Here is a 220,604-nt window from a genome sequence, read left to right on the forward strand (position 1 = left end):
AATCCGCACATGAGCATGCTTGCAGACGAGGCGGACATCGTCGACCTGGGCCTCGACTGGACCCCGGGCTTTTCCGCCCTGGGCCCTGCCTTCTTCACCGAGCTCCGCCCCACTCCGCTGCCCGAACCCTATTGGGTCGGCCGCAGCACCGCGCTGGCGCGCGAACTCGGACTGGACGAAGCCTGGCTGCATTCGGCCGAAGGCCTGGCCGCCTTCACCGGCAATGTGCCGGTCGCCGGCACGCGCCCCTACGCCAGCGTCTACAGCGGCCACCAGTTCGGCGTCTGGGCCGGCCAGCTGGGCGACGGCCGCGCCATCATGCTGGGTGAAACCGAGCGCGGCTTCGAGTTGCAGCTCAAGGGTTCGGGGCGCACGCCCTACTCGCGCATGGGCGACGGCCGCGCCGTGCTGCGCTCGAGCATCCGCGAATTCCTTTGCAGCGAAGCGATGCATGCGCTAGGAATCCCGAGCACGCGCGCGCTGTGCGTGACGGGTTCGGATGCGCGCGTGCGCCGCGAGGAGCTCGAAACCGCCGCCGTCGTGACGCGCGCGTCGCCGAGCTTCATTCGCTTCGGCCACTTCGAGCATTTCGCGGCCAACCAGCGCGACGAGGAACTGCGCGCGTTGGCCGACTACGTCATCGACCGCTACTACCCCGCCTGCCGCACGACCGATCACTTCAACGGCAACGCCTATGCGGCCCTGCTCGAAGCGGTGAGCGAGCGCACGGCGGCGCTCCTGGCCCAGTGGCAGGCGGTCGGTTTCTGCCATGGCGTGATGAACACCGACAACATGAGCATCCTCGGGCTCACCATCGATTACGGACCTTTCCAGTTCCTCGACGGCTTCGATCCGCGCCACATCTGCAATCACAGCGACACTGCCGGCCGCTATGCCTTCAACCAGCAGCCCAATGTCGCGTACTGGAACCTGTTCTGCCTGGCCCAGGCGCTGCTGCCGCTGATCGGCGACCAGGAGATCGCGGTCGCCGCCCTGGAGTCGTACAAGACGGTGTTCCCGGACGCGTTCGAGGCGCGCATGCGCGCCAAGCTCGGCCTGATGGACGCCGCGCCGGCCGACCGCGCGCTGATCGAAGGCGTGCTCAAGCTGCTGGCACAGGAGAAAGTCGACTACACCATCTTCTGGCGCCGCCTGTCCGATCACATGGCCGGCGGCAGCTCCGAGGCGGTGCGCGACCTGTTCCTCGATCGCGCCGGTTTCGACACCTGGCTGCTATCCTTTGCAGAGCGCCATGCGCAGACGCCGGCGGCGCAGGCCGCGGACCTGATGCGCAAGAGCAATCCCAAGTTCGTGCTGCGGAACCACCTGGGCCAGCAGGCGATCGAATCGGCGCAGCAAAAAGACTTCTCGGGCGTCGCCACCTTGCTGAAGCTGCTCGAAACCCCATTTGAAGACCATGCCGGCCACGAGGCCTATGCCGGCTTCCCGCCCGACTGGGCTTCCACGATCGAAATCAGCTGCTCATCATGACCACACCCATTCAGAAAACCGAAGCCGAATGGAAAGCCATCCTGGCCGAAAAAGGCGCCGAGCGCGGCGCCTTCGAGGTGACGCGCCACGCCGCCACCGAGCGCCCGTTCACCGGAAAGTACGAGGCGCACTGGGAAGACGGCAGTTACCACTGCATCTGCTGCGGCGCCAAGCTGTTCGAATCCGCCACCAAGTTCGACGCCGGCTGCGGCTGGCCCAGCTTCTCTCAGGAAGCGGTGCCGGGCGCCATCAAGAACATCGTCGACCGTTCGCACGGCATGGTTCGCACCGAAAATGTGTGCGCCAATTGCGGCGCCCACCTGGGCCACGTGTTTCCCGACGGCCCCACCGAAACCGGCCTGCGCTACTGCATGAACTCGGCCTCGCTGGACTTCCACAAGCGCGACGCGTGACGCAGACGAAACAACATGAAACTGCTTCTCGATTTCTTCCCGATCCTGCTGTTCTTCGGCGCGTTCAAGCTCTACGACATCTACACCGCCACCGGCGTGCTGATGGCGGCCACCGTGCTGCAGACGGGCATCGTCTGGTTCAACGAGCGCCGCCTGGCGCCGATGCAGAAGGCCACGCTGGTGCTGATCCTGCTGTTCGGCTCGCTCACGCTGCTCCTGCACGACGACCGCTTCATCAAGTGGAAGCCGACGGTGCTCTACGGCGCGATGGCCCTGGCGCTTGCCGTCGCGCTCTGGATCTTCAAGAAGAACTTTCTCAAGATGCTGCTCGGCGCGCAGCTGGAACTGCCGACGCAGATCTGGGGCCGGCTCAACATCGCATGGATCGCCTACTGCGTGTTCATGGCCGCGATCAACGGCTATGTGGCTGCGTCTTTCAGCACCGAGGCCTGGGTCAATTTCAAGCTCTGGGGCTATGCCTTCCCGATCGTTTTCCTGGTGGCGCAAGGGCTCTACATCTCGCCCTACCTCAAGTCCGACAAGCCTGCGGCATGAGCCTTCCGACCTCTGCGGACCTCGAGGCCCGCCTGCGTAACACCTTGCAACCCACGCTGCTCGAGGTGATCGACGAAAGCGCCGCACATGCCGGCCATGCGGGTGCCGGCGCCGAAGGCTACGGCACCCATTTCCGCGTGCGCATCGCCTCGCCCCTCTTCGCCGGAAAAGCCCGCGTGGCGCGCCATCGGCTTGTGTATGATGCGCTGCAAGTTTTCATCGCACAGGGCCTTCACGCCATCGCCATCGAGACGCTTTGAAGCGCTTTGATTCCCGCCCGCCCGGGCGGCAAAAGTACCCTCCCCTTATGAAGAAACAACTCCTGCAGGCCGTCGCAGCCGCTGCCCTTCTGGGCGCCATTCCCGCCGCATTCGCCCAGAACGCGGCCATCGTCAACGGCAAGCCGGTGCCCAAGGCGCGCATGGACGTGCTGGCCCAGCAACTCGCGGCCGCCGGCCGTCCGGTCACGCCGGAAATGCAGGGCCAGCTGCGCGAAGAAGTGGTGGCCCGCGAGATCTTCATGCAGGAAGCGCAGAAGCAGGGCCTGGACGCCACCGACGACTACAAGAACCAGCTCGAACTCGCGCGCCAGGCCATCCTGATTCGCCAGCTGTTCGAAAACTATCGCAAGACCAACGCGGTGTCGGACGCCGACGTGCAGGCCGAGTACGACAAGTTCGTCGCGGCCAACGGCGGCAAGGAATACAAGGCCCGCCACATCCTGGTCGAGAAGGAAGAGCAGGCGCAGAAGATCCTGGCCGACCTCAAGAAGGGCCAGAAGTTCGAGGACATCGCCAAGAAGCAGAGCAAGGACCCGGGATCGGGCGCCAACGGCGGCGATCTCGACTGGGCCGCGCCGGCGAGCTTCGTGCCCGAGTTCTCGGAAGCGATGATCAAGCTCAAGAAGGGCGAGACCACGTCGGCCCCGGTCAAGTCGCAGTTCGGCTATCACATCATCCGTGTCGACGACATCCGCCAGGCCCAGCTGCCGAAGATCGAAGAGGTCAAGCCGCAGATCGTGCAGCAGCTGCAGCAGCAGCGTTTGCAGAAGTACCAGGAAGAACTGCGCGCCAAGGCAAAGGTCGAGTAACACCGGCCCGCGTGCTCCAACGAAAAAGCGGCCCGCGGGCCGCTTTTTTCATGGCGTCGGCGTCCTCAGCCAACCCATTTACGGGCATTGCGCCAGATGCGCATCCAGGGGCTCAGCGCACTCTTGTCACCCGAAGTCCAGCTCATCTGGATGTTGCGGAACACGCGTTCCGGATGCGGCATCAGCGCGGTGAAGCGGCCGTCGGCGGTGGTCACCGAGGTCAGCCCGCCGGCGCTGCCGTTGGGATTGAAGGGATAGCGCTCGGTCGGCTGGCCGTGGTTGTCGACGAAGCGCATCGCGACGATGGCGCGGGCGGCATCGCCGCGATGCTTGAAGTTGGCATAGCCCTCGCCATGCGCGACCGCGATCGGCAGCCGGCTGCCGGCCATGCCGGCGAAGAACAGGCTCGGCGATTCGAGCACCTCGACCATCGACAAGCGCGCCTCGAAACGCTCGCTCTGGTTGGTGGTGAAGCGCGGCCAGGCTTCCGCGCCCGGGATGATGTCGGCCAGCTCGGCGAACATCTGGCAGCCGTTGCACACGCCGAGGCCGAAGGTATCGCCGCGCCCGAAGAAGCTCTTGAACTGCTCGGCCAGCTTCGGGTTGAAGGTGATGCTGCGCGCCCAGCCGATGCCTGCCCCCAGCGTGTCGCCGTAGCTGAAGCCGCCGCAGGCCACCACGCCCTTGAAGTCGGCCAGGTCTGCCCTGCCCGCCTGCAGGTCGGTCATGTGGACGTCGAAGGGCTCGAAGCCGGCCTCGTTGAAGGCGTAGGCCATCTCGACATGCGAGTTGACGCCCTGCTCGCGCAGGATCGCGACCCTGGGACGCGCCAGGTTCAGGAAGGGCGCGGCCACGTTCTCTTCGGCGCCCGGCGCCAGCAGCACATGGGCGCCCGGGTCCTGCGGCTCGCCGGCGGCCGCATGCTCGGCATCGGCGCAGGCCGGGTTGTCGCGCTCGCGGCAGATCTTCCAGCTGACGGCGTCCCACACCTGGTGCAGGTCGTGCAGGCTGGCGCTGAAGACGGCCTTGGCATCGCGCCAGACCTCGAGCTTGCCCTTGCCCGCGTCCATGGTCGAAGCGGCGGGTCGGGTCTTGCCGACGAAGTGGCTGTGGGCGCTGAGGCCGTGCGCACGCAAGGTCTGCATGACCTCGTTGCGCTCGGCGGTGCGCACCTGCAGCAGCATGCCGAGCTCTTCGTTGAAGAGCGCCTTGAGCGTGAGCTCTTCGCGCCGCGCGCTGACCTGGCCGGCCCAGTTCTTGGCATCACCGTACTCGGCACGGCTGTCGCTGATGCCGTCGCCCTCGGTCACGAGCAGGTCGACGTTGAGCGCCACACCCACATGGCCGGCAAAGGCCATCTCGCAGGCCGCGGCGAACAGGCCGCCGTCGCTGCGGTCGTGCATCGCGAGGATCTTGCCCTCGGCGCGCAGCGCGTTCACGGCCGCCACCAGCTTGACCAGGTCTTGCGGATCGTCGAGATCGGGCACCGTGTCGCCGCTCTGCGCCAGCGTCTGCGCCAGGATGCTGCCGGCCATGCGCTGCTTGCCGCGGCCGAGGTCGATCAAGACCAGCGTGGTGTCGGGCTCGGTGGCGTCGAGCTGCGGCGTGAGCGTGCCGCGCATGTCGGCCAGCGTGGCGAAGGCGCTCACGATCAGGCTCACGGGCGAAGTCACCTTTTTCGGCACACCGTCGTCCTGCCACTGGGTGCGCATCGACAGCGAATCCTTGCCGACCGGGATCGAGACGCCGAGCGCCGGGCACAGTTCGAGGCCCACCGCCTTGACGGTTTCGTACAGCGCCACGTCCTCCCCGGGCTCGCCGCAGGCCGCCATCCAGTTGGCGGAAAGCTTGACGCGCGACAGCTCGATCGGCGCGGCCAGCAGGTTGGTAATGGCCTCCCCGACCGCCATGCGGCCCGAGGCCGGCGCGTCGATGGCCGCGAGCGGCGTGCGCTCGCCCATGCTCATGGCCTCGCCGGCGAAGCCCTGGTAATCGGCCAGGGTCACGGCGCAGTCGGCCACCGGCACCTGCCAGGGGCCGACCATCTGGTCGCGGTGGCTCAGGCCGCCGACGGTGCGGTCGCCGATGGTGACGAGGAAGCGCTTCGAAGCCACCGTGGGGTGCGACAACACATCGATGGCGGCCTTCTGCAGCTCGACACCGTTGAGGTCGAGCGGTTTGAAGCGGCGCGCGACCGACTTGACGTCGCGCAGCATCTTGGGCGGCTTGCCCAGAAGCACGTCCATGGGCATGTCGACGGGTTGCGCCTCGACGGATTCGTCGGCGACCAGCAGCTGCCTTTCTTCCGTCGCCACACCCACCACCGCGAAGGGGCAGCGCTCCCGTTCGCAGAACGCGCGGAACTGCACGAGCGATTCCGGTGCGATTGCCAGCACATAGCGCTCCTGGCTCTCGTTACACCAGATTTCCTTGGGCGCCATGCCCGACTCCTCGAGCGGCACCGCATGCAGGTCGAAGCGCGCGCCGCGGCCCGCATCGTTGGTGAGCTCGGGGAAGGCATTGCTCAGGCCGCCCGCGCCCACATCATGGATCGCGAGGATCGGGTTCGCGGCGCCCTGCTGCCAGCAATGGTTGATGACTTCCTGCGCGCGGCGCTCGATCTCCGGGTTGCCGCGCTGCACCGAGTCGAAGTCCAGCTCGGCCGCGTTGGCGCCGGTAGCCATCGAACTCGCCGCGCTGCCGCCCATGCCGATGCGCATGCCGGGGCCGCCGAGCTGGATCAGCAGCGAGCCCGCGGGGAACGGGATCTTCTTCGTCTGCGTCGCGTCGATGCTGCCGAGGCCGCCCGCGATCATGATCGGCTTGTGGTAGCCGCGCTGCACGGTGTCAGCGTCGCTCTCGATCGCCTGCTCGTACTCGCGGAAGTAGCCCAGGAGGTTGGGTCGGCCGAACTCGTTGTTGAAGGCGGCGCCGCCCAGCGGGCCCTCGGTCATGATCTGCAGCGGGCTTGCGATGTGCGCCGGCTTGCCGTAGCTGCCCTCTTCGGGCCAGAGCTTCGACACCGTGAAGCCGGTCAGCCCGGCCTTGGGCTTGGAGCCGCGGCCTGTCGCGCCCTCGTCGCGGATCTCGCCGCCGGCGCCGGTCGAGGCGCCCGGAAAGGGCGAGATCGCGGTCGGATGGTTGTGCGTCTCGACCTTCATCAACACGTGGCTCTGGGCGCTTTGCTTCTGATAGCTGCCCGAGGCCGAGCCGGCGACGAAGCGCTCGACCTGCGTGCCTTCCATGATCGACGCGTTGTCGGCGTAAGCCACCACCGTGTGCTGCGGGTTCTGGCGCTCGGTGTGGCGAATCATCGAGAACAGGCTCTGCGGCTGCGCCACGCCGTCGACGATGAAGTCGGCATTGAAGATCTTGTGGCGGCAGTGCTCGCTGTTGGCCTGCGCGAACATCATGAGTTCGACGTCGCTCGGATTGCGGCCGAGCCGGGTGAAGGCCTCGACCAGGTAATCGATCTCGTCCTCGGCCAGCGCGAGGCCGAACTGCGTGTTGGCCGCGACGAGCGCGGCGCGGCCGCCCACCTGCACGTCGACGTGCGCCATCGGCTGGGCCGGCAGCTCGGCGAACAGGCTGGCGGCCTGGTCGAGCTCGGCCAGCACCGATTCGGTCATGCGGTCGTGCAGAAGTGCGGCAACCGCGGCGAGCTTGTCGCCTTCCAGCGTGGGTGCCTTGCCCAGCAGCGGCGCCTTCAGCGCCAGGTGGTACTGGATCACGCGCTCGACCCGACGCAGCGCCAGGCCGCAGTTGTGGGCGATGTCGGTCGCCTTGGAGGCCCAGGGCGACACGGTGCCCAGGCGCGGCGTGACGACGACGCTCGGCCCGGCCTTGGGAGGCGCCATGAAGGGTTCGCCATAGCCCAGCAGCGCGGCGAAGCGGTCGCGCTCGGCGTGTTCGAGTGCCGCATCCGTCACGACCAGGTGCACGAAACGGGCGGAAATGCCTTCGATGCGCGGCTCGACGGACGAAAGGCGGGGCAGCAGCTGCCGCGCCCTGAATTCGCTGAGTGCGCTGCCGCCCTCGAAGAAGGTCACCACCGGGGCGACGGGATGGGAAGGCGGGTTCACGGGCAACGTCACGGTCGGATCGGCCGGGCGGCCGCGTTTGAGAATCAAGAGAAGGAGGCGGCGGCCGCTGACTGGGGCCATCCGCGCCAACCCTGAATTTTAGCGGGGTGAATGGGATAATTCCGGGATGAGCATTACCTACAAAGACGCCGAGGGCGTGGCCGGCATGCGCGTGGCGTGCCGCCTCGCCTCCGAGGTGCTGGACTACCTGACCCCGCACGTCAAACCCGGCGTGACCACCAACGAGATCGACAAGCTCGCGCACGACTACATCACGCAGGTCCAGGGCGGGATTCCGGCCCCGCTGAACTACATGGGCGCGAGCAGCGTGCCCTACCCCAAGTCCATCTGCACCTCGGTCAACCACGTGGTGTGCCATGGCATCCCGAACGACAAGCCGCTGAAGAAGGGCGACATCGTCAACTGCGACATCACTGTCATCAAGGACGGCTGGCACGGCGACACCAGCCGCATGTTCGTGGTCGGCGACGCCTCGATCGCAGCCAAGCGGCTGTGCGCCTTCACCTACGACGCGATGTGGCACGGCATTGTCAAGGTGAAGCCTGGCGTGCACCTGGGCGACATCGGCTGGGCGATCCAGCGCTTCGCCGAAAGCAACGGTTTCTCGGTGGTGCGCGAGTTCTGCGGCCACGGCATCGGCCGTGGCTTCCATGAAGAGCCGCAGGTGCTGCACTACGGCAAGCCCGGCACGCTGGACGAGCTCAAGCCCGGCATGACCTTCACCATCGAACCGATGATCAACGCCGGCAAGCGCGACATCAAGGAAGACGCCCGCGGCGGCCAGTACGACGGCTGGACCATCGTCACGCGCGACCACTCGCTGTCGGCACAGTGGGAGCACACCGTGCTGGTCACCGAGACCGGTTACGAGGTGCTCACGCTCTCGGCCGGCAGCCCGCCGCCTCCTGCTTTCGTCAACGCCGCGGCTTGACGCCGGCCCGGCCTCTGAGGGCTGCCATGGTGGACATTCCATCGTTGCGCGACGCCTACCGCACGCACAAGCTGGCGCTGTTCGACCAGCTGCGCTGCGCGCGCGCGCCCACGCGCAGCGTCCACACCGTGCTGCGCCAGTTGGCCGCCCTGGCCGACGAGGCGCTCAATGCGCTGTGGGCCGATGCCGGCTTCGGCAGCCAGTTCGCGCTGGTCGCGGTCGGCGGCTTCGGCCGGGGCGAGCTGTTCCCCTATTCCGACGTCGACGTGCTGCTGCTGCTGCCGCAGGACCACGCGATGGCCATCGAGGCGGCGCGGATCGAGGCCTTCATCGGCCAGTGCTGGGACACCGGGCTCGAGATCGGCTCCAGCGTGCGCACGGTCGACGAGTGCCTGGCCGAGGCCGCGAAGGATGTCACGGTCCAGACCTCGCTGCTCGAATCCCGCCTCATCGCCGGCGACAAGAAGCTGTATGCGGGCTTCCGGAAGCGCTTCGTCGCCGCCATCGACCCGCAGGCCTTCTTCGCCGCCAAGTCGCAGGAGATGCGGCATCGCCACCAGAAGTTCGACAACACGCCCTACGCGCTCGAGCCCAACTGCAAGGAATCGCCCGGCGGCCTGCGGGATCTGCAGACCATCCTCTGGATGACCAAGGCCGCCGGCTTCGGCAAGCGCTGGGACGACTTGGCGAAGAACGGCCTGGCCACGGCCTTCGAGGTGCAGCAGATCAAGCGCAACGAGGCGCTCCTGAGCCTGATCCGCGCGCGCCTGCACGTGACCGCCAACCGGCGCGAGGACCGGCTGGTGTTCGACCTGCAGACCGCCGTCGCCGCCACCTTCGGCTACGTCGGCGAGTCGCAGCGCAAGTCCAGCGAGGCGCTGATGCGCCGCTACTACTGGGCGGCCAAGGCGGTCACGCAGCTCAACCAGATCCTCCTGCTCAACATCGCCGAGCGGCTGCAGCCGCAGGCCGAAGAGGCGACGCGGATCAACGAGCGCTTCTTCGAGCGGGCCGGGCTGATCGAGGTGGCGAGCGACGACCTGTACCTCAAGGACCCGCACGCGATCCTCGAGACCTTCCTGCTCTACCAGAAGACCATCGGCGTCAACGGCGTTTCGGCCCGCACGCTGCGCGCGCTCTACAACGCGCGCCACGTGATGGACAGCAAGTTCCGCAACGACCGCGTGAACCACGTGACCTTCATGCGCATGCTGCTGGAGCCGCGCGGCATCACGCACGCGTTCAGGCTCATGAACCAGACCTCGGTGCTGGGGCGCTACCTGCGCGTGTTCCGCAGCATCGTCGGGCAGATGCAGCACGACCTGTTCCACGTCTACACGGTCGACCAGCACATCCTGATGGTGCTGCGCAACGTGCGGCGCTTCTTCATCGTCGAGCATGCGCACGAATACCCGTTCTGCTCGCAGCTTGCGGCCGGCTGGGACAAGCCCTGGATCCTGTATGTCGCGGCCCTGTTCCACGACATCGCCAAGGGGCGCGGCGGCGACCATTCGGAGCTGGGCGCGCGCGACGTGCGCCGCTTCTGCCGCCAGCACGAGATCGCGCGCGAGGACGCCAAGCTGATCGAATTCCTGGTGGCCGAGCACCTGGTGATGAGCCAGGTCGCGCAGAAGCAGGACCTGAGCGATCCGAAGGTGATCGGCGACTTCGCCAAGCGCGTCGGCAACGAACGCTACCTGACCGCCCTCTACCTGCTCACCATCGCCGACATCCGCGGCACCTCGCCGCGCGTGTGGAACGCCTGGAAAGGCAAGCTGCTCGAGGACCTCTACCGCTCGACGCTGCGCGCGCTGGGCGGCCGCATGCCCGACCCCGGCGCCGAGGTCGAGGCGCGCAAGCGCGAGGCGCTGGTGCAGCTCGCGCTGCATGCGCAGCCTTTCGAGGCGCACAAGGCGCTGTGGGAGACGCTCGACGTCGGCTACTTCATGCGGCACGACGCATCCGAGATCGCCTGGCACACCATGCAGTTGTCGCGCCATGTGCCGCACAAGGACGTGCCGGTCGACCCGCAAACGCCGGCCGTCGTTCGCGCGCGGCTCTCGCCGGTGGGCGAGGGATTGCAGGTGGTGGCGTACACCCCCGACCAGCCGGACCTGTTCGCGCGCATCTGCGGCTACTTCGACCAGTCTTCCTTCAGCATCCTCGACGCCAAGGTGCACACCGCCACCAACGGCTACGGGCTCGACACCTTCCAGGTTGTCACCACCTTCATCCCCGAGCACTATCGCGACCTGATCAACATGGTGGAGACCGGCCTGGCCAAGACGCTCGACGAGGCCGGCCCCTTGCCCCCGCCGAGCAAGGGCCGCGTATCGCGCCGGGTGCGCAGCTTCCCGATCAAGCCGCGCATCAGCCTGCTGCCCGACGACAAGGCGCAGCGCTGGCTGCTCAGCATCTCGGCCAGCGATCGCGCGGGCCTCTTGTATTCGGTGGCGCGCGTGCTGGCACGCCATCACCTGAACTTGCAGCTGGCCAAGGTCACGACCTTGGGCGAGCGCGTGGAAGACACCTTCCTGATCAGCGGCTCGGAACTGCAGGGACAGCGGGCGCAACTCGCGATCGAAACCGAGTTGCTCGAAGCGCTCGCAGCCTGAGCGGGCCGCGCAAACCCGCCGCCGAGCGGCGCCGGGACGAATTTATCCACCACAATCGCCCTGTTTTTTAACAACAGAAAGGCTTCGACATGATCCGTTCCGACGACACCGGCAAACTCGTTCTGCGCCTGGCACTTGGCATCCTGATCCTGCTCCACGGCATCGCCAAGATCAACGGCGGAGTAGGCTTCCTGTCCAACACGCTGGCCTCGCACGGTTTGCCGGGCGCACTGGCGTATCTGATCTACATCGGCGAGATCGTTGCGCCGGTGCTGCTGATCATCGGCCTGTACACGCGTCCCGCGGCATGGATCGTTGTCATCAACATGCTGGTGGCGATCTGGCTGGTGCACATGAAGGAGCTCGGCTTGCTCAACAAGCAAGGCGGCTGGGCGCTCGAACTGCAGGGCATGTACCTGTTCGGCGCGCTGGCAGTCGCCTTCCTGGGCGCCGGCCGCTTCAGCATCGGCGGCACAGGCGGCAAGTACAACTGAACCCGGACGTCAATCGTCCTCGGCCGCATCGAGGCCTGGAAACAGGACCTCGGTGTAGCCGAAGCGCGAGAAATCGCGCACCCGCATCGGATAGAGCTTGCCCAGCAGGTGATCCACCTCGTGCTGCACCACGCGGGCGTGGAAGCCGCTCACCGTGCGATCGACGGGATCGCCGTAGGGGTCGAAGCCGGTGTAGCGGATGGTGGCGAAACGCGGTACCACGCCGCGCAGGCCCGGCACCGACAGGCAGCCTTCCCAGCCCTCCTCTTCCTCGTCGCCGACCGGCGTGATGACGGGGTTGACGAGCACCGTGCGCGGCACGATTGGCGCGTCCGGATAGCGCGGATTGATGGTGTCGGTGCCGAAGATCACCAACTGCTGATCGACGCCGATCTGCGGCGCCGCGAGGCCGGCGCCGTTGACGGCGTGCATGGTCTCGAACATGTCGCGCACCAGCAGGTGCAGTTCGTCGGTGTCGAATGCGGCGACCGGCTGCGCGATGCGCAGCAGCCTCGGGTCACCCATCTTGAGAATCTCGCGTACCGTCATGAGGCAATTATCGCCACCGCGGCCGCGGATGAGCTCAGGGCGGCGTCTGGTTGCGGGAATCCGGCGAGGTCAGCATCTGATTGATTTCGCGCGGCGAACGGCCTGGTGGAACCGGGACGATGTTGCCGGCCACGCCACCGCTGGGCCGCGCACCCGCGCCAGGCCGCGGGCCGACCCCTGGACGCGGAACCGGGACCGGGACCGGATGCGCATAGCCGTGGCGCGGTCCGTGGTCGTAGTAGCCGGGACGGCCATAGTAGTAGGAGGGATAGCGAGGCCGCGAATAGTAGCTGCCGTCGATGTACACGTTCGGCTGAACGACGGCCGGGCCCGGATCCACGTAGTAGGGTTCGGAATAGCCGTAGGAGCCCGCCGGGTAAGCGACGCAGCCGCCGAGCAGGGCCACTCCGCCGAGGGCGAGGCAAGTTCCGAGTAGACGAATTCTGTTCATGATGGACTCCTGGTCGGCACCCTTGTTCAACGTTCGGTTGTAGGCCTTGTTGACTGCGTTTGTATGAAGTCGCGTAACGCCCGGTAAAGCAGCCGGCCCGGTCACAGGCCATTCTCCAGAATTTCGAGCAGTCGCGCCTCGTCGATCACGGCCACACCCAGCTCGAGCGCCTTGTCGAGCTTGCTGCCGGCCTCCGCGCCGGCGACGAGGTAATCGGTCTTCTTGCTGACGGACCCGGCCACCTTGGCGCCGGCCGTCTCCAGTTTGTCCTTCGCTTCGTCGCGGCTGAGCGTAGGAAGCGTGCCAGTGATCACGAAGGTCTTGCCCGCGAGAGGTTTGGGCGCGCGCGCGGCCGGCTCGCCCTCTTCCCAGCTCAGGCCGCAGGCGCGCAGCTGTTCGACCACTTCGCGGTTGTGCGGCTGGTCGAAGAAGGTGCGCAGGCTCTTCGCGACCACGGGCCCCACGTCGTTGACTTCCAGCAGCTGTTCCTCGGTCGCGTCCATGATCGCATCCAGCTTGCCGAAGTGCTTGGCCAGGTCCTTGGCCGTGCTTTCGCCGATGTGCCGGATGCCGAGGCCGAACAGGAAGCGCGGCAGCGTGGTCTTCTTCGACGCCTCCAGCGCATCGACGAGGTTCTTCGCCGACTTGTCGGCCATGCGATCCAGGCCGGCCAGCGTGGTGAAGCCGAGCTTGTAGAGATCGGGCAGCGTGCGGATCAGGTTGGCGTCCACCAGCTGCTCGACCAGCTTGTCGCCCAGGCCTTCGATGTCGAGCGCGCGCCGCGCCGCGAAATGCAGGATCGCCTCCTTGCGCTGCGCAGCGCAGAAGAGGCCGCCGGTGCAGCGGTAGTCGACCTCGCCCTCCTCGCGCAGCGCGTCGGAGCCGCAGACCGGGCACTTGCGAGGCATGGTGAACACGGGCCCGCGCTGTTCCGCCGGCCGGGCCGCGCTCTCGGGCAGCACGCCGACCACCTCGGGAATCACGTCGCCGGCGCGCCGCACGATGACGGTGTCGCCCACTCGCACGTCCTTGCGCCGCGCCTCGTCCTCGTTGTGCAAGGTCGCATTCGTCACGGTGACACCGCCCACGAACACAGGCGCCAGCTTGGCCACCGGCGTGAGCTTGCCGGTGCGGCCGACCTGCACCTCGATGCCGAGCACCTCGGTCAATTGCTCCTGCGCCGGGTACTTGTGCGCGACGGCCCAGCGCGGCTCGCGCGAGACGAAGCCGAGCCGCCGCTGCAGCTCGAGGCTGTCGACCTTGTAGACCACGCCGTCGATGTCGTAGGGCAGCGCGTCACGCTGGCGGGCGATGGTCTCGTGGAAGGCGATCAGCTCGATGGCGCCGCGGGCGCGCTGCGTCTGCGCGCCGATGGGAAAACCCCAGGCGTGGAACTGCTGCAGCCAGTCGAACTGCGTCGCGCAGTCGGGCCCGCCCTGCTCGGGCGAAGAGACCTCGCCGAGACCATAGGCAAAAAAGCTCAGCGGCCGGCTTGCCGCGATCGCCGGATCCAGCTGGCGCACGGCGCCGGCCGCGGCATTGCGCGGATTCACGAACACCTTCTCGTTTTTCTGGCCAGCGGCGATCTTCTCGCGCTGGCGTTCGTTGAGCGCCTCGAAATCGTCGCGCCGCATGTAGACCTCGCCGCGCACCTCCACCACCGGCGGGGCATCGCCATGCAGGCGCAGCGGAATCTGCTGTACCGTGCGGATGCTCTGCGTGACGTCCTCGCCGATCTCGCCGTCGCCGCGCGTCGCCGCCTGCACCAGCACGCCTTGCTCGTAGCGCAGGTTGACGGCCAGCCCGTCGAACTTGAGTTCGCAGACGTACTCGACCTGCGGCCCGTCCTCGGCCAGGCCGAGTTCCTTGCGCACGCGCGCATCGAAGGCGCTGGCGCCGCCCGGCGTGATGTCGGTCTCGGTGCGGATCGACAGCATCGGCACCTTGTGGCGGACCTTGGCGAAGCCCTCGAGCACCTTGCCGCCGACGCGCTGCGTCGGCGAATCGGGCGTGCGCAGCTCGGGATGCTCGGCTTCCAGCGCCTGCAGGCGCTGGAACAGCTTGTCGTACTCGGCGTCCGGCAACTCGGGCGCGTCGAGCACGTAGTAGAGGTGGGCGTGGCGGCGCAGCTGCTCGCCCAGTGCAGCGGCTTCGCGAGCCGCGTCTTCGCGCGTGGTCACAGCTCACCCCCAGGCTTGCCCACTTCGTGTGGCCGCCCACCCCCTCGCCGGGGGCAATACCAGCGGCCCGGCAAAGCCGGTTCCGCGGTATTCCTGGCGGAAGAAAGAATAGTCAACTTCACGAGAATAAACGGCGCGCCAGGGGCGAGCCGGCCGAGAGATCGCGTGAATCGAGCGTGTCGTAGAGCTGCTGGAGATCGGCGCCGATCACGTCCATGGTGTCTTCGCGCAAGGGCTGGCCGTCGCTGTCGGTCACGATGCCGTCCATCTCGCGCGCCAGCGTGGCGGCGGTTTCGCGCATGCGTTCGAAGGGCCGCTCGGCGCGGTCGACTTGCGGCACGTCGAGGCTCAGCGTGAGTTCGCGGATGGCCGACTGCGCCGGATCGTCGGCCAGCGCGGCCTGGGTGTCGAAGGACAGGCCGAGGATCGGCGGCAACCCCACTTCGCCCGCGGGCAGCACCATGCGGCCCGGAATGATGCCGGCCACGAAGCCCAGCCGCGCCGCGTTCTGCTGCACATAACCCGGGCTCCAGGCCGCGTGCAGCGCGCGCAGCACGAAGCTCAGCTGCGCGTCGTGCGAACTCGCGAACTGGTCGAGCTCGCGGGCGCGCGCCACCTCGTCCAGCATCTCCGGAAACTCGGGCGCGCCGTTCACCGCATCGGCGAAGGCCTGCGCCTTGACGACGAATTCGGAGTACTCGATCTCGTTGAGCGCACCGGTGCGGTTGGCCAGCTGCACGCCGGCCTGAAAAGCGCCGTAGCGCTGGCCGGGTGCCGCGGGCTCCCATTCGCCGGTGTGCTCGTTGAGGCCTTCGATCGCGACCGGCTTGCTGCCGGCGCGCCGCGTGGCCGGCATGCCGGCGATCGCCGCGTCGCCGGAGGCCAGGCCGTCGAGGGAGATCGGCGCGATCACGTCGATCAGCGGATCGAGGCCGCCGCGGCGTTCGGCCGTCGGCACCGGCAACGCACTGGGCGCCGGCAGGTCGGGGTCGAACAGCGGCTCGTGGCGTTCGCTGCCGAGCTTCTGGTGCGGATCGATGTGCAGGACGGGCTCTTCGTCGCGCGTGACCGGCGCAGGCGCGGTCTCGGGCGGCGCGCTGTCCTGCGGCGCATCGGGCTGCCGCGGCGCATTGCGGCGCGACATCCATGTGTTGTAGCCGACCACGGCCGCCAGTACGAGGCCGCCGAGGATCGCAAGGGCGACGGTGAGGCTGCTCATCGACGCTGTACGTCTAGGCTGCTTCGACCATCGACACGGCGGATTCCATGTCGACCGCCACGATGCGCGAAACACCCTGCTCCTGCATGGTCACGCCGATCAGTTGTTCGGCCATCTCCATCGCGATCTTGTTGTGGCTGATGAAGAGGAACTGGGTTTCGCGGCTCATGGCGGTCACGAGTTTGGCATAGCGTTCGGTGTTGGCGTCGTCCAGCGGCGCGTCCACTTCGTCCAAGAGGCAGAAGGGGGCCGGGTTGAGCTGGAAGATCGCGAACACCAGTGCGATGGCGGTGAGCGCCTTCTCGCCGCCCGAGAGCAGGTGGATGGTCTGGTTCTTCTTGCCGGGCGGCTGCGCCATCACCTGCACGCCGGAATCGAGGATCTCGTCGCCGGTCATCATGAGCTTGGCATTGCCGCCGCCGAAGAGCTCCGGGAACATGCGACTGAAGTGCTCGTTGACGATCTTGAAGGTGCCGCCGAGCAGTTCGCGCGTTTCGGCGTCGATCTTGCGGATCGCGTCCTCCAGCGTGCCGATCGCCTCGTTCAGGTCGGCCGACTGCGCGTCGAGGAAAGTCTTGCGTTCGCTGGCCACCGCGAGTTCGTCGAGCGCGGCGAGGTTGACGGCGCCGAGCGAAGCCACCTCGCGGTTGAGGCGATCGATTTCGCCTTGCAGGCCGGTGAGCCGCACCTTGTCGGTTTCGATCGACAGCGCGATCGCTTCGAGGTCGGCCTCGGCATCGGTCAGCAGCTGCTGGTACTGCTCGAAGCCGAGCCGCGCGGCCTGCTCCTTCAGCTGGAACTCGGTGATGCGCTGGCGCAGCGGGTCGAGCTCGCGTTCGAGCTGCAGGCGGCGCTCGTCGCTCGCGCGCAGTTTGAGCGTGAGGTCGTCGTACTGGCTGCGCGCGGCGCCGAGCGCGGTTTCGCGTTCGAGCTTGAGCGCCAGCGCGTCCTGCAGGCCCGCCTGCGCGGCCGCGTCGGACAGGCGACCCAATTCGGCGCGCGCGCGCTCGTCTTCCTCCGCCAGCGAGACGGTCTGCTGCGTCGCGGTTTCGATCGCGCGATTGAGTTCGGCGCGGCGCGCTTCGAGAGTGCGCTGGGCGAAGGTCGCTTCCTGCGCCTGGCGCTCCAGGCTGCGGTGCTGCTCGCGGCTCGCGGTGAGCGCGCGACCGGCCTCGATCACGCGCTCGTCGAGCTGCGCGTGGCGCTCCTGGCTGTCGGCGAGCTGCATGTCGAGCTCTTCGAAGCGCGCCTCCGCGTTCACGCGCTTTTCCTGCAGGTCTTCGAGCTGGGCCTCGACTTCGCCGAGATCGTTGGAAAGCTGCTCGCTGCGTGCGCGCGTCTGCTCGGCCAGCTGCGAGAGCCGCAGCGTTTCGACCTGGAGCTCGTGCGCGCGCGACTGCGTTTCGGCCGCTTCGCGGCGCGCCGTGACGAGCCGCGAAGCCGCATCGCCGTAAGCCGCTTCGGCACGCGCCAGCGCGGTGCGCGCCTCTTCGGCGATCAGGGTCTGGGCGCGCAGCTGGCGATCGAGGTTCTCCATCTCCTGCTGGCGGGCCAGCAGGCCGGCCTGCTCGGAGTCCTGGGCATAGAAGCTCACGCTGTGCGCGGTGACCGCGTGGCCGCTCCTGACGTAGATCGCCTCACCGGGCTGCAGCTTGTCGCGCTGCGCCAAGGCCTCTTCGAGCGTTTGCGCCGTCAGGCAGCCATGCAGCCAGTCGGTCAGCAAGGCCTGCTGGCCCGCATCGCTCAGGCGCAGCAGATCCGACAGACGCGGCAGCGCGCTCTGGCCCTGCGGCGCACCGGCAGCCGGCGGGCTGTAGAAGGCCAACTTGGCCGGCGGCGCATCGCTGCCGAAGGCGCGGACCATGTCGAGCCGGCTGACTTCGAGCGCGCCGAGACGCTCGCGCAGCGCCGCTTCGAGCGCGTTCTCCCAGCCTTGCTCGATGTGGATGCGGCTCCACAGGCCTTGCAAGCCTTCGAGGCCGTGCTTCGCGAGCCAGGGTGCGAGCTTGCCGTCGGTCTTGACCTTTTCCTGCAGCGCCTTGAGCGCTTCGAGGCGCGCGGAGAGTTCGGCATGGCGCGCGCCTTCGGTATTGACGGCCTGCTGGCGGGTGCGGCGGTCGTCGTCGAGCTGCGGAACGGCTTCCTGCAGCTCGTGCAGGCGCGCGTCGGCTTCGCTGGACGCCTCCTGCGCGGCCGCCAGTTGCTCCTGCAGGTCGTGCAGCCGTGCTTCGTCGGGCGCCGCGAGCGCGTTCTGGTCGCTGCGCAGGCGTTCGGCGCGCTGCGTGAGCTGGCGGCTTTGTTCTTCGATGTTGCGCTGGTCGGCGGCCAGCACCTGAATCTGCTGCTGCACCTGCGCGACGCTGGCGCGCTGGGCGTTGGCTTCACCCTGTGCGCGCTGCTGCGCCTCTTCGAGGCCGGGCATGCGTGCGTCGTGTTCCTCGAGCTGCGCCGCCAGCAGTTCGGCCTGTTCCTCGGCGTTCACGCCCTGCCCGGCCAGGGTTTCGATTTCTGCCTCGGCATCTTCGCGGCGCGTGTTCCACTGCGCGATCTGCTCGCTCAACTGGACCAGCCGCTGCTCCACCCGCTGGCGGCCCTCGACCACGAAGCGGATCTCGCCTTCGAGCCGGCCGACCTCCGCGCTGGCTTCGTACAGCTTGCCCTGCGCCTGGTTGACCTGGTCGCCGGCCGCGTAGTGCGCCTGGCGCACGGTTTCCAGCTCGGCCTCGATGTGGCGCAGATCGGCCAAGCGCGATTCGAGGTCGTTGATCGCCTTTTCCGCGTCGGCCTTGACCTTGGCCTGATCGGCTTCGCTCTCGCTGCGCTTCAGGAACCACAGTTGATGCTGCTTGCGCGTGGCGTCGCCTTGCAGCGTGTTGTAGCGCGCGGCGACTTCGGCCTGCTTCTCGAGCTTTTCGAGGTTGCTGTTGAGTTCGCGCAGGATGTCTTCGACCCGCGTGAGGTTCTCGCGCGTATCACCGAGCCGGTTCTCGGTCTCGCGGCGGCGCTCCTTGTACTTGGAGACGCCGGCGGCCTCTTCGAGAAAGAGCCGCAGCTCTTCGGGCTTGGATTCGATGATGCGGCTGATCGTGCCCTGGCCGATGATCGCGTAGGCGCGCGGGCCGAGGCCGGTGCCGAGGAACACGTCCTGCACGTCGCGCCGGCGCACCGGCTGGTTGTTGATGTAGTAGCTCGAATTGCCGTCGCGCGTCAGCACCCGCTTGACCGCGATCTCGGTGAACTGCGCCCACTGGCCGCCGGCGCGATGGTCGGCGTTGTCGAACACCAGTTCCACGCTCGAACGGCTGGCCTGCTTGCGCGTGGTGGTGCCGTTGAAGATCACGTCCTGCATCGACTCGCCGCGCAGTTCGGAGGCGCGCGATTCGCCGAGCACCCAGCGCACCGCATCCATGATGTTCGACTTGCCGCAGCCGTTGGGGCCGACGACGCCCACCAGTTGGCCGGGCAGCAGGAAGTTGGTGGGTTCGGCGAAGGACTTGAAGCCGGAGAGCTTGATGGAATTGAGACGCACGACTGGTCGGCCTTAAGCCTGGTTATTTGCCAAGGTGTTGATTTGCAAGGAGAAATTTGCCGGCCCGAAGCTCGAGGACCGGCGGCCACCCGAGGCGACGATGATAACGTGCGAGCCATGAGCGATTTCCCCGTTTCCCCCCGCGCCGGGCTTCGTGTATGGCTGCTGGGCAGCACCGTGGCCTTGATGGGCCTGGCCGCCTGCGGCACGACCGAGCGCGCCGAACCCTATGCCGGCAACGAGTGGCTCCAGTCCGGCGCCAACCGCATCGCCAACCTGGCGCTGCGCGACAACCTGCAGTCGATCCGGCGCGTGCAGCTCTCGCTCTACCGCCGCAATCCGCGCGAATGGCGCAAATGGGCCGCGAGCGCGGAAGACGCCATCCAGCGCACCTGGGACGCGATCTCGCAAGAAAGTCCCCTGCCGGGCCTGCAAGGCGCCACCGGCATCGATGCGATCCGGCTGGCTTTCGAAACCAAACCCAAGGCTTACGAAGGCGACCGCGTGGCCGCGCTGGTGGTCGGATGGGCATCGATGCTCAAGCAGGCCAACGGCGGCACCTGGGAGCAGAGCATGCTCGACGCGGTGAACGCGGAAAACAGCTACCGCGCCGCGCGCAACGTCGAGATCTCGCTCTGGCTCATCAGCTCCAAGACGAATCCCGAGGGCCAGCCCCTGCTGCTGGCCACCGAGATCAGCGATCGCGGCCGCAACCTGGTGGTCGATCGCGAGCTTTCGAAGGTGGTTGCGCGGCTCGATCTGATGGCCGCGCAGGCCGACGAGAAGTACCGCCGTGCCGCGCTCGACTTCAGCCAGAACTGGCTGCTCGGCAGTCTGGTGCCCTTCTTCTCGATGATCCAGCGATAGTGAGCTTCTAGTCGAACCACTCGGCGTCCGGATGCCGCTTGCGCCATGACGCAACGCTGGGGTTGGTCTGGATGTATTCGGTCAGCCGCGTTCGGTGTGCGGCAGACAGCGGCAACGCCTTCAACAGGCTCGGCCAGGTCTTCATCGCCTGTTCGACGCAGCTTGCGATGACCTCGCGCAGGTGCTTTTCAGGGATGTCCCAGGCGTTTCCGAGCTCGCGCAGCGTCTTGGGCGTGAGCAGCGTGCGCTGCGTCTGGTTTGGAAAGAATGGCAGCCCATGTCCCGAGCCGCTGAGGTACACGCCGTAGGCGACGATGTCATAGGCCTTGGACAGCTCGGGCCTGGATTGGCCGGGCGGGTACACGAGGCTGAAGTTCTTCAGATGCGCGTCATAGTTGCCCAGCAGCTCCGAGACCTTGATGCGGCGCAGCAGCTCCGCCACGTCGGCTTCGCCCTTGGCCGAGCGCCGCTTGAGCAGGAGGCCGATGGCCGCGTAGGTGCCCGAATACTTGTATTCCGACGGTGTCCCCGTGACCTGGGCGAAGTCCTCCATGTGCAGGCGCCTGGTTTCGGTATCGACGTCGCGGTCGAACCTGGAGACCAGCAGAAAACTTCGCTCGTCCTTTTGCAGCGCATAGGGCAACTGGTCGGCGATGGCGGACAAGGGCTCCAGCAGGAATTCGCAGATGTTCACGCCGGCAGCAGCGGCCAGCGTCAGCGAGCTGTACTCCACTTCCGGAAGCCGGTCATATTCGCCCGTCGGCAGCTTGCCGATGAAATGCTGCTCGTCCGATTGCTTGGACCGCATCACGTAGCGCCCGGGGCCGCCCAGAACCAGCGCCACCTTCGGCTGCACACCCGAAATCGAGGTCTGCTGGGGGGTGGGCACCTGCCCGGAGCTCATTTCGTAGCTGTCCCGGCTCTGGCCGATCAACCGGCCGAGCGCGACCTCGTCGAGCGTTTCGGCGTCCGCCCAGACGTCGCCGGGCAGGTCGCCGCCGCAGGCTGCCAGCAAACCGAGTTCGTCATTCGCGTCCAGGCCCAGGTCGCCGACCAATTGCTTGCGCAGCGGCCCTTCCGGAAGCAAATTCTGGAAGAAAGGCGGCAACCCGAAATTGCCGTCGCCGCGGTTGACGTCCAGGGCCGGGTCCAGCAGCTGAGCCACCGTGGCCGCCTCGGCTTCGGCGATCGCCTGGGCCACTCTTTCGGCGCTGCCCGAGGTCGCAGGCGCGACGACATAGAGCTGCGACAGCACCGGCCGTGCCGGGTTCTTCGCATATTCGTCGTCGAATCTGAAATACACCCGCCCGTCGTCGAGCCCGAAGAGCGATCCGACGTTCGTTCTTCCCAGCCGGATCCGCAGCGAGCGTACGACGCTCATCTGCCGCGCCTCGCCGGTTTCGGCATCAAGCTGCTCACTTCATCCTGCAGGCTGGTGGATTTGGTATCGCTGCCGGCCCGGGTCAGGTCCGCGACCACCTGCGGAACGAACTGGAGTTCGAGGCCCAGGCTCTTGAGCAAGGCGAGCAAGGTGTTCAGTTCCACGTTCCCCCGCCCCGCTTCCAGAGCACCCAAGGTGTTTCTGGAGACACCTGCTTTCAGGGCGAGTTCGGAGGCCGTCATGGCGCGATCCTTTCGAGCCTGGCGCAGGAAGCTGCCGACTTCGGCGAGAGTCGTCATGTTCAACTCATTGAGCAAAAATTAGATATGCACATCATATTGAGCATGTTCGCTACCAAGGTCAAGCTGATTTGCCCAATATAGTGCTCATATCATTGATTACATATTTTATTGTGCAAGCACACGGTCAACCATAAGCCAACCCTCTCGCCCTCCCGACGACCCCTAGAATGCTTCGCACTTTCTCCATCCCCAGGAACCTCATGAGCTCCCTCAATTTCATCGGCGGCGAAAAGGGCGGTGTCGGCAAATCCGTCACGGCACGGGTCTTGTCGCAGTACTTCATCGATCACAGCCGGCCTTTCGTCGGCTTCGACACCGATCGCTCGCACAGCTCCTTCACCCGCTTCTACGAGGGCTTCGCCTCGCCGGTGGTGGTGGACAGCTACGAAGGCCTCGACACGGTCGTGAACGGCTTCGAGACGAATCCGCAGCAGAGCGTGATCGTCGATCTCGCAGCGCAAACGCTGGCGCCGCTGGCGCGCTGGATCAAGGAGTCCGATCTGTTCGACGTGTTCGCCGAGCTCGGCGTGACCGTCAACTTCTGGCACGTGCTCGATGACGGCAAGGACTCGAGCGACCTGCTCGGCGCGCTGGTCGACACCTTCAGCAACCGGCCGAACTACATCGTGGTACAGAACTACGGCCGCGGCAGCGACTTCGGCCTGCTGCTCGGTTCGCAATCGCTCAGCAAGGCAACCACGCACGGCGCCCGCGTCATCGCGCTGCCGCGCCTGCACGAGGCCAGCATGCGCAAGATCGATGGGCGCAACACCAGCTTCTGGAAGGCGGTCAACGACCGCGACGGCCAGCACGCGCTCGGGCTGCTGGAGCGCCAGCGCGTCAAGAGCTGGCTGGCGACCTCTTACGCAGCCTTCGACACGCTGCCGCTCTGAGCGCTGCGGCGAAACAGCAGCACCAGCAGCAGCAGCCCGAAGACCGTGAACGCGATGAAGGACCAGTTCGCAATCGACAGGCCCAGGAAGGTCCAGTCGATCTGCGTGCAGTCGCCGCCGCCGCGGAAGATCATCGGCAGCGCGCGCTTGAGCGGGAAGGTCTCGATCATCCCGTAGAGGTCACGCCCGCAGGACACGACCTCCGGCGGATGCCATTGCAGCCAGCTCTGGCGCGCGGCCGTGTAGGCGCCGCCGACCGCCATCACCAGGCCCAGCAGCGCGCCCGTGAGCTGCAGGCCCCGGCTGCGGCTGGCGGCCGCCAGCCCCGCGAAGACCGCCACCAGCACCAGCGCATAGCGCTGCACGATGCACATCGGACACGGCTCGAGGCCGACCACGTGCTGCAGGTAGAGCCCGAAGGCGAGCATCGCCACGCAGGCGGCGCAGATCAGCGCGAGAGCGCGGCGCGGTGCGCCGAAATACCAATCGATCACGGAGAAACCCAATCTTCGACAAATACCCTGGCCTTGCGCGGCCTGGCGACGACGGTGTCGCCTTCCGCAAGGGCCAGGTCCCGGAACTGTTGCGCAGGGAGTTGCGCCTCGATGATGGTTCCGGAGCCAGGATTGTCTGGATTCGATTCCACCGGTTCGAGTTCCAGCCGCGCGATCGGGCCGACCACGATGGCGCGGCTCAAGGTCGCGACGATGCCGGTGGCGCCCGGGGTGTAGCGTTCGATGTCGAGGTCGTGCGGCCGCACATAGGCCAGCGCCCTGCCGTTGCGCAGCTCGCGGTGCTCGGGCGAATCGATGCGCAGACCTTCGACATGCACCTCGCCCTCGTGCGCGCGGCCGTGGAACAGGTTGACGTCGCCGAGAAAGCCGTAGACGAAGGGGCTCGCCGGGTGGTCCCACACATCCTGCGGCGATCCGACCTGCTCGACGCGGCCGCTGTTCATCAGCACCACGCGGTCGGCCACTTCGAGCGCTTCTTCCTGGTCGTGGGTGACGAAGATGCTGGTGACGTGCAGTTCGTCGTGCAGCCGGCGCAGCCAGCGGCGCAGCTCCTTGCGCACCTTGGCGTCGAGTGCGCCGAAGGGTTCGTCGAGCAGCAGCACCTTGGGCTCCACCGCGAGCGCGCGGGCCAGCGCGATGCGCTGGCGCTGGCCGCCCGAGAGCTGCGACGGATAGCGGTCGGCCAGCCAGTCGAGCTGCACCAGCTTGAGCAGGTCGTGCACCTTGGTCTTGATCTGCGTTTCGCTCGGGCGCAGTCCGCGCGGCTTGACGCGCAGGCCGAAGGCCACGTTCTCGAACACCGTCATGTGACGGAACAGCGCGTAATGCTGGAACACGAAGCCGACCTGGCGCTCGCGCACATGCACGTCGGTCGTGTCTTCGCCGGCAAAGAGGATGCTGCCGGTATCGGCGGTCTCCAGCCCCGCGATGATGCGCAGCAAGGTGGTCTTGCCGCAGCCCGAGGGGCCCAGTAGCGCGACCAGTTCGCCCGAATCGACGTCGAGGCTCACGTCGCGCAGGGCGTGGAAGTCGCCGAAGCGTTTGCTGACGTTGCGGATTTCAATACTCATGATCTTTTCTCCTCAGGCCGCGACGGCGGGTTGCGGCCGTTCCGGCGGCAGTTCGGCGATGGCCTTCATTTCGCGTTCGTGGCGCCATTCGATGACCGACTTGATCACCAGCGTGACCAGCGCCAGGATGGCCAGCAGCGAGGCCACCGCGAAGGCGGCGACCGATTGGTACTCGTTGTAGAGCACTTCGACGTGCAGCGGCATGGTGTTGGTCTGGCCGCGGATGTGGCCCGACACCACCGACACCGCGCCGAACTCGCCCATGGCGCGCGCGTTGCAAAGGATCACGCCGTAGAGCAGCCCCCACTTGATGTTGGGCAGCGTCACGCGCCAGAAGGTCTGCCAGCCCGTCGCGCCGAGCACGATGGCGGCCTGCTCTTCGTCGGTGCCTTGCGCCTGCATCAGCGGAATGAGTTCGCGTGCGATGAAGGGAAAGGTCACGAACACGGTGGCCAGCACAATGCCGGGCACCGCGAAGATGACCTTGACGTCGTGTGCCGCGAGCCACGGGCCGAACCAGCCCTGCGCGCCGAAGATCAGCACGTAGATCAGGCCGGCGACCACCGGCGAGACCGCAAAAGGCAAATCGACCAGCGTGGTGAGAAAGGCCTTGCCGCGGAACTCGAACTTGGCGATGGCCCATGCGGCCGCCACGCCGAACACCAGGTTCATCGGCACCGCGATCGCGGCCGTGATCAGGGTGAGGCGGATCGCGCTCCAGGCATCGGGTTCCTTGAGCGCTTCGATGTAGGCGTTGATGCCCTTGCGCAGCGCCTCGGTCGCCACAGCGGCCAGCGGCAGCACGAGGAACAGGAACATGAAGGCCAGCGCCAGGCCGATCAGGGTCCAGCGCACCCAGGCCGATTCGGTGGTGCCGGCCTGCGCGCGGCGAATCGTTCTCGATGAAGCCGCGCTCATGCCGATGCCCCCCTGCGGCGCTGCCAGGCCTGCAGGCCGTTGATGACCAGCAGCAGCAGGAACGAAATGACCAGCATCACCAGCGCGACCGCGGTGGCGCCCGCGAAGTCGTACTGCTCCAGCTTGCCGATGATGATCAGCGGCGTGATCTCGGAAATCATCGGCATGTTGCCGGCGATGAAGATCACCGAGCCGTACTCGCCGATCGCACGTGCGAAGGCCATCGCGAAGCCGGTCAGGAGCGCCGGCGTGATCGAAGGCAGGATCACCTTGGTGAAGGTCTGCAGCCGTGTCGCGCCGAGGCTGGTCGCGGCCTCTTCGAGTTCCTTCTCGGTGTCTTCCAGCACCGGCTGCACCGTTCGCACCACGAAAGGCAGCCCGATGAAGATCAGCGCGATCACCACGCCGGCCGGCGTGAAGGCCAGCTTGATGCCCATCGGTTCGAGGAACTGGCCGATCCAGCCGTTGCCGGCGAGCAGCGCGGTCAGCGAAATGCCAGCCACGGCCGTGGGCAGCGCGAAAGGCAGATCGACGAGCGCATCGACAATGCGCTTGCCGGGAAACTTGTAGCGCACCAGCACCCAGGCCACGAGCAGGCCGAACACCAGGTTGACCAGCGCGGCGATCAGCGAGGCGCCGAAGGTGAGCCGGTACGAGGCCATCACGCGCGGCGCGGTCACCGCCACCCAGAACTGCTCCCAACTCAGGGTGAAGGTCTTGAAGACCAGCGCCGACAACGGGATCAGGACGATCAGGCTCAGGTACAGGATCGAGAAGCCGAGCGTGATGTGAAAGCCCGGCAGCACGCGCCGCGAGGCGCCCGTGTTCCCTGCACGCGCAAGCGGCGCCGCCGCGGACGGCAGCGCCGAAGAGATGGCACTGCTCATCGTGCCCCCACGCTCTGCACTAACGTGTCATCGCTGCCCCCCGAGGGGGCTTTCGCTTGCTTGAAGCGGTTCGGCGCGGCGCTCATTTATTTGCCACCGGGCGTATAGAGCTTGTCGAACTGCCCGCCGTCGTTGAAGTGCACCTTCTGCGCTTCGCTGAGGCTGCCGAACAGCTCCTGCACGGTGAAGAGCTGTAGCGGCTTGAAGGTCGCCGCGTACTTCTTGAGCACCGCATCGGAGCGCGGGCGCAGCGCGTGCTTGGCCGCGATTTCCTGCGCTTCGTCCGAATAGAGGTAGTCGAGGTAGGCCTTGGCCAGTTCGCCGGTGCCCTTCTTCACCGCCGTGCGCTCGACCACGGCCACCGGGTTCTCGGCCAGGATGCTGATCGAGGGGTACACCGCATCGACCTTGCCGGCGCCGAACTCGCGGTCGATGGAGACCACTTCCGATTCGAAGGTGATCAGCACGTCGCCGATGTTGCGCTGCAGGAAGGCGGTGGTCGCATCGCGGCCGCCGCGCGCGAGGATGGGCACGTTCTTGAACAGCTTGCCGACGAACTCGGCCGCTTGCACGTCGCTGCCGCCCTTCTTCTTCACGTAGCCCCAGGCGGCCAGGTAGGCATAGCGGCCGTTGCCGCCGGTCTTGGGGTTCACGATCACGACCTGGGTGCCGGGCTTGACGAGATCGTCCCAGTCCTTGATGCCCTTCGGGTTGCCGTTGCGCGTCAGGAACAGCATGGTGGACGTGGTGGGTGCCGCATTGTTCGGGAAGCGCTTGGCCCAGTCCTTGGCGACCACGCCGGCGTTGGCGAGGAACTCGATGTCGGTGCTGGTGTTCATCGTCACCACGTCGGCCTCCAGCCCGTCGGCCACGGCACGCGCCTGTGCGCTGGAGCCGGCGTGCGACTGGTCGATCTTGACCTCCTTGCCCGTGGTCTTCTTGTAGTTCGCCACGAAGGCGGCGTTGTAGTCCTTGTAGAACTCGCGCGCCACGTCATAGGACACGTTGAGCAGGGTCTGGGCCGAGGTCGCGCCGGCAGCGGCGAGCGCCAGGGCGCCGAGGATCGTCTTGATGGTTCTGGAGGTCATGGTCTTGCTTCGAGTTGGGGACGGCCGGCCATCAGGGGCGTGGGCTCGTCCGTCAGCGATTGGAGCAGAGCCAGGCCCAAAGGCCAGTCGCCATGCCCCGAATCGATGTTGATGTGGCCGGCATTCTGCATGCGAACGAATTCGCTGCCCCAGGCGCGGGCATAGGCGCCGGCCAGGCGCACCGGGCAATAAGGGTCGTTGCTGCTGGCCACCAGGATGCTGCGGTACGGCAGCCTGGCGTAGGGCACGGGCGCGAAATCCGACAGCACGGCGCGGCGCTCCGGGTCGGCCGGCGCCACCAGCAGGGCCCCGTGGATACGCGCGGCCGCCGTCTCGGACAGGTGCGTGGTCGTGATGCAACCCAGGCTGTGCGCGGCGATCACCACCGGGCCCGGGCTTTCCAGCACGAGCTTCTCGAGCGCGGCCACCCAGGCTGTGCGCTTCGGCGTCACCCAGTCGTCCTGCAGCACCCGCACCGCGCCCTGCATGCGTTCCGCCCACAGGCTTTGCCAGTGCCCGGGGCCGGAGTCGCGCCAGCCCGGAACGATGATGATGGTCGGCTTCGTCACGCAGCGCTTATCTGTTGGGCTGCGGCGTCAGGCGCAGGTACGGCCGGACGGCGTGAAGTTGGGGGCCGTATCGCCGAGTCGCAGGGTCGCCATGGTCGCTCCGTGGATGGATGGGAGCGCCGATTCTGCAAAGCATCGCTTCGATGACAAACGAATATCTACTTGTTTCGATATGGCGTTTGATGAATAAGGCCCTTCTCACACCGTGAGCCTGAAGCCCCCGGCACCGATGTGCTCGGCGAAGAAGTCGATCAAGTGGCGAATCGCCGGCACCAGCGCCCGGCGCGAAGGAAAGACCGCATGCAGGATGCCCGGCGGCGGCCCCCAGCCGGGCAGCACCTCGACCAGTCGGCCCGCTTCGAGATCTTCCTTGCACATGTAGTCGGGCAGCATGCTGGCGCCGACGCCTTCCACCACCGCGAATTTCAGCGTCAGCAGGTCATCCGCCAGGTAGCGCGGCGTGTGCTGCATCGTGTGCATCGCCCCGCCGGGGCCTTCCAGGCACCAGCTGGCCCGGCCGTCGGCGGCCGACTGGGAGACCGTGTCCAGGCGCCCCAGCTCATCCACCGTCCGTACCGGGCCCTGGCGCCGGAGCTGGTCCGGGCTGGCCACCAGCACACCCCGGGCAGTGGCGAACTGCTTGGCCACCAGCGTCGTGCTGTCCTCGATGACCGGCCGTACGCGCAGCGCCAGGTCGATGCCCTCCTCGATCAGGTCGACGGCCCGATTCAGGATGCGCATCTCGATCTGCACCGCCGGATAGCGGAGGATGAACTGCGCCACCAGCACCCCGATGCCGCTCTGCGCCAGCGTGATCGGACAGCTGATGCGCACCACGCCGCGCGGCTCGGTCTGCACCTGCGCGATGGCTTCGGCCGCCGCCTCGGCGGCGTCGCGCATCGCGATGCTGTGCCGCAGGTAGAGCTCACCGGCCGGCGTCAGCGAGAGCCGCCGCGTGCTGCGCTGAAGCAGTTGCACACCCAGCCGCGCCTCGAGATCCGCCACCCGGCGCGACAGCCGCGACTTCGGCACGCCCAGCGCGCGGCCTGCCGCCGCAAAGCCGCCCCGCTCGGCCACCTCGGCAAAGAAAACCATGTCGTTGAGATCTTGCATGGCCACGATTGTCCTACCAACAGGACGATCTGTGTCAATTTTGCCGACTTATCAATCAGTCGACTCAAAAATAGACTATCTCCTATGCCGACCGCTTCCGTGCCGGCGCCAACATCGAAAGAGAGCGATAGATCATGAAACTGCTGCACATCGATTCCAGCGTCCTGGGCGACAACTCCGTCTCGCGTCAATTGACGGCCGAAGTGGTGGCCGAATGGCGCCGCAACCACGCGGGCACCGAAGTCGACTACCTGGACCTGGCGGTTTCCGCCCCCAGCCACCTCGATGCCCACTCCCTGGGCTTCCGGGCGCCGGCAGGCACCGAATTCACCGAACGCCAGCGCAACGAGAACGCCGTCTCCGAAAAGCTGGTGAGCCAGTTTCTCGCGGCCGACGTGGTCGTGATCGGCGCGCCGTTCTACAACTTCTCGATCCCGAGCCAGCTCAAGGCCTGGATCGACCGCATCGCGCAAGTCGGCCGCACCTTCAAGTACACCGAGAAGGGACCTGTGGGCCTGGCCGGCGGCAAGACGGTGATCGTCGCCATCACCCGCGGCGGCATCTACTCGACCAGCGAAGGCGGCCAGGCGATGGAGCACCAGGAAAGCTACCTCAAGGTGGTCCTGGGCTTCCTCGGCGTCACCGACGTGCGCTTCGTGCGCGCCGAAGGTCTGGCCATGGGCGAAGCGCCGAAGGCGGCCGCACTCGGCGCCGCCCGCGCCGACATTTCCAACGTGGCGGGCGAAGCCGCCAATCAGGACGTCGCCGCCCTCGCCGCCTGAGGCATTGCAGAAGACCTATGCGTGGCTCTTGATCCAGGCCACGTATTTGTCGACCCAGGTCTGCAGAAACTTCTTGGTGCCGCCCTCGGCGATGTGGCCCTTGTCGTCGAACAGGCCTTCCTTGTTCTGGAGGAAGGCCTCGGGCTGGCCCAGCGTGGGCACGTCGAGGTAGGCCAGGACGTTGCGCAGGTGCTGCTGCGCGACCGCGGTGCCGATGGCGCCGACCGATACGCCGATCACGCCGGCCGGCTTGCCGGCCCAGGCGCTCTGGCCGTAGGGCCGCGAGGCATTGTCGATCGCATTCTTGAGCACGCCGGGCAACGAGCGGTTGTATTCCGGGGTCACGAACAAGAGGCCTTGCGACGCGGCGATTTCCGATTTGAGCCGCTTGACCGCGGGCGCCTGATTGCCGTCGTCGTCCTGGTTGTAGAGCGGCAGGTCGTCGATGCGCAGGTGCTCGAAATTGAAGTCCGAGGGTGCGAGGTGCGCGATCGCGAGTGCGAGCTTGCGGTTGAACGAATCCTTGCGCAGGCTGCCGACGATGACGGCGATTCGGGTCTGGCTCATGAAAACTCCTTTTGAACGGGGTTGACGGGAAGCGCCAGGAATTATCCGAAGCGCCTATGACCTTTTCCGGAAAAGCCCAATCACGGCAGCCGGTGCTGCGGCGCGTTCTGCAGGCTCGCCTGCGTCACGCTGGCGCCGGCCGGCACGTCGTCGATGATCCAGACGTTGCCCCCGATGGTCGCGCCCTTGCCCAAGGTCACGCGGCCCAGGATGGTGGCGCCGGCATAGATCACCACGTCGTCTTCCACGATCGGATGGCGCGGCAGTCCCTTCTGCAGGTTGCCTTCGACATCGGTCGGAAAGCGCTTGGCACCCAGCGTCACGGCCTGGTAGAGGCGCACGCGCTTGCCGATCACCGTGGTCTCGCCGATCACGACGCCCGTGCCGTGGTCGATGAAGAAGCCGGCGTCGATCTGCGCGCCCGGATGGATGTCGATGCCGGTCTGTCCGTGCGCGAGCTCGGCCACGATGCGTGCCAAGAGCGGCAGGCCCAGGTCGTAGAGCTGGTGCGCGAGGCGGTGATGGATCATCGCCAGGATGCCGGGGTAGCACAGCAACACCTCGTCGACGCTGCGCGCGGCCGGGTCGCCCTGGTAGGCGGCGATCACGTCGCCGTCGAGCAGGCGGCGAATGCCGGGCAGCGCGGCTGCGAAAGCGCGCACCGCCTCCTCCGCCTCCGCATCGATCTCGGCCGCATCGCGCGGCTGGTGACGCGCGTTGTAGCGCAGCTCCAGCCGGGCCTGCGTCAACAGCGACTGCAGGGACGAGTCCAGCGTGTGGCCGACGTAGAAGTCCTCGCTCTCGTGCCGCAAGTCGGGCGGCCCAAGCCGCATCGGGAACAGCGCGCCTTTCAGCGATTCGACGATGCCGGCCAGCGCATCACGCGAGGGGAACTCGCGGCTGCCCGGTTCGCGCGAACGCTTCTGGGAATCGCGCCATTCGTCGCGCACCTCGTGCAGCGCGCTGACGATTTCACTTACATCGAATCCGGCCATGGCTTGCTCCTTGTTTCCGCACATTGTTGCGGCATCGGGAGCAAACGCGGCGTCGGAAGGGTTTAGAGCTTGGCGATGGACACTTCGGTCGATTTCACCAGCGCGACCACGTCGGAGCCGGGCTTGAGCTGCAGCTCGTCGACCGAGCGCGTGGTGATGACCGAGGTCACGATGCCCCAGGCGGTCTCGACGTCGACTTCGGAGACGACGTCGCCGCGGATGATCTCGCGGACCTTGCCCTTGAACTGGTTGCGGACGTTGATGGCTTGGATGGACATGGAGGGACTCCTGTTGAAAAAGAAGGAAGAAGAAGATCAGACCGCCCAGCGCAGGACGTGCGCCGGCCCGTCGGCCCAGCGCGCCGGCTCGCCATCGGGTTTCTGCAGCACGCGGTCGAGGATGCGTTTCTCGATCGCCGCGAAAGCCGGATCGCCCTGCGAGCGCGGCCGCGCGAGCGCGATGTTTTCGTCCAGCGCGATGCGGCCGTCCTCGATCAGGATCACGCGGTCGGCCAGCGCCACGGCTTCCTGCACGTCGTGCGTGACCAGCAGGGCGGTGAAGCGGTGACGCTGCCACAGGTTCTCGATCAGGCGATGCATCTCGATGCGCGTCAGCGCATCGAGCGCGCCCAGCGGCTCGTCGAGCAGCAGCAGCCGAGGGTGATGCACCAGCGCACGCGCCAGCGAGACCCGCTGGCGCTGCCCGCCCGACAGGCGCGCCGGCCACTCGGCCTTGCGGTCGGCCAGGCCGACCTGCGCGAGCACTTCTTCGCCGCGCACGCGCGCCGCCGTCGGCAGGCCCAGCGTGACGTTCTCGAGCACGCGGCGCCACGGCAGGAGGCGCGCCTCCTGGAACATGATCCGCGTGTCGTCGTGCAGCCCGTCGACGGGCTTGCCGTCGGTGTAGAGGCCGCCTTCGGAGGCTTCCTCGAGGCCCGCGATCAGGCGCAGCAGTGTGCTCTTGCCGCAGCCGCTGCGGCCCACGATGGCGATGAACTGGCCCGGCTCGATCGTGAGCTGCGTGTTGCGCAGCACCTCGCGCGCGCCGTAGCGCTTGTGGAGACCGCGCGCTTCGAGCCGCACGCCGGCAAAGCCTTGCTGGAGGATGGCGCTCATGTTTTTTCAGACTCCGGGGTTGAACAGCGCCACGTCGAGCGCATTGAGTTTCTTGGGCAGGAGCTTCTCGGCGAAGAAGGCATCGGCGATGCGCTGCTGCTCGGCCAGGCCGCCAACCACCACCGGACGCACCGCGTAGCTGCGCCGCGCATTGGCATGCTCGACCGTGGCGGTATCGAGCCCCCACACTGGCGCCAGCAGGGCGGCCGCTTCCGCGGGCTTCTGCTTGACCCAGAGGCCGGCCTTGTGCAGTTCGCCGTAGAGCACGCGCAGCACGTCGGGACGCGCGTTCGCGAACGGCGTTCCGGCCAGGTAGTAGCGCTGGTACGACGCGATGCCGGTGCCGTCCGCCAGCACGCGCAGCTTCGACTGGCGCTGCGCCGCGGAGAGGAACGGGTCCCACACGACCCAGGCATCGATCGCACCGCGCTCGAAAGCGGCTCGGCCGTCAGCCGGCGTGAGGTACGCGGGCTCGATGTCCTTGAACGAGAGGCCGGCCTTGTCGAGCGCGGCGATCAGCAGGTAGTGCACGCCGGCCGCCTTGGCGAAGCCGACCTTCCTGCCCTTGAGATCGGCCACCGACTGGATGGGCGAATCGGCCCGCACGACGATCGCCTGCGCGGCCGGGGACGGCGCCTCCTGCGCGACGAAGGTCAGCTTCGCGCCCGCGGCCTGCGCGAACACCGGCACGGTGTCGGCCACGTCGGCGCTGAAGTCGAGGTTGTCGAGATTGAGCGCTTCGAGCAACGGCAGGCCGCTGGTGAACTCGTGCCAGCCGATCTTGACGCCCAGCGGCGCGAGCTGCCGCTCCAGCGTGCCCTGGGTCTTGAGCACCACGGTCAGCGTCGACGACTTCTGGTAGCCGATGCGGATCGTGGACGGGGCCGCGCCTTGCGCATAGGCCATGCCACCGGCCAGTGAAGCCAATGCGCCGAGCGCGGCGCGCCGAGTGAGAGAAGTCATCTCGCCCTCCTCCTTCATTTCGCCGCCTGGTAGCCCGGATGCCAGCGCAGCCACCAGCGCTCCAGCCCGCGGGCGAACACGTCGGCCAGCTTGCCGAGCAACGCATAGAGCAGGATGCCCACCAGCACGATGTCGGTCTGCAGGAACTCGCGCGCGTTCATCGTGAGATAGCCGATGCCGGCCTGTGCCGAGATGGTTTCGGCCACGATCAGGATCACCCACATGAGGCCGAGCGAGAAGCGCAGGCCCACCAGGATCGAGGACAGCGCACCGGGCAGGATCACCTCCTTGTAGAGCTGCCAGCGCGAGAGCCCGTAGGTGCGGCCCATCTCGATCAGCTGCGGGTCCACGTTGCGGATGCCGTGGAAGGTGTTGAGATAGATCGGAAAGAACACCGACACCGAGATCAGGAACAGCTTGGCCGATTCGTCGATGCCGAACCAGAGGATCACCAGCGGAATGAGCGCCAGCGCCGGGATGTTGCGCACCATCTGGATGGTGGAATCGAGCAGGGTCTCGAAGAACTTGACCGAGCCGGTGAGCAGGCCCAGCGCAAGGCCGAGCCCGCCGCCGATGGCCAGGCCCGACAAGGCCCGGCCGGCGCTCACCTTCACGTGGGTCCACAGTTCGCCCGAGACGGCCAGCGCCCACGCGGCCTTGACCACGTCGATCGGCGCCGGCAGCACGCGGGTGGAGAGCCAGCCGAGCGACGAGGCGATCTGCCACGCGACGATCAACCCCACGGGCACGAGCCAGGGCACGAGGCGCTTGGCGACCCCGAGCCCGAAGGCTTGCGCCGAGCCCAGCGAAGGTGCCGCGACCGGCAATGGCTGCACTTGTTCAGTCATGAAGAGAGTCCTTTGCCTTGATCAGCTTTGCGAAACGAGGCGCGAAGGCGCATCGAGATTGGCGACGACCTCGCCGAAGGGACCGGTCAGCGCCCCGCCCGGCAGGCTCGGGCGCCGCTTGCGCGGCAAGAGCGGGAACACCAGCTCGGCGAAGCGGTAGGCCTCTTCGAGGTGCGGGTAGCCCGAGAGGATGAAGTTGTCGAGGCCCAGCGCCGCGTACTCCTCGATGCGCGCCGCCACCGTCTTCGCATCGCCCACCAGTGCCGTGCCGGCGCCGCCGCGCACCAGACCCACGCCGGCCCAGAGATTCGGTGAGATCTCGAGCTCGGCCCGGGTTCGCTTGGCGCCGCCGGCGTGCAAGGCGGCCATGCGGCGCTGGCCTTCGGAGTCCATGCGCGCGAAGGCGGCCTGGGCGCGGATCACGGTGGCGTCGTCGACGCGGCTGATCAGCTCTTCGGCAGCCTTCCACGCCGCGTCCTCGGTCTCGCGCACGATCACGTGCAGGCGGATGCCGAACTTCACCGTGCGGCCCTTGCGTGCGGCGCGTTCGCGAACGTCGGCCACTTTCTTTGCCACTTCGGCCGGCGGTTCGCCCCAGGTCAGGTAGGTATCGACCTGTTCCGCCGCGAGCTCGTGCGCCGCCGCCGAGGAGCCGCCGAACCACACCGGCGGATAAGGCTTCTGCGTCGGCGGGTACAGCAGCTTCGCGCCCTTCACGCTCAGATGCTTGCCTTCGTAGTCGAAGCTCTGGCCTTCATGGCTGCGCGCGATGATCTCGCGCCAGATGCGGATGAATTCAGCCGACTGCTCGTAGCGCGCTGCATGGTCGAGAAAGACGCCGTCGCCCTCGAGCTCGGACTGATCGCCGCCGGTCACCAGGTTCACGAGCACGCGCCCGCCCGAGAGCCGGTCGAAGGTCGCGGCCATGCGCGCGGCCAGGCTGGGCTGGTGCAGCCCGGGCCGCACCGCGACCAGAAACTTGAGTTGCCGCGTCGCGCCGACCAGGCTGGCCGCGATCACCCACGGGTCCTCGCAGGAGCGGCCGGTGGGGATCAGCACGCCCTCGTAGCCGAGCTGGTCGGCCGCGCCGGCAACCTGCTGCAGATAGGCCAGGTCGACCGGGCGCGCGCCCTCGGTGGTGCCGAGGTAGCGGCTGTCGCCGTGGGTGGGAAGAAACCAGAAGACTTGCATGGTGTGATCTCGATCAGATGGCGAAGAGAAAGCGCCGCAGGCCCCACGCCAGTGCCGTGGTGCGAAGCACCCGCACTGCGCGAAGCCGCAACAGCGCGCTGTCAGGCAATACCGGCGGCCGCTGCATCGAGCACGTTGATCTTCTTGGGGATCAACCCGAGCGAGAAAAAGGTGTCGGCGATCTTCTGCTGCTCCGCCAGGACCGCCTTGGTGATCGGCCTCGTGCCGTAGTTCGCGCGCCCCACCACGACGTCGACCACCGGCTGCGGAATGCCCCACAGCTGCGAAAGCTCGGCCGCGAACGCGCTCTTGTTGGTCTGGCCCCATTGGTCGACCCGGTCGATCTCCTCGGTCAGGATCCGGATCACGTCGGCGTTCTTCTCTGCATAGCCGAGCGAGGAGAAGTAGTAGGCGCGGTTGCCCACCACATCCGTGGCGTCGGCGAGCACCTTGGCTTCGAGCGTCTTCTCCGCCGCGGCCAGGAACGGGTCCCAGATCACCCAGGCGTCGATCGAACCCTTCTCAAAGGCGGCGCGCGCATCCGAGGGCGGCAGGAAGGCGAGGTTCACGTCGCCGTAGCCGAGGCCGTGCTTCTCCAGCAGCTTGACCAGGAAGTAGTGGACGTTGCTGCCCTTGTTGAGTGCGACCTTTTTACCCTTGAGGTCGGCCACCGAACGAATCGCCGATCCCTTGGGCACCAGCACCGCTTCCGATTGCGGGCGCGGCACGGTCGCCGCCACATAGGCCAGCGGCGCACCCGCGGCCTGCGCGAAGATCGGCGGCGCTTCGCCGACGTCGCCGAAGTCGATCGAGCCGACGTTGAGCGCCTCAAGCTGCACCGGCCCGGCCGTGAACTCGGTCCACTTGAGCGAGACCTTGAGCGGCGCCAGCCGCTTCTCCAACGTGCCGCGGCCCTTGAGCAGGCTCAGCACGCCTTTCTGATGGCCGATGCGCAACTGCCGCGCCGGGGCCTGGGCAAGTGCCGCCAGCGAAGGCAAGGCGATCGCGGCCGCGGCGCCCTGGACCAGTTGGCGGCGCTTCGATGAATGCAATGTCATGGTGATGCTTTCGATGGATGGAGCCAGCGGCTCAGGTGGCGGTAATGAAGCCGACGATCAGCGCAATGGCGGCGACCACGACCACGCTGATGGCGAGGTCGCGCAGCGCGCGCCACAGCGGACGCGGCGGCGCATCGATGGCAAGGTCTTCGGTGCTGACAGGGTTCATGGCGGATGTCTTTCAGGCGTGAGTTGTCCCGCGCCGCGCGCCGGCGGCGAAAAACCAATGTGGAAAAAGAAGGGGGGGAGGCGCTCTCGCGCCGGGCCGGCCGGCCCGGGCTCAGACGCTACATCGCACGCGCGAGAAGGGCACCGGCTCGAAGCCGCTGGTGGCGGGCAGCTTGAGCCCTTCGCTGGCCAGCGTCTCCACCGCATCGTCGAGCCGCTGGGCGAGCTCCTGTTGCAGCTGGTACGCGCCCTCGGGCTGCAGCGTGACCTGGCCGTCGGTCGCATACACGCCGGGCAGGATGTGCCGTGCCGCGAGCGACTGCAGCACGGGCCGCAGCGCGTAGTCGAGCGCCAGCATGTGGTGCGGGCTGCCGCCGGTGGCCAGCGGCAGCACCGTCTTGCCCTTGAGCGCGGACTGCGGCAGCAGATCCAGAAAGACCTTGAGCACGCCGCTGTAGGCCGCCTTGTAGACAGGCGTCGCGATCACGATCACGTCGGCGCGCCGCACCTGTTCGACCGCATGCTGCACGGTGGGATGCGAAGCCTCGCCCAGCAGCAGCGCATGTGCTGCCAGCTCGCGGATCGCGAGACGATCGGCCGGCACGTCGCGCAGCGCGAGCCGCGCGGCCACCGCATCGAGCAGCACGGCCGAGCGCGAAGGCGCCGACGGGCTGCCGGCAATCAGGAGAACAGTCACGATTGCTTTCGTTCGAAGATGGTTCTTTTTCAGGGGGCCGCCGCGCCCGGCCGCCCCCGGCAGGGGGTTGGCGTACCGACACGAAGTGCGGGGAGCCTGGGGGCGAGCTGGTTACTTCTGCTTCGCCGTGTAGATCTGGTCGAAGGAGCCACCGTCCGCGAAGTGCTCCTTGTCCGCCTTGGCCCAGCCGCCGAAGGCCTGGTCGATGGTGAACAGCGTGAGCTTGGGGAACTGCTTCTCGTACTTGGCCTTGGCCTTGTCGGAGGTCGGGCGGTAGTAGTTGCGGCCGGCGATGTCCTGGCCTTCGTCGGAGTAGAGGTACTTGAGGTATTCCTCGGCCACGGCGCGCGTTCCCTTCTTGTCGACCACCTTGTCGACCACCGTCACCGTGGGCTCGGCCAGGATGCTGACCGAGGGCACGACGATGTCGAACTTGTCGGGGCCGAATTCCTTCAGCGCCAGGAAGGCCTCGTTCTCCCAGGCCAGCAGCACGTCGCCCACGCCGCGCTGCACGAAGGTGATGGTCGAGCCGCGCGCACCCGTGTCGAGCACCGGCACGTTCTTGTAGAGGCTGCCGACGAACTCGCGGGCCTTGGCGTCGCCGCCGTACTTGCGCTTGGCGAACTCCCATGCGGCCAGGTAGTTCCAGCGCGCGCCGCCCGAAGTCTTGGGGTTGGGCGTGATCACCTGCACGCCGGGCTTGGCCAGGTCGTCCCAGTCCTTCAGGCCCTTGGGGTTGCCCTTCTTCACGAGGAAGACGATGGTCGAGGTGTACGGTGCCGAGTTGTGCGGCAGGCGCTTCTGCCAGTCGGCCTTGACCAGGCCGCCATGCTTGACCAGCGCGTCGGTATCGCCGGCCAGCGCCAGCGTGGCGACGTCGGCGTCGATGCCGTCGATGATCGAGCGCGCCTGCTTGCCGGAGCCGCCGTGCGACTGCTTGATGCTCACGTCCTGTCCGGTCTTGCCCTTCCAGTACTTGGCGAAGGCCTTGTTGTAGTCGACGTAGAGCTCGCGCGTCGGGTCGTAGGACACGTTGAGCAAGGTCACGCTTTGCGCGAACGACGGCAATGCCGTCAGGGCGATGCTGGCGGCAGCGGCGGCGCCGAGGGAAAGCTTGATAAAGTCGCGGCGAAAGCTCATGGTCTTGTGCTCAGGAGGGCATAACAGTGAAGCTGCGAATTCTGAAGAGCGCATAAAGAAACTGGAACGACCGAGTTCTCAGTTCTAAATAGCGAAATCAACTAAGCAACCCACACGAAGGCAATCCAAATGGCACGCATGGTCCAGTGCATCAAGCTCGGCAAAGAGGCCGAAGGGCTCGATTTCCCGCCCTACCCCGGTGAACTCGGCAAACGCCTGTGGGAGAACGTCAGCAAGGAAGCCTGGGCCGCCTGGCTCAAGCAGCAGACCATGCTGGTCAACGAGAACCGACTGAACCTGGCCGATGCCCGTGCCCGCCAGTACCTGGCGCGCCAGATGGAAAAGCACTTCTTCGGCGAGGGCGCTGACGTCGCGCAGGGCTACGTTCCCCCGACGAACTGATCGCCTGCCCGCGCCATGACCGAGCCGGTCGATTGGCGGGCCGACGGCGTGCCGCAGAGCGCGCGCTTTGGCGATATCTACCACTCCGAAAGCGGCGCGCTGGCGCAGGCCCGGCATGTGTTTCTGGCCGGCTGCGGCTTGCCTGAGGCCTGGGCCGGGCACCCGCAATGGCGGATTCTCGAAACCGGCTTTGGTCTCGGCCTCTCTTTTCTGACAGCCTGGCAGGCTTGGCGAGCCGATCCTCAGCGCCCGCGCCTGCTGCATTTCGTCTCGGTCGAAGCGCACCCGGTGTCGCGCGACGATCTGCTGCGCGCCGCCGCGGCCTATCCGGAACTTGCCCCGCTGGCCGCCGAGCTGGGGGCGCAGTGGTGGGGCCTGTTGCCCGGCTTCCATCGACTGGTCTTCGACAAAGGCCGCGTGCTGCTCACGCTGTGCATCGGCGATGTGCAGGCCATGCTGCGCACGCAGCAGCACTTCGAGGCCGACAGCATCTTTCTGGACGGCTTCAGCCCCGAGCGCAATCCGCAGATGTGGTCGCCCGAGACACTCAAGGCCGTGGCACGTTTTGCGCGGCGCGGCACCCGCATCGCGAGCTGGACCATCGCACGGACGGTGCGCGACGCGCTGGCGCAGCGCGGCTTCCAGCTCCGCAGGGCGCCCGGCCTGCCGCCCAAGCGCGATTGCCTGCAGGGCGTGTTCGAGCCGGCCTGGCAGATTCGGCGCCGCGCGCCGCTGCCCGCGCCCATCGCGGCGCCGGGGCGCTGCGCGGTGATCGGTGCGGGACTAGCCGGTGCAGCCGTGGCGGCCAGCCTGGCGCGGCGCGGCTGGCAGGTCACGGTGCTGGATGCCGGCGATCGCCCGTCGGCCGGGGCCTCGGGCCTGCCCGTCGGCGTGCTCGCGCCGCATGTGTCACCCGACGACGCGCTGCTGTCGCGCCTGACCCGCGCCGGCGTGCGAGCCACGTGGCAGCAGCTTGAGGCGCTGCTGGCGGAAGGCAGGGATTGGCGGGCCTGCGGCGTCCTCGAACGGCGCGCCGCGGGCCAGGATCGCCTGCCCGCCGACTGGACGGCCGAAGGCCCCAATGAATCGTGGCACGCCTCGGCCGCGCAGATTCGCGAAACCGGACTGCCGGCCGATGCGCCTGCACTCTGGCATGCGCGCGGCGGCTGGGTGCGGCCGGCGCGGCTGGTTCAGGCCTGGCTGGCGCAGCCCGCCATCGAGCTCGCCACCGGACGGCGCGTGGCACGCATCGAAGCGCCGCAACCCGGGCTCGCCTGCTGGACGCTGCACGACGCCCAAGGCGCCCTGCTGGCCGAAGCCGAACGCGTGGTCATCGCCGCCGGCTTCGAAAGCCGTGCGTTCGCGCCCGCGCTGGCGCTGCAGCCCGTGCGCGGCCAAGTCGCCTGGGGGCGCATGGACGACGGCACGCGGCTGCCTCGCGTGCCGATCAACGGCGACGGCCATCTCATTGCGCATGTACCCGACGCCGATGGCGCGCTCTGGCTCACGGGCGCCACCTTCGACCGCGACAGCAGCGATGCCGCGCCACGCGGCGCCGACACCGAATCGAACCGCGAGCGGCTCGCCAGGCTCCATCCCGATGCTGCGCTGCAGCTCTCGTCGGCGTTCGAGCGCGGCGACGCGAAGGCATGGGCCGGCGTGCGCTGCGCGTCGGGCGACCGCCGGCCGCTGGTCGGCCCACTCGACCCGGCATCGTCGCAGGGCGTGTGGCTCTGCACCGCGATGGGCTCGCGCGGCCTCACATTCGCCGCGCTGTGTGCCGAACTGCTTGCGGCACAGTGGCACGGCGAGCCCTTGCCGCTTTCGGCGTCGCAAGCGCGGGCCCTGGATGCGCAGCGTTCCAGCACTCAGATGTTCGCCAGCGCCAGATAGTCCAACAGCGTCGAGCCGCCCAGCGTGGCGAAAGGCAGCAGCACCGCCTTGACCAGCGGCTGCTGCCAGAACGGGGCGAAGGCGCCCATGCGCAAGCTCTCGATGCGCGACTGCAGCAGTTCGAGCTGCTTGGGTGTGGCCTCGCCGGGCGCGGCCGGCGCCTTGGCGTTCGCCCGCATCAGCGCATCCTTGACCAGGTCGAGCGCATGCCGGCGCGAGGCCTCGGCGGCAAGGCGCAGCGCCAGCGCGCAGCCCAGCGCGACGACCGCCCCGCCGACGGACAGGACGATGGTGCTCACCGGCATGGTCCACCGGTCGAACACCGCGCTCCTCGAGAGCAGCAGCAGCGAAATCACGATGAAGGGGTAGTAGATGAGGTGCGTGACGCTGCGCGTGCGCAGCGCGATGAACTGCAGGTCGACCCAGTTGTCCAGGTGGGCCCGCGGGATGCCGGTCTGCGCCTCGAACAGATCCAGCGTGGCTTCGGGCCAGTTCGCGGCCTGCTCGCGCAGGCCGCGCACGAAGCCGACGCAGAAGGCGGTCGCATCGACGACGAAGAACACCAGGAAGTACATCGCCACCAGCGACGGAATGCGCAGGCCGTCGTGCACCGCGAGGGACAGATCGCCGCGGTACGGCACGGAGCGATCTTCGTCGAAGGCCAGCACGATCAGGTAGCTCCATGGCAGCGCCGCGGCCACATAGGCCGTGGTGCGCAACAGCCGCGCGCTGAGCCTGTTCTGCGCCACGTAGCGCTTCCAGAAGTCGAGCACGGGTGCCAACATGCCGTGCGCGGCCTGCTTTGAGCGGCTGGCGGCGGGCACGAAGCGCATCGAGAACACCTGGGCCAGCTTCTGCCACCAGCGCAGCCGCGCCTGGGCCTCGCGCTGCTCGGCAATCAGTTCGCGGCGCGTGCGGCCCAGGTGGAATTCGCGCGTGATCTCGTCGAGGTTGCGCGTGAGCGCGCCCCAGCCCCGGAAGAGCAGGTACAGGCACAGCACCAGATTTAGCACGCGAATGGCTTCCGTCGGCCAGAGACTGATGCCTTCGAACGCAGTCAGCGGCTTGCCTTCGCGCGTGAGCCACTCGGCAAAGGGCTGCCAGTGGGCGGCCAGCCAGAGCGGCAGCTCGAGCTGCAGCAGCACGACAAGCACCGCCAGCGCCGCATAGCGCGCGAGCAGCGCGGAGCCGTCAGGTGCGCGGGCGACGAAGCGCCCCAGGAAGCGCCGTGCGCCGAGGCTGATGAAGAGCGCGGGCGCCCACAGGGCGAGCACGAGAAGGCTCGCGATCAGGATCAGCGTGGCCTCCCGCGGCATCGGATAGCGGGCCGATGCGGGCGGATGGACGTCTTCGCATGCGGTCCAGCCCTCGCCCCGGCACGGATTCGATGTGGCCTTCTGCGGGCCCTCGTTCGCCGGACGACCGTAGAACTCGAAGGCCTCGGTGCGGCCGATCTCGAAGATCCGCGGTGTCTTGAACCACCGGGCAATGGCCGCCTGCGACAACGGCCGCGTGGGATGCCGCGCGTCGTCCATGGCGATCCGTGTCGTCAGGAAAGTGGACACCTGGTAGCTGTCGCGAAACGGCGGTGCGCCGCCTTGCAGCTCGTCCCGCAGGCGCAGGCCGAAGCTGGAGGCGACGATGAGGTTGCGTGTCCAGGCCTGCTCGCGCGGATGCAGGAAGCGCGCATCCAGATCGGTGGTGAAGAAGATGGCGTTCGGAAACTCCGGCTTGAGCGCCTGCAGCACCAGCAGCTTGTCGTGCACATCGTTGCCCAACACGCCGATCGCGCGCAGACCCATGCCGTCGGCACTGGCGGCACGTACGCGTCGGTCCTTCTCGCGCATCTGCACGGCGAGACGGCGCAGGTAGTCGAACTGGCTCTGGCCTTCGGCGCGCTCGATGAAGGTACCGTCCTTGCGACGGGTCGCATCCTTGTCGCCTGGCGCCTGCTTGCCGCCGCTGGCGGAATCCGACGCGCCCTGGCCGCCCGCAGGCAGTTGGCCATCGAGTCCGCGCACATAGTTGAAGGAGTTGATGCAGAAACCGCGCTCGTTCGCCGCGGGCCGGAATTCGCGCCGCAGACTGCGGCCGTACAAGGTGTCCCACTCGGCCACCACGGCGACATGGCTCGGCGCAGGGTCCGGCTTCTCCCCGTTGCTCGGACGGCAGGCTTTCCGGTAGGCCTCCACCTCTTGCTCCGCCGTCAGCGTCGGGGGCGGATCCGATTCGCCGCGGTCCGGCCCCAGCGCCTCGATCGTGAGCGGCCTCAGGCCGCGCAGCTCCAGTTCATCGATCAGCCTGGTGGCGAGACCTCCGTCGTTGCCGATGGTGCGCACCAGCAGCGCGCCCCTGGACTCGAAGAAGTCGGCAAGGCTCGACTCGGCGTCCGGAAGCAGGACATCGTCGGGCACGGTCGCGTACGGCGAATAGAAGCGCATCGGCGGCGCGGGCACCTTGCCCTTGAGGCTGGACTTCGCCGCTTCGTCGATCATGGCCTTGAGCCCGTCCGAACCGTTCGGTCCAATGACGCGCCAGCTCGCGCCGGACTCGAGAAAGGGCCGCGCCAGTTCCGCCATCCGCGCGAACGGTGCATTGTCGAAAGCCTCGCTCCGAAGCCACATGACGAGCACGCGCCGAAGATCATCGTTGTTCCCGCGCGCATCCAGTGTGGGTTCGAACCACTCGTAGGGTATGGGCTCCGGCGATCTCGCGTACGGACCGGGACGAACCGGCGGCGGAAAGAAGTAGCCCAGATGTTCGGTATCGACGGGCGAGAGCCGGCTTGCGTTGAGGCCTGCCAGCACCGCATAGCGTCCTCGCCTGCGACTTTCGACGTTCTCCGAGTAGGGTCCGCCCGGCAGCATGACCGCGAGGATCTCCACCGGCTGCCTGGACCGGATCTCCCGGGCCAGGTCGGCGGCGGTGCGCCGCGCGTCGTCCGCCTCCGCCCTTTTCGCGTCGTTCTTCCTGGCCTCCACCCGGCCCTTGGCGACCGCGCCGAAGGGATCCTGCCAGAGCCGCGCGTCGACATCCTGCAGCGAGAAATGCTGCGCAAAGCGCGGTTCGCCGGCCGGCAGACGGGTGGTTTCGAGCGGTGCCTCGCGCACGAACAGCGCACCCGCGAGCAGCAGCATCACCGCGATGAGGCCGTTGCCTGAAAGACCGCCCAGCCCGGACTTGGAATCCTTTTCCATAGGACCCCCTTCGCTGTGCAGTCTAGGGACGCGCTTCGACTTCACAATGTGTCGTTCGGCGGAAAGCGCCCTCCAAACGGACGGTGTCTACCTCATACACGGTAGACAATTCGCCATGCCCATCCGCTACGACATCACCCACACCACGATCTACCGCTACAACCAGCCGGTGAGCTTCGGCCTGCATCGCGTGATGTTCAGGCCGCGCGACAGCCACGACCTGCGCGTGCTGGCCACCGACCTGCAGGTCAGCCCCGAGGCCTACGTGCGCATGATCCAGGACCCGCACTCCAATTCGGTGGCGCTGGTGCAGCCGATGGGCGAGGCGACCGAGTTGCGCATCGTCTGCGCCTTCACCATCGAGCACGTGCCGGCGCCGATGAACGAACTGCCGCTGGAACCGGCCGCCGAGTACCTGCCCTTCGCCTATTCGGTGCAGGAGCGGCTCGACCTCGAACACTATCTGCGCCCGCACCACGACGACCCCGAAGGCACGCTGATCCGCTGGGCCCACCAGTTTCTCCACACCGACAAGCCCAACAGCACGCGCGAGGTGCTCACGCGCATGAATGCGCACATCGGCCGGAGCCTGACCTACGCGGCCCGCGACGAGGAAGGCACGCAGACGCCGCTGGAAACGCTGGCGCTGGGCAGCGGCAGCTGCCGCGACTACGCACTGCTCATGATGGAGGCCGCGCGCCGGCTCGGCGTGGCCACGCGCTTCGTCTCGGGCTATATCTACGATGCCGCGCTCGACACCGGCAGCGTCGAGCCGGGCTCATCCGTCTCCGGCGCCGGATCGACGCATGCCTGGCTGCATGCCTACCTGCCCGGCGCCGGCTGGGTCGCTTTCGATCCCACCAACAACCTTCTGATGGGCAGCGGCCAGCTGATCCGCGTCGGCGTGGCGCGCGACCCGTCGCAGGCCGCGCCGATCAGCGGCAGCTGGTATGGCAAGGCGGAAGCCTATGAAGGCCTGGAAGCGACGGTTCAGGTGAAGCGCACCGCGGGCTGAAGTTCGACTTTGGCAGGAGCGTGTCATGACACTGTGTTTTTATACATATAACATGGGGCGCCCTCCAAGAAAAACCCAAGGCGCCCGGCCATGTCATTCCCTCATCTTCCGAGCCCTGCTCCCCGGCAAGTCCCTCGTCTCTTCCTGATCACGCCGACCTCGCGGCGCCCGCTTTCGAACCCCGCGCCCTCACCGCACACGGACATCCGGCGCCATGCGGCGCGCGTGATCGCGGTCACCGTGCGTCACTGGTGGCCCTGAGCGGCTCCAGCCCGGTCTGCGCCGCTGCCACCACCGCCTCGGTGAGACGGTCGAGCATCGGGATCTTCAGGCGCACGTGATGCCAGTAGAGCGGCACCCGCAGGTCCACGCCTGGCACCAGCTCGACCAGCGAGCCGTCGCGCAGCTGCGCTTCGACCAGGCTCGCCGGGTTCGTGCCCCATCCGATGCCCGCGACGCAGGCCGCCACGAAGGCCTGCGGCGAAGGCAGCCAGTGCCGCGGCGTTTCGACCGGCTTGCCGCAGGCCGCCCGCAGCCATTGCGCCTGCAGCTTGTCCTTGCGGTTGAAAACCAGGCTCGGTGCCGCGGCCAACGCCTGCGCGGTCACGCCGTCCGCGAAGTACTTCTTCTTGAAGGCCGGGCTCGCGGTGGCGAAGTAGCGCATGTGGCCGAGCGGCACGCTGCGGCAGCCCTGGCCGGGCTTGGCGCTGGCGGTCACGGCGGCCAGCACGGCGCCGGTGCGCAGCCACTCGGCCGTGTGCTCCTGGTCGTCGAGGCTCAGGTCGAGCAGCGCCGGCTCGCTCGCGCTGAAGGCCGCGATCGCGGGGACGAACCAGGTGTCCAGGCTGTCGGCGTTGACCGCCACGCGCAAGGTGACGCGCTGATCGCCGGCGTCGAGCGCGCCGAGCGCAGGCATGGCGCGCTGCAGATCGCGCTCGAGCATGCCAACCTGCTCTACATGCCGGCACAGCCAGGCACCCGCCTCGGTCGCCACGCAGGGCGAGCCGCGCACGATCAGCGCAAGGCCCAATCGATCTTCGAGCAGCTTGACGCGTTGCGACACCGCCGACGGCGTGACGTGCAGCGCGCGCGCCGCCCGTTCGAAGCTGCCTTCGCGCACCACCTGCGCAACGGCGGCCAGGGACAGGTAGTCGAGCAATGAAGTATTCCTAATGCAGCCGCAGAAAAGTTAACTGGACTGATTCTGCCGCAGCGCCAATCATCGGCGCATGACCCCCTTCGCCTTCCCCGCATTCGCCACCGGCTTCGGCCTGACCCTGGGCCTGATCGTCGCCATCGGCGCACAGAACGCCTTCGTGCTGCGCCAGGGCCTGCGGCGCGAGCATGTGTGGCCGGTGATCCTGTTCTGCGCGCTGGCCGACACGGTGCTGGTCGCCGTCGGCGTGGTCGGCATGGGCCAGGTGCTCGACCGCCTGCCGCTCGTGGCGCCGGCGCTCACCGTCGGCGGCGCGCTGTTCCTGCTGGTCTATGCCGCCTTCGCCTGGCGGCGTGCGCTGCGCCCTGCTGCGCTGCATGCGGGCGCGGGCGGTGCGGGCCGGAACTCGCTGCGCCGCGTGATGACGCAGACCGTCGCCTTCACGCTGCTCAATCCGCACGTGTACGTCGACACGCTGCTCCTGGTCGGCGCCGTCGGCGCGCAGCAGGCCGGCCTCGGCAAGGGCGCCTTCGTGGCGGGCACCGCGCTGGCCAGCGCGAGCTGGTTCGCGGGGCTCGGCGCCGGTGCGCGGCTCTTGGCACCGCTGTTCGCGAAGCCGGTGGCCTGGCGCTGGCTCGATGCGCTCGTGGGCCTGGTGATGCTGGTGCTCGGCGTGGTGCTGGCCGGACAGGCGGTCTCAGCGCTGCGGGGCTGAAGCGGCCCGGGCCTCGAGTTCGGCCACCAGGGCGCGCGCCTCGTCGCCTTCAGGAATCGGCCGGCCGCTGTCGCGCCATGCAACCGCACTCTTGAAGCCCTCGACCTCGGCCTGGCGGCGGAACCACATGCCTTCGGGGTTGTGGCGCGTGATGCCGTCGAACACGGTGGCGAACATCTGGCTCTGCTCCAGCCCCATCGAGAGCCAGACCTGGTTGACCACCAGCTTGTGCATCATCAGGTGCGAGCGCGGCACGCCGGCGATGCGCTCTGCCAGCTTCAGCGTGGCCGCGTCGAGCTCTTCGGCCGGCACCGCGAAGTTGGCGAGGCCCCATTCGGCGGCCTGCGTGCCGTCGATGGTGTCGCCGGTGAACATGAGCTGCTTGGCGCGCAGCGCGCCCAGCCGGTAGGTCCACATCGCGGTCGTCGGGCAGCCCCAGACGCGCGTGGGCATGTAGCCGATCTTCGCGTCCTCGGCCATCACCAGCAGGTCGCAGCACAACGCGATGTCGCTGCCGCCGGCCACCGCGTAGCCGTGCACCTTGGCGATGGTGGGCTTGGTGCAGCGCCACAGCGACATGAAGTCCTCGGTGTTGCCCTTCATCGCGGCGTAGTCGAGCATCGGGTCCCACGGCGTCTTCTCCTGCCTGCAGGGATGGTCGGCCGTGCCGTCCTGTGCCTTGCCCTCGGCGTATTCGCCCAGGTCGTAGCCGGCGCAGAAGGCGCGGCCCGCGCCTTCGACCACGATCACGTGCACCTCGTCCTCGGCTTGCGCCCACTCGACCGCGTGGCGGATGTCGGCCGGCGTGGTGTTGCCGATGGCATTGAGCTTCTCGGGCCGGTTGAGCACGAGGCGCGCGATGCGCGGGTGCTGCGGGTCCTTGTCGATCAGAACGGTGTTGAAGGTGGGCATGGGTGTCTCCTTGTGGATTCGATCCTATGGCGGCGGCCCGCGCGGCGGTAGGCCTTCCGGCGATCCCGCGCATGCGCTACGGCCAACGCCTAAATCCAACGGTGGATGCGCAAGGCCGCCGATCGGCGTCTGATGTCATGACGGCGCAGCAAAGTCGCGGCCCACTCGACGACACATCAATTCAGGGTGACCACCATGTACCAGGGCGAACGCTTCAACGGATACAGCCATCTGCTCGGGCTGATGCTGGCCACGGCCGGCTCCGCCCTGCTGCTGGCCAAGACGATGCCGGTCAACGACCCGGCCAAGACGGCGAGCGCGCTGGTGTTCGCGCTGTCGATGGTGACGCTCTACGCGGCATCGGTCCTGTTCCACAGCACGCGCGGCCGCATGAAGCTGTTCTGGCAACGCGTCGACCACTGTGCGATCTACCTGCTGATCGCCGGCAGCTATACGCCCTTCGCCCTGGTCACGCTGCAGGGCGCCTGGGGCTGGGCGCTGCTGATCGCGGCCTGGAGCGCGGCGCTGTTCGGCATCGCCCGCGAGCTGCGGCCCGGCAACCCGCCTGCGCCCTCGCTGGCACTCTACCTGGGGATGGGCTGGCTCGGCGTGATCGCCGCCGTGCCATTGATCGCGCGGCTCGACAGCACCGGCCTCGCCTGGCTGATGGCCGGCGCCGTGCTGTACTCGGCCGGCACGATCTTCTACCGCAACCCCCTCGGCTGGCGCCATGCGCACGGCACCTGGCATCTGTTCGTGCTGGCCGGCACCGCGAGCCATTACGTCACGGTGGCGCACTTCGTGTTGTAGCAACGCGAGCCGCCTTGCGGGCGGCGGCAGTGCTTCGGGCTTGGGTAACATGCCTCGCCCAGAAGCATTCGCATGAAAAGCCAGAACTTCTCCTTCCACCACCCGATCGCGTTCTGGGCCGGTTGCATCGCCATCATCGGCGGCGTGCTCGCGCACGTGCCGATGTTCATGATGGGCCGGCACACGGGCTACCAGATGGTCGGCATGGAGATGGACGCCACCATGCTGACCGGCATGGCGATGATCCCGCTTGGCGTGCTCTTGGCCATGTACGGCCTGATGCCGCGCATCGCGCAGATGCACAAGAGCCTGCACGGCGACAGCCACCTGCAGTTCCATGTCGCCGACGGCGTGCCGCTGAACGGCGAACACTGGAAGCTGGTGATCGTGCTGGTGATCGCGCTGGCGGTCGACGTGCTGAAGCCGGCCACGCTGGGCTTCGTGATGCCGGGCATGACCACCGAGTACGAGATCAGCAAGCAGACTGCCGGCGTGCTGGCGCTGGTGGCGCTCACGGGCACGACAGTGGGTTCGGTGGTGTGGGGCCGGCTGGCCGACATCTTCGGCCGGCGCGCGGCCATCCTGCTGTCGGCGCTGATGTTCATCGGCACCGCGATCTGCGGCGCGATGCCGGCCTTCGGCTGGAACCTTGCCATGTGCTTCCTGATGGGCGCCTCGGCCGGCGGCCTGCTGCCGATCACCTTCACGCTGATGGCGGAAACCGTGCCCGCCGCGCACCGCGGCTGGCTACTGGTGGCGCTGGGCGGCGTCGGCACCTCGGCCGGCTATCTGCTCGCGGCCGGCTCGGCCGCGCTGCTGGTGCCGGAATTCAGCTGGCGCGCGCTGTGGCTGCTGGGTTTGCCGACCGGCCTGGTGATCATCTTCCTGGGCCGCTACATCCCGGAATCGCCGCGCTTTCTTTCGAACGCCGGGCTCGACAACGAGGCTCGCGCGGTGCTGGCGCGCTTCGCCGGCACGGGCGCAGCGGCGGCAGCGAATGCGCAGGCGGCCGTGGTCGTCGCCGAGCAGGAGCCACCGGCCGGCGGCATCGCGCAGCTGCTGCGCGGCAGCCATGCGCGCATCACCTGGGGCCTGATCGTCTGCGGCGTGGCCTGGGGCCTGGTGAACTTCGGCTTTCTGCTGTGGCTGCCGACCAACCTCGGCAGCATGGGCATGGACGCCACGGCCGCGAGCGCCCTGCTCGCGCGCTCGGCGCTGCTGGCGCTGCCCGGTATCGCGATCGTGATCTGGCTCTACCACCGCTGGAGCAGCATCAAGGCGCTGGTGCTGTTCATCGCACTCACGACCGCGACGCTGCTGGTGTTCTTCGGCCTTGGCCTGGCGCAGGTGCAGTCGACCTTGGCGATGGTGCTCACCACTGCCCTGCTGCTCGTGAGCTCGAGCGGCGTGATCGCGATGCTCATCCCCTATGCCGCCGAGATCTACCCGGTTCACCTGCGCGGCACGGGCTCGGGCGTGATCGCGGCCAGCTCCAAGTTCGGCGGCATCCTGGGCGCGGGCTTCGGCGTGCTCGGCGTGTTCGGGCACTTCACCGCCTCAGCCTTGCTGATTGCGGTGCCGATGGCGGTCGCGGCGCTGATGCTGATCAGGAGCGGCATCGAGACGCGCGGGCGCGGGTTGGAGGACATCCAGGACATGCTCGGCACGAGCCGAGGCAGCACTTCCTAGAATCGACCGGTGTTCGACGCGCGGCAGCCGCCGCCGCCGTTATCCGGAATAAGCATCTCGTCGCCCGGCAACCCGCATGGGGACTGGCGAATAAGCTTATCCACATAAGGCGCGAACCAAAAAATAGTTTGTTTCCATAAGGCGCGCTTTTACATTCCCCGGCTCGCGTTGACGGGCCGTGGACGCACCGCCTTCCAGCAACTGACACACGATGTACCAATACACAGATTTCGACCGCCAGTTCGTGCACCAGCGCGCCGCGCAATTCCGCGACCAGCTGGAGCGCTGGCAGACCGGCAAGCTCTCCGAAGACGAATTCCGGCCGCTTCGGCTGCAGAACGGCTGGTACGTGCAGCGCTACGCGCCGATGCTGCGCGTCGCGGTGCCCTACGGCGAACTCTCCAGCGCCCAGCTGCGCGTGTTGGCCCGCATCGCGCGCGAGTACGACGAGCCCGAAGCCGAGGTCTACAAGACTGCGCTGAAGACACAGGGCAAGCTCGGCACGCACAAGCTGCCCACGCACTACGGCCACTTCACAACGCGCCAGAACGTGCAGTACAACTGGATCCCGCTGGCCAAGTCGGCCGACGTGATGGACCTGCTGGCCTCGGTCGACATGCACGGCATCCAGACCAGCGGCAACTGCATCCGCAACATCACGAGCGACGAGCGTGCCGGCGTCGCGATCGACGAGGTCGCCGATCCGCGGCCCTTCGCCGAGATCATGCGGCAGTGGAGCACGCTGCATCCGGAGTTCGCCTTCCTGCCGCGCAAGTTCAAGATCGCGATCACCGGCGCGGCCGAAGACCGCGCCGCCACCGGCTGGCACGACGTGGGCCTCAAGCTCGTGAAGAACGAGGCCGGCGAGCTCGGCTTCCGCGTGCAGGTGGGCGGCGGCATGGGCCGCACGCCGATCATCGGCACCGTGCTGCGCGAGTTCCTGCCGTGGAACCAGATCATGAATTACCTCGAGGCCGTGGTGCGGGTCTACAACCGCTACGGCCGGCGCGACAACATCTACAAGGCGCGCATCAAGATCCTCGTGAAGGCCGAAGGCCAGCGCTACATCGACGATGTCGAGGCCGAGTACAAGCAGATCCTCGAGCACGACGGCGCGCCGCACACCATCACGCAGGCCGAGTACGACCGCGTGGCCGCCTCCTTCGTGCCGCCCACGCTCGCGACCCGCGTGTTCCAGAGCGCCGAAGAGACCGATGCCGAGCTGTGCGCGCAGGCGGCCGACGACGTGATGTTCGCGCGCTGGCTGCAGCGCAACGTGGCGCCGCACCAGAACCCGGCCCTGCGCGCGGTCACGCTCTCGTTCAAGCGCATCGGGCAGGCGCCCGGCGACGCCTCGGCCGACCAGCTCGATACCGCCGCACGGCTGGCCGACCGCTTCAGCGCCGGCGAGGCGCGCGTCACGCACGACCAGAACCTGCTCCTGCCCTGGGTCCATGCCGAAGACCTGCACGCGCTGTGGCTCAGTGCCCGCGAGGCCGGCTTCGCCAGCGCCAACGTGCACCTCTTGACCGACATGATCGCCTGCCCCGGCGGCGACTTCTGCGCGCTGGCCAACGCACGCTCGATCCCGATCGCCGAGGCCATCACCGAGCGCTACCAGGATCTCGACGAGCTCGACGACCTGGGCGAGATCGACCTTCACATCAGCGGCTGCATCAACTCCTGCGGCCACCATCACAGCGGCCACATCGGCATCCTCGGCGTCGACAAGGACGGCAAGGAGTGGTACCAGGTCACCTTGGGCGGCTCCGACGGCTCGGCGCTGTCGGGCGCGGCGCAGCCCGGCAAGGTGGTTGGCCCCTCGTTCTCGGCGGCCGAAGTGCCGGACGTGATCGAGGCCGTGCTCAACACCTACCGCGATACGCGCCTTGTGATCGATGGACGCGGCGAGAGCTTCATCGACGCGCTGCGCCGCGTCGGCATCGAGCCTTTCAAGGCCGCGGCCAACGGTGCGCGCTTCAAGGTGGAGGAGGCGGCATGAACAAGACGCTGCGCATCCTTTCAGCGGAAGAACACGTGGACGACGGCGAGCCGAACGTTCTGCAGTTGCCCAACGACGCCGACCCGCTGGCCATCGAGGTCTGCCTCGACGACGTCGACCGCATCGACCTGAACTTCCCGAAGTTCACCGATGGCCGCGCCTACAGCCAGGCCTTCCTGCTGCGTCGCCGCCTCGGCTTCAAGGGCGACATCCGCGCCACCGGCGACGTGCTGATCGACCAGCTGGTGCAGATGGAACGCACCGGTTTCTCCAGCGCCGTGCTCAGGGAAGGCGTCGACGCCTCCGCCGCGCAGCGCCAGTTCGACCGCTTCTCGGCCTTCTACCAGGGCGACGCGGTGCAGACCACGCCTCTTTTCAAGCGCGAAACAGCCTGAACGCCATGAACGCCATCTCGCTCTACGCCAAGCCCTCCGCCGATTTCGAGACCAAGCTCGCCGAAAGCGTGGCGCTGCTGCGCGGTGCGGCGCAGGAGTTCGCGCCGATCACGCAGGCCTCCAGCCTGGGCGCCGAGGACATGGTGGTGACCGACCTGCTGCACCGCTTTCAGGTGCAGTCCGGCATCTTCGTGCTCGAAACGGGCAAGCTGCATGCCGAGACGCTCGAACTGCTCGAACGCCTGCAGACCCACTACGGCCGCGAGGTCGAGATCTATCGCCCCGTCGCGGAAGCGGCGGCCGCTTTCGTGGCCGAGAACGGCGAGGAAGCGATGTACCGCAGCCTGGAGCTGCGCAAGTCCTGCTGCCATATCCGCAAGATGGAGCCGCTGGAGCGCGCGCTCGCGGGCAAGCGCGGCTGGATCACGGGCCTGCGGCGCGAGCAGTCCGGCGCGCGGGCCGAGGTCGAGCTCATCGAAGAGCAGGCGGAGCGCGTCAAGATCAACCCGCTGGCGAACTGGACCTGGGGCGACGTCTGGCACTACATCGCCACGCACCAGGTGCCCTACAACCCGCTGCACGACCAGTTCTATCCCAGCATCGGCTGCGCGCCATGCACCCGCGCCGTGACCCTGGGCGAAGACTTCCGCTCGGGCCGCTGGTGGTGGGAGCAGGAAAGCGCCAAGGAATGCGGCCTGCATGTCGACGGCGCCGTGTCGTCGGTCATTCCGATTCGCGCCATTGCCTGAACCTCATTTTCTGATCTCCGAATACTCCTCATGAACGCCCGCACCGAATACGACCTGCTGCTGCAAGGCACGCACCTGCCCGCGCGCCTGTCCAACACGCAGCTCGACGCGCTGGAAGAAGAAACCATCTTCATCCTGCGCGAAGTCGCGGCCTCCTTCGAGCGCCCGACGCTGCTGTTCTCGGGCGGCAAGGATTCACTGGTGCTGCTGAAGTGCGCCGAGAAAGCCTTCGGCGCCGGCCGCATTCCCTACCCGCTCTTGATGATCGACACCGGCCACAACTTCCCCGAAGTAACGGCCTTCCGCGACCACCGCGCGCGGGAACTCGGCGCCGAGCTGATCGTGCGCGGCGTCGAAGACTCGATGGCGCGCGGCACCGTGCGCCTCGCCCATCCGGGCGAATCGCGCAACGTGCACCAGTCGGTCACGCTGCTGGAGGCGATCGAGGAATTCCGCTTCGATGCGCTGATCGGCGGCGCGCGCCGCGACGAAGAAAAGGCCCGCGCCAAGGAGCGCATCTTTTCGCATCGCGACGCCTTCGGCCAATGGCAGCCCAAGGACCAGCGGCCCGAACTCTGGACCCTGTTCAACACCCGCCTGGCGCCCGGCGAACACTTCCGCGTGTTCCCGATCTCGAACTGGACCGAACTCGACGTCTGGCAGTACATCGAGCGCGAGCACGTCGCCCTGCCCTCGATCTACTACACGCACCAGCGCGAAGTGGTCGAGCGCCGCGGCCTGCTGGTACCGGTGACCGAACTCACGCCGCCGCGCGACGGCGAGAAGGTGGAGGTGCGCGACGTGCGCTTCCGCACCGTGGGCGACATCACCTGCACCTGCCCGGTCGACAGCCTGGCAGCCGACGCCGCCGACGTGGTGGTGGAAACGCTGGCAGCCGAAGTCAGCGAGCGCGGCGCCACGCGCATGGACGACAAGACATCCGAGGCTTCGATGGAGAAGCGCAAGAAAGACGGTTACTTCTGATGAGTGCGAGCACCTCCACCCCCGCCGCCGAAGCGGCAGCGATCCACGGCGACACCGGCACGGCCTTGCGCTTCATCACCTGCGGCAGCGTCGACGACGGCAAGAGCACGCTGATCGGGCGGCTCCTGGTCGACAGCAAGACCGTGCTGCAGGACCAGCTGGCCGGCGTACAGCGCGGCGGCGAGACCGACCTGGCGCTCCTGACCGACGGCCTGTCGGCCGAGCGCGAACAGGGCATCACGATCGACGTCGCCTACCGCTACTTCTCGACCGCGCGGCGCAAGTTCATCATCGGCGACGCGCCGGGGCACGAGCAGTACACGCGCAACATGGTCACGGCCGCATCGAGCGCCGATGCGGCCGTGGTGCTGGTCGATGCCACCAAGCTGGCCTGGGCCGCTGAGGTAGAAGACGGCGAAGTGGTGCGGCGCGAGCTGCTGCCGCAGACGCGCCGCCACACGCTCTTGTGCCACCTGCTGCGCGTGCAGTCGATCGTTTTCGCGGTCAACAAGCTCGATGCGATCGCCGATGCCGATCTCGCCTTCGAACGCATCTCGGGCGCGCTCGCGGACTTTGCCGAAGCTGCAGGCGTGCAGGTCGCCGCCACCGTGCCGATCTCGGCGCTCAAGGGCTGGAACGTGGCCTCGCGCCACGGCAACTGGTGCGGCTACGAAGGCCCGAGCCTGATCGAGCTGCTCGAGGAACTGCCTGTCACCCAGCAGGACGAAGCCGTGCCCTTCGCCTTCCCGGTGCAGTGGGTCGAGAAGTTCTCGGCCTCGGCCGACACGTCCCGAGGCCGCCGCGTGTTCTGGGGCCGCGTGGCCAGCGGGCATGTGGAGCCGGGCCAGCGCGTCACGGTGCTGCCGAGCAACCAGACGGCGACCGTCGCGCAGGTGCTGAGCCACACGCGCCAGCCGAAGACGGTGCACGCGGGCCACAGCGCCGGCATCGTGCTCGACCGCGAGCTCGACGTCTCGCGCGGCGACTGGCTGCTGGCGCCGGACGCCTTCGAGCCCGCGCGCGAGATCACCGCCACCATCGCGTGGCTCGACGACGAGCCGCTGGTCGCGGGCCGCGTCTACTGGGCGCTGCAGGGCCACCGCTGGGTCAAGGCGAAGGTGGCGCGCATCGTCGATCGCGTGAACATCACGACGCTCGACTCCGAACCGGCCGACCGACTCGAAGCCAATGCGATCGGCGACGTGGTGCTCTCGCTGCAGCAGCCGCTGGCCGTGCTGCCCTTCACGCAATCGCGTGCGCTGGGTTCGCTGGTGCTGGTCGATACTGCCTCCCACAAGACCTCGGCCGCCGTGCTGGTAAGGCCCGCTCTCGCAAAAGCCTAAAATTCGCGGTTTTCCCGATCATTCCCCGCCAGCCAAGAACATGACTCACGTCGTCTCCGAATCCTGCATCCGCTGCAAATACACCGATTGCGTCGACGTATGTCCCGTGGACTGCTTCCGCGAAGGGCCGAACATGCTGGTGATCGACCCTGACGAATGCATCGACTGCGCGGTCTGCATTCCCGAGTGCCCGGTCAACGCGATCTACGCCGAGGAAGACCTGCCGGCCAACCAGATCGCCTTCATCAAGCTCAACGCCGAGCTCGCCGTGGCCGACGGCTGGAAGAGCATCACCAAGCGCAAGCCCGCGCTGCCCGATGCCGAGGAGTGGAAAGACAAGACCGACAAGATCGGGGAGTTGGTCCGCTGAGCACGACGCCGGCACCCATCGAGACCGAGGCGCTGGTCATCGGCGCCGGGCCGGTCGGCCTGTTCCAGGCCTTTCAGCTGGGCCTGCTCGAAATTCCCTGCCACATCGTCGATGCGCTGCCCTCCGCGGGCGGCCAGTGCGTGCAGCTCTACGGCGACAAGCCGATCTACGACATTCCGGGCGTCCCGGCGACCAGCGGGCGCGGCCTGGCGGAATCGCTGCTGCAACAGGTGGCACCCCTCAAGCCGCAGTTCCATTTCGAGCAGCAGGTCGCGACGCTCGAGCGCCAGGCCGATCAGCGCCTGCTGCTGGGCACCACCGCCGGCACCACCTTCCTTGCGAAGACGGTCTTCATCGCCGCCGGCGTCGGCGCTTTCGTCGCCAAGCGCATCGCGCTCGAAGGCATCCAGCGCTTTGAAGGCACCAAGCTTTTCTACCACCCCGAGGCGCTGGAGCGCTTCGACGGCCAGGCCGTGGTGGTCAATGGCGGCGACGATGCCGCGCTGGCCACCGCCCTCGCGCTGATCGGCAAGGCCCGCCAGGTCACGTTGCTGCACCGGCGCGACGGCTTCCAGGCCGACGACGCGCTCGTGGCCCGCATGCGCGCACTGGTGGCCGAGGGCGCACTGAACTTCGCCGTGGGCCAGCCCGCGGCTTTCGACGGCCAGGTGCTGCAGATCACCACGCCCGACGCCCGGACCGTGACGCTGCCGCTCGACGCCCTCATCGCCTGCCTCGGCATCTCGCCGCGGCTCGGCCCCATGGCCGACTGGGGCCTCGATCTCGTGCGCAAGCAGGTGCCGGTCGACACCGAGCGCTTCCAGACGCACGAGGCCGGCGTGTTCGCGGTCGGCGACATCAATACCTATCCGGGCAAGAAGAAGCTGATCGTCTGCGGTTTCCACGAGGCGACGCTGGCGGCCTGGGCCGCCACCGCGATCGTGTTTCCGGGCAAGGCCGTGCCGCTGCAGTACACCACCACCAGCACGCGGCTGCACCAGCTGCTCGGCGTGGGCTGAAGAACAAAGCAACCATCCTGAACGAAGGCTGAACGCCGCATTCACGCGTTCGACACGAGACCGCCATACGATGCCGGGCATGCTCGCGTTGAACACCGCACTGTTCCAGGCCATTGGCGCTGGCCACACCCCGAATGCCGAAATCATGTGGCTCGCATCCATCGTGGCCGAGGGCGCGTCCTGGCTTTGCGTCGCCCTCATGGGCTGGGTCGCCTGGCGCCGGCCCTCGCAGCGGGTCTATGCGATGGTGACGCTGGTCGCCGCGGCCGCGGCGGCCATGCTGGCCCACGCGCTGGCGGACGCCATCGCGATGCCGCGCCCCTTCATGGTGGGCCTGAGCCCGGCGCACATCGACCATGGCGCGCGCGGCTCGCTGCCGAGTGCGCACGCCTCGGTGATGTTCACCATCGGGCTGCTGTTCTGCCTGCGGGCATCGCTTCGGAAGACCGGGCTGGCGGTCGTGGCGATCGCGGTCCTCACGGGCTGGGCGCGCATCTACGTGGGCGTGCATTTCCCGCTGGACATCGCTGCCGGCCTGCTGCTGGCCGGCGGGATCGCTGCCGCGTTCTGGACGCTTCAGCAGCTCGCGCGCCGCTTCGTCCTGCCGCTCATTCGCCACGACCACTCGGGCGCGAGGCAACTGTCGGCCGCCATCGACCACTGAGGCGCCGCCCGGTCCGCGGCGACTTCACGTCGCCGTGTCGCACTCGGCCGGCGCACGGCTCTACAATCCGAACTGCTTCGCCAGCCTGAAGCAACGCTAGGGGTGCCGGCTCGCAACGCCTGTTGCAGCTTGGCTGAGAGAGTCCCTTTGAACCTGACTGAGGTAATCCTCGCGCAGGGAAGCTGGTCCGGCGACCGCCACGTTTTCTCGCGTGCCGGTCTTGCCGCCGTGGCCTCGCCCACCTGCCAAACACTTTGCAATGGAGCAAATGGATGGCAACAACACCTGATTCCAACGAGGCGCTGACGCCACTCGGCGACGCCAACCGCGTCTTCCACTGGAACGACCACATGGCGCTGTGGTTCAGCCTCGGCGTCGGCCTGCTGGTGATGCAGGTCGGCGCCTACCTGGTGCCGGCGGTCGGCACGCGCGAGGCGGCGATCGCGATCGTGCTGGGGTCGTTGATCGGCGCCGGCCTGCTGGCCTGGACCGCCCGCCTCGGCTGCGAAAGCGGGCTGGCCAGCGCGGGCCTGATGCACGCCACCTACGGCAGCGCCTTCGCGCGCCTGCCGGTGGTGCTGAACATCGTGCAACTGATCGGCTGGACCACCTTCGAGATCGTGATCATGCGCGAGGGCACGCAGGCCATCGGCAAGCAGGCCTTCGGCTGGTCGCTGGAGGGCACGCTGGGCACCGTGCTGACCACGCTGCTGTGGGGCGCGGTGCTGCTCGCGCTGCTGGCCGGCTCGATGGTCAAGCTGGTGCGGCGCTTCGTGAGCCGCTTCGGGCTGCCGCTGGTGGTGCTCTCGCTGCTCTGGCTGAGCTGGCAATTCGCGACGCAGCTTCAGGCCAAAGGCCTGGAGGCCTTCTGGTCGCGCCCGGGCAACGGCAGCATGGGCATGTTCAGCGCGCTCGACCTGGTAATCGCGATGCCGGTTTCGTGGCTGCCGCTGGTGGCCGACTACGCGCGGCACGGCAGGCGCAGCGCGGGCGGGCTCGGCGGCGCTTTCGGCGGCACCTGGGTCGGCTACGCGCTCGCCAACATCTGGTGCTACGCGCTCGGCGTGATGGTGGTGAGCGTGGCGGAACCCGGCACCAACCTCGTGGCGGCGCTGCTGCTGGCGCAGGGCGGCCTGGTCGCGCTGGGCCTGATCCTGATCGACGAACTCGACAACGCGTATGGCGACGTCTATTCGGGCTCGGTCTCGGCCCACAGCCTGCAGCCGCGCTGGAGCGTGCGGCGCTGGGGCCTGTGCCTCGCGGTCGCGTGCATCGCCTTCGCACTGGTGCTGCCGATGCATTCGCTCGAGCCCTTCCTGCTGCTCCTGAGCTCGGTGTTCGTGCCGCTCTACGGCGTGATCCTCGGACGGCTGGGTACGGGCGGCGCAGCGGTCGCGGTGGGCGCGCGCAAGATCGACTGGGTCGCGGCGCTGATCTGGATCGCGGGTATCGCCATCTACCACGCCTGCGCCAGATGGGCGCCTCAGTTCGGGTCGGCGCTGCCGACGCTCGCCCTCACCTTCGTGCTGGCATGGATCACGCGCCCGGCGACGGCAGACGGACCATCGGCACTGGCGCAAAGCCGTGGTTGAGCGGACCGTGGCCGGCACCGATCTTCACATCCGCACCGGCCGCCATGGCGGCCACGACATAGCCGCGCGCGCGCTCCACGGCATCGGCCAGCCCGTAGCCCAGCGCGAGGTGTGCAGCGATGGCCGAGGACAGCGTGCAGCCCGTGCCGTGCAGGTTGCGGCTCGCAATGCGTTCGGAAGACAGCCTCAGCCGCTCGCCGCTCGCCTCCGCCAGCAGATCGACGACATCGTCTCCCGGCAGGTGGCCGCCCTTGAGCAACACCGCGTGCGCGCCCAGCGCGAGCAGTTCGCTCGCGGCATCGTCGAGCGCGTCGACGCCGTCGATGGCATGGCCGATCAGCAGGGCCGCCTCGTCGAGGTTGGGCGTGACCACGGTGGCGCGCGGGAACAGCTCGCGCACCAGCACCTGCACGGTTTCTTCAGCGATCAGTCGGTCGCCGCTGGTGGCGACCATCACCGGGTCGAGCACCACCTTGGAAAGCCTGTAGTGATCGATGGCCCAGGCCACCACCTCCACCACCTCGGGCGCATGCAGCATGCCGAGCTTGACTGCGTCGACGCCGATGTCTTCGATCACCGCCTGGATCTGCGCCTTGAGAAAAGCCGGCGGCACGCCATGGATGCCCGACACGCCCAGCGTGTTCTGCGCGGTGAGCGCGGTGATGGCCGTCATGCCGTAGCAGCCGAGCGCGCAGAAGGTCTTCAAATCGGCCTGGATGCCGGCGCCGCCGCCGCTGTCGGAACCGGCGATCGAGAGCACGCGGGCGTAACGAGAGAATGCTTGGGTCATGCCAGCAAGCTTACCGAATGATCTGCCGATGAACGCTGCCACCCTTCCTTTCCGCTCCGCCGTCATCCTCGGCGCCGGGCTCATGGGCCGCCTGCTCGCGGTGACGCTGGCCCAGGCCGGCTGCAAGGTCGAGGTCTTCGACGCCGGCGGGCCGGAGGCCGACGGCGCGGCCGCGCGCGTCGCAGCCGCCATGCTGGCGCCGCTGGCCGAATCTGCGATCGCACCACCCTCGGTCGTGCGCATGGGCCACTACGCACTCAACCGCTGGCCGGTGCTGCTCGCATCGCTGGCGGCGCCCGTGTTCTTCCAGCGCGCAGGCACACTGGTGCTGTGGCACCGCCAGGATGCGCCCGAAGCCGCGCGGCTGGCGCGCATGCTGGCGCACACCGGCGAAGTGGTGCCCGAACTGCCTGCAATGAAGTCGCTCGATGCGGCTGGCATCGCCGCCTTGGAGCCCGCACTGGGCCAGCGCTTCGCGCACGGCCTGCTGCTGCCGGAAGAAGGCCAGCTCGACAACCGCGGACTGCTCGCCGCACTGCTCGCCACGCTGCAGGCCATGCCCAACGTGCAACTGCATTGGCAGGCACCGCGCAGCATCGACGACTTCGACGCCGGAGGAACCGGCCAGCCCGAACGCGTCATCGACTGCCGCGGCCTCGGCGCCCGCCCGCAGTGGGGCGCCCTGCGCGGCGTGCGCGGCGAAGTCATCCGGGTGCATGCCCCCGAAGTCGCGCTGCAGCGACCGACGCGGCTGGTGCATCCGCGCTACCCGCTCTACATCGCACCCAAGCCCGGGCAGGTATTCGTGATCGGCGGCACCGAGATCGAGTCCGACGACATGTCGCCGGCCAGCGTGCGTTCCACGCTCGAACTGCTGAGCGCCGCCTATTCGGTGCACAGCGGTTTTGCCGAAGCACGCATCCTCGAGATCGCGACCCAATGCCGGCCGACCCTGCCCGACAATCTGCCGGCCTTCCGTCAGCCGCGACCCGGCGTGATGCAGATCAACGGCCTGTACCGCCACGGGTTCATGATCGCGCCGGCCATCCTTGACGTCGCGATGGAACTGCTCGCCACCGGCCATTCCGCGCTCGCGAGCCGTTTCGATCTGGCGCCCAGCCTGGAAACCGTCTTGCCATGAACATCCTGATCAACGACACACCGCAGACGCTGCCGAGCGGCGCGACGCTGGCCGACGCGCTGGCCCTCATCCACGCGACGCCGCCCTTCGCCGCCGCGGTGAATCGCCAGTTCGTGCCGCGTTCGAACTACGCGTCGCACGCCTTGCAACCCGATGACCGCATCGAAGTGATCCGCCCCGTGACAGGCGGCTGAGGTAAAGCCATGACCACAACCCCATCCCACGACCCGCTGGTGCTCTACGGCCAGGCCTTCCAGAGCCGGATGCTGCTCGGCACCTCGCGCTACCCCTCGCCCGACGTGCTCGAAGCGGCCGTGCGGCGCGCGCAGCCGGCGATGCTGACCGCTTCGCTGCGCCGCCAGACGGCCACGCCGAACGGCGCCGGCAGCGACAACGGCTTCTGGGAGCTGCTGCGGCGGCTCCAAGTGCCCGTGCTGCCCAATACGGCCGGCTGCCACAGCGTGCAGGAGGCGGTCGCGACCGCGCAGATGGCGCGCGAGCTCTTCGACACGCCGTGGATCAAGCTCGAGCTCATCGGCGACGACTACACGCTGCAGCCCGACACGCTGAATCTGGTCGATGCCGCATCGCAGCTGATCCGCGACGGCTTCCACGTCCTGCCCTACTGCACTGAAGACCTGGTGCTGTGCCGGCGGCTGGTCGACGTCGGCTGCCAGGCCGTGATGCCCTGGGCCGCGCCGATCGGCACCGGCCGCGGGCCCGTCAATCCCTATGCCTTACAGGTGCTGCGCGAGCGGCTCAGCGTGCCGCTGCTGGTCGATGCCGGCCTCGGGCTGCCCTCGCATGCCTGCCAGGTGATGGAATGGGGCTACGACGGCGTGCTGCTCAACACCGCCGTCGCGCTCGCGCAGGATCCGGTCGCGATGGCCGGCGCCTTCGCCGATGCGGTGCAGGCCGGCCGCAGCGCCCACCTTGCGGGCGCGATGGCCGCACAGGAATCGGCACAGCCGAGCACGCCGGTGCTCGGCACGCCGTTCTGGCACCACGCTGCATCGCAGTGACCCCGTCATGAGCAACACCACCGCCCCCCAAAACATCGCGCAGGCCATCGTCGCGGCGCATGCGCCGCGCTTCGGCGAGACGGCCCAAGCGCCCGCGTCCTTCTCGTCCGACGACGCCGTCTATCGCGGCGCCAAGACGGCCTGCGCCGCACTCGGCTTCATCGAGGTCGATGCCGAATGCCTGGCCCGCGCCTGGCGGGCGCAAACGCAGCGCACGGGCAGCTTCGATGCGCATGCCTGGCCCGAACTGCCGGCGGACTTCGGCATGCTGCCCTTTCCGCCGACCGAACGCCGCAATGCCTTCCCACCCTGTCCCCAGAAGCTGGGTCTCTACGCGGTGCTGCCCGACGCCGCCTGGGTCGGCCGCATGGCGCGCGCCGGCGTGCCGACGGTGCAACTGCGCTTCAAATCCGACGACACGGAAGCCATCGCGCGTGAAGTACACGCGGCCGTCGAAGCGGTGCGCGACACCGGCGCCCTGCTCTTCATCAACGACCACTGGCGCGCCGCCATCGCGGCCAAGGCCTACGGCCTGCACCTGGGCCAGGAAGACCTGGACGCGCTGACGCCGCAGGAGCTGCAGACGATTCGCGCCTCCGGCCTGCGTCTGGGCGTCAGCACCCATGGCTACGCAGAAATGCTGCGCGCCGATGCCGTGAGCCCGAGCTACATCGCGATGGGCGCGGTGTACCCGACCACCTTGAAGCAGATGGCGACCGCACCGCAGGGCGCGGCGCGGCTCGGCGCCTATGCGCACCTGCTGCGCGGCTATTCGCAGGTGGGCATCGGCGGCATCGACGAAGCGCGCCTGCCCGAAGTGCTTGCCACCGGCGTCGGCTCGGTCGCAGTGGTGCGCGCCCTGGTGGCCGACCCGGAGCCCGAGGCCGCCGCGGCTCGTCTGATGGCCGCCGTCGAGGCCGGTACGCGCCAATGAAGTCGCGAATCACGAATCACCCGATCGAGCCCGGCCGGAAGGCCTCGAAAACCACGCTATAATTTGAGGCTTGTTCCTCGATAGCTCAGTCGGTAGAGCGCCGGACTGTTAATCCGTAGGTCCCTGGTTCGAGCCCAGGTCGAGGAGCCACTACAAGCCGCATAGGCACAAAGGCCCTGCTATCCAATCGGTAGCAGGGCCTTTCTCTTTCGCGAATGGAAAATCGCCGCGCGTTGGGTGTGGTTGCTTCCTACAGATCGTGGCGGGCCATGGTCCATGGGCCTTGCTTGCGCCGATGAAGAACACCACCAACACTTCATCCGAGCGGCGGAATTTCGCGATGTTTCAGGTGCGAGTGAGCGCTCGTGAAAAAGCGCTGTTCGCAGAGGCCGCCGCGGCCGCCCGCAAGTCGATGGCGACTGGGGCGCGCGAGCACCTGGAAGCGGCCGCGATTCGAGACTAGAGATCCGCGAGTCGACCCGGCTGATGCTCGAACGTTGTGGCAGCCGCTGGCTGCTACTGCAAATCCGCCAGTCCCACGGGCCCACAGCCCGCGATGAAGTCGAGAAGATCGTCGCAAGCCGGCCCGTACTCGTGCGCATCCACCGCAGCGATCAGCTGAAGGCTGCTCGCGCGCACATGGCCGCTGCTGCCGCGGGTGAAACGGACGGCGATCTCCGGGTCGCGGCCATCGTTGCCGCGGTCGGACATGCAGACGACCACCATCTGCCCGACGAGCGACGGATCGCCGCCACCCAGCACCAGCGCCAGGTCGCCGCGGCGAAACGGGCGCGGCGCGTGCGCCGGCCGGAAAGCCATCGGCTTGTATGAGGCAATTTTGCGTACTTGCGCAATGTTCGGCAGAGCCATGGTGGTACAGATCCTTTGTAGCGATTGCGTGTTGCGATCGGACAGTCACGATGGTGTCTCACTACCGTGTTGAGCGCCTTCTTTTGCCCCAAATAAAGACACACGATGTGCATTCCGTCCTGCCGGCCCAAGGGGGCGAGTTTGAACTGTTCCGGCCGCGCCGGATGTCAGCCGGATTCCCGCACTTGATCGCGGCCACGTCCGGCGCTCGCCAACGCGCGCCGCGCGACACTGGGGCCACACACAGACTCAGGAGACGCGCAAATGGCAGATGACTTGAGCAATCGCGGCCCGCAGGACCGGTCGCGCGTGAACGTCAACGAGACCCACGAGCTTCGGTACTGGACCAAGGAACTGGGAGTCACCGAGGCCCAGCTCCGGGCGGCCGTCGCCGCTGCCGGCACTTCGGCGCAGGCGGTGCGCAACTATCTCGGGAAGTAAGAGGTGGGAAATCTGCCGCGCGGAGCGCGCCATGCCAAGGAGCGTCGTGTTCGTCTATCGGGGCTATCACTTTCTCTGTACCGCGGAGAAGGAGAAGCCCGCGCAGTTTCGACCGGTGCTCATCCGACAGCTGGGATGGCCGAGCGAAAAAACGGTTGTCCTGCTCGGCGACACCGACCTCTGTAGAACCGAAGCGGAAGCGCTGCGGCACGCGGAGCAGCAAGCCATGAAATGGGCGGACAGTCGGACGACGGCCGAGATGTCCTGAGGCCTTGCACCGGCCGTCCGATTGCGCAGAATTGACAGTTCTCCGTCGCCCGAAAGGAGACCCCATGCCGATGGAACTTCTTCGGCACATCGCAGACCAGAAGCTGCCCTACACGGTCTACGCACCGGCCGACATCGACAAGCTGCGCGTGCTGCGCGCCGCCGAACTCGTCAGCGCCTTCATTCCGCCCGCCGAAACGCTGCCCTGCGGCGAGAGCCACAAGCCGGCGCAGGTGCTGGCCATCACCCCCAAGGGGAAGAAAGCGCTGCAGGACCAAGCCGAGGGCATCGTCGATCCTTAGCACTCGCTCGAACGCCGCATCCATCCCTATTTGCCTAAATTAGGGAAGTCACTGATCAATCAGTGCATCCAAGTATCGAAATCGGCTTGGCGAGTACCAATTCCGCAAGCAAGAGTCTCCAGAATCCGGGCACGGCGATCGCCTCGTCGCCGACCACAAGGAGACATCACATGAAGCGTTTTCTGAAGGCGGGCCTGGTGCTCGCGCTCGCGGGCGCCGGCCTGGCCCACGCCGCGACCGAACTGGTCATCGCCACCGTGAACAACGGCCACATGATCGAGATGCAGAAGCTCACACCCTTCTTCGAGAAGGCCAACCCCGACATCAAGCTCAAATGGGTCACGCTGGAGGAAGGCACGCTGCGCCAGCGCGTCACGACCGACATCGCGACCAAGGGCGGCCAGTTCGACGTCATGACCATCGGCCTCTATGAAGCGCCGATCTGGTCCAAGAAGGGCTGGCTGCAGCCGATCGCGACCGACGCCGCCTACGACGCCGACGACCTCCTGCCCGCCATCCGCGACGGACTGTCGCACCAGGGCAAGCTCTACGCCGCGCCCTTCTACGGCGAGAGCTCGATGCTCATGTACCGCAAGGACCTGGCCGACAAGGTCGGATTCAAGGTGCCCGAGCAGCCCACATGGGCGCAGGTCAAGGAACTCGCGGGCAAGATCCACGACCCGAAGGCCGGCGTCTACGGCATGTGCCTGCGCGGCAAGCCGGGCTGGGGCGACAACATGGCCTTCCTCACGACCCTGGTCAACACCCACGGCGGCCAGTGGTTCGACATGAGCTGGAAGCCGCAGATCGACACCAAGCCCTGGAAGGACGCGATCACCTTCTACGTCGACATCATGAAGGCCTACGGCCCGCCGGGGGCCTCGGCCAACAGCTTCAACGAAAACCTTGCGCTCTTCAACGAAGGCAAGTGCGGCATGTGGGTGGACGCGACCATAGCGGCCTCCTTCATCAGCGACCCGAAGCAGTCGAAGGTGGCCGACAAGGTGGCCTTCGCGCAGGCGCCGGTCGCGGTCACGCCCAAGGGCGCCAACTGGCTGTGGTCGTGGAACCTGGCGATCCCCGCCAGTTCGACCAAGGCCGAAGCGGCGCAGACCTTCGTCAAGTGGGCGACCTCCAAGGACTACATCAAGCTGGTGGCCAAGGAACACGGCTGGGCCACCGTGCCCACGGGCACGCGCAAGTCGACCTATGCGAATCCCGAGTTCCAGAAGGTCGCCAAGTTCGCCGAGTCCGAGAAGAAGGCCATCGACACGGCCAACCTGACCGACAGCACGCTGCCCAAATCGCCCTACGCCGGCGTGCAGTACGCGGCCATCCCCGAGTTCCAGGCCATCGGCGTGGCGGTGGGCCAGCAGATGAGCGCGGCACTGTCGGGCAAGGTCACGGTCGACCAGGCGCTCAAGACCTCGCAGACGGCGGCCGAACGCGAGATGAAAAAGGGCGGGTATTACAAGTAAACCCCCAGGCTGCGCGCACTTCATGTCGCTTCGCCACCCCCTTGCAGGGGGCACTGCCTGCGGACCGGCAAAGCCGGTTCCGCGGCAGTTCACGAAGCTAAAGACCTGGTGGCCCTAAGATGAACCGATTCCTCCCCCGGGCGCTGATGGCGCCGGCCGTGGTCACGCTCATTCTCTGGATGATCGTGCCGCTGGCGATGACGATCTACTTCTCGTTCGTCACCTACAACCTGATGCAGCCCGGCGATCATCCGTTCGCGGGCCTGGAAAACTTCCACTACTTCGTCACCGACCCGGACTTCTGGGCCTCCGTTGCGAACACCCTGAACCTGATCGGCAGCGTGATCGTGATCACCGTCGTCTTCGGCGTGCTGCTGGCGCTGCTGGTGAACGAGCCCTTCCCGGGCCGCGGCATCGTGCGCGTGCTGCTGATCTCGCCCTTCTTCGTCATGCCGGCAGTCAATGCGCTGCTGTGGAAGCACATGATGATGAATCCCATCTACGGCGTGCTGGCCGACGTGTGGCGCGCCTTCGGCGCCGAGCCCATCGACTGGATGACCGACGTGCCGCTGCTGTCGGTGATCATCATGGTGGCCTGGCAGTGGCTGCCTTTCGCCTGCCTGATCTTCATCACCTCGCTGCAGTCGCTCGACCGCGAGCAGATGGAAGCGGCCCGCATGGACGGGGCCGGCGCGTTCCAGCGCTTCTACTACCTCATCCTGCCCCACCTGGCGCGGCCGATGGCGGTGGTGATCATGATCGAGATGATCTTCCTGCTCTCGGTCTTCGCCGAGATCGCCATCACGACCAACGGCGGCCCCGGCAACGAAAGCACCAACCTCACCTACCTGATCTTCAAGCAGTCGCTGATGAACTTCGACGTCGGCGTGGCTTCGGCGGGTGCGCTCTTCGCGGTGGTGCTGGCCAACATCGTGGCGGCCTTCCTGATCCGCATCATCGGCAAGAGCCTCGACTGAGGGCCACGGCATGCAACCCACCTTTCTGTTCACTTCCTTGCGCGCCGCCGGTGCGTGGGTGGTCACGCTGCTGCTGTTCTTTCCATTGGGCTGGCTGGTGCTGACCGCATTCAAGACCGAGCTGCAGGCGATCGCCGTGCCGCCGCTGTTCGTGTTCGAGCCCACGCTCGGCAACTTCGAAGAGGTGCAGCGGCGCAGCGACTACGTGCTGTTCGCGCGCAACTCGCTGATCACCAGCCTCGGCTCCACCATCATCGGCCTCTTAATCGCCGCGCCGGCCGCCTACTCGATGGCCTTCTTCCGCACCAAGCGCACGCGCGACATCCTGATGTGGATGCTGTCGACCAAGATGATGCCGGCCGTGGGCGCGCTGGTGCCGATCTACGTGATCGCGCAGACCGCCGGCCTGCTGGACTCGCTGACGGCACTCACGATCGTCTTCACGCTGTCCAACCTGCCGATCATGGTCTGGATGCTCTACAGCAGCTACAAGGACATCCCGCACGAGATCCTCGAGGCCGCACGCATGGACGGCGCCAATCTCTGGACCGAGTTCCGCCACGTGGTGCTGCCGCTCTCGGTCGGCGGCCTCGCCTCCACCGGACTGCTGTGCCTGGTGCTGAGCTGGAACGAAGCCTTCTGGGCGCTCAACCTCAGTTCCGCCAAGGCCGGCACGCTCGCCGTCCTCATCGCTTCCTATTCGAGCCCCGAAGGACTCTTCTGGGCCAAGCTCTCGGCCGCTTCGCTGATGGCCATCGCGCCGATCGTGGTCTTCGGCTGGTTCTGCCAAAAGCAACTGGTGCAGGGCCTGACCTTCGGCGCCGTCAAGTAAGGAACGGAGACATTCCATGGCATACCTCCAACTCGACAACATCCAGAAAAGCTTCGGCGACGCCCACATCATCAAGGGCGTAAACCTGGAAATCGACAAGGGCGAGTTCATCGTCTTCGTCGGTCCCTCCGGCTGCGGCAAGTCGACGCTGCTGCGGCTGATCGCCGGACTCGAACCCATCACCAGTGGCCAGCTCATGCTCGACGGCAAGGACATCACGCACATCCCCTCGGGCAAGCGCGACCTGGCGATGGTGTTCCAAAGCTACGCTCTCTATCCGCACATGAGCGTGTACGACAACATGTCCTTCGCGCTCAAGCTCGCGAACGTGGCCAAGGACACGATCAAGACCAAGGTCGACCACGCGGCCAAGACGCTCAACCTCACGCAGTACCTCACGCGCACGCCGAAGGAGCTCTCCGGCGGCCAGCGGCAGCGGGTGGCAATCGGGCGCGCCATCGTGCGGGCGCCCAAGGTGTTCCTGTTCGACGAACCGCTCTCCAACCTCGATGCGGCACTGCGCGGCAACACGCGCGTCGAGATCCACAAGCTGCATCGCGCGCTGGGCGCCACCAGCATCTACGTCACGCACGACCAGGTCGAGGCCATGACGCTGGCGGACCGCGTGGTGGTGCTGCGCGACGGCCTGATCGAGCAGGTCGGCACGCCGATGGAGCTCTACGACCGCCCGGCCAACCAGTTCGTGGCGCAGTTCATCGGCATGCCTTCGATGAACATGGTGGATGCGCGCGCGATCCCGAGCTTCTCGGCGCAGACGGGCGGGCGGCTGCCGAGCGACGGCTTCCTCGGCGTGCGGCCCGAGGGCCTGCGCGTGCACCGCGACCACGGCGCCGGCGCGCCGGGCAAGGTCGAGCTGATCGAGGCCCTCGGCGCCGACACCCTGATCCACGTCGAAGTCGGCGGCGTGCCGCTGGTCGCACGGCAGAACGAGCGCACGGAGCTGCAGGCCGGCGACGTGGTGAGCGTCGAGCTCGATCCCTCGGTGCTGCATTTCTTCAACCGTGAAGGCCGCACCGTTGCCGCCTGAGTTCCATCACGCCATGCCATCTTCCACTCCATCCGAATTCGTGGTGCTTCACCTCGGGCTCGGCTCCTTCCATCGTGCACACCAGGCGGTCTACCTGCAGCAGCTGATCGAGGCCGGCGACACGCGCTGGTCCATCGCCGGTGCCAACCTGCGGCCCGACATGGCCGAGGTGCTCGCCGCCCTGCGCGCGCAGGGCGGCTGCTACACGCTGGAGACCGTGTCGCCCGCGGGCGAGTACCGCTACCAGCGCATCGAATCGATTCGCGAGGTGCTGGACCACGACCCGGCGCTCGACACAGTGATCGCGCGCGGCGCCGATGCGCGCACGCGCGTGATCTCCTTCACCGTGACCGAATCGGGCTACTACCTCGATCCGCAGGACCGGCTCGATTTCACGTCCACCGAACTCGCCGAAGACCTCGCACGCGCGAAGCGCGGCGAAGCCGGCAGCACGATCTACGGCGCGGTCTGCGCGATCCTGCGTGCGCGCCGCGCGGCCGGCACAGGGCCGGTGACGCTGCTCAACTGCGACAACCTGCGCCACAACGGCGAGCGCTTTCGCAAGGGGCTGCTGGAATTCATCGAGCAGGCCGGCGAACAGGATCTGCTCGGCTGGGTGCGCACGCACACGACCTGCCCCAACGCGATGGTCGACCGCATCACGCCGCGGCCGCCGCCCGAGCTGCGCGAACGCGTGCGGGCCGCGACCGGCTGGAACGATGCCGCACCTGTCATGGGCGAGAGCTTCATCCAGTGGGTGATCGAGGACGACTTCGCGAACGGGCGGCCCGACTGGGCGCGCGTCGGCGTGCAGCTGGTCGATTCGGTGCTGCCCTACGAAGAGGCCAAGATCCGGATCCTCAATGCAAGCCACAGCTGTATCGCCTGGGCCGGAACGCTGGTCGGGCTGGAGTTCATCCACGAGGGCACGCAGGACCCGCTGATCCGGCAGATGGCCTACGACTACGTGACGGACGACGTCATCCCCTGCCTGAACGCACCTGGACACGCCAGCCCGGTCGACCTGCCGGCCTACCGCGACCTGGTGCTCGAGCGCTTCGGCAACCCGGCCATCCGCGACACCAACCAGCGCGTGGCGATGGACGGCTTCTCGAAGATCCCGGGCTTCATCGCGCCGACCGTGCGCGAACGCCTGGCGCAGGGCGAGCGCATCGCCAGCGTGGCGATGCTGCCGGCCCTGTTCCTGGCTTTCCTGCGGCGCTGGCATCAGGGCACCCTGCCCTACACGTACCAGGACCAGGGCATGGACGAGGCCACCGCGCACGCGATCTGCGACGCGGTCGATCCGGTTGCAGCGCTCTGTGCCGATGCCGGCCTCTGGGGCGATATCGCGGGCGACACGCGCCTCACGCAGGCCGTGCGCGAAGCCGGCGCGCGCGTTCGAACACTCGTCGAAGGAGTAAGACCATGACGGACCGCCTCGCACAGCACCACGTGCTGGTGACCGGCGCCGGCGGCGGCATCGGCCTGGCGATCGCCGAGGCCTGCCTGGCCGAGGGTGCAAGCTGCACGCTGGTCGACCGCTCGCCCGCGCCTTCCGACGGCGTGGCGCTGCTCCAGCGGACCCATTCGACGCGCGTGGTCTACCTGCCGGCGGACGTGACCGACACGAACGCGGTCGCGCACCTGCTCGATGCGGCGCAAGCCGCAAACGGGCCGGTCCACACCCTGGTCAACAACGCCGCCGTCTTCGACATGGCGCCGCTGCTGGAGAGCGACGAGGCCTCCTTCGACCACCTGTTCGCGGTCAACGTGAAGGGCATGTTCTTCGTGATGCAGCGCGTGCTGCAGCACATGGTCGATGCCGGCACGGCCGGTGCCTCCGTCATCAACATGGCCTCGCAGGCCGGCCGCCGCGGCGAAGCGCTGGTCTCGCACTATTGCGCGACCAAGGCCGCCGTCATCAGCTACACGCAGAGCGCAGCGCTCGCGATGGCGCCGCACGGCATCCGCGTCAATGCCATCGCGCCCGGTGTGGTCGACACGCCGATGTGGAGCCATGTCGATGCGCTGTTCGCGAAGTACGAGGGGCGCCAGCCCGGCGAGAAGAAGCGCCAGGTCGGCCTCGAGGTGCCGCTCGGCCGCATGGGCACGCCGGACGACATTGCCGGCGCCGCCGTGTTCCTGGCCAGCGACGAGGCGCGGTACATCACCGCGCAGACGCTCAATGTCGACGGTGGTAACGTCATGAGCTGACGAGGACACGGCCATGACATCGGTGCGCCACCGCCACCTCCCCCGCCACCGGGAGCCCGAGCTCGAGCGCGACATCACGCGTTCGCCCTCGCTCGGCTACGAGGCGCCCGAAGAAACTGGCCTGGTGCGTTGCCTGGCGCACGGCTTTCCGAGCCCGCTGGTGCGCTGGCACTTCCACGAAGAATACGAGCTGCACCTGATCACCGAGACCTCGGGCAAGGCCTTCATCGGCGACTGGATCGGGCCCTTCGAGCCCGGCCACCTGGTGCTGTGCGGGCCGCGGCTGCCGCACAACTGGATTTCGCTCGATGTGCCGGCGGGCGGCGCCGCCGGGCGCGACCGCGTGATCCAGTTCCGGCATGAGCCGATCGAACGCGCGGCCGTGGAAATTCCGGAGCTGCGCGAGGTGCTTCAGCTGCTCGAACGCGCCCGCCACGGCATCGAATTCTTCGGCTTCGCGGAACGCGCTCTGGCGCACTGGGATGCGGTCAAGGCGGCGCGCGGCCTGCGCCGCTTCGCCCTCTTCTGCAACTACCTGGCCGACCTCGCCCAGTGCACCGACTACCGCCTTCTCTCCAACGTCCAGATGCAGGGCGTGGAAGGCGATGCCGAGGTCGACCAGATCAACGTCATCGTCAACCGCATCACCGCCAACCTGGCCGAGCCGATCGTGATGGCCGACATCGCCGCCGAGCTGGGCATGAGCGAAAGCCGCTTCAGCCGCTTCTTCAAGCGCTCGACCGGCAACAGCTTCACCGATTTCGTGAACCGCGTGCGCATCAACAGCGCCTGCCACCTGCTGATGCAGACCGATCACTACGTGACCGACATCTGCTATCAGGTCGGCTTCAACAACGTCGCCAACTTCAACCGCCGCTTCCTGGAGATCAAGGGCATGACGCCGACCGAATTCCGGCGCCAGAGCGACCATCGCTTCGGCGGCGGCGCGTGAGGACCCGCACTTGTACCTCGGACTCGATCTCGGCACCTCCGAGCTGAAGGCGCTGCTGCTGGCCGACGATCACCGCATCGTCGCGCTGGCACGAGCCCCGCTCAGCGTCAGCCGGCCGGCGCCGCTGTGGTCGGAGCAATCGCCTTCGCAATGGTGGGAGGCATTGGAAGCCGTCATGGCCGAACTGCAGCGCCATCACGCTGCCGCCTTGTCGGCCGTGCGTGCGATCGGCCTGTCGGGCCAGATGCACGGCGCCGTGGCGATGGATACGCAAGGCCGGGTGCTGCGCCCCGCCATCCTCTGGAACGACGGCCGCAGCGCCGCCCAGTGCGACGCGTTGACGGCGCGCGTGCCGCGCCTCGCCGCGATCGCCGGCAACCTCGCCATGCCGGGCTTCACCGCCCCCAAGCTGCTGTGGATGCGCGAGCACGAACCGGAGCTATTCGCACGCATCGCCTGCGTGCTGCTTCCCAAGGACTGGTTGCGCTACAGGCTGAGCGGCGAACTCGCCAGCGACATGTCGGATGCGTCGGGCACGCTGTGGCTGGACGTGGCCGCGCGCGACTGGTCCGACGAACTGCTCGCCGCCTGCGGCCTCACGCGCGCGCAGATGCCGCGGCTGGTGGAAGGCAGCGCCGCCGCGGGGCGGCTCAAGCCCGAGCTCGCGCGACGCTGGGGCCTGGCGCCCGCGGTCGCGATCGCGGGCGGGGCCGGCGACAACGCAGCCAGCGCGGTCGGCATGGGCCTCGTCGATGCCGGCGAGGGCTTCGTCTCGCTCGGCACCTCGGGCGTGATCTTCGTCTGCGGCGAGCGCTTCGAGCCGAAGCCCGAGGCCGCCGTGCATGCCTTCTGCCACGCGCTGCCCGGGCGCTGGCACCAGATGTCGGTGATGCTCTCGGCCTCCAGCGCCGTGAGCTGGGCCGCGCGCAGCTTCGGCCTGGGCAACGAGGCGACGCTGCTTGCCGCGGCTGCCACGCTCGATGCCGAAGCGCGCCGCCGCGCGCCGCTGTTCCTGCCCTATCTCTCAGGCGAACGCTCGCCGCACAACGACGCGAATGCGCAGGGCGTGCTCTTCGGCCTGACGCATGCGCACGGGCCGGCCGACATCGCCTATGCCGTGGTGGAAGGAGTGAGCTTCGGCCTGCGGGACGGGCTGGACACGCTGGCCCGGCCGGCCGGCGATCTGGTGCTGGTCGGCGGCGGCGCGCGCAGCGCCTGGTGGGCCCAGCTGCTGGCCGACATCCTCGAACTACCTCTTGCGCTATGCGAAGGCAGCGAAGCCGGCGGCGCGCTCGGTGCGGCCCGGCTTGCCTGGCTGGCGGACGGCGGCACGCAAGCCCGGGTGTGCCTGCGGCCGGCGGTGCGGCAGCGTTTCGAGCCGGCCGGAACGAAGGCCGAGGTCCATGCCGCGCGCCATGCACGCTTCAAGGCGCTGTATGCGAGCTTGCGCGCCTGCTTCGCCGACAACCGATCGACGCAAAAGAATGGATGACGTCATTCGACGCCGCTTCCGACCTATGCCGCCTGGACAGGCAACGATGCGACCTTCGGCGGATTGGCCGATGGCGCCGCAGCAGCTACCTTCGAGGCCATGCCATCACTGCTCAAGTTCGCAGCCCGATGCCGCGCCTCCTTTGCGGCGTCCGGCGAGAACGGGCATTCCTCGAAGCCTGTGAGCGGGCCTGCGCAGCCCTTGCTGGTCTTGCGCGGCGTCTCGCAGCAGGGAACGATCCGCGCGCACGCGGCCAAGGTGATCGCGATCACCGCGCTGCACTTCGGTACGCAGATTCGATAGATAGACGGATCTGCTGTGCCTGGCCTGCCAGGCTTACAGCATCGAGTGACCGGTGGTGAGCATGCAGGAATCCGCATCCATCGTCGATGCGGCTGCGGCGGACGGCTTCGGCACGCCTTCTCCGAGGCCAACCGGCGCCATGGGACGGCCGAAGGGTGCGAGCCCTTGCAGTACGCGCAGTGCCGAGGCGCCCTGAATGAGCGCCTCCGAATAATCGGGCAGGCCCCGGGTCGAGGAGTCGACGGGCCGGTACACCAGGCACTCCTCCGAATCCGCCTGCACTGCCTCCATCAGAACCCAATGAAATTCATTGGGCTCGAGTTCGAGCACAGTCAGGGCGAGATCGCGAAGCACCATAGGGAAACCTCTTATTCAGCTTGTTTGGGCGAATTGTTACAGCCGGTTAATCATCCACAAAGGCACTTTTGCACGATGTGTGCTCGTGTGACTCCCCTTCGCCAACGCCGTAGCGGGCGGCTGTGACTTCCATCAGCCGATGCGCACGGGCACGAAGATCCGGTCACCGTCGCGCTGGATGAGCAGCGCGATCGACTTGTCGGCCTTGTTCACCACCTCGCGCACCTGCTCGACGCTCTTTGCGGGCGTGCCGTTGATGGCCAGCAGCACGTCGCCCGCCTGCACGCCGGCGAGCGCCGCCGCGCCGCCCGCATCCTCGATCAGGAGGCCGCTCTCGACCGCGGCCTCGCGCTTCTCCTGCGGCTGCAGCGGTCTGAGCGCGAGACCGAGCTTGCCGCCGCCGGCGCGCTCGTCGTTCTTCGCCACCGTGCTCGCCTTTTCACTCGCATCGCCCAGCCTGGCGCTGAGCTCCTGGCGTGCGCCCTGGCGCCAGACATCGAGCGTGACCTTGGTGCCGGGCTGCTTCTGGCCGATCACGGCCGGCAGGTCGCCGGAGGCGACGATCGGGTTGCCGTCGACCTTGCGGATCACGTCGCCGGAGCGCAGGCCGGCCTGGTCGGCCGGGCCGCCCTTCTCCACGTTCGACACCAGCGCGCCCTCGGGCTTGTCGAGCTTGAAGGAGTCGGCGAAAGTCTGGTTCACCTCCTGCACCGCGACGCCCAGCCGCGCATGGCTGACGCGGCCGGTGGCGACGATCTGGTCCTTCACCTGGATCGCGACGTCGATCGGGATCGCGAAGGACACGCCCTGATAGCCGCCGCTGCGGCTGTAGATCTGCGAGTTGATGCCCACCACCTCGCCGCGCGTGTTGATCAGCGGCCCGCCCGAGTTGCCGGGGTTGATGGCCACGTCGGTCTGGATGAAAGGCACGTAGCTGTCGTCGGGCAGCGAGCGGCCCTTGGCGCTCACCACGCCTGCCGTCACGGTGTTCTCGAAGCCGAAGGGCGAGCCGATCGCAAGCACCCATTCGCCCGGCTTCAGCTCCTTGGTGTTGCCCAGCGACAGGGTCGGCAGGTTCTTCGCGTCGATCTTGAGCACCGCGATGTCGGTCTTCTCGTCGGAGCCCAGCACCTTGGCGCGGAACTCGCGGCGATCGGTCAGCTTGACCGTCACTTCCTTCGCGTCCTTCACCACGTGGGCGTTGGTCAGGATGACGCCGTCGGCGCTCACGATGAAGCCCGAGCCCTGTCCGCGCACCGGCATCTCGCGCTGCTGCTGCTGCTGTTTGCCGCGTGGGCCCATCTGGCCCTGGAAGCGGCGGAAGAACTCGAACATCGGATCGTCGGGATCCATGCCGGGGATGCCGGCCACACCCTCCATCGAAGTCTTCATGGTGCCGGTCACGCTGATGTTGACGACGGCGGGACCGTTGCGCGTGGTGATGGTCGAGAAGTCGGGCATGGTGACCATCGGCGCGGCCACGGCGGGCGCCGGCGTGTTCACGGCATTTGCACTGGTGTAGGCGCCCGCGCCGACGGCGCCGATGACGCCCGCGGCCGACAGGGCGAGAACGAGCGCGCGGGGCGAGTTCAGACGGACATTCATTGAAGTTCCTTTCGAGGTGTCAGTTGGAAACACGATGAAAGGAATGTCGGTCCGCTCGCTTAAGCCCGCCTTAAACAGTTCTGGGAAAACGCACGCTCACCCGCAGGCCACCCAGGCTGCCGGAGCCATCGATAGCCAGCGTCGCGCCATGCAGGTCGGCGATCGACTTCACGATCGCCAGCCCGAGACCGCTGCCCGCCGCCTGCGGCTCGCCCGAGCGATAGAAGCGGTCGAGCACGCGCGAGCGCTCCTCGGCCGGCAGGCCCGGGCCGCTGTCTTCCACGCTGAGTTCCACCCCCTCGGCCGACGCCGCGATGCCGACGTCGACGCGGCCGCCCTCGGGCGTGTACTTCACGGCGTTGTCGAGCAGGTTGCGCAGCAGCGTGCGCAAGGCCTCGGCCTGGCCGCGTACCTCGGCCGCATCCGCGCGCGCCATGCCGATGTCGATCCGGCGTGCCTGGGCGGCGGCAATGGCATCGGAGATCGCGAGCCGCGCGACCTCCCGCAGGTCCACCGGTTCCGCCCCGGCGCCGGCGGCGGCGCTGGCTTCGTGCCGCGCCAGCGCCAGCATCTGCTCGACCAGCCGTGTCGCGCGGTCGATGCCGGCTGCCAGCCGGCCGACGGCGAGCTCGCGCGCGGCATCGTCGGGCGCGCGCTGCAGGCTCTGCACCTGCAGCTTCAAGGCCGCGAGCGGCGAGCGCAGCTCGTGCGCCGCATCGGCCACGAAATGCTTCTGCGCCTCGAAGGCCCGGCGCACGCGATCGAACAGCAGGTTGAGTTCGTGCACCAGCGGGCGTACCTCCTCGGGCAGGCCGCTTTCGCTGACCGGCGAGAGGTCGTCAGCCTGCCGGGAGGCAACCTGGCTGCGCACGCGCGCCACCGGCGCCAGCGAGCGGCTCACCACCCACCACACCACCAGCATCAGCAAGGGCGCCGCCAGCGCGATCGGCCCGACGGTGCGCAGCGCGAGCGTTCCCGCCATGGTGCGGCGCGCCGCCATGTCCTGCGCCACCTGGATCACCAGCCCGGCGCTCTGGATCGAGAACACCCTGTACGTGGTGCCGCGCGCCTGCACGTTCGAGAAACCCAGCACCGCGCGCTGCGGCAGTGCGGCACGCGCGGCCGATTCGAAGATGCGCACGCCGTCGGCCGTCCATATCTGCACGACGAATTCGAAGTTCTCCTCGCCGCCGCCGAGCCCGCCCACGGCCGCACTGGGCGGCAGGCCCGCGCGCAGCGAGAACGCCATCTGCTGCATGTGGTAGTCGAAGATCTCGTCGGCTTCCTTGAGCACCGTGCGATAGGCCACGAAGGCCTGCGTTCCTGCTGCAAGCACGATGGCAGCCAATAGGAACCACAAAAGACGCGCGCGTAAGGACTTCATTCCTTGGGCACCATGTAGCCCACCCCCCGCACATTGCGAATGAGATCGGCGCCGAGCTTCTTGCGCAGCCCGTGCACATAGACCTCGACCGCGTTGCTGCTGATCTCGTCCTTCCAGCCGTAGAGCTTTTCTTCGAGCTGCGCGCGCGAGAGCACCATGCCCGGCCGTGCGATCAGCGGTTCGAGCACCGCCCATTCGCGCGCCGACAGCACCACCGGCTGGCCGCCCACGGCGACTTCGCGCGTCGACGGATTGATGCTGACACCCAGATGCTCGTAGACCGGCTCGGCCCGCCCCGATGCGCGGCGCAGCAAGGCCCGGATGCGCGCCAGAAGCTCGTCGAGGTCGTAGGGCTTCAGCACGTAGTCGTCGGCGCCGGCATCCAGGCCCTCGATGCGCTGCTGCACCGAATCGCGCGCCGTGGCGATCAACACCGGCATGCGCTGCTTGCGGGCGCGCAGCGAACGCAGCACCTCGAGGCCGTCGCGGCGCGGCACGCCGAGGTCGAGCAGCACCAGGTCGTACTGCTGCGTGCGCAGTGCGGTGTCGGCAGCGTCGCCGTCCTTGACCCAGTCGACCGCGTAGTTCTCGGCGCGCAGCAGGTCCAGCACGGCCTCGCCGATCATCACGTCGTCTTCGAGCAGCAGCAGTCGCATCGTCGTTCATCCGCACAAAGGCGGTTCGAGATCGTAGCGGCGGCGAAGTTCAAGCGCGTTCACAGAAGCGCCCTGACCTCGCGCGCCGCCTCGAACAACAGCGGCAGCACGTCGCGGCGCAGCGCCTCTTCGGAGTGGCGCGTGCCCGACAGCACGACGTTGAGCGCCGCCACCGTGTGGCCCTGCATGTCGCGCAACGGCACCGCCAGCGCCTGCACGCCGAGCTCGTGTTCCTCGCTGGCAAAGCAGAAATCGTCCTTGCGCACCTGCGCGATGCGCTGGCGCAGCACGCGCGCCTGGGTGATGGTGCGCGGCGTGAGGCGCGGCAGGTTGCGGCCCTTGAGCCATTGCGTGAGCTGCGCCGCGCTCATGCCGGCGAGCAGCACGCGGCCGGTCGATGTCGCATGGGCCGGGAGGCGCGCCCCGAGGTGGAGGCCGTAGGCCAGCACGCGGGTCGGCGTGCCATAGCTGCCGCTGCGCGCGATGATGACCACCTCTTCGCCATCGAGCACCACGGCCGAGAAGGATTCGCCCGTCTGCGCCGCGAGCCGGTTGAGCGTGGGCTGCAGCGCGCGCGGCAGCCGCGACGACGCGAGGTAGCTGCCCGAGAAGCGCAGCACCTTCGGCGCCATCCAGAAATAGCTGCCGTCGGTTTCGAGGTAGCCGAGGTGCGCAAGCGTCAGCAGGTGGCGCCGGGCCGCGGCCCGCGTCAGGCCGGCGCGCTCGGCTGCCAGCGTGGCATTGAGGCGCTGGCGCTCGGTGTCGAAACTCTCGAGCACGGCCATGCCCTTGGCGATGCCCTCGATGAAGTCGGGTTTGGCTATGGTCATGGGCGCGAAGTGTTGCGCGATCATCGCGCAGGCCGCCTCATCATCGCACAGAGGATGGCATCGCGGCGAGCCGGGGAGTCCGCATCGTCCTACGCTTGAGGCCAAGCAATCAGGAGACACGCATGCGCACACAGGTCGCCATCATCGGCGCGGGCCCGGCCGGCCTCTTGCTCGGCCAGCTGCTCTACAAGGCCGGCATCGACAACATCATCATCGAGCGCCAGACCGGCGACTACGTGCTGGGCCGCATCCGGGCCGGCGTGCTGGAGCAGATCACGATGGACTTGCTCCAGCGCGCCGGCGTCGATGCGCGCGCCAAGGCCGAGGGCCTGCCGCACGAAGGCATCGAGCTGCTGTTCAAGGGCGCGCGCCATCGCATCGACATGCATGGCCTGACCGGCGGCAAGCAGGTCACGGTCTATGGCCAGACCGAGGTGACCCACGATCTGATGAATGCGCGCGAGGCAGAGGGCCTGACCACCATCTACGGCGCCTCGCCAGTCAGCCTGCATGACTTCGACACCGGGAAGCCCCGCGTGCGCTACGAGAAGGACGGTGCCACGCACGAGATCGAGTGCGACTTCATCGCCGGCTGCGACGGCTACCACGGCGTGAGCCGCGCCAGCGTGCCGGCCCAGGCGATCCACACCTACGAAAAGGTCTATCCCTTCGGCTGGCTCGGCGTGCTCGCCGATGTGCCGCCGGTATCGCACGAGCTGATCTACGCCAACACGCCGCGCGGCTTCGCGCTGTGCAGCATGCGCAGCGCCACGCGCAGCCGCTACTACGTGCAGGTGCCGGTCGAGGAGCGCGTGGAGAACTGGAGCGACGAGGCGTTCTGGAACGAGCTGCGCCTGCGCCTCGACCCCGAAGCGCGCGAGCGGCTCGTGACCGGCCCTTCGCTCGAAAAAAGCATCGCGCCGCTGCGCAGCTTCGTGGCCGAACCGATGCGCTTCGGCAGCCTGTTCCTGGCCGGCGACGCGGCCCATATCGTGCCGCCGACCGGCGCCAAGGGCCTGAACCTGGCGACGGCCGACGTCGGCTACCTGTCGCGCGCCTTCGAGATCTTCTACCGCGAACGCAGCGCCTCGGCGCTCGACCGCTACTCCGACCTGTGCCTGCGCCGGGTCTGGAAGGCCGAGCGCTTCTCGTGGTGGTTCACCTCGCTGATGCACCGCTTCCCGGAAACCGGGGAGTTCGGCCAGAAGATCCAGGAGGCCGAGCTCGACTACCTGGTGCACTCGCGCGCCGCCTCGACCTCGCTGGCGGAGAACTACGTGGGGCTGCCGCTGGAAGAGTTCTGAAGCGTTTCAGGGCCCCGGCTGCATGAGCGCCCACATGCGCGCGGGCGTGAGCGGCATGTCCAGGCGAGGCGTGAGCCCGGCCATGCCGTTGCGCGCCAGCGCATCGGCCACGGCATTGACGACTGCCGGCGTGGCGCCGATGGTGCCCAGCTCGCCCACGCCCTTCACGCCCAGCGGGTTGTTGAGGCAGGGCGTGCTCTGGTCCATCTCGGTCTTGAACATCGAGGCGATGATGTCGGCTCGCGGCGCGGCGTAGTCCATCAGGCTGCCGGTCAGCGGCTGGCCGGTTTCGATGTCGTAGACCACGCGCTCGCACAGCGCCTGGCCGATGCCCTGCACGGCGCCGCCTTCGAGCTGGCCGCGAACGATCATCGGGTTGACCACGCGGCCGACGTCGTTGACCGAGGCATAGGCCAGCACGCTCACATCGCCGGTGGGCGGGTCGATCTCGACCTCGCAGATGTGGCAGCCGTTGGGCCAGGTCGGGCCGGCGACGGCGCTGGTGGAGTCGACGAAGATCTGCCGATCCGGCTGGCGTCCGGCCAGGGTGAACAGGTCGAGCTGCAGATCGGTGCCGGCGACCTTGAAAACGCCGGCCGCGTAGCTGAGGTCGGCAGGCGCGACTTCGAGCTCCTGCGCGGCAAGCGCCTTCGCCTTGTCGATGGTGCGCTCGGCACCGACGCGAACGGCCGAGCCGCCGGTGAAGAGCGAACGCGAGCCGGCGCTGCCGAAGCCGTCGCCGCGGTCGGTGTCGCCCAGCACGATGCGCACTTTCTCGATCGGCACGCCGAAGGCATCGACCGCCAGTTGCGCCAGCGTGGTCGCGATGCCCTGCCCCATGGCGTTGACGGCGGAGAACACCTCGATGACGCCGTCGGCCTGCACCGAGACCGTCACGCGCTCCTCGAACACGTTGCCGCCGGTCCATTCGAGGAAGGTGGCGATGCCGAGCCCGCGCAACCGGCCCTGGCGCTTGGACTGCGCCGCGCGCGCATCGAATCCCTGCCAATCAGCCAGCTTCAGCGCCTGGTCCATCACCGACTCGAACTTGCCGGTGTCGTAGGTCTGCTGCATCGGGTTCGTGTAGGGCATCTGCGCCGGCTGGATGAAGTTGCGCCGGCGCAGCTCGATGCGGTCGATGCCGGTCTGCCGCGCGGCCTCGTCCATCAGCCGCTCGATGGTGTAGATCGCCTCCGGCCGGCCGGCGCCCCGGTAGGCGCCCGTCGGCGCGGTATGGGTCAGCACCGCATGGAAATGGAAGTCGATGGTCTGGATGTCGTAGACGCTGGTCTGCACCCAGGGGCCGATCAGGAGCTGGATCACGACGCCGGTGCCGCCCGCGTAGGCGCCGACGTTGGCCAGGGTCCTGATGCGCAGCCCGAGAATCTTGCCCCTGGCGTCGAGCGCCAGCTCCGCATGGGCCTCGATGTCGCGGCCATGCCAGCTCGAAAGGAATTCCTCGCTGCGGTCGGCCACCCACTTCACCGGCCGCCGCACCGCGCGCGCGGCAAAGGCCACGACGATGTCTTCCGGGTAGGCGCTGGTCTTCATGCCGAAGCCGCCGCCGACATCGCCCACCACCACGCGCACCTGCTCCTTGGGCAGGCCGATCGCGTCGCAGACCGAATTGCGCACGCCCGAGGGCATCTGGGTGCTCATGCGCAGGGTGATGCGTTCCGAGGCGGCGTCGAAATCGGCCAGCACCGAGCGCGGCTCGATCGTGAGCGCGACCACCCGCTGGTTGACGACGTCGAGCGCGACCACATGGCTGGCCTTGGCGAAGGCGGCGCTCGTCGCTTCCCTGCTGCCGTGGCGCATCTCGGCGGCGATGTTGCCGGTGGCCTCGTCCCAAACCAGGGGCGCGCCATCCGCCGTCGCGCCGGCGAGGTCGACCACCATCGGCAGCGCTTCGTAGTCGACCATCACCGCCTCGGCCGCATCGCGCGCCTCGCGCGCGGTTTCAGCGATCACGGCAGCGACCGGCTCGCCGACGAAACGAACCCGGTCGAGCGCCAGCACATGCCGCGGCGGCGCCGCGCAGTCGGTGCCGTCGGCGCGCGTGAAGCCCGCGGCGCCCGGCAGGGGCTTGACGCCGGCGCCGTGCAGCTCCGCACCGGTGAGGATGCGCAGCACGCCTGGCATGGCGGCGGCCGACGCGGTGTCGACCGACGCCAGCCGCGCGTGCGGATACGGGGAACGGACGAAGGCCAGAAAGGTCTGATTCGGTAGCGTGACGTCGTCGGTGAAACGCCCGGCGCCGGCCAGGAGGCTTTCATCTTCGAGTCGTCGAACGGCTTGGCCGCTGCCGAAGCGCATGGGATTGGTTTCTGTGCTCACCGTGGTCCTTTTTGCTTTGAGCGATGGCTGCGAATGCGGGAACGACTATAGGGGCTTCAGGCAAATTCGGCTTGCGACGACAGCGCGTCTGCGGAAGCCGTGTATACCTTCGACCATGCAACTGCCCTGGCTTGCCCCTGGTGACCCCCTGCCCGATGCCGCTTCGGCCTGGGGCGAATCCGACCCCGTGCCCGGCCTTCTGGCCGCAGGTGGCGGGCTCGATGTCGCCAGCCTCCTTCACGCCTACGCCAACGGCATCTTCCCGTGGTTCAGCGATGGCCAGCCGATCCTCTGGTGGAGCCCGGATCCGCGAATGGTGCTCGAAACCGCCGGCTTCAGGCTCCACCGTTCGCTGCGCAAGACGCTGGAGCGTTTCCGCGCCACCGCGGGCTGCGAGATCCGCATCGACCACCGGTTTGAGACGGTGATCGATGCCTGCTCGCAGGCGCCGCGCATCGGCCAGACCGGCACCTGGATCCTGCCCGAGATGGTGCGCGCCTACACGGATCTGCACCGCGCCGGCCATGCGCACAGCGTCGAAACCTGGATCGACGGCGAACTCGCGGGCGGCCTGTACTGCGTGGCAGTCGGCCGCGCAGTCTTCGGCGAATCGATGTTCGCCCGCCGGCCCGACGCTTCCAAGATCGCGCTGGCGGCCCTGGTCTCGTTCTGCCGGCGGCACGGGATCGCGATGATCGATTGCCAGCAGAACACGGGCCACCTCGCCAGCCTGGGCGCACACGAGGTGCCGCGCGAACGTTTCCTGTCGCATGTGGCCGACGCACGCCTGCAAGCAGGCCCGGCGTGGCGTTTCGAGCCCGTATACTGGTCCGAACTCCTGCCTGCGCGACCTTCCTTCACGACGTGACGCACCTCAAGGATCTCCCGCTCCACACGCTGCAGTTCTACGCGACAGCGCCCTATCCGTGCAGCTACCTGCCGGACAGGCAGGCGCGCTCGCAGGTCGCGACGCCGAGCCACCTGATCCACAACGACGCGTACTCGGACCTGGTGCTCGCCGGCTTCCGGCGCAGCGGAATGTTCACCTACAGGCCGCATTGCGACGGCTGCAGCGCCTGCATACCGCTGCGCGTACTGGCGAGCGAGTTCAAGCCCAATCGCAGCCAGCGCCGTGCCTTGGCACGCCATGCCGATCTGCAGGCCCGCGTGCTCAAGCTCTGCTTCGTGCCCGAGCACTACCAGCTCTACCTGCGCTACCAGAACGGCCGCCATGCCGGCGGCGGCATGGATCACGACAGCATCGACCAGTACACCCAGTTCCTGCTGCAAAGCAGGGTCAACTCGCGGCTGGTGGAGTTTCGCGAAACCCGGCCGGACGGCAGCGCGGGCGCCTTGAAGATGGTGTCGATCCTCGACGTGCTGAACGACGGAATCTCTGCGGTCTACACCTTCTACGAGCCCGAGGCGGGCGCGGGCTACGGCAACTACAGCGTGCTGTGGCAGATCGAGCAGGCCCGCAAGCTGGGCCTCGCCCACGTCTATCTCGGCTACTGGATCGAGGGCAGCGCCAAGATGAACTACAAGGCCCGTTTTGCCCCGCATGAAGTGCTGATCGACGGCCGCTGGCAAGCGCCGACCCATTTCACCAAGTAAAATGGCAGCCGGTTCCACACCGCGTTGCCCATGAGAAAACACCAATCAGACGTTCCTGCCGTGCCCGTCATCCAAGTGATCGAGCGCATGTTCGCGCTGATCGACGTCTTGGCATCCCGGGAAGACGCCATCTCTCTGAAGGAAATCAGCGAGAAGACGGGCTTGCACCCGTCCACCACCCATCGCATCCTGAACGACCTGGCGGTCGGCCGCTTCGTCGACCGGCCGGAGGCCGGCAGCTACCGGCTCGGCATGCGCCTGCTGGAGCTCGGGAACCTGGTCAAGGGTCGGCTCAACGTGCGCGATGCCGCGATGGCGCCGATGCGGGAACTGCACAAGCTCACGCAGCAGCCGGTGAACCTCAGCATGCGGCAGGGTGACGAGATCGTCTATATAGAGCGCGCCTACAGCGAGCGCTCGGGCATGCAGGTGGTGCGCGCCATCGGCGGCCGGGCGCCGCTGCACCTGACTTCCACCGGCAAGCTGTTCCTCGCGCTCGACGAACCCCAGCGGGTGCGCAGCTACGCCACGCGAACCGGCCTGGCCGGCCACACGCGCAACAGCATCACGCAGCTGCCGGCACTGGAGCGCGAGCTTTCCAAGGCGCGCCAGTACGGCATCGCCCGCGACAACGAGGAGCTCGAGCTCGGCGTGCGCTGCATGGCCGCAGGCATCTACGACGATCAGGGCAAGCTGGTTGCGGGGTTGTCGATCTCGGCGCCGGCAGACCGGCTCGACGACGGGTGGCTGCCGAAACTGCAGGCCACCGCCAACGAAATCTCGAGCGCGCTCGGCTACAACGCGAACACGCCCGCTTCGGCCTGATCGCCAGGCCGGCGCGGCTCAGCCCGCAACGTGCGTTGCGACGGCCTGCTGCTGCGCAGCCGGATTCACCATGTTGTGGGTGGCTTCGACCCATCGGCGAACGCGCTCGGCATCGCCGATGCGGCCGAACTTGCCGGCCGAGTCGAGGAACACCATGATCAGCTTGCGCCCGGCGATCTTGGTCTGCATCACGAGGCATTGGCCGGCTTCCGAGATGTAGCCGGTCTTCTGCACGCCGATGTCCCAGTCCGGATTCTTGACCAGGCGATTCGTGGTGTTGTACTGCAGCACGCGGCTGCCGACTTCGACCTGGTACTCGGGCGAGGTGGAGAGCTGGCGCACCGTGGCGTCGGCATAGGCGGCATTGACCAGCAGGGCCAGGTCTTGCGCACTCGACTGATTGCGGCTCGAGAGCCCAGTGGGCTCGACGTAGCGCGTGTCCTTCATGCCGAGCATCTTGGCCTTGGCGTTCATGACGCTCACGAAGGTGGCGAGGCCGCCCGGATAGGTGCGCCCGAGCGCGTGCGCCGCGCGGTTTTCGCTCGACATCAATGCCAGGTGCAGAAGTTCGCCGCGCGGCAGCGTGGTGCCGACCGTCAGGCGTGAGCGGCTTCCTTTTTCGGTGTCGACGTCATCCTGGCTGATGGTGATCAGTTCGTCGGAAGGAAGGCGCGCCTCGCTGATGATCAACCCCGTCATGAGCTTGGTCAGCGAAGCGATGGGCAGCACTGCGTGGTCGTTCTTGCTGAAGAGCACTTCGCGCGTGTCTTGGTCGATCACCAGCGCGACGCTGGATTTCAGGTCGAGCGCATCTTCGGTGCTGTGCAGGCCGGCCAGCTGGCCGAAAGACTGCCGCGCCTCGACCACACGCACCACCGACCGCCGCTGCACCGCCACCACCGTCTTGCCGCCCCGCTTGCGGATCGAAGCCACCACGTTGCGCCCGCCGCTCACGACGCGGTCGGCCTTGTCGTCATCCTTGACGCTGTGTTTCGATGCCGACTTGGCGCTGCTGCGCTTGCTGTCGGCACTCACCTGCTGGACCTTCTTGCCTGCCGGCGGCTTCTTGGCTGCCTCTGCTGCGGGCAGCAAAAACGCCGTGGCGCAGAGCGCGACGGCGATGAGGCGGAATGCAGGAAGAAACCGCTGGCTGGAAACTCGGCAGGAACGGGCTTCGGGCATCAAAAACTCTCCAGCGGGACGAATAGAAACCGCAGTGTATCCAAATCAAAAAAGGCACGCAATATCAGTTACTTGCATCCCTTTCTTCATTAGAACCAAAGGATCCGTCGCAAGAACTAACCTTGTGCCGCCACTCTCTCAGCTTGGCTCTGTAACTTGTTGAGCGCACTCAAATAAGCCTTGGCCGATGCCACCACGATGTCCGGATCGGCCCCCACGCCATTGACGACCCGGCCCGCATTCTGCAAACGCACCGTGACTTCGCCCTGACTCTCCGTCGATCCGCTGATGGCATTGACCGAATACAGCACCATCTCCGCCCCGCTCTTCACGTGGGCCTCGATGGCCTTCAGCGAAGCATCAACCGGGCCATTGCCATCCGACTCGCTCGTGACCTCCTTGCCATGCACCGTGAAAACGATTCGCGCCTGGGGCCGCTCGCCGGTTTCGCTGTGCTGCGACAAGGATACAAAACTAAACTGCTCCGCAACGTGCGAATGCTCCTCGGCGCTTACAAGTGCAAGGATATCTTCGTCAAATATTTCACTTTTTCGATCGGCGAGTTCTTTGAAGTGCGCGAACGCGGCGTTGATGTCGGCCTCGCTCTCCATCGTTACGCCGAGTTCCTGCAGGCGCTGCTTGAAGGCGTTGCGGCCGCTCAGCTTGCCGAGCACGATCTTGTTGGCGGTCCAGCCCACATCCTCGGCGCGCATGATCTCGTAAGTGTCGCGCGCCTTGAGCACGCCATCCTGGTGGATGCCCGATGCGTGGGCGAAGGCATTGGCGCCTACCACCGCCTTGTTGGGCTGCACCACGAAACCGGTGGTCTGGCTGACCATGCGGCTGGCGGCCAAGATGTGTCGGGTGTCGATGCCGAGATCGAGGCCGAAGTAGTCCTTTCGTGTCTTCACGGCCATCACGATCTCTTCGAGCGAGCAGTTGCCGGCACGCTCGCCAAGGCCGTTGATGGTGCACTCGACCTGCCGCGCGCCGCCGATCTTCACGCCCGCCAGCGAGTTGGCGACCGCCATGCCCAGGTCGTTGTGGCAGTGCACGGACCAGACGGCCTTGTCGCTGTTCGGGATGCGCTCGCGCAGTGTCTTGATGAAGTTGCCGTAGAGCTCCGGCACCGCGTAGCCGACGGTGTCGGGCACGTTGATGGTGGTCGCGCCCTCGTGGATGACGGCTTCCAGCACGCGGCACAGGAAGTCGACGTCGCTGCGGTAGCCGTCCTCCGGGCTGAACTCGACGTCGCCCACCAGGTTGCGCGCGAACCGCACGGCAAGCTTGGCCTGCTCGAACACTTCGTCGGGCGACATGCGCAGCTTCTTCTCCATGTGCAGCGGCGAGGTCGCGATGAAGGTGTGGATGCGGCCGCTGGCAGCGCCCTTCAGGGCTTCGGCCGCGCGCGAGATGTCGCGGTCGTTGGCCCGCGACAGGCCGCACACCGTCGACTCCTTGATCGCGTTGGCGATCGCCATGACGGCTTCGAAATCACCGTTCGAACTGGCCGGAAAGCCCGCCTCGATGACGTCGACCCGCAGGCGCTCGAGCTGGCGCGCGATGCGCAGTTTTTCGTCCTTGGTCATCGAGGCACCCGGCGACTGCTCGCCGTCGCGCAAGGTGGTGTCGAAAATGATGAGTTTGTCGGCCATCGTGGATCTCCTTCTTGTCAGGCGGCTTCAGCCATGGATTGTGCGCTGCGTGCGCCCTGTGCCCGGGCCCGCTCGAGGCCCGAAACGATCGCCTTGAGCGAAGCCGAGATGATGTTCGCGTCCATGCCGACGCCGAACAGAGTCTGCGCCTCGTCGACCCGCAGTTCGAGATAGGCCACCGCCTGCGCATCGGCCCCGGCACCGATCGCATGCTGGTGATAGTCGATCACGCGGATCGAGTGCCCGGTGGCGCCGGCCAAAGCATGGATGAAGGCATCGATGGGCCCGTTGCCGCGGCCTTCGATCTTTCGAGTTTCACCCTCCCACGGCAGGTCGGCGCGCAGCACCACGGACGCGTCGGCACCCTCGCCATGCTCTTCGAGCACGCGGTGCTGCGGGCCCGTCTCGCCCTGGATGCGGTACTCGCGCTCGAACAGCTGCCAGAGGTCGGCCGCCGTGAGCTCCTTTCCGGCAACGTCCATCACGCGCTGCACGGTCTGGCTGAACTCCATCTGCAGGCGACGCGGCAGTTCAAGCCCGTACTCGCTTTCGAGCAGGTAGGCGATGCCGCCCTTGCCCGACTGGCTATTGACGCGGATCACGGCTTCGTAGCTGCGGCCCACGTCCTTGGGATCGATCGGCAGGTAAGGCATGTCCCAGATGTCGCCGTCCTTGCGCGCGGCGAAGGCCTTCCTGATGGCATCCTGATGCGAACCGGAAAAGGAGGTGTAGACCAGATCGCCCACGTACGGATGGCGCGGATGCACCGGCAATTGATTGCAATGCTCGACGGCCGTCCGGATCTCGTCGATGTTCGAGAAGTCGAGTCCGGGCGATACGCCTTGCGTGTAGAGGTTGAGCGCCACGTTCACCAGGTCGAGATTGCCGGTGCGCTCGCCGTTGCCGAACAGGCAGCCTTCGATCCGGTCTGCTCCCGCCATCAGCGCGAACTCGCCGGCCGCTGTGCCCGTGCCGCGGTCGTTGTGCGGATGCACCGACAGCACGATCGCATCGCGGCGTGCGAGGTGGCGGTGCATCCATTCGATCATGTCCGCGAAGATGTTCGGCGTCGAATGCTCGACCGTCGAAGGCAGGTTGACGATGCACTTGCGCTCGGGCGTCGGCGCCCAGACCTCGGTGACCGCATCCACCACCCGCTTGGAGAAAGCGAGGTCGGTGCCGGAGAACATTTCTGGCGAGTACTGGAAGGTCCACTCGGTCGCCGGCTGCTTGGCGGCGAGCTCGTTGAACATGCGCGCATGCGTGGTCGCCAGCTCGACGATCTGGTCTTCGTCCATGCCGAGCACCACGCGGCGCATGACCGGCGCCACGGCGTTGTAGAGGTGCACGATCGCGCGCGGTGCGCCTTGCAGCGATTCGAAGGTGCGCTCGATCAGGTGGTCGCGAGCCTGCGTGAGCACCTGGATCGTCACATCGTCGGGAATGCGGTCTTCCTCGATCAGCTTGCGCACGAAATCGAACTCGACCTGCGAGGCCGAAGGAAAGCCGACCTCGATCTCCTTGAACCCGATCGCCGCCAGCATCTCGAACATGCGCATCTTGCGAGCGATGTCCATCGGCTCCACCAGCGCCTGGTTACCGTCTCGCAGGTCGGTCGACAGCCAGATCGGAGCCTGGGTCAGCACGGCATCGGGCCAGGTGCGGTCCTTGAGGCCGATGGGTGCAAAGGCGCGGTACTTGCGGTCGGGTTGCTTCAACATCTGGTATTTCTCGCTTGGTTGGAGGATCAACCAGCAACCCCAAAACAAACGGCCCGTTGCTGGTGCGAACGGGCCGTGGTCAGGGATTTGCGCGTGCGCTACCGACTCCGCCCGTAGGGGATCAGTAGTAGGGCCAGCGAAATCTTGTTCATGGGAGCGGGGAATGTAGCACAGCCCGAATCACTTGTGCAGGCCGCGCTCGTCGGGCTCGTCGGTCGAGGTGCTGATCACGCTCACATGCTGGCCCTTGGCTTTGCGCCAGCCATAGACCGCGTAGCCACTCAATCCGTAGGCCACGAAGATGCCGAACAGCACCGTCGGCGGATGGATATTGACGACTGCGATGGCGAGCGCGATCAGCACGATCACGGCAAATGGCACGCTCTTCTTCACCTGGATGTCCTTGAAGCTGTAGAACGGCGCGTTGGTCACCATCGACAGGCCCGCATAGAGCGTGAAGCCGAAGGTGATCCAGGTGATCTGATGCCAGGAGAGATACAGCACCTCGCCGCCGCGCTTGCCCCATTCGGTCATGAGCCAGATGAAGCCGGCCACCAAGGCCGCCGCCGCCGGCGAGGGCAAGCCCTGGAACCAGCGCTTGTCGACCACGCCGGTGTTGACGTTGAAACGCGCCAAGCGCAAGGCCGCGCAGGCGCAGTAGACGAATGCCGCGATCCAGCCCCAGCGGCCGAGGCCCTTGAGCGACCATTCGTAGGCGATCAAGGCCGGCGCGGCGCCGAAGGACACCATGTCGGACAGCGAATCCATCTGTTCGCCGAAGGCGCTCTGGGTGTTGGTCATGCGCGCGACGCGGCCGTCGAGGCTGTCGAGGATCATGGCGGCGAACACACCGAGCGCCGCGAGATCGAAGCGCGCATTCATGGCCATCACCACCGAATAGAAGCCGCCGAAAAGCGCCGCCAGCGTGAACAGGTTCGGCAGGATGTAGATGCCCTTGCGGCGCTTGCGCGGCGCAACTTCGTCGGGGAGCGTGTCGTCATGCATGGATCGGTGGCAGTGTAGTTCAGCCGCTCGCGCGGCATCAAAGAAAAAGGGCCACCGCGCGGGTGGCCCTTGTCGAGGCGAAAGCCGGATCAGTTGCGGGTCTGGTCAACCAGCTTGTTCTTCTTGATCCAGGGCATCATCGCGCGCAGCTTCTCGCCGACCACCTCGATTTGATGCTCGGAATTCAGGCGACGGCGGCTGATCAGCGTGGGCGCACCGCCCGCGTTCTCCAGCACGAAGCTCTTGGCGTATTCGCCGGTCTGGATGTCCTTCAAGACCTGCTTCATGACCTTCTTGGTTTCGTCGGTCACGATGCGCGGACCCGTCACGTACTCGCCGTACTCGGCGTTGTTCGAGATCGAGTAGTTCATGTTGGCGATGCCGCCTTCATAGATCAGGTCGACGATCAGCTTCAGCTCGTGCAGGCACTCGAAGTAGGCCATCTCGGGCGCGTAACCGGCTTCCACCAGCGTCTCGAAACCGGCCTTGATCAACTCGACGGTACCGCCGCAGAGCACGGCCTGTTCGCCGAACAGATCGGTCTCGGTTTCTTCGCGGAAGTTGGTTTCGATGATGCCGGCCTTGCCGCCACCGTTGGCGGTGGCGTAGGACAGGGCCAGATCGCGCGCCTTGCCGGTCCTGTCGGCGTGCACCGCGATCAGGTGCGGCACGCCGCCGCCCTGCGTGTAGGTGCTGCGCACGGTGTGGCCGGGGGCCTTGGGGGCGACCATCCAGACGTCGAGGTCGGCGCGCGGCTGCACGAAGCCGTAGTGCACGTTGAAGCCGTGCGCGAACACGAGCGAAGCGCCCTGCTTGATGTTCGGAGCGACGTCGTTCTTGTAGACGTTGGCGATCTGCTCGTCGGGCAAGAGGATCATGACCACGTCGGCCGACTTCACGGCGTCCGCCACTTCGGCGACCTTGAGGCCGGCCTTCTCGACCTTGGGCCAGGAAGCGCCGCCCTTGCGCAGGCCGACGACGACCTTCACGCCGCTGTCGTTGAGGTTCTGCGCGTGCGCATGACCCTGGCTGCCGTAGCCGATGATCGCGACCGTCTTGCCCTTGATGAGGCTCAGATCGGCGTCCTTGTCGTAATAGACCTTCATGATGGTTGCTCCTTCGTAGATTCGGTGGATGTGAAACGGGCTTTGTGTCAGACGCGCAGGACGCGTTCACCGCGGCCTATGCCGCTGGCGCCGGTGCGAACGGTTTCGAGAATGGCGCCGCGGTCGATGGCCTCGAGAAAGGCGTCGTTCTTGCCATGGTCGCCGGTGAGCTCGATGGTGTAGCTCTTGTCGGTTACGTCGATGATGCGGCCGCGGAAGATTTCCGCCATGCGCATCATCTCTTCGCGCTCCTTGCCGACCGCGCGCACCTTCACCATCATGAGCTCGCGCTCGGTGTAGGCGCCTTCGGTCAGGTCGACGACCTTGACGACTTCGATCAGGCGGTTCAGGTGCTTGGTGATCTGCTCGATCACGTCGTCGGAACCGGCCGTGACGATGGTCATGCGCGACAGGCTCGCGTCTTCAGTGGGCGCGACGGTCAGCGATTCAATGTTGTAGCCACGGGCCGAGAACAGGCCCACGACGCGGGAGAGTGCACCGGGCTCGTTTTCGAGCAGCACGGCAATGATGTGTTTCATGTCAGCAGGACTCCTCTTTTCGCCGCCCTCCCCCGCACACGGTAATGCGCAGGCTCGACGGACAATAGATTGATCCGAAAAAGTTAATGAAGGGGCCGGTCCGCATCGCGGATCGGCTTATCGTCTGTTTACAGGTCTTCCGAACCGAGGAGCATCTCGGTGATGCCCATGCCGGCCTTGACCATCGGGAACACGTTCTCGGTGGGGTCGGTGCGGAAATCCATGAACACGGTGCGGTCCTTGAGCTTGCGCGCCTCGCGCAGCGCGGGCTCCACGTCCTGCGGGCGTTCGATCAGCATGCCGACGTGGCCGTAGGCCTCGGCCAGTTTCACGAAATTGGGCAGCGCATCCATGTAGCTGTGGCTGTAGCGGCCCGAATACTCGATCTCCTGCCATTGCCGCACCATGCCGAGATAGCGGTTGTTGAGCGAGCAGATCTTGATCGGCGTGTTGTACTGCAGGCAGGTCGAGAGTTCCTGGATGCACATCTGCACCGAGCCTTCGCCCGTGATGCAGAACACTTCCGACTCGGGTTTGGCGAGCTTGATGCCCATCGCGTAGGGGATGCCCACGCCCATGGTGCCCAGGCCGCCCGAATTGATCCAGCGCCGCGGCTCGTCGAAGCGGTAGTACTGGGCGGCCCACATCTGGTGCTGGCCGACGTCCGAGGTGATGTACGTGTCGGCGTCCTTGGTCATGTTCCAGAGGGTCTCGACCACGTACTGCGGCTTGATCACGTCCTTGTTGCCGCGGTCGTACTTGAGGCAGTCCTTGCTGCGCCAGCCCTCGATGGTGTCCCACCAGCCGGAGAGCGCCGCCGCGTCGGGCTTGGTGTTGCTCTCCTTGATCATCGAGATCAGCTCGCTCAGCACATCCTTCACGTCGCCGACGATCGGGATGTCGACCCGGACGCGCTTCGAGATGCTCGACGGGTCGATGTCGATGTGGATGATCTTGCGTTCGTTCTGAGCGAAGTGCTTCGGATTGCCGATCACGCGGTCGTCGAAGCGCGCACCGACGGCCAGCAGCACGTCGCAGTTCTGCATCGCGTTGTTGGCTTCGATGGTGCCGTGCATGCCCAGCATGCCGAGGAATTTGCGGTCGCTGGCCGGATAGGCGCCGAGCCCCATCAGCGTATTGGTGACCGGGTAGCCGAGCATGTCGACCAGCGTGCGCAGCTCGTTCGTGGCGTTGCCGAGCAGCACGCCGCCGCCGGTGTAGATGTAGGGTCGCTTGGCGTTCAGCAGCAACTGCAGCGCTTTGCGGATCTGGCCGCCATGGCCTTTGCGCACCGGGTTGTAGGAGCGCATCTCGACCTTGTCGGGGTAGCCGTTGTAGCTGACCTTCTTGAAGGACACGTCCTTCGGCACATCCACCACCACCGGGCCGGGACGGCCGCTGCGCGCGATGTGGAAGGCCTTTTTCATCGTCATGGCCAGATCCTTGGGATCCTTGACGAGGAAGTTGTGCTTGACGATCGGCCGCGTGATGCCCACGGTGTCGCATTCCTGGAATGCGTCGAGCCCGATCGCCGCCGTCGGCACCTGGCCCGAGATGATCACCATCGGGATGCTGTCCATGTAAGCAGTCGCAATACCGGTGACCGCATTGGTCAAGCCGGGCCCCGAGGTCACCAGCGCCACGCCGACGTCGCCGGTCGCGCGTGCGTAGCCGTCGGCGGCGTGGACTGCGGCCTGCTCGTGACGCACCAGCACGTGCTGGATCGTGTCCTGTTTGTAGAACGCGTCGTAAATGTAGAGAACCGCGCCGCCGGGATAGCCCCAGACGTACTTCACGCCTTCGGCCTGCAGTGCCTTGACCAGCACTTCGGCGCCCATGAGTTCCTGCGTTTGACTGCCGGTGACGGCTGCTGCGGAAGCGAGTTCCGCCTTCGAGATTTCCATGATGAACCTTTGCGTTTTTTCGGGAACGAAAAACCTTGGGTGCTCCTTCGCAAGCTCTTGTGAAGCCGCGTCGAAACTTGAGGCCAAAGCCATGGGCGGACTTGTCGTACCGCCGGACCGTGACCCGTTTGCCTTTTGACTTGCAGCGCGGATTATGACACCGGACTGGCGGTCCCCGCGCGACGCATGGCTGCCACAGGGGCGCAGGCATAATCCGCGGCGACAAAAACCTCACGCGTCCCCGAGACACATCCCCACGCGGCGCCTTCCCGGCGCCAGACTCTCTTTGGCCACAGAACAAGAACTCTCCGATTTCCTGAAAAGCGTCGAACGCCGTGCTTTCAAGCGCTCGGTCTACCACGTGCGGGATGAGGAAGCGGCGCTCGACATCGTGCAGGACAGCATGATGAAGCTGGCCGAGCACTATGGCGACAAGCCGGCCAACGAGTTGCCGCTCCTGTTCCAGCGCATCCTCTCGAACTGCACCCTGGACTGGTTCCGCCGCCAGAAAACCCGCCGGGCGCTGTTCTCCAACCTGAGCGATTTCGAGGCGGTGGACGACAACGGCGACTTCGACCTGCTCGAACACTTCGTGATGCCGACGGACTCCCGGGAAAGCGAGAGCGCGGAGGACACCACCCGGCGGGCACAGATTTTTCATGCGATCGAGGAACAAATCGCCGCTTTGCCGGGTCGTCAACGTGAGGCCTTCCTGATGCGTTACTGGGAAGAAATGGACGTCGCCGAGACAGCCGCCGCCATGGGCTGTTCCGAAGGCAGCGTCAAGACCCACTGTTCGCGTGCTGTGCACGCCTTGAGCAAGGCGCTCAAGGCCAAGGGAATTTCGCTATGAGTACAACGTTTTCGCACACCCCTGAAGCGGCCGAGGAGGAATTCGGTCGCCGGGTGGCCGCTCGGCTTTCGGCCGGCAATCTCGAACTGCCGCACGAAATCGGTGAACGCCTGCGCGCCGCCCGCATGCAGGCCGTTGGGCGCCGCAAAGTGGTGCGGCAGCTCCGTACGGCACCGGCGGTCGTGGCCAATGGCGGCACGGCGACGCTCGGGGCCGGCTGGTGGACGCGCATCGGCTCGGTCGTCCCGCTGATCGCCCTCGTGGCGGGCCTCCTGGTCATCAGCGCGATGCAAGACGACAACCGCGCCAACGAGTTGGCAGAGCTCGATTCGGCCCTGCTGACCGACGATCTGCCACCCGCCGCTTACACGGATCCCGGTTTTGCCCAGTTTCTGAAGACCGAGGCCCCGTCCGAGCGCTGATCGCCTGCCCCGCATGCCGTATCGCCCTCTCTCCTGCGTGAAAGCGCTCCCCCTGCTGCGCCCGATCCCGTCGGGCGCAGTCGCCTGGGTGGGCGCCGCCTTGCTGCTCGCGGCCTCGGGCTTCGCTGCGCTCCCAGTCAAGGCGCAGGTCAAGGAAGCACCGCCGGCGGCCTCGGTACCGGCCTCGGTACCGGCCGCGAAACAAGTCGCCTCCAAGCCGCTGTGGCGCGACCTCACCGCTCGCCAGCAGCGCGCCCTGGCGCCGCTGGCCCCCCACTGGGACGGCCTGACCGAGCCCCACAAGCGCAAATGGCTGGCCTTGTCGCGCAACTACGCCGCGCTGCCACCCGCCGACCAGGAGATTCTGCACAGCCGCATGATCGAATGGGCCGCACTGAGCAACCACCAGCGAACGCAGGCAAGGTTCAATTTCGCCGAGGTCAAGCAGGTTCCGGTCGACGAGCGAAAGGCGAAGTGGGAGGCCTATCAGGCGCTCAGCGAGGAAGAAAAACGCAAGCTGGCCGAGCGCGCCACGCCCCGGCCGGGCGCCGCCGCGACGTTCCGGCCGGTGCCGCCCCAGAAGCTCGCGCCGTTTCCCGCAGTCGCGCCCGACGGCCAACACACGCCGCGAATCCAGCTGGCGCCGTCCACGCCGTTGCCCGTACGTCCGCAGCTCGTGGCCCCGGCGCCCGCTCCAGCTGCGGCTCCTGCCTTTCCGCCCGTTTCGGCCGAAGCCCAGATCCCGCCTCCTTCCTCGACGCCCTCGGCCGAAACATCCGCCTCTGCCGCGCCGCCGGTGCGCGCCACCGAGCAACCTTCCTCCGCGCCCTGACTCAAGGTGTCGATGGCTTCCAGTTCTCCCGAGGGGTCCGGCCCCGGCCGACCGCCTCTCGCCGAAGCTCCGATCGCACCCACCGCCCTGATCGCGCCCAGCCTGTGGCGCCGCATGGCCTGCTGGCTCTACGAGGGCATGCTGCTCTTCGCCGTCGTGTTCGTCGCCGGCTGGCTGTTCAGCACCCTCGGCCAGATGCGTGATGCGATGGATTCGCGCCGGCACCTGCTGCAGGCCTTCCTGTTCGTCGTGTTCGGCGTCTATTTCGTGTGGTTCTGGTCCAAAGGCCAGACGCTGGCCATGAAAACCTGGGGCATCCGCGTGGTGGACCGGCTCGGTCGACCGCTCACGCAGGGCCGCGCGCTGCTGCGCTACCTCTTGAGCTGGGTCTGGTTCCTGCCGCCGCTCGCCGCCATCGCGCCCTTCGACCTCGGCGGCGGCGAATCTTCCGTACTGATCTTCGGCTGGGTTATCGTCTGGGCCTTGCTCGCGCGCTTCCACCCCGAGCGCCAGTTCTGGCACGATGCCTGGGCCGGTACCCGCCTGATTCCCTCCAAGCCTCTCAGCCGCAGATGAGCGCCAACATCAACGACCCCGTCAATCCGCAGAAGTCGCGACGCGGCCTGGACCGCATCTGGCATGCCACCCTGATCTCGCTCGACGGCTTCCGCGCCGGCTGGGGCGAAGCCGCGTTCCGCCAGGAAGTCCTGTGCGCCATCGTCATGCTGCCGGCTGCGTTCTGGGTCGGCCACAGCTGGGTCGAGGTGTCGCTGCTTGCCGCGACCGTGATCCTGGTGCTGATCGTCGAGCTGCTCAACACCGGCATCGAAGCCGCCATCAACCGCGTGGGCCCGGAATGGCACTCCTTTTCCAAGAACGCCAAGGACCTGGGCAGCGCCGCGGTGCTGCTGTCGATCGTCCTGTGCTGCGGCGTCTGGGCGGCCGCGTTGTGGCAACGTTTCGCGACCTGAATGCAAGCTGAGCGTCATCCGATCGCGGCATGATCGGGGGATGACTCCTCGTTTCTCGATTTGTGTTTATTGCGGCTCGCGCCCCGGCGAGCGGACCGAGTTCGCGGCCGTGGCCCAAGCGGTCGGCCGCTGGATCGGCGAACGCGGCGGCCAACTGGTCTATGGCGGCGGCCGCACCGGCCTGATGGGCACGGTGGCGGAGGCCACGCGCACGGCGGGCGGCCGGGTGGTGGGCATCATTCCGAAGGCCCTGGTCGACAAGGAGCTCGCCAACCCACTGTGCGACGAGCTGCACGTCGTCGACACCATGCACGAGCGCAAGGCCATGATGGGCGAACGCGCCGACGCCTTCATCGCCCTGCCGGGCGGCATCGGCACTTTCGAGGAACTGTTCGAGATCTGGACTTGGCGCCAGCTCGGCTACCACGACAAGCCGGTCGGCATCCTGAACGTTGCGGACTATTACGCCGGCCTGCTCGAATTTCTTGCCCACAGCGTGCGCGAGGGCTTCATGGGCGAATGGCAGATGGGGTTGATACGAGCGGGCGGCGAAGCCCCGGCCCTGCTCGAAGCCCTGGTCGAGGAAGCGGGCCGCCATCCGCGTGGCGACAAGCTCGCCGAGATGCTCTGAGCGCCCTAGACGGCGGCTTCGTCCTCTTCGCCGGTGCGGATGCGTACCACGCGCTCCACATTGGTCACGAAGATCTTGCCGTCGCCGATCTTGCCCGTGCGGGCGGCGCTCACGATTGCGTCGACACAACGTTCGACATCGACCTCGTTGACCACCACTTCGACCTTCATCTTCGGCAGGAAGTCGACCACGTACTCCGCACCACGGTAGAGCTCGGTGTGCCCCTTCTGTCGGCCGAAGCCCTTGACCTCGGTCACGGTGAGCCCGGTGACGCCAACCTCGGCCAGGGCCTCGCGCACGTCGTCGAGCTTGAACGGTTTGACGATGGCGGTGATTTGCTTCATACGGTCTCTCTTCCGGCGGTTTCGTTGAACTTGCTGGTAGGGTAGCGCCAATCCGTAACCCGCAGCGACGATCTCGTCGATGCTCTCGGCGTCCTGCATGTAGCGTGCCAGGATGCCGTCGCATCGGGCGTCTTCGCGAGTTGCCGGCGAGGCCACCCGCTGCGAAATTATGTCATTCGCCTTCGGAAGCCATGGCTTGTCGAACGCATTCCACGCCCGGCGACTGGGACTGATACGCTCGGCGCTCGATGCGCTCAGGTTCTTCCGCCGGCTTTTTCGGCTCCTTCCTTCCCTGGCTCCAGGGCCAAGCCTACCCGCTGCTGGTATTCACCACGCTGATCTGGGGCGCCAACGCGGTGGCCGCCCGGCTCGCGGTGGGCGAGGTGTCGCCCATGATGCTGACCTTCTCGCGCTGGATCGTCTGCTGCATCGCGCTGGGCCTCAGTTCGCGCCGCCAGATCGCGGCCCACTGGCGCAGCCTGCTGCCCTCGTGGCGCTACATCACCCTCATGGGCACGGCGGGTTTCACCGGTTTCAATGCGCTGTTCTACGCCGCCGCCCATCACACGACGGCGATCAACATCGCGATCATCCAAGGCACCATCCCGGTGCTCGTGCTGGTGGGCAGCCTGTTCTTCTTCCGTACCCGGATCAGCTGGCTGCAGCTCGCAGGCGTGGTGCTCACCATCGCGGGCATCGCCGTGGTGGCTTCGCGCGGCCAACTGGCCTTGCTCGCGGACCTGGCCTTCAACATCGGCGACGTCTGGATGATCATCGCCAGCCTGCTCTATGCCGGCTACGCGCTTGGCCTGCGCCGCCGCCCGCAAGTGCCGGCCATCGTGTTCTTCGCCGCCACGGCGGCAGTGGCCTGTCTCGTCTCGGTGCCACTGGTCGCGGCAGAAATCGCGATGGGCGACTTCTTCATGCCGACGCCGAAGGGCGTGGCGCTGATCCTCTTCATCGGACTTCTGCCCTCCTTCATTTCGCAGATCAGCTTCATCCACGTAGTCGGCCTGATCGGTCCCGCGCGGGCCGGCGTCTTCCTCAACCTGGTGCCGATCTTCGGGCCGCTGCTGGCCGTCCTCGTGCTGGGCGAGGCGCTGTCGACCTATCACGCGGTGGCGCTGGCCCTGGTGCTCGGCGGCATCTACATTGCCGAAACCCTAGGCACACGCAAGCGTTGACGAGGCTCCTTTGACCAACCCTGTCATCCGCATTCACGGCGCGGCATCCGAGATCGATGCCGCGGCCTGGGACGACTTGCTGGCCACGCAGGCCGCGCCCTCCCCCTTCATGCGCCATGCCTACCTGGACGCCTTGCACCAGAGCGCCAGTGCCTCGGCCCGCAGCGGCTGGACGCCCCGCTTCGTCACGCTGTGGCGCGGACGGCAGCTGGCGGCCGCCTGCCCGCTCTACATCAAAGCGCATTCCTACGGCGAGTACGTGTTCGACTGGGCATGGGCCAATGCCTATGAGCAGCACGGGCTGGCCTACTATCCGAAGGCGGTCGTTGCCGTGCCCTTCACGCCGGTGCCGGGTGCGCGCCTGCTCGCGCGCGACGCCGGCAGCCGCGCCCTGCTGGTGCAGGCGCTCGTGGCTTGGTGCAAGGAAGAGGAGCTCTCGTCGCTGCACCTGTTGTTCGCCGCCGACGAGGACATCGCCGCCTGCGCCGATGCGGGCCTGATGCTCAGGCACACCGTCCAGTTCCACTGGAACAACATAGCCCCCACGCTCGGCACTGGCGTGTCCTCGCTGCCCCCCGAGGGGGCGCGTTCCGCCTTGGGGCGGCCCGGCGGCGAAACCGGCTGGAAGGATTTCGACGCCTTCCTCACCAGCCTCTCGCACGACAAGCGCAAGAAGATCCGGCAGGAGCGCCGCAAGGTGCACGATGCCGGCGTGAGCTTCCGCTGGTCGCGCGGCGCCGACATCGGCGACGCCGACTGGGACTTCTTCTACCGCTGCTATGCCCGCACCTACCGCGAGCACGGCAACCCGCCCTACCTGAGCCGCGACTTCTTCCACCGCATGGCCACGAAGCTGCCCGAAGCCTGGCTGCTCTTCGTCGCCGAGCGCGGGGGCCAGGCCATCGCCAGCAGCTTGATCGCGCTTTCGGACGATGCCTCGGTCGCCTACGGCCGCTACTGGGGCGCGCTCGAGCGTGTGGATTGCCTGCACTTCGAGGCCTGCTACTACCAGCCGCTCGCCTGGTGCATCGAACACGGCGTGCAGCGCTTCGAAGGCGGCGCGCAGGGCGAACACAAGATGGCGCGCGCGCTGCTGCCCGTGAAGACCACCAGCGCGCACTGGCTCGCCCATCCGGCCTTCGCCGACGCCGTGGAACGATTTCTCGAGCGCGAGGGCGAGGGCATCGAGAACTACATCGACCATCTCGGCGAACGCAGCCCGTTCCGCCATGCCGAATGAGTGCCGAGAGAACGGCCACTGCTATCTACATCTTCCGCGCTCGGCCCAGTCTGCGCCTGCCGCCGCCGGCGATGGCCGCGACCAGCTGCTGCACGAGCGCCCGCGCGAGCGGCGACAGCGTGCGGCCGTCGAGCGACAGCACCTGCAGGCGACGCTGGTGCATCTGCGGCTCCACGAAGGGCCGTGCAACCAGCGTGCCGTTCTCGATCAGGTGAACGGCCGTGAGATGGCCGGAGAGGACGATATCGGGCGCGCGCACCAGCGGCAGCAGCACCGATGAGAAATTGCTGACGAAGGCGGGCTCGTAGCTGAGCCCCTGCACGCTGCAACTCAGGTCGAACAACTGCCGCGCGGTGACGCCCTTGCTGCCCACGGCCAGCGGATGGCGCACCACCTCGGCCACGCTGACGGCGCGCTGGCGCGCCAGCGGATGGTCCGGGGACATCAGCGCGTACACCGGCGCGGGCGCCGAGTGCTCGATGCGGAAACCGCGCTCGGGCGCAACCGCGTACTTGAGTGCGATGTCCGCTTCGCCGCGCCCCAACAAGGCACTGACTTCGTCAGGCGCACCCACATGGAGCTGCAACTGGCTTTGCGCATGCGACGCACGAAAGCGGCGCATCACCTCGGGCATGAAACCCACCGCGAAGCCCTCGGTGCAAGCCACGCGGACGCGGCCCGCTTCCCGGCCGCCGATGCCGCGCACCTGCTCGACCACCTGCTCGGTGTCCATCAGCGTCGTTCGCAGATGGGCGGCCAGGCGCTCGCCGGCCTGCGTGAGCGCCATGCCTCGCGCCTTGCGCTCGAACAGCGCGGTCCCCAGCGAATCCTCGAGCTTCGCGATCTGCCGGCTCACGGCGGACGACGCGACATAAAGCCGAGCCGCCGCCTGGCTGACCGACCCGTGCAGCGCCACCTCCATGAAGTAGCGCATCGGGATGCTGAGGATCGAGGGTGTCATTGGCGTGTTCTCGAGCGTTGCCTTGAAGGCAATGGTAGCTTGCCAATTCGGTGGTTCACGCAATGCTGTTCAGGCCTTTTACTTGCATCCTCGCCATCACACGCATCCACGACCATGCAACGCATCGACTGTCTCTCCGCTGCCGCCGCCTACTTCGACGACGGCCGCTTCCTGGCCGACCTGCGGCGGCGCATCGCATTCCGAACCGAGAGCGACACCGGCGCCACGACGCCCGCGCTCGGCGCCTACCTGCGCGAGGAGATGAGCGCACCGCTCACGCGGCTCGGCTTCGCCTGCGAGCTGATCGACAACCCGGCGCCCGGCGGCGGACCCTTCCTGATTGCGCGCCGCATCGAGGGCGCCGAGCTCCCCACCGTGCTGACCTACGGCCATGGCGACGTCGTCAGCGGCCAGGACGCGCAATGGCGCGAAGGCCTCGGGCCGTGGACGCTGACGATCGAGGGCGAGCGCTGGTACGGACGCGGCACGGCCGACAACAAGGGGCAGCACACCATCAACCTCGGCGCGCTCGCACAGGTGCTGCGGGCACGCAACGGCCGGCTCGGCTACAACGTGACGCTGCTGCTCGAGATGGGCGAGGAGGCCGCGTCGCCCGGCCTGCATGAGGTCTGCAGGCAGCAGGCCGACAAGCTGCGCGCCGATCTGCTGATCGCCTGCGACGGGCCGCGCGTGAACGCCCGGCGCCCGACGCTGTTCCTCGGTTCGCGCGGCGCGGTCAACTTCAGCCTGCGGTTGCGCGCCCGGCCGCGCGGCTATCACTCCGGCAACTGGGGCGGCGTGCTCGCCAACCCGGCCACGGTGCTGAGCCATGCGGTGGCGACGCTGGTGGATGCCAAGGGCCGCATCCTGGTCGACGCGCTTCGGCCGCGAAGCATCCCGGATTCGGTACACCAAGCCCTGGCGGCCATCGAGATCGGCGGCGGCGCGGACGACCCCGCGCTGGATGCCGGCTGGGGCGAGCCCGGTCTGAACCCGGCCGAGCGGCTGATGGCCTGGAACACCATCGAGGTGCTCGCGCTCGGCGCGGGCTCGCCGCAGCGACCGGTCAATGCGATCCCCGGTGAAGCGGTGGCGCATTGCCAGCTGCGCTTCGTGGTGGGCACGCCCTGGCGCGAGCTCGCGTCGATCGTGCGTGCCCATCTCGACGCACATGGATTCGGGCAGGTCGAGGTGCAGGTCACGCTCGAAGGCGCCGCGACCCGTCTGGACCTCGACAACCCCTGGGTCGGCTGGGCTCAGCGCTCCATCGAGGCGAGCACGGGCCAGCGCCCCGACCTTCTGCCGAACCTCGCCGGCTCCTTGCCCAACGATGTCTTCGCCGACCTGCTGGGCCTGCCGACCTTGTGGGTGCCCCACTCCTACCCGGCCTGTGCACAGCATGCGCCCAACGAACACCTGCTTGCGCCACTCGCCCGCGAGGGCCTGCAGATCATGGCCGGCCTGTACTGGGATCTCGGCGATGCCGCCGCGAACACACCCTGGCAGGCTGGATCGATCGCTGCAACTTCCCATCAGAAAGCCGCATGAAGCAACTCGCCCAACTCCTTGCCGCCATCGCCTTCACCGCCGCTGCCGGCCTTGCGCAGGCCGCCGATGCCTGGCCTGCCAAGACCATCAAGCTGGTCGTGCCCTTCCCGCCCGGTGGCGGCACCGACATCGTGGCGCGCGCGCTGAGTCAGAAGCTGGCCGATCGGCTCGGCCAGCCGGTCGTCGTCGACAACAAGCCCGGCGCAGCGACCATCATCGGCGCCGACGCGGTCGCCAAGGCGCAGCCTGACGGCTACACGCTGCTGGTCTCGGGTTCTTCCACCTACAGCGTGAATGCAGCGCTGCGTGCGCGACTGCCCTACGACCCGCTGAAGGACCTGGCGCCGGTGGCGATCATCGCGAAAGCGCCGCTGGTGCTGGTGGTCAATGCGGCCTCGCCCTGGCACAGCGTGGCGGCACTCGCCGCTGCGGCCAAGGCCAAGCCCCAGGGCATCCGCTACGCCACCTTCGGCAGCGGCTCCGGCCCGCATCTGGCCGGCGAAATGTTCGCGATGGCAGCGGGCGTGAAGCTGCAGGACGTGCCTTACAAGGGCAGCAGCCAGAGCGCGATCGCATTGATCGGCGGCGAGATCGAGATGGGCATCGACACCGTGGCCGCCGTCGCGCCGCATGTGCGCTCGGGCAAGCTGCGCGCATTGGCCGTCGTGGGTACGACGCGTTCCAGCATGCTGCCGGACGTGCCCACCATGGCCGAGCTCAAGATGCCCGACGCCACCTTCGACGCCTGGTACGGACTGGCTGCGCCGGCCGGCACCCCAGCACCGGTGATCCAGAGGCTGGCGGCCGAGGTAAGCGCCACGATGGCTGACAAGGCGATTCAGGACCAGCTGCGCGCACAGGGCATGGAGCCCGTGATGATCGGCGCGGCCCCTTTCCGGAGCCTGATGGAATCGGAGATTTCGCGCTATCGCGCGCTGGCGCATCGGGCGGGGATCGCCGCCGAATGAGCGGCGGCCCTGCTCGCTCCTACTTCTTGTAGTTGGCGATGCCGTCCATGATTTCCTTCTTGGCGGCGTCGATGCCTTCCCAGCCCAGCACCTTGACCCACTTGCCGGCTTCCAGGTCCTTGTAGTGCTCGAAGAAGTGCGTGATGGCCTTCAGGCGCATCGGGTTCACGTCTTCGACCTTCTTCCAGTGGCTGTAGATCGGCAGCACCTTGTCGGTGGGCACGGCGAGCACCTTGCCGTCGACGCCGGCCTCGTCTTCCATCATCAGGATGCCGATCGGGCGGCACGGCACGACCACGCCCGGCACCAGCGCCCAAGGGGTGATGACCAGCACGTCGACCGGATCGCCGTCGCCCGAGAGCGTCTGCGGCACATAGCCGTAGTTGGTCGGGTAATGCATCGCGGTCGTCATGAAGCGGTCGACGAAGATCGCACCGGATTCCTTGTCGACTTCGTATTTGATCGGGTCGGCGTTCATCGGGATTTCGATGACGACGTTGAAGGCTTCGGGGGCGTCTTTGCCGGGGGAAACTTGGCCGAGGGACATAGATCTGTCTGGAGTAGTTGAAAGTGTTCGCGGGATGCGGACAAACCCGAAGTTTACTTTCCGTGTCACGGCCCGGTCGCACGAAACCCGGCATTTGCCTGTAAATTGGCCGCGTTGGCCAATCGGCCCCGGCTTTTTGCAAGGCATCGGGGCTTCGAGGAAGCAACGCGGCGGAAGCACTGACCCGTACGCGTTGCGCGCAGGGCTAAGTGCTTTCGTCTCCACAAGTCACAACGTACGAATGGAGAAGCAAGGCATGATCGGCAACACCCCTCTCGTCCTCGCCATCGTCTGCGGCCTCGTGGCCGTGGGCTATGGTTTCTGGGCGCGCAGCTGGATTCTTTCGAAAGACCCGGGCAACGCCCGAATGCAGGAGATCGCGGCCGCGATCCAGACCGGCGCCGCGGCCTACCTGGCCAAGCAGTACCGCACGATCGCCGTAGTCGGCATCGTGCTCGCGATCCTGATCGGGATCTTCCTCGATGCGACCACCGCGGCCGGCTTCGTGGTCGGCGCGCTGCTCTCGGGCGCCTGCGGCTTCATCGGCATGAACGTCTCGGTGCGCGCCAACGTGCGCACCGCGCAGGCCGCGACCCAGGGCATCGGCCCGGCGCTCGACGTCGCCTTCCGCGGCGGCGCCATCACCGGCATGCTGGTGGTGGGGCTGGGCCTGCTGGGCGTCACGATCTTCTACTGGTTCCTCGTGGGCAACGGCAACCTGACGCCGGACAAGAACCTCGCCAACCTGCTCAACCCGCTGATCGGCTTCGCCTTCGGCTCCTCGCTGATCTCGATCTTCGCGCGGCTGGGCGGCGGCATCTTCACCAAGGGCGCCGACGTCGGCGCCGACCTGGTGGGCAAGGTCGAGGCCGGCATTCCGGAGGACGACCCGCGCAACCCGGCGGTGATCGCCGACAACGTGGGCGACAACGTCGGCGACTGCGCCGGCATGGCGGCCGACCTGTTCGAGACCTATGCGGTGACGCTGATCGCGACCATGGTGCTGGGCGCGCTGATGGTGGCGGCGGCGCCGCTCAACGCCGTGCTGTACCCGCTGGCGCTCGGCGGCGTATCGATCATCGCGTCGATCATCGGCTGCTTCTTCGTCAAGGCCTCGCCGGGCATGGTCAACGTGATGCCGGCGCTCTACAAGGGGCTGGCGGTGGCGGGCGGCCTGTCGCTGATCGCGTTCTGGTTCGTGACGCAATGGCTCATCCCCGACAACGCGATCGCGGCCTCGGGCAGCCAGCTCAAGCTCTTCGGCGCCTGCTTCGTCGGCCTGGCACTCACGGCCGCACTGGTGTGGATCACAGAGTTCTATACCGGCACGCAGTACTCGCCGGTACGCCACATCGCACAGGCTTCGACCACCGGGCACGGCACCAACATCATCGCGGGCCTTGGCGTGTCGATGCGCTCCACCGCCTGGCCGGTGATCTGCGTCTGCATCGCGATCATGGCGTCCTATTGGCTCGCGGGCCTCTACGGCATCGCAGTGGCGGCCACGGCCATGCTCAGCATGGCCGGCATCGTGGTCGCGCTCGACGCCTACGGCCCGATCACCGACAACGCCGGCGGCATCGCCGAGATGTCGGAAATGCCGGCCAGCGTGCGCGACATCACCGACCCGCTGGACGCCGTGGGCAACACCACCAAGGCCGTGACCAAGGGCTACGCGATCGGCTCGGCCGGCCTGGCCGCGCTGGTGCTGTTCGCCGACTACACCCACAAGCTCGAGAGCTACGGGCAGGCCATCAGCTTCAACCTGAGCGACCCGATGGTGATCGTGGGCCTCTTCATCGGCGGCCTGATCCCCTATCTCTTCGGCGCCATGGCGATGGAGGCTGTGGGCCGCGCGGCCGGTTCGGTGGTCGAGGAAGTGCGCAGGCAGTTCCGTGAGATCCCCGGCATCATGGAAGGCACCGGCAAGCCGGAGTACGGCCGTGCCGTGAGCATGCTGACTGGTGCGGCCATCAAGGAAATGATGATCCCGAGCCTGCTGCCCGTGGTGGTGCCGATCGTGGTCGGCCTGCTGCTGGGTCCGAAGGCGCTGGGCGGTCTGCTGATGGGCACCATCGTCACCGGCCTGTTCGTCGCCATCTCGATGTGCACCGGCGGCGGCGCCTGGGACAACGCCAAGAAGTACATCGAGGACGGCAACCACGGCGGCAAGGGCTCCGAGGCGCACAAGGCCGCCGTCACCGGCGACACCGTGGGCGACCCCTACAAGGACACGGCCGGGCCGGCGGTGAACCCGCTGATCAAGATCATCAACATCGTGGCGCTCTTGATCGTGCCGCTGGTGGTCAAGTTCCACACCGGCGACGCGGCCGCGATGACAACGCCCGCTGCAACGCCTGCTCCGATCACCGCGCCTGCGCCGGCGCCCGCAACGGCACCGGCGGCCTCGGGTGACATGGGCGCCTCGATCAAGACCGACAACGGCGTGGTCAAGTTCTATTTCGCCACCGCCAGCGCCGAGGTGCCCGCAGGCTCGAGCGCCGCGCTGGCCGATATCGTCAAGGCGGTTCAAAGCGGCGGCCGCGTGCTCGTGAGCGGCTACCACGACGCCAGCGGTGATGCCGAAAAGAATGCCGAGCTCGCCAAGCAGCGTGCCCTGGCAGTGGGCGCCGCCCTCAGGCTGGCCGGCGTGGCCGACGACAAGGTGGAGCTTGCCAAGCCCGCGCAAACGCAGGCCGACGGGCCGCCGGCCGAAGCGCGGCGGGTTGAAGTGAAGCTTCGGTAAGGGGTACGCGGCGCGCGCCGGCGGCGCGCGCCACGCCGCTCAGTTCAGGCTGATGCCGTGCGTCGGCAGCGCGCCTTGCTCGGTGCGCAGCGGCACGCCCTGGAGCGTGTCGAAGTCGGACGGCGCATCCGGCATGCGCATCTCTTCCAGCTCGTGCAGCGAGGCCACCCAGCGGCCGGCCGCGGAGTTGGCGGGCTCGTCGTTGGTGAAAATGCCGTCGCGGATGTAGAAGGTTTCGCCGGCAGGCCGCTCGGCATGCAATTCGATCAGGCGTGCGATCGGGAAGGTGTAGGTGACCAGTTTTTCCTTGGTCTTGCGGTCCTTGCCGCCGCAATTGAAGAAACCTTCCGCGGCAATGACGATGCAGGAGCCGTCGACCTGGCTGTCGATGTCGCCGCCGCAGCGCCATACGGCGGTGGGCAGGCGAACGCGCACCTTGTCGATCACGAGATCGCGCTGCTTGTTGAGGGCGTTGAGGGGCGGCACCAGCGAGCGCAGCTGCCGCAGGCGATCGGCGAAGTTGTCGTCCATGCTGAATTCGACGTGGTGCGTGGCGCCACCCGAGCGCTTGACGACCTGCATGATGACGTGGCGGGGCGGCCTGCTCATACGCGCTCCGACCAATAGAAGGCAATGGTTTTAAGCGGGATCATTTGATCGACCATCAATTAGAACTTTGGTATTGAAGCAAATAATTGCATCAATTGTTTCCAACTGTAGATCGAAATTCGCCGCTTTGGTAGCCGATTTGCAGAGGCAAATCGAATTCGTCAACTACGTCGCAACGCTGTCACGATCGATCAACTCGTCGAGCGCCTTGCATGAGGGCGCGCAGACGGTTTGCGACTTGCCCAGCAGCTGCCGGGTCCGCATCTGGGAGCGCACGCGGTGCTTGCCGCACATGAAGCAGGACATGGTCGCGCCACTGAACGAAGCCGAGGCGCGGAAAGGAGAGCCCGGCGCCTTGGCCTTGTAGCGCAGGCCGTCTGCCACGACGGCTGTCTTGACATCAGCCTTGGCCATGGGTCGCGTCGGGTTCGGCATGGCGCATGGCGCGCGTGATGGCGTCCTTGGCAGCCAGTTCTGCGGCCAGCGAGGCATCCAGCCCGGAGCGGCACAGGCCGGCATGCTGGTAATTGAGGTTTTCGTACACCTCGGCGGCGGCCGGATAGGCGTCCAGCAACTGCCCGAGGCCGGTGCCGGCCTCGACCTCGCGGAACTCGTCCACCAGGTGCATCACGACCGACCGGTACTGCTCGGCACCCACCGGCACGGCGCTGTGCTCGAGCCGCTCGAGGAGCTGGGCCAGCACGTGCGTCACCGCCAGATCGGTCTTGGGCGACGGAGTCTTGGTAGCGTTCATGGCTTGCATCTGGGGCACGGACGCCGGATTACAAGGGTGCGGCGGCGCGCGCATCCCGGAACTTCATCAGGAGGCTGTGCAGCATCTCGGTGGACAGGCCGTGGATCACCAGCCGGTGCCCCGCGCGCAGGGTCGACAGCGGCACCAGCGGGTGCTTGTTGTTCACCAGGATCAGGTGCTCGGGCGCATCCAGCACGGTGGCGGCGTAGATGCCGATGGTTTCGTCGAGCTGAAGCGAATTGGCAGCGCGCCAGAAGTCGTTGTCGGTCAGCATGAGCTGATAGAGCGGCGTGAACAGCTCGATCGCGCTTTGCAGGTCGAGAAAATTGAGCCTGCCGTGCGGCATGTCTTCGATTTGCAAGGCGGGCTCGCGGATCATCGAGAAATCGACCTGCTCTGCCTTGCGCAACTGGAGACCCTGCGCGCGCAGCGCCTGGTTGAGCCGGATCACGAAATTGAAGAGGTTCAGGTCGTGCTGCAGGAACATGTCCTCCTTCAGCGCGTCGATGTCGGCCGGCTCCAGCGGCGCGGTAGCGACCGGCACCGGCGAATTGGCGCCGATGAAGGCCAGCACCTGCGAACCCAGGTGGAAGTGCCGCAGGATCAGCCAATTGGCCTCGGGCGAGACGAAGCGTTGGAGGCCCCAGGCCAGCAGGCGGTGCAGCAGCCGCGAATGCGCCCACTTGCGCGGCATGAACACCTTGATCACCTGGAACAGCACGATGGCGGCGCGCGCCAGCGGCCGCAAAAACGGCAGCAGGTACTGGCGCGAGGCCGAACTCGAATCGGCGAGCCAGGCCGCCTTCACCTTGTCGGGCAGCGGCGTGCTCTGGTCGAGGTAGAGGGCGAGCCAGGGGCTCGGGTCGCGCAGATCGTGCTGCTGCGCCAGGAAGTCCGGAGTTGTGCTCATGCTTGCATTCGTTCCGTGACGTGCTCGAACTGCATCAGGTAGAGCGCCGCGGTGTGGCGCGCGGTGTCGACGATCTGGCGCGCGGCCCTGCCCTCGCCATCGAGCGCCATCGCCATCTCGACCGCGGCCAGCCAGCGATTGAGGTGATTCTCGTCGTTGTGGCCGTGATACTCGAGGAAGCGGAAGGCCTCGGGCGGCAGCTTCAGCCCGGGCTTGATCAGCGGCAGCAGCGCCGGCACGATGCGCTGCCCGGTGCCTTCGATGATGTAGATCGCGCCCAAAAGCCCGATCGGGTTGCGCGTCGCGGCCAGGCCATGCAGGTAGGCGTTGAGCGCTTCACCGCCCGGGTTGCGTCGCAGGGCATCGATGACTGCGATGCTGCCGCCCGCCTTGCGGTAGTCGTTGAACAGGATCATGAAGTCGTCCTGCTCCTCGCCAGCATGCACGCCGATCAGCGCCGCCAGCGCCTGGTAGGGCTCGGCCAGCGAGGCGGCGCCTTCGCGCATCCACTTGCTGCCCTCGCGCACCTGGGGAATCCAGTTCTCCATCCAGTTCAAGTAGTCGGCGAGCGCGAAGCGGCGCTCGCGGATCTGCCGCACCAGCGGCGTGCGCCAGACGCGCGAACGGTAGTCGTGCCAGATCGCGGCCAGCTCGGTGAGCAGTTCGCCCAGGCCCTCGGGCGCGGCGGCCGGGTCGTGCGGCGGCGCAATGACCTCAGTCGGCGCCTCGGCCGCCGCCTCCGCGCGAACCGGCGCAGGCGCAGCGGCAGCAGCGGCGCCGGCCTCTTCGACCTCGAACAGCATGTACGCCGCCATGAAGCGGCCCGACTCGGGCACGTAGCAGAAGATCTGCTCGCCGGGTTTCAGAGTCTTGGTCTGCAGGAATTCGGCCAGCATGATCATGATCGAGGCCGCGCCGGTGTTGCCGCGCCAGGCCAGATTGCTGTACCAGCGCTCGCGCGGAATGGCGAGGCCGGCCTTGTGCATCAGGCCGTCGACCACGGGAATGAACTTCTCCGATGAGTAATGGCACAGGAAATGGTCGACCCGCGCCGGGTCGAGCCAGCCCTCGCGCACCAGCCCTGCGTATTCGTGGATGCCGATGTCGAACAGGTGCGGCAGAAGCCGGATGTCCTGCCTGAGCGACAAGGCGCCCGCGGCCTCGGCCTCGCCCCAGGAGCCGAAGTCCAGGTGCCCGCGCGAGCGATCCTCGGTCAAGCCCAGCTGCATGCACACGGGGTAGTCGCCCGAGAAAGCGCGCTGGTGGATCCACTTGAGGCGCAGGCGCAGGCCTGGCGCGCCGGCCAGCGCCGGCGCACCATCGGACAGCAGCAACGCACCGGCACCATCGGACAGCATCCAGCGCAGGAAGTGCGAGTCGAAATCGGTGTCGTATCCGCGCGCCGCGAAGCGCGAGCGCTTGAACAGGCGCGAAGGCATCTCGCTCGCCACCGCCAGCGCCGAGCGATGCGCGCCGAGCTCCACGCCCTGCGCCGCCGACTGGATCGCCGACACGCCGGCCGCACAGATGCCGTGCACCGAGAGCGTCTCCATCGGCGGTGCCGCGAGCTCGCCCTGGATCATGTTGGCGAAGCCCGGCATCAGCGCATCGCCGCCCGAGGAGCCGCTGGCCAGCAGCGACACGCGCGAGATCTCGGCCGCACCCTGCTGCAGGCAGTGGCGGATCGCACCCGTCGCGAGCTGCGCGTTGGTGTACACCGTGCGGCCCTCGGCGTCGATCGCGTAGTAGCGCTCGCGGATGCCGTTCTCGGCCAGGATGCGCCGCTTGATGCGCTCCGACATCCGGTTGAGCGGCGCGATGTAGGCATCCATGCGTTCGTTGGACACGGGCGCGCCGGGCATGAAGTAGCCGGCACTTTCGAGATAGACACGCTGGAAGGAAACGGGCATGGATCAGGACGGTGGATTGGAATTCGGAGACATCAGCGAGCGACTGCGAAAGCGCGGCACGAGCGCACCCAGGACGAACACGCGCCCCATGTACACGAGGAGGCCGCGCTCGTTGAGCGCAGGGTCGACGCGCGCACGGTAGTGCTCACGGTGCAGCCGTGAAAGCGCCGACCAGTGCACCTTCGAGTTCTCGTGATGCGCCGTGTGCAGGCCGATGTTGAACAGGAGCGGATTGATCAGTCCTTCGAAGTTGCGCGCGTAATCGAGCGAAGCACCTTCCGGGCGCGGCCGGCCGTCCGCATGCGCATGCTGAAGGTAGTTGGTGGCCAGCAGCCAGTGCAGGCCATGCAACTGCGGCAGGATGACAAACAGCACTGCCTTCTGCCAATCGAGCGCCAGCAGCGCGGTCCAGCTGCCGAGCCAAAGCACATACTGCGCCATGCAGTAGCGCCACGCGCCCGGCCAGTGGCGCCGCAGCCGGCCCAGCCAGGCCACGAACACCGGGTAGAGCACGGCCACGGCCTGCAGCGGATGCAGGAGGTAGCCCAGCAGGTGATTGGTGTCGCCACCGAAGCGGTAGGTGCGCGCAGCGTCCTTCGGCCCGTGCCGGTGGCGATGGTGATTGGCCACGTGCGCCGGCCAGAACACGAAGGTCGGATGGCCCTGCAGCAGCGTCAGCCAGCAATCGGTGAAGCGGTTCGCCCGGCGGCCGCGCCACAGACGCAGGTGCGCATGGTTGTGATGGATCACGCTGACCCCGAGCGTGAGGAACAGCATCGCGCCATACGGCAGCCAGTGGAAGCCGTGCACCCATTGCCAGGCCGCCAGCGCAGGCAGTGCGGCAAGGTAGGCCAGGCTCTGCCAGTCGCGCCAATGGCGCAGGCGCGGCAGGCGCGCTGGACGATCAGGCCGAGACGCCACGGTTTCTCTCTTGCTCGCGATACGCGCGCAGCTGCGGCTCGGCCGCATCGGCCGCGATGCGCGTGCGGAACAGCCGGTCCATGAAGATGAACTGGAAGCCGTAGTTGCCGCTGTGGCAGGTGTGGTGCAGATGATGCCGGCGGCTGGCGGCGAACCAGTGGTTGTACGAGACCTTCGGAAAGAAGTCGTAGTTCGAATGCCCGACGTTGTTGAAGAACAGGCTGAACAACGGCACCGAGGCCAGCGCCCAGAAGCTGAAGTCGTGCACCAGCATCGGCGGCAGGATCACGTTGCCCAGCAGCAGCGCCTCGAGCGGATGAAAGCTGTAGGTGGCAAAGGGTGTGGTCACGACCGAGCGATGGTGCGGGCCATGGAAGCGCCGCAGGAGCCGGGTGTGCAGCAGACGGTGGTTGAGCCAGAAATGCACGTCGTTCCAGACCGCCAGAGCGAGGATCTCCAGTGCGATCTGCAGTCCCCTCGGGTTCGCATCGAGCCGCGCCCAGCCCAGTTGCAGGAATCCCCATGGGAACACCATGCCGATGCCGAAGACCAGCACCGACACGGCCGACTGCGCGAGCTCCCGGCGCAGCTGTCCAGGCGGCACCGGCCGCGGGTCGAGTTCGCGGCCGATGCCCAGCGCGGGCAATAGCCTGCGCGTCAGCAGCCAGTTGGCGGCGCCGAAGAGCAGGTAGATGCTGCCGAAGGAGGCCACGCCCCACAGCATGACCTGCAGGACGGACAAGGATTGGAAGGTGGCGGCCACGCGCGAGGCTACAGGAGCATTTCCGGCACGATCGGCGCGATCAGCCTGTTGTAGAAGCGCTGGAAGAAGGTCGCCTCCGGCTCGGAGGTGAGGACCATCTCCTTCTCGCCGTCGGTGGTGAGCCACTCGACGGCGCCGGTGTCCTTGGCCAGGCGCAGGCGGTAGGAGTTCTGCACCCTGCTGACGTTGATCACGCGCAGCAGCTCGCGCGCCAGCTGCGGACTGTCGATCAGCACGCCCATCTCGGTGTTCTGGGTGGCCGAGCGCGGGTCCAGGTTGGCCGAGCCGATGAGGAGGCGGGTGCGGTCGATGGCCGCGGTCTTGGCGTGCAGGCGTCCCAGCGAAGTGCCGAAGGAGCCGAAGCGCTTGCTCGCGGTGGTGCGTTCGGGGCTCAGCTCGTAGAGGTCGGCGCCCGATCTCAGCAGCCGTTGCCGATAGCGCACATAGCCCGTGTGGACCAGCGGCTCGTCGTTGGCGGCCAGCGAGTTGGTCAAGAGCACGACCTTGACCTTGCGCTGGGCCAGGTCCTCGAAGGCCGCCATGCCCTTGTCGCCCGGCACCAGATAGGGCGAGGTCATCTGCACCTCGTTCTTGGCGCCCAGCAGGATGGTCCACATGCGCATCGTGACGCTGGTGGCCAGGGCTTCGTCGGCTGTCATGGTGGTGGGCTTGGTGGGCGGATCCGCCACCGCATTGGCCCAGCCCCACAGCAGGCCCATGCGGCCGCCGTCGAGCTCTTCGGCGATCGGCCCGTAGCCGAGGATGTCGGCGGGCGGCAGCACGATCTTGGGCGGCGGCGCGGCCATGCCGACCCAGGCGTCGAAGTCCTCCACGCCCGGCGTTCGGCCGCCCTCACCGCGCACGATGTCCTCGATCGGCCAGACCTGCTCGCTGTTCCAGTAGGCATCGAAGATGGATTCGAGCTGCGGCAGCACCTTGCCCACCACCACCGCGTCCATGTCGATGAAGTTCTGCGCCTCGCTGAGCACGAAGTACTCGTCGGCGATGTTGCGCCCGCCCACCACCGCCATCACGCCGTCGGCGATGAAGAGCTTGTTGTGCATGCGGTGGTTGAGCCGGTAGATCTCGTGCGGCGAGGCGACGAAACGCGAAAGGAAACCGTCGCGGCCGCAGCAGAAGGGATTGAAGAGCCGCACGTCGACGTTGGGTGTCTGCGAAAGCGCCAGCAGCAGGTACTGGCTCTTGGCCGTGTAGAGGTCGTCCACCAGCACGCGCACCTTGACGCCGCGCGCCGCGGCCTCGCGCAGCGAGCGCATCAACAGCCGGCCGACGGCATCGTTCTCGAGCTGGTAGTACTGCACCACCAGCGAGCGCTCGGCCCGCTGTGCGAGCTGGATGCGCGCATCGAGCGAATACACGCCGAGCGGCATCAGGCGAAAACCGGAATGTTCGTCCGGCGGCGTGGATGCGGCGACGATCTTGGCCAGCGTGGTCGTCGGATCTGCCGGCGCCGAATGCTCCGCAGGCCGCTCCCTGGCCGGCGGCAGCGAGCCGCAGGCGCCGAGCCCGGCGGCCAGCGCGCACAGCAGCGCGATGCGCAGCAGATGGACCAGTGCGTTCATGATCTTTCCCCTCTTTGTCTGTTATTAATACGGCAGCGCACGCCTGCCGGTTTCACCTCTGCCGCGCAACGCGTCCGGGTTCTAGAATTCGCCATGCCCCCTCCCGGAGTTACATCATGACCCGATGGATTCTCGCGCGTATCGCCGCATCTGCGCTCGCAAGCCTCGCACTTTCTCCAGCCTTCGCCGCCCTCGACATCGGCGACCCGGTGCCCAAGTTCACGGCCACTGCGGCGCTGGGCGGCAAGACCTTCCGCTACTCGCTGGCCGACGCACTGGCCAAAGGGCCGGTGGTGGTTTATTTCTTCCCGGCGGCCGGCACCACGGACTGCAACATCGAGGCGCACGCTTTCGCCGAGGCGATTGGCCAGTTCGAGGCGGTGGGCGCCACGGTGATCGGCGTCTCGGCCGACGACGTCGATACGTTGAAGGACTTCTCGGTCAAACAGTGCCAGAGCAAATTCCCGGTCGCCTCCGACCAGTCCAAGACGGTGATCCAGGGTTTCGATGCGCTGATGCAGACGCGCCCGGATTTCGCCAACCGGCTTTCCTACGTGATCTCGCCGAACGGCACCGTGGCCTACTACTACCAGAACCTCAATCCCGACAAGCACGTGGAGCGCATGCTCAATGCCGTGAAGGCGCTGCCGAAGTCGACCGCCAGCCGCTAGCGGGTGCTCCGGGCGGCGGCCGGCCGCTTTCGCGCACAATTTCGGCCATGCAACTCCATTACATCGGCAACCAAAACATCGCTTCCTCCTCCGGCCGCACCCTGCCGGTGATCGACCCCTCCGACGGCCAGACCTTCGACGAACTGCAGCGCGGCAATGCAGCCGACATCGATGCCGCCGTGCGCGCCGGGCGTCATTGCTTCGAGACCCACTGGCACAAGAAGAGCGCGGCCGACCGCGGCCGGCTGCTCTACCTGCTCTCCCAGAGAATCGCCGCGCACGCCGACGAGCTGGCGCTCATCGAACAACGCGATTGCGGCAAGCCGGTCAAGCAGGCGCGTGCCGATGCCCTGGCGCTGGTGCGCTACTTCGAGTTCTACGCCGGCGCCTGCGACAAGCTGCACGGCGAGACCATCCCCTATCAGGAGGGCTACAGCGTCTTCACCTGGCGCGAACCGCACGGCGTCACCGGCCACATCATTCCGTGGAACTACCCGATGCAGATCTTCGGCCGCAGCGTCGGCGGCGCGCTGGCCGCAGGCAACGTCTGCGTGGTCAAGCCCTCGGAAGACGCCTGCCTGTCGCTGATCCGCGTCGCGCAACTCGCGGCGGAGGTCGGTTTCCCGCCTGGCGCGATCAACATCGTGACCGGCTACGGCCACGAGGTCGGTGATGCGCTGGCGCGCCACGAGGGCATCGACCACATCAGCTTCACCGGCAGCCCGAAAGTGGGCACGCTGATCCAGCAGGTCGCGGCCGAGCGCCACTGCCCGGTCACGCTCGAGCTCGGTGGCAAGAGCCCGCAGATCATCTTCGCCGACGCCGACCTGGGCGCCGCCATTCCGGTGCTGATCAACGCGATCGTGCAAAACGCCGGCCAGACCTGCTCGGCCGGTTCGCGCGTGCTGATCGAACGCGAGATCTACGAGCCGCTGCTCGAGCGGCTCGGCCATGCCTTCGAGGCGCTGCGCGTCGGCCCCGCCGCGATGGACCTTGACGTCGGCCCGTTGATCCGCCAGACGCAGCAGCAGCGCGTCTGGGACTTTCTGTCCGATGCCCAGCACGCCGGCATTCCGATGGTGGCGCAGGGCGTGGTGGTCGACGAAGCGCCGGAAACCGGCTTCTACCAGGCGCCGACCCTGCTGCGCGACGTGCCGGTGGGGCATCGCTTGGCGCAGGAAGAAGTCTTCGGCCCGGTGCTGGCCGCGATGGCGTTCAGCGACGAGGACGAGGCCGTGGCGCTCGCCAACGCCACGCAGTTCGGCCTGGTCGCCGGCATCTGGACCGAGAACGGCGCGCGCCAGTTCCGCATGGCCAAGCGCGTGAAGAGCGGCCAGGTGTTCATCAACAACTATGGCGCGGGCGGCGGTGTCGAACTGCCCTTCGGCGGCGTCAAGTCCTCGGGCTATGGCCGCGAGAAGGGCTTCGAAGCGCTCTACGGCTTCACCACGCTGAAGACCGTCGCCGTGCGCCACGGCTGATCATCATCAGCCGAGGGCAGTGTCCAGCAGCATCATCAGCACGAAGCCCACCATCAACCCGCCCGTCGCAAAGGCCTCGTGGCCCTTGCGGTGGGACTCGGGAATGATCTCGTGGCTGATCACGAACAGCATCGCGCCGGCGGCAAAACCCAATCCCCAGGGTAGCAAGGCTGCCGACCCGCTCACGATCGCCGCGCCGAGCACGGCACCCACCGGCTCGACGAGGCCGGACGCCATGCCGAGCCCGACCGCGAAAGGCCGCCGGTAGCCCGCAGCCAGCAGCGCCACCGCAACCACCAGGCCTTCGGGCACGTCCTGGATCGCGATGCCGGTCGCCAGCGCGCTGCCGCGCAGCGCATCCCCGCCTGCGAAGCCGACGCCGATCGCCAGGCCTTCGGGCAGGTTGTGCAGCGCAATTGCGAACACGAACAACCAGGTGCGGCGGAGCACGCGTGCGTTCTGCCCCTCCACGCCCTTGATGAAATGCTCGTGCGGCAGCACGCGGTCCAGCACCAGCAGCGCGAGCGCGCCGAGCAGGATCGCGCCGCCGACGATGCCGCCGGCACCCCACGCATCCGCACCCGCGGCGCGCGCGGCGGCAATGCCGGGGATGATCAACGAGAAGGCGCTGGCCGCCAGCATCACGCCAGCGCCGAAACCGAACAGCGTGTCCTGCGCGCGATCCGACAGACGCTGCGAAAACAGGATGGGCAAGGTGCCCAGCGCGGTCGCGAGCGCGGCCACCGAGCCGCCGGTCAAGGCCTGCAGCACCACCGGGCGACTGGCCACGAACTGCCAGAACTGCGCACCCAGCACCAGCACGCCGACCAGCACGATCGAGATTCCGACCAACTGCCGCAGCGGCAGCACGGGGCGCTTGTCGGCGCTGGCAAGGGATGAGCTGTTGTCCATGAGCAAATGATAATAATTCTCATCTGGTTCATGCTTCAGGAATTTCAATCCCGGCGATAGAGCGCCGCCGCGAGGTGCCTACACTTGCGCGTTCCTATTTCCCCGGAGACATACCGAATGCGCGTCAAGGACAAATCCATCATCGTGACCGGCGCCGGCGGCGGCATCGGCGAAGGCATCGCAAAGCGGCTGGCGGCCGAAGGCGCGCAGGTCGTCGTCAACGACATCAATGCCGCACTCGGCGAACAGGTGGTCGAAGCCATCCTGCGCGCCGGCGGCCGGGCCTCTTTCTTCGCCGCCGACGTCACCAAGTCGGCCGAAGTCAAGGCGCTGGTCGAGGCCGCGGTCCAGCGCCACGGCAAGCTCGACGTGATGGTCAACAACGCTGGCTGGACGCACCGCAACCGCCCGGCACTCGAAGTGAGCGAGGACGAGTTCGACCGCTGCTACGCGGTCAATGTAAAGAGCATCTACCTGTCGACCGTGCATGCCGTGCCGGCGTTGCGCGCCAACGGCGGCGGCTCCTTCATCAACATCGCCTCCACCGCCGGCGTGCGGCCGCGTCCGGGCCTCACCTGGTACAACGGCTCGAAAGGCGCGGTCATCACCACCAGCAAGTCGCTCGCCGCCGAATTCGGCCCCGACAACATCCGCGTGAACTGCATCAACCCGGTGTTCAACCCCGACACCGGCCTGGCCGCCGAGTTCGCCGGCGGGCCGATCACCGAGGAGCGCAAGGCCAAGTTCCGCGCCACCATCCCGCTCGGCCGCTTCTCAACCGCGCTCGACGTGGCCAATGCGGCGCTCTACCTGGCCAGCGACGAGGCGTCCTTCATCAGCGGCGTCTGCATCGAGGTCGACGGCGCGCGCTGCGTCTAGGGAAAAGGCGGCCCAGACCGCCCGAACGAATCCCATCCACAACGAGGAGACAAGAATGATGAAGCCATTCAAGCGCTGCTTGCGCCACATCGCGGCCGGCCTCTTCTTCGCGGGGCCGCTGCTGGCCGCCGCGCAATCGCTGCCGACCACCAGCCCCGAGCGCGTCGGGCTCTCCAGCGAGCGCCTGCAGATGCTCACCGACGTGCTCAAAGCAGACGTGGCGGCCAACAAGATCCCCGGCGCCGTATTGCTGGTGGCGCGGGGCGGCAAGGTCGCCTGGTTCGAGCCCATCGGCCGGCTCGACCCGGCCGCCGGCACCCCGATGCCGCGCGACGGCATCTTCCGCATCTACTCGATGAGCAAGCCCATCACGACGGTCGCCGCGATGATGCTGGTCGAAGACGGGCGCATGAAGCTCGACGACCCGGTCGCGATGTACCTGCCCGAGTTCGCCAACATGACGGTCGGCGTCGAGAAGCCGGGCAGCGACGGCAAGCCGGTGCTCGAGACCGTGCCGGCACGCCGGCCGATCACGGTGTACGACCTGATGCGCCACACCTCGGGCCTGACCTACGGCTTCTTCGGCCCGGGGCTCGTGAAGCAGGCCTACAACGCGGCCAACCTGCATGCCGGCGATCCGAGCAATGCGGAGTTCTCGCAGCGTCTGGCCAAGCTGCCGCTGGCCTATCAGCCCGGCACCACCTGGGACTACAGCTACTCGACCGACATCCTGGGCCGCGTGGTCGAGGTGGTGTCGGGCCAGACGCTCTACCAGTTCGAAAAAGCCCGCCTGCTCGATCCACTCGGCATGAAGGACACCAGCTTCTACGTGAGCGATGCGCCGCGCCAGCAGCGCATCGCGGAACCGTTGGCGAGCGACCGCAGCTTCGGCGTCGGCGCCGAGTTCAGCGACCCGCGCGTCGTGCAGAAGGCCGAATCGGGCGGCGGCGGCATGGTGTCGACAGCAGCCGACTACGCGCGCTTCCTGCAGATGCTGCTGAACGGCGGCACGCTCGACGGCAAGCGCTATCTGGGCCCGCGCACGCTGGGCCTCATGGTGTCGGACCATGCCAACGGCGGCGCCGGCATCGCGCCCGGGCCGCTCTACCTGCCGGGTTCGGGCTACGGCTTCGGCTTGGGCTTCGCGGTGCGCCGCAGCGACGGCGAAGCACCCTACCCGGCCGCCGCCGGCGAGTTCAACTGGGGCGGCGCCGGCGGCACCTACATGTGGGTGGACCCCGAGAACCAGATGTTCGTGGTGCTCATGCTGCAATCGCCCAAGCACCGGGTGCACTACCGCAGCCTGCTGCGCAACATGATCTACGCCGCCGTGGTCAAGTAGCCTTGAAAAGGCGTCCGGCCGGGCTATGCGTTAAATTGCCCTTCCCATGAAGAAGCACGTCGTCCACGTCTCCGAGATCGGCCGCGCCCGCCGCGTGGCGGCACCGGAGCGCGCCGTGCCGGCCACCGGCGTGCTGCTCGACCGCCTTTCGCGCCCGCTCACCGACCTGCGCATCAGCGTCACCGACCGCTGCAACTTCCGCTGCAGCTACTGCATGCCGAAGGAAGTGTTCGACAAGGACTACCAGTACCTGCCCCACAGCGCCCTCCTGAGCTTCGAGGAGATCACGCGGTTGGCGCGCATCTTCGCGACGCATGGCGTGCACAAGATCCGGCTCACCGGCGGCGAGCCGCTGCTGCGCAAGAACCTGGAAGTGCTGGTGGAGCAGCTGGCCGCCATTCGCACCCCGCAGGGCGCGCCGCTGGACCTCACGCTGACCACCAACGGCTCGCTGCTGGCGCGCAAGGCCGAAGCGCTGAAGGCCGCCGGCCTCAATCGCGTGACCGTGAGCCTCGACGGCCTCGACGACACGGTGTTCCGCAGCATGAACGACGTCGACTTTCCGGTGGCCCAGGTGCTCGCGGGCATCGATGCGGCCCACGCCGCGGGCCTCGGCCCGATCAAGGTCAACATGGTCGTCAAGCGCGGCACCAACGAGCAGGAGATCCTGCCGATGGCGCGCCGCTTCCGTGGCACCGGCGTGGTGCTGCGCTTCATCGAATACATGGACGTCGGCGCCACCAACGGCTGGCGCATGGACGAGGTGCTGCCCTCGGCCGAGGTGGTGGCGCGCATCGCCGAGGAATTCCCGCTCGCGCCGCTCGAAGCCAGCGCGCCCGGCGAAACCGCGCAGCGCTGGGCCTACCGCGACGGCGGCGGCGAGATCGGCGTGATCAGCAGCGTGACCCAGGCCTTCTGCCACGACTGCAGCCGCGCGCGCCTGTCGACGGAAGGCAAGCTCTACCTGTGCCTGTTCGCCAGCAGCGGGCACGACCTGCGCCCGCTCCTGCGCGGCGACGCCGACGATGCGCAGATCACCTCCGCCATCGGCCACATCTGGCAAGGGCGCACCGACCGCTACTCCGAACTGCGCGCATTGCGCGGGCCCGACACCGATGCGGCCGCGCCGCGCCGCGTCGAGATGAGCTACATCGGCGGATGAGCGCGCTCGCCACCATTGCCGCCAGCGAGATCACCGGCCTCGTGCTCGCCGGCGGGCGCGGCTCGCGCATGGGCGGCGTCGACAAGGGCCTGCAGAACTTCAACGGCACGCCGCTCGCGATGCATGCGCTGATGCGCCTCGGCATGCAGGTCGGCGAGCTGATGGTCAATGCCAACCGCAACCTGTCGGCCTACGAATCCTTCGGCGCACCGGTCTGGCCCGACGGCCTGGCCGACTACGCCGGACCGCTGGCCGGCTTCCTGACCGGGCTGGAACGCTGCGAAACGCCCTATCTGCTGACCGTGCCCTGCGACACGCCGCTGTTTCCGCTCGACCTGGCGAGCCGATTGGGCGAGGCCTTGCTGGCCGACCAGGCCGAGATCGCCATGGTGAGCGCGCCCGAAATGGCCGCCGAGTCCGATGGTGCATCGGCGCTGCGCCCGCAGCCCGTGTTCTGCCTGCTGCGCGCCACGCTGCTCGAAAGCCTGGTGCGCTTCACCCAGGACGGCGGCCGCAAGATCGACAAGTGGACCGCGCAGCACCGAACGGTGCTGGTGCCCTTCGACCGGCCCGGCGACGCGCCCGACGCGTTCTTCAACGCCAACACCTTGACCGAGCTGCACGCGCTCGAAAACCGATGAGCCGCATCGCCGAGATCGCCGCTGCCCTGGCCGGCTACGACCCGAAAGCCCTGGGCGTCGATGCCGTGCAGGCCTTCCTGGCTCGCCTCGCCGAACCGGCCGTCGTCACGCAGAGCGAGCGCATCGCACTGCGCGACGCGCTCGGCCGGGTGCTGGCCGAGGACATCATCTCGCCCGTCAGCGTGCCGCCGCACGACAACTCGGCGATGGACGGCTTCGCCTTCGACGGCGCGCTGCTCCATGCCGACGCATCGAGCGATGCCTCGGTGAAGCTGCGCGTGGTCGGCACGGCGCTGGCCGGCGCCGCCTGGCGCGGCACGCTCGGCCTGGGCGACGCCGTCAAGATCATGACCGGCGCCATGATGCCCGCGGGCCTCGACACCGTGATCCCGCAGGAGTTCTGTTTCGTCGAGGGCGACCAGGTCAGCTTCCCCGCCAAGGTGCTGCGCCGCGGCGACAACCGCCGCCTGGCCGGCGAGGATCTGATGCAGGGCCAGGCCGCGTTGCAACGCGGCGAGCGCCTCTCGCCCGCTGCGCTCGGCATGGTCGCCAGCCTCGGATTGCCGATGGTGCCGGTGCTGCGGCGCCTGCGCGTGGCCTACTTCTCCACCGGCGACGAGATCCTGAGCTTGGGCGAGCTGCCGCGCGAAGGCGCGGTCTACGACAGCAACCGCTACACCGTGTTCGGCCTGCTCACGCGGCTGGGTTGCGAAGTGATCGACCTGGGCCTGGTGCGCGACGATCCCGCGGCGCTGGCCGACACGCTGCGCCGCGCCGCGCGCGAGGCCGACGCGATCATCACCAGCGGCGGCGTCAGCGTCGGCGAGGCCGACCACACGCGCGCCGTGATGCAGCAGCTGGGCGACATGGCCTTCTGGCGCGTCGCGATGCGGCCCGGCCGGCCGATGGCGGTGGGCCTGATCCCCAAGCAAGGCGAAGCCGAGGGCACGGCCGTGCTGTTCGGCCTACCGGGCAATCCGGTTGCCGTGATGGTCACCTTCCTCGCCTTCGTGCGTCCAGCCCTGCTGCGGATGATGGGCTGCCACGCTGCGGGCTGCGCGCCGCCGCCCATGCTGCGCGCCAGGAGCGTGGCCGCGATCCGCAAGAAACCGGGCCGCACCGAGTACCAGCGCGGCCGGGTGGAGGCGGTGCCGGGATCGCTGCCCGAGGTCCGCATCGCCGGCAACCAGGGCTCGGGCGTGCTCAGCTCGATGGTCGAAGCCAACGGCCTGGTGGTGCTGCACCATGAGCAAGGCAGCGTGGCCGCGGGCGACGCGGTCGACGTGATGATGTTCGACGGCGTGGGCTAGTCCGCGCGGGAGATGCGCATGCTCGCAGCGCGAATCGAATTGATGCAGCAGATGCCGATCTTCGGCGCCATCGGCGCGGAGGCCATCGAATTCCTGCTGGAGCCCGCGCCCGTGATCCGGGTCGCCGCCGGCGACTTCTTCTGCCGCGAGGGCGATCTGGCCGACGGCATGTACGTGCTCGAAAGCGGCCGTGTGACGATCTCGAAAAGCTGGCAGGGCCGTCAGCTGCTGCTGCGCCGCCTCGGCCAGGGCGACTGCTTCGGCGAGATGGCGCTCCTCGATCTGTTCCCTCGCAGCGCCTCGGTGCGCGCCGACGAGGACTGCAGCGCGATCCGGATCACGCCGGACAATCTGCTGCGCCTGTTCGAGCACGATGCGGAGCAATTCGCGTTGATCCAGATGAACATCGGCCGCGAGCTCAGCCGTCGCCTGCGCATCACCGACGAGCTGCTGTTCCGGGCGCGGATGGGCGAAGCACTGGACGAGCCCGAGCGCATCAACACCCTGCCCGGCCCTCTCTAGATCCGCCCCAGCGCCCGCTCCACGCCCTTGTTGGCCAGCATGTCGGCGCGCTCGTTGCCCGGGTCGCCCGAGTGCCCCTTGACCCAGCGCCACTCGATCTGGTGGCCGCCCTCCGCCACCAGCTTGTCCAACTCCTGCCAGAGTTCGACGTTCTTCACCGGCTGGTTGGTCGAGGTGCGCCAGCCCTTGGCCTTCCAGCCGCGGATCCATTCGGTGATGCCCATGCGCACGTACTGGCTGTCGAGGTAGAGCACGACCTTGCAGGGGCGCTTGAGCGCGCGCAGGCCTTCGATCACGGCCTTGAGTTCCATGCGGTTGTTGGTGGTGTTGAGCTCGCCGCCGAAGAGTTCCTTCTCGGTAGCACCCGACTTGAGCCATGCGCCCCAGCCGCCGGGACCGGGATTGCCCTTGCAGGCGCCGTCGGTGTAGATCTGTACTTCGTTCAAAAAAAGACTTCCTCGTTGTGATCGGTGACTGCGTCGCGATGCACCTTGCCCGCGATCGGCACCGGCGCGCTGGCGCGCTGGGCCGCGCGCCGCCAGTCGGCGCTCAAGACCCGCATGCCGCGCACCCGCTTGACCGCGACCAGAAAATAGACCGCGCCGAAGATCGGCCACCAGCGCTCGCCGGCCGTGTCGAACCAGCGGCAGCGCTCCAGCCAGGCCTCGCTGCGCACCGCCGGCCGGTAGATGCCGAAGTTGCCCGACTCGACCTCGAAGCTCAGCAAGCGCAGCCAGTCGCGCATGCGCCGATAGCCGATGAAGTCGCCGGACTCGGGCAGGAACAGCTCGCCGAAGCCGAGGCGCCGGTAAAGATGCGCGCGGCGCTGCCGCATGCCCCAGAGGCTGGCCGGATTGAGACCGCAGATGACGACGCGGCCTTCGGGCACCAGCACGCGCTCGACCTCGCGCAGCGTCGCATGAGGGTCGTGGCTGAGTTCGAGCGCATGCGGCAACACGACCAGATCGAGGCTGTTGGCCGAAAAAGGCAGCGCCGTGAAGTCGGTGACCAGCGCGCTCTGCGCCGCCAGCGCGGGATCGTCCAGCGCCAGCCAGCGATGCGGCATGCGGTTGGCGCGCAGCCCGGCGACCTCGGCCAGCCCCAGCTGCAGCGCGTGGTAGCCGAACACATCGGCCACGGCCTGGTCGAACTGGGCCTGCTCCCAGGCCAGCAGGTAGCGGCCGGGGGCGGTCGCGAACCAATCATGCAAACCTATAATTTGACCGCTCATGACCCTCGTTCCGCTGCCCGCCTTCGCCGACAACTACATCTGGATGCTGCAGGACGGTCGCAACGCGATCGTGGTGGACCCGGGGGATGCCGCGCCGGTGTTCGAAGCACTGGCGCGCGGCAATCTGCAGCTGGCCGCGATTCTAGTCACGCACCACCACCCCGATCACACCGGCGGCGTCGCAGCGCTGCACGCGGCCACCGGCGCGCAGGTCTTCGGTCCGGCGCGCGAGACGATTCCGGCGCCCTTCACGCGACTCGCGCAAGGCGACGGTGCCGAGGTGCTGGGCCTTCGCTTCGAAGTGATCGACATCCCGGGCCACACCGCCGGCCACATCGCCTTCTTCCTGCCGGCCGATGCGCACAACGCAGTCGCCGGCGAGCTCGCGCCCTTGCTCTTCTGCGGCGACACGCTGTTCTCCGCCGGCTGCGGCCGCCTGTTCGAAGGCACGGCCGCGCAGATGCTGGCCTCGCTCGACGCGCTGGCCGCGCTGCCCGGGAACACCCGCGTGTGCTGCGGCCACGAATACACACTTGCTAACCTTCGATTCGCGCAGACCGTGGAACCCGGCAACGCCGATCTGACTCAGTACACCGCGCATTGCAAGGCATTGCGCGCACGCGGTGAACCGACGCTGCCCTCGCAGCTCGCCACCGAGCGCCTGGTCAATCCCTTTCTTCGCAGCCGCGAAGCCACTGTCCTCCGAGCAGTCCACGCTCATGCCGGCCTCTCCGCGCAAGCCGCGGAAGCCGACGTGTTCGCCGCACTGCGCCAATGGAAAAACGACTTCCGATGAAATTTATCGTTGCTGCCTGCCTCGCAGGCTCCCTGTTTCTCGCAGGCTGCGCGAGCACCACCGGCACGAGTTCCTCCTCTTCCGCTTCCCCTGCCTCGCCCACTGCTTCCAGCGCCCCCGCGGCGGCGCCGGTTTATCCCGGCGGACCGCTCACGCCCATCACCTCGGGCGACACCAAGTCGCGCTCCGTCGTCACGCTCTCGCCGCCGGCCGACATGTGGGAACGTATCCGCCGCGGCTTCAAGATGCCGGACCTGCAGGGTGACCTGGTCACGGACCGCGAGCAGTGGTATGCGACCCGGCCCGACTACATGCAGCGCATGACCGAGCGCTCGAGCCGCTACATCTTCCACATCGTCGAAGAGCTGGAACGCCGCGACATGCCGACCGAGCTCGCGCTGCTGCCCTACATCGAAAGCGCCTTCAACCCGCAAGCGATCTCCAGCGCCAAGGCCGCAGGCATGTGGCAGTTCATGCCCGCCACCGGCACCGACTTCGACCTGAAGCAGAACATCTTCCGCGACGACCGGCGCGACGTGGTCGCCTCCACCCGTGCGGCGCTCGACTACCTGCAGAAGCTCTACGGCATGTTCGGCGACTGGCATCTGGCGCTCGCGGCCTACAACTGGGGCGAAGGCAGCGTCGGCCGCGCCATCGCCAAGAACAAGCGCGCCGGCCTGCCCACCGGCTACACCGACCTGTCGATGCCGGCCGAGACCCGGCTCTACGTGCCGAAGCTCCAGGCGGTCAAGAACATCGTCGCCAACCCGGAGCGCTTCAACGCCGACCTGCCGCTGATCGCCAACCACCCTTACTTCCAGACCGTCACGCTCAAGCGCGACCTCGATGTGGCCCTGGCGGCCAAGCTGGCCGACGTGAAGATCGAGGACTTCCGCGCGCTCAACCCCTCCGCGCACAAGCCGTTGCTGCTGGCCGCCGGCACGCCGGAGATCCTGCTGCCCTGGGACAACGCCGCCGTGTTCCAGCGCAACTTCGAGGCCTACACCCAGGGGCAGTACGCGAGCTGGACCGCCTGGACCGTGCCCTCGACGATGACGGTGGCCGATGCCGCCCAGCGCGCCGGCATGAGCGAATCCGACCTGCGCGCGATCAACAGCGTGCCGCCGCGCATGCTCATCAAGGCCGGCTCGACGCTGATCGTGCCGCGCGGCGCGCGCGTCCAGGAAGACGTCAATGCAGCGGTGGCCGACACCGGCCACCTGAGCTTCCAGCCCGAGATCGTCACGCGCCGCACGCTCGTGAAGGCCGGACGCAGCGACAGCGTCGCAAGCATCGCGCGCCGCTACCGCCTCAGCCCGGCCAGCGTCGCCGAATGGAACGACGTGAAGACCAGCCACGCCTTCCAGCGCGGCGTCCAGGTCGTGGTCTACCTGCCGGTGAAGGCCGCGGCCGCCGAACGCGTGGGCCGGGGCGCCCGCTCCAGCACGGTGATCGTGACCAGCAAACGCGGCGGCGGCGTGGTCAAGACCAGTGCCGGCAAGGCCGCGCCCGCGGCGAAGACGGCTTCTTCGCCCAAGATCGTGCGCGAGAAGCGCGGCGGCGCGCCTTCGAAGAAGAAGCGCTGAGTCAGAGCTTCTCGGTCTCGCCGCTGCGCGGCTGCCATTTCATGAGGCGCGTTTCGATGATGCCGACGATGCCGTCGAGCGCCAGCGCGAACGCCGTCAACACCACGATGCCGGCGAAGACGGTGTTGACGTCGAAAGTGCCTTCGGCCTGCAGGATCAGGTAGCCGACGCCGCGCGCCGAACCCAGGTATTCGCCCACCACCGCACCGACGAAAGCCAGCCCCACCGAGGTGTGCAGGCTTGAGAACACCCAGCTGGTCGCGCTCGGCAGGTACACCGTGCGCAGCAGCTGCCGCTGGTTGGCGCCCAGCATGCGCGCGTTGGCCAGCACCACCGGGCTCACTTCGCGCACGCCCTGGTAGACGTTGAAGAACACGATGAAGAACACCAGCGTGACCGCGAGCGCCACCTTGCTCCAGATGCCGAGGCCGAACCACAGCGCGAAGATCGGCGCCAGGATCACGCGCGGCATCGAGTTCGCGGCCTTGATGTAGGGGTCGAGGATCAGGCTTGCGGTCGGCGCCAGCGCCAGCCAGAGCCCGCAGGCCAGCCCCAGCAGCGTGCCGATACCGAAGGCCAGCACGGTCTCGAGCAGCGTGGTGCCGAGGTGCCGGTAGATGTCGGCATTGCCCGGCAGCCCGTCGGGAAACAGCAGGTTCGGCGGCACGGCGAAAGGCAGGAACCAGCTCCACACCCGGCCCGCGACCTTGATCGGTTCGCCGAGGAAGAAAGCGAACTGCTGGTCGCGCGAGAGCAGGTGCCATAGCAGCAGCAGCACGATCAGCAGCGCCATCTGCCAGAAGCGCGCATTGCCTTCATGGGGCCTGAAACTCATTCAGGCCGCCTTCCTCAGTTGCTGCGCATAGCCCTTGAGCACCTCGTCGCGCAGCACGTTCCAGATCTGCGTGTGCAGTTCGACGAAGCGCGGATGCGTGCGCACCTCGGCCACGTCGCGCGGGCGCGGAAGGTCGATCGCGAACTCGCCGATCGGGTGCGTGGCCGGCCCGGCCGAGAGCACCACCACGCGGTCGCTCATCGCGATCGCTTCATCGAGGTCGTGCGTGATGAAGAGCACCGCTTTTCGTCCTTGTGGGCCCCCGGGCGCTTCGCGCCCACCCCCCGAGGGGGTGAGCGCCGGCCTTGGGGCGGCCCGGCGCCCGGCGCTCGGGGCGGCCCAGAGCTCGAGCACCTCGTTCTCCATCAGCTGCCGCGTCTGGACGTCGAGCGCGCTGAAGGGTTCGTCCATCAGGATGATGTCCGGGTCCAGCGCCAGCACCTGCGCGAGCGCCGTGCGCTTGCGCATGCCGCCGGAGAGCTGGTGCGGATAGCGATCGCCGAAGCCGGTGAGGCCGACCCGAGTGAGCCATTGCTCGGCCTGCGCCCTCGCCTCTGCATCGGGCACGCCGCGGTACTGCAGGCCCACCATCACGTTGGCGAGCGTGCTGCGCCACGGCATGAGCGCCTCGGTCTGGAACATGTAGCCGGCCCGCGCATTGATGCCCGCGAGCGGCTGGCCGAACACCTTGATCGTGCCCGAGGACGGTTCGAGCAGGCCCGCACCGACGTTGAGCAAGGTCGACTTGCCGCAACCCGTGGGCCCGACCACCGAGACGAACTCGCCCTCACGGACGCGCAGCGTCGTGCCGGCGACAGCGGTGTAGCGCTGGCCGTGCTCGTCCTTCGAGCGGAAGGTGCAGCTGATGTCGAGGAGTTCGAGCGCGTAGCTGGACATGGGGTGGAAACAAAAAAACCCGGCCGAAGCCGGGTTGCAGAACGTTCGGGTCAGGCTTTGAACCTGTCCTTCGCGCGCCGCGCAAAATCGTTGGTGTATGTCTTCGCGAGGTCGATCTTGTCGGCCTTCACGGTCGGGTCGAAGCTTGCGATGGCACCGAGCGCGGTCTTCGGCCCCTCGGCCGGTATCAGTCCGTCTATGGCGATGGCCTCGCGCACCTTGTCGAACGACGCCAAGTACAGCGCGCGATCGCCGAGCAGGTAGGTTTCGGGCACGGTCTTGATGATGTCGCCCGGCCCCGCGGTCTGCAGCCACTTGAGCCCGTGCACGATGGCATTGGCGAGCGCCTGGCAGGTGTTGGGATGCTTCTGGATGAATTCCGTCGGCGCATAGAGGCAGCCGGCCGGCATCGGGCCGCCGAAGACCTCCTGCGTTCCCTTCAGCGTGCGCGTGTCGCTGATGATCTTCACGTCGCCCTTCTGTTCGAGCATCGTCATCACCGGGTCGGTGTTGCTGATGGCGTCGATCTGGCCGGAGCGCAGCGCCGTCAGCGCGCCGGCCGCGACGCCCACGCCGATGAAGCTCACGTCGCTGGCCTTCAGACCGCCGCGCGACAGCACGAGGTTGGCCACCATGTTGGTGGACGAGCCAGGCGCCGAGACACCGATCTTCTTGCCCTTGAGGTCGGCGATGGTCATGTAGTTCGCCATGTTCTTGGTCGACACGCCGATCGCGATCTGCGGCGCGCGGCCCTGCAGCACGAAGGACTGGAAGAACTGGTTCTTCGCCTGCAGGTTGATGGTGTGTTCGTAAGCACCCGAGCACACATCGGCCGAGCCGCCCACCACCGCCTGCAGCGCACGCGCGCCGCCGGCGAAATCGGAGATCTCGACATCGAGGCCTTCGGCCTTGAAGTAGCCGAGCTGTTCGGAGATGGTGAGCGGGAGGTAGTAGAAGGCGGCCTTGCCGCCGACGGCGATGGAGATCTTCGACTTTTCCAGCTTGGCCTGCGCGTGGACCAGCGGTGTCGCGATGGAGGCAGCACCCAGAGTGGCGGCGGCGGTGAAGGTACGGCGATTGAGCATGAAGTGAACCCGCGGCCTTTTGGTTTCTTTCGGAATCGAATCGAGCTTAGGGGCGCCCCCCAGCGCCTGCATCGGGAACATCCCCGTGCGGGTTTTCACGTAAACACGAAGGCCGCTAGCGGCCGGCGAACACGATCGCGATGTTGGCCAGAAACGCGAGTGCCCAGACCGCACTGCGCGCCGTACCGATGCCTGCGATGTAGAGCGCGATATAGGCGATGCGCAGCATCACATAGGCGATAGCCAGCAGGTCCAACTGCGCCTGCGCCGCACCGAGTTGATGGGCGATGATCACCGCGCCGATGAAAAAGGGAAGGCCCTCGAAGCTGTTGGACTGCGCGCCCATGGCGCGCGCGCGCCAGCCGCTCTGGCGCGCGGCCCATTCGCGCGGCGTCTCGTTGTCGCGCCGCCTGAAGCTCCCGATCTTGGCGATGTAGGCCGCGGCATAGGGCAAGGCCACCGCGACCAGCAAGCACCAGTACGCCAGCGTCAACGCGGGTGGGTTCATCTCCTGTCGACCAGCGCGTGGGCGATGGTGCCGAGGTCGACGTACTCGAGTTCGCTGCCGGCCGGCACGCCGCGCGCGAGCCTCGTCACCGTCAGGCCGCGTTGCCTGAGCTCTTCGCCGATCACGTGCGCCGTGGCCTCGCCCTCGGCGGTGAAGTTGGTGGCGAGGATCACCTCGCTCACCGCGCCGTCGAGCGCGCGCTCGAACAGCCGCGCCAAGCCGATGTCCTTCGGCCCGATACCGTCGAGCGGACTGAGCTTGCCCATCAGCACGAAGTAATAGCCGCGAAACGCGCCCGTGCGCTCGAGTGCGGCCTGGTCGGCCGGCGTCTCCACCACGCACAGCTTGCTGGCATCGCGGCGCGTGTCGAGGCACACGCTGCAGACCGGCGCCTCGGTGAAGGTGTTGCAGCGTTCGCAATGACGCACATGGGTGGCCGCCTGCTGCAGGGCGCGCGCGAGCAGTTGCGTGCCCTCGCGGTCGTGCTGCAGCATGTGAAAGGCCATGCGCGAGGCCGACTTGGCGCCGACGCCGGGCAGGCGGCGCAACGCTTCGACCAGCGCCTCGAGCGAACTGGAATCGGTCATTCAGTCCTAGAAGGGCAGCTTCATGCCGGGCGGCAGGCCCGGCATGCCGGCCGTGAGCTTGCCCATCTTCTGCTCGCTGGTCTCCTCGGCCTTGCGGACCGCGGCATTGAAGGCCGCGGCCACCAGGTCTTCGAGCATGTCCTTGTCGTCGGCCAGCAGGCTCGGGTCGATGGTGATGCGCTTGACGTCGTGCTTGCAGGTCATCACGACCTTCACCAGCCCGGCGCCCGATTCGCCCTCGACCTCGATGGTGGCCAGTTCTTCCTGCGCCTTCTTGAGGTTGTCCTGCATTGCCTGCGCCTGCTTCATGAGGCCGGCCAGTTGTCCTTTGTTGAACATCGTTGGTCCTGTCGATCGTTGGATAAAAAAAGAAAGCTTTAGGCGGGCTTGAGCGTACCCGGGACGATTCTCGCGTCCCAGTCGCGCATCATCGACTGAATCTCGGGGTCGTTGCGGATCGCTTCCTCGGCCACGCGCTGGCGCTCGTCGGCCGCCTGCTTGTTGCGGCGTGCGGGGCTGTCGACCACGGCGCCGATCTCGATCGCGATTTTCACGCTATGACCCAGCGCCGCGAGCGCAGCCTGCAGCTTCTCCCGGCTGCTCGTCTGGTTGAGCGATTCGCGCTCGACGCGCAGCAGCCACTGGTCGACATCGCGCGCCACCAGCTGCGACTGCAGCGCGAGTTCGCGCGCAAGCGCGGTGATCGCCTCGGCCGCGACCATCTGCGTCACGGTCGCATGCCAGAAGTCGCCCTCCTCGCTGGGCACGATCGGCGTCGATTCGCTTTCGCGCGGTGCTTCGCGTGCGCCGGGCGGCGGCTGCACCCGCACCTGCATGGCCATGACCTTGGCGGCAGGTGCCGGATCGGCAGCGGCCGCCGGCCTGGAGGCAGCCGTTGCAGAGAGCGAGGGTTCGTCCCGCACCGGCAGCCGCTGACCGGGCGGCGCGACAGGGCCGGCAGTCGCCACGACCGCAGCCACCGCAGGGCGTTCCGCCTCGACGGGCGGCGCGCGAGGCGCGGGCGCCGCGGCGCGCGGCGCTTCATTCAGAGTTTTTTTTTCCGCGCCGGCCGCGCCGGTGGGCTTGAAGGCCAGGAGCCGCAGCAACACCATCGTGAGCGCTGCGTACTCATCGGGCGCCAGGCCCAGTTCGCCGCGGCCGTGCAGGCAGAGGCTGTAGAGCAGCTGCGTTTCGTCGACAGGCATCAATGCCGCCAGGCGCGCGGTCTCGGCCGCGTCGGGATCCGTCGCATCGTTGCTTTCTGCGCGCGAAGGCACGGCCTGCAGCACGGCCATGGCCTGCAGCACGGCGGTCATTTCTTCGAGCGTGGACGCGGCCGACATGCCGTCGCGGCGCAGCGCCTCGGCGGTGTCGACCACCGTCTTGCCGTCGCCCTGCGCCAGCGCCTCGATCAGGCGGAACACGTGGCCGCGGTCGACGCTGCCAAGCATCTGGCGCACGCCGGTCTCCAGCAGTTCGCCGTTGCCGAAAGCGATGGCCTGATCGGTCAGCGAAAGCGCGTCGCGCATCGAGCCGCGGGCGGCGCGCGCGATCAGGCGCAGCGCATGCGGTTCGGCCGGCACGGTCTCGGTCTGCAGCACGCGCGTGAGATGCTCGAGCACGGTTTCGGGCGCCATCGGCCGCAGGTTGAACTGCAGGCAGCGCGACAGCACGGTGACCGGCACCTTCTGCGGGTCGGTGGTGGCCAGCACGAACTTGAGGTATTCCGGCGGCTCTTCCAGCGTTTTCAGCATCGCGTTGAACGCATGGCCGGTGAGCATGTGCACCTCGTCGATCATGAAGACCTTGAAGCGTCCCTGCACCGGCTTGTAGACCGCCTGCTCCAGCAGGGCCTGGACCTCGTCGACGCCCCGGTTCGAGGCCGCATCGAGCTCGGTGTAGTCGACGAAGCGGCCGGTGTCGATGTCCTTGCAGGCCTGGCATACGCCGCAGGGCGTGGCGGTGATGCCGCCCTGCCCGTCCGGGCCCTGGCAGTTGAGCGATTTGGCCAGGATGCGCGAAACGGTGGTCTTGCCGACGCCGCGAGTGCCGGTGAACAAATAGGCGTGGTGCAGCCGCTGCGAGGTCAGCGCGTTTTCGAGCGCCTGAACGACATGTTCCTGGCCCACCATCTCGCTGAAAGTCTTGGGGCGGTGTTTGCGAGCGAGCACGAGATAGGCCATCGACGCATTTTAGGGGCCCCACCGGAGGCCAACGCCCGACCAGGCATAGGCCTTTTTACTTATAGATTTTCGCGGTTCCGCGCATAGCATGAAACGGCCCTTCGAGGAGACCGACATGCACACTGCGACCCACAAGGCCGCGCGCACTGCCGCGGCCAGGAAAGCACAGTCCGGCGATGCCGGGCTTCGCCGCTACTGCGTCCAGCCGGTGCAGGCGCCGCGGCAGTTCGACAGCAGCGTCTCCGCGGGCCGCGCCTCCGCCATCATCGCTTCGAGCAAGAAATGGGTGAACGGCACGCAACTCACCTACTACTGCTTCAAACGCGGCGACGCAGTGCCCGCCGCATGGCAGGGCAGCAACGAGGACACGGGGGTGGTCGACGAGTCCTTCGAGGCCTGGGCCAAGCTTGGCATCGGCATCGCCTTTCGGCGCGTCGAGGCGCCGGAAGACGCGACGGTGCGCATCGGCTTCGATGCGCAGGACGGCTCCTGGTCCTACGTCGGCCGCGATGTGCTCGGCATTCGCGACCCGCTGCAGCGCACGATGAATTTCGGCTGGCCGCTCACCACGCCCTATGGCCAGGACACGGCGCTGCACGAAATCGGCCACACGCTCGGTCTCGAGCATGAACATCAGAACCCCCATGCCGGCATCACCTGGAACCGCCAGGCAGTGATCGACTATTTCCAGGGCCCGCCGAACTTCTGGCAGGAGTCGCAGATCGAGTGGAACATCCTGCGCAAGATCCCGCAGGCCGAGGTCAAGGGCACGACCTGGGATCCGGACTCGGTCATGGAATACCAGTTCGAGCCCGGGCTCATCGATGCGCCGGCGCAGTACCAGGCCGGGCTCGTGCCCAAGGGCGGCTTGTCCTATGACGACAAGGCCTGGGTGGTGGAGACCTACCCCGGCGTCAGGGCCCCGGCGGTGTCGGCACTCAAGGTCGGGCTCTCGCAACTGCTCAAACTCAAGGCCGGCGAAACCCGCAACTTCGAACTCGTACCGACTCGCACGCGCACCTACAGCATCGGCACCTTCGGCACCTCCGACACGGTGCTGGTGCTGTTCGAGGTCACGCCGGCCGGCAACGTGCAGATCGCCGGCAACGACGACAGCGGCACCGACCTCAATGCGCGCGTCAGCATGCGCCTGCAAAAGGGCCGCCACTACCTGGTCGGCGTGCGTCTCTACTACGCCGACGCAGCGCTCGAGACTTCGCTGATGGTTTGGTGATTCATGGGGGTAACGGGCCCTGGCCTACAATCCTCGGTTGACGGGCCTCCCCGCATGGTGAAGTGGCCAACCGGGTCAGGTGGGGAACCAAGCAGCCCTAACTGCGTAGTCAGTGCCGGGGGTAAGGCTCGTCAACCTCACATCCAAGGAAACCGCATCGCCCTCAGGCGGCGGTTTCCGCCCGCGCGAGCTTGGCAAGAAGCGTGTCGGCGAGCGCCACCGTCTTGTGCTCCATGTTCGCGACGTGATAGCAGCCCAGCGCGCGCCCCTCGTAGCTGAGGGCCGCAATCGGGAAGTGGTGACCCAGCGCGGTCGCCGCATCGTGCAGGCATTCCGCGATCGACCGCAGGCCCTGCCGGGCATAACGCTTGTCGGACTTGCCGATGCTCACGCTGTAGTTGAAATATCTCTCTCTGATTTTTTGAATGTCGACCTGCGGGTACATGTTCTTTTTGTCAGGTTCAAGGAGCGTGGCATTGTCCGCGGCCCTGCAAACAAATGCACGTCAATCGGAAGTGTTCAGTTTCGTATTCCGGTACGACATCACGCCGCGCGCCGCCGCCACGCCGCTGGCCATCGAGGCAGTGAGCAGGTAGCCGCCGGTCGGCGCTTCCCAGTCGAGCATCTCGCCCGCGAAGAACACGCCGGGGAGCGCGCTGCCCATCAGGTGGGCATCGAGCGCGTCGAAGCGCACGCCGCCCGCCGTGCTGATCGCTTCATCGATCGGTCTGGTCGCAAGCAGACGAAGCGGCACCGCCTTGATCGTCTCGGCCAGCTTCTCGGGCGAATGCATCTGCTCGCGCGTGAGCACTTCGTGGAGCACACCGGTCTTGATGCCCTCGAGACCGAGCCGGCTCTTCAGATGGCTGGCGAGCGAACGCGCTCCGCGCGGATGCAGCACGGCGGTGCGCACCTGCTCGGCACTGCGATCGGGCAGCAGGTCGAGCAGCAAGGTGGCGCTGCCCTGCGCTGCGATCTCGTCGCGCAGCAACGCGGAGGCCGCGTAAACCAGGCTGCCTTCGACGCCGGTGGCGGTCGCGACGAATTCGCCCTTGCGCGCAAAGCGGCGGCCGCGAGCATCGGTGAAGGCGATCGCGACCGACTTGAACGGCATGCCGGCAAAGCGCTCGGCGAAATGCGCGGTCCAGACGGCATCGAAGCCGCAATTGGCCGGCGCGAGCGGCGCCACCGCCACGCCGCGCTCGCTGATCCACGGCACCCAGGCGCCGTCGGAGCCGAGTCGAGACCAGCTGGCACCACCGAGCGCCAGCACCACGGCTTCGGCCTGCACCTCGACCTCGCCGGCTGGCGTCGCGAAGCGCAGCGCGGTCGACGGCGACGCCGCGTCGGGCCAGCCCAGCCAGCGATGGCGCATGTGGAAACGCACGCCGGCCGCGCGCAGGCGATGCATCCACGCGCGCAGCAAGGGCGCGGCCTTCATGTCGGTGGGAAACACGCGCCCCGAGGTGCCGACGAAGGTTTCGATGCCGAGCCCGTGGACCCATTCGCGCAGCTGTTCGGGGCCGAAGCTGCGCAGCAGCGGCTCGATCTGCGCGCGGCGCTCGCCGAAGCGGCCGGCAAAACTGTCGAAGGGCTCGGAGTGCGTGAGGTTCAGGCCGCCGCGCCCCGCAAGCAGGAACTTGCGTCCGACCGAGGGCATGGCGTCGTAGAGATGCACTTCCACGCCCTGCGCGCTCAGCACTTCGGCCGCCATCAGCCCGGCCGGGCCGCCACCGACGACGGCGACCTTCTTTTCTTCTTGCGTCATTCGAGGGTCACCAGTTCGCCCCGCCCGGTGAGGAAGGCCGCACGCACGGTCTCGCCGGGATAGGCGCCCTGCACCGCTTCGCGGTAGCGCTGCAGCTGCGCGATCAGCGCAGCGTCGTGCTCCGGGCGGGCAGCGGATTTGTAATCGAGCACCCACCAGGTGCCGCTTTCGCGATGCTGCACCAGGCGATCAATGCGCAGCGTTTCCCCGCCGTGGATCAGCGTGATTTCGTTGCCATGCCAGTCGAGCGCCGCAGGGTCCCAGGCCCAGGCGCCCGCGCCCGAACGAATGCGTTGCGCCATCGTGGCCGCAGCACGCGCAGCGGCGGCGTCGAGTCCGAACTCGCGGCCCGCGGCGCGCACATGCGCCGACGGCAGCGGCGCGCCGGGCTGGGACCATTCGAGCAGGCGGTGCATGGCCTGGCCGAACGCCGAGGCGCGCGTGTCGGCGGCCGGCACCATGGGCTCGATGGATGGCGTGCGCTCGGCCATTGCAGTTGGCAGCGCAGGCAGCTTCAGCATGCCGAAAGTGGCGGGCGCGCGCGGAGCAGCGACGGGCACTGCGCCCGACACGTCGGCGATCGGCTCGCAACGTGACTCCAGGCGCGCCCACCAGCTCTGGGCATTCGGCCGCGCTGCCGTCACTGCCGACAGCGCGAGCTCGGTCCGCGCCCGCGTGGTCGCCACGTAGAGCGCGTTGATCTCCTCGCGGTGCCGGGCAGCCTGTTCTTCTGCAAGGTCGTCCACGCTGCAGGCCGGCGGATTCTTTTCGCTTGCGACGAACACGAAGCGCTCGGGCGCCGCGGCGTGGCCCGGCCATTTCACGAGCACGCCCATGGTCTGCGCGCGCTGGCTGGCCGCGTCGGTGTCGAGCAGCAGCACGAGCTCGGCTTCAAGCCCCTTGGCGCCATGGACCGTGAGAAGCTGCACCGCATCGGCCGCAGCGATCGACGGTGCACGCAAACCGCCGGCGCGCAGCGCGCGCACCAGCGCATAGGGCGTCGCGAAGCGCGCGCCGTCGAGTTCGAGCGATGCAGCCACCAGGCCGCGCAGATTGCTCAGCACCCCGGCGCGCAATGCGGCCGGTGCAGCAGCTGCGAACCTGGCCAGCACGTCGGCATCGTGGTAGATCGCGCTCAGCGCATCGTGCGGCGGCAATGCGGCCAGCCACTGCTGCCATTGCCGCAGGCGCGGACCGATGCCGGCCAGCGGCTCGGGCAGGTCGGGCGCCTGAAGCAGCTCGAACCAGCTCGCGGGCCGGGCGCGCTGGCGCAGCGCCAGCTGCACCAAGGCGTCGTCGTCGATGCTCCACAGCGGCGATTTCAGCGCGCGTGCGAGCGAGAGGTCGTGGTCCGGAGAGACCAGCGCATCGAGCAACGCCACCATGTCCTGCACCTCGGGCGCGTCGTTGAGCTCGTTCTTCTCGGGCTGCTGCACCGCGATGTGCAGCTTGCGCAGTTCGTCCTGCAGCACGGCCAGCCGGCTGCGGCGGCGCGCCAGCACCATGATGCTGCTGGGTGCGAGCCCGCCCGCGATGCGCTCGGCGATCCAGCGGGCCGCCTGCTGGCATTCCTTCTGCAGCAGCCGCTCTTCCGGCAGCACGCGCGGGGTGTCGAGGCTATCGCGCCACTGCAGCGCGCCATGCTCGTCGAGGCCGTTGCCCTCATCGGTGGAAGCCACCGCGTCCCGCGCGATCGGCGGCAGCTTGCGCACCACGCCGGACACGCGCGATTCGGTCGTGTGGTCGCGGAAGCCGCCGAACTCGCCGGCCTGCTGCGCGTCCGTCATCACCGCGTTGACCAGGCCGACCACAGCCTGCGCATTGCGGTGCGTGTGGTCGCAGTTAAGCAGGTCGCCGCCGAGGCCCTGCTGGACGAACTGCTTGGCCGCGATGAACACCTGCGGCTCGGCGCGGCGAAAACGGTAGATGCTCTGCTTCGGATCGCCGACGATGAACACGCCGGGACGCCGCCCGCCGGCCCCCGCATAGCTGCCGAGCCAGCCATGGAGCGCCTGCCACTGCAGCGGATTGGTGTCCTGGAATTCGTCGACGAGCAGATGACGCACGCGCGCATCGAGGCGCTCCTGCACCCAGCCCCAGAGTTCCGAGTTGCCGAGCAGCAGATGAGCGGCCTGCTCGACGTCGTTCATGTCGACCCAGCCGTGCGCGGCCTTGACCTCGGCAAAGCAGCGGATCAGAAGCCGCGTCAGCCGTGCCATGCGCTGCTGGTACAGCCAGGCGGCGTGCTGGGCCCGTGCGGCGCAGTACTGCAGCGCGCGCTCCTGCGCCGCACGCACCTCCGCCAGGCCCGCGAGCTTCTCGCTGAACTTGCGCGGTTCGCCCTTGTGGGTGAGCAGCGCGTAGAGCACGCCTGCGGCGCGGCCCTCGGTCAGCGCCTGTTCGAGCTCGACGCCCTTCTGCGAAAAGGTCGGCGCGCTCGCGCGGCCCAGCGCGCGGGCAGCCGCCATCAGTGTGCTGCGAGAGGCCGGGTCGTGAAGCAGAACCTCGTCGGGCGAATCGGTGCTCTCGAACGCCGGATACATCACGCCCATCGGCACCACGGCCTCGTCGACCGCGTGATGCGCGTCGGCCAATGCGAATTCGACGCGCCGCGTGAGCGCATCGTCGAGCGCCTTGGCGGTCTGCGAACGGCCGTGCGTCGCAACCAGCGCGCGGTAGTCGGCGGAGGCCTCGGCGTTCGCCGCCACGACCGAGAAGAAGGGGCGCCAAACGCGCGCGCGCGCCTCGGCATCGTCTTCGAGCAGCTGGTAGTTGGCCGGCAGCCGGAGTCGTTCGAGCACCGCCACCGGAGCGCTGCGCAACAGGCCGGCGAACCAGGCATGGAAGGTGCGGAACTGCACCGGCCGGCCGCTCGACAGCAGCTCGCGGTAGAGCCCCTGGAGCCGCGGTGCGCCGGCTTCGGCAGCCGCGCGGTCCATGCCGCGCATCACGAGCTCGGGCACGAGTTGTTCCAGCGGACATTCGGCAAAGGCCTCCAACCATTGGTCCAGCCGCTCGCGCATCTCGCCGGCCGCCTTCTTCGTGAAGGTGATCGCGAGGATCTCGTGCGGCGCGCAGGCGCCCTCTCCTTCCTCTAGCAGGGCGCGCAGGATGCGCGATACCAGCATCCAGGTCTTGCCGGCGCCGGCGCACGCCTCTACCGCAACCGAGCGGCGCGGGTCGCAGGCGATCGCGTAGAAACGTTCGCGCGCAACGGGGGCGCCGTTGTGTTCGTAGGCGGCAATGCTCATCCCGCCAGCTCCCAGAAATCCTTGCGGCACAGGCCGCGCGCCGTGCAGTGTTCGCAGACCGTGCCTTCGCCGAGCGCGGGCAATGCGGCGCCGCGGCCGATGCGTGCGAGGTCGTCCATCACGCCGGTCACCAGCGCGTCGCGCGCGGCGATCACGTCGGTCTGCTCGACGGTGCGCGTGCCGGAGGCTTTTTCGCCGACGTTGACGTAGGCGGCACGCAGGCTGTCGTCGGGGAAGAGCGCGGCGTAGAAGGCGAGCTGGGTGTCTTCGATCGGGTCCTTGACGCGATCCCTTGTCTTGTCGACGGACTCGGTCTTGTAGTCGATCACGAAGGCCCGTCCATCGGGCGTGGCATCGACGCGGTCGAGGCGGCCGACCAGTTTCACGCTGCCCAGCGGAACCTCCTTCCACGGCTCGGCCTCGACGAACACGGCGCCTTCGCCGGCCTCGTGCCCGGCCAGCCAGGCCAGGTAGCCGTCGCGCACCGCAGGCCAGGCCGCGGCGAAAGGAAGGAACTCGGCCTCCGAGAGGCCGAATTCGCGCGTCGCCTCCTGCTCCGCGAGGGCCATCAGCGCGAGCCTGGCGGGCAGCTCGGCGGTCGGCGCTTCTTTCAAGGCCTCATGGAAATGGCCCAGCACCGCGTGCAACCAGTTGCCGAAATCGCGCTTGTCGACTTCCGCATCGAGTTCGTCGCTGCTGCGCAGGCCGAGCTGGCGCAGCGCAAAGAAACGGTAGGGGCAGCGGCGCAGATCCTCGTAAGCCGTCGACGACAGCGTGGCGGGCACGAGCGCATCGCCGTGCGGCTGCGGCCGCGGTGTCGGTCGCGCGGCCACTTGCACCGGCGTGCGCGGGTCATCGGCGTCGGCCGCCGACTGGTCGAGATGCAGCATCTGCACGAGCGCGCTGGGGCGCACGGGTTCGCCGCTGGCATCGAACTGCCGCCAAAGCAGATCGCAGTACGGCGCACGCAATGCAATGGCCCACGCGGCGCGCTGGGCGGCCTCCAGCGCTTCGCGCGACGACAGCGCGAGCGCGAGGCGCTGCGCCGGATTCCAGTCGCCCGGCGGCTCGGGCGACGCGGGCAGGCGCTGGTCGTCGCAACCCGGCACCACGACGGCACCGAAGGCGCGGCCCAGCAACTGGTGCAACGGCAGGACCACAACCTGCGGCGAATCCGCGTCGGACGGCAGGCGCACGCTGGCGGCTTCGAGCACGTCGCGCACCCAGGCGGTGAACTCTGCGAGGGTGCAGCGCGCACCGCGAATCTCCCCTTCGTCGGCATCCAGATAGAGCGCCGCGATGACTTCGATGCCGACCACGTCGCCATGCAGCGCGGCCCACTGGCCGCCGGCTTCGAGCAGCGCGCGCGTGGAGGCGAGCCATTCGGCAAGCGGTCGGGTGCGAGCCAGCGCCGCGCGTTGGGCTTCGACGTCGTTTGTGAAAGGCAGCAGGCCCAGGTCCTGCGGCTTCTCGCTCGCCGCAACGAAGGCGCACCAGCTGTGCCAATCACGCATGCCGCGATCGCGCAGACGCGCCTCCAGCGCCCGGACCGAACGGCCGTCGAGGACGCTGGCGCTCTTGAGCCAATCGAGCACCTGGTCGCTGGAGGCATCGTGGGCGCAGGCGCGCAGAGCGCTCATCAGGGTGGCAGCCGCGCGCGTGGTCGAAAGCTTCCAGCCGGTTTCATCGCGCGGCGCTACCCCCTGCGCGGCCAGCTGGGCGCTGATGCGGCGCGTGAGCGCACGGTCGGTGGCTACCAGCGCCACGGGCGCGCGCCCCTCGGCCAGGTGGCGCAGCACGCAGGCCGCGGCGCGCTGGGCCTCGTCTTCGGGGTCGGCCGCGCGATGGAGGGCCGCGGTGCATGCGGGCGCATCCAGCGTCGCCAGCGGAAGGTGCAGCACAGACTCGCCGAACAGCGCCGCGAGCTTGTTCGTGAGCGGATCGCTTTGCAGGCCGTCGAGCACGATCAACTGGTCGACCTGGGCCAGCGCGCCGCCGCCCAGCAGCACGTCGGTCGCATAACCGGAGCTGGCAGCCCAGGCGAGCGCGATGCCGTTCAACGCGCTCTCGATGTCGAACCACTCCGAGCCCCTGCCGGCATCGATGGCGCCGCGCACGCGCTGGGCCCAGGCCGCGCGTTCGTCCGGATGTTCGGCCGCGGCCAGCGGCGCGAGCTGCAGCGCGATCTCGACCAGTCGGCCCGCCAGCGCGATGCGCGATGCCGCAAAGCCCGCGCGGGACAGCAGCGACTGCGCCGTGAGCAGGTCGCGCGCCATGTCGAAGGCGATGTCGTCCACGGCGGGCACGAAGCCCCCGGCGCTGCGCGCCCAGTTGCGCGTGGTCTCGAAGCGCGGTGCGAAGCCCGGCGTGCCGCACGCGGCCCACATGGCGCGCGCCACCTGCATCAATTGCGCGTAGGGCACCAGCACCACGGTGCGCGCGGCATGCAATCCGCGCTCGGCCAGCATGCGCGCGATCCGGCCGACGAGGCCATCGGCCGGGTCGCACCAAAGCACGTGCGCGGGGTGGCGCTCAGAGGACTGCATCGGATGTTGGTGTAGGGCTTTGGCTATCGAGGCCATAGCGTCCGCGCCGACCACGCCGGCACTTGGTTTCTGTCACAATGACCCGCACTTTAGCTGCACCGAAACTTTCAGCGCAGAAGGACACACACATGGCCAGCGAACTCATCAAACACATCTCCGACTCTTCTTTCGAAGCCGACGTGCTCAAGTCCGGCAAGCCCGTGCTGGTGGACTACTGGGCCGAATGGTGCGGCCCCTGCAAGATGATCGCGCCCATCCTCGACGAGGTCTCCAACACCTACGAAGGCAAGCTGCAGGTCGCCAAGATGAACGTGGACGAGAACCGCGACATCCCCGCCAAGTTCGGCATCCGCGGCATCCCCACGCTGATGCTGTTCAAGGACGGCCAGCTGGCCGCGACCAAGGTCGGCGCGATGAGCAAGGCTCAGCTCACCGCCTTCATCGACCAGCAGCTCGCCTGAGCGTTGATTCCCGGCTGCCCGCGCGCAATGCGCCGGCAGCCTCGTTTTTCCTGTCATAATCCTCGCAGATCACCGGCCCTTCCAGGCACCCGGTTCGAGTTCCCCGGTTTGTGAGGCATCTCTCGCCTCTCCTCAAACCTCCCCCCTGGTTCTTTCCGACAAGATTTCCCCGCACGGGGTCATTCCATGCACTTAAACGAACTCAAGGCACTCCACGTGTCCGAAGTCCTCAAGCAGGCCGAAGCGCTTGAGATCGAAAACGTCGGCCGCATGCGCAAGCAGGAGCTGATGTTCGCGATCATCAAGAAGCGCGCGAAGGCCGGCGAACAGGTTTTCGCCGACGGCGTGCTCGAGATCCTGCCCGACGGCTTCGGCTTTCTGCGCAGCCCCGACACCAGCTTCACGGCCAGCACCGACGACATCTACATCTCGCCGAGCCAGGTGCGCCGCTTCAACCTGCACACCGGCGACATGATCGAAGGCGAGGTGCGCACGCCCAAGGACGGCGAACGCTACTTCGCGCTGACCAAGCTCGACAAGGTCAACGACGGCCTGCCCGAGCAGAACAAGCACAAGGTGATGTTCGAGAACCTCACGCCGCTGTTCCCCAAGGAACTGATGCGGCTCGAGCGCGACGGCTTCAAGGGCGAAGAGAACATCACCGGCCGCATCATCGACATCATTGCGCCGATCGGCAAAGGCCAGCGCGCGCTGCTGGTGGCGCCGCCCAAGAGCGGCAAGACGGTCATGATGCAGCACATCGCGCATGCGATCAGCGCCAACTATCCCGAGGTCCACATGATGGTGCTGCTCGTCGACGAGCGGCCCGAGGAAGTGACCGAGATGCAGCGCACCGTGAAGGGCGAGGTCATCGCCTCGACCTTCGACGAGCCCGCTGCGCGCCACGTGCACGTGGCCGAGATGGTGATCGAGCGCGCCAAGCGCCTGGTCGAACTCAAGAAGGACGTGGTGATCCTGCTCGACTCGATCACCCGCCTCGCCCGCGCCTACAACAACGTCGTGCCCTCGTCGGGCAAGGTGCTGACCGGCGGCGTGGACTCCAACGCGCTGCAGCGTCCCAAGCGTTTCCTCGGCGCAGCGCGCAACGTGGAGGAAGGCGGCTCGCTCACCATCATCGGCACCGCGCTGATCGATACCGGCAGCCGCATGGACGAAGTGATCTTCGAAGAGTTCAAGGGCACCGGCAACTCCGAAATCCACCTGGATCGCCGCCTCTACGAGAAGCGCGTGTTTCCCTCGATCCAGCTCAACCGCAGCGGCACCCGCCGCGAAGAACTGCTGCTGCCGCCCGAAATCCTGCAGAAGACCCGTATCCTGCGCCAGCTCATGTACAACATGGACGAGATCGAGGCGATGGAGCTCATGCTGAAGAACATGAAGGCGACGAAAACGAATGTCGAGTTCTTCGACATGATGCGTCGCGGCGGCTGAACCCCTTCAGCCCACCGCCAGGGCCCGTCCTTCGGCGGCGCTCTGGCGGCCCAGGTCGAGCAGTTCCATGAGCTCGACCGCCTGCTCGGGCGGCACCGGGTTCGGGCCCTGACCCAGAATCGCGTCGCGCACCGCGGCGTAGTAGGCGACATAGTTTCCAGGCAGCGCCGGTACCTTGCGCGTCATGGCATGGCCGTCATCGGCCGGCACGGTGAGCTCGCCGACGAGCGCATCTGCGCCCCACCCTTCGCCGCCCGGACGTCCGCCGATTCGCAATGCATCCTCCTGCGGATCTACCCCCCGTTTGACATAGCTGGCGCGCGTACCGTGCACGATGTAGCGCGGCGCCGCATGGGCCGCCAGCGTGGTCGCGTGCAGCACGACGCGCAAGGGCGCGGGCGCGCCACTCTCGTAGCGCAGCACCGCATGGAAATAGTCCTCGACCAGCGCCCCGTCGCGCAGCGCCGCGGTGTCGAGTTGCAGCGTGTCGGGCCGGCCGAAGAGCCGAACCGCTTGATCGACCAGGTGAGAACCGAGATCCACCCACAGGCCCGCCCCCGGCACCGGCTGTTCGCGCCAGCGCTCGCGCACCTGAGGCCGGAAGCGGTCGAAGTGCGACTCGAAGTAGACCGGCCGGCCCAGCTCGCCGCTCGCAAGCAGCCCCTGCAGCGTCAGGAAGTCCGAATCGAAGCGGCGGTTCTGGTAGACGGACAGCAAGCGGCCCTTGCGCTGCGCCAGTTCTGCCAGCTCGCGGGCCTGGGCCGCATCGAGCGTGAAGGGCTTGTCGACCACCACATGCTTGCCCGCGGCAAGCGCCGCCCTGGCCAGCGGGTGGTGCTGCGCATTGGGCGCGGCGATCACCACCAGGTCGATGTCGGCGCGGCCCAGCAAGGCCGCCACGTCGGGCACCACGTCGACGCCGGGCCAATCGGCATGGACCTTGTGCGGCTGGGAACTGGCCACCGCGCCCAGCTGGAGGCCCGGAACGGCCGACAGAACCGGTGCATGAAAGGTCTGGCCGGCGAAGCCAAAGCCGACGAGGCCGGCGCGCAAGGGGCGGGAGTTCATGGGAAAAGGGGGTCTGGCACTGTGGACGCCCAGTATGCGATAATTATGGGCTTAGCGAAAAGTGCAGCCCGGCGCCGTGCCGGGGGAGTTTCCGAACTCTTAGCGGAACTTCACGTGGCTCTCGCATCGACCAAAGGAAAGATCATGAAAGAAGGCATTCACCCGAACTACCGCGAAATTCTGTTCGTCGACCTGTCGAACGGCTTCGAGTTCGTGACCCGTTCGTGCGCGAACACCAAGGAAATGGGCAAGACCAAGGACGGTCGCGAATTGCCTCTCTTCAAGCTCGACACCTCGAGCGAATCGCACCCCTTCTACACCGGCACGCAGAAGTCGGTCGACAACATGGGCGGCCGCGTCGAGAAGTTCCGCAACCGCTTCGGCAAGACCACCGGCGCCGCCTCCAAGTAAGGCAGGCACTTCCAGGTCGAGGGCAGCCCGGTTTACCGCGCTGCCCTTTTTCTTTCCTTCCAACCACTTCACCCTCCGTTGAACCAGCCGACGCCAGCGATCGTTGCACAGAGCGCCGTACGCCGCCTGCCGCGCCTTGCGCTGCTGCTGCTGTGCGCGGCCTACCTGATGCCCGGCCTGCTGGGTCGCGGACCCTGGAAGAGCGCCGACATCGCCGCCTTCGGCTACATGGCCGAACTGGCGCGCAGCGCCGAGGGCCTGGCGCGCTGGTTCGACCCGATGCTGCTCGGGCTGCGGCCCGAGACGCCCGCCCTGATCCCCTACTGGATCGGCGCCTGGGCGATCAAGATCGCACCGTCATGGGTGCATCCCGACCTTGCAGTGCGCATCGCCTTCGCCCTCCTGCTCTGGGGCACTTTCACGGCGACCTGGTATGCGGTCTACTACCTCGCCCGCACGACGCAGGCGCAGCCGGTGGCCTTTGCCTTCGGCGGCGAGGCGCGCCCCACCGACTACGCGCGCGCCATCGCGGACGGTGCGCTGCTGGCGCTGATCGCCTGCCTCGGGCTCGCCCAGCTGGGGCATGAAACCACGCCTGCGCTGGCCCAGCTTTTCTTCACCTCGCACCTGTTCTATGGCGTCGCAGCGCTGCCCTACCGCCGTGTCGGCCCCCTGATCGCGCTGGTGATCGGCAGCGTCGGCATGACCCTGGGCGGCGGGCCGACCGTCGGGCTGGCGCTGGGCATCGGCTGCGTGGTCTTGCTCGCCGCCGAACGCCGGCGTGGCCCGGAGACCACGCCGGACGACGAGCCCACGTATTCCACCGGCGCGATCGCGTCGATCTTTGGCGCCACGGTGTTGGCCGGGCTGCTGGCCGCCTGGCTGGGCCTTCTGCAATGGAAGATCGAACTGCCAGGGAGTCAGCCCGGAACCAGCGTCTTCGGCGAGCTGCGCAGCCAGGCCAAGCTGCTGCTGTGGTTCACCTGGCCGGCCTGGCCGCTCGCGCTGTGGACGCTGTGGCGCTGGCGCCGGCAGCTTACGGCTCGCCATGTCGCGCTGCCCTTGTGGTTTGCGCTGGTGCCGCTGGCCGCGACCTGGACCACCAGTTTTTCCGAGCGCTCGCTGCTGCTGGCCTTGCCCGCCTTCGCGACGCTGGCGGCCTTTGCACTGCCGACCTTCAGGCGCAGCGTCGCGGCGCTGATCGACTGGTTCACGCTGCTTTTCTTCAGCGGCTCGGCGATCATCATCTGGGTGATCTGGGTCGCGATGCAGACCGGCGTGCCCTCCAAGACGGCAGCCAACGTGGCGAAACTGGCGCCCGGCTTCGTGCCCGAGTTCTCGGCGGTCGCCTTCGTGTTCGCACTGGCCGCGACGCTGGCCTGGGCCTGGCTCGTCCGCTGGCGTACCGGCCGGCATCGGGCGGCACTCTGGAAGACGCTGGTACTGCCGGGCGGCGGCGCGGCGCTGTGCTGGATGCTGCTGATGACGCTGTGGCTGCCGGTGCTCGACTACGCGCGCAGCTATGTGCCCCAGGTGCGCGCCATTTCGGAACGGGTCGGCCAGCCGGTATGCATCTCCGAGATCGCGCTGAGCCGGCCCCACATCGCGGCGCTGCGCCATCACGGCCAGTTCAACCTGCAGCCGCTGACCGGGTCCCAGACCTGCCCCTGGCTGCTGGCGAGCCCGGAGGCGATCGGGCGCCTGCACAAGATCGTGAACCTCGAAGGCTGGCGCTTCATCGGCACGCTGCGCCGCCCGACCAGCGCGAGCGACGACCTGCTGCTCTACCAAAGAATCAATCCTTGACGAGCGAACGGCGGGTGATCGCACGGCACGCCGCAACCGTGCTGGTCGGCCAGCTGGCGGTGATGGCTTTCGGCGTCACCGACACCATCGTCGCCGGCCGCTATGCCGAAGGCGCGCTGGCGGCGCTCTCGGTGGGCTCGGCGATCTTCATCAGCGTCTTCGTCTCGCTGATCGGCATGCTGCAGGCCCTGCTTCCGGTGTGGGCCGAGCTGCATGGCGCGCAGCGCACGGCGGAGGTCGGCCGCTCGGTGCGGCAGTCGCTCTACCTGTGCGGCCTCGCGATCGTGCTCGGCATGGCGGTGCTGCTGTACCCGACACCGCTGCTGCGCTGGGCCGAGGTGCCGCTGGCCATGCGCGCCGACGTCGAAGCCTACCTGTGCGTACTCGCCTTCGCCCTGCCCCCGGCACTGCTGTTTCGCCTGTTCAGCACGCTGAACCAGAGCCTGGGCAAGCCCCAGCTCGTGACTTGGCTGCAGCTGGGCTCGCTGTGCCTGAAGCTGCCGCTGTCGATCTGGTTCACCTTCGGCGGCGCCGGCTGGCCTGCGATGGGCCTGGTGGGCTGCGGCTGGGCCACGCTGGCGGTGAACTGGGCGATGCTCGCCTGCGCGATCTGGCTGCTGCGCAGCCAGCCCCTTTACCGCGAGTACCGCTTCTGGCGGCGCATCGAGGCGCCCGACTGGCGCCAGATCGGCCAGTTCGCCCGGCTCGGCGTCCCGGCTGGGCTGGCGGTGCTGGTCGAGGTGACCTCCTTCACGCTGATGGCGCTGTTCATCGCGCGCCTGGGCACGGCCGCATCGGCGGCCCACCAGATTGCGTCGAATCTCACGGCCGTCGCCTACATGGTGCCCCTGTCGCTCGCCATCGCCACCAGCGCACGCGTGAGCTTTTGGCTGGGCGCCGGCGACGCCGCGCTGGCGCGCCGCGCATGCGTCAAAGGCTTCGAGCTGACAGTTGTCTGCGCGCTGCTGTTCGCAATGGCCATGGCAACGCTGCGATGGCAATTGTCCGAGGTCTATTCCGGCAATCCCGCCGTGGTGGCGCTCGGCGCCACGCTGTTGCTGGCCACGGCGGCCTACCATTTCGTGGATGCGCTGCAGACGCTGTGCGTCTTCGTGCTGCGCTGTTACCGGGTCACGGTGATGCCGCTGGTCCTCTACTGCGCGCTGCTCTGGGGCGTGGGGCTCGGCGGCAGTTATCTGCTGGCCTATCGCGGCATCGGGCCCTGGCCCGCCATGCAGTCGCCGCTGGCGTTCTGGCTCATGAGCGCGCTGGCCCTGGCGCTCACCGCGGCGCTGTTTCTCGCGCTGCTCGGGTCGACGCTCAGGCGACGGCGCTGAGCGCGGCCGCCTGCCGCAGGCGCGTGACCGGGAACACGAGCGCGAAGCGCGAGCCCTTGCCCACCGCGCTCTCGATGCGCAGCTCGGCACCATGGCGCTGCGCGACGTGCTTCACGATCGCCAGGCCGAGCCCGGTGCCGCCGGTTTCGCGCGAGCGGCTGCGATCGATGCGGTAGAAGCGCTCGGTCAGCCGCGGAATGTGCTCGGCCGCGATTCCCGGCCCGCTGTCGCGCACCGCGTATTCGCCCCGGCCGTCGGGCAAGAGGCGCCAGCTCACCGCCACCTCGCCGCCGCCGGGCGTGTAGCGGATGGCATTGCTCAGCAGGTTCGACATCGCGCTCTGCAGCTCGGTCGGGGCGCCGGCGATCTCGGAATCGACCTCCACCGAGAAGGACAGGCGATGGCCCTGCGATGCCAGCCGGCTCGACAGGCCCCGGCCCTCGTCCTCGCACTGCGCCATCAGCGCCCGCACGCGGGTCCAGCGGGTGGCCGGCGGCGCCGCGCTGCCTTCGAGGCGCGACAGGGTCAGCAGGTCGTTGACCAGTGTCTCCATGCGGTGCGACTGCTGGCCCATGAGCGCCAGATAGCGGGCGCGCTCCTCGGCATCGAGCGGCAGGTTCTGCAAGGTCTCGACGAAGCCGGCGAGCACGGTGAGCGGCGTGCGGATCTCGTGCGAGACGTTGGCGACGAAATCGCGCCGCATGGCCTCAGCCTGCTCCAGCGAGGTGATGTCGCGCGTGAGCAGCATGCGGCGATTGCCGGCATAGGGATGGACCTGCACCGACAGTCGGACCGGATGGCCGCGATGCATTCCGACTTGCGACGGCGCGTCGATCACCACGTCGCGGCTGTAGTTCCAGGAGGCGAGATAGGCCACGAACGCCGGATCGCGCACCAGGTTCGCGAGGTGCTGCAGCAGGTCGCGATCGGCGTCGATGCCGAACTGCCCGGCAGCCGTCTGGTTGCACCATTCGATGCGCCCCTGTTCGTCGAGCAGCACCACGCCGTTGGGAGAAGCCTGGATCGCGGCCAGAAACTCCTGCAGACGGTCTTCGGCCTGCCGGGCCTGCTGCTCCCGCGTGCGCAGCAGCTTGCGGATGCGTTCGGCCAGCTCGCCCCAGACGCCGGGGCCGCGCGACGGCAGGCCCGTCGCATCGTTGCGCAGCACATGCAACAGCTGCTGCGCGCGCCAGGCGTCGAGTACGAGCCACAGCACCGCCCCGAGCCATGCGCCCAACCACAAAAAGCGCCAGCCGAAAGGCACCGCGGCAGCAGTGCCCCCGATCAAGGAGGCCATCAGGAAGGTTGCGATACGAAACGGCATTCCGGCCCATTATCCCGCCGGGCCCAGCCCCAGCACGTCTGTCAGACCGTGGCCTGGGCCGTGAGCCGGTAGCCTGCGCCGCGCACCGTTTCGACCATCGGCGCCGCCGGGCCGAGCGATTCGCGCAGGCGCTTCACGTGCACGTCGACCGTCCGCTCTTCGATGTAGACGTGGTCGCCCCACACCTTGTCCAGCAGCTGCGCGCGGCTGTGCACGCGCTCGGCATGCTGCATCAGGTAGCCGAGCAGCTTGAATTCGGTCGGGCCCACCTTCAGCAGCGTGCCCTGCCATGTCACGCGGTGCGTCGCGGTGTCGAGCACGAGTTCGCCGATCTCGACGCGCTCGGTGACGGCCTCGGGCGCACGGCGGCGCAGCACGGCACGAATGCGGGCCAGCATCTCCTGCGTCGAGAAGGGCTTGGTGATGTAGTCGTCGGCGCCGGCGTCGAGCCCGGCCACCTTGTCCGGCTCGTCGCCGCGCGCGGTCAGCATGAGGATCGGCATCGACTTGGTGCGCGGGTCCTTGCGCCACTGGCGCGCCAGCTGCAGGCCGCTCTGGCCCGGCAGCATCCAGTCGAGCAGCACCAGGTCGGGCAGAAAGGCATCGAGCTCGCGCTGCGCTGCCGCGCCATCCTCCGCCCAGATCGGCTCGAAGCCGTTGTGGCGCAGGTTGACGGCGATCAGCTCGGCGATCGAGGACTCGTCTTCGACAATCAGGACGCGTGGCTTCTTCATCTATTGAAGTGCGCTTTCGATTTCCTGCATCGAAGTGTGCCGCACGTCGGCGCCCTTGACGATGTAGATGATGAACTCGGCGATGTTCTTCGCGTGATCGCCGATGCGCTCGATCGCCTTGGCCAGGAACAGCAGGTCGAGGCTCGCCGAGATGGTGCGCGGGTCTTCCATCATGTAGGTGACCAGCTTGCGCACGAAGCCGTCGAACTCCTTGTCGATCAGGTCGTCGTCCTTCAGGATCGACAGCGCCGCGGCCGTATCCAGGCGCGCGAAGGCGTCGAGCGCCTTGCGCAGCAGGCCCGAGGCCAGGTCGGCCGCGATGCGCAGCTCGGTGGAAGGCAGGGCGCGCGCCGAACCGCTTTCGATGATCGACTTGACCATGCGCGCGATCTTGTTGGCCTCGTCGCCCACGCGCTCCAGGTTGGCGGTGGTCTTCGAGATCGCGATCAAGAGGCGCAGATCGCGCGCCGTCGGCTGGCGCCGCGCGATGATCGAGGACAGCTCGCGGTCGATCTCGATTTCCATCGCGTTGACGCGGTGCTCGGTTTCCATCACGCGGTCGGCCGCCTCGGAATCGAACTGCGACAGCGAATAGACGGCCTGATGGATCTGGGACTCGACCATGCCGCCGAGCTCCATCACGCGCGAGGAGACGGCGTTGAGTTCGCTGTCGAACTGGCTGGAGAGATGTTTTTCCGTCATGGTGCTTCCTTTAACCGTAACGTTTAACCGAAACGGCCGGTGATGTAGTCCTCGGTTTCCTTGCGCTTCGGCTTGAAGAACAGCTCTTCCGTCGCGCCGAATTCGATCAGGTCGCCGAGGTACATGTAGGCGGTGTAGTCGCTGCAGCGTGCCGCCTGTTGCATGTTGTGGGTCACGATAACGACGGTGTACTCGCTTTTCAGCTCGGCGATCAACTCCTCGATTTTCGCCGTGGAGATCGGATCGAGCGCCGAGCACGGCTCGTCGAGCAGCAGCACCTCGGGTTTGATCGCGATGCCGCGCGCAATGCACAGGCGCTGCTGCTGGCCGCCGGAGAGGCCCGAGCCGCTTTGCTGCAGCTTGTCGCGCACCTCGGTCCAGAGCGCGGCCTTCTTGAGCGCCCATTCGACGCGGTCGTCCATCTCGGAGGCGCTCAGGTTCTCGAACAGCTTCACGCCGAAGGCGATGTTGTCGTAGATCGACATCGGGAACGGCGTCGGCTTCTGGAAAACCATGCCGACCTTGGCGCGGATCAGCGCCACGTCCTGCTTGGAGGTCAGCAGGTTCTCCCCGTCCAGCGCGATGACACCCTCGGCGCGCTGCTCCGGATAGAGCTCGAACATGCGGTTGAAGGTGCGCAGCAAGGTCGACTTGCCGCAGCCCGACGGCCCGATGAAGGCCGTCACCTTGTTCTCGGGAATCTCGAGGTTGATGCTCTTGAGCGCATGGAACTTGCCGTAATAGAAGTTCAGATCCTTGACCGAGATCTTGGCGCGCGACGGCTGTGCAGCGATGGTGGTTGGCATGATGTTCAGAGTTTGTTGCGCGTCAGGATCCGCGCGAGGATATTGAGGCCGAGCACTGCAACGGTGATCAGGAACACGCCGGCCCAGGCCAGTTGCTGCCAGTTCTCGTACGGGCTCATCGCGAACTTGAAGATGGTCACCGGCAGGCTGGCCATCGGCTGCGTCACGTCCGAGGTCCAGAACTGGTTGCTGAGCGCGGTGAACAGGAGCGGCGCGGTTTCGCCCGCGATGCGCGCCACCGCCAGCAGGACGCCCGTGACCACCCCGGCGCGTGCGGCGCGCAGCGTGATGCTCAGGATGACCTTCCATTTCGGCGTGCCCAGCGCATAGGCCGCTTCGCGCAGGCCGGCCGGGATCAGCTGCAGCATGTTCTCGGTGGTGCGGATCACGACCGGGATCACGATCAGCGCCAGCGACAGCGCGCCGGCCAGGCCCGAGAAGGACTTGAAGCGCGCCACCACCACCGCATAGACGAACAGGCCGATCACGATCGACGGCGCCGACAGCAAGATGTCGTTGACGAAGCGGACGACGTTCGAGAGCCAGCTCTTGGGGTTGTACTCGGCCAGGTGGATGCCGGCCATGATGCCGATCGGCGTGCCCACGAAGGTGGCGAGGGCCACCATCACGAGCGAGCCGAAGATCGCGTTGGCAATGCCGCCCGATTCATTCGGCGGCGGCGTCATTTCGGTGAAGGTGGCCAGCGCCAGTCCGCCCACGCCCAGGCGCAGCGTTTCCCAGAGGATCCAGATCAGCCAGAACACGCCGAAGGCCATCGCGGCGAGTGACAGCGTGAGCGCGATGAAGTTGACGCGCTTGCGGCTGGCGAACTTCGCCGCCCGCGTTTCGTCGAGCGCCTTGGCGCTCAGCAGGCGTTCGGCGGTGCTCATGACTTGGTTCCTTCGCTCTTCTTCATCTGCTGCAGCAGGATCTTGGACAGCGACAGCACCACGAAGGTGATGAAGAACAGCACCAGGCCCAGGTACATCAGAGAAGCCTGGTGCAGGCCCTCGCCGGCTTCGGCGAATTCGTTGGCCAGCACCGAGGTGATGCTGTTGGCGGCTTCGAAGACCGAAAGCGAGTTGAGCTGGTTCGTATTGCCGATCACGAAGGTAACGGCCATCGTTTCGCCCAGCGCCCGGCCGAGGCCGAGCATGATGCCGCCGATGACGCCGGCCTTGGTGTAGGGCAGCACCACCTTGGAGACCACCTCCCAGGTCGTGGAGCCGAGGCCATAGGCCGACTCCTTGAGCAGCGGCGGCGTCACTTCGAACACATCGCGCATCACCGAGGCGATGAACGGGATGATCATGATCGCGAGGATGATGCCGGCCGACAGGATACCGATGCCCACAGGCGGGCCGGACACCAGCGCGCCGAGGTAAGGAACCCCGTCGAACAGTTTCTGCAGCGGCTGCTGCACGAAGGTCGACAGGATCGGCCCGAACACCAGCAAGCCCCACATGCCGTAGACGATCGAGGGCACGGCTGCCAGCAGTTCGATGGCTGTGCCGAGCGGCCGCTTCAGCCAGGCCGGCGACATCTCGGTCAGGAAGAGCGCGATGCCGAAGCTCACCGGCACCGCGATCACGAGTGCGATCAGCGAGGTGGCCAGCGTGCCGTAGATCATCACCAAGCCGCCGTACTCGTTCTGCACCGGGTCCCACACGCTGCTGGTGAGGAAACCCAAGCCGAACTTCGAGATGGCGGGCCAGGCGCCGGCCAGCAGCGACAGCAGGATGCCGATCAGCATCGCCAGGGTCAGCAGCGCGGCACCCTTGGCGGCCCAGCCGAACAGGCGGTCGGTGGCGGCGCCGGTACGCGGCCTCTTGGCCGGCGGCGGGCTCGAGGTCGCACGGTCACGCTCGGCCGGAAGCTCGAGCGAGGTGGAAGCAGCGGGAAAAGTGGATGACACAGGTCGCTCCGAAAGCGGCGCGTGCTCGAGCGGAGTGCTCATACGCGCCGGTCCGCTTTACTTGAAGGCGACGGGCTTGCCCGACGCGTCCTTGATCTCGCCCCAGGCGGTCGCGATCACGCCCTTCACCTTGTCAGGCATCGGCACGTAGTCGAGGTCGCCGGCAGTCTTGTCGCCGTTCTTGTAGGCCCAGTCGAAGAACTTGAGCGTGGTCGTGGCCTGCGCCGGCTTGTCCTGCGTCTTGTGCATCAGGATGAAGGTCGCGCCGGTGATCGGCCAAGCGTCCTTGCCGGGCTGGTTGGTCAGCACCTGGTAGAAGGTCTTGGACCAGTCGGCGCCGGCAGCGGCGGCCTTGAAGGCGTCATCGTCCGGCGAAACAAAGTTGCCGGAGGCATTCTGCATCTGGGCGTACGTCATCTTGTTCTGCTTGACGTAGGCGTACTCGACGTAGCCGATCGAGTTGGGCAGCTTGCTGACGAACTGCGCAACGCCCTCGTTGCCCTTGCCGCCCGCGCCGATGGGCCAGTTGACGGCCGTGCCGTCGCCGACCTTGGCCTTCCAGTCGGGGTTGGCCTTGCTCAGGTAGTTGGTGAACAGGAAGGTGGTGCCCGAGCCGTCGGCGCGGCGCACCGGTGCGATGGCCGCATCAGGCAGCGCCAGCGAGCCGTTCAGCGCCTTGATGGCGGGATCGTTCCACTTGGTGATCTTGCCGAGGTAGATGTCGCCGAGAACCTGGCCATTGAGCTTGAGCTCGCCGGGCTTGATGCCCTGGATGTTGACCACCGGAATCACGCCACCGATCACGGTGGGGAACTGCACCAGGCCCTTGGCCTTCAGGTCGTCGTCGGTCAGCGGCATGTCGGAAGCGCCGAAATCGACTGTCTTGGCATCGATCTGCTTGATGCCGGCGCCGGAGCCGACCGACTGGTAGTTGATCTTGGCACCGGTGGCCTTGTTGAAATCCGAGGCCCACTTCGAGTACAGCGGGGCCGGGAAGCTTGCGCCGGCGCCGGTGGCTTCTTGTGCAAAAGCGGGAGCATGGGCCAGGGCCGCGGCGACGAGGCCGGCGGCAGCAAACTTGAACGTCATCTTCATGAAGCTTCCTTTTGGATGTGCAGAGGACCCCTTCCAGGGGGCTTGGCAGGGACTCTAGGAAGCTTGTGTGACACCGGTGTGACACCCTTTTCCAGAGGGAAATCGCCCATCGCAGGGCCTGCGCTCTGTGACGCTGTCACACAATCGTCATGCGCCACGCCTAGCCTTGAGCGCTCCTTGCGGCACCCTCTTGGCGCGGGCAGCGCCGGCCGAAACGCTACGATCGGGGCCCGCCATCTCCTCCTCAACATGCAAAACGGAACCCGCCTCGCTGCGGTCGATCTCGGGTCGAACAGCTTCAGGCTCGAGATCGGCCAGGTCGACCACGGCCAGATCCACCGCGCCGAGTACCTGAAGGAAACCGTTCGCCAAGGCAACGGCCTCGACAGCGCCCGCAACCTCACGCCGGAGGCGATGCAGCGCGGCTGGGACGCGCTGGCCCGCTTCGGCGAGCGGCTGGCGGGCTTCAAGCGCTCGCAAGTTCGCGCGGTGGCCACCCAGACCCTGCGCGAAGCCCGCAACCGCGAAGAATTCCTGCTGCGGGCGCGCACCATTCTGGGCTTCGGCATCGATGTCATCACGGGCCGCGAAGAGGCCCGCCTGATCTATCAAGGCGTGGCGCACCTGGTGCCCCACACCGACGCCTCGAACCGGGAGCGCCGCCTGGTGGTGGACATCGGCGGCCGCTCCACCGAGATGATCATCGGCCAAGGCCTGAAGGCCGAGGTGATGGAGTCGTACCGGGTCGGCAGCGTCGCATGGTCGATGAAGCATTTCCCCGAAGGCCAGTTCACGACCGCAGCCTTCAAGGCGGCCGAGATCGCCGCCAAGGCGGTGCTGGACGACGCGCTCGCCACCTACGTGCCGGACCGCTGGGACGTGGCCTACGGCGCCTCTGGCACCATCGGCGCGGTGGGCGATGTGCTCGCGGCCGCCGGCGGCGAGCCGGGGCTGATCACGCGCGACGGGCTCGATTGGCTGGTCGACCGGTTGCTCAAGGCCGGCAACGCCGATCGCCTGCGCATCGAAGGCATGCGGGAGGACCGCAAGGCCGTGATCGGCGGCGGCGTCAGCGTGCTGCGCGCCGTGTTCGACCTGCTCGAGATCGAGGAAATGAAGGTGGCCCAGGGCGCCCTGCGCCATGGTGTGCTCTACGAGCTGCTCGAGCGCGACGAGAGCGTCGCCGATCTGCGCGCCAGCACCGTGGCGCGCCTGGCCAACCGGTTCGCGGTCGATGCCGCGCAGGTCCGGCGCGTCAGCGAGACCGCCGCTGCGCTGTTCCTGCAGCTCGAGCCGGCCGCGCGCGGCGGCAGCACCACCAGCCGCGCCGGACGAGCACTGCGCAAGATCGGCTGGGCCGCCCAGCTGCACGAGATCGGCGCCCAGATTTCGCACAGCGAGTACCACAAGCACGGCGCCTACATCCTGGACAACGCCGACGCGCCGGGCTTCGCGGTGAACGAGATGCACTGGTTGAGCCAGTTGGTGCTCGGTCATCGCGGCAAGCTGCGCAAGATCGAGGCCTCTCTGAACGACGAGACCTTCGTCGCGCAACTGCTGGCGCTGCGCCTGGCCGTGATCCTGTGCCATGCGCGACGCGATCCGGATCTGGAGGGGCTGCGCCTGGGGCGAGCGGACAGCCAGCTTTTCGCCATCGCGTGCCGTGCGGGCTGGTCCGAGACCTACCCCCAATCCGCGCACCTGCTGCGCGAGGAAGTGCTGGCCTGGCAGAAGGCCGCCTGGCGGCTCGAGCTGAAGGGCTGCTGACGCCTAGAGCAGTTCGGGCGACTGCACCGTGACCACCACGGTCTGCACGTCGCCGTCGCGCTCGCGGGTGCGGATCCACCAGACGGCACCCTTGCGCACCGGGCAGCTGTCCTGCTTGAGGCCGAGCAGCAGCGAGATGGCTTCGCCGAGCGAGGGTTGGTGCCCGATCAGCAGCACCACGGATTTGCCGTTGGGCCATCCGGCCGCGGCCAGCAGTGCATCCGGCGTGGTGTCGGGCGCGAGTTCGCTGCGCAGCTTGTACTTGCGTCCTAGTGCGAGCGCGGTCTGCTCGCAGCGGCGTGCCGGGCTGCAGACGATGCGCGTGCCCTCGGGTAGTTGCCGATCGAGCCAGGCCGCCATGCGCTTGGCCTGTTTCTCGCCGCGCTGGGTCAGCGAGCGCTGCAGGTCGTCGCAGCCCTCGGTCCAGTCCTCGGCCTCGGCATGGCGCCAAAAAATCAGATCCATGGCTTGTTGCGTCATTCCCGAGAGGCAGCGCGGCTGCGACCTCGCGATGCGTAGCGGACCATCAGCGCGGTCTGCGCGCCATGAGCCTCGACGGTGCGAACGACGGCGCCATCCGCGCCCGGCTGCAGATCGACGCGGCGATAGGTGCCGTCGGCGCCGAGATCCCAGGCATCCCGCCCGTCGTACAGGTAAGCCACCAGGCATTCGTCGATGAGCCGCTGGCGCAGCGCCGGATCGGTCACCGGCCAGGCCAGCTCGATGCGGCGCAGCATGTTGCGGTTCATCCAGTCGGCGCTCGACAGGTACAGGGATTCGTCCTCGCCCCGGCGGAAATAGAAGACGCGCGAATGCTCGAGGAAGCGTCCGATCACCGAGCGCACGCGGATGTTGTCGGTCAAGCCCGGCACGCGCGCCGGCAAGGTGCAGGCGCCGCGCACGATCAGGTCGATCTTCACGCCCTTTTGGCCGGCGTTCACCAGCGCGGCGATCAGGGCCTCGTCGGTCAGCGCGTTCATCTTGGCAACGATGCGTGCAGGCTCGCCGGCGGCCGCCGCGGCAGCGAGCGCATCGACCCGGGCGATCATGTTGCGGTGCAGGTCGAAGGGTGCCATCCACATGCGATGGAGCTTGGGCAGCCGGCTCTGGCTGGCCATGTGCACGAACACCGCCTCCATGTCGGCCGTCAGCAAGGGGTCGGCGGTCAGGTGGCTGATGTCGGTGTAGAGCTTGGCAGTGCGCGGGTTGTAGTTGCCGGTCGACAGATGGCCGTAGCGGCGCATCTGCTTGCCCTCGCGGCGCGTCACCAGCAGCATCTTGGCGTGCGTCTTCAGGCCGACCACGCCGTAGACGACCTGGGCGCCGATCGATTCGAGCATCTCGGCCCAGTTGATGTTGGCCTCCTCGTCGAAACGCGCCTTGAGCTCCACCACCACCGTGACTTCCTTGCCGCGGCGAACCGCCTCGCGCAGCAGGTCCATGAGCTCGGAATCGGTGCCGGTGCGGTAGATGGTCTGCTTGATGGCGAGCACCTGCGGGTCCTGCACCGCTTCGCGCAGGAAGGCCAGCACGCCGTCGAAGCTCTCGAAAGGCTGGTGGATCAGGGCATCGCCCTGCTGCAGCCGCTCGAAGAAGGACTGCCCCGGCGTCAGCATCACCGGGTAGGACGCCTGGTAAGGCGGAAAGCGCAGCTGCGGCTCCTCCAGCAGGTCGATCAGCTGCGTCAGCCGGGCCAGGTTGACCGGGCCGCGCACGCGGTACAGCGCCTGCGGCGGCAGGTTGAACTGGGCCAGCAGAAAGCTCGCCAGCGACTCGGCGCAACTGGCCGAGACCTCGAGCCGGACGGCCTGCCCGTAGTGGCGATGCTGCAGGCCCTGGCGCAGCGCCGTGCGCAGGTTCTTGACGTCTTCCTCGTCCACCGCCAGGTCGGAGTGCCGCGTCACGCGGAACTGCGAGAACTCGCCCACCTCGCGCCCCGGAAACATGCTGGACAGGTGGGCCCGCACGATGCTCGACAGCGCGACGAACAGCGTCTTGCCGCCCGACACCTTGGCCGGCATGCGGATCAGGCGCGGCAGCACGCGCGGGACCTTGACGATGGCGATCGGGTTCTCGCGGCCGAAGGCGTCCTTGCCGGAGAGGCGAACGATGAAGTTGAGCGACTTGTTCGCGACCTGGGGAAAAGGATGCGCCGGATCCAGCCCCACCGGAATCAAGAGCGGCTGGACCTCGCGCTCATAGTAGTCGTGCACCCATTTGCGCTGCGCCGGGTTGCGCTCGCCGTGCGAAATGATGTGGATGCCCTGGGCCGCGAAGGTGGGGATCAGCTCGTCGTTGTAGAGCGCGTACTGCCGCCCCACCAGCGCATGCGCCACCTCGGCCAAGCGCTCGAAGGACTCCACGGTGTAGTTGCCCTTGCGGTCGCCCGCGGCATTGGCGATCAGGTGCGGCGCCGTCCGGACCTCGAAGAATTCGTCGAGGTTGGACGACACGATGCACAGGTAGCGCAGGCGCTCGATCAGCGGCACCTCGGGCCGATAGGCCCAGTCGAGCACCCGCTCGTTGAAGGCCAGGATGCTGTGGTCGCGGTCGAGCAGCCTCAGCGACGGCTCAGCGGCGACAGGCGCGCTGTCGGAAAGGGCTGGCGACAAGGAAAATAATTCTGGAGAAACCGGCACGGGAGTGTATGCAGACGGAATCATGACAGTGTCAACCGCCGTTGTGACAGTTGCATGACAACTGTATGACGACATTCCCGTGCTGTCTTAATTGCCCAGGAAGTGTTTTCGATAGCGCGCCGGCAGGTCCTCGATGCGCATCAGCATCGGAAGGTCGGCGGTATTGAAGTCCGGATCCCAGGCCGGCGGACCCAGAACCTTGGCGCCGAGCCGCAGATAGCCCTTGATCAGCGCAGGCGGCTCGATCTGGAGTTCGCCGTCGAGCCGATGCACCGGCAACGGCAGCCGCGGCTGCACGTGGTACTGGATCGGTGCCATATGGGTGGCCGAGAGCTGGCGCCAGATGCTGGCCGCCGCATCGCCGCTGGTCACGCCGTTGTGCCACATCGGGATGCTGGCGCAGCCGATCATGGTGTCGAGCTTGTTGCGGTTCATGAAACCGGCCAGCGCACCCCAGAGCGCGAGGATCACGCCGCCCTGGCGATGGTCCGCATGGACGCAGCTGCGGCCCAGCTCGACCATGCGTTCGCGCAGGTCGCGCAGCCGCGTCAGATCGAATTCGGTGTCGCTGTAGGTGCTGCCGATGCGCCGGGCCTGGGCCGGCGTCAGCACGCGGTAGGTGCCGATCACCTGGTTCGTCGCCAGCTCGCGCACCAGCAGGTGCTCGCAGAAGTCGTCGAACAGGTCGATGTCGTGGCCTTCCAGCGGGGTCGTGAGGCGGGCACCCATCTCGCCCGCAAACACCTCGTAGCGCAGGCGCTGGGCCGCGCGGACGTCGTCCTGGTGCCGTGCCCAGGTCACGCTGATGCCGCCGGCTTCGGTGGCGGCGGCAGGGGTTGCCGCAGCCGGTACTGCAGGAATCGAAGCCGGTGCGCGGGCCGGGTTCGGCGCCGGCCACAGGGCGGCGCGCAGTCCCAGCTGCGAGAACGGAAACGTCGGCGTGGGCAGTTCTTTCATGCGAGACCCTTTCTGCGGACGGAGTCTGTGAGACAGCGGTGAAACACGCGTGTCAATCCGATGGCAGTTGCGTGACTTGCAACCATTGGCGCCTGCTTTCGGCGTCTAATCCCGACGTTTCGCCAACTGGAGTTCTTTCATGGCCGCCGAAGTCCAAGTCAGGGTCGAGGTCGAGACCCGCCGTCATCAGATGTTTCCCGTGCTGGGCGCCGCCTGCATCGAGCGCATCAGGCGCTTCGGCAGCGTGCGGCACTACGCGCGCGGGGACTGCCTCTTCCGGGCCGGCGAGCCCGGCCCGGGGATGTTCGTCGTGCTGCGCGGCATCGTGGCGATCACCCAGCGCGACGGGCTCGGGCGCGTGGTGCCCATCGAACGCCAGGGCCCGGGTCAGTTTCTGGCGGAGATCGCCCAACTCTCCGGCCGCCCTGCCCTGGTTGACGGCCACGCCGAGGACGATGTAGAGACTCTGCTGGTGCCGCCCGAGCAGCTGCGCGCGCTGATCATCGCCGAGGCCGACCTCGGGGAACGGCTGGTCCGCGCGATGATCCTGCGCCGGGTGGCCCTGATCGAATCGGGCAGCAGCGGGCCGGTGCTGATCGGACCGCCGCAGTCGGCCGCGCTGCTGCGGCTGCAGAACTTCCTGCGCCGCAACGGCCATCCCTACAACGTGGTCGACGCGACGCAGGACGCGGATGCGGCGGCACTGCTCGAACAGTACGGCGAGGCGGAACTGCTCGTGGTCTGTCCCGACGGTGCCGTCGTGGTCAATCCGACCGACAACGCACTCGCGCGCTGCCTCGGCATGGTCGACACCATCGACCACGACGAGCTTTTCGACGTGGTGGTGGTCGGCGCCGGCCCCGCCGGCCTCGCGACCGCCGTCTACGCCGCATCCGAAGGCTTGCGCGTGATCGTGGTCGATTGCCGTTCCTTCGGCGGCCAGGCGGGCGCGAGCGCGCGCATCGAGAACTACCTGGGCTTTCCGACCGGCATCTCCGGCGGCGCGCTCGCCGGCCGCGCCTTCGTTCAGGCGCAGAAATTCGGCGTCGAGATGCTGATCCCGGCCGAGGTCGCCTCCATGGACTGCAGCGAAGCCGATACCAAGGGAGAGCTCACGGTCCAGCTCACCGATGGCCGGCGCCTGCGTTCCCGAACCGTCGTGATCGCCAGCGGCGCGCGCTACCGCCGCCCCGAGGTGCCGCGCCTGGCCGAATTCGAAGGCCGCGGCATCTGGTTCTGGGCCTCGGCGCTGGAGGCCAAGCTGTGCGCGCAGCAGGAAGTGGCACTGGTCGGCGGCGGCAATTCGGCCGGCCAGGCCGCGGTGTTCCTGTCGCAGCATGCCGCCAAGGTCAATGTGCTGGTGCGCGGCCCTTCGCTCGCAGCCACCATGTCGCGCTACCTGATCGACCGCATCGAGGCCACGCCCAACATCGAGCTGCACCCGCATACCGAGCTGGTGAGCCTGCACGGCGACCCGGCCTCGGGATTGAACGGGGCCACCTGGCGCTGCCGTCGCACCGGCGACGAAGAGCAGTGCCCGACGCGCAATATCTTCCTCTTCATCGGCGCGGTACCGGAAACGGACTGGCTCGAGGGCTGCGGCGTCTCGGTCGACAAGCATGGCTTCGTGTTGACCGGGGAAGCGGCGCGCGGGGGATTTCCAGCCAGGCCCGCGGCTGCGCTGGAAACCAGCGTCGCCGGCGTGTTCGCCGTGGGGGACGTGCGCTCCGGTTCGGTCAAGCGCGTGGGCGGCGCGATCGGCGAAGGCGCTGCCGTGGTCGCGCTGATCCACAAGCACCTGGCACCGAGCGCCGTGGCCGCCTGAGGCCGGAACGGGCCGGGTTCTGCAGGAAAAGCCACCGGCCGCTATGCTGGCCGGCCCTGTCTCTTTCCTCTGGAACGCAGTCCATGTCTCAAGCTCCCATCGACGTTTATTCCTGGCCCACGCCCAATGGCCACAAGATTCACATCATGCTGGAGGAGTGCGGCCTCCCCTACCGCGCGCACCCGGTCAACATCGGCAAGGGCGACCAGTTCGAAGCCGGCTTTCTCAAGATCAGCCCCAACAACAAGATCCCGGCCATCACCGATCCCGAGGGCCCGGACGGCAAGCCGATCTCGCTGTTCGAATCCGGCGCGATCCTGGTCTACCTGGCCGGCAAGACCGGCCAGTTTCTTCCCGAAGGCGAGCGCGCGCGCTACGAGGTGCTGCAGTGGCTCATGTTCCAGATGGGCGGCGTCGGCCCGATGCTGGGCCAGGCGCATCACTTCCGCATGTACGCGCCCGAGAAGATCGCCTACGCCATCGACCGCTACAGCAACGAGGCGCGGCGCCTCTACGGCGTGATCGACAAGCAGCTGGCCAGCCACCGGTTCATCGCCGGCGAAACCTACTCGATCGCCGACATCGCCATCTTCCCGTGGCTGCGCAGCTGGGAGAACCAGGGCATCGTGCTCACCGAGTTCCCACACCTGAGGAAGTGGTTCGAGGGCATCGCTGCCCGGCCCGCGGTGCAGCGCGGCGTCAAGGTGCTGGCCGAGCTGCGCACGCCGATCACCGGCGACAAGGAGCGCGAAATCCTCTTTGGCAAGACGCAATACGCGAAGCGCTGAGAAAGGCCTGCTTCGCACAGGCTAGAATCGCAGGCTTCGTCGGGGCGTAGCGCAGCCTGGTAGCGCATCTGGTTTGGGACCAGAGGGTCGAAGGTTCGAATCCTTTCGCCCCGACCAACTTTCTTTCTTCCGCCTCAGCTCACAGGCAACTGCTCCGGCATCGGTTCGGGCGGCGGTTCCTTCTTGGGCTCGGTCCGATCGGGTTTGGCCTGATCGAGTTCATCGATCATCTTTTCGCCCACCGGGTCCTTGCCGTCCGAAGGGATCGATTCTTCGAAGCCGATCTCGGGTTCCTCGTCGAGGGTCGGGTGGCGTGACGAAGCGGGTTGGGTGGCGTCGTTGCTCATATTGAACTCCATGCGGAGCTTCCACAGTCGCTCTTCGCGACACGCCCCGGCCTCAGGCAAAGGCCAGAGCCCTTGTCGTCCGGCGCCGACGCCGGGGACGCCACCGTAAAATCGGCCTCCATCTGCCCGTAGCTCAGTTGGATAGAGCACCTGCCTTCTAAGCAGGTTGTCGGGGGTTCGATCCCCTCCGGGCAGGCCATCAGCCAGTTTCATCAGGCTTCAATCAAAATCAATGCGTGCCTGGCTCACGAGCATGCTTAGCAAGGTGTCGACGAAGTCGGAACTGGCCAAGGCGATCGGCTACTCGCTGACACGCTGGAAATCGCTCACGCGTTACCGTGACGATGGTCGCATCGAGATCGACAACAATGCTGCCGAGCGCGCCCTACGTGGTGTGGCCCTTGGAAGATCCAACTATCTCTTCATGGGCTCGGACGCCGGAGGCGAGCGCGCCGCGGCGATCTACAGTCTGGTGGAGACGGCCAAGCTGAACGGGCTCGATCCGCAGGCGTATCTGCGCGACGTCCTCGCACGCATTGCCGACCATCCGATCAACCGCATCGACGAGTTGCTGCCGTGGAACATCGGCGGCCACCACGTTGGGCAACGACTGGCAGCCTGACCCACACTCGACCAGGCTGCGCAACGAAGGAAGACGCAGTGAACCTGCAAGGCACCGACCCGAAGCTGATCGATGCGCTCAACCGCGCGAGCAGCCTGGAGCTGTTCCAGCTGAGCACCATCATCGAGCGCCTGCTGGCCGATCCGCGCCGGATCATCGCCGTGCGCACGAACATGAACCTGGGACAGACCGTGCGCTTCCTCGACTGGCGCGACGGCCAGATGCGCAACGGCAAGGTCGTGGCGATGAAGGAAACGCAGGTCACGTTGCACGAGGAAGGCACGCGGCGCGAGTGGAAGCTGCCTTATGCGGCCGTCGAGCCTCCGCTTGCGACCGCGCAGCCGGCGGCAGCAACAGCACCGTCGCCACCACCACCAATCAAAGCTTCACGCAATGACTTCCGCGGTGGCGAGAAGGTCTCGTTCGACGACAAGTACCTCCAACCCCAAGTGGGCACCGTCGTTCGCATCAACCAACGAACGGCCACTGTCGACACCGGCAACGGCCAATCGTGGCGCGTGCCGTTCCACATGCTGCGCCACGTGCTCGACATCTGAGCGCCGTCTCGATCAGACGGGAGTTGCCGTCAAGAGGGTGCTGAGCCGACGCTGATATGACTTACCCTCAAGGAGCGAATTCCAGCTCGCTACGAGGACGTGTCGGGGGCGGACCTGTCCGCCAGGGCCATGCAGATGGCCAGCCAAGTTCATCTGGCGCTTGCGGCAGTGATTCCAGATCAGGCTGAAAAGCCGTGACCGAGCTTGTTGCTCGCGAACGTGGAGAGTCCCCCACAAGATAGATATACGAACGCACATCGTTAGCGCGGGAGGATCCGCGCCTACCTGAACCTCCACCATCGCGGGCGACGGTCTGCGAGTGGCCGGGCGTCCAATGACGCGCTTAACGTCGCCCCGGGGCCCATACGTCGTCGAAACTCGGCCTCGTACGCGTGAGCGTAGCCACGCGCGTGCAGTACACCGCGCAACGCTTCACGGCGCCACTCGCGCGCAAGCTCTCCGAGTCGTTCATCCGACAGTTCGCTGGGATTGAACATGACGTACTTGCCGCAACAAAGTCTGGGTCTGCTCGTGGTCGGCCGCCGCGCCCTTAGACGGCAACGCGCCTTGTACCGGGATATGGGCGCGCTCTTCCTTGATCCGGTTCGCGTCGTCCATGAACACCAGCTTCGGCCGGTGGTTGCGTACTTGGTCCTCGGGAACAAGGCCGAAGGCGGCGATGATTACCAGTTCGCCCACCGACGCGCGGCGCGCTGCCGAGCCGTTGAGCGAGATGATGCCGCTGCCCCTCTGTCCGCGGATCGCGTAGGTCACGAAGCACTCGCCGTTGTTGATTCCAGACGTGGATCTGCTCGTTCTCCGCAAGCCCAGCGGCCTCCAGCAGCTCTTCGTCGATGGCGCAGGAGCCCTCGTAGTGCAGTTCGCAATCGGTGACGGTGGCGCGGTGGATCTTGGATCTGAGCAGGGTTCGAAACATGGTCAGATGCACCATCTGCGAGTAAGTGGATTGGGTGGGCGGCAGCAAGAAGATAACTGAGCTTTAATGGACGCTCATGTGCGTTTCCTTATGGCTAACCTCGCGGCACGTTGCTCGCCAAACGCACAGACCTCACCGCTTTGCGGCGTCCGGAGCCGTCGACAGACCGCCGGCGGAGAGACAGTTCGAACGGGTTCGTGAACAACGCCTCAGCCGAGCAAGGCCTCAAGCCCACCCTCAGGTTCGTAGCGGTCGTTGCGCCAACAAAGGCGGCTGGGCCCAGGCAGCAGGCGCGTCTGCAGAGAATGCTGCGAATCGCCGGGGTAGCACACCATATTCACACCGCCCTCCTGAAAGGCCTCGGGCTGGATGCGCGGCGGTTTGCGGCTGCGCGCATCCGCAAGCACGCTCGCAACATCACGGAAGCGCGAGAGCTGGGCCAAACTCATGATCTGCGGCGCGGCCAGTTGTATACGACCTTCCCAATACTCGCGCAGTGCGGCAGCCGGAGCGAGCCAAACGCTTTCGGTGGTCTCATGCTGGTCATGCACCGGCTCCTGGCCAGGCGGCACCCCCGCGACGAAGAAGCGCGCATCGAAATGCTTACGCGCTCGCACGCTGTTCAGCGGCGTGACCCAGCGCGACCACGGCAGAAGGCTGGCAGCTGCCAGCGGGACGCCGAGACCTTCCGCCACGTCGCGGAAGGCACGACCAGCGCGATGCAGCGCCTGCGCCGCCTGCACACCATCCTGGCCGATATCGGCGAAGAGCACACCCGCCTCCTCGAAAACTTCGCGGATCGCCGCGACGTACAGCGCCGCCGCGTTGCCCTCGTCGAGCGCCGGCTCCCCTAGCGCAACCGGCAAGGCGGAAGGCGGCTGGTCGAGCATGCCAAGCAACTCCGCATCCGCGCGATCCAGCTTGCCACCAGGGAACACATAGGCGCCGCCCAGCACCTCCGACAGCCCATGGCGCTCGAGCAGAAAGACTTCGAGCCCTGCCGGTGCATCGCGCAGCATCAGGACGGTCGCGGAGGGAAAGGGAGACGCGGGACTGCCATCGCCGAGGTTCATGAGAGAAATGGTAGCAAGAGCCACGCCACGATCTGTTCTCATGTCCATCTCCTCGGCCCGCCGCGTGCGCGGTATCTTGCGATCCATCCGCTTGCGCTTCTCTAGAGGCGCGCCTTCCTGGCCGGCGACTTCGCCTGTTGCCGGATCGTGACCCTAGCGCTGGCGAGGAACTTCTCCAGGGCGAGCGGCACCATGCTTGGATTCCATGCCAGAAGCGCCGGCGCTGTAGCGGAGGTGCCAGCCAGGGGAATGAAACGGACACCGCCGATGTTCGTGCGCGACAGCGATTGCGGCACCAGCGCGATGCCGCAGCCACTGGCCACCATCGCCACCACCGTCATCCAGATGCGCGCCTGGTGCACGGTGCGGGGGTGGATGCCGGCTTGGCTGAAGATGCCGATCACATGGTCGTGGCTGGCCGGCGCGCTCTCGCGCGAGAACATCACGAAAGCTTCGTCCGCCATCTCGCGCAGGTCCACGCTGGCCTTCTCCGCCAGCGGGTGATGCTCCGGCAGGCAGGCCACGAAAACGTCGTTGCGCAGCGGTATCGAGGCCAGCGGTGCCGGCAGCACGGAGGCTTGGATGAACGCGGCATGGAGCTGTCGGCGCATCAGCTTCTCGATCTGCTCGGTGGTGTAGAGCTCGTACAGCACCACGTCGACGGCCGGCGCATCGCGCTTGAACCGGTCCAGGATGGCCGGGGTCTCGCGGTAGAGCATGGAGCCGGCGAAGCCAATGTCCAGCCGCCCATGCGCGCCGCCGTCGATCGCGCGCACCACGCTGCCGACCCGCGAGACGCGCTCGAGGATTTCCCTGGCCTCGACCAGGAACGCGGCACCCGCGGGAGTGAGTTGGACCATCTTGCTGTTGCGCAGCAGCAGTTGCACGCCCAACTCCTCCTCCAGCAAGCGGATGGCGGTACTGAGCGGAGGCTGCGAGATTGCCAGGCGGTCTGCAGCGCGTCGAAAGTGCAATTCTTCCGCGAGCACGCAGAAGTACCTCAAGAACTGGAGTTTCATGGCTCTTTCCGTGGTCGCATGGCCTCGGCGCAGGGTGGCTGACGATTCCAAAAAACTATCAATGATTCCCCAATAACAATTGGACGGCTATACATAGTTTTTGAAGAATAACGCCATCGCGACCGCCGAACACAGAAAACCTCGACAGGAATTCGCCGGTCTTTGGCGTCACTTTGCCCGCCCCTCCAAGGAGTTCCAGTTCCATGCCCTTTCTCGCATCGCTGTCCGCCGACGCCGGCCCTCCTAGCATCTACACCCAGTATCCCGAGATCTACAAACCGTGGTCCACCATGAGCGAAGCCCTGATGAACGGGCCATCGCCGCTGAGCCAGGGCGAGCGAGAACTGATCCTTGCTTACGCTTGCGCGGTCGCCGGATGCGAACTCGTGCACATCGCCCATTCCGAGGTGGCCTATGCATGGGGCATCCCGCAAGGGGTGGTCGAGCAGTTGCTGGAGGATCCGGAGAAGGCGGCAGTGGACGCACGGCTCAAGGTGCTGCTGGGGTACGTACGAAAGCTGATGACCGACCCGAACGCGATAGGGCAAGCCGACGTGGACGCCGTGCTCGAGGCGGGCTGGAGCGAACATGCGTTGCATGACGCCGTCGCCGTGACCGCACGCGGCGCCTTCATGCATCGGTTGATCGCGGCATACGGTTTCAAGGCGATGTCTCGCGAAGCGGCCGCCAAAAAGGCGCAGAAGCGCAAGGCGCTCGGCTACGTCAATCTTTACCCCGGCTTCGCGGCGGGGCCGACTGAGCCGCAAGCGTCACCAACCTCCGCGAAGCAATCCAAATGATCAACAAAATCGCGGCCTCACCGATCGAGGCGCTCGCCGGTGTACAGGACGGCTCGACCGTGCTGATCAGCGGCTTCGGCACCGCGGGCATCCCGCACGAACTGATCGTCGGGCTGCTCGAGCAAGGCGCAAAGGACCTGACGATCGTCTGCAACAACGCCGGCAATGGCGAGTATGGCGTGGCCGCGCTGCTCAGGGCCGGCCGCGTGCGCAAGGTCGTCTGCAGCTTTCCGCGCCAGGTCGACAGCCATGTCTTCGACGGCTTGTACAGAAGCGGGAAGATCGAACTCGAGCTGGTGCCCCAGGGCAACTTGGCGGAGCGCATCCGCGCGGCGGGGGCCGGGCTCGGTGGGGTGTTCTGCCCCACGGGCTACGGCACGGAGCTTGCCAAAGGGAAAGAGACCCGCGAGATCCAGGGCCGGCACTACGTGCTCGAGTACCCCATCGTTGCTGATGTCGCGCTGGTCAAGGCCGAAGCCGGCGACCGCTGGGGAAACCTGGTCTACCGCAAGGCCGCTCGCAATTTCGGCCCCGTGATGGCAGCCGCGGCGAAGTTCACGGTGGCAAGCGTCTATGAGGTCCGGGAACTGGGCGAACTCGATCCCGAGGCCATCGTGACTCCGGGCATTCATGTGAAACGGCTGGTCCGGCTGCCACGCATGGCCACCCCCTCGGTTGGCACTAGAAAGATCGCCTGACGATGAGATACCAAGCACGCAGCAAGACGCAACTGGCAGCCCGCTTGGCTCTGGACATTCCCGAGGGCGCCTACGTCAACTTGGGCATTGGAATGCCGACCCTGGTTGCCAACCACATCCCCGCTGGGCGCGAGGTCATCCTGCAGAGCGAGAACGGCATCCTCGGCATGGGTCCCGCGCCAATTGAGGGCTTGGAGGACTACGACCTCGTCAATGCCGGCAAGCAGCCCATCACGCTGTTGCCCGGCGGGGCGTTCTTTCACCAGGCAGACTCATTCGCGATGATGCGTGGCGGTCATTTGGACATCGCCGTGCTCGGCGCCTTCCAGGTCTCGGCCACGGGTGATCTCGCCAACTGGAGCACCGGTGACCCCCAGGCCATCCCGTCCGTGGGCGGCGCCATGGACCTGGCCATCGGGGCGAAGGCCGCATGGGTGATGATGGATCTGCTGAACAAGAACAATGTCAGCAAGGTCGTTGAGCGCTGCACCTATCCACTGACCGGCGTGAGCTGCATCAAGCGCATCTACACCGACCTCGCCACCCTGGAGTGTTCGCCGCAGGGCCTGCGTCTTATCGACACCGTCGAAGGCTTGTCGCACATGGAACTGGAACGGCTGGTCGGACTTCCCATCACTGAAGCAGGCGCCATGACGCGGTGACTCCCTTCTGTATGCCAATGGCGGCCTGCCGCCAGGCAGTTCGAGCGCCATTAAACGATTACATGGAGACTGAGATGAAGACTGGTACAACCCTCGCTCGACTGGCCCTGGCATTGATAGCCGGAGTCTGTATCGGCACATCGGCGATCGCGCAGGCCTTTCCCAGTAAGCCGATCCGGATCATCGCGTCGACCCCGCCGGGAGGCACCATCGACTTAGTTGCTCGCCTGCTCGCGCAGCACCTGCCTGCGGCGTTGGGACAGCCGGCCGTCGTCGAAAACAAGCCGGGTGCCGCTGGCAACATCGCCGCGGAGTTCGTCGCCAAGGCACCGGCGGACGGTCACATGCTGTTGGTGACCGCATCGAGCCATGCCACAAACATCAACCTGTATTCCAAGCTTGCCTACCACCCTGTCAAGGATTTCTCGCCAGTCTCCCAGCTAACGAGCAACTCGTTCGTAGTCGCGGTGCCGGCTGGGTCGCCGGCCAACACCCTGGGCGAGTTCCTGGCGCTCGCCAAGTCGAAAAAGACGGACCTGAGCTATGGCTCCGCGGGTTCGGGTCAGGGCAACCATCTCGGCATGGAGTTGCTCAAGACCATGGCGGGATTCGACGCCGTGCATGTGCCGTACAACGGCACCGGCCCCGTGACATTGGCGTTGCTGGCCGGGCAAATCGATGTGGCGATCCAGTCGCCGCCCGGTGTGCTTCCCCAGATGAAGACAGGCCGCCTCAAGATCCTGGCGACCACCGGCAAGGAGAGATCCCCGTTGATACCTGATGTACCTACGGTGGCCGAGGCAGGCGTTCCAGGCTACGAGCTGCTTGGTTGGATCGGCCTGTTGGCGCCAGCCGGCACGCCCAAGGAGGTAGTCGACAAATTGCAGCGCGAGGCGAAGAAGATCCTCGGTCGCCCTGAAGTCGTCAGCCAGCTGCATGGGGTCTCTTCGGATGTCGTCGGCTCGACGCCGCAGGAGTTCTCCGCATTCTTGGAAACCGAGATTGCAACCTGGGCGCAGGTCATCAAGAAATCCGGCGCGCGCGCCGAGTAGCAAGCAGCCCTTATCCGCCAAGGAATTGACAGGCATGACCGACGAACCTTCTTCCATACCACCGGTAGCGCAGCAGCTCGCCGAATGGGCACTGGCACTGCAACTGCGCGATGTCGACGCCGCCGTGCTCGAGCGGGTGAAGCTGCATATCCTGGATCAGATCGGCGCCGAGGTCAGCTGCTGCGACCTGCCGGCGCCGCGCATTGCGCAGGCCTATGTGACCCAGTTCGGCCGCAGCGGCCCGGCATCGATTCTCGGCAGCGGGTTGCAGGCCGATGCGGAAGGCGCCGCCTTCGTCAACGGCACGGCCGGCAGCAGCTTCGAGATCGATGACTACGGCGGCAACGGCGCCTATGCCCATCCGGGCTGCGTCGTCGTTCCCGCCGGCCTGGCCGTGGCCGAGACGCTGGGCGCCAGTGGCGCCAGCCTGCTGCGAGCCGCGACCGTGGGCTTCGAGACCATCATCCGCCTGGCCCTGGCCACCATGCCCTCGATGTTGCTCGAACGAGGATTCCACCAGACAGGTGCGCATGGTGTGTTCGGCGTTGCGCTGGTCACGGCCATGCTGGAGCAATACGACCTCGAGACCACTGTCAATGCCCTGGGCATCGCGGGAAGCCACGCGTCGGGCACAACGGAGTACTCGCAAAGCGGCGGCGAGGTGAAGCGCGCCCATGCCGGAATCGGCGCCGCGGGTGGCATCCGTTCCGCGCGACTTGCCCGCCTGGGCCTCAGCGGGCCGCCGACGATCTTCGAAGGCAGGCGCGGCTTTCTGCAGGCATTTTGCAACGCGCACGACGCGCGCTTCCTGCACGAACAGCTGGGATCGCACTGGCATTTTCCCGAGCGCGCAGCGCTCAAGCCCCATGCGTCCTGCGCGCTGATCCACCATCATTTCGCGGCGTACGACAAGCTTCGGGCGACGCAGGCGATTGCGCCCGACGACATCGAGGAGGTGGTGCTCGGCTGCGAGCCGCTGACCCTGGTCCACACCGGCGCCACCGGCCCGAGGCCCATGGACATCGTCGGCGCCCAGTTCAGCGCCGAGTACGGCATCGCCATGCGCATCGTCAACGGTCGCAACGATGTCGGCGCCTATCTGGACGCCGAGGCTGACAACTTCCAGAACCCGGCTGTGGCCGCCATTGCCGCTCGCGTACGCCTGGAAGTCGACCCGGAATGCGCCACGCAGATTCCCAAGGGGAAGGTCACGCTGCACATGCGCGATGGCAAGATCCTGTCCGCCACGGCCTATGCGCTCGGCTCGCCGTTCAACCCCTTGAGCCGGTGCGACATCGAGCAGAAATACCTGGACCTCGTCGGACGCAGCTTCGGTGACGAGACCGCCAGAACTTCTCTTGGCTTGCTCATGAATCTCGAGGAGGTGGAGGACGTCCGGCAGATCACCCGCCTGTTCGCGCGACCCGGACGGTCATGACGGCGCACATTACGTTAACGAGGGACCTGAAATGTTGAACGACAAAGTGATCCTCATCACCGGCGCGGCTGGGGGGATCGGGCGCGCGACGGCCTTGGCCGCCGCCCGCGAGGGTGCGCGCGTGGCAGTGGCGGACCTCAACTTCGAGGGCACCCAGGAGACCGCATCGTTGATCGCAGGGGCCGGTGGCACGGCGGTGGCGCTGCGCGCAGACATCAGCGTATCGAGCGACGTCGATGCCATGGTCGGCGCAGCAGTCGAGCGCTTAGGCCGGCTCGACGGCGCATTCAACAACGCCGCGGTTGCCCAATGGCAGTGTGGTGCAGCCTCCAAGAAGATCGGAGAGATCAGCGAAGAGGCATTCGCCCGGATCATGCAGATCAACGTCACCGGCACATGGTTGTGCATGCGGGCCGAACTCGAGCACATGCGCCAGCGCGGCGGTGGCGCGATAGTGAACGCCTCATCCGTCTCCGGCCTGGTCGGCCGCGCCGGCTCGGGTGCCTACAGTGCAAGCAAGCATGCCATCAACGGCCTGACCAAGACCGCAGCCGTCGAATACGCCGCCTCGGGCATTCGCGTGAACGCCGTGTGCCCCGGCTTCATCGATACGGTGTTCGTCAAGTCGTCATTGGCGACGCGGGGCGATGCCTTGCTCGCATCTGTTCCGATGGGCCGCTTGGGGCAGCCCGAGGAGGTGGCCGAGCTGGTCGTGTGGCTGCTGTCGGACCGCGCCCGCTACGTCACCGGGAGCCTGCAGGGCGTAGACGGCGGCTTCATGGCGGCGTGAAAACCGGGAGTCCATCCATGCCTTTACCTCCACCCACCTCGCGCCGTGACATCCACCGGCGCGTCATCGACATGCAGGCGTACGCCCGGCAGGACGGGCTCTACGACATCGAAGCCCATCTGATCGACACCAAACCCTTTCTGTTCGAAAGCCTTGGCCGACCGCTGCCCGTGCCGCCTGGTCAGGCCTTGCACGATCTGTGGGTGCGACTCACGGTCGATGGCGACTTCGTTGTGCGGGACATCTGCGCGGCCTCCGACGTCACGCCCTATGGGGTCTGCAAGGAAGCCGAGACAACCTTGCGCGCTTTGATCGGAGAACGTATCGCCCGAGGCTGGTCGGCAACGGTCAAGCAGCGTCTGCGCGGCGCCGCCAGCTGCACGCACCTGATGGAGGTGCTGATCCCGCTCGCCACAACCGCAATGCAGGGCATTCGCGGTCTGCGGCCTGCCGCCGCGCGCAAGCACAGCGGCGACGGACCGCCGCCCCAGCTCGACAGCTGCTATGCATACGGTCGCAGCCGCGAGATGGTGATGCGGTTCTGGCCAGAGTACTACGTCGCGCCTGACCAGCCGTCCGATACTGACGACTCGGCCTGAAGCAGAGACAAGCGCCAAACCGGGTCAACTGCTTGATCAGGCCCTGGGCCGGCGCTTGTACATGAGCGTGGCCTTCATCTCCTGGACCACCGAGCCGTCCTGCTTCACGCATCGCCGCAGGAACGTGATCACGCCTCGGTCGGGCTTGCTGGTTTCCTTCTTCTCCACCACCGTCTGCGCCACTCGGATCGTGTCGCCATGCTTGACCGGGCCCAGCATGCGCCACTCGTCAATCCCCAACAGGCCGATCAGCGTGCCGTCGTTGATGCCGCTGGCGTACTGCAGCCCGCCCATGATCCCGTAGACCAGCGGGCCGTGCGCGACCGGCTCGCCGAAGGGCGTGGTCCTGCAGTACTCGAAATTGGTGTGGACCTCGTTGAAGTCGCCCGTCAGGCAGGCGAAGTTGACGATGTCGGTCGAGGTGATCGTGCGCGCTGGGGTGACGACCTCCTGGCCCACCTCGAAGTCTTCGAAGTAGCGGCCGCGCGGCTCGGCATTGATGTTCATGATGACTCCTTGTGTGTTGGATGGATCGGCTCTCAGCCCTTGTCATTGGCCAGGATGAGCGTGCAGTGCGAAGACAGGACGCCGCCCTCGTTGTGCACCAGCGCCACCTCGGCGCCCTGCACCTGGCGCTCGCCCAGGCCGCCGCGCAGCTGACGCACGGCCTCGACGATGCCGAACAGGCCGCCCGCGGCGCCGGCATGGGCATGCGAGAGCATGCCGCCGTGGGTGTTGACCGGCAGCTTGCCCCCGATCCGCGCGTGACCCTCGGCGAAGAAGGCGCCGCCCTCCCCCGGCTTGCAGAAGCCCAGTTCCTCCAGCTCGATGATGGGGACGATGGTGAAGCAGTCGTAGAGCTCCGCCACGTCGATGTCCTGCGGGCCCAGGCCCGCCATCTGGTAGGCGGTGCGGCCCGATTCGGTGGCGCCGAACTCGGTCAGGCTGGGCGCGCACATCAGGTGTTCGTGCGTGTGGTATTCGCCGATGCCCTGCAGATAGACGGGCTTGGCCTTGAGGTCGCGCGCACGCTCGGCCGAAGTGACGATGAAGGCGCCGCCGGCATCGGAAATCAGGCAGCAGTCCAGCATGCCCAAAGGATCGGCAATCGGCTTGGCGTCCAGCACTTCCTGCAGCGCCAGCGGCTTCATCTTCATGTGCGCGTTGGGGTGCAGCAGCGCGTGGGCACGGGTGTTGACCGCAACGTGCGCCATCTGTTCGCGCGTCGTGCCGTGCACGTGCATGTGGCGCTGGGCGATCATGGCGTAGTAGCCCGGGATCGAACCGCCGTACGGTTGCTCGAAGTACGGATGCCCCACCGCAAGCAGTGCCGAAAGCGCGGCGTCGCGCGTGAGGCCGGTAGCGCGGTTCTCTCCGGCGCACACCAGGACGGTCTCGGCCTGGCCGGAGGCGATCGCTTCGGCCGCATGCTTGAGCATCACCGCCGGGCTGGCACCGCCGGAGACCACCGATGCATTGAAGCGCGGCTTCACGCCCAGGTATTCGCACAGCACCGAGCCGAGCATGAAGTACGGTTCGGTGAAGGAATAGGCTGTGAGCACGCCATCGATGTCCGACACTTTCAGGCCAGACTCCTCCAGTGCGCGTTTCGCGGCCTGGGCGTTGAGGCCCAGGCCCGACATGTGAGGAACCTTGCCGATGTCGGATTCACCAACGCCGACGATGGCGATCTTGTTCTTCAGGGATGCGGGCGTCTTCATTGTCTCGTTCCTCCCTCAGGCTGTCACAGGCGTGAACTGCGGCACCATGGCGCCGTCGCCGCGGTCCTCGAAGGTCACCTGGACACGGTCCCCGATCTTTACCGCGAGCGCGTCCGCGCCCACGATGTTGGCCATCATGCGCGGCCCCTCGTCGAGGTCGATGAGTGCAACCGTATACGGAACCAGCGGCGCGAACGCGGGGTCAGAGGCGCGGCGGATGACGGTGAAGCTGTGCACGCTGCCAGTCCCCTTGGCATCCACCCATTCCAGCTGGTCGGACCAGCAGACGGGGCACAGGTAGCGGGGCATGAAGTGAAGCTCGCCGCAGGCCTTGCACTTGCGGATGACAAGCCGCCGTTCGCGAGCGGCGTCCCAATAGGGCTTCGAATCGGCGTTGGCGACCGGCTTGGGGAGTGTGGCTTGGTCCATCGATGTTCCGTTCGAATCAGGCTCGGCCTTCGTGCGCCTTGGCCACCTGGGCACGGCGCGCCGGCGCATAGGGTTCCTGACCCAGGGCCTGGTACAAGGCCTGGGTCACGTCGTGGTGTTCAGCGAGGCCGGTACGCTCCAGCAGCGAGATCGGGCCTTCCGGGTAGCCCAGGCCCAGGCACAGGGTCTTGTCCATGTCCTCGGCGCTTGCGAGCTTCTCGTCCAGGCGGCGCAGCGCGGCATTGAGGTACGGCCGGACCAGCCGGTCGATGATGCGGCCCGGGAAATCGCCGCACACGGCCACTTTCAGGCCGGCAGCCTCGAAGGCGGCCTTGGCCGCGGTGATGGCGGAGTCGCGAGTCTGCGGCTGGCGCACCAGTTCCACGAGCGGCGTGGGATCGGCGCAGCCGAGGCGGAAGCGGGCAAAGCCCACCACATTGGACCCTTCGTGGCCTTTCTGCTCGCCGGTATGCACGCCGAGGCATTCCTGGCCCAGTTCGATGGCGACGAAGGGACAGGCGCCCAGCTCGCCGGCGGCGGCGAAGGCGCCGCCGGCACCCTGGCCGATGAAGACGCGCGATGCACCCTGGGCATCGGCCTGCTCAAGGAAGGCGTGCGTCGCAGGGAAGGAGCGGCTGTCGCCCGACGGGACGACGCGGTATGTATTGGTCATGGCATCAGGCTCCGTACATCTTGCTGTCTGCATAGCGGTGGAAGCCGCGGCCGCTCTTTTTTCCGAGCCAGCCGGCGGCGATCATGCGTTTCACCAGCGGCGGGCAGGCGGCGCGCGGTTCGTTGGTAACGCCGTGCATGGCTTCGCACAGCAGCTTCTGCGTGTCCATGCCGATCAGGTCCAGCAGTTCCATCGGACCCATCGCATAGCCCATGCCCGTCTTGATAGCGAGGTCGATGTCGGCGGCCTCGGCCACCCCCTGCTCCACCAGGCGGATCGCATCGTTGTTGAAGGGGATCAGGAAATAGTTGAGGACGAAGCCGGGGGTGTCCTGGGTCTTCACCGGCTTCTGGCCCATGGTTTCGCAGGCTGCCCAGGCGCGGGCGAAGGTCTCCTCGCTGGTGGTTAGGCCGGGCGACATCTCCACCAACTTCATCAGCTGCGCCGGCAGGCAGAAGTGCATGCCGACGAAGCGGTCTGGCCGGCCCGAGCCGCCGGCAATCTCGGTGATGCTGATGGTGGAGGTGTTGCTCGCGAAGATGGCTTGCGGCCCGCAGATCTTGTCCAGCTTGCCGAAAAGTTCGTGCTTGACCGGCAGGCTCTCGAACACGGCCTCGATCACCAGGTCACAGTCGGCGAAGTCTTCCAGGCTGGTCGTACCGCTCCACTGGCCCATGATCTCGGGCAGCTTCTCGGCGGCCAGCTTGCCGCGCTCCACGCTCTTGCGCAGGAAGCCTTCCGTCTGGCCGCGGGCGCGGTCCAGTGCGTCCTGCTTCAGGTCGAACACGCGGGTGCGGAAACCCGCGCGCGCGCACACGATGGCAATGCCGGCGCCCATGGTGCCCGCGCCGGCGATACCGATGGTCTTGATCTCGCTCATGATTTCTCCTTGAATGGCTCAGCGCTGCAGGAAGCTGCGGCCGATCAGTTGGCGGTGGACCTGGTTGGTCCCCTCCCAGATCTGGGTGATCTTGGCGTCGCGCATGAGGCGCTCGACGCGGAAGTCCTTGCAGTAGCCGTAGCCGCCGAGCAACTGCACGGCATCGGTGGTGACGCGCATGGCGAGGTCGCTCGCGCGCATCTTCAAGAGCGAAGCCTCGATGCCAAAATCCTTCTCCCCGGCGTCGACCCAGCGGGCCACCTGCCAGAGCCAGCTCTCCACCAGCGCCATCTCCGATGCCAGATCGGCCAGCATGAACTGGATGCCCTGGAACTCCAGGATCTTGCGGCCGGACTGCTTGCGCTCGTTGATGTACGCGGTGGCATCCTCGAAGGCGCCGCGGGCGATGCCCAGCGCATGCGCCGCCACGCTGGGGCGCGACTTGTTAAGCGAGGCGAACAGGATCTTCAGGCCATCGCCTGGGTTGCCGATCAGGTTGGCACGCGGAACGCGACAGTTGTCGAAGGCCAGTGTCGCCGTGCTGGAAGCGCGCGTGCCCATCTTGTCTTCCAGCCGCACGACGGACAGGCCCGGCGTGCCCTTCTCCAGGATCAGCACCGAGATGCTTTCCTTGGCGCCTGCAATGCCTTCCCATTTGCCGAACAGCAGGTAGAGGTCGGCGACGTCACCGTTGGTGATGAAAGTCTTGCCGCCGTTGACGACGATCTCATCACCCTCCTCCCGGAACGTGGTGCGCATGCCGGTGGCGTCCGACCCGGCGCCCGGCTCGGTGATGGCGAGCGCTCCCAGGCCGCCCTCCGCGATCCGAGGCAGCAGCCGCTGCTTCTGCTCTTCGGTGCCCCAGTCGATCAGCGGCTTCATGCCGTGGTAGTTGGTGGCCCAGATGATCCCGGTGGCCGCGCAGGCCTTGCTGATCTCCCGTACGCAGGTCAGGTAGGCGGTGTACGACAGCTGGGCGCCGCCATAAGCCTCGGGGATGAACATGGCGTTCAACCCCAGCTCCTTGATGGCCTTCACATGTTCCCAGGGGAATTCGGCACTGCGGTCGTAGTGCTCGGCGCGAGGGGCGATCTGGTCGCGTGCCAGGGCCCGGACGCTGTCCAGCAGCATGCCTTCCTCGTCGTTGAGGGCGACGCGGGAATCCAGTCGTTCGAGAATGTTCATGGCTTCAGTGAGCGACGGCTTGGCCGCCGTCGACGTAGATGGTTTCGCCGGTAAGGAACGATCCGGCAGGTGTAAACATCGATGCCACGAGCGCGCCGACGTCGGCAGCGGAGCCTGGCCTGCGGCCCGGAATGCGCTTGTCGAGGTATGCACGCAACGGCCCGCCTTCGGTCATCGAATCGGCGTTCAGGTCGGTAACGATGTAGCCAGGGGCGACGTCCATCACCCGGATACCCTTGCCGGCCCACTCCACCGCCAGGCAGCGCGTGATGGCGCCAACCGCGGCCTTGCTCGCGCAATACGCGAGGTTGCGCTTCACGCCCAACTTGTCGAAGAAGGAACCGATGTTGACTATCATCCCGCCGCCTGCGGCGACCAAGTGCGGGTAGGCAGCCTGGCAGGCGGTCATGACCGAGGTCGCATTGGTGTCCATCACCTGGTGCCACTGCTCCAGCGACATCTCGGCTGAAGAGGCGTCGATGTGCACGCCTGCGTTGTTCACCAACCCCTTGATGATCCAGCCTTCGTCCGCCAGCTTGCGCAGGGCCGCGGCGAACGCCACCGGGTCGGTCACGTCGGCCTTGGCAGGAATCCAATGTTCGATGACCTCGGCAGCCGCGCCGGCGCTGGCAGGCAGCGCGCCTGAGCGCGAGAGGCAGGCCACATGCCTGCCCTGCTGTGCCAGCGCCAGTGCGATGGCGGCCCCGATTCCCCGGCTGGCGCCGGTGACGACAATGCATTCACGTTCACTCATCGCGGAACTCCGGCTTGCGTTTCTCGACAAAGGCCTGCATCCCTTCCTCGGCGTCGCGGGTGCGGTACGCCAGGGTGGAGAGGTCCGCTTCGACGCGCAGCCCTTCGTGCAGCGATACGTCCATCGCACGCTGCACCGCTTCACGGGCGAACTGCAAGGCACGCAGGCCGTGGCCGGTGAACTCGCGGGCATAGGCCTTGGCAGCGGCTAGGCCGGGCGCCTGCACGATGCGATTCACCAGGCCGATGGCCAGAGCCTCTTCGGCATCGACGGTTCGGCCGGTCATCACCATTTCCAGCGCTCGGCCCTGCCCCACCAGCCGCGGCAGGCGCTGCGTTCCACCGTAGCCGGGGATCAGGCCCAACTTCACTTCGGGCAGGCCGAACTTAGCGTTGGGCAAGGCGATACGCAGGGTGCAGGCCAGTGCCAGTTCGCAACCGCCGCCGAATGCAAAGCCGTTGACCAGCGCGATCGACGGGATCGGGAGACGATCGAGCAGCGCGAACACGCCCTGGCCGAGTTCCGCGCCTTCACGCTGCGCTGCCAGCCCGCGCTGCTGCAGTTCCTTGATGTCGGCGCCAGCGCAGAACGCCTTTTCTCCTTCGCCGGTAATGATCAACGCACGCGCTCTAGAGGCCTTGAGCTGGTCGAGGTACTCCCCCATCTCTTCCAGCAACTCGAAGTTGAGCGCATTGAGGGATGTCGAACGCCGTATCGTGAGGACGGCGAACTCTTCGTCATGGCTGAGTTCGATCATGGCGCGGTGGCCGGCGCCTTGTAGCGCACGGGTTCGGGTTGCAGGCGGCCGCTCGAAACCCATTGCATCAACTCGCGCTTGAGGATCTTGCCGCTCGCGGTCAGGGGAAACTCCTGCACGACGATGAAGAACTCGGGCATGTCGAACTTGGAAAGCCCTTCGCGCGCCAAGTGCTCCAGGATCTCATCGGCTCCCGGCGGCGTGTCCTGAGCGATGACGGCCAGACACACCTTCTCGCCCAGCCGCTCGTCGGCCACGCCGAAGGCGGCGGCCTTCTTCACGCCCGGATGCCGATGGGCATATTCCTCGATGTGCGCCGGATGGATGTTGTGGCCGCCGCGGATGATCAGGTCCTTCTTGCGGCCCACGATCTCGAGATTCCCGTTCTCGTCGAAGCGACCCAGATCGCCGCTGAGAAACCAGCCGCTGCTGTTGAACGAGGATTCCGTCGCCGTCTGGTTGTTGAAGTAGCCCAGCATCAGCAGGCCACCGCGGCCGGCGATCTCGCCGACTTCGCCGGGCAGCGCCTCCATGTCCGGGTTGTCGGGTTGCCACAGCCGAACCTCGTAACCGGCGCACGACTTGCCGCACGTGCTGGTGATCACGTCCATGGGATCTGCCGGCTTCGTGTACTGGTGCGAGCCGCATTCGGTCATGCCATAGACGTTCTGGGGCTTCGCGCCAAGCGACATCAGCCGCCGCGCGGTTTCGGTGGGGATCGGCGCGCCCGCCATGTAGAAAACCTTGACCGCCCCGAGCTGCTTGGCGCCGCGCTTGCTCAGCTCATGGAGCAGGTCCATGGCGTGCGTGGGTACGCCCATGACATAGGTCGCGCCGGTTTCCTCGATCCAATCGAGCGGTGCAACGCCCGCGGACGGATCATGCATGACGAGCTCGCAGCCAGCGACCAGCACCTGTTCCAGCGCGACGGTGCCGATGTGATGGCTCATCGGACTCAAGGTCAGCAGCACGGTCTTCTCGTTCATGGACCAGTCCGCCACCATGGCGCGCCCGTTGGCCAGCAAGGTGTTGTCGCTATGCATCACGCCTTTGGGAGCGCCCGTAGTGCCGCTGGTGAAGGCGAGATACACGATCTGGTCGGGATGCGTGCTGGGCGCCAGCCCAGCCAAGCGCGGAGTCTGCGCAGGCATCGGCATTGGGTTCGACGCGGCCGGCATCTGCGCATCGGTCGCGCGCAAGGGCGGCAGCGCATAGACACGCTTCATATGCCCGAGCTCTTGCGCACGCGCGAAGATGTCGGCAGTGGCTGCGTCCGCACCCCAGCCGGGCTGCGCGAACAACGCTCGGCATTCGATGCGTGACAGCAGCGTCACGATTTCTGCCGCGGTGTAGTTCTGGTGCAGCGACGGATTGCAGACGTAGCCGTTGCGTGAGCAGGCCAGCAGGATGACAACGTTCTCCAACCGGTTCGGCAGCCAGATCGACACCCGGTCGCCACGGCGCAAGCCGGCGGCGTGGAGGTCCGCGGCCACGGCGTCCACCCAGGCAGCCAGTGCGCTCCAGGTCAAACGCCTCGTGCCGTCGCGCAGTGCGTAGGCGCTGCCGCGTTCCGTCGCATGCCGGCGGGTCAGCGAATAGAGCGTGTCGGTTTGCCAGATGCCCGAGAGATAGTTCTCGCGCGCTCGGGCCGGGTCATGCAAGGTCAACAGGTGAGACATGGTGGTCCCTTCTCATGCTGGTTCGCTCAGTGGCCGAACTTGTCGCTGTCGGGCGCGCGGCGCTCGGCGAAGGAGGCCGCCAGTTCCTCGTGCTCCTTGGTGTCGAGATAGCCGCGCAGCAGCAGATCGTGGGCCATGCGCGACAGCCCCGACACGCCACCGTGGCGAGCGTTGAACGATGCCTTGATGGACGCCAGCGCGAAGGCGCCTCGGTCCGCGATCTCCAGGGCGATCTTGCGGGTAAAGCCCTGCAGTTCACCGTCGGCCACCACGTGGTTCACCAAGCCCCAGTCGAGCGCCTCGCGTGCGCTGAGCTTGGGATTGCGGTACCACATCTCCTTGGCGCGCTTCTTTCCGATCAGGTCTTCCAGGTACCAGGTGCCGTAGCCGCCGTCGAAGCTGCCCATCATCGGCCCGACCTGGCGGAACACGGCGCTTTCCTTTGCGATCGTCATGTCGCAGACCACGTGCAACACGTTGCCGCCGCCCACTGCGAAGCCGTTGACCGAGGCGATCACCGGCTTCTGCAGCTTGTCGATGGCCTCGTACATCTCCAGCGTGGGCAGCACGCCGGCGTACATCAGCGTGTCCTCCATGCCTTCCTTGCGGCCGCCGATGCAGAAGAACTTGTCGCCGGCGCCGGTGATGACAGTCACGCGGGTCCGGGTCTCGCGCCTGATCTCGTTGATGCAGTCACGAATCTCGTGGCACATCTTCGGCGTGAACATGTTGCCGTCGTGCGGCCGGTTGAGCGTGATCGTGCCGACGGGGCCGTCTTCGGCGTAGGTGATTTCTTCGAACTGCATGGTGTGGTCCTCTCAGATGATCTGTTGGGTGCGGAGTTGGTCGATGTGGGCGGCATCGCAATCGAGCCACGTGCCAAGGATCTGCTCGGTGTGCGACCCCAGCTTGGGGGGCGGAGCGCCCGTGCCTTCCGTGAGGCCGTCGAAGCGGATACCCAGGCCCACCTGGGGGATGTCGCCGTCATGGCCCTGGGTGCGATAGATGAAGCCGGACTCGTGAAGCGCCGGGTCCCGCGCCACTTCGTCCACCTGCTGGATCGGCCCGGCCGGTACGCGGGCCCGGCCCAGCAGTCCCAGCCAGTGCGCGCGCGGCTTGGTGCGCAGCAGCTCGCCGATCATCTTCACGATGTCGTCGCGCTTCGCACGGCGCTCGGCGTTGCTGGCAAACGCGGGATCGGCGGCGACTTCAGGCTGGCCCACGGCCTCCCAGAAGCGCTTCCATATCGCGTCGTTGCCCAGCCCCAGCGTCATCGGACTGTCGGCGGTCTCGAAGACCTGGTAGATCGCAATGACGCTGTCGCGCCCGCCTGCGCGGCGCGCCAGTTCGCCGGAGCCCAAATACGGCATCAGCTTGGGTGCCATAAAGCGCGACATGCTCTCAACCATGGAGATGTCGATGTCGCAGCCCTTGCCCTCGCGCTCGCGTCGCAGCAGCGCGGCCAGCACTGCCATTGCCGCGTCGCTGCCAGCCAGCAGGTCGGCCGCGGGCGTGCCCACCTTCTGCGGGCCGTTCTCGGGCTCGCCGGTCAGGTCCATCACGCTGGAATAGCCCTCGGCGATCAGGTCGTAGCACGGCAGATCGGCACGGCTGCCCTGCAGGCCGAAGCCGCTGATGGACGCGTGGACGAGGCGCGGGTTCAGTGGCCGCAGCGACATGGCGTCCAGGCCCAGCTTGCGCTGCGCGCGCGCCACCAGGTTCAGCAGGATGACGTCGCATTGCGCCACCAGCTTCCTCAGGATGTCCTGGCCTTGCGGCGCAGCGATATCGAGCGTGAGGCTCTGCTTGCCACGGTTGACGCTCATGAACCAGAGCGACTCGCCATGCAGGAAGGGTGGGCCCCATGCGCGCGCGTCGTCGCCGGTCTTGGGCTTTTCAACCTTCACGACGGTGGCACCCATGTCGGCCAGCAGCTGGCCAGCATAGGGGCCCGCGACCGAGGTGGTGAGGTCGAGCACCTTCACGCCTGCGAGCAGGTCGAGCGCGGGGGCAGACCGCGGCGGAAGGCCATTCAGTGGAAGTTGGGTTGCGGGCGTGGACATTGCATTGCTTTGTGCAAGCGGTGTGCCACATCGCCCGTCCCCCGGGAAACCGCAAAAACAAAGGGCTCCAGCGTCCTTCGCCACGGCGCTGACCCATTTCCAACTGGCTTGGTGTCTTTACCGACGACAGGCCCGTATTCAACAGAAGTATCATGCCCGCAATGGAGACACAAGACACAAGCGGGGAAACCGCGTCCCTGAATGACCTGCGCGGCGTTCTTGTACTCGGACCCGACGGAAAACAGCTGGCAGCCAACGGCATCGCGCTGCAGCCGGAACTGGCGCGCAGCATCGAGACCGCATGGCAGGACGCGCGCCGCCGCCAGCGCCGTCTGTTCACCATCGATGGACCCGATAACCAGCCGATCGTCGTGGTCGTGCTTCCATCTCCTGACGCAACCGTGCTCGTCGCCATGGAGCGCGACAGTCGCGACGCCTTGTTTGAATTCGTCGGCGCGGTCGACTTCGCCGGCGACATCCTCGCCCACTTCCTGACCAATCCCTTCGAAGCGCTATCGGTGGTCGACCGCGACGCGATCGTGCGCTACATGAGCCCCGTCCACGAGCGCTTCTTCGGCCTGCGGCCCGGCGGTGGCGTGGGTCGCCACACAACAGAAGTCATCGAGAACTCGCGGCTGCATGAGGTGGTCAAGAGCGGCAAGGCGGAGATCGGCCTGCTGCATGAGATGCGTGGCATCACGCGCGTCGTCTCGCGCAACCCAATCCGCAACAGTCGCGGCGAGCTGGTCGGCGCCATCGGGCAGATCATGTTCAAAGGCCCGGAGCAATTGCAGACGTTATCCAACGAGGTCTCCAAGCTCAAATCCGAGGTGGCCTACTACCGGCGCGAGCTTGACGACCTGCGCAACCGCAGTTACGGCCTGGACCAGATGGTCGGCGAGAGCCTGGCGATGCAGCGGCTCAAGCAACAGATCGTGAAGGTGGCACCGCTGGATGTCCCCGTGCTTCTCACCGGCGAAAGCGGTACCGGCAAGGAGCTGGCGGCCCATGCCATCCACAAGCTGAGTCCGCGGCGCGACGACACGATGGTGATGGTCAATGCAGCCGCCCTGCCCGCCACGTTGGTGGAAAGCGAGCTCTTCGGCTACGAGGCCGGCTCCTTCACCGGCGCCGAGCGCAAGGGGCGCAAGGGCAAGATCGAGCAGGCCGACCGCGGCAGCCTGTTCTTCGACGAGGTGGGCGACATGCCGGCTGAGGTGCAGGTGAAGCTGCTGCGCGTATTGCAGGACGGCACCTTCCAGCGGGTGGGCGGAAACGAGCTGCGCCGGTCCAACTTTCGCTTGATCAGTGCCAGCAACCGCAACTTCGAAGCCATGATCGCCGAGGGCAGCTTCCGCCTGGACCTTTTCTACCGCATCGGCGGCGTCGCGATCCGCCTGCCAGCGCTGCGCGAGCGCTTGGAAGACATCCCGCTGCTCGTCGATCTGGCGCTGAAGCAGTTCGCTGAGCGCCATGGGCAGCGCGCGAAGAAGCTTTCAGCGGACGCGATCTCCTTCCTGCAGGGCCAGCGCTGGCCCGGCAACGTGCGCCAGCTGATACACACGGTGGAGCGCGCGGCGATCTTCAGCGATTCGGACGTGATCGAGCCGAGCGACTTCGGCACCATCAACCTGGAGCCGGGCGAAGCGCTGCCTACGCCCCTCGCCGGACCCACCGACAGCGCACCCGTCGCCGTCGGGGCCGGGCCGCAAGAGCACACGCGCGTTAGCAGCGCGGTCGAGCAAGTCGAGGAGCAGATGATCCGCCAAGCGATGGCGAAGTTCAACGGCAACAAGAAGCGGGTCGCCGCCGAGCTGGGAATCTCTCGCTCCTATCTGTACAAGCGGCTCGCGCAGATGGGCTTCGGCGCCGAATCCGAGGCCTGATCGTTACCGCGCCAGCAGCGAAGCGGGGGTCGCTTCCCCGAGCGCCGGCGCCGTGCTGTGGACGTTGTGCCGCAGCGCCGGCGCGATCGGCAGCGGCAATGATGGAATTCGCCGCCCGTCGCCGCTCGTGATGCTCGCCTGGAACAGCCCGCGCTCGCGAAAATGCGGCGTCTCGACCGCCTCCTGGAGCGACTTCACCACCGACACGCAGGCATCGACACCAGCGAAGCGCTGCAGCCATTCGTCCGCGGTGCGGCTGGCGATAATGCCGGCAACAGCCTCGCGTATGCCCTTGGGATCTGCCCCGTCGTCCAGCAGATGCGGCGCTTCCAGCACGCGCAGGAAGTTTTCCCAGAACTTCTGCTCCAGCGGCGCGGCCGCAAGGTAACGGCCGTCCCGCGTGCGGTAGACCTGGTAGCGCGGCGTGCCGCCCGTGACGAGGTCGCCGCCCGGCGTGGGCCATTCGCCCGCAGCGAAGCCGTTACCCAGACCCCAATACACCAGCGGGAACAGGTTGTCGGCCATCGCAACGTCGATAAAAGAGCCAAGCCCGGTGGTATCGCGGGCGCGCAAGGCGAGCAGGATGTTCATGATGGCTGGGTAGGCCCCACCCACGAGGTCGGCCGCAAGCACGTTGGGCAGTCCGGGCGCGCCATCGGCGCCGGCGGTCAGGGCCATGAGGCCGGTTTCCGCCTGGTAATTGAGGTCATGCGCGGCCATGTCGGCCAGCGGCCCATGCTGCCCCCAGCCGGTGATGGCGCAGTAGACCAGCCCCGGATTGATCGCGCGCATAGCCTCGTAGCCCAACCCGAGACGATCCATGACGCCCGGACGGAACTGTTCGACCAGCACGTCGGCCCGCCGTACCAGTGCGATGGCCTGCTGCACTGCCGCCGGCTCCTTCAAGTCCAGCGCCACCGAGCGCTTGCCCTGATTCAGCAGCGCGAAGTTCACGCTGTCATCGCCGAACTTCGGCTGGTACGAACGCATTTCGTCGCCACGACCAGGCCGCTCGACCTTGATGACTTCTGCACCCGCTTGCGCCAGCAACAGACTGCACATGGGACCTGGCAGCAGGGTGCTGAAGTCGATCACTGTGACGCCGGCCAGAGGCGCACGCTGCGCCGAAGAGTTTTGCGAGTTCATGCTGCGGTGTTGCAAGCCATGTGCCACCGCGCTCCTCATGTTCTCAAGCCGCGGGCACGCCGGTGTGTGTGTGACGAGTACAGGAAGTGTCATGCGTACACACACGCAAGCGGAGCCGTCTCGATGGACCGGACGCGCGGACGGCGGCACGGGCCTTGCACCTGCAAGCGCATCAACCCACTTGCAGGAGCCCGCATCATGCTTGCCGTCCAGGTTCGACAACCAGGCCCAGTTGAAACACATGCGGTCGAGGAAGTGCCCGACCTCGCGGCCGCTCCCGGCCAGGTCCTTGTCGACGTCAAGGCTGCCGCGGTCAACTACCCCGACTTGCTCGTGGTGACCGGCCGCTACCAGACGATCCCGCCGCTGCCTTTCGCGCCGGGCAAAGATGCCGCCGGCATCGTGCGCGCCGTCGGTCCGGACGTGAAACGGGTGAAGCCCGGCGATCGCGTGCTGCTCCACGTCGAGTACGGGACCTTCGCGACCCAGGCCCTGGCCCGCGAGGACCAGTGCCTGACGCTGCCGGCGGACATGGGGTTCGTCGATGCCGTCGCGCTCGGTCTCGCCGCGCAGACCGCGTGGTTCGCGCTGCTCGAGCGCGGCGCCTTCGAGCCAGGCGACCGGGTGCTGGTGACAGGTGCCAGCGGCGCGGTCGGCCAGGCTGCGGTGCAGATCGCCAGCGCGCTCGGCGGCACCGTGCTCGCTGCCGCCAGCAACTTGGAGCGGGCGCGGGCCGTCCTGGGCGAAACCCGGTGCAGTCTGGTCGACCTCTCCGCGCCCGACATGCGCAACAGCCTGCGGGAGCAGGTGCATGCCGCCACCGGCGGCCATGGGGTGGATGTGGTGATCGAGACATTGGGCGGCGAGGCCTTCGACGCCGCGCTGCGGGCCATGGCCTGGTGCGGTCGCATCGTGACAGTGGGCTTCGCCTCCGGTCGCATTCCAGAGATCAAGGCGGGCCACCTGCTGGTGAAAAACATCTCGGCCCTGGGACTGCAGTGGACCGACTACCGCGACCGGCAACCGCAACGCGTGGAGCGCGCCCACGCGGCCATGGCGGCGCTGTGGCAGCGCGGCGCACTGCGGCCGCGCCTGATCACGACACTGCCGCTGCAGGAATTCGCAGAGGCATTCCGCCTCATCGACGCACGCCAGGCCAGCGGTCGGCTGGTTCTCACGATGGGCTGAAGCGCGGGGAGCGGTGCTTCGGTCACCGTCTCTCACTCAGTGCTCCGCGGCATCCTCCCCGAGCTCGCGTAGCCCCGTGCCCAGGTGGCTGCCGACGCCGACGATCGTCCCCATGGCCCAGAACACGCCGCTGGCGCCCAGCACGCCGCCCACCGCGCCGAATAGCATGGGCATGCCGACGCTCGACAGGTTGATCAGGATCAATCGCACGGCGAGCGCCTCGCCATGACGGTGCTTCGGCGTGATCTGGTGCAGCATGCTCATGACCATCGGCTGCACGAGACCGAGGGCCATGCCGATCACGATGGAGCACAGGCCCATGGTTGCCGCCGATCGCGTGAAGGGGTAGAGCAGGAACATGAGCCCCGCCACGGCGGTGGCGCCAGTGATCAACGCCCATTCGCGCAGCTGGCGGGCGAAGACTGGAATCATCAGGCGCACGATGGCCGCGGCGATGGCGAATGCGCCGAGGATGCTGCCGATCACCGAGGCCGACAGGCCTCGCTCGTGGCCCAGCAACGGCACCATGAAGCCATGCAGGTCCCAGGATGAGTTCATGAACCAGTTCATGAGCATCAGGCGCCGCAGGCCCCGATCGCGCAGCAGGTCCCAGGCGGGCGACTTCTGCGCGCCGAGCGTGGCTTCGATGGGCGCTTCATGGACGCAGTGCAGCAGCGCCCAAGCCAGCAGGGGCATGGCAGCCAGCATCGCAAACGCCGCGCGGTAGCCGCCATGGTCGATCATCAGGCCGGCCGCGAATGGCCCCAGGAAGTTCGAGGCGGCCGGCGCAATGGCCACCCAGGAGAAGACTTCACGCAGTTCGCTGGCGCCTGCCGCCATGCGGCCCACGTGCCGCTGCAGTGCGATGGTCGCCGCGCCGGCGCCGCCGCCGCACAGCAGCGCAGTCAGGCACAGGACGGGATACATAGGCCAGGTCGCGGCGAGGCTCACACCCACCACGGTGGCGATCACGGCCAGTCCCATCGGCTTCTTGAAGCCGCGACGGTCGGCGAACCGCCCCGCCGGCAGCGAGAGAAAGATCTGGGTGACCGCGAACAGGGCGACGAGCACGCCCGCCGCGGCCTCGCCGAAGCCGTGGCCCAACGCGAACAGCGGCGCGGCCATGCGCATGCCCGTCATCGCGGCATGCAGGCAGATGTGCGAGGCGATGACCGGCGCGAGCGCCGCGCGCAGGTGTCGGGCGCTGCGGGTGGAGGACACCTTGGCCGCTTACTGCTTCTGGATGCCCAGTTCGTTGATCACCTTCTGCATCTGCACGGCGTCTCGCTTGAGAAACTCGTTGTATTCGTCGGGCGACATGATCATCGGCTCCGAGCCGTCGTCCCGCATACGATCCCTCAACTCCTTGCTGTTCAGCGCGAAGTGCAACGCGTCCGACAGCTTGGCCAGCACATCCTTGGGCGTGCCTGCGGGGGCCATCAGGCCGAGCCACAGGTAATAGCTGTAGCCGGGCACGCCCTGCTCCGCGATGGTCGGGACGTCCGGCAGCCCAGGCAAGCGCTTGGTCGAGCTCACCGCCAGGGCCTTGAGTTGGCCCGCCTTCACCTTGCCCGCGCCACTCCCATAGGCCTCGAAGATCATGGTCACGCGGCCGGCGATCACGTCTGCCATGGCGGCGCCGTTGCCCTTGTACGGCACATGCATCACCTTGAGGCCGGCCTGCTGCAGGAACAGCGCGGCGCCCAGATGCGTCGTCGTCCCTACCCCGGCCGAAGCGTAGGTCAGTTGGTCTGGCGCCGCCTTGGCGCGTGCTATGAAGTCCGCGAGCGTCTTGTCCGGCTGACTCATGCCCTCGACCACCAGCACGGGCGAACGGACCATCGGCCCGACACCCGTGAAATCCTTGACCAGGTCGTAGCCAGGATCCAGCTTCACGGCTGGCTGAATGGCCACGGTGCCTGCCGTGCCGAGCAACGTGTAGCCGTCGGCTGGCTGGGTCTTCACGTAGCGGATGCCCAGCAGGCCATCGGCGCCGGCCTTGTTGTCGATGACCACCGACTGGCCCAGCTTCTCGCCCATCTTCTGGGCCACCAGGCGGGTCGTGATGTCGGTCAGGCCGCCCGGCGCCGTGTTCACGACGATGCGGATGGGTCGCGACGGAAAGGCATCAGCCGCCGCGGGGGCTGTTGCGGCGAACGCCATGCTCAACGCGAGCAGCGTATGTGTGATTCGGGGCTTCACTTTGGCGGTCTCCGGTGGAACGATGGCGATCACAGGCGTATGAGGACGGACTCGATGTAGTCGCATTTCTCCGCCGATGAAATCATCGAAGCATGGACAGCAAGTCGAATGCCATGCCCGCATCGCGCGAATCCGTGCCATGCGCCCTGTCACATGCGTCCGATGAGGCCAGCAAGCGTCCCTGCTGCACACACCTGTCGTCAGCGAGGACACATGGAGCACCGACGGCTCTCCCCGCCATGTCTGCAGCAGACCCGCCTGCCGTGGCATGCCTGTTGCTGACCGTCATCGAACACGAACTTCGAGACTGCCCATGAGCACATTCGACAGCCATGCCTTCATCGTCACCGGCGGCGCCACCAGCAAGGAGCTGCCGTGAATACGACCGATGTCAAGCCTTCCACTGCCCGGCTGGCAGAAGTGAATCCGCAGGCCATCGCACGCTACAAGGAGATGCGCGCGCTGGTGATGCCCGCGCCGGGCGTCGATGCGGCCACCTGTGAAACCGTGCTCGCGATGCAGCTCGCGCTGCGCGGCCACGAGCTGCCCTTCAAGGTCCATGCGATGCGGGCGATGGCCCAGTCGATGTCCCTCGCGCAGCTGGAAGGCCTCCTGCTGGCAGGAGTGGGGGTATCGCTGCTCGCCTGCGAAGCCGCGCGCGCCCTGGACTGGCTGCGTGAAGCACACGAGGAGTTCACGCGTTCGGCGCCCGCCGGCTGAGGATTTCCCCGAAGCGCCCCGGCCGCTACCAGGCCGCGTCGAGGATGGCGCGCACGTCAGCTGCGCCCTGCACGCGCCGCGGACTGCGGCTGATGAAGAAGTCCGACATCGCCGCACTCGCGATGGCATCGAGATCTTCCTGGGCCAATCCGATGTCGCGCAGGCGATGCGGTATCGGCAGCGGTGCGAGAAGAGACGCCAGCACGTCGGCGGCAGCAGCTGCGGGCGGTTGGCCGAAACTCTCGGCAATGCGCGCGCTGGTCGCCTGCGTCACTGGCTCATTGAAGCGCATGGTGTGCGGCAGCACGATGGCATTCACGATGCCATTGGACACGTGGGCGCGGTGCCCGATGGCATGCGCGAGCACCGAGGCAAGCCCGCCGCCGGCCTGCTCGGTGCCGCGGCCGCACAGAAGAGCGGCGATGGCGAGGTATTCGCGCGCGCCGATGTCTTCGGGCGCCATGCGATCCAGGTGGCGCGCCACGAGCCGTAGCGCATGCGTCAGCATCGCCTCCGAGACCGGGTCGCACTTCGGCGACTCCAATGCCTCCACCGCCGTGGAAAGCGTGTTGAGCGCCGCGCTCATCACCAGGTCCGCCGGCGCGGTGCGCAGGAACTCCGGATGCAGGAACAGCGCCTTTGCGCGCGTCTTGGGATCGAACAGCGCCAGCCGCTGGCCGGTATCGGCATCGTGAACCGCGCTGCCCACCTTCACGAAGGCCGTGCTCGGCGTGGTGGGGATGACGAACTGCGGCAGCTTGGGCGCGTCCAGCCGAGGGCTGTCGAACTGGCCACTGGGCAGCCGCCTCGTGCAGAGTTCCTGCGGCGGGCGTTGCTCGGCCAGCAGGATGGCGGCGGCGCGCGCCGTGACGGCAGCCGAGCCGCCGCCAATGGCAATGACCGCATCGGCCTCCAGTTCACGCAGCACGCGGACAGCTTCCTCCACGGCCTGCACTGGGCTGTTCGGTCGCACGGACTGGCTTTCGCCGACGAGCACCGGCCCGAGCGCTGATCGCAACAAATCCATCGCGGGCGATGCGCTGACAGAACGGCCGCTCACCACCACGGCGCGCTTGCTGCCGCTGCGCTTGAGTTCCTTGGCCAAGGCTGCGAGGCTGTCCTCGCCGCAATACAGCCGTAGTTCAGCTGAGAGGTGCTGAAAACCGAGGGCAGGACTGGTCATGGCCTCACTTGCGTCCTTCGACGGGCACACCCGTCCATTGCTCGTACATCTGAACCACGGCGACCCCGTCCTTGTCGCCCAAGCCCTGCGCCCGGGCCATCTGATAGACCTGGAGTGCCGTGTTGGCCATGAACATGGGCATGCCCAGCGACTTGGCGAGCTGGGTCTGAAGCTCGACATCCTTGAAGGTGATGTCCATGCGAATGCCGTCGAATTCGCGGTTCAGGATGCGCGGTGCCGAGTACTGGAATGCCACGCTGTTTCCGGTGGTGCCGCTGATGGTTTCGAACATCTGCTGGGGGTCCAGGCCTGCCTTGGCACCCAGCGCCAGGCCCTCGATGATCAACACGCGGTTCACCTGGAACAGCATGTTGTTGATCAGCTTCATCGCCAGGCCCTGGCCTATGGCGCCGAAATGAGTGATCTTGGTGGCCATGGATTGCAGCACTGGGCGCACTCTCTCAAGCGCCGCGGCGTCGCCGCCGACGTACGCGTTCAGCGTCCCTTCCTTCGCGCCCTTCTCCATACCGGTGACCGGCGAATCGAGCAGTTCCACGCCCTTGGCCGCGAGCTTCGGATGAAGACGCCGAAGCGCCATCAGGTCGATCGTACCCATGCTGATGACCACGTCGCCGGACTGGGCCGTCTGGATGAAACCGTCCGGACCGGCAATCACTTCCTCCGCCTGCGCGGTCGTGTCCACCATGGAGATGACGATACCCGCCTGGCGCGCAGCATCGGCCGGGCCCCTGGCGGCCAGTGCCCCGAGCTCCACGAAACGCCGTACCTTGGCCTTGTCGATGTCGTAGACCACCAGCGGGTGGCCCTTCTTCAACAGGTTCTCGGCCATCGGCCCGCCCATCATCCCGAGGCCTACGAAGGCGACGGTCTGCTCTCTCGCTTGCTTGCTCATTGCATCTCCTGATGTCTGGGGTTACCCGTGTGTCTCACGTCAGGAACAACAGTGCAAGCCCGATGCCAGCACGCTTTGACTAGATTGACCGCCCAACTTCCGCGCGGGTGCCTCCGACCGCGCCATCTACGTCCGCCGTACAAGCACGTGTCCTCGGGCCGGACACGCAAAGAGCCTGCACGCCCGCGGCAAAAGGCTCCCGGCCCGGGGGCACGGCTCTTGCACTTGTGCGGCCATGAACGCTCCAGCAACACCCTCCTCTCCTGGTTCCATCTTCAGCGAAACGCAACGGCCAAACGAAGAGTGGCTGGCGCGCGCGAAGCCCGAGCCGACGCTCGAACCGGACCTGCCGATCATCGACCCGCACCTGCACTTCTGGCATCACAAGAGCGGCTACCGCTACTTCGTCGAAGAGTTCGCGCGCGACGCCGATGAATCCGGCCACAACATCGAGGCCACGGTCTTCGTCGAATGCAACGCGATGTACCGCGCCGGCGGGCCGGAGCACCTCAAGGCCGTTGGCGAAACGGAGTTCGCCGTCGGCATGGCTGCCATGGCAGCCAGCGGCAAGTACACAACGGCGCGCGGTGCCGCCGGCATCGTCGCCTATGCGGACCTGACGCTGGACGAAGGACTGCTGCGCGAAACGCTCGAGGCCCATCGCGAGGCCGCCAGCGGCCGCTTGCGCGGCATCCGCCAGCGCGCCAAGTGGGATGCAGACCCCATCGTTGCCGGCCCGGTCCGCGCGGGCAAGCGCGGCCTGTTCCTGGAGCCGGAGTTCCGCCGGGGCATCGCACTAATAGCAAAGATGGGCCTTTCCTTCGACGCCAGCATCTTCCATCCGCAGCTGCCGGAAGTCGTCTCGCTCGCGCAGGCGAATCCGGATGCCAGCATCGTGGTGATCCATACCGCCAGCCCGCTCGGCTTCGGCTCATATGCAGGTCAGGAGAAGCAGGTGCACGCCGACTGGCTGGCCGGCATGAAGGAGCTGGCGCGCTGCCCCAACGTCACCGTCAAGATGGGCGGGCTGCTGATGTGCCTGGGCAACTTCGACTTCAGCCAGGCGGAGGCGCCGCCCACGTCCGAGCAGCTCGCGATGCTCTGGCGGCCGTACATCGAGGACTGCATCGAGCTCTTCGGCGCCGACCGCTGCATGGTCTCGTCCAACTTCCCCGTCGAGAAAGCCGGCGTGACCTATGGCGCGACCTGGAACATGTTCAAGCGGGTCACCGCCAAGTACTCGCCCGATGAGAAGCGAAAGCTCTTTGCCGACACCGCCAGGCGCGTCTACCGCCTGGACTGAAAAACCATCACCCCACTCCAGAGACAAACCATGACCCTTGCCCGATCTACCCGCCGGCTCGCACTCCTCGGCGTTGCCGCCCTGCTGGCGCTGCCTGCCTGGGCGCAGCAGCCGTATCCCTCGCGCCCCATCAAGATCATCGTCGCCTTTGGCGCCGGCGGCAGCGCCGATTCGATCGCGCGGCTCTACGGTCAGAAGATATCCGAGCTACTGAACACGCCGGTGATCATCGACAACAAGCCAGGAGCCAACCAGATGACGGCGATCCGCGCGCTGATGGCATCGCCACCGGACGGCTACACCCTGTACGCAGCTACCGGGAGCTCGCTGGTGCAGAACCCTGCGCTGCGTCCTGGGCTGCCCTACGACCCGCTGAAAGACTTCACGCTTGTCGGCATGACCGTCACCAACCCGGGCGTGATCTTCGTGAGCCCGGCCCTGCCGGTCCACAACATCAAGGAGCTGGTGGCGTATGACGCCGCGAACCCCGGCAAGCTCAACTACGGCTCGGCGGGCCTGGGCACGGCGGGCCACCTGGCCGCAGAGGCACTCATGAGCGCGACGGGCCTGAAGATGACGCATGTGCCCTACAAGGCCGACGCCGACGTGATTCGAGAGGTGGTCGGCGGCAACGTGCACGTGGGCATCATGACCACGCTCAACACCGTGCAGGCCGTCAAGGCCGGCCAGATCCGGGCGATCGCCGTGACGACCGAAAAGCGCCTGCCCTACCTGCCCGACGTCCAGGCCCTGCCTGAAGTGGGGATGAAAAACCTCACCGCCCTCGATCCCCACACCTTCGCCAGCCTGGTGGGCCCGGCGGGCATGCCGCCAACCGTGGTGACGAAACTGAACGAGGCGATCAACAAGACGTCTGCATCTCCGGACGTCGCGATTCGCGTGCGCAATACGCTCAACGCCGAACCCGTGACCGGCACACCCGCGAGCTTCCGCCAGTTCGTCGACGCCCAGCTGGCGATCTGGCGCGAGATCGGCAAGACGGTGAAGCTGCCGGAGTAGGCCTGAACACTAGCGGCCGAAAACGGCACGCAGGTTGTTGTGGAAGCCCTCGTACGACAGCACCACCGTGCCGGGCTTCTCCTTCGGCGTTTCTTCGATGTTCAGGGTGATGCCCATGGGCACCACCGTGCGCGCCGCCTCCAGACGGTCCTTGAGCACGGCCATCAGCTTGTCGCCGGTGTCCTTCACCACCGCTGCGCCCCGCCCTTCGAAGATGCGCAGGTTCAGGTACATGAAGCCGTAGTTTCCCCTGCCGTCGCCGACCGCATAGTGGGTGGCGGGATAGGTCATCACGCGGGTGCCGCCTTCGGGGAACACTTGCTGGCCCTGCGCATCGCGGATGGAAAGCAGGGTCTCGAGCAGGGCAAGGCAGAGCTTCTGAAAATCGGCCTTGATGTTGGGTGTGTGCTGGATGACGAGATGGGGCATGAGGGTGTCCTTGTGTTGTCTTGGTTCACGAGATCTCCGGCGAGGCCAGCATGGTGTCGGCAATCTTTTCCGCCGCCATCAGCGTCGGAAAGTTGGTGTTGGCGCAGGGCACCACGGGGAAGATGGATGCATCGACCACGCGCAGCGCCTGCACACCCTTGACCCGGCCCTGCGGATCCACCACGGCCAGCGGGTCGTCCTCGCCGCCCATGCGGCATGAGCAGGAGGCGTGCCACACGCCGATGGCTTCCTTGCGGACAAAGGCCTCCAGTGCTTCGTCGTCGCGCATGAGTTGCTCGAAGGTGAAGCCGTCGACCACGTGGTGGTCGATCATGTAGTGGCGCAACGGCGCGGGACCGTCCATCAGCGCGGCTCCGATGCTGGTGAGGATGCGGTTCTTCACCGTGATCTGGCTGATGTTGCGGACCCGCTCGGAGAAGGCGCTCGGAAATGGCTTGTCAGTCACCGCGCGCAGCGGACCGCTCGCCTGCAGCGCGGCCGCCTTGCGGAAGCCATCCATCAGTCGTCGGAGGTCGCGCGGGTCCGACAGCAGGTTGAAGGCGACCTCGGGCTCGGCCATCGGATCGCGAGAGGCGATTCGCACCTGTCCCGTCTCGGAGTAGGTCTTGTTGACGAACAGGAGCATCGAGGCGATGCGCTGGCCCACCGCATGCCAGGCCGACTTGCTCAGCGCGGCGCAGAACATGTCGCCGGCCGGGACGCCAGGTAGCCCAGAGGAATAGCGCAGCGCGACCTGGAAGTGGCGTCGGGTCAGGCCGTTCATTCGCGCGCCGGGCCGGCAGAAGGACGACAGGCCGATGGAGGGATGATCCATCAGGCCGCGGCCGACGCCCTCGCTCGCGGCTAGCACTGGAATCCCCATCTCCTGCAGGTGTTCCACCGGGCCGATGCCCGCGCGCAGCAGGTGCGCCGGCGTATGGATCGCGCCGCAGGACAGGATGACCTCGCGCCCGCGGAACTCCAGCTCCTGCCCATTTGCCACCGCCTTCACGCCAACGCATCGCGTGCCCTCGAAGAGCAGCCGCGTGACGTGCGTACCGGTCATGATCTTCAGATTGGGCCGACGGCGCACATCGGCGTCCAGATAGCCCATCGCTGCCGAGACGCGGCGTTCGGCCTGGTTGTTGAAGGCCACGGGAAAGTAGCCTTCGACGAACTCGCCGTTCTGGTCCGGCAGATACGGATAGCCGGCTTCCTTGCATGCCTCTGCGAACGCGCTCGACAGGCCCGTCCAGTGCTCGCGCGGGATGCGGCTGACCGGAATGCGCCCGTGCTTGCCGTGCAGGGGGCCGTCGCAATCCAGGTCGCGCTCCACCTTGCGGAAGTACGGCAGCACGTCGTCCCAGCTCCAACCGGCCGCGCCGCGTGCCTCCCACTCGCGGTAGTCCGTGGGGGCGCCGCGGTTGAAAAGCTGGCCGTTGATGGCGGAGCCACCGCCGAGCACGCGCGCCTGCGTGTACTTGCGCAGAGGCGGCCGGCTTGCCGCTTCCTCGCCGGCGCGGGGCGCCTGCGTCGTCACGCGCAGATCGGGCCAGTCGAAATGCGGGTTGAAGAACAGCCGGCCCGCGTAGCTGTCCAGCAGCTCGGGCGGCTCGTGGCCCGGTGGGGTGTCGATGCCCGCTTCCAGCAGCAGGACCTCGTGCGTCCCAAGGGCCGAAAGCCGGTTGGCGAGGACCGAGCCCGCCGAGCCGCCGCCGACGATGACGGTGCCGTACACCTGCGTCATTCCAGTTTGATGTTCGCCGCCCGTACTACCTCGCCCCATTTGCGGTATTCGTCCATGTAGAGCTTGCCGAACTCGGCGGAGGTACCGGGGAGCGTGGTCATGCCGAGTTCAGCCACCTTGGCCTTGTATTCGGGCGTGGACGTCGCCTGGTTGATCGCCTCGGCGAGGATCGTGGTGGCGGCCACCGGCGTGCCGGGTGGCGCCAGCACGCCCATCCACGCCTCGCCGACGACGTTCAGCCCCTGCTCCTTCAGTGTGGGCACGTCCGGAATGGCGGCCACGCGCTGCGCGGAACTCACGCCGTAGAACTTCAGCCTGGAGCGGTACTGTGTAGCGCCGCCCACGGCCACGAGCATGATGTCCACTTGGCTGCCCATGAGCGCCTGCAGCGCAGGCGCCATGCCCGTATAGGGCACGTGCAGCAGGTTCTCGGCCTTGGCCGCCTGCGCGAAGGCCACCGCCATCATCTGCGGGCCGGAGCCGGTGCCAGCGCTCGCATAGCTGAGGTTCTGCTTCTTCATCAGGGCCAGCAGTTCCTGCAGGTTGGCAGCCGGCAGGTCGGGGCGGCCCAGGAGCACGTAGCCGGTTGAAGCGAGCGGCGAGACGGGCACGAACCTCGTCGCATCCACCTTGCCCTTCGCCAGGTGCGGATAGATCGAGTTCACGTCGGTGATGCCAAGCAGCAGCGTGCTTCCATCCGCCGGCGCGCCATAGACGTAGCCGGCGCCGATGGAGCCCGTCGCGCCCGGCTTGTTCTCCACAATCACCGGCTGGCCCAGGCGATCGCCGACGCCCGCGCTGATGAAGCGCGCCAAGATGTCAGAGGAACCACCCGGCGGGAAGGGAACGATGATCTTGACCGGGCCGGAAGGCTTCCAGGCGGCCTGCGCCCGCGCCATGCCCGTTGCCAGCACGCCGGCCCCGGCGAGCGCGGCGAGCAGCTGCCGGCGCTGCAGGCCGGCTTCGAAGCTGTGAGTCATGTCTTTGTCTCCTGATGTTGGTATCGGTGGCGCAGCGCTCAGCCCGTGACGCGGCCCGCCGTCCGGGGCATTCCGTCGAGGACCACGACCTTGGTTTCAAGGTAGGACCGCAGCCCTTCCGCACCGCCTTCACGCCCGATGCCCGATTGCTTGAAGCCGCCGAACGCGATGCTGCCCTCGTTGCGCATGCCGTTCTGGCCGACGGTGCCGGAGCGGATGCGGCGCGCCACGGCATAGGCGCGCTCCAGGTCGTTGGTGAAGACCGAGGCATTGAGACCGTAGATGGTGTCGTTGGCGATGTCCACCGCCTGCTCGTCGTTATCTGCGGGGATCACGGCCAGCACGGGCCCGAAGATCTCCTCGCGCGCAATGGTGTGGTTGTTGTCGACGTGGCCGAACACCGTCGGCTCGATGTAGAAGCCGCGATCCAGATGCGCGGGGCGGCCGCCGCCGGTTGCCAGCGTTGCGCCCTCTGCCTTGCCTTTCTGAATGTAGCCCTCCACACGCTCGCGGTGGCGGCGCATCGCCAGCGGACCCATCTGGGTGGCGGGGTCGAACGGATCCCCTACCCTCACCTTTCGGAAATTTTCGCTTAGCGCTTCCACCAGTGCGTCGTGGCGATTGCGGCTCACGATGATGCGCGTCAGCGAGGCGCACACCTGTCCGGTGAGGAAGATCGCCCGCGAGGCGATGTTCTGCGCCGCGGCAGCGACGTCGTAGTCGTCCAGCACGATCGCCGGCGACTTGCCGCCCAGCTCCAGCGTGCAGCGCGCGATGCGCTCGCCGCAGATGGACGCGATGCGTCGGCCGGCCGCGGTGGAGCCGGTGAAGGCAACCTTGTCCACGCCAGGGCTGCGCACCAGCCATTCCGACACTTCCCGCTCCGCCGTGAGGATGTTCACCACCCCGGGCGGGAAGCCCGCGGCTTCGCAGGCCTCGGCCAGGATATAGGCGGCACCGGGCGCCTCCGGCGAGACCTTGACGATCACGGTGCAGCCCGCGATCAGCGCTGGGCCGACCTTGCTGGAGATGGCGCCGGGCGCCGCGTTCCAGGGCACGATGGCGGCCACCACGCCGACCGGCTCGCGCACCAGCAGCGCCACTTCGCCGCCCGACTTGGGCTTGTGCCGTTCCTGGAAAGGGAGGGTCTCGGCCAACGCGGCATAGGAGAGGTAGTCGTTGCTGATGCCGGCGCAGCGCGCCTTGGTGAACCCGTGCAGCGCGCCTGCTTCCGTGGTCCAGATGCGCGCATGCGGCTCGGCCAGCTTGTCCAGCTCCGCCGCCATGGCTCGCATGTACTTCGCGCGCTCCTCGTGTGCCATGCGTGGCCACGGGCCGTGGTCGAAGGCCTTGCGGGCCGCCGCCACCGCGCGGTCGACGTCGGCTTCCCGAGCCTCGGCGACGGAGAGGAACAGCTCCTCGGTGGCGGAGTTGGTCACCTCGATCCTGCTCGCGCTGGACGGTTCCGTCCAACGGCCGTCGATGAAGAACTTGTCCGGGTGCCGAACGGGTGCGTCTGCGTCCATTGCTGTCTCGCTCCTTCTGGATCTACTTGGCCAGTGCGGCCTGCTGGTGCTGCGCCGCGATGTGCGGCGGGTCCCCATGCAGGATCCGGACGAGACTTCCCACTGCGGGCTGGGCCTCCAGGTTCCTGACGAGGCGCTCGAGTTCATCCACGTTGCGCTGCGACAGCGTCTTGGCGGCGAGGCGACGGTACTTGGCGGCCATCTGCTCGTCGCTCATGGGCTTCTGCCAGCTGCCGAGGAAGTGGTCGACGACCTTGTGGATCACGCGGCCGTCCTTCAGGACCACCTCGACATCGGTCCCGCGCGCGAACGAACGCCCCTTCTGCTCGCGCGACTCGTCGCGCAGGCAGTCGACGCGCTTGGCGAAGGCAAGCAGGTCGGGCCGGCCCATGTTCTCTTCCACCATCTGATCGACGAAGACCTCGCCGTCGATCAGCTTCATGGCGATGCAGAAGCCCAGGTGCATCTGCGCTGCTGTGAGGCCGACGGGCTCGTAGGGCAGCCACCAGGAGTGCTTGACTGCGTCATCGGTCATCTTCACCGTGATGCGCTCCACGTCCTCTGCCCTCAAACCTTCCTGCATCAGATCCTCGATCGCATCCATGGTCGACAGGTTGGTGCCCACGCAGGCATGTCGCTTGATCGAGATGCGCATGGTCTCCCAGCGCGTGCCCAGCCCATCGGTCAGTTCGGACAGGTCGAACTGGTCGGTGCTCTGGGTGAAGGTGGTGCAGAAGCCGCCGTACTCCTCCTCGAATACATCCGCGATGCCGGTGAAGCCCTCCGCCGCCAGCAGCGCTGCGTACAGGCCGCTCTGCGCGGCCTTCGCCGACAGCATGCGCTTCACCATGGAGCCGAACTGCGTGGCGAGGATGCCGCCCGCCTGCGGCCCGGCAATGCCGAGGGCTTGAAAGATCTGCTCGCTGTCGAGTCCCAGCACGCGACCGGCCGCCACGGCCGCGGGGAATGCGCCGAACAGGCCCGGCGTGTGCCAGCCTTTTCCGAGCATCCTGTTGCCGTTCATGCACAGGCCCACGCGCGGGCCCACTTCGAAGCCGGCGATGATGGCCGTCAACAGCGTCTCGCCGTCGATCTTGTCGGCGCCGACCATCTCGGCCGCGGCGAACACCACGGGCAGCACCGCCGCGCAGCTGTGGATCGAGGCGGGATTGGCGTCGTCCAGCTCGTAGCCCTGGATCATGGTGCCGTTGACCAGGACGGCGCTGGTGGCGGAGGCAGTCTTGCCCGCGCCCCAGATGGAAGCCGAGCCGCCCTGCGGCTCGAGGCGCTGGACGACATCGCCGAGCATCTCCGTCCACTTGAGATGGGCTCCGAAGAGGCCGCAGCCGAGACCGTCGAGGATGATGGATTTCGCACGGGCCACCACTTCGGGCGGCACGTCCGACAGCTGAAGCCTGGTCGCGAATTCGGCAAGCTGGCGCGTATGTGAAGGCATGGGTTCTGTCACTCCTTAGTCGTTGGAATTCTGGAATGCCGCACGCGTCTTGGGGGTGGCATTTGGTGCCCCTCAGGGTCACTTGCCGTTACCGCCCCGCGTGAGCGCCTGTTGCCGTGAGACCCAAACCTTGCTCGGCCTCGGGCGGCGCGATCGCTGCGTGCGGCGATCCAGACCATTGAGAGACGCCAAGGGCGGGACCCTCTGGCGTACGTGCCTGGGCGGCACGCCAGCTTGTCATCAGTGATGCACGAGTTCCGGGGTGAGCTGCGTCGCCGGAACCGCGGTAGTCGCCGGAACCACCGGAACCGCCGGGGAGGCCGGCCGCCCGGCGTCGGCCAGCACCATGTCGGCACACCTCTCGCCGATCATCATGGCGGGAATGCTGGTGTTGCCCGAAATGATCATGGGCATGATGGAACAGTCGGCGATCCGCAGGCCTGCGATGCCGTGCACCCGCAGGCTCGGATCGACAACGGCCATCGGGTCCTGGCCCATCTTGCAGGTGCCGACCGGGTGGTAAGTGGTGTTACCGGCCCGACGGATGAAAGCGAGGATGTCCTCGTCCGACTGCACCTGCGCGCCGGGCTGCAGTTCCTCCGCGATGACCTCCGCCAGCGGCGCAACCGCGGCGATCTCGCGCGCGCGGCGCACGGCCATCACCGCGGTGCGCCTGTCCTTCTCGGTTGCCAGGAAGCAATAGTGGATCGCCGGATCCGCAAAGGGGTCGGCCGATTGGATGTGCGAGCTGCCCGCGCTTTCCGGGCGCTGCACCTGGGCGAAGGCGAAGAACCCGTTGATGGGCGACATCAGGCGCTTCTTGTTCCTGACCTCGATCATGAAGGGATTCACGAGCAGGGCGATGTCGGACTGCTCGATGCCTTCGTGCGAGCGGGTGAACACGCGCAGCGTTGCGAGGCCCTGCGAGATGAAGCCCTTGCGCATAAAGACATAGGACAAGACTTCGCGCACCAGACCCCAGCCGCGGCCCCGGTCGCACAGCGACAGGCCTTTACGGTTGAACTTCCACTGCACTGATGGGCCGAAGTGGTCCCGCAGGTTTTCCCCCACGCCCGGCAGCGCATGGACAACGGGGATGCCATGCCTGGCAAGGATCGCCGGGTTGCCGATGCCCGAGAGTTCCAGCAGCTGTGGCGACCCTATGGCGCCGGCGCTCAGGATCACCTCCCGCCGGGCACGGACCTCTTCCATTGCGCCGTTGCGGCGGTAACGCACACCCACGCAGCGCTTGCCCTCGAAGAGGAGCCCAGTGACGTGCGCGCCCTGGAGGATGGTGAGATTGGGCCGCTTGCGCGCGGGCTCCAGGTACTGCGTCGCCGTGCTCTGGCGCAGGCCTTTCCAGACGTTGATCTGCGCCATCGCCACGCCGTGCTGGGTCGGGCCGCTGTAATCCGGATTGAGCGGCAGGCCGACAGCCTGGGCGGACTGGATAAACAGATCGTAGAAGGGAGAAGTCTTGCTGGCCGTCGTCACCTTCATCGGGCCGTGGCGGCCCCGGTATTCGTCCGTCCCGATGTCGGTGCTTTCCAGCTTCTTGAAGTAGGGCAGCACATCCCGGTACGACCAGCCGGTGCAGCCCATGCGCTCCCAGGCGTCGTAGTCGAGGCGCTGCCCGCGGTTGAAGATTAGGCCGTTGATGGCACTGGAGCCGCCCAGGATCTTGCCGCGTGCCACATAAACGCGCCGTCCGCCGAGATCCGGGTTGGGTTGCGCGGACTGGCACCAGTTCACCCCGGGGGACTCGATCATCATCCCGCCGCCCACCGGTGGGCGGGTCCAGATGTAGCCGGCGCCCCGGGTTCCGGCCTCGAGGCATAGAACCTTGTACTTTCCGCTTTCGCTCAAGCGAGCAGCCACCACGCCACCGCCGGAGCCGGAGCCGATGACGATGAAGTCGGGCGCATGGGGCGGCGTCGATTGCTTGCTGTTATCCATGGCCGGGAGCTTCATTGGAGTACCTTCGCCTTCGGCTGCGGTACGAGCGCCTTCGGGCGGCCGGGCGGCGCTCACAGGAAGACCTGCACCGACTTTTCCTCGGTGTACGAGTAGAGCTCTTCGATGCCGCGTTCGCGGCCGGTGCCACTGTTCTTGTAGCCGCCGAAAGGCACGGCGCGCACATGCGAGTTGACGCCGTTGACCCAGACAAAGCCGGACTGCACGCGCTTTGCAGTGCGCAGGGCCTGGGTGATGTCGCTGGTCCAGACTGCGGCGGTCAGGCCGTACTCCACCGAGTTGGCCATGGCGATGACCTCCTCCACGTCCGACCAGCGCAGGATGGACAGCACCGGACCGAAGATCTCCTCGCGGGCAACGCGCATCTCCGGCGTGACATCCGCGAAGACGGTGGGCTGCAGCCAGTAGCCCTTCTCAAAGGTCTTTCCAGCCGGGCGCTCGCCGCCGGCAACCAGGCGCGCTCCTTCGGACTTCGCCGAAGCCACGAACTGCTGGACGCGCTCGAGGTGGGCGCGCGTGTTGAGGGCGCCCATCTGAGTGGACCAGTCGAATGGGTCGCCCACCCGCAGCGCCTTGTACTTCTCGGCGACCGCCTTCACCACGGCGTCGTAGATCGCGTCATGCACGAAAAGGCGGCTGGTGGAGCCGCAGGACTGGCCTTGCAGCCCCAGGTTCATGCCGGCAACGGCGGCGGCAGCCACCTTCTCCACCGGCGCGTCTGGGAAGACGATGAACGGGTTCTTGCCGCCCAGCTCCAGCGAGATGTTCTTCACCGCCACCTCGGCGGCCGAACGCTGGATCGCCATGCCCGTTCGCACCGAACCGATGAAGGACAGGCGCTTCACGCGCGGGTGGCGCACGATTGCATTGCCGGCAGAGCCGTCGCCGGTGACGACGTTCAGCACGCCCGGGGGCAGCACTTCACGGGCGATCTCGCCCAGCCGCACGGCCGAAAGCGGGCACTGGTCGGATGGCTTAAGCACCACCGTGTTGCCCGCGATCAGCGGCGAGGCCATGCCGTGGACCGCCATGGCGATGGGGTGGTTGAAGGCGATGATGCGGCCGACCACGCCATAGGGTTCACGCAGGGTCAGGTGCAACTTGTCCGAAGTTCCCGGGATGGTGTGGCCCTGCAGCTCGAAGCCCAGTCCGGCGTAATAGCGCAACCGCTCGACGCAGTTCGCCAGGTCGGGCTTCATGGAGGTGATGGCATTGCCGCTGTCCGCCACCTCGAGCATCAGCAGTTCGTCGGCGTGTCGGGTGAAGGCGTCGGCCAGCCGGTTCAGGCAGTTCGAGCGTTCCTGCATCGGCAGCTCCGCCCATTTGACCTGCGCCTTCTCGGCGGCTTCCACCGCCTGCTGCACGTCCGCCTCGGTGGCCTTCGGCACCTTGCCGATGTAATCATCGGTCGCGGGGTTGACGCATTCGATCCAGGCGCCGCCAGAGCTCTCGACCAGTTCACCGCCGATCAACATGCGGCCCGTGATCGGTGACTTGCGGAAGGCCTCAGCCGCGGTTTCGGGGGAGGTGGGTAGATGTGGGTGAGTCATGCTGTGTCGGCCTTACTTTGGATACAGGAATGGTCGATGCGCGCCCCGGCAGGGTCAAGACACATTTAGTGCGGATCACGGTAACCAGCTTTCACCGACCCGGTAGCGCCAATTGACCCTGCGGCCAACGAAATGCCACCGCCACTCAGTGGTCGGCGCTCCAGAATTCCCTGAGTCGATGCGTGCCCGGCGGCCCGCGCCGCCTGAGCTTTTTCAGGTCTTGGCCAGGGGGCAGCTGCTGGCGCTGAGCGGTGCAAAGGCCTGATCGCCCGGGATCGTGCTTTGAACCTTCGCGATGTCCCACTCGCCCTTGGATTCCGAGGGCGTCTTGACCTGCGCGAGGTACATGTCATGCACCATCCGTCCGTCCTTGCGAATCACACCGTTCTTGGCGAAGAAGTCATTGACCGGCGTCTTGCGCATCTGATCGAGAACGTCCTCTGCAGCATCCGACTTGCGCGCATCGATCCCCTTCAGGTAATGCATGGCTGCGGAGTACGCCCCGGCATGGATCATCGTCGGCATGCCTTTGTGAATTGCGTGGAAACGATTCGAGAATTCACGCGTTTCCTGGTTCTGGTCCCAGTAGAAGGCAGTGGTGTAGACCATTCCCTGCGCCGCCTTGAGGCCTAGCAGGGTGCTGAAATACCTCTCCCGCCGGTCGGCGTGCGACGGCCCTCAAGCGTTGGAAGTTGATCCCCCGACAGTTGCAAGACAAGACCCCAGACGATGCGCGGAGCCGACACCTTCACCGAGAGCTTGTTCACGATGCGCCGCCTGGAGGACTTCGTACCCGCGAATCATCCTCTGCGCCCGATCCGCGCGATGGTCAATGAAGCGCTGCTCAAGATGGACAACCTATTCGCCGGCATGTATGAGGCCGACATCAAGGGCGGGCGTCCCAGCATCGCACCAGAGAAGCTGCTGCGCGCGATGCTCTTGCAGATCTTCTTCAGCGTCCGCTCGGAGCGTCAACTCATGGAGCAGACCCAGTACAACCTCTTGTATCGCTGGTTCATTGGCTTGGCCATGGACGATGCGGTCTGGGTGCCCAGCGTCTTCACCAAGAACCGCGAACGGCTGATCGCGCACGACGCGATCATCGAACTGTTCAACCACATCGTCGAAACCGCGGATCGCAAGGGCTGGCTGTCGGGCGAGCACTTCAGCGTCGATGGCACCCTTATTCAGGCGTGGGCCAGCCACAGGAGCTTTGTGCGCAAGGACGGCGGCGACGATGATGCGGGCAACAACACAACGGGTAGCACCAGCTTCAAAGGCCAGAGCCGCAGCAACGACACTCACGCCTCGCGCACCGATGGCGATGCGCGTCTGTACCGCAAGGGCAAGACCGCCAGCGAGTTGCGCTACATGGGTCATACCCTATCGGACAACCGCCATGGCCTGATCGCCAACGCGATGGTCACACAGGCTGACGGCTTTGCCGAGCGCGAAGCGGCCAAGGTCATGATCAAGGATGCCCGTCAAGCGGCCGCGAGTCCGGATACCGAGGTCACACTCGGTGCAGACAAGGGCTACGACGCGCAGGAGTTCGTCCAGGCATGTCAGGACATGGGCGTGATACCGCACGTAGCCCAGAACACTTCGGGGCGGCGCTCCGCGGTGCCCGATGCCATCGCTGCGAGCGAAGGCTATGCGCTGTCACAGCGCAAACGAAAACTCATCGAGCAGGGCTTCGGCTGGGCCAAGACGGTGGGCGGAATTCGTCAGGTGATGGTGCGTGGACTCAAGCGCGTGGACCACCTGTTCGTGCTGACGATGACGGCCTACAACTTGACGCGCATGCGTTCGCTGGGACAAATCCGTCCGCAGGGGCTCTGAGGCAACCAGAGGCGCGCAAAACATCCTCAAATCAGAGAAAACGGCTCGCAAAAACCCTGCCTGACGCACCATGTGAAAAGCGAACCCTCGGCCGGCAGGGAGGACTCGCTTTGAAGGGGAGTATTTCCGCACCCTGCTAGACCCTTGACGTCAGTGTCGAAGACAAGGAGTGCGGCCACAGTCTGCTTGGCGGTGATGGCAAACTCGTTCGCCTGGCGTATGGCGTTCTGCGTGTCTTTGCCTGCGTTGGCCAGGCCCACGACCTTCGCGCCCGAGTTCTGGGCCTGCAGCAGGAAGGATGCGAAGTCCGAGGCGTTCAGAGGATGCTTTACTGTCCCGACGACCTTGCCGCCCATGGCCTTCACGATGGCCGTGGTGTCTGCCTCCAGCGCGTTGCCGAACGCATAGTCCGCGGTAATGAAGTACCAGCTGTCGCCACCGTTCCGGACCACCGCGCGGCCGGTCCCAGTCGCCAGCGCGTAAGTGTCATAAACCCAATGGATGCCGTATGCCGAGCATTCCTTGTTCGTGAGAGCAGTCGACGCGGAGCCCGCAAAGATGATCGGCTTCTTCTTGTCCGCGGCGATCTTCTGCATGGCGATTGCAGCGGCGGAGTCCGTCGACTCGATGATCAGGTCGACCTTGTCGACGTCGAACCACTCGCGCGCCTTAGAAGCTGCGATATCGACCTTGTTCTGATAGTCGGTCGATATGACCTGGACCGACTTGCCCTGGACCTTGCCTCCGAAGTCCTTGACGGCCATCTCGACGGCCCGGACCACACCCATTCCTCCGTTCGCAGAGTAGACGCCGGTCTTGTCGACGATGACGCCGATCTTCACGGTGTCGTCGGAGATCTGCGCATACGACGCAGCGGTGGCGGACGCGCAGATCAAGGCTGCCGCGCTATGGAGTGCCTGACGTGGTTTCATGTCTCTTCCTTTTTCACCGCCATGTCGGCGGATTCGACGTGGTGCAATCCGCGTGCCACGACGCGGTGAGCTGCACGCCGCTCCGACGCGCCGCACAGGTGTGTTTTGCGCAAACACCTTGTGTTCATGGCACGCACGCTGTGGCCGGATCCGCCACGCACTGGGGCCGCTGCGCATTGGCTCGCAAGTTGCATCTGCACAGGTACAAGGAGACATCGATGCCTGATCTGAAAAAGTGCTTTGCGAGCGCGACCATGGCGCTCGCGCTGGCCGGCGGCGCCATGGCCGCCGACGCATTCCCCACCGCGCCGGTGAAAGTCATCGTGCCGTATGGCGCCGGGGGGACCGGAGACGTCGTGGCGCGCATCGTGGGCGAGAAGGCCGGTGCCGAGCTCGGACAGGCCGTTGTCGTCGACAACCGTTCCGGCGGCAATGGAATCATCGGCGCGCAGGCCGCGGCCAAGTCGAAGGCGGACGGCTACACGCTGATGCTCATGGCGACCGGCCACGTGATCCTTCCCAGCCTGCAGCAGGTGCCCTATGACTGGACCAAGGACTTTGCGCCGGTGTTCGGCATCACGACCACGCCGCTGGTCTTCGCCGTTCGGTCCAGATCGGACATCCGGACCGTCGCCGACCTGGTGGCGACGGCGAAGGCAACGCCCAGCGGCCTGAACTACGCTTCCGGCGGCGCCGGCTCCGTGAGCCATCTGGCAGCCGCGCGCCTAGTGCGGGAACTCAAGATCAACGGCACTCACGTGCCCTTCCGCGGATTCGGCCCCGCGGTACAGGCCCTGCTGGGCGACCAGGTCCACTTCATCTGCGCCACCGTGGCCGACGTCGTCGAGCTCACCAAGTCAGGCGACTTCCGCCTGCTGGGTGTCACCGCCGAAAAGCGCCATCCGCTGCTGCCGGACGTGCCCACCATGAAAGAGCAGGGCTTCGCGGACTTCCACGCCGCTTCCTGGAACGCCTACCTGGCCCCGGCAGGCACGCCCCCCCAGGCGATAGACCGCCTCAACGCGGCATTGGCGAAGGCGACTGCCGACGCCGGCGTGCAGGAGCGCCTCGGCAAGCTCGGCGTGAGCGTGATGGCGAAAAACCGGGTGGAACTGGAGAAGTTCCTGAAGGACGAAGCGGCGCGCTGGCGCAAGGTCATCCAGGACAATGCAATCAAGGTAGAGAACTGAGCGTCCTCAAGGGAACGATGGACACGCGCCAGCTGAAGTATCTCGTTCAGGTCGATCAGGCGGCCTCGGAGCGCTGCCGCTTCTGGGCCAGGGTCTGGACGATGTCGATCATGTGGTCGAGCGCGGGACTTCTTCTGCCCTTCACCCAACCGAAGATGAACGAGGTGGAATAGGTCACGTTCTCCAGCGGGATGACGCTCACGCTCGCCGGATAGACGAAGTCGCGGCCGGTCGGCATCAAGGCGATGCCCATGCCGACGGAAATGAGGTTCAGCTGAGACGTGACGGTGCTCACCTCCTGCACGATCTGCGGCTCGAACCCGGCTTTCTGGCACAGGTCATGGGGCAGGCCGAAGGCGGGGCTGCGGCTGGAACCGGGCACCACGATGAACTGTTCCCCGGCGAGTGCCTCCAGCGCCACCGAGTGACGCCGCGCGAGCGGATGGTCGCTGGGCACCGCCACGCCCAGGCCGCAGGTCTGGATGCGGAACCAGTCCAGCATCGCCTCGTCCTGCGCCAGGTCCGCGGTGCTGCGCTGCCTGCGCAGCACCGCCGCGCGCGGGCCGAAGTGCATGAATCCCGCCTGGATCTTGCCGGCAGCGAGCGCCTTGGGCTGGGCGGAGCTGGGCGCCTCGATCAGCGACAGCGTCACTTCGGGATAGGTCTGGCGGAACTGCTTGACCGCGATCCGGAACAGCGGGTGCAGCAATGTGAGCGAGCCGTAGCCGATGCTCAGCGAACCGCGCTGGCCCTGCCCAACGCGCTTGGCCTCTGCGAAGGCCTCGTTCAAGTCGGAGATCGCCACCTGCAGCATCGGCAGCAGGGCCTGACCGGCGTCCGTGAGCTTCACGCCATGCGCCAGCCTTTCGAAGAGCGGCGTGCCGAGCTCGCTTTCGAGGTCGGCGATGAGCTTGGAAACGGCCGGCCGCGTGACATGAAGGCGTTCGGCTGCCCGGCCGAAATGCTCCTCTTCGGCCGCGGCGACGAAATAGCGAAGATGTCGAAGCTCCATTGTTTTGTACAGGCACGTCCACGTCGCTCTAGCATATCGGAGCGGACACCTCGGGCTTCGCCAGGCGGGGCTGTCGGCGCCCGGCCGCCCCGGTTCATGGAGGTCTCAGTGCACGCTGCCTGGGCCAGTGGTTACCAGCGCGTCCACCGCCGCCAGGCCTTCGCCCTTCTTCCTCACCATCACGGGATTGATCTCGAACTCCCGCACCTCGGCACTTGCCAGGAACATGTCGCCGAAGCGCACTGCGGCGCCTGCGAGCGCCTCCACGTCCGCGGCAGGCTTTCCGCGAAAGCCCTGCAGCAGGGTCCACAGCTTGAGCTTGCGCAGCGCGGCCAAAACCTGTTCCTCGGACACAGGCAGAGCCAGGTAAGCCACGTCGCGATAGAGCTCTATGGCGACGCCACCCGTCCCGATGGAGATCACCGGACCGAAGTCGGCGTTGCGAAGGCAGGACAGCACCACCTCGACGCCGTCGCCGACCATTTCCTGCACCAGGATGCCGGCTCGCGGCTTGCCCATGCGCTGGCGAAACTGTTCGGCCAGCGCATCGACTTCGTCAGGCGAGGCCACGCGCAACTTGACCAGCCCCATCTCGGTCTTGTGCTCTGCCTCGGAAGGCAGCGCCTTGACCACCAGCGGGTAGGAAAGATTCGCGCACGCCTGAGCAGCACGGTCATCGGGCCCCAGCACCACCCACTTGGCCGGTGTGACACCGCTGTCCTCGCAGAACTGCATCATGTCCGACCAGTCGCCCGAAACAGCCCGCTGCGACAGCGGCTGGCGCGGCTTCAGCTTGGGCAGGCGCATCGCATCGCGGCGCCGGTACAGCAGAGACAGGGCACTCATCGCCGCCGAAGGATCGCCGCGCAGGAGCACGCCCGCATCCCGCAAATCCTTGACCAACTCGGGTTCGACGGGTTCCCCGATGATGCTTAGAAACACCGGCACTTCGCGCGCCAGCGCCTTGAAAACCTCCGCATTCGCCACGAGATGGCGGCGCACGGTGGAGGCAAACTGGACGATGACCGCTTCGGTCCTGGAGTCCGCCACGACGACCTCGCAGGCGTCCCTCAGCATGGTTGGCACCGTGTTGACCTGGCCGGTCAGGTCGATCGGATTCGTCTTGCGGGCAAACGAGGGCAAGATCGCATTGAGTTTCTCGACCGTGGACGCATCGAACTCGGCCATCGTGATGCCGCGCTCGCTGCTGTGGTCGGCCAGCAATGCGCCGGCACCGCCCGACGCGCTCAGGACCGAAACGCCACCCTTCGGGTCCTGGCTGTCACGCGGATCCCGCATGAAGGCCAGCACCTCGACCGCGTCGATCAGCTCGGCAATGCTGTCGACCTCGATGATGCCGGCCTGTTGGAAGACAGCGGCATACACGGCATGAGATGAAGCGATCTTTCCGGTATGGGAGGCAGTCGCATCCTGGCCGACGGCCGATCGACCGGTTTTCAATGCGACGATCTGCACGCCGCGCTCGCGTGCGCGCTCCGCGATCCTGAGCATCCGGCTCGCATCGTCAAGACCTTCCAGGTAGAGCGCAACCACCCGGACATCGTCCTGCTCGATGATCGCATCGGCGGCGTCGAGCACGTCGAGGCAGGTCTCGTTGCCCACGCTGACGATGTACGACAGGCCCATGCCGGCGTTGTTGAGCGAATTGCCGATGGCGCCCGCCAATGCGCCACTCTGGCTGAGCACGGCCACCGGTGCGTGGTTGATCTTCTCGATATTGAGCGCCGCGCCGCTGAAGGTCATGATGGCCTTCTGTCGAACCGACCAGAAGCCATTGCAGTTGGGACCGACGACCGCCACGCCATGGGTTCTGGCCGCCTCGGCCAGCTGGCGCGCATTCTCCTGGCCGCCTTCGACCTCCTCGAAGCCGGAACTGAACACCACTGCGTTGCGGATGCCCTTCTGGCCGCACTCTGCGATCACGCCGGCGACGGTATGCGCGGGTGTGATCACCAGTGCGACGTCGGGCACTTCGGGCAGTTCGCCCAGGTTTTTGTAGGCCTTCAAGCCCTCGATCTCGGAGTGGCTGGGCGTCACCGGGTAGACGGCGCCCTGGAACCCGTGCTTGAGGAGGTTCTTCACCAGGGCGTTGCGGGGCGTACCGGCCTGAGGCGATGCGCCGACGATGGCAACGCTCCTGGGCTGAAGGAATCTGGAGAAATTGGTCTGTGCAGTCATGTCTGTGTGTGAGCCACCTTCAGGCAGGTTGTCCTCATTGGCCCTTGAATCGGGGTGTGCGCTTTTCCTTGAAGGCTGCCAGCGCTTCCTGGTGGTCTTCGCTGGTGCGGACGATTGGCATGCTGGAGGCCACGATGTCCAGCGCCGTTCCCAGGTCCTTGTCCAAGCCCAGGCGCACTACTCGCTTGATGGTCTGCACCGCCAGCGGCGCGCCGTCTGCCACCTTGCGCGCAAAGGCATAAGTGCCATCCATCAGTTCGGTGTCCGGAAAGACCTTGTTGACCAGGCCGATGCGCTCGGCCTCGGGGGCTTCCACCCAGTCGCAGCTCCAGAACAGCTCCAGCGCCTTGGCCGTGCCGACGATGCGCGGCAGCAGCCAGGCGCCGCCGGCACCGGGGATCAAGCCCATCTTGGCGTAGGTTTCGGCGAAGCGCGCGCTCTCGGCAGCGAAGCGAATGTCGCAGGCCAGCGCGATATCCAGGCCGCCGCCCGTGGCGAATCCGTTCAGCGCCGCGATCACCGGCTTGTCGATCTCCGCCAGCTTGCGCGGCAGCCGCTGGATACCTTCGACCAGGTGCCTGCGGATGCCGGCCGCAGTCTGCTTCGCGCTGGCGCTGAAGCCTTCCACGTCGCCGCCGGTGGTGAAGGCGCGGCCGGTGCCCGTCATCACGATGACGCGCACCTCGGGGTTGGTGCGGGCGTCTTCCAGCGACAGCAGCCACTTCTCCAGCATCTCGCCGGTGAAGGCGTTGAGCTTCTCCGGCCGGTTGAGCGTGATCGTGGCGACGCCATCGGCAATGTCGTACTTGAGCAGGTCGGACATGGCGCCTCCTCAGCGTTGCTTGGCCGGGTCGTCCTTGCGGATGTCGCGCAGCCCTGTCTTGCCGTGGTGTCGGTCGGCGACCTTGTAGCCGAGCGCGTCCTCGGCAATCATGATCTTCTGCACGTTGGCCGAGCCCTCGCCGGTGAAAAACATGTCGGAATAGGCGCGGTAGTACGACACCGGGTACTCCTCGGCCAGGCCGTAGCCGCCGAAGATCTGCACGGCCTTGTCGGCGCACATCTTGGCCGTCTGCGAGGCGTGGTACTTGGCGATGGCGGCGAAGCGGTTGTGCGGCATGCTGTTGTCCATCAGCATGGCGGCCTTGTAGACCAGCGCGCGGCTGGCCTCGATCGCCACCGCCATTTCGGCGATGTCGGCCTGGATCATCTGGAAGCGACCGATCGGCTGACCGCGCAGTTCGCGCTCGTTGGCGTAACGTACGGCTTCCTCGAAGCAGCGGCGTGCCACGCCCAGGGCCTTGGCCGCGACGCCGACACGGCCGGGTTGCAGCGTGCGCATGATGATCTTGAAGCCCTCGCCTTCCTCGCCCAGGCGGTCTTCCACCGGCACCACGAAGTCGTCCAGGAAGACGACGTTGGTCCGCATGGACTTGGACAGACCCAGGCACTCAATCGGCGTCGCCTTCCACCCGGGGTGCTTCTTGGGATGCACGATGAAGGCAGTCACGCCCTTGGCGCCGGCGTTGCGGTCGGTCTTGGCCAGCAGCACGCCAACGTCGGTCTCGTTGGCCATCGAGGCCCACATCTTCTGTCCGGTGATGCGGTAGACGTCCCCATCGCGCTTGGCGAAGGTCTTCATGTTGCCCTCGGCGTCGGAGCCGCCACCTGACTCGGTGAGCGACATCATGCCGATGGTCTTGCCCGCGACCAGGTCGGGCACGTACTTCTCGATCTGCTCCGGCGTGCCGCCGAAGTAGATGGCGCTCGGACAGGTGGAGCCTTGCTGGTTGTTGCAGGAGGAAAAGCGCACGTCGTTGCGCACCATCTCTTCCTGGATCACGGCCGCCGCCAGATAGCCCATGTTGCTGCCGCCCACGGCCTCGGGGAATACGGCCCCGTAGAGGCCCGCCTCGCCGGCCTTGCGCACCAGCTCGCGCGGGAACTCGCGACGCTTCTCGTAGCCGTCCATCACCGGCTTGATCTCGGTCTCCATGAAGCGGTTGACCATGTCGCGAACTGCCTCGATCTCCGGAGACAACTCGGGAAACATTGCCGATACGTCCATCACATCTCTCCTTGTGTTCTTTAGCTTGCGCCCGTTCAGGTGAACTTGGCGTTGTGAGGGGCCGCCCCGGCAGCGGCCGCAAAATCCGGCTCGCGCTTGCCGACGATAGCGGCCACGCCTTCACGGAATTCGGGGCTGGACATGGCCAGCACCGCGCCCAGGCCCTCGAAGGCGAACATGTCCTGCAGCGAGGTCTCGAAGCTGCGCGCCATCAGGTTCTTCGCCAGTCCCATCACCTCGGATGGGCCCTCGGCCAGGCGTTTCGCTTCGGCCAGGCCGGCGGCCTCCAGCTGGTCGTCGGGCACGACCTTGGCCACCAAGCCGAGCTCCAGCGCTTCCTGCGGCAGGATGGTCCCGTTGCTGAAGATGAAGTTCTTGGCCCGGGCCATGCCGATCAACCTGGGCAGGCAGTACATCACGCCCACGTCGGGAATCGTGCCGACGCGAAAGAATCCGGCCACGAACTTCGCGCTCTCGGCCGCGATCACCACGTCGCCGGTCAGCGCCAGCCCCATGCCGCCGCCCACCGCCGGGCCGCGCACGCCCACCACCACCGGCTTGGCCAGTGTGATCAACGGAATGAGCCAGCTCTTGAGGTTGCTGAAGCGCCGGTGCACGGGCCACGGGTCGACCTGGGTCTGCAGCATCTTGAAGTCGCCGCCGGAGCAGAACGTCGGGCCCTCGCCGGTCAGGTACATCGCGCGTATGGAGGGATCGCCGTCGGCCTGCACCACCGCTTCGCCCAGTTGCCGGCGCAGCTCCGTGGTCAGGCTATTGCGGTTCTCGGGGCTGTCCAATCGCACCACTAGCACGGGGCCTTCCTTGACCGTCTTGACCAACTGGTTGCTCATTTTTGGATCCTTCGCGCCGCGTTCCGTTGCAGCGATGGACGTCTACTGCAATCCACATGCCACGCGGATTTCCGGCGCGATGACGGGCAAACACGTCTTACGGCCCGGATTTCTGTCCTCTTCGAAAACACGCCGTGTTCGTAAAAGACACTTCGGGCAGCGTGGCCTCGGGTGCGGCTCCCTGCCAGCCGGTCGAGGCGGAGCAACGAGCCGCAGGGTACAGCAGCGCCAACGCCCAGGGACACGGTGTGCTGGCACATGGATTGCGGTAAGGCAGGCAGTGGAACAGTCACACACGGAGAAAACTGCATGTTCACCAACGACACGCTCAAAGGCCGCACCGCCCTGATCACTGGCGGCGGTAGCGGCATCGGGCTGGAGATCGCCACCGCTTATGCGCGCCTCGGTGCGGCCGTGATGCTGGTCGGCCGTAATGAGGACCGCGTCCAGTCCGCCGCGGAGGCGCTAAGCCGCGAAGGCGGCAAGGCCGCTGCCGCCAAATGCGACGTGCGCAACTACGACGAGGTGAAGGCTGCTGTCGAGGCCACAGTGCAACGCTTCGGCTCGCTCGACATCCTGGTCAACAACGCCGCCGGGAACTTCGTCTGCCCCAGCGCCGAGCTGTCGCCGAATGGCTTCCGGACCGTCATCGACATCGATCTGAATGGCACGTTCTACGGCTGTCATGCCGCGTACCCGCATTTGAAGGCTTCGAAGCACGGCGGCTCCATCATCAGCATCATCACGATGCTGGGGGTCAGCGGCTGGCCAGGCGCCGTGCACGCTGCGTCGGCCAAAGGCGGCATCCTTTCTCTGTCGCGCACCCTCGCGGTCGAATGGGGCAGTGACGGCATCCGCGTCAACACCATCTCCCCTGGGCCGATCGGCGATACCGAAGGGGTGAAGCGGATGTACATCGAGTCAGGCAAGGGTGACCTGGAAGCGAAGAAGACGGCGCTCGGTCGCTTCGGCGCGAAGGCGGACATCGCCAACGCCGCGGTCTACCTGGCGTCGGACCTGGCCGGCTACATCACCGGCGACAACCTGATCGTCGACGGTGGCCGCTGGCTCAAGTACGTGGCGGACTGAGCGCTGCCACATCCTCGCCGCTCGTCAGCGATGTCCTCGTCAACGCCGGCGGACTGTGGCCGCCGCGGACATGGGCGCCTGGCTGCGGCATGCGAAGAAAGACACCCATGACTTATCCCCGGATCGGCCTGTTCATCGACGGCCGCTGGATCCATGACCGGCCGCCCTGCCATGACGTGCGCAATCCCAGCGACGAGAGCTTGCTGGGCCCGGTGCCGGGCGCCAGCCTCCAGGACCTGGAGAACGCCCTGCAGGCTGCGCAGAAGGGTTTCCTGGTCTGGCGCGACACGCCGCCCCAGGAACGCGCCCAGCTGCTGCAGCGCGCCGCCGCGCTGCTGAAGGAGCGCCAGGAGGAGATCGGCCGCATCATCACCCTGGAACAGGGCAAGCCCTTCGGCGACGGCCGTGCCGAGGTTGACAGGGCCATCACATTTCTCGAGTGGGACGCGGCGGAATGCCTGCGCAGCTATGGCACCGTGATCCCCTCGGGTCCGCAGCAGCAGCGCATGGTGCTGCGCCAGCCGGTCGGCCCCGTTGCGGCGTTTACGCCCTGGAACGTGCCACTCAGTTCGCCGGCCCGCAAGGTCAGCGCAGCGCTGGCTGCGGGCTGCTCGGTAGTCCTCAAGGCCGCAGAGGAGACGCCCGGCACCGCGTGCGCCTTCGTGCAGTGCTTCGCCGACGCCGGCCTGCCGCACGGCGTGCTGAACCTCGTGTTCGGCGAGCCGGCGAAGATCTCGGCCACGCTGATAGCCTCGCCCGTCATTCGCATGATCACCCTGACGGGTTCGGTGCAGGTCGGCAAGCAGCTGGCGCAGTTGGCCGGTGCGGCGATGAAGCCGACTCTGCTGGAGCTGGGCGGCCACGCGCCGGTGCTGATCGGCGAAGGCGTGGACGGCGCCAAGGTGGGCCGCATGGCGGCGGCCGCCAAGATGCGGATGGCCGGCCAGATTTGCGCCTCGCCAACGCGCTTCATCGCCCACCGGAGCGTTTACGAGGATTTTGTGGCGGGCTTCGCGGAAGCGGCAGGCGCATTGCTGGTCGGCGATGGCTTTGCACCCGGCGTGCAGATGGGCCCGGTGGCCAACGGCCGGCGACTGGCGGCGATCCAGGCCCTCGTCGAGGATGCCAGGGCCCGAGGCGCCCGCGTCGCAACGGGCGGCCAGCGCATCGGCGAGCGCGGCTACTTCTACGCACCCACCGTGCTGGCCGACGTGCCGCTCGCGGCCGATGCCATGACGACCGAGCCCTTCGGCCCGCTTGGCCTGTGCGTGCCAGTCGCGAGCCTGAACGAAGGCCTGGAGCTGGCCAATGCCCTGTCGGTGGGCCTGTCGGCGTACGCCTTCACCAATTCGCTGCACGACGCCGAGCGCATCAGCCGCGAACTTGAATGCGGCGTGCTGAGCCTCAACAGCTTCGCCACCCCGGGCGCCGACGCGACCTTCGGCGGCGTCAAGGAAAGCGGCATTGGGCGCGAGGGTGGCGCCGAGAGCCTCGATGCCTACCTTGTCAGCAAGACGGTGCTGCAGAGCACCACACGGATCTGAAACGGAGCAAAGCGGTGGGCCAGGAAATTCGTAAAGTGGGGATCATCGGCGCCGGTGCCATGGGGCGCGGCATCGCGCAGGTGTGCGCAGCGGCGGGCTGCGATGTGCGGCTCTTCGACATGGCCGCAACGGCAGTGGCTTGTGCGCGCGATGCAGTGCGCGATGATCTCGCGCAGGGCGTGGCCAAGGGCCGGCTAGCGCAGGAGGACGCCGACGCGACACTCGCGCGCATCCAGGCGGCCACCGAGCTGGCTCAGTTGGGTGGCTGCGCCCTCGTGGTCGAGGCGATCGTGGAGCAGCTCGAGCCCAAGCAGCAGCTGTTCCGCAGCCTCGAGGCGATCGTCTCGCCGGAATGCATCCTCGCGACCAACACCTCGTCGCTCAGCGTCACGGCCATCGCCGCAGCCTGCGCGCAGCCGCAGCGCGTCGCCGGCTGGCACTTTTTCAATCCGGTACCACGCATGCGGCTCGTGGAAGTCGTGCAGGCACCTCGCACCGCCATCCGCGTTGTCGAGTCGCTGGTTGCGCTGTCGAAACGGGTCGGCCACCGGGCGGTGGTGACGTCCGACTCGCCGGGCTTCGTCGTCAACCACGCCGGGCGCGCCTTCGTGACCGAAGGCCTCAAGCTGCTGGCCGAAGGTGCGGCCGAGCACCCGGTGCTTGACGCGATCCTGCGCAACTGCGCGGGCTTCCGCATGGGTCCGTTCGAACTGCTGGACCTGACCGGCCTGGACGTCTCGGTGCCGGTGATGGAATCCATCCACGCTCAGTACTACGGTGACGACCGGTATCGGCCGGTGGCGCTGGCGCGCACACGCATGGTCGCGGGGCTTCTGGGTCGCAAGAGCAAGGAAGGCTTCTACCGGTACGGTGACGGCGCGGCACAGGGACAGGCAGCCCAGCCGGCAGCCGCAGGCGATTCGGACGGAGCCGTCGTTTGGTGGCCGACGGAAGGTGCCGGCGCACTGCCGGTGGAAATTGCCGCGCTGCTGCCGTCGGCCCGCAGCTGCCCTGACCCTCGCCTAGCCGATGTGATCCTGCTTGCGCCCCTGGGCCGCGATCTTTCCTCCACCATCGCGAACATGGCGATCGACGCAACCAAGGCGGTGGCGATTGATCCTGTCTTCAGTGGCCGGACCGGCGTCACGCTGATGACCTCGCCGGCGACCGGCGCAGCGGCCGTTCAGGCCGCCGAGCAACTGTTTGCAGCCGAAGGGATCGTCTCCTTCGTGATTGCGGACTCCCCCGGCTACGTCGCACCGCGCGTCATGGCTTGCATCGTCAATCTCGCGTGCGAGATGGCGCAACAGGGGATTGCTTCGCCGTCCGACCTCGATGCCGCGGTGCGGTTGGGGCTGGGATACCCGTCCGGCCCGTTCGAATGGGGTGACCGCATCGGTACAAAACGCATCCTCGCGATTCTCCAAGTGGCCTCTACGAAACCTTCGGTGACCAGCGCTACCGGCCCTCGCCCTGGCTGGTACGACGCGCCGGACTCTCGCTGCCGCTGTCCGCCCCGGACCGAGCGGCCTGATCCTCACCGCCCTCCTTCCAATCTTCGATCCATGACCAATCAAGCCTTCATTTGCGACGCCGTTCGCACCCCCTTCGGCCGCTACGGCGGCGCTCTCTCCAGCGTGCGCGCGGACGATCTCGGCGCCGTGCCGCTCCGCGCCCTGATGGAACGCAACAAGGACGTCGACTGGCAGGCCGTCAGCGACGTGCTGTATGGCTGCGCCAACCAGGCCGGCGAGGACAACCGCAACGTCGCGCGCATGTCGGCGCTGCTCGCGGGCCTGCCGAAGGAGCTCGGCGGCGCGACCATCAACCGCCTGTGCGGCTCGGGGCTGGACGCCGTGGGCAGCGCCGCGCGCGCCATCAAGGCCGGCGAGGCCGGGCTAATGATCGCCGGCGGCGTGGAGAGCATGAGCCGCGCGCCCTTCGTGATGCCCAAGGCCGAGAGC

The 220,604-nt window shown here is 67.1% G+C and carries 209 protein-coding genes, 3 tRNA genes, 1 other RNA gene, 3 pseudogenes and 1 riboswitch (1 of these 217 only partly in view); of the genes and pseudogenes, 101 read left to right on the forward strand and 115 right to left on the reverse strand.

Features of this window, described 5'->3' with window-relative positions; all coding sequences use genetic code 11:
• Positions 1–9: 9 nt before the first annotated feature.
• The 5 genes from ACSQ9I_RS15685 to ACSQ9I_RS15705 are packed head-to-tail and all read left to right on the forward strand — an operon-like array spanning position 10 to position 3,549.
• Positions 10–1,491 carry a protein adenylyltransferase SelO gene (locus tag ACSQ9I_RS15685; RefSeq protein WP_436313716.1) on the forward strand — a complete coding sequence of 494 codons (1,482 nt, stop codon included), beginning with the start codon at positions 10–12 and terminating at the stop codon, positions 1,489–1,491.
• Complete coding sequence (gene msrB / locus ACSQ9I_RS15690) at positions 1,488–1,904, forward strand: peptide-methionine (R)-S-oxide reductase MsrB (protein ID WP_436313717.1); 417 nt, start codon at positions 1,488–1,490, stop codon at positions 1,902–1,904. Before ACSQ9I_RS15685 ends, msrB begins: the two co-directional genes overlap by 4 nt.
• A 15-nt stretch (positions 1,905–1,919) precedes the next feature.
• Positions 1,920–2,459, forward strand: a complete 540-nt coding sequence (locus tag ACSQ9I_RS15695; protein ID WP_093108747.1) for a septation protein A — start codon at positions 1,920–1,922, stop codon at positions 2,457–2,459.
• Positions 2,456–2,719, forward strand: a complete 264-nt coding sequence (locus ACSQ9I_RS15700; protein ID WP_093108748.1) for a BolA family protein — start codon at positions 2,456–2,458, stop codon at positions 2,717–2,719. Before ACSQ9I_RS15695 ends, ACSQ9I_RS15700 begins: the two co-directional genes overlap by 4 nt.
• 47 nt (positions 2,720–2,766) lie before the next feature.
• The gene (locus ACSQ9I_RS15705) at positions 2,767–3,549 is read left to right on the forward strand and encodes a peptidylprolyl isomerase (RefSeq protein WP_093108749.1); all 783 of its coding nucleotides are present in this window, start codon (positions 2,767–2,769) and stop codon (positions 3,547–3,549) included.
• A gap of 65 nt (positions 3,550–3,614) precedes the next feature.
• Here the strand turns inward: ACSQ9I_RS15705 and purL are convergent, their stop codons facing one another.
• Positions 3,615–7,712 (reverse strand): phosphoribosylformylglycinamidine synthase, encoded by a 4,098-nt coding sequence (gene purL, locus ACSQ9I_RS15710; protein ID WP_436313718.1) that lies wholly within the window; start codon positions 7,710–7,712, stop codon positions 3,615–3,617.
• Positions 7,713–7,758: 46 nt separating this feature from the next.
• Here purL and map point away from each other — a divergent pair, with 46 nt between their 5' ends.
• From map to ACSQ9I_RS15725, 3 genes are all read left to right on the forward strand, one after another.
• Complete coding sequence (map, locus tag ACSQ9I_RS15715; protein WP_093108751.1) at positions 7,759–8,583, forward strand: type I methionyl aminopeptidase; 825 nt, start codon at positions 7,759–7,761, stop codon at positions 8,581–8,583.
• Between the two features lie 26 nt (positions 8,584–8,609).
• Positions 8,610–11,198, forward strand: coding sequence for a [protein-PII] uridylyltransferase (locus ACSQ9I_RS15720; RefSeq protein ID WP_436313719.1), 2,589 nt, complete (start codon positions 8,610–8,612; stop codon positions 11,196–11,198).
• A gap of 89 nt (positions 11,199–11,287) precedes the next feature.
• A complete protein-coding gene (locus tag ACSQ9I_RS15725; protein WP_436313720.1) occupies positions 11,288–11,692 on the forward strand; it encodes a DoxX family protein in 405 nt (134 codons plus the stop codon).
• A gap of 9 nt (positions 11,693–11,701) precedes the next feature.
• On the opposite strand, the gene def is transcribed toward ACSQ9I_RS15725, so the two are convergent.
• The 5 genes from def to smc form a co-directional block, all read right to left on the reverse strand.
• Positions 11,702–12,241 carry a peptide deformylase gene (gene def / locus ACSQ9I_RS15730; RefSeq protein ID WP_436304157.1) on the reverse strand — a complete coding sequence of 180 codons (540 nt, stop codon included), beginning with the start codon at positions 12,239–12,241 and terminating at the stop codon, positions 11,702–11,704.
• A gap of 34 nt (positions 12,242–12,275) precedes the next feature.
• A complete protein-coding gene (locus tag ACSQ9I_RS15735; RefSeq protein ID WP_436313721.1) occupies positions 12,276–12,692 on the reverse strand; it encodes a hypothetical protein in 417 nt (138 codons plus the stop codon).
• A 101-nt stretch (positions 12,693–12,793) separates the two neighbouring features.
• On the reverse strand, positions 12,794–14,872 hold the full coding sequence (ligA, locus tag ACSQ9I_RS15740; protein ID WP_436313722.1) for an NAD-dependent DNA ligase LigA: 2,079 nt from the start codon (positions 14,870–14,872) through the stop codon (positions 12,794–12,796).
• Positions 14,873–14,990: 118 nt separating this feature from the next.
• Positions 14,991–16,091: a cell division protein ZipA C-terminal FtsZ-binding domain-containing protein gene (locus ACSQ9I_RS15745; protein ID WP_093108756.1), complete on the reverse strand. Its 1,101-nt coding sequence runs from the start codon at positions 16,089–16,091 to the stop codon at positions 14,991–14,993.
• 13 nt (positions 16,092–16,104) lie between these two features.
• Positions 16,105–19,620 (reverse strand): chromosome segregation protein SMC, encoded by a 3,516-nt coding sequence (gene smc / locus ACSQ9I_RS15750; RefSeq protein WP_436313723.1) that lies wholly within the window; start codon positions 19,618–19,620, stop codon positions 16,105–16,107.
• A 117-nt stretch (positions 19,621–19,737) separates the two neighbouring features.
• On the opposite strand from smc, the gene ACSQ9I_RS15755 reads away from it, so the two are divergent.
• Positions 19,738–20,487 carry a hypothetical protein gene (locus tag ACSQ9I_RS15755; protein ID WP_093108758.1) on the forward strand — a complete coding sequence of 250 codons (750 nt, stop codon included), beginning with the start codon at positions 19,738–19,740 and terminating at the stop codon, positions 20,485–20,487.
• Between the two features lie 7 nt (positions 20,488–20,494).
• Here ACSQ9I_RS15755 and ACSQ9I_RS15760 read toward each other — a convergent pair whose 3' ends face one another.
• Both ACSQ9I_RS15760 and ACSQ9I_RS15765 read right to left on the reverse strand, forming a co-directional pair.
• Positions 20,495–21,868, reverse strand: a complete 1,374-nt coding sequence (locus tag ACSQ9I_RS15760) for a type II toxin-antitoxin system HipA family toxin (RefSeq protein WP_436313724.1) — start codon at positions 21,866–21,868, stop codon at positions 20,495–20,497.
• Positions 21,865–22,167: a helix-turn-helix transcriptional regulator gene (locus ACSQ9I_RS15765; protein WP_093108760.1), complete on the reverse strand. Its 303-nt coding sequence runs from the start codon at positions 22,165–22,167 to the stop codon at positions 21,865–21,867. The genes ACSQ9I_RS15760 and ACSQ9I_RS15765 overlap by 4 nt, the downstream gene beginning before the upstream one ends.
• A 203-nt stretch (positions 22,168–22,370) precedes the next feature.
• On the opposite strand from ACSQ9I_RS15765, the gene ACSQ9I_RS15770 reads away from it, so the two are divergent.
• Positions 22,371–23,063, forward strand: a complete 693-nt coding sequence (locus ACSQ9I_RS15770) for a mobilization protein (protein WP_436313725.1) — start codon at positions 22,371–22,373, stop codon at positions 23,061–23,063.
• Here ACSQ9I_RS15770 and ACSQ9I_RS15775 read toward each other — a convergent pair.
• The 7 genes from ACSQ9I_RS15775 to ACSQ9I_RS15805 all read right to left on the reverse strand — a co-directional run bounded on the left by ACSQ9I_RS15775 (position 23,033) and on the right by ACSQ9I_RS15805 (position 29,223).
• Positions 23,033–23,557, reverse strand: coding sequence for a disulfide bond formation protein B (locus ACSQ9I_RS15775; RefSeq protein ID WP_093108762.1), 525 nt, complete (start codon positions 23,555–23,557; stop codon positions 23,033–23,035). The genes ACSQ9I_RS15770 and ACSQ9I_RS15775 overlap by 31 nt on opposite strands.
• Positions 23,554–24,648 carry a sulfate/molybdate ABC transporter ATP-binding protein gene (locus ACSQ9I_RS15780; RefSeq protein WP_093108763.1) on the reverse strand — a complete coding sequence of 365 codons (1,095 nt, stop codon included), beginning with the start codon at positions 24,646–24,648 and terminating at the stop codon, positions 23,554–23,556. Before ACSQ9I_RS15780 ends, ACSQ9I_RS15775 begins: the two co-directional genes overlap by 4 nt.
• Before the next feature lie 12 nt (positions 24,649–24,660).
• Positions 24,661–25,566, reverse strand: coding sequence for a sulfate ABC transporter permease subunit CysW (cysW, locus tag ACSQ9I_RS15785; protein WP_093108764.1), 906 nt, complete (start codon positions 25,564–25,566; stop codon positions 24,661–24,663).
• Positions 25,563–26,453, reverse strand: a complete 891-nt coding sequence (gene cysT / locus ACSQ9I_RS15790) for a sulfate ABC transporter permease subunit CysT (protein ID WP_436290275.1) — start codon at positions 26,451–26,453, stop codon at positions 25,563–25,565. The genes cysW and cysT overlap by 4 nt, the downstream gene beginning before the upstream one ends.
• 86 nt (positions 26,454–26,539) lie before the next feature.
• Positions 26,540–27,541 (reverse strand): sulfate ABC transporter substrate-binding protein, encoded by a 1,002-nt coding sequence (locus tag ACSQ9I_RS15795; protein WP_436313726.1) that lies wholly within the window; start codon positions 27,539–27,541, stop codon positions 26,540–26,542.
• Complete coding sequence (locus ACSQ9I_RS15800; RefSeq protein ID WP_436304164.1) at positions 27,538–28,110, reverse strand: RBBP9/YdeN family alpha/beta hydrolase; 573 nt, start codon at positions 28,108–28,110, stop codon at positions 27,538–27,540. The genes ACSQ9I_RS15795 and ACSQ9I_RS15800 overlap by 4 nt, the downstream gene beginning before the upstream one ends.
• A gap of 198 nt (positions 28,111–28,308) precedes the next feature.
• Positions 28,309–29,223, reverse strand: a complete 915-nt coding sequence (locus ACSQ9I_RS15805) for a LysR family transcriptional regulator (RefSeq protein ID WP_436304165.1) — start codon at positions 29,221–29,223, stop codon at positions 28,309–28,311.
• Between the two features lie 134 nt (positions 29,224–29,357).
• On the opposite strand from ACSQ9I_RS15805, the gene ACSQ9I_RS15810 reads away from it, so the two are divergent.
• Complete coding sequence (locus ACSQ9I_RS15810) at positions 29,358–30,005, forward strand: FMN-dependent NADH-azoreductase (RefSeq protein ID WP_093108769.1); 648 nt, start codon at positions 29,358–29,360, stop codon at positions 30,003–30,005.
• 15 nt (positions 30,006–30,020) lie between these two features.
• On the opposite strand, the gene ACSQ9I_RS15815 is transcribed toward ACSQ9I_RS15810, so the two are convergent.
• The 11 genes from ACSQ9I_RS15815 to ACSQ9I_RS15865 all read right to left on the reverse strand — a co-directional run bounded on the left by ACSQ9I_RS15815 (position 30,021) and on the right by ACSQ9I_RS15865 (position 38,747).
• Positions 30,021–30,572, reverse strand: a complete 552-nt coding sequence (locus tag ACSQ9I_RS15815) for an NADPH-dependent FMN reductase (protein ID WP_436304167.1) — start codon at positions 30,570–30,572, stop codon at positions 30,021–30,023.
• 80 nt (positions 30,573–30,652) lie between these two features.
• Positions 30,653–31,567, reverse strand: coding sequence for a serine O-acetyltransferase EpsC (epsC, locus tag ACSQ9I_RS15820; RefSeq protein WP_436309029.1), 915 nt, complete (start codon positions 31,565–31,567; stop codon positions 30,653–30,655).
• A 62-nt stretch (positions 31,568–31,629) separates the two neighbouring features.
• Entirely contained in the window at positions 31,630–31,845 is a 216-nt protein-coding gene (locus tag ACSQ9I_RS15825) for a TOBE domain-containing protein (RefSeq protein ID WP_028250350.1), read from the reverse strand.
• 36 nt (positions 31,846–31,881) lie between these two features.
• Entirely contained in the window at positions 31,882–32,682 is an 801-nt protein-coding gene (locus ACSQ9I_RS15830; RefSeq protein ID WP_436313727.1) for an ATP-binding cassette domain-containing protein, read from the reverse strand.
• Positions 32,683–32,688: 6 nt separating this feature from the next.
• Positions 32,689–33,645 (reverse strand): aliphatic sulfonate ABC transporter substrate-binding protein, encoded by a 957-nt coding sequence (locus ACSQ9I_RS15835; RefSeq protein WP_436313728.1) that lies wholly within the window; start codon positions 33,643–33,645, stop codon positions 32,689–32,691.
• A gap of 14 nt (positions 33,646–33,659) precedes the next feature.
• Positions 33,660–34,493 carry an aliphatic sulfonate ABC transporter permease SsuC gene (ssuC, locus tag ACSQ9I_RS15840; protein ID WP_436304171.1) on the reverse strand — a complete coding sequence of 278 codons (834 nt, stop codon included), beginning with the start codon at positions 34,491–34,493 and terminating at the stop codon, positions 33,660–33,662.
• Positions 34,494–34,514: 21 nt separating this feature from the next.
• Positions 34,515–35,684: an FMNH2-dependent alkanesulfonate monooxygenase gene (gene ssuD / locus ACSQ9I_RS15845; RefSeq protein WP_436313729.1), complete on the reverse strand. Its 1,170-nt coding sequence runs from the start codon at positions 35,682–35,684 to the stop codon at positions 34,515–34,517.
• A gap of 101 nt (positions 35,685–35,785) precedes the next feature.
• Complete coding sequence (locus ACSQ9I_RS15850; RefSeq protein ID WP_436313730.1) at positions 35,786–36,742, reverse strand: sulfonate ABC transporter substrate-binding protein; 957 nt, start codon at positions 36,740–36,742, stop codon at positions 35,786–35,788.
• 31 nt (positions 36,743–36,773) lie between these two features.
• The gene (locus ACSQ9I_RS15855; RefSeq protein WP_436304174.1) at positions 36,774–36,911 is read right to left on the reverse strand and encodes a hypothetical protein; all 138 of its coding nucleotides are present in this window, start codon (positions 36,909–36,911) and stop codon (positions 36,774–36,776) included.
• A 111-nt stretch (positions 36,912–37,022) separates the two neighbouring features.
• Positions 37,023–37,607: an NADPH-dependent FMN reductase gene (gene ssuE / locus ACSQ9I_RS15860; RefSeq protein WP_093108776.1), complete on the reverse strand. Its 585-nt coding sequence runs from the start codon at positions 37,605–37,607 to the stop codon at positions 37,023–37,025.
• A 111-nt stretch (positions 37,608–37,718) separates the two neighbouring features.
• Positions 37,719–38,747 carry a sulfate ABC transporter substrate-binding protein gene (locus ACSQ9I_RS15865; protein WP_436290265.1) on the reverse strand — a complete coding sequence of 343 codons (1,029 nt, stop codon included), beginning with the start codon at positions 38,745–38,747 and terminating at the stop codon, positions 37,719–37,721.
• A gap of 129 nt (positions 38,748–38,876) precedes the next feature.
• Here ACSQ9I_RS15865 and ACSQ9I_RS15870 point away from each other — a divergent pair, with 129 nt between their 5' ends.
• Entirely contained in the window at positions 38,877–39,149 is a 273-nt protein-coding gene (locus tag ACSQ9I_RS15870; RefSeq protein ID WP_093108778.1) for an oxidative damage protection protein, read from the forward strand.
• A gap of 15 nt (positions 39,150–39,164) precedes the next feature.
• Positions 39,165–41,042, forward strand: coding sequence for an FAD-dependent 5-carboxymethylaminomethyl-2-thiouridine(34) oxidoreductase MnmC (gene mnmC, locus ACSQ9I_RS15875; RefSeq protein ID WP_436313731.1), 1,878 nt, complete (start codon positions 39,165–39,167; stop codon positions 41,040–41,042).
• Here the strand turns inward: mnmC and ACSQ9I_RS15880 are convergent.
• On the reverse strand, positions 41,018–44,239 hold the full coding sequence (locus ACSQ9I_RS15880; RefSeq protein ID WP_436313732.1) for a hypothetical protein: 3,222 nt from the start codon (positions 44,237–44,239) through the stop codon (positions 41,018–41,020). The genes mnmC and ACSQ9I_RS15880 overlap by 25 nt on opposite strands.
• Before the next feature lie 115 nt (positions 44,240–44,354).
• Here ACSQ9I_RS15880 and ACSQ9I_RS15885 point away from each other — a divergent pair, with 115 nt between their 5' ends.
• Entirely contained in the window at positions 44,355–45,254 is a 900-nt protein-coding gene (locus ACSQ9I_RS15885) for a transglutaminase family protein (protein ID WP_093108781.1), read from the forward strand.
• A 235-nt stretch (positions 45,255–45,489) separates the two neighbouring features.
• Here ACSQ9I_RS15885 and ACSQ9I_RS15890 read toward each other — a convergent pair whose 3' ends face one another.
• Positions 45,490–46,413 carry a LysR family transcriptional regulator ArgP gene (locus tag ACSQ9I_RS15890; RefSeq protein ID WP_093108782.1) on the reverse strand — a complete coding sequence of 308 codons (924 nt, stop codon included), beginning with the start codon at positions 46,411–46,413 and terminating at the stop codon, positions 45,490–45,492.
• Positions 46,414–46,483: 70 nt separating this feature from the next.
• Between ACSQ9I_RS15890 and ACSQ9I_RS15895 the strand changes: the two genes are divergently transcribed.
• Positions 46,484–47,125: a LysE/ArgO family amino acid transporter gene (locus tag ACSQ9I_RS15895; protein WP_436313733.1), complete on the forward strand. Its 642-nt coding sequence runs from the start codon at positions 46,484–46,486 to the stop codon at positions 47,123–47,125.
• Here the strand turns inward: ACSQ9I_RS15895 and ACSQ9I_RS15900 are convergent.
• The gene (locus ACSQ9I_RS15900; RefSeq protein ID WP_436309034.1) at positions 47,108–48,037 is read right to left on the reverse strand and encodes a crotonase/enoyl-CoA hydratase family protein; all 930 of its coding nucleotides are present in this window, start codon (positions 48,035–48,037) and stop codon (positions 47,108–47,110) included. The two genes, ACSQ9I_RS15895 and ACSQ9I_RS15900, sit on opposite strands and share 18 nt — an antisense overlap.
• 195 nt (positions 48,038–48,232) lie before the next feature.
• On the opposite strand from ACSQ9I_RS15900, the gene trhA reads away from it, so the two are divergent.
• The 11 genes from trhA (at position 48,233) to ACSQ9I_RS15955 (ending at position 59,654) form a co-directional block, all read left to right on the forward strand.
• Positions 48,233–48,847 (forward strand): PAQR family membrane homeostasis protein TrhA, encoded by a 615-nt coding sequence (gene trhA / locus ACSQ9I_RS15905; protein ID WP_093108785.1) that lies wholly within the window; start codon positions 48,233–48,235, stop codon positions 48,845–48,847.
• 72 nt (positions 48,848–48,919) lie between these two features.
• On the forward strand, positions 48,920–50,536 hold the full coding sequence (locus tag ACSQ9I_RS15910; RefSeq protein ID WP_436313734.1) for an MFS transporter: 1,617 nt from the start codon (positions 48,920–48,922) through the stop codon (positions 50,534–50,536).
• 211 nt (positions 50,537–50,747) lie between these two features.
• Positions 50,748–52,538, forward strand: coding sequence for a nitrite/sulfite reductase (locus ACSQ9I_RS15915; protein WP_436304181.1), 1,791 nt, complete (start codon positions 50,748–50,750; stop codon positions 52,536–52,538).
• The gene (locus tag ACSQ9I_RS15920; protein WP_436304182.1) at positions 52,535–52,933 is read left to right on the forward strand and encodes a DUF934 domain-containing protein; all 399 of its coding nucleotides are present in this window, start codon (positions 52,535–52,537) and stop codon (positions 52,931–52,933) included. Before ACSQ9I_RS15915 ends, ACSQ9I_RS15920 begins: the two co-directional genes overlap by 4 nt.
• Positions 52,934–52,938: 5 nt before the next feature.
• Complete coding sequence (locus tag ACSQ9I_RS15925; protein WP_436296208.1) at positions 52,939–53,682, forward strand: phosphoadenylyl-sulfate reductase; 744 nt, start codon at positions 52,939–52,941, stop codon at positions 53,680–53,682.
• Between the two features lie 30 nt (positions 53,683–53,712).
• Positions 53,713–54,666: a sulfate adenylyltransferase subunit CysD gene (cysD, locus tag ACSQ9I_RS15930; protein ID WP_436313735.1), complete on the forward strand. Its 954-nt coding sequence runs from the start codon at positions 53,713–53,715 to the stop codon at positions 54,664–54,666.
• Entirely contained in the window at positions 54,666–56,009 is a 1,344-nt protein-coding gene (locus ACSQ9I_RS15935; RefSeq protein ID WP_436290254.1) for a sulfate adenylyltransferase subunit 1, read from the forward strand. The genes cysD and ACSQ9I_RS15935 overlap by 1 nt, the downstream gene beginning before the upstream one ends.
• Before the next feature lie 40 nt (positions 56,010–56,049).
• A complete protein-coding gene (gene fdxA / locus ACSQ9I_RS15940; protein ID WP_093108794.1) occupies positions 56,050–56,379 on the forward strand; it encodes a ferredoxin FdxA in 330 nt (109 codons plus the stop codon).
• Positions 56,337–57,398 carry an NAD(P)/FAD-dependent oxidoreductase gene (locus ACSQ9I_RS15945; protein WP_436313736.1) on the forward strand — a complete coding sequence of 354 codons (1,062 nt, stop codon included), beginning with the start codon at positions 56,337–56,339 and terminating at the stop codon, positions 57,396–57,398. Before fdxA ends, ACSQ9I_RS15945 begins: the two co-directional genes overlap by 43 nt.
• A gap of 79 nt (positions 57,399–57,477) precedes the next feature.
• Positions 57,478–58,062, forward strand: a complete 585-nt coding sequence (locus ACSQ9I_RS15950; protein ID WP_436313737.1) for a phosphatase PAP2 family protein — start codon at positions 57,478–57,480, stop codon at positions 58,060–58,062.
• 88 nt (positions 58,063–58,150) lie between these two features.
• A riboswitch (TPP riboswitch) is annotated at positions 58,151–58,259 on the forward strand.
• A 75-nt stretch (positions 58,260–58,334) separates the two neighbouring features.
• Positions 58,335–59,654, forward strand: coding sequence for a purine-cytosine permease family protein (locus tag ACSQ9I_RS15955; RefSeq protein WP_436313738.1), 1,320 nt, complete (start codon positions 58,335–58,337; stop codon positions 59,652–59,654).
• Here the strand turns inward: ACSQ9I_RS15955 and thiD are convergent.
• Entirely contained in the window at positions 59,599–60,444 is an 846-nt protein-coding gene (gene thiD, locus ACSQ9I_RS15960; protein ID WP_436313739.1) for a bifunctional hydroxymethylpyrimidine kinase/phosphomethylpyrimidine kinase, read from the reverse strand. The two genes, ACSQ9I_RS15955 and thiD, sit on opposite strands and share 56 nt — an antisense overlap.
• 28 nt (positions 60,445–60,472) lie before the next feature.
• Here thiD and ACSQ9I_RS15965 point away from each other — a divergent pair, with 28 nt between their 5' ends.
• The 6 genes from ACSQ9I_RS15965 (at position 60,473) to ACSQ9I_RS15990 (ending at position 64,004) form a co-directional block, all read left to right on the forward strand.
• Positions 60,473–61,585, forward strand: a complete 1,113-nt coding sequence (locus tag ACSQ9I_RS15965; RefSeq protein ID WP_436313740.1) for an FAD-dependent oxidoreductase — start codon at positions 60,473–60,475, stop codon at positions 61,583–61,585.
• Positions 61,582–61,779, forward strand: a complete 198-nt coding sequence (gene thiS / locus ACSQ9I_RS15970; RefSeq protein ID WP_093108800.1) for a sulfur carrier protein ThiS — start codon at positions 61,582–61,584, stop codon at positions 61,777–61,779. Before ACSQ9I_RS15965 ends, thiS begins: the two co-directional genes overlap by 4 nt.
• Positions 61,780–61,788: 9 nt before the next feature.
• Positions 61,789–62,607 (forward strand): thiazole synthase, encoded by an 819-nt coding sequence (locus tag ACSQ9I_RS15975; RefSeq protein ID WP_093108801.1) that lies wholly within the window; start codon positions 61,789–61,791, stop codon positions 62,605–62,607.
• Positions 62,608–62,614: 7 nt separating this feature from the next.
• Positions 62,615–63,541, forward strand: coding sequence for a thiamine phosphate synthase (locus tag ACSQ9I_RS15980; RefSeq protein ID WP_436313741.1), 927 nt, complete (start codon positions 62,615–62,617; stop codon positions 63,539–63,541).
• 74 nt (positions 63,542–63,615) lie between these two features.
• Positions 63,616–63,691: transfer RNA gene (locus tag ACSQ9I_RS15985), tRNA-Asn, on the forward strand.
• Between the two features lie 145 nt (positions 63,692–63,836).
• Positions 63,837–64,004, forward strand: a complete 168-nt coding sequence (locus ACSQ9I_RS15990) for a hypothetical protein (RefSeq protein ID WP_436313742.1) — start codon at positions 63,837–63,839, stop codon at positions 64,002–64,004.
• A gap of 53 nt (positions 64,005–64,057) precedes the next feature.
• On the opposite strand, the gene ACSQ9I_RS15995 is transcribed toward ACSQ9I_RS15990, so the two are convergent.
• Positions 64,058–64,411 carry a hypothetical protein gene (locus tag ACSQ9I_RS15995; RefSeq protein ID WP_436313743.1) on the reverse strand — a complete coding sequence of 118 codons (354 nt, stop codon included), beginning with the start codon at positions 64,409–64,411 and terminating at the stop codon, positions 64,058–64,060.
• Positions 64,412–64,675: 264 nt separating this feature from the next.
• Between ACSQ9I_RS15995 and ACSQ9I_RS16000 the strand changes: the two genes are divergently transcribed.
• The 12 genes from ACSQ9I_RS16000 (at position 64,676) to ACSQ9I_RS16055 (ending at position 74,720) form a co-directional block, all read left to right on the forward strand.
• A complete protein-coding gene (locus ACSQ9I_RS16000) occupies positions 64,676–64,852 on the forward strand; it encodes a DUF3606 domain-containing protein (protein ID WP_093108804.1) in 177 nt (58 codons plus the stop codon).
• A 31-nt stretch (positions 64,853–64,883) separates the two neighbouring features.
• On the forward strand, positions 64,884–65,120 hold the full coding sequence (locus ACSQ9I_RS16005) for a hypothetical protein (protein WP_093108805.1): 237 nt from the start codon (positions 64,884–64,886) through the stop codon (positions 65,118–65,120).
• A 64-nt stretch (positions 65,121–65,184) separates the two neighbouring features.
• Complete coding sequence (locus tag ACSQ9I_RS16010; protein ID WP_093108806.1) at positions 65,185–65,421, forward strand: hypothetical protein; 237 nt, start codon at positions 65,185–65,187, stop codon at positions 65,419–65,421.
• A gap of 170 nt (positions 65,422–65,591) precedes the next feature.
• Positions 65,592–66,899 carry an ABC transporter substrate-binding protein gene (locus tag ACSQ9I_RS16015; protein WP_436313744.1) on the forward strand — a complete coding sequence of 436 codons (1,308 nt, stop codon included), beginning with the start codon at positions 65,592–65,594 and terminating at the stop codon, positions 66,897–66,899.
• A gap of 119 nt (positions 66,900–67,018) precedes the next feature.
• Positions 67,019–67,876, forward strand: coding sequence for a carbohydrate ABC transporter permease (locus ACSQ9I_RS16020; protein WP_436304194.1), 858 nt, complete (start codon positions 67,019–67,021; stop codon positions 67,874–67,876).
• A 10-nt stretch (positions 67,877–67,886) separates the two neighbouring features.
• The gene (locus tag ACSQ9I_RS16025; RefSeq protein WP_436304195.1) at positions 67,887–68,708 is read left to right on the forward strand and encodes a carbohydrate ABC transporter permease; all 822 of its coding nucleotides are present in this window, start codon (positions 67,887–67,889) and stop codon (positions 68,706–68,708) included.
• 16 nt (positions 68,709–68,724) lie between these two features.
• Positions 68,725–69,756 carry an ABC transporter ATP-binding protein gene (locus ACSQ9I_RS16030; RefSeq protein WP_436290243.1) on the forward strand — a complete coding sequence of 344 codons (1,032 nt, stop codon included), beginning with the start codon at positions 68,725–68,727 and terminating at the stop codon, positions 69,754–69,756.
• 13 nt (positions 69,757–69,769) lie between these two features.
• Positions 69,770–71,188, forward strand: coding sequence for a D-arabinitol 4-dehydrogenase (gene dalD / locus ACSQ9I_RS16035; protein ID WP_436313745.1), 1,419 nt, complete (start codon positions 69,770–69,772; stop codon positions 71,186–71,188).
• Positions 71,185–71,973 (forward strand): L-iditol 2-dehydrogenase, encoded by a 789-nt coding sequence (locus ACSQ9I_RS16040; RefSeq protein WP_436313746.1) that lies wholly within the window; start codon positions 71,185–71,187, stop codon positions 71,971–71,973. The genes dalD and ACSQ9I_RS16040 overlap by 4 nt, the downstream gene beginning before the upstream one ends.
• 13 nt (positions 71,974–71,986) lie before the next feature.
• Positions 71,987–72,925: an AraC family transcriptional regulator gene (locus ACSQ9I_RS16045; RefSeq protein ID WP_436290240.1), complete on the forward strand. Its 939-nt coding sequence runs from the start codon at positions 71,987–71,989 to the stop codon at positions 72,923–72,925.
• 10 nt (positions 72,926–72,935) lie between these two features.
• A complete protein-coding gene (gene xylB, locus ACSQ9I_RS16050) occupies positions 72,936–74,417 on the forward strand; it encodes a xylulokinase (RefSeq protein ID WP_436313747.1) in 1,482 nt (493 codons plus the stop codon).
• A 99-nt stretch (positions 74,418–74,516) separates the two neighbouring features.
• Complete coding sequence (locus tag ACSQ9I_RS16055; RefSeq protein ID WP_436304201.1) at positions 74,517–74,720, forward strand: hypothetical protein; 204 nt, start codon at positions 74,517–74,519, stop codon at positions 74,718–74,720.
• Positions 74,721–74,753: 33 nt separating this feature from the next.
• Here ACSQ9I_RS16055 and ACSQ9I_RS16060 read toward each other — a convergent pair whose 3' ends face one another.
• From ACSQ9I_RS16060 to ACSQ9I_RS16080, 5 genes are all read right to left on the reverse strand, one after another.
• Positions 74,754–75,077, reverse strand: coding sequence for a hypothetical protein (locus ACSQ9I_RS16060; protein WP_436313748.1), 324 nt, complete (start codon positions 75,075–75,077; stop codon positions 74,754–74,756).
• Positions 75,078–75,209: 132 nt separating this feature from the next.
• Positions 75,210–76,682: a Do family serine endopeptidase gene (locus tag ACSQ9I_RS16065; protein ID WP_436313749.1), complete on the reverse strand. Its 1,473-nt coding sequence runs from the start codon at positions 76,680–76,682 to the stop codon at positions 75,210–75,212.
• Between the two features lie 70 nt (positions 76,683–76,752).
• Positions 76,753–78,066 (reverse strand): ATP-binding protein, encoded by a 1,314-nt coding sequence (locus ACSQ9I_RS16070; protein WP_436313750.1) that lies wholly within the window; start codon positions 78,064–78,066, stop codon positions 76,753–76,755.
• Complete coding sequence (locus ACSQ9I_RS16075; RefSeq protein WP_093108817.1) at positions 78,063–78,722, reverse strand: response regulator; 660 nt, start codon at positions 78,720–78,722, stop codon at positions 78,063–78,065. The genes ACSQ9I_RS16070 and ACSQ9I_RS16075 overlap by 4 nt, the downstream gene beginning before the upstream one ends.
• Before the next feature lie 59 nt (positions 78,723–78,781).
• The gene (locus ACSQ9I_RS16080; RefSeq protein ID WP_436313751.1) at positions 78,782–79,552 is read right to left on the reverse strand and encodes an IclR family transcriptional regulator domain-containing protein; all 771 of its coding nucleotides are present in this window, start codon (positions 79,550–79,552) and stop codon (positions 78,782–78,784) included.
• Between the two features lie 122 nt (positions 79,553–79,674).
• On the opposite strand from ACSQ9I_RS16080, the gene pobA reads away from it, so the two are divergent.
• Entirely contained in the window at positions 79,675–80,856 is a 1,182-nt protein-coding gene (pobA, locus tag ACSQ9I_RS16085) for a 4-hydroxybenzoate 3-monooxygenase (protein WP_093108819.1), read from the forward strand.
• A gap of 6 nt (positions 80,857–80,862) precedes the next feature.
• Here pobA and ACSQ9I_RS16090 read toward each other — a convergent pair whose 3' ends face one another.
• A complete protein-coding gene (locus tag ACSQ9I_RS16090; protein WP_436304207.1) occupies positions 80,863–83,193 on the reverse strand; it encodes a xanthine dehydrogenase family protein molybdopterin-binding subunit in 2,331 nt (776 codons plus the stop codon).
• Positions 83,194–83,308: 115 nt separating this feature from the next.
• On the opposite strand from ACSQ9I_RS16090, the gene aat reads away from it, so the two are divergent.
• From aat to ACSQ9I_RS16105, 3 genes are read left to right on the forward strand one after another with little or no spacing between them, the layout of a single operon-like run.
• A complete protein-coding gene (aat, locus tag ACSQ9I_RS16095) occupies positions 83,309–84,061 on the forward strand; it encodes a leucyl/phenylalanyl-tRNA--protein transferase (protein WP_436313752.1) in 753 nt (250 codons plus the stop codon).
• Positions 84,058–84,807 (forward strand): arginyltransferase, encoded by a 750-nt coding sequence (locus ACSQ9I_RS16100; RefSeq protein ID WP_436304209.1) that lies wholly within the window; start codon positions 84,058–84,060, stop codon positions 84,805–84,807. Before aat ends, ACSQ9I_RS16100 begins: the two co-directional genes overlap by 4 nt.
• A gap of 30 nt (positions 84,808–84,837) precedes the next feature.
• Complete coding sequence (locus tag ACSQ9I_RS16105) at positions 84,838–85,632, forward strand: IclR family transcriptional regulator (RefSeq protein ID WP_436313753.1); 795 nt, start codon at positions 84,838–84,840, stop codon at positions 85,630–85,632.
• Positions 85,633–85,650: 18 nt separating this feature from the next.
• On the opposite strand, the gene ACSQ9I_RS16110 is transcribed toward ACSQ9I_RS16105, so the two are convergent.
• The 7 genes from ACSQ9I_RS16110 to ACSQ9I_RS16140 all read right to left on the reverse strand — a co-directional run bounded on the left by ACSQ9I_RS16110 (position 85,651) and on the right by ACSQ9I_RS16140 (position 94,744).
• The gene (locus ACSQ9I_RS16110; protein WP_436313754.1) at positions 85,651–86,814 is read right to left on the reverse strand and encodes a serine hydrolase; all 1,164 of its coding nucleotides are present in this window, start codon (positions 86,812–86,814) and stop codon (positions 85,651–85,653) included.
• A 116-nt stretch (positions 86,815–86,930) separates the two neighbouring features.
• Complete coding sequence (locus ACSQ9I_RS16115; RefSeq protein ID WP_093108825.1) at positions 86,931–88,469, reverse strand: 2-isopropylmalate synthase; 1,539 nt, start codon at positions 88,467–88,469, stop codon at positions 86,931–86,933.
• A gap of 17 nt (positions 88,470–88,486) precedes the next feature.
• Positions 88,487–90,190 carry a 2-isopropylmalate synthase gene (leuA, locus tag ACSQ9I_RS16120; protein ID WP_436313755.1) on the reverse strand — a complete coding sequence of 568 codons (1,704 nt, stop codon included), beginning with the start codon at positions 90,188–90,190 and terminating at the stop codon, positions 88,487–88,489.
• Between the two features lie 180 nt (positions 90,191–90,370).
• Positions 90,371–91,195: a CDP-diacylglycerol--serine O-phosphatidyltransferase gene (pssA, locus tag ACSQ9I_RS16125; protein WP_436313756.1), complete on the reverse strand. Its 825-nt coding sequence runs from the start codon at positions 91,193–91,195 to the stop codon at positions 90,371–90,373.
• An 89-nt stretch (positions 91,196–91,284) separates the two neighbouring features.
• On the reverse strand, positions 91,285–92,301 hold the full coding sequence (gene ilvC / locus ACSQ9I_RS16130; protein WP_093108828.1) for a ketol-acid reductoisomerase: 1,017 nt from the start codon (positions 92,299–92,301) through the stop codon (positions 91,285–91,287).
• 47 nt (positions 92,302–92,348) lie between these two features.
• Entirely contained in the window at positions 92,349–92,840 is a 492-nt protein-coding gene (gene ilvN, locus ACSQ9I_RS16135; RefSeq protein ID WP_093108829.1) for an acetolactate synthase small subunit, read from the reverse strand.
• A 128-nt stretch (positions 92,841–92,968) separates the two neighbouring features.
• On the reverse strand, positions 92,969–94,744 hold the full coding sequence (locus ACSQ9I_RS16140; RefSeq protein WP_093108830.1) for an acetolactate synthase 3 catalytic subunit: 1,776 nt from the start codon (positions 94,742–94,744) through the stop codon (positions 92,969–92,971).
• A gap of 286 nt (positions 94,745–95,030) precedes the next feature.
• On the opposite strand from ACSQ9I_RS16140, the gene ACSQ9I_RS16145 reads away from it, so the two are divergent.
• From ACSQ9I_RS16145 to ACSQ9I_RS16170, 6 genes are read left to right on the forward strand one after another with little or no spacing between them, the layout of a single operon-like run.
• Positions 95,031–95,597 carry an RNA polymerase sigma factor gene (locus ACSQ9I_RS16145; protein ID WP_436313757.1) on the forward strand — a complete coding sequence of 189 codons (567 nt, stop codon included), beginning with the start codon at positions 95,031–95,033 and terminating at the stop codon, positions 95,595–95,597.
• The gene (locus tag ACSQ9I_RS16150; RefSeq protein WP_436313758.1) at positions 95,594–96,019 is read left to right on the forward strand and encodes a DUF3619 family protein; all 426 of its coding nucleotides are present in this window, start codon (positions 95,594–95,596) and stop codon (positions 96,017–96,019) included. The genes ACSQ9I_RS16145 and ACSQ9I_RS16150 overlap by 4 nt, the downstream gene beginning before the upstream one ends.
• Before the next feature lie 37 nt (positions 96,020–96,056).
• Positions 96,057–96,851, forward strand: a complete 795-nt coding sequence (locus ACSQ9I_RS16155) for a DUF3106 domain-containing protein (RefSeq protein WP_436313759.1) — start codon at positions 96,057–96,059, stop codon at positions 96,849–96,851.
• 12 nt (positions 96,852–96,863) lie between these two features.
• Positions 96,864–97,427, forward strand: coding sequence for an RDD family protein (locus ACSQ9I_RS16160; protein WP_436313760.1), 564 nt, complete (start codon positions 96,864–96,866; stop codon positions 97,425–97,427).
• On the forward strand, positions 97,424–97,822 hold the full coding sequence (locus ACSQ9I_RS16165; RefSeq protein WP_093108835.1) for a diacylglycerol kinase: 399 nt from the start codon (positions 97,424–97,426) through the stop codon (positions 97,820–97,822). The genes ACSQ9I_RS16160 and ACSQ9I_RS16165 overlap by 4 nt, the downstream gene beginning before the upstream one ends.
• A 40-nt stretch (positions 97,823–97,862) precedes the next feature.
• On the forward strand, positions 97,863–98,453 hold the full coding sequence (locus ACSQ9I_RS16170) for a TIGR00730 family Rossman fold protein (protein WP_436313761.1): 591 nt from the start codon (positions 97,863–97,865) through the stop codon (positions 98,451–98,453).
• Between the two features lie 5 nt (positions 98,454–98,458).
• Here ACSQ9I_RS16170 and ACSQ9I_RS16175 read toward each other — a convergent pair whose 3' ends face one another.
• Positions 98,459–98,797 carry a P-II family nitrogen regulator gene (locus ACSQ9I_RS16175; protein WP_093108837.1) on the reverse strand — a complete coding sequence of 113 codons (339 nt, stop codon included), beginning with the start codon at positions 98,795–98,797 and terminating at the stop codon, positions 98,459–98,461.
• A gap of 248 nt (positions 98,798–99,045) precedes the next feature.
• Between ACSQ9I_RS16175 and ACSQ9I_RS16180 the strand changes: the two genes are divergently transcribed.
• Together ACSQ9I_RS16180 and ACSQ9I_RS16185 are read left to right on the forward strand one after the other, a co-directional pair.
• On the forward strand, positions 99,046–99,981 hold the full coding sequence (locus tag ACSQ9I_RS16180; RefSeq protein WP_436304215.1) for a DMT family transporter: 936 nt from the start codon (positions 99,046–99,048) through the stop codon (positions 99,979–99,981).
• A 10-nt stretch (positions 99,982–99,991) separates the two neighbouring features.
• Complete coding sequence (locus ACSQ9I_RS16185) at positions 99,992–101,221, forward strand: GNAT family N-acetyltransferase (protein WP_436313762.1); 1,230 nt, start codon at positions 99,992–99,994, stop codon at positions 101,219–101,221.
• 25 nt (positions 101,222–101,246) lie between these two features.
• Here ACSQ9I_RS16185 and ACSQ9I_RS16190 read toward each other — a convergent pair whose 3' ends face one another.
• On the reverse strand, positions 101,247–102,182 hold the full coding sequence (locus ACSQ9I_RS16190; protein WP_436313763.1) for a LysR family transcriptional regulator: 936 nt from the start codon (positions 102,180–102,182) through the stop codon (positions 101,247–101,249).
• Positions 102,183–102,296: 114 nt separating this feature from the next.
• Here ACSQ9I_RS16190 and ACSQ9I_RS16195 point away from each other — a divergent pair, with 114 nt between their 5' ends.
• Both ACSQ9I_RS16195 and ACSQ9I_RS16200 read left to right on the forward strand, forming a co-directional pair.
• Positions 102,297–103,730: a M20 family metallopeptidase gene (locus tag ACSQ9I_RS16195; protein ID WP_436313764.1), complete on the forward strand. Its 1,434-nt coding sequence runs from the start codon at positions 102,297–102,299 to the stop codon at positions 103,728–103,730.
• The gene (locus tag ACSQ9I_RS16200) at positions 103,727–104,698 is read left to right on the forward strand and encodes a Bug family tripartite tricarboxylate transporter substrate binding protein (RefSeq protein ID WP_436313765.1); all 972 of its coding nucleotides are present in this window, start codon (positions 103,727–103,729) and stop codon (positions 104,696–104,698) included. Before ACSQ9I_RS16195 ends, ACSQ9I_RS16200 begins: the two co-directional genes overlap by 4 nt.
• Positions 104,699–104,717: 19 nt before the next feature.
• Here the strand turns inward: ACSQ9I_RS16200 and ppa are convergent, their stop codons facing one another.
• A complete protein-coding gene (ppa, locus tag ACSQ9I_RS16205; RefSeq protein ID WP_093108843.1) occupies positions 104,718–105,245 on the reverse strand; it encodes an inorganic diphosphatase in 528 nt (175 codons plus the stop codon).
• 256 nt (positions 105,246–105,501) lie between these two features.
• On the opposite strand from ppa, the gene ACSQ9I_RS16210 reads away from it, so the two are divergent.
• Positions 105,502–107,991, forward strand: a complete 2,490-nt coding sequence (locus tag ACSQ9I_RS16210; RefSeq protein ID WP_436313766.1) for a sodium-translocating pyrophosphatase — start codon at positions 105,502–105,504, stop codon at positions 107,989–107,991.
• A 39-nt stretch (positions 107,992–108,030) separates the two neighbouring features.
• Here the strand turns inward: ACSQ9I_RS16210 and ACSQ9I_RS16215 are convergent, their stop codons facing one another.
• From ACSQ9I_RS16215 to ACSQ9I_RS16250, 8 genes are all read right to left on the reverse strand, one after another.
• Positions 108,031–108,600 carry a hypothetical protein gene (locus ACSQ9I_RS16215; protein ID WP_093108845.1) on the reverse strand — a complete coding sequence of 190 codons (570 nt, stop codon included), beginning with the start codon at positions 108,598–108,600 and terminating at the stop codon, positions 108,031–108,033.
• Between the two features lie 165 nt (positions 108,601–108,765).
• Positions 108,766–109,014: a hypothetical protein gene (locus ACSQ9I_RS16220; protein WP_093108846.1), complete on the reverse strand. Its 249-nt coding sequence runs from the start codon at positions 109,012–109,014 to the stop codon at positions 108,766–108,768.
• Positions 109,001–109,363: a hypothetical protein gene (locus tag ACSQ9I_RS16225; RefSeq protein ID WP_436313767.1), complete on the reverse strand. Its 363-nt coding sequence runs from the start codon at positions 109,361–109,363 to the stop codon at positions 109,001–109,003. The genes ACSQ9I_RS16220 and ACSQ9I_RS16225 overlap by 14 nt, the downstream gene beginning before the upstream one ends.
• 19 nt (positions 109,364–109,382) lie before the next feature.
• A complete protein-coding gene (locus ACSQ9I_RS16230; RefSeq protein ID WP_436313768.1) occupies positions 109,383–110,264 on the reverse strand; it encodes a DUF6999 family protein in 882 nt (293 codons plus the stop codon).
• Positions 110,261–112,174 (reverse strand): iron-containing redox enzyme family protein, encoded by a 1,914-nt coding sequence (locus ACSQ9I_RS16235; protein ID WP_436313769.1) that lies wholly within the window; start codon positions 112,172–112,174, stop codon positions 110,261–110,263. Before ACSQ9I_RS16235 ends, ACSQ9I_RS16230 begins: the two co-directional genes overlap by 4 nt.
• A gap of 3 nt (positions 112,175–112,177) precedes the next feature.
• A complete protein-coding gene (locus ACSQ9I_RS16240; protein ID WP_436313770.1) occupies positions 112,178–113,095 on the reverse strand; it encodes a fatty acid desaturase in 918 nt (305 codons plus the stop codon).
• Positions 113,079–113,819, reverse strand: coding sequence for a sterol desaturase family protein (locus tag ACSQ9I_RS16245; protein WP_436315761.1), 741 nt, complete (start codon positions 113,817–113,819; stop codon positions 113,079–113,081). The genes ACSQ9I_RS16240 and ACSQ9I_RS16245 overlap by 17 nt, the downstream gene beginning before the upstream one ends.
• A gap of 47 nt (positions 113,820–113,866) precedes the next feature.
• The gene (locus ACSQ9I_RS16250) at positions 113,867–115,441 is read right to left on the reverse strand and encodes a phospholipase D family protein (RefSeq protein WP_436309087.1); all 1,575 of its coding nucleotides are present in this window, start codon (positions 115,439–115,441) and stop codon (positions 113,867–113,869) included.
• Between the two features lie 116 nt (positions 115,442–115,557).
• Here ACSQ9I_RS16250 and ACSQ9I_RS16255 point away from each other — a divergent pair, with 116 nt between their 5' ends.
• Both ACSQ9I_RS16255 and ACSQ9I_RS16260 read left to right on the forward strand, forming a co-directional pair.
• Positions 115,558–116,112: a peroxiredoxin gene (locus ACSQ9I_RS16255; protein ID WP_093108853.1), complete on the forward strand. Its 555-nt coding sequence runs from the start codon at positions 115,558–115,560 to the stop codon at positions 116,110–116,112.
• A gap of 47 nt (positions 116,113–116,159) precedes the next feature.
• Complete coding sequence (locus tag ACSQ9I_RS16260; RefSeq protein WP_436290216.1) at positions 116,160–117,593, forward strand: aldehyde dehydrogenase family protein; 1,434 nt, start codon at positions 116,160–116,162, stop codon at positions 117,591–117,593.
• A 6-nt stretch (positions 117,594–117,599) separates the two neighbouring features.
• On the opposite strand, the gene ACSQ9I_RS16265 is transcribed toward ACSQ9I_RS16260, so the two are convergent.
• Positions 117,600–118,505, reverse strand: a complete 906-nt coding sequence (locus ACSQ9I_RS16265; protein WP_436313771.1) for a ZIP family metal transporter — start codon at positions 118,503–118,505, stop codon at positions 117,600–117,602.
• Between the two features lie 117 nt (positions 118,506–118,622).
• On the opposite strand from ACSQ9I_RS16265, the gene ACSQ9I_RS16270 reads away from it, so the two are divergent.
• From ACSQ9I_RS16270 to ACSQ9I_RS16295, 6 genes are read left to right on the forward strand one after another with little or no spacing between them, the layout of a single operon-like run.
• A complete protein-coding gene (locus ACSQ9I_RS16270) occupies positions 118,623–119,384 on the forward strand; it encodes an SDR family oxidoreductase (RefSeq protein WP_093108856.1) in 762 nt (253 codons plus the stop codon).
• A gap of 58 nt (positions 119,385–119,442) precedes the next feature.
• On the forward strand, positions 119,443–120,726 hold the full coding sequence (locus ACSQ9I_RS16275; RefSeq protein WP_436290541.1) for a serine hydrolase domain-containing protein: 1,284 nt from the start codon (positions 119,443–119,445) through the stop codon (positions 120,724–120,726).
• A 46-nt stretch (positions 120,727–120,772) separates the two neighbouring features.
• On the forward strand, positions 120,773–121,888 hold the full coding sequence (gene moaA / locus ACSQ9I_RS16280; RefSeq protein ID WP_436313772.1) for a GTP 3',8-cyclase MoaA: 1,116 nt from the start codon (positions 120,773–120,775) through the stop codon (positions 121,886–121,888).
• Complete coding sequence (mobA, locus tag ACSQ9I_RS16285) at positions 121,885–122,529, forward strand: molybdenum cofactor guanylyltransferase MobA (RefSeq protein ID WP_436290213.1); 645 nt, start codon at positions 121,885–121,887, stop codon at positions 122,527–122,529. The genes moaA and mobA overlap by 4 nt, the downstream gene beginning before the upstream one ends.
• Positions 122,526–123,839: a molybdopterin molybdotransferase MoeA gene (moeA, locus tag ACSQ9I_RS16290; protein WP_436313773.1), complete on the forward strand. Its 1,314-nt coding sequence runs from the start codon at positions 122,526–122,528 to the stop codon at positions 123,837–123,839. Before mobA ends, moeA begins: the two co-directional genes overlap by 4 nt.
• Positions 123,840–123,857: 18 nt before the next feature.
• Entirely contained in the window at positions 123,858–124,361 is a 504-nt protein-coding gene (locus tag ACSQ9I_RS16295) for a Crp/Fnr family transcriptional regulator (RefSeq protein WP_436304229.1), read from the forward strand.
• On the opposite strand, the gene rnhA is transcribed toward ACSQ9I_RS16295, so the two are convergent.
• Together rnhA and ACSQ9I_RS16305 are read right to left on the reverse strand one after the other, a co-directional pair.
• Positions 124,358–124,807, reverse strand: coding sequence for a ribonuclease HI (rnhA, locus tag ACSQ9I_RS16300; protein WP_436290210.1), 450 nt, complete (start codon positions 124,805–124,807; stop codon positions 124,358–124,360). The two genes, ACSQ9I_RS16295 and rnhA, sit on opposite strands and share 4 nt — an antisense overlap.
• Positions 124,804–125,592 carry a class I SAM-dependent methyltransferase gene (locus ACSQ9I_RS16305; RefSeq protein WP_244503932.1) on the reverse strand — a complete coding sequence of 263 codons (789 nt, stop codon included), beginning with the start codon at positions 125,590–125,592 and terminating at the stop codon, positions 124,804–124,806. The genes rnhA and ACSQ9I_RS16305 overlap by 4 nt, the downstream gene beginning before the upstream one ends.
• On the opposite strand from ACSQ9I_RS16305, the gene gloB reads away from it, so the two are divergent.
• On the forward strand, positions 125,591–126,388 hold the full coding sequence (gene gloB, locus ACSQ9I_RS16310; protein WP_436313774.1) for a hydroxyacylglutathione hydrolase: 798 nt from the start codon (positions 125,591–125,593) through the stop codon (positions 126,386–126,388). The two genes, ACSQ9I_RS16305 and gloB, sit on opposite strands and share 2 nt — an antisense overlap.
• Positions 126,385–127,974 (forward strand): transglycosylase SLT domain-containing protein, encoded by a 1,590-nt coding sequence (locus ACSQ9I_RS16315; RefSeq protein WP_436313775.1) that lies wholly within the window; start codon positions 126,385–126,387, stop codon positions 127,972–127,974. Before gloB ends, ACSQ9I_RS16315 begins: the two co-directional genes overlap by 4 nt.
• Before the next feature lies 1 nt (position 127,975).
• Here the strand turns inward: ACSQ9I_RS16315 and ACSQ9I_RS16320 are convergent, their stop codons facing one another.
• From ACSQ9I_RS16320 to dnaX, 7 genes are all read right to left on the reverse strand, one after another.
• Positions 127,976–128,809 carry an ABC transporter permease gene (locus tag ACSQ9I_RS16320; RefSeq protein ID WP_093108864.1) on the reverse strand — a complete coding sequence of 278 codons (834 nt, stop codon included), beginning with the start codon at positions 128,807–128,809 and terminating at the stop codon, positions 127,976–127,978.
• Complete coding sequence (locus tag ACSQ9I_RS16325) at positions 128,810–129,706, reverse strand: ABC transporter ATP-binding protein (RefSeq protein ID WP_436313776.1); 897 nt, start codon at positions 129,704–129,706, stop codon at positions 128,810–128,812.
• A 50-nt stretch (positions 129,707–129,756) separates the two neighbouring features.
• Positions 129,757–130,791 (reverse strand): ABC transporter substrate-binding protein, encoded by a 1,035-nt coding sequence (locus ACSQ9I_RS16330; RefSeq protein WP_436304233.1) that lies wholly within the window; start codon positions 130,789–130,791, stop codon positions 129,757–129,759.
• A 115-nt stretch (positions 130,792–130,906) separates the two neighbouring features.
• Entirely contained in the window at positions 130,907–131,299 is a 393-nt protein-coding gene (locus tag ACSQ9I_RS16335; RefSeq protein WP_436290207.1) for an MAPEG family protein, read from the reverse strand.
• Positions 131,296–131,886 carry a recombination mediator RecR gene (gene recR / locus ACSQ9I_RS16340; RefSeq protein WP_436313777.1) on the reverse strand — a complete coding sequence of 197 codons (591 nt, stop codon included), beginning with the start codon at positions 131,884–131,886 and terminating at the stop codon, positions 131,296–131,298. The genes ACSQ9I_RS16335 and recR overlap by 4 nt, the downstream gene beginning before the upstream one ends.
• A 6-nt stretch (positions 131,887–131,892) precedes the next feature.
• Positions 131,893–132,225, reverse strand: a complete 333-nt coding sequence (locus tag ACSQ9I_RS16345) for a YbaB/EbfC family nucleoid-associated protein (protein WP_012747441.1) — start codon at positions 132,223–132,225, stop codon at positions 131,893–131,895.
• Positions 132,226–132,263: 38 nt separating this feature from the next.
• The gene (gene dnaX / locus ACSQ9I_RS16350; RefSeq protein WP_436313778.1) at positions 132,264–134,069 is read right to left on the reverse strand and encodes a DNA polymerase III subunit gamma/tau; all 1,806 of its coding nucleotides are present in this window, start codon (positions 134,067–134,069) and stop codon (positions 132,264–132,266) included.
• 115 nt (positions 134,070–134,184) lie between these two features.
• On the opposite strand from dnaX, the gene ACSQ9I_RS16355 reads away from it, so the two are divergent.
• Both ACSQ9I_RS16355 and ffs read left to right on the forward strand, forming a co-directional pair.
• On the forward strand, positions 134,185–135,303 hold the full coding sequence (locus ACSQ9I_RS16355; RefSeq protein ID WP_436290205.1) for a M12 family metallopeptidase: 1,119 nt from the start codon (positions 134,185–134,187) through the stop codon (positions 135,301–135,303).
• Positions 135,304–135,342: 39 nt separating this feature from the next.
• Positions 135,343–135,439, forward strand: an RNA gene (ffs, locus tag ACSQ9I_RS16360) — signal recognition particle sRNA small type.
• A 27-nt stretch (positions 135,440–135,466) separates the two neighbouring features.
• On the opposite strand, the gene ACSQ9I_RS16365 is transcribed toward ffs, so the two are convergent.
• The 4 genes from ACSQ9I_RS16365 to ACSQ9I_RS16380 are packed head-to-tail and all read right to left on the reverse strand — an operon-like array spanning position 135,467 to position 142,868.
• Positions 135,467–135,748, reverse strand: a complete 282-nt coding sequence (locus ACSQ9I_RS16365) for a hypothetical protein (RefSeq protein WP_436290204.1) — start codon at positions 135,746–135,748, stop codon at positions 135,467–135,469.
• Positions 135,749–135,808: 60 nt separating this feature from the next.
• Complete coding sequence (locus tag ACSQ9I_RS16370) at positions 135,809–137,071, reverse strand: TIGR03862 family flavoprotein (protein WP_436290203.1); 1,263 nt, start codon at positions 137,069–137,071, stop codon at positions 135,809–135,811.
• A complete protein-coding gene (locus ACSQ9I_RS16375; RefSeq protein ID WP_436313779.1) occupies positions 137,068–140,322 on the reverse strand; it encodes a UvrD-helicase domain-containing protein in 3,255 nt (1,084 codons plus the stop codon). Before ACSQ9I_RS16375 ends, ACSQ9I_RS16370 begins: the two co-directional genes overlap by 4 nt.
• Complete coding sequence (locus ACSQ9I_RS16380; RefSeq protein ID WP_436304239.1) at positions 140,319–142,868, reverse strand: PD-(D/E)XK nuclease family protein; 2,550 nt, start codon at positions 142,866–142,868, stop codon at positions 140,319–140,321. Before ACSQ9I_RS16380 ends, ACSQ9I_RS16375 begins: the two co-directional genes overlap by 4 nt.
• A gap of 128 nt (positions 142,869–142,996) precedes the next feature.
• Here ACSQ9I_RS16380 and trxA point away from each other — a divergent pair, with 128 nt between their 5' ends.
• Both trxA and rho read left to right on the forward strand, forming a co-directional pair.
• Positions 142,997–143,329: a thioredoxin TrxA gene (gene trxA / locus ACSQ9I_RS16385; protein ID WP_436304240.1), complete on the forward strand. Its 333-nt coding sequence runs from the start codon at positions 142,997–142,999 to the stop codon at positions 143,327–143,329.
• A gap of 186 nt (positions 143,330–143,515) precedes the next feature.
• Complete coding sequence (gene rho / locus ACSQ9I_RS16390) at positions 143,516–144,781, forward strand: transcription termination factor Rho (protein WP_093108876.1); 1,266 nt, start codon at positions 143,516–143,518, stop codon at positions 144,779–144,781.
• Between the two features lie 6 nt (positions 144,782–144,787).
• Here rho and ACSQ9I_RS16395 read toward each other — a convergent pair whose 3' ends face one another.
• On the reverse strand, positions 144,788–145,849 hold the full coding sequence (locus ACSQ9I_RS16395) for an oxidoreductase (RefSeq protein ID WP_436290199.1): 1,062 nt from the start codon (positions 145,847–145,849) through the stop codon (positions 144,788–144,790).
• A gap of 144 nt (positions 145,850–145,993) precedes the next feature.
• Between ACSQ9I_RS16395 and ACSQ9I_RS16400 the strand changes: the two genes are divergently transcribed.
• From ACSQ9I_RS16400 to ACSQ9I_RS16410, 3 genes are all read left to right on the forward strand, one after another.
• Complete coding sequence (locus ACSQ9I_RS16400) at positions 145,994–146,260, forward strand: type B 50S ribosomal protein L31 (protein WP_436290198.1); 267 nt, start codon at positions 145,994–145,996, stop codon at positions 146,258–146,260.
• A 78-nt stretch (positions 146,261–146,338) separates the two neighbouring features.
• Positions 146,339–148,066, forward strand: a complete 1,728-nt coding sequence (locus ACSQ9I_RS16405) for a hypothetical protein (RefSeq protein WP_436290197.1) — start codon at positions 146,339–146,341, stop codon at positions 148,064–148,066.
• Positions 148,063–149,403, forward strand: a complete 1,341-nt coding sequence (locus ACSQ9I_RS16410) for an MATE family efflux transporter (RefSeq protein ID WP_436313780.1) — start codon at positions 148,063–148,065, stop codon at positions 149,401–149,403. The genes ACSQ9I_RS16405 and ACSQ9I_RS16410 overlap by 4 nt, the downstream gene beginning before the upstream one ends.
• Here the strand turns inward: ACSQ9I_RS16410 and phoR are convergent.
• Genes phoR through pstS form a run of 7 tightly spaced genes read right to left on the reverse strand, consistent with a single transcriptional unit; the run spans position 149,387 to position 155,979 of the window.
• Entirely contained in the window at positions 149,387–150,727 is a 1,341-nt protein-coding gene (phoR, locus tag ACSQ9I_RS16415; protein ID WP_436313781.1) for a phosphate regulon sensor histidine kinase PhoR, read from the reverse strand. The genes ACSQ9I_RS16410 and phoR overlap by 17 nt on opposite strands.
• 41 nt (positions 150,728–150,768) lie before the next feature.
• A complete protein-coding gene (gene phoB / locus ACSQ9I_RS16420) occupies positions 150,769–151,461 on the reverse strand; it encodes a phosphate regulon transcriptional regulator PhoB (RefSeq protein WP_214702839.1) in 693 nt (230 codons plus the stop codon).
• A complete protein-coding gene (phoU, locus tag ACSQ9I_RS16425) occupies positions 151,462–152,163 on the reverse strand; it encodes a phosphate signaling complex protein PhoU (RefSeq protein ID WP_093108883.1) in 702 nt (233 codons plus the stop codon).
• A gap of 23 nt (positions 152,164–152,186) precedes the next feature.
• Positions 152,187–152,969 carry a phosphate ABC transporter ATP-binding protein PstB gene (gene pstB, locus ACSQ9I_RS16430; protein WP_093108884.1) on the reverse strand — a complete coding sequence of 261 codons (783 nt, stop codon included), beginning with the start codon at positions 152,967–152,969 and terminating at the stop codon, positions 152,187–152,189.
• Between the two features lie 5 nt (positions 152,970–152,974).
• Positions 152,975–153,859 carry a phosphate ABC transporter permease PstA gene (gene pstA / locus ACSQ9I_RS16435; protein WP_093108885.1) on the reverse strand — a complete coding sequence of 295 codons (885 nt, stop codon included), beginning with the start codon at positions 153,857–153,859 and terminating at the stop codon, positions 152,975–152,977.
• Positions 153,856–154,926: a phosphate ABC transporter permease subunit PstC gene (pstC, locus tag ACSQ9I_RS16440; RefSeq protein WP_093108886.1), complete on the reverse strand. Its 1,071-nt coding sequence runs from the start codon at positions 154,924–154,926 to the stop codon at positions 153,856–153,858. The genes pstA and pstC overlap by 4 nt, the downstream gene beginning before the upstream one ends.
• Positions 154,927–154,941: 15 nt before the next feature.
• Positions 154,942–155,979, reverse strand: coding sequence for a phosphate ABC transporter substrate-binding protein PstS (gene pstS / locus ACSQ9I_RS16445; protein WP_436313782.1), 1,038 nt, complete (start codon positions 155,977–155,979; stop codon positions 154,942–154,944).
• Positions 155,980–156,228: 249 nt separating this feature from the next.
• Between pstS and ACSQ9I_RS16450 the strand changes: the two genes are divergently transcribed.
• On the forward strand, positions 156,229–157,746 hold the full coding sequence (locus tag ACSQ9I_RS16450; RefSeq protein WP_436309101.1) for a Ppx/GppA phosphatase family protein: 1,518 nt from the start codon (positions 156,229–156,231) through the stop codon (positions 157,744–157,746).
• Between the two features lie 3 nt (positions 157,747–157,749).
• Here the strand turns inward: ACSQ9I_RS16450 and ACSQ9I_RS16455 are convergent, their stop codons facing one another.
• From ACSQ9I_RS16455 to ACSQ9I_RS16465, 3 genes are read right to left on the reverse strand one after another with little or no spacing between them, the layout of a single operon-like run.
• A complete protein-coding gene (locus ACSQ9I_RS16455) occupies positions 157,750–158,211 on the reverse strand; it encodes a SixA phosphatase family protein (RefSeq protein ID WP_436313783.1) in 462 nt (153 codons plus the stop codon).
• Between the two features lie 11 nt (positions 158,212–158,222).
• Positions 158,223–160,460, reverse strand: a complete 2,238-nt coding sequence (gene ppk1, locus ACSQ9I_RS16460) for a polyphosphate kinase 1 (protein ID WP_436313784.1) — start codon at positions 160,458–160,460, stop codon at positions 158,223–158,225.
• A gap of 12 nt (positions 160,461–160,472) precedes the next feature.
• Positions 160,473–161,342: a GNAT family N-acetyltransferase gene (locus tag ACSQ9I_RS16465; protein WP_093108891.1), complete on the reverse strand. Its 870-nt coding sequence runs from the start codon at positions 161,340–161,342 to the stop codon at positions 160,473–160,475.
• Positions 161,343–161,481: 139 nt separating this feature from the next.
• On the opposite strand from ACSQ9I_RS16465, the gene ACSQ9I_RS16470 reads away from it, so the two are divergent.
• From ACSQ9I_RS16470 to ACSQ9I_RS16480, 3 genes are all read left to right on the forward strand, one after another.
• On the forward strand, positions 161,482–163,167 hold the full coding sequence (locus ACSQ9I_RS16470) for an FAD-dependent oxidoreductase (protein WP_093108892.1): 1,686 nt from the start codon (positions 161,482–161,484) through the stop codon (positions 163,165–163,167).
• Between the two features lie 83 nt (positions 163,168–163,250).
• Positions 163,251–163,955 (forward strand): glutathione binding-like protein, encoded by a 705-nt coding sequence (locus tag ACSQ9I_RS16475; RefSeq protein ID WP_436290190.1) that lies wholly within the window; start codon positions 163,251–163,253, stop codon positions 163,953–163,955.
• A gap of 40 nt (positions 163,956–163,995) precedes the next feature.
• Positions 163,996–164,072 (forward strand) — tRNA-Pro (locus ACSQ9I_RS16480).
• 17 nt (positions 164,073–164,089) lie between these two features.
• Here ACSQ9I_RS16480 and ACSQ9I_RS16485 read toward each other — a convergent pair.
• Positions 164,090–164,302 carry a hypothetical protein gene (locus ACSQ9I_RS16485; RefSeq protein WP_093108894.1) on the reverse strand — a complete coding sequence of 71 codons (213 nt, stop codon included), beginning with the start codon at positions 164,300–164,302 and terminating at the stop codon, positions 164,090–164,092.
• 122 nt (positions 164,303–164,424) lie between these two features.
• On the opposite strand from ACSQ9I_RS16485, the gene ACSQ9I_RS16490 reads away from it, so the two are divergent.
• The 3 genes and pseudogenes from ACSQ9I_RS16490 (at position 164,425) to ACSQ9I_RS16500 (ending at position 165,481) form a co-directional block, all read left to right on the forward strand.
• Positions 164,425–164,501 (forward strand) — tRNA-Arg (locus ACSQ9I_RS16490).
• Positions 164,502–164,540: 39 nt separating this feature from the next.
• A pseudogene (locus tag ACSQ9I_RS16495) lies at positions 164,541–164,924 on the forward strand (IS66 family transposase); the annotation flags it as partial.
• Between the two features lie 38 nt (positions 164,925–164,962).
• Positions 164,963–165,481, forward strand: a complete 519-nt coding sequence (locus ACSQ9I_RS16500) for a hypothetical protein (protein WP_436313785.1) — start codon at positions 164,963–164,965, stop codon at positions 165,479–165,481.
• Between the two features lie 468 nt (positions 165,482–165,949).
• On the opposite strand, the pseudogene panD reads toward ACSQ9I_RS16500, so the two are convergent.
• The 4 genes and pseudogenes from panD to ACSQ9I_RS16520 all read right to left on the reverse strand — a co-directional run bounded on the left by panD (position 165,950) and on the right by ACSQ9I_RS16520 (position 168,715).
• Positions 165,950–166,418 (reverse strand): annotated as a pseudogene (panD, locus tag ACSQ9I_RS16505) (aspartate 1-decarboxylase).
• Positions 166,419–166,627: 209 nt separating this feature from the next.
• Positions 166,628–167,578, reverse strand: a complete 951-nt coding sequence (locus tag ACSQ9I_RS16510) for an NUDIX hydrolase (RefSeq protein ID WP_436313786.1) — start codon at positions 167,576–167,578, stop codon at positions 166,628–166,630.
• Between the two features lie 14 nt (positions 167,579–167,592).
• The gene (locus tag ACSQ9I_RS16515; protein WP_436313787.1) at positions 167,593–168,510 is read right to left on the reverse strand and encodes a LysR family transcriptional regulator; all 918 of its coding nucleotides are present in this window, start codon (positions 168,508–168,510) and stop codon (positions 167,593–167,595) included.
• Between the two features lie 58 nt (positions 168,511–168,568).
• Positions 168,569–168,715, reverse strand: coding sequence for a hypothetical protein (locus ACSQ9I_RS16520; protein WP_436290185.1), 147 nt, complete (start codon positions 168,713–168,715; stop codon positions 168,569–168,571).
• On the opposite strand from ACSQ9I_RS16520, the gene ACSQ9I_RS16525 reads away from it, so the two are divergent.
• The 7 genes from ACSQ9I_RS16525 (at position 168,714) to ACSQ9I_RS16555 (ending at position 174,549) form a co-directional block, all read left to right on the forward strand.
• Positions 168,714–169,310, forward strand: a complete 597-nt coding sequence (locus ACSQ9I_RS16525) for a carboxymuconolactone decarboxylase family protein (RefSeq protein ID WP_436313788.1) — start codon at positions 168,714–168,716, stop codon at positions 169,308–169,310. The two genes, ACSQ9I_RS16520 and ACSQ9I_RS16525, sit on opposite strands and share 2 nt — an antisense overlap.
• Positions 169,307–170,008: a 3-oxoacid CoA-transferase subunit A gene (locus tag ACSQ9I_RS16530; RefSeq protein ID WP_436290182.1), complete on the forward strand. Its 702-nt coding sequence runs from the start codon at positions 169,307–169,309 to the stop codon at positions 170,006–170,008. Before ACSQ9I_RS16525 ends, ACSQ9I_RS16530 begins: the two co-directional genes overlap by 4 nt.
• Positions 170,009–170,010: 2 nt before the next feature.
• Entirely contained in the window at positions 170,011–170,670 is a 660-nt protein-coding gene (locus ACSQ9I_RS16535) for a 3-oxoacid CoA-transferase subunit B (protein WP_436313789.1), read from the forward strand.
• A gap of 74 nt (positions 170,671–170,744) precedes the next feature.
• Positions 170,745–171,722 (forward strand): Bug family tripartite tricarboxylate transporter substrate binding protein, encoded by a 978-nt coding sequence (locus ACSQ9I_RS16540; RefSeq protein WP_436313790.1) that lies wholly within the window; start codon positions 170,745–170,747, stop codon positions 171,720–171,722.
• Positions 171,723–171,756: 34 nt separating this feature from the next.
• Positions 171,757–173,160, forward strand: a complete 1,404-nt coding sequence (locus tag ACSQ9I_RS16545) for an MmgE/PrpD family protein (protein ID WP_436313791.1) — start codon at positions 171,757–171,759, stop codon at positions 173,158–173,160.
• A 46-nt stretch (positions 173,161–173,206) separates the two neighbouring features.
• Positions 173,207–173,950, forward strand: a complete 744-nt coding sequence (locus tag ACSQ9I_RS16550; protein WP_436290178.1) for an SDR family NAD(P)-dependent oxidoreductase — start codon at positions 173,207–173,209, stop codon at positions 173,948–173,950.
• Positions 173,951–173,967: 17 nt separating this feature from the next.
• On the forward strand, positions 173,968–174,549 hold the full coding sequence (locus ACSQ9I_RS16555) for a DUF2889 domain-containing protein (protein ID WP_436290540.1): 582 nt from the start codon (positions 173,968–173,970) through the stop codon (positions 174,547–174,549).
• Between the two features lie 36 nt (positions 174,550–174,585).
• On the opposite strand, the gene ACSQ9I_RS16560 is transcribed toward ACSQ9I_RS16555, so the two are convergent.
• From ACSQ9I_RS16560 to ACSQ9I_RS16610, 11 genes are read right to left on the reverse strand one after another with little or no spacing between them, the layout of a single operon-like run.
• Positions 174,586–175,092 (reverse strand): MaoC/PaaZ C-terminal domain-containing protein, encoded by a 507-nt coding sequence (locus ACSQ9I_RS16560; protein ID WP_436290539.1) that lies wholly within the window; start codon positions 175,090–175,092, stop codon positions 174,586–174,588.
• The gene (locus tag ACSQ9I_RS16565; RefSeq protein WP_436313792.1) at positions 175,089–176,270 is read right to left on the reverse strand and encodes a thiolase C-terminal domain-containing protein; all 1,182 of its coding nucleotides are present in this window, start codon (positions 176,268–176,270) and stop codon (positions 175,089–175,091) included. The genes ACSQ9I_RS16560 and ACSQ9I_RS16565 overlap by 4 nt, the downstream gene beginning before the upstream one ends.
• 15 nt (positions 176,271–176,285) lie before the next feature.
• Positions 176,286–176,699 carry a Zn-ribbon domain-containing OB-fold protein gene (locus tag ACSQ9I_RS16570; protein WP_436290176.1) on the reverse strand — a complete coding sequence of 138 codons (414 nt, stop codon included), beginning with the start codon at positions 176,697–176,699 and terminating at the stop codon, positions 176,286–176,288.
• A 16-nt stretch (positions 176,700–176,715) separates the two neighbouring features.
• Positions 176,716–177,372: a 3-hydroxyacyl-CoA dehydrogenase family protein gene (locus ACSQ9I_RS16575; RefSeq protein ID WP_436290175.1), complete on the reverse strand. Its 657-nt coding sequence runs from the start codon at positions 177,370–177,372 to the stop codon at positions 176,716–176,718.
• A gap of 4 nt (positions 177,373–177,376) precedes the next feature.
• Complete coding sequence (locus tag ACSQ9I_RS16580) at positions 177,377–178,252, reverse strand: 3-hydroxyacyl-CoA dehydrogenase family protein (RefSeq protein ID WP_436290174.1); 876 nt, start codon at positions 178,250–178,252, stop codon at positions 177,377–177,379.
• An 18-nt stretch (positions 178,253–178,270) separates the two neighbouring features.
• Entirely contained in the window at positions 178,271–179,437 is a 1,167-nt protein-coding gene (locus tag ACSQ9I_RS16585; RefSeq protein ID WP_436313793.1) for an acyl-CoA dehydrogenase family protein, read from the reverse strand.
• A gap of 4 nt (positions 179,438–179,441) precedes the next feature.
• Entirely contained in the window at positions 179,442–180,191 is a 750-nt protein-coding gene (locus ACSQ9I_RS16590) for an SDR family NAD(P)-dependent oxidoreductase (protein ID WP_436290172.1), read from the reverse strand.
• Positions 180,184–180,948, reverse strand: a complete 765-nt coding sequence (locus ACSQ9I_RS16595) for an enoyl-CoA hydratase/isomerase family protein (protein ID WP_436290171.1) — start codon at positions 180,946–180,948, stop codon at positions 180,184–180,186. The genes ACSQ9I_RS16590 and ACSQ9I_RS16595 overlap by 8 nt, the downstream gene beginning before the upstream one ends.
• Positions 180,945–182,627, reverse strand: coding sequence for a class I adenylate-forming enzyme family protein (locus ACSQ9I_RS16600; protein ID WP_436290170.1), 1,683 nt, complete (start codon positions 182,625–182,627; stop codon positions 180,945–180,947). Before ACSQ9I_RS16600 ends, ACSQ9I_RS16595 begins: the two co-directional genes overlap by 4 nt.
• A gap of 26 nt (positions 182,628–182,653) precedes the next feature.
• Positions 182,654–183,433 carry an enoyl-CoA hydratase-related protein gene (locus tag ACSQ9I_RS16605; RefSeq protein WP_436313794.1) on the reverse strand — a complete coding sequence of 260 codons (780 nt, stop codon included), beginning with the start codon at positions 183,431–183,433 and terminating at the stop codon, positions 182,654–182,656.
• Positions 183,434–183,445: 12 nt separating this feature from the next.
• Positions 183,446–184,690, reverse strand: a complete 1,245-nt coding sequence (locus tag ACSQ9I_RS16610) for a CaiB/BaiF CoA transferase family protein (protein ID WP_436290168.1) — start codon at positions 184,688–184,690, stop codon at positions 183,446–183,448.
• Between the two features lie 161 nt (positions 184,691–184,851).
• Between ACSQ9I_RS16610 and ACSQ9I_RS16615 the strand changes: the two genes are divergently transcribed.
• A complete protein-coding gene (locus tag ACSQ9I_RS16615; RefSeq protein WP_436313795.1) occupies positions 184,852–186,576 on the forward strand; it encodes a sigma-54 interaction domain-containing protein in 1,725 nt (574 codons plus the stop codon).
• Between the two features lie 3 nt (positions 186,577–186,579).
• On the opposite strand, the gene ACSQ9I_RS16620 is transcribed toward ACSQ9I_RS16615, so the two are convergent.
• Entirely contained in the window at positions 186,580–187,722 is a 1,143-nt protein-coding gene (locus tag ACSQ9I_RS16620) for a CaiB/BaiF CoA transferase family protein (RefSeq protein WP_436313796.1), read from the reverse strand.
• A gap of 198 nt (positions 187,723–187,920) precedes the next feature.
• Between ACSQ9I_RS16620 and ACSQ9I_RS16625 the strand changes: the two genes are divergently transcribed.
• A complete protein-coding gene (locus tag ACSQ9I_RS16625) occupies positions 187,921–188,910 on the forward strand; it encodes an NADPH:quinone oxidoreductase family protein (RefSeq protein ID WP_436313797.1) in 990 nt (329 codons plus the stop codon).
• Positions 188,911–188,946: 36 nt separating this feature from the next.
• Here ACSQ9I_RS16625 and ACSQ9I_RS16630 read toward each other — a convergent pair whose 3' ends face one another.
• Together ACSQ9I_RS16630 and ACSQ9I_RS16635 are read right to left on the reverse strand one after the other, a co-directional pair.
• Positions 188,947–190,104: an MFS transporter gene (locus ACSQ9I_RS16630; RefSeq protein WP_436315762.1), complete on the reverse strand. Its 1,158-nt coding sequence runs from the start codon at positions 190,102–190,104 to the stop codon at positions 188,947–188,949.
• A gap of 36 nt (positions 190,105–190,140) precedes the next feature.
• Positions 190,141–191,112 (reverse strand): Bug family tripartite tricarboxylate transporter substrate binding protein, encoded by a 972-nt coding sequence (locus tag ACSQ9I_RS16635; RefSeq protein WP_436313798.1) that lies wholly within the window; start codon positions 191,110–191,112, stop codon positions 190,141–190,143.
• Between the two features lie 375 nt (positions 191,113–191,487).
• On the opposite strand from ACSQ9I_RS16635, the gene ACSQ9I_RS16640 reads away from it, so the two are divergent.
• Complete coding sequence (locus ACSQ9I_RS16640; protein ID WP_436313799.1) at positions 191,488–191,832, forward strand: hypothetical protein; 345 nt, start codon at positions 191,488–191,490, stop codon at positions 191,830–191,832.
• Between the two features lie 25 nt (positions 191,833–191,857).
• On the opposite strand, the gene ACSQ9I_RS16645 is transcribed toward ACSQ9I_RS16640, so the two are convergent.
• Both ACSQ9I_RS16645 and ACSQ9I_RS16650 read right to left on the reverse strand, forming a co-directional pair.
• Positions 191,858–193,015 carry an iron-containing alcohol dehydrogenase family protein gene (locus tag ACSQ9I_RS16645; RefSeq protein WP_436313800.1) on the reverse strand — a complete coding sequence of 386 codons (1,158 nt, stop codon included), beginning with the start codon at positions 193,013–193,015 and terminating at the stop codon, positions 191,858–191,860.
• Positions 193,016–193,019: 4 nt separating this feature from the next.
• Entirely contained in the window at positions 193,020–193,928 is a 909-nt protein-coding gene (locus ACSQ9I_RS16650) for an NAD(P)-dependent oxidoreductase (RefSeq protein ID WP_436290161.1), read from the reverse strand.
• Positions 193,929–194,163: 235 nt separating this feature from the next.
• Between ACSQ9I_RS16650 and ACSQ9I_RS16655 the strand changes: the two genes are divergently transcribed.
• Together ACSQ9I_RS16655 and ACSQ9I_RS16660 are read left to right on the forward strand one after the other, a co-directional pair.
• Positions 194,164–195,231, forward strand: coding sequence for an amidohydrolase family protein (locus ACSQ9I_RS16655; protein WP_436313801.1), 1,068 nt, complete (start codon positions 194,164–194,166; stop codon positions 195,229–195,231).
• Positions 195,232–195,261: 30 nt separating this feature from the next.
• Positions 195,262–196,251, forward strand: coding sequence for a Bug family tripartite tricarboxylate transporter substrate binding protein (locus ACSQ9I_RS16660; RefSeq protein WP_436313802.1), 990 nt, complete (start codon positions 195,262–195,264; stop codon positions 196,249–196,251).
• A 9-nt stretch (positions 196,252–196,260) separates the two neighbouring features.
• Here the strand turns inward: ACSQ9I_RS16660 and ACSQ9I_RS16665 are convergent, their stop codons facing one another.
• From ACSQ9I_RS16665 to ACSQ9I_RS16700, 8 genes are all read right to left on the reverse strand, one after another.
• The gene (locus ACSQ9I_RS16665) at positions 196,261–196,680 is read right to left on the reverse strand and encodes a 5-carboxymethyl-2-hydroxymuconate isomerase (RefSeq protein WP_436313803.1); all 420 of its coding nucleotides are present in this window, start codon (positions 196,678–196,680) and stop codon (positions 196,261–196,263) included.
• Positions 196,681–196,705: 25 nt separating this feature from the next.
• Positions 196,706–198,427: a GMC family oxidoreductase gene (locus ACSQ9I_RS16670; RefSeq protein WP_436313804.1), complete on the reverse strand. Its 1,722-nt coding sequence runs from the start codon at positions 198,425–198,427 to the stop codon at positions 196,706–196,708.
• Entirely contained in the window at positions 198,424–199,407 is a 984-nt protein-coding gene (locus ACSQ9I_RS16675; RefSeq protein WP_436313805.1) for a Bug family tripartite tricarboxylate transporter substrate binding protein, read from the reverse strand. The genes ACSQ9I_RS16670 and ACSQ9I_RS16675 overlap by 4 nt, the downstream gene beginning before the upstream one ends.
• 38 nt (positions 199,408–199,445) lie before the next feature.
• The gene (locus ACSQ9I_RS16680; RefSeq protein WP_436313806.1) at positions 199,446–200,933 is read right to left on the reverse strand and encodes an aldehyde dehydrogenase; all 1,488 of its coding nucleotides are present in this window, start codon (positions 200,931–200,933) and stop codon (positions 199,446–199,448) included.
• Positions 200,934–200,955: 22 nt separating this feature from the next.
• Positions 200,956–202,389, reverse strand: coding sequence for an MmgE/PrpD family protein (locus ACSQ9I_RS16685; protein ID WP_436313807.1), 1,434 nt, complete (start codon positions 202,387–202,389; stop codon positions 200,956–200,958).
• 240 nt (positions 202,390–202,629) lie between these two features.
• The gene (locus ACSQ9I_RS16690) at positions 202,630–204,345 is read right to left on the reverse strand and encodes a GMC family oxidoreductase (RefSeq protein WP_436313808.1); all 1,716 of its coding nucleotides are present in this window, start codon (positions 204,343–204,345) and stop codon (positions 202,630–202,632) included.
• A 71-nt stretch (positions 204,346–204,416) separates the two neighbouring features.
• Positions 204,417–205,913 carry an aldehyde dehydrogenase family protein gene (locus ACSQ9I_RS16695; RefSeq protein WP_436313809.1) on the reverse strand — a complete coding sequence of 499 codons (1,497 nt, stop codon included), beginning with the start codon at positions 205,911–205,913 and terminating at the stop codon, positions 204,417–204,419.
• Positions 205,914–206,126: 213 nt separating this feature from the next.
• Positions 206,127–206,549 (reverse strand): ABC transporter substrate-binding protein, encoded by a 423-nt coding sequence (locus tag ACSQ9I_RS16700; protein WP_436315763.1) that lies wholly within the window; start codon positions 206,547–206,549, stop codon positions 206,127–206,129.
• Between the two features lie 93 nt (positions 206,550–206,642).
• On the opposite strand from ACSQ9I_RS16700, the gene ACSQ9I_RS16705 reads away from it, so the two are divergent.
• Positions 206,643–207,755 carry an IS5 family transposase gene (locus ACSQ9I_RS16705; RefSeq protein ID WP_436311868.1) on the forward strand — a complete coding sequence of 371 codons (1,113 nt, stop codon included), beginning with the start codon at positions 206,643–206,645 and terminating at the stop codon, positions 207,753–207,755.
• Between the two features lie 26 nt (positions 207,756–207,781).
• On the opposite strand, the gene ACSQ9I_RS16710 is transcribed toward ACSQ9I_RS16705, so the two are convergent.
• Complete coding sequence (locus ACSQ9I_RS16710; RefSeq protein ID WP_436313810.1) at positions 207,782–208,687, reverse strand: ABC transporter substrate-binding protein; 906 nt, start codon at positions 208,685–208,687, stop codon at positions 207,782–207,784.
• Between the two features lie 218 nt (positions 208,688–208,905).
• On the opposite strand from ACSQ9I_RS16710, the gene ACSQ9I_RS16715 reads away from it, so the two are divergent.
• Positions 208,906–209,877, forward strand: coding sequence for a Bug family tripartite tricarboxylate transporter substrate binding protein (locus ACSQ9I_RS16715; protein ID WP_436313811.1), 972 nt, complete (start codon positions 208,906–208,908; stop codon positions 209,875–209,877).
• Positions 209,878–209,932: 55 nt separating this feature from the next.
• Here ACSQ9I_RS16715 and ACSQ9I_RS16720 read toward each other — a convergent pair whose 3' ends face one another.
• From ACSQ9I_RS16720 to ACSQ9I_RS16740, 5 genes are all read right to left on the reverse strand, one after another.
• Positions 209,933–210,889 (reverse strand): LysR substrate-binding domain-containing protein, encoded by a 957-nt coding sequence (locus tag ACSQ9I_RS16720; protein ID WP_436313812.1) that lies wholly within the window; start codon positions 210,887–210,889, stop codon positions 209,933–209,935.
• Positions 210,890–210,994: 105 nt separating this feature from the next.
• Positions 210,995–213,088, reverse strand: a complete 2,094-nt coding sequence (locus ACSQ9I_RS16725) for an acetate--CoA ligase family protein (protein ID WP_436313813.1) — start codon at positions 213,086–213,088, stop codon at positions 210,995–210,997.
• Between the two features lie 34 nt (positions 213,089–213,122).
• On the reverse strand, positions 213,123–213,911 hold the full coding sequence (locus ACSQ9I_RS16730) for an enoyl-CoA hydratase/isomerase family protein (protein ID WP_436313814.1): 789 nt from the start codon (positions 213,909–213,911) through the stop codon (positions 213,123–213,125).
• A 9-nt stretch (positions 213,912–213,920) separates the two neighbouring features.
• Complete coding sequence (locus tag ACSQ9I_RS16735) at positions 213,921–215,156, reverse strand: acyl-CoA dehydrogenase family protein (protein ID WP_436313815.1); 1,236 nt, start codon at positions 215,154–215,156, stop codon at positions 213,921–213,923.
• Between the two features lie 35 nt (positions 215,157–215,191).
• Complete coding sequence (locus tag ACSQ9I_RS16740) at positions 215,192–216,007, reverse strand: enoyl-CoA hydratase/isomerase family protein (protein WP_436313816.1); 816 nt, start codon at positions 216,005–216,007, stop codon at positions 215,192–215,194.
• A 309-nt stretch (positions 216,008–216,316) separates the two neighbouring features.
• On the opposite strand from ACSQ9I_RS16740, the gene ACSQ9I_RS16745 reads away from it, so the two are divergent.
• The 4 genes and pseudogenes from ACSQ9I_RS16745 to pcaF form a co-directional block, all read left to right on the forward strand.
• Complete coding sequence (locus tag ACSQ9I_RS16745) at positions 216,317–217,096, forward strand: SDR family oxidoreductase (protein ID WP_436313817.1); 780 nt, start codon at positions 216,317–216,319, stop codon at positions 217,094–217,096.
• Positions 217,097–217,203: 107 nt separating this feature from the next.
• Positions 217,204–218,640, forward strand: coding sequence for an NAD-dependent succinate-semialdehyde dehydrogenase (locus tag ACSQ9I_RS16750; protein WP_436313818.1), 1,437 nt, complete (start codon positions 217,204–217,206; stop codon positions 218,638–218,640).
• 59 nt (positions 218,641–218,699) lie between these two features.
• A pseudogene (locus tag ACSQ9I_RS16755) lies at positions 218,700–220,016 on the forward strand (3-hydroxyacyl-CoA dehydrogenase); the annotation flags it as partial.
• A 189-nt stretch (positions 220,017–220,205) separates the two neighbouring features.
• A protein-coding gene (gene pcaF, locus ACSQ9I_RS16760; RefSeq protein ID WP_436315764.1) for a 3-oxoadipyl-CoA thiolase crosses the window boundary here: on the forward strand, positions 220,206–220,604 show its 5' portion. 807 nt of this gene lie beyond the right edge of the window; the window shows 399 of its 1,206 coding nt (coding positions 1–399); the start codon lies at positions 220,206–220,208; its stop codon lies off the right edge, out of view.

Origin of the sequence: Variovorax sp. LjRoot84, assembly GCF_964254305.1 — a bacterium.
In the GTDB taxonomy this organism is placed as follows: Bacteria; Pseudomonadota; Gammaproteobacteria; order Burkholderiales; family Burkholderiaceae_C; genus Variovorax.

What these genes read in the sequence shown, in the direction of transcription:
- ACSQ9I_RS15685 (WP_436313716.1), top strand. Translation starts at nt 10, where the DNA reads ATGAGCATGCTTGCAGACGAGGCGGACATCGTCGACCTGGGCCTCGAC.
- msrB (WP_436313717.1), top strand. Translation starts at nt 1,488, where the DNA reads ATGACCACACCCATTCAGAAAACCGAAGCCGAATGGAAAGCCATCCTG.
- ACSQ9I_RS15695 (WP_093108747.1), top strand. Translation starts at nt 1,920, where the DNA reads ATGAAACTGCTTCTCGATTTCTTCCCGATCCTGCTGTTCTTCGGCGCG.
- ACSQ9I_RS15700 (WP_093108748.1), top strand. Translation starts at nt 2,456, where the DNA reads ATGAGCCTTCCGACCTCTGCGGACCTCGAGGCCCGCCTGCGTAACACC.
- ACSQ9I_RS15705 (WP_093108749.1), top strand. Translation starts at nt 2,767, where the DNA reads ATGAAGAAACAACTCCTGCAGGCCGTCGCAGCCGCTGCCCTTCTGGGC.
- purL (WP_436313718.1), bottom strand. Translation starts at nt 7,712, where the DNA reads ATGGCCCCAGTCAGCGGCCGCCGCCTCCTTCTCTTGATTCTCAAACGC.
- map (WP_093108751.1), top strand. Translation starts at nt 7,759, where the DNA reads ATGAGCATTACCTACAAAGACGCCGAGGGCGTGGCCGGCATGCGCGTG.
- ACSQ9I_RS15720 (WP_436313719.1), top strand. Translation starts at nt 8,610, where the DNA reads ATGGTGGACATTCCATCGTTGCGCGACGCCTACCGCACGCACAAGCTG.
- ACSQ9I_RS15725 (WP_436313720.1), top strand. Translation starts at nt 11,288, where the DNA reads ATGATCCGTTCCGACGACACCGGCAAACTCGTTCTGCGCCTGGCACTT.
- def (WP_436304157.1), bottom strand. Translation starts at nt 12,241, where the DNA reads ATGACGGTACGCGAGATTCTCAAGATGGGTGACCCGAGGCTGCTGCGC.
- ACSQ9I_RS15735 (WP_436313721.1), bottom strand. Translation starts at nt 12,692, where the DNA reads ATGAACAGAATTCGTCTACTCGGAACTTGCCTCGCCCTCGGCGGAGTG.
- ACSQ9I_RS15745 (WP_093108756.1), bottom strand. Translation starts at nt 16,091, where the DNA reads ATGAGCAGCCTCACCGTCGCCCTTGCGATCCTCGGCGGCCTCGTACTG.
- ACSQ9I_RS15755 (WP_093108758.1), top strand. Translation starts at nt 19,738, where the DNA reads ATGAGCGATTTCCCCGTTTCCCCCCGCGCCGGGCTTCGTGTATGGCTG.
- ACSQ9I_RS15760 (WP_436313724.1), bottom strand. Translation starts at nt 21,868, where the DNA reads ATGAGCGTCGTACGCTCGCTGCGGATCCGGCTGGGAAGAACGAACGTC.
- ACSQ9I_RS15765 (WP_093108760.1), bottom strand. Translation starts at nt 22,167, where the DNA reads ATGACGACTCTCGCCGAAGTCGGCAGCTTCCTGCGCCAGGCTCGAAAG.
- ACSQ9I_RS15770 (WP_436313725.1), top strand. Translation starts at nt 22,371, where the DNA reads ATGAGCTCCCTCAATTTCATCGGCGGCGAAAAGGGCGGTGTCGGCAAA.
- ACSQ9I_RS15780 (WP_093108763.1), bottom strand. Translation starts at nt 24,648, where the DNA reads ATGAGTATTGAAATCCGCAACGTCAGCAAACGCTTCGGCGACTTCCAC.
- cysW (WP_093108764.1), bottom strand. Translation starts at nt 25,566, where the DNA reads ATGAGCGCGGCTTCATCGAGAACGATTCGCCGCGCGCAGGCCGGCACC.
- cysT (WP_436290275.1), bottom strand. Translation starts at nt 26,453, where the DNA reads ATGAGCAGTGCCATCTCTTCGGCGCTGCCGTCCGCGGCGGCGCCGCTT.
- ACSQ9I_RS15795 (WP_436313726.1), bottom strand. Translation starts at nt 27,541, where the DNA reads ATGACCTCCAGAACCATCAAGACGATCCTCGGCGCCCTGGCGCTCGCC.
- ACSQ9I_RS15805 (WP_436304165.1), bottom strand. Translation starts at nt 29,223, where the DNA reads ATGCAAGATCTCAACGACATGGTTTTCTTTGCCGAGGTGGCCGAGCGG.
- ACSQ9I_RS15810 (WP_093108769.1), top strand. Translation starts at nt 29,358, where the DNA reads ATGAAACTGCTGCACATCGATTCCAGCGTCCTGGGCGACAACTCCGTC.
- ACSQ9I_RS15815 (WP_436304167.1), bottom strand. Translation starts at nt 30,572, where the DNA reads ATGAGCCAGACCCGAATCGCCGTCATCGTCGGCAGCCTGCGCAAGGAT.
- epsC (WP_436309029.1), bottom strand. Translation starts at nt 31,567, where the DNA reads ATGGCCGGATTCGATGTAAGTGAAATCGTCAGCGCGCTGCACGAGGTG.
- ACSQ9I_RS15825 (WP_028250350.1), bottom strand. Translation starts at nt 31,845, where the DNA reads ATGTCCATCCAAGCCATCAACGTCCGCAACCAGTTCAAGGGCAAGGTC.
- ACSQ9I_RS15830 (WP_436313727.1), bottom strand. Translation starts at nt 32,682, where the DNA reads ATGAGCGCCATCCTCCAGCAAGGCTTTGCCGGCGTGCGGCTCGAAGCG.
- ACSQ9I_RS15835 (WP_436313728.1), bottom strand. Translation starts at nt 33,645, where the DNA reads ATGACTTCTCTCACTCGGCGCGCCGCGCTCGGCGCATTGGCTTCACTG.
- ssuC (WP_436304171.1), bottom strand. Translation starts at nt 34,493, where the DNA reads ATGACTGAACAAGTGCAGCCATTGCCGGTCGCGGCACCTTCGCTGGGC.
- ssuD (WP_436313729.1), bottom strand. Translation starts at nt 35,684, where the DNA reads ATGCAAGTCTTCTGGTTTCTTCCCACCCACGGCGACAGCCGCTACCTC.
- ACSQ9I_RS15850 (WP_436313730.1), bottom strand. Translation starts at nt 36,742, where the DNA reads ATGACATTGCATTCATCGAAGCGCCGCCAACTGGTCCAGGGCGCCGCG.
- ACSQ9I_RS15855 (WP_436304174.1), bottom strand. Translation starts at nt 36,911, where the DNA reads ATGAACCCTGTCAGCACCGAAGACCTTGCCATCGATGCGCCGCCGCGT.
- ACSQ9I_RS15865 (WP_436290265.1), bottom strand. Translation starts at nt 38,747, where the DNA reads ATGAGCTTTCGCCGCGACTTTATCAAGCTTTCCCTCGGCGCCGCCGCT.
- ACSQ9I_RS15870 (WP_093108778.1), top strand. Translation starts at nt 38,877, where the DNA reads ATGGCACGCATGGTCCAGTGCATCAAGCTCGGCAAAGAGGCCGAAGGG.
- mnmC (WP_436313731.1), top strand. Translation starts at nt 39,165, where the DNA reads ATGACCGAGCCGGTCGATTGGCGGGCCGACGGCGTGCCGCAGAGCGCG.
- ACSQ9I_RS15880 (WP_436313732.1), bottom strand. Translation starts at nt 44,239, where the DNA reads ATGGAAAAGGATTCCAAGTCCGGGCTGGGCGGTCTTTCAGGCAACGGC.
- ACSQ9I_RS15885 (WP_093108781.1), top strand. Translation starts at nt 44,355, where the DNA reads ATGCCCATCCGCTACGACATCACCCACACCACGATCTACCGCTACAAC.
- ACSQ9I_RS15895 (WP_436313733.1), top strand. Translation starts at nt 46,484, where the DNA reads ATGACCCCCTTCGCCTTCCCCGCATTCGCCACCGGCTTCGGCCTGACC.
- ACSQ9I_RS15900 (WP_436309034.1), bottom strand. Translation starts at nt 48,037, where the DNA reads ATGCCCACCTTCAACACCGTTCTGATCGACAAGGACCCGCAGCACCCG.
- trhA (WP_093108785.1), top strand. Translation starts at nt 48,233, where the DNA reads ATGTACCAGGGCGAACGCTTCAACGGATACAGCCATCTGCTCGGGCTG.
- ACSQ9I_RS15910 (WP_436313734.1), top strand. Translation starts at nt 48,920, where the DNA reads ATGAAAAGCCAGAACTTCTCCTTCCACCACCCGATCGCGTTCTGGGCC.
- ACSQ9I_RS15915 (WP_436304181.1), top strand. Translation starts at nt 50,748, where the DNA reads ATGTACCAATACACAGATTTCGACCGCCAGTTCGTGCACCAGCGCGCC.
- ACSQ9I_RS15920 (WP_436304182.1), top strand. Translation starts at nt 52,535, where the DNA reads ATGAACAAGACGCTGCGCATCCTTTCAGCGGAAGAACACGTGGACGAC.
- ACSQ9I_RS15925 (WP_436296208.1), top strand. Translation starts at nt 52,939, where the DNA reads ATGAACGCCATCTCGCTCTACGCCAAGCCCTCCGCCGATTTCGAGACC.
- cysD (WP_436313735.1), top strand. Translation starts at nt 53,713, where the DNA reads ATGAACGCCCGCACCGAATACGACCTGCTGCTGCAAGGCACGCACCTG.
- ACSQ9I_RS15935 (WP_436290254.1), top strand. Translation starts at nt 54,666, where the DNA reads ATGAGTGCGAGCACCTCCACCCCCGCCGCCGAAGCGGCAGCGATCCAC.
- fdxA (WP_093108794.1), top strand. Translation starts at nt 56,050, where the DNA reads ATGACTCACGTCGTCTCCGAATCCTGCATCCGCTGCAAATACACCGAT.
- ACSQ9I_RS15950 (WP_436313737.1), top strand. Translation starts at nt 57,478, where the DNA reads ATGCTCGCGTTGAACACCGCACTGTTCCAGGCCATTGGCGCTGGCCAC.
- ACSQ9I_RS15955 (WP_436313738.1), top strand. Translation starts at nt 58,335, where the DNA reads ATGGCAACAACACCTGATTCCAACGAGGCGCTGACGCCACTCGGCGAC.
- thiD (WP_436313739.1), bottom strand. Translation starts at nt 60,444, where the DNA reads ATGACCCAAGCATTCTCTCGTTACGCCCGCGTGCTCTCGATCGCCGGT.
- ACSQ9I_RS15965 (WP_436313740.1), top strand. Translation starts at nt 60,473, where the DNA reads ATGAACGCTGCCACCCTTCCTTTCCGCTCCGCCGTCATCCTCGGCGCC.
- thiS (WP_093108800.1), top strand. Translation starts at nt 61,582, where the DNA reads ATGAACATCCTGATCAACGACACACCGCAGACGCTGCCGAGCGGCGCG.
- ACSQ9I_RS15975 (WP_093108801.1), top strand. Translation starts at nt 61,789, where the DNA reads ATGACCACAACCCCATCCCACGACCCGCTGGTGCTCTACGGCCAGGCC.
- ACSQ9I_RS15980 (WP_436313741.1), top strand. Translation starts at nt 62,615, where the DNA reads ATGAGCAACACCACCGCCCCCCAAAACATCGCGCAGGCCATCGTCGCG.
- ACSQ9I_RS15990 (WP_436313742.1), top strand. Translation starts at nt 63,837, where the DNA reads ATGAAGAACACCACCAACACTTCATCCGAGCGGCGGAATTTCGCGATG.
- ACSQ9I_RS15995 (WP_436313743.1), bottom strand. Translation starts at nt 64,411, where the DNA reads ATGGCTCTGCCGAACATTGCGCAAGTACGCAAAATTGCCTCATACAAG.
- ACSQ9I_RS16000 (WP_093108804.1), top strand. Translation starts at nt 64,676, where the DNA reads ATGGCAGATGACTTGAGCAATCGCGGCCCGCAGGACCGGTCGCGCGTG.
- ACSQ9I_RS16005 (WP_093108805.1), top strand. Translation starts at nt 64,884, where the DNA reads ATGCCAAGGAGCGTCGTGTTCGTCTATCGGGGCTATCACTTTCTCTGT.
- ACSQ9I_RS16010 (WP_093108806.1), top strand. Translation starts at nt 65,185, where the DNA reads ATGCCGATGGAACTTCTTCGGCACATCGCAGACCAGAAGCTGCCCTAC.
- ACSQ9I_RS16015 (WP_436313744.1), top strand. Translation starts at nt 65,592, where the DNA reads ATGAAGCGTTTTCTGAAGGCGGGCCTGGTGCTCGCGCTCGCGGGCGCC.
- ACSQ9I_RS16020 (WP_436304194.1), top strand. Translation starts at nt 67,019, where the DNA reads ATGAACCGATTCCTCCCCCGGGCGCTGATGGCGCCGGCCGTGGTCACG.
- ACSQ9I_RS16025 (WP_436304195.1), top strand. Translation starts at nt 67,887, where the DNA reads ATGCAACCCACCTTTCTGTTCACTTCCTTGCGCGCCGCCGGTGCGTGG.
- ACSQ9I_RS16030 (WP_436290243.1), top strand. Translation starts at nt 68,725, where the DNA reads ATGGCATACCTCCAACTCGACAACATCCAGAAAAGCTTCGGCGACGCC.
- dalD (WP_436313745.1), top strand. Translation starts at nt 69,770, where the DNA reads ATGCCATCTTCCACTCCATCCGAATTCGTGGTGCTTCACCTCGGGCTC.
- ACSQ9I_RS16040 (WP_436313746.1), top strand. Translation starts at nt 71,185, where the DNA reads ATGACGGACCGCCTCGCACAGCACCACGTGCTGGTGACCGGCGCCGGC.
- ACSQ9I_RS16045 (WP_436290240.1), top strand. Translation starts at nt 71,987, where the DNA reads ATGACATCGGTGCGCCACCGCCACCTCCCCCGCCACCGGGAGCCCGAG.
- ACSQ9I_RS16055 (WP_436304201.1), top strand. Translation starts at nt 74,517, where the DNA reads ATGCCATCACTGCTCAAGTTCGCAGCCCGATGCCGCGCCTCCTTTGCG.
- ACSQ9I_RS16060 (WP_436313748.1), bottom strand. Translation starts at nt 75,077, where the DNA reads ATGGTGCTTCGCGATCTCGCCCTGACTGTGCTCGAACTCGAGCCCAAT.
- ACSQ9I_RS16065 (WP_436313749.1), bottom strand. Translation starts at nt 76,682, where the DNA reads ATGAATGTCCGTCTGAACTCGCCCCGCGCGCTCGTTCTCGCCCTGTCG.
- ACSQ9I_RS16070 (WP_436313750.1), bottom strand. Translation starts at nt 78,066, where the DNA reads ATGAAGTCCTTACGCGCGCGTCTTTTGTGGTTCCTATTGGCTGCCATC.
- ACSQ9I_RS16075 (WP_093108817.1), bottom strand. Translation starts at nt 78,722, where the DNA reads ATGCGACTGCTGCTGCTCGAAGACGACGTGATGATCGGCGAGGCCGTG.
- ACSQ9I_RS16080 (WP_436313751.1), bottom strand. Translation starts at nt 79,552, where the DNA reads ATGACCATAGCCAAACCCGACTTCATCGAGGGCATCGCCAAGGGCATG.
- pobA (WP_093108819.1), top strand. Translation starts at nt 79,675, where the DNA reads ATGCGCACACAGGTCGCCATCATCGGCGCGGGCCCGGCCGGCCTCTTG.
- aat (WP_436313752.1), top strand. Translation starts at nt 83,309, where the DNA reads ATGCAACTGCCCTGGCTTGCCCCTGGTGACCCCCTGCCCGATGCCGCT.
- ACSQ9I_RS16105 (WP_436313753.1), top strand. Translation starts at nt 84,838, where the DNA reads ATGAGAAAACACCAATCAGACGTTCCTGCCGTGCCCGTCATCCAAGTG.
- ACSQ9I_RS16110 (WP_436313754.1), bottom strand. Translation starts at nt 86,814, where the DNA reads ATGCCCGAAGCCCGTTCCTGCCGAGTTTCCAGCCAGCGGTTTCTTCCT.
- ACSQ9I_RS16115 (WP_093108825.1), bottom strand. Translation starts at nt 88,469, where the DNA reads ATGGCCGACAAACTCATCATTTTCGACACCACCTTGCGCGACGGCGAG.
- leuA (WP_436313755.1), bottom strand. Translation starts at nt 90,190, where the DNA reads ATGTTGAAGCAACCCGACCGCAAGTACCGCGCCTTTGCACCCATCGGC.
- pssA (WP_436313756.1), bottom strand. Translation starts at nt 91,195, where the DNA reads ATGCATGACGACACGCTCCCCGACGAAGTTGCGCCGCGCAAGCGCCGC.
- ilvC (WP_093108828.1), bottom strand. Translation starts at nt 92,301, where the DNA reads ATGAAGGTCTATTACGACAAGGACGCCGATCTGAGCCTCATCAAGGGC.
- ilvN (WP_093108829.1), bottom strand. Translation starts at nt 92,840, where the DNA reads ATGAAACACATCATTGCCGTGCTGCTCGAAAACGAGCCCGGTGCACTC.
- ACSQ9I_RS16140 (WP_093108830.1), bottom strand. Translation starts at nt 94,744, where the DNA reads ATGGAAATCTCGAAGGCGGAACTCGCTTCCGCAGCAGCCGTCACCGGC.
- ACSQ9I_RS16150 (WP_436313758.1), top strand. Translation starts at nt 95,594, where the DNA reads ATGAGTACAACGTTTTCGCACACCCCTGAAGCGGCCGAGGAGGAATTC.
- ACSQ9I_RS16160 (WP_436313760.1), top strand. Translation starts at nt 96,864, where the DNA reads ATGGCTTCCAGTTCTCCCGAGGGGTCCGGCCCCGGCCGACCGCCTCTC.
- ACSQ9I_RS16165 (WP_093108835.1), top strand. Translation starts at nt 97,424, where the DNA reads ATGAGCGCCAACATCAACGACCCCGTCAATCCGCAGAAGTCGCGACGC.
- ACSQ9I_RS16170 (WP_436313761.1), top strand. Translation starts at nt 97,863, where the DNA reads ATGACTCCTCGTTTCTCGATTTGTGTTTATTGCGGCTCGCGCCCCGGC.
- ACSQ9I_RS16175 (WP_093108837.1), bottom strand. Translation starts at nt 98,797, where the DNA reads ATGAAGCAAATCACCGCCATCGTCAAACCGTTCAAGCTCGACGACGTG.
- ACSQ9I_RS16180 (WP_436304215.1), top strand. Translation starts at nt 99,046, where the DNA reads ATGCGCTCAGGTTCTTCCGCCGGCTTTTTCGGCTCCTTCCTTCCCTGG.
- ACSQ9I_RS16190 (WP_436313763.1), bottom strand. Translation starts at nt 102,182, where the DNA reads ATGACACCCTCGATCCTCAGCATCCCGATGCGCTACTTCATGGAGGTG.
- ACSQ9I_RS16195 (WP_436313764.1), top strand. Translation starts at nt 102,297, where the DNA reads ATGCAACGCATCGACTGTCTCTCCGCTGCCGCCGCCTACTTCGACGAC.
- ACSQ9I_RS16200 (WP_436313765.1), top strand. Translation starts at nt 103,727, where the DNA reads ATGAAGCAACTCGCCCAACTCCTTGCCGCCATCGCCTTCACCGCCGCT.
- ppa (WP_093108843.1), bottom strand. Translation starts at nt 105,245, where the DNA reads ATGTCCCTCGGCCAAGTTTCCCCCGGCAAAGACGCCCCCGAAGCCTTC.
- ACSQ9I_RS16210 (WP_436313766.1), top strand. Translation starts at nt 105,502, where the DNA reads ATGATCGGCAACACCCCTCTCGTCCTCGCCATCGTCTGCGGCCTCGTG.
- ACSQ9I_RS16215 (WP_093108845.1), bottom strand. Translation starts at nt 108,600, where the DNA reads ATGAGCAGGCCGCCCCGCCACGTCATCATGCAGGTCGTCAAGCGCTCG.
- ACSQ9I_RS16220 (WP_093108846.1), bottom strand. Translation starts at nt 109,014, where the DNA reads ATGGCCAAGGCTGATGTCAAGACAGCCGTCGTGGCAGACGGCCTGCGC.
- ACSQ9I_RS16225 (WP_436313767.1), bottom strand. Translation starts at nt 109,363, where the DNA reads ATGCAAGCCATGAACGCTACCAAGACTCCGTCGCCCAAGACCGATCTG.
- ACSQ9I_RS16230 (WP_436313768.1), bottom strand. Translation starts at nt 110,264, where the DNA reads ATGAGCACAACTCCGGACTTCCTGGCGCAGCAGCACGATCTGCGCGAC.
- ACSQ9I_RS16235 (WP_436313769.1), bottom strand. Translation starts at nt 112,174, where the DNA reads ATGCCCGTTTCCTTCCAGCGTGTCTATCTCGAAAGTGCCGGCTACTTC.
- ACSQ9I_RS16245 (WP_436315761.1), bottom strand. Translation starts at nt 113,819, where the DNA reads ATGCTGTGGGGCGTGGCCTCCTTCGGCAGCATCTACCTGCTCTTCGGC.
- ACSQ9I_RS16250 (WP_436309087.1), bottom strand. Translation starts at nt 115,441, where the DNA reads ATGAACGCACTGGTCCATCTGCTGCGCATCGCGCTGCTGTGCGCGCTG.
- ACSQ9I_RS16255 (WP_093108853.1), top strand. Translation starts at nt 115,558, where the DNA reads ATGACCCGATGGATTCTCGCGCGTATCGCCGCATCTGCGCTCGCAAGC.
- ACSQ9I_RS16260 (WP_436290216.1), top strand. Translation starts at nt 116,160, where the DNA reads ATGCAACTCCATTACATCGGCAACCAAAACATCGCTTCCTCCTCCGGC.
- ACSQ9I_RS16265 (WP_436313771.1), bottom strand. Translation starts at nt 118,505, where the DNA reads ATGGACAACAGCTCATCCCTTGCCAGCGCCGACAAGCGCCCCGTGCTG.
- ACSQ9I_RS16270 (WP_093108856.1), top strand. Translation starts at nt 118,623, where the DNA reads ATGCGCGTCAAGGACAAATCCATCATCGTGACCGGCGCCGGCGGCGGC.
- ACSQ9I_RS16275 (WP_436290541.1), top strand. Translation starts at nt 119,443, where the DNA reads ATGAAGCCATTCAAGCGCTGCTTGCGCCACATCGCGGCCGGCCTCTTC.
- moaA (WP_436313772.1), top strand. Translation starts at nt 120,773, where the DNA reads ATGAAGAAGCACGTCGTCCACGTCTCCGAGATCGGCCGCGCCCGCCGC.
- mobA (WP_436290213.1), top strand. Translation starts at nt 121,885, where the DNA reads ATGAGCGCGCTCGCCACCATTGCCGCCAGCGAGATCACCGGCCTCGTG.
- moeA (WP_436313773.1), top strand. Translation starts at nt 122,526, where the DNA reads ATGAGCCGCATCGCCGAGATCGCCGCTGCCCTGGCCGGCTACGACCCG.
- ACSQ9I_RS16295 (WP_436304229.1), top strand. Translation starts at nt 123,858, where the DNA reads ATGCTCGCAGCGCGAATCGAATTGATGCAGCAGATGCCGATCTTCGGC.
- gloB (WP_436313774.1), top strand. Translation starts at nt 125,591, where the DNA reads ATGACCCTCGTTCCGCTGCCCGCCTTCGCCGACAACTACATCTGGATG.
- ACSQ9I_RS16305 (WP_244503932.1), bottom strand. Translation starts at nt 125,592, where the DNA reads ATGAGCGGTCAAATTATAGGTTTGCATGATTGGTTCGCGACCGCCCCC.
- ACSQ9I_RS16315 (WP_436313775.1), top strand. Translation starts at nt 126,385, where the DNA reads ATGAAATTTATCGTTGCTGCCTGCCTCGCAGGCTCCCTGTTTCTCGCA.
- ACSQ9I_RS16320 (WP_093108864.1), bottom strand. Translation starts at nt 128,809, where the DNA reads ATGAGTTTCAGGCCCCATGAAGGCAATGCGCGCTTCTGGCAGATGGCG.
- ACSQ9I_RS16325 (WP_436313776.1), bottom strand. Translation starts at nt 129,706, where the DNA reads ATGTCCAGCTACGCGCTCGAACTCCTCGACATCAGCTGCACCTTCCGC.
- ACSQ9I_RS16330 (WP_436304233.1), bottom strand. Translation starts at nt 130,791, where the DNA reads ATGCTCAATCGCCGTACCTTCACCGCCGCCGCCACTCTGGGTGCTGCC.
- ACSQ9I_RS16335 (WP_436290207.1), bottom strand. Translation starts at nt 131,299, where the DNA reads ATGAACCCACCCGCGTTGACGCTGGCGTACTGGTGCTTGCTGGTCGCG.
- recR (WP_436313777.1), bottom strand. Translation starts at nt 131,886, where the DNA reads ATGACCGATTCCAGTTCGCTCGAGGCGCTGGTCGAAGCGTTGCGCCGC.
- ACSQ9I_RS16345 (WP_012747441.1), bottom strand. Translation starts at nt 132,225, where the DNA reads ATGTTCAACAAAGGACAACTGGCCGGCCTCATGAAGCAGGCGCAGGCA.
- dnaX (WP_436313778.1), bottom strand. Translation starts at nt 134,069, where the DNA reads ATGGCCTATCTCGTGCTCGCTCGCAAACACCGCCCCAAGACTTTCAGC.
- ACSQ9I_RS16355 (WP_436290205.1), top strand. Translation starts at nt 134,185, where the DNA reads ATGCACACTGCGACCCACAAGGCCGCGCGCACTGCCGCGGCCAGGAAA.
- ACSQ9I_RS16365 (WP_436290204.1), bottom strand. Translation starts at nt 135,748, where the DNA reads ATGTACCCGCAGGTCGACATTCAAAAAATCAGAGAGAGATATTTCAAC.
- ACSQ9I_RS16370 (WP_436290203.1), bottom strand. Translation starts at nt 137,071, where the DNA reads ATGACGCAAGAAGAAAAGAAGGTCGCCGTCGTCGGTGGCGGCCCGGCC.
- ACSQ9I_RS16375 (WP_436313779.1), bottom strand. Translation starts at nt 140,322, where the DNA reads ATGAGCATTGCCGCCTACGAACACAACGGCGCCCCCGTTGCGCGCGAA.
- ACSQ9I_RS16380 (WP_436304239.1), bottom strand. Translation starts at nt 142,868, where the DNA reads ATGCAGTCCTCTGAGCGCCACCCCGCGCACGTGCTTTGGTGCGACCCG.
- trxA (WP_436304240.1), top strand. Translation starts at nt 142,997, where the DNA reads ATGGCCAGCGAACTCATCAAACACATCTCCGACTCTTCTTTCGAAGCC.
- rho (WP_093108876.1), top strand. Translation starts at nt 143,516, where the DNA reads ATGCACTTAAACGAACTCAAGGCACTCCACGTGTCCGAAGTCCTCAAG.
- ACSQ9I_RS16395 (WP_436290199.1), bottom strand. Translation starts at nt 145,849, where the DNA reads ATGAACTCCCGCCCCTTGCGCGCCGGCCTCGTCGGCTTTGGCTTCGCC.
- ACSQ9I_RS16400 (WP_436290198.1), top strand. Translation starts at nt 145,994, where the DNA reads ATGAAAGAAGGCATTCACCCGAACTACCGCGAAATTCTGTTCGTCGAC.
- phoR (WP_436313781.1), bottom strand. Translation starts at nt 150,727, where the DNA reads ATGCCGTTTCGTATCGCAACCTTCCTGATGGCCTCCTTGATCGGGGGC.
- phoB (WP_214702839.1), bottom strand. Translation starts at nt 151,461, where the DNA reads ATGAAGAAGCCACGCGTCCTGATTGTCGAAGACGAGTCCTCGATCGCC.
- phoU (WP_093108883.1), bottom strand. Translation starts at nt 152,163, where the DNA reads ATGACGGAAAAACATCTCTCCAGCCAGTTCGACAGCGAACTCAACGCC.
- pstB (WP_093108884.1), bottom strand. Translation starts at nt 152,969, where the DNA reads ATGCCAACCACCATCGCTGCACAGCCGTCGCGCGCCAAGATCTCGGTC.
- pstA (WP_093108885.1), bottom strand. Translation starts at nt 153,859, where the DNA reads ATGAGCACCGCCGAACGCCTGCTGAGCGCCAAGGCGCTCGACGAAACG.
- pstC (WP_093108886.1), bottom strand. Translation starts at nt 154,926, where the DNA reads ATGAGCACTCCGCTCGAGCACGCGCCGCTTTCGGAGCGACCTGTGTCA.
- pstS (WP_436313782.1), bottom strand. Translation starts at nt 155,979, where the DNA reads ATGAAGATGACGTTCAAGTTTGCTGCCGCCGGCCTCGTCGCCGCGGCC.
- ACSQ9I_RS16450 (WP_436309101.1), top strand. Translation starts at nt 156,229, where the DNA reads ATGCAAAACGGAACCCGCCTCGCTGCGGTCGATCTCGGGTCGAACAGC.
- ACSQ9I_RS16455 (WP_436313783.1), bottom strand. Translation starts at nt 158,211, where the DNA reads ATGGATCTGATTTTTTGGCGCCATGCCGAGGCCGAGGACTGGACCGAG.
- ppk1 (WP_436313784.1), bottom strand. Translation starts at nt 160,460, where the DNA reads ATGTCGTCATACAGTTGTCATGCAACTGTCACAACGGCGGTTGACACT.
- ACSQ9I_RS16465 (WP_093108891.1), bottom strand. Translation starts at nt 161,342, where the DNA reads ATGAAAGAACTGCCCACGCCGACGTTTCCGTTCTCGCAGCTGGGACTG.
- ACSQ9I_RS16470 (WP_093108892.1), top strand. Translation starts at nt 161,482, where the DNA reads ATGGCCGCCGAAGTCCAAGTCAGGGTCGAGGTCGAGACCCGCCGTCAT.
- ACSQ9I_RS16475 (WP_436290190.1), top strand. Translation starts at nt 163,251, where the DNA reads ATGTCTCAAGCTCCCATCGACGTTTATTCCTGGCCCACGCCCAATGGC.
- ACSQ9I_RS16485 (WP_093108894.1), bottom strand. Translation starts at nt 164,302, where the DNA reads ATGAGCAACGACGCCACCCAACCCGCTTCGTCACGCCACCCGACCCTC.
- ACSQ9I_RS16510 (WP_436313786.1), bottom strand. Translation starts at nt 167,578, where the DNA reads ATGGATCGCAAGATACCGCGCACGCGGCGGGCCGAGGAGATGGACATG.
- ACSQ9I_RS16515 (WP_436313787.1), bottom strand. Translation starts at nt 168,510, where the DNA reads ATGAAACTCCAGTTCTTGAGGTACTTCTGCGTGCTCGCGGAAGAATTG.
- ACSQ9I_RS16525 (WP_436313788.1), top strand. Translation starts at nt 168,714, where the DNA reads ATGCCCTTTCTCGCATCGCTGTCCGCCGACGCCGGCCCTCCTAGCATC.
- ACSQ9I_RS16520 (WP_436290185.1), bottom strand. Translation starts at nt 168,715, where the DNA reads ATGGAACTGGAACTCCTTGGAGGGGCGGGCAAAGTGACGCCAAAGACC.
- ACSQ9I_RS16530 (WP_436290182.1), top strand. Translation starts at nt 169,307, where the DNA reads ATGATCAACAAAATCGCGGCCTCACCGATCGAGGCGCTCGCCGGTGTA.
- ACSQ9I_RS16535 (WP_436313789.1), top strand. Translation starts at nt 170,011, where the DNA reads ATGAGATACCAAGCACGCAGCAAGACGCAACTGGCAGCCCGCTTGGCT.
- ACSQ9I_RS16540 (WP_436313790.1), top strand. Translation starts at nt 170,745, where the DNA reads ATGAAGACTGGTACAACCCTCGCTCGACTGGCCCTGGCATTGATAGCC.
- ACSQ9I_RS16545 (WP_436313791.1), top strand. Translation starts at nt 171,757, where the DNA reads ATGACCGACGAACCTTCTTCCATACCACCGGTAGCGCAGCAGCTCGCC.
- ACSQ9I_RS16555 (WP_436290540.1), top strand. Translation starts at nt 173,968, where the DNA reads ATGCCTTTACCTCCACCCACCTCGCGCCGTGACATCCACCGGCGCGTC.
- ACSQ9I_RS16565 (WP_436313792.1), bottom strand. Translation starts at nt 176,270, where the DNA reads ATGAAGACGCCCGCATCCCTGAAGAACAAGATCGCCATCGTCGGCGTT.
- ACSQ9I_RS16570 (WP_436290176.1), bottom strand. Translation starts at nt 176,699, where the DNA reads ATGGACCAAGCCACACTCCCCAAGCCGGTCGCCAACGCCGATTCGAAG.
- ACSQ9I_RS16575 (WP_436290175.1), bottom strand. Translation starts at nt 177,372, where the DNA reads ATGACCAATACATACCGCGTCGTCCCGTCGGGCGACAGCCGCTCCTTC.
- ACSQ9I_RS16580 (WP_436290174.1), bottom strand. Translation starts at nt 178,252, where the DNA reads ATGAGCGAGATCAAGACCATCGGTATCGCCGGCGCGGGCACCATGGGC.
- ACSQ9I_RS16585 (WP_436313793.1), bottom strand. Translation starts at nt 179,437, where the DNA reads ATGAACATTCTCGAACGACTGGATTCCCGCGTCGCCCTCAACGACGAG.
- ACSQ9I_RS16590 (WP_436290172.1), bottom strand. Translation starts at nt 180,191, where the DNA reads ATGAGTGAACGTGAATGCATTGTCGTCACCGGCGCCAGCCGGGGAATC.
- ACSQ9I_RS16595 (WP_436290171.1), bottom strand. Translation starts at nt 180,948, where the DNA reads ATGATCGAACTCAGCCATGACGAAGAGTTCGCCGTCCTCACGATACGG.
- ACSQ9I_RS16600 (WP_436290170.1), bottom strand. Translation starts at nt 182,627, where the DNA reads ATGTCTCACCTGTTGACCTTGCATGACCCGGCCCGAGCGCGCGAGAAC.
- ACSQ9I_RS16605 (WP_436313794.1), bottom strand. Translation starts at nt 183,433, where the DNA reads ATGCAGTTCGAAGAAATCACCTACGCCGAAGACGGCCCCGTCGGCACG.
- ACSQ9I_RS16610 (WP_436290168.1), bottom strand. Translation starts at nt 184,690, where the DNA reads ATGTCCACGCCCGCAACCCAACTTCCACTGAATGGCCTTCCGCCGCGG.
- ACSQ9I_RS16615 (WP_436313795.1), top strand. Translation starts at nt 184,852, where the DNA reads ATGGAGACACAAGACACAAGCGGGGAAACCGCGTCCCTGAATGACCTG.
- ACSQ9I_RS16620 (WP_436313796.1), bottom strand. Translation starts at nt 187,722, where the DNA reads ATGAACTCGCAAAACTCTTCGGCGCAGCGTGCGCCTCTGGCCGGCGTC.
- ACSQ9I_RS16625 (WP_436313797.1), top strand. Translation starts at nt 187,921, where the DNA reads ATGCTTGCCGTCCAGGTTCGACAACCAGGCCCAGTTGAAACACATGCG.
- ACSQ9I_RS16645 (WP_436313800.1), bottom strand. Translation starts at nt 193,015, where the DNA reads ATGACCAGTCCTGCCCTCGGTTTTCAGCACCTCTCAGCTGAACTACGG.
- ACSQ9I_RS16650 (WP_436290161.1), bottom strand. Translation starts at nt 193,928, where the DNA reads ATGAGCAAGCAAGCGAGAGAGCAGACCGTCGCCTTCGTAGGCCTCGGG.
- ACSQ9I_RS16655 (WP_436313801.1), top strand. Translation starts at nt 194,164, where the DNA reads ATGAACGCTCCAGCAACACCCTCCTCTCCTGGTTCCATCTTCAGCGAA.
- ACSQ9I_RS16660 (WP_436313802.1), top strand. Translation starts at nt 195,262, where the DNA reads ATGACCCTTGCCCGATCTACCCGCCGGCTCGCACTCCTCGGCGTTGCC.
- ACSQ9I_RS16665 (WP_436313803.1), bottom strand. Translation starts at nt 196,680, where the DNA reads ATGCCCCATCTCGTCATCCAGCACACACCCAACATCAAGGCCGATTTT.
- ACSQ9I_RS16670 (WP_436313804.1), bottom strand. Translation starts at nt 198,427, where the DNA reads ATGACGCAGGTGTACGGCACCGTCATCGTCGGCGGCGGCTCGGCGGGC.
- ACSQ9I_RS16675 (WP_436313805.1), bottom strand. Translation starts at nt 199,407, where the DNA reads ATGACTCACAGCTTCGAAGCCGGCCTGCAGCGCCGGCAGCTGCTCGCC.
- ACSQ9I_RS16680 (WP_436313806.1), bottom strand. Translation starts at nt 200,933, where the DNA reads ATGGACGCAGACGCACCCGTTCGGCACCCGGACAAGTTCTTCATCGAC.
- ACSQ9I_RS16685 (WP_436313807.1), bottom strand. Translation starts at nt 202,389, where the DNA reads ATGCCTTCACATACGCGCCAGCTTGCCGAATTCGCGACCAGGCTTCAG.
- ACSQ9I_RS16690 (WP_436313808.1), bottom strand. Translation starts at nt 204,345, where the DNA reads ATGGATAACAGCAAGCAATCGACGCCGCCCCATGCGCCCGACTTCATC.
- ACSQ9I_RS16695 (WP_436313809.1), bottom strand. Translation starts at nt 205,913, where the DNA reads ATGACTCACCCACATCTACCCACCTCCCCCGAAACCGCGGCTGAGGCC.
- ACSQ9I_RS16705 (WP_436311868.1), top strand. Translation starts at nt 206,643, where the DNA reads ATGCGCGGAGCCGACACCTTCACCGAGAGCTTGTTCACGATGCGCCGC.
- ACSQ9I_RS16710 (WP_436313810.1), bottom strand. Translation starts at nt 208,687, where the DNA reads ATGAAACCACGTCAGGCACTCCATAGCGCGGCAGCCTTGATCTGCGCG.
- ACSQ9I_RS16715 (WP_436313811.1), top strand. Translation starts at nt 208,906, where the DNA reads ATGCCTGATCTGAAAAAGTGCTTTGCGAGCGCGACCATGGCGCTCGCG.
- ACSQ9I_RS16720 (WP_436313812.1), bottom strand. Translation starts at nt 210,889, where the DNA reads ATGGAGCTTCGACATCTTCGCTATTTCGTCGCCGCGGCCGAAGAGGAG.
- ACSQ9I_RS16725 (WP_436313813.1), bottom strand. Translation starts at nt 213,088, where the DNA reads ATGACTGCACAGACCAATTTCTCCAGATTCCTTCAGCCCAGGAGCGTT.
- ACSQ9I_RS16730 (WP_436313814.1), bottom strand. Translation starts at nt 213,911, where the DNA reads ATGTCCGACCTGCTCAAGTACGACATTGCCGATGGCGTCGCCACGATC.
- ACSQ9I_RS16735 (WP_436313815.1), bottom strand. Translation starts at nt 215,156, where the DNA reads ATGGACGTATCGGCAATGTTTCCCGAGTTGTCTCCGGAGATCGAGGCA.
- ACSQ9I_RS16740 (WP_436313816.1), bottom strand. Translation starts at nt 216,007, where the DNA reads ATGAGCAACCAGTTGGTCAAGACGGTCAAGGAAGGCCCCGTGCTAGTG.
- ACSQ9I_RS16745 (WP_436313817.1), top strand. Translation starts at nt 216,317, where the DNA reads ATGTTCACCAACGACACGCTCAAAGGCCGCACCGCCCTGATCACTGGC.
- ACSQ9I_RS16750 (WP_436313818.1), top strand. Translation starts at nt 217,204, where the DNA reads ATGACTTATCCCCGGATCGGCCTGTTCATCGACGGCCGCTGGATCCAT.